General features: G+C 71.1%; 213 protein-coding genes, 3 tRNA genes and 2 riboswitches (1 of these 218 only partly in view). Of the genes, 119 read left to right on the top strand and 97 right to left on the bottom strand.

The genetic code is table 11. The features are described from left to right. Positions 1-708: 708 nt before the first annotated feature. The 5 genes from SPOPO_RS0108920 to SPOPO_RS0108905 form a co-directional block, all read right to left on the bottom strand. Positions 709-1,128, bottom strand: coding sequence for a hypothetical protein (locus tag SPOPO_RS0108920; protein ID WP_156869723.1), 420 nt, complete (start codon positions 1,126-1,128; stop codon positions 709-711). A 374-nt stretch (positions 1,129-1,502) separates the two neighbouring features. Further along, on the bottom strand, positions 1,503-2,723 hold the full coding sequence (locus tag SPOPO_RS0108915; protein ID WP_019874439.1) for a hypothetical protein: 1,221 nt from the start codon (positions 2,721-2,723) through the stop codon (positions 1,503-1,505). 47 nt (positions 2,724-2,770) lie between these two features. Further along, positions 2,771-3,499 carry an ATP-binding cassette domain-containing protein gene (locus SPOPO_RS36140; RefSeq protein ID WP_169577175.1) on the bottom strand — a complete coding sequence of 243 codons (729 nt, stop codon included), beginning with the start codon at positions 3,497-3,499 and terminating at the stop codon, positions 2,771-2,773. Continuing rightward, positions 3,478-4,662, bottom strand: a complete 1,185-nt coding sequence (locus SPOPO_RS34765) for a hypothetical protein (protein ID WP_169577174.1) — start codon at positions 4,660-4,662, stop codon at positions 3,478-3,480. Before SPOPO_RS34765 ends, SPOPO_RS36140 begins: the two co-directional genes overlap by 22 nt. A gap of 12 nt (positions 4,663-4,674) precedes the next feature. Continuing rightward, a complete protein-coding gene (locus tag SPOPO_RS0108905; RefSeq protein ID WP_019874437.1) occupies positions 4,675-5,154 on the bottom strand; it encodes a hypothetical protein in 480 nt (159 codons plus the stop codon). A gap of 971 nt (positions 5,155-6,125) precedes the next feature. On the opposite strand from SPOPO_RS0108905, the gene SPOPO_RS0108895 reads away from it, so the two are divergent. From SPOPO_RS0108895 to SPOPO_RS0108880, 4 genes are all read left to right on the top strand, one after another. Next, positions 6,126-6,413 (top strand): hypothetical protein, encoded by a 288-nt coding sequence (locus tag SPOPO_RS0108895; protein WP_019874435.1) that lies wholly within the window; start codon positions 6,126-6,128, stop codon positions 6,411-6,413. Beyond that, complete coding sequence (mobF, locus tag SPOPO_RS28545; RefSeq protein ID WP_019874434.1) at positions 6,413-9,604, top strand: MobF family relaxase; 3,192 nt, start codon at positions 6,413-6,415, stop codon at positions 9,602-9,604. The genes SPOPO_RS0108895 and mobF overlap by 1 nt, the downstream gene beginning before the upstream one ends. A gap of 37 nt (positions 9,605-9,641) precedes the next feature. Further along, positions 9,642-9,881, top strand: coding sequence for a helix-turn-helix domain-containing protein (locus SPOPO_RS0108885; RefSeq protein WP_084670944.1), 240 nt, complete (start codon positions 9,642-9,644; stop codon positions 9,879-9,881). 80 nt (positions 9,882-9,961) lie between these two features. Beyond that, entirely contained in the window at positions 9,962-11,035 is a 1,074-nt protein-coding gene (locus SPOPO_RS0108880) for a tyrosine-type recombinase/integrase (RefSeq protein ID WP_211210872.1), read from the top strand. A gap of 135 nt (positions 11,036-11,170) precedes the next feature. On the opposite strand, the gene SPOPO_RS0108875 is transcribed toward SPOPO_RS0108880, so the two are convergent. The 3 genes from SPOPO_RS0108875 to SPOPO_RS0108865 all read right to left on the bottom strand — a co-directional run bounded on the left by SPOPO_RS0108875 (position 11,171) and on the right by SPOPO_RS0108865 (position 11,979). After that, a tRNA-Ala gene (locus SPOPO_RS0108875) sits at positions 11,171-11,243 on the bottom strand. 140 nt (positions 11,244-11,383) lie between these two features. Then, positions 11,384-11,503, bottom strand: a complete 120-nt coding sequence (locus SPOPO_RS35100; protein ID WP_019874431.1) for a DLW-39 family protein — start codon at positions 11,501-11,503, stop codon at positions 11,384-11,386. An 83-nt stretch (positions 11,504-11,586) separates the two neighbouring features. Next, positions 11,587-11,979: an SRPBCC family protein gene (locus SPOPO_RS0108865; RefSeq protein ID WP_019874430.1), complete on the bottom strand. Its 393-nt coding sequence runs from the start codon at positions 11,977-11,979 to the stop codon at positions 11,587-11,589. Between the two features lie 125 nt (positions 11,980-12,104). Here SPOPO_RS0108865 and SPOPO_RS0108860 point away from each other — a divergent pair, with 125 nt between their 5' ends. Further along, positions 12,105-13,007, top strand: coding sequence for a crotonase/enoyl-CoA hydratase family protein (locus tag SPOPO_RS0108860; RefSeq protein ID WP_019874429.1), 903 nt, complete (start codon positions 12,105-12,107; stop codon positions 13,005-13,007). Positions 13,008-13,076: 69 nt separating this feature from the next. On the opposite strand, the gene SPOPO_RS0108855 is transcribed toward SPOPO_RS0108860, so the two are convergent. From SPOPO_RS0108855 to SPOPO_RS0108845, 3 genes are read right to left on the bottom strand one after another with little or no spacing between them, the layout of a single operon-like run. After that, a complete protein-coding gene (locus SPOPO_RS0108855) occupies positions 13,077-13,481 on the bottom strand; it encodes an arsenate-mycothiol transferase ArsC (protein WP_019874428.1) in 405 nt (134 codons plus the stop codon). Continuing rightward, on the bottom strand, positions 13,478-14,179 hold the full coding sequence (locus tag SPOPO_RS0108850) for an aquaporin (protein ID WP_019874427.1): 702 nt from the start codon (positions 14,177-14,179) through the stop codon (positions 13,478-13,480). Before SPOPO_RS0108850 ends, SPOPO_RS0108855 begins: the two co-directional genes overlap by 4 nt. Before the next feature lies 1 nt (position 14,180). Continuing rightward, entirely contained in the window at positions 14,181-14,537 is a 357-nt protein-coding gene (locus tag SPOPO_RS0108845) for an Rv2640c family ArsR-like transcriptional regulator (RefSeq protein WP_019874426.1), read from the bottom strand. A 118-nt stretch (positions 14,538-14,655) separates the two neighbouring features. Between SPOPO_RS0108845 and SPOPO_RS0108840 the strand changes: the two genes are divergently transcribed. Next, positions 14,656-16,140 (top strand): NAD(P)-binding domain-containing protein, encoded by a 1,485-nt coding sequence (locus SPOPO_RS0108840; protein WP_028984630.1) that lies wholly within the window; start codon positions 14,656-14,658, stop codon positions 16,138-16,140. Then, the gene (locus tag SPOPO_RS0108835; protein ID WP_033386060.1) at positions 16,137-17,396 is read left to right on the top strand and encodes an MFS transporter; all 1,260 of its coding nucleotides are present in this window, start codon (positions 16,137-16,139) and stop codon (positions 17,394-17,396) included. Before SPOPO_RS0108840 ends, SPOPO_RS0108835 begins: the two co-directional genes overlap by 4 nt. Before the next feature lie 126 nt (positions 17,397-17,522). On the opposite strand, the gene SPOPO_RS0108830 is transcribed toward SPOPO_RS0108835, so the two are convergent. The 9 genes from SPOPO_RS0108830 to dnaA form a co-directional block, all read right to left on the bottom strand. Next, positions 17,523-17,597 (bottom strand) — tRNA-Ile (locus SPOPO_RS0108830). A 76-nt stretch (positions 17,598-17,673) separates the two neighbouring features. After that, positions 17,674-18,549 (bottom strand): DUF3566 domain-containing protein, encoded by an 876-nt coding sequence (locus tag SPOPO_RS31945; RefSeq protein ID WP_019874423.1) that lies wholly within the window; start codon positions 18,547-18,549, stop codon positions 17,674-17,676. Positions 18,550-18,552: 3 nt separating this feature from the next. After that, a complete protein-coding gene (gene gyrA / locus SPOPO_RS28540; protein ID WP_156870485.1) occupies positions 18,553-21,078 on the bottom strand; it encodes a DNA gyrase subunit A in 2,526 nt (841 codons plus the stop codon). Between the two features lie 64 nt (positions 21,079-21,142). Beyond that, positions 21,143-23,185, bottom strand: a complete 2,043-nt coding sequence (gene gyrB, locus SPOPO_RS0108815; protein WP_028984628.1) for a DNA topoisomerase (ATP-hydrolyzing) subunit B — start codon at positions 23,183-23,185, stop codon at positions 21,143-21,145. Between the two features lie 295 nt (positions 23,186-23,480). After that, the gene (locus tag SPOPO_RS0108810; RefSeq protein WP_156869721.1) at positions 23,481-24,035 is read right to left on the bottom strand and encodes a DciA family protein; all 555 of its coding nucleotides are present in this window, start codon (positions 24,033-24,035) and stop codon (positions 23,481-23,483) included. Further along, entirely contained in the window at positions 24,025-25,161 is a 1,137-nt protein-coding gene (recF, locus tag SPOPO_RS0108805) for a DNA replication/repair protein RecF (RefSeq protein ID WP_019874419.1), read from the bottom strand. The genes SPOPO_RS0108810 and recF overlap by 11 nt, the downstream gene beginning before the upstream one ends. Before the next feature lie 88 nt (positions 25,162-25,249). Continuing rightward, positions 25,250-26,185 (bottom strand): phosphogluconate dehydrogenase (NAD(+)-dependent, decarboxylating), encoded by a 936-nt coding sequence (gnd, locus tag SPOPO_RS0108800; protein ID WP_019874418.1) that lies wholly within the window; start codon positions 26,183-26,185, stop codon positions 25,250-25,252. Positions 26,186-26,250: 65 nt separating this feature from the next. Next, positions 26,251-27,375: a DNA polymerase III subunit beta gene (gene dnaN / locus SPOPO_RS0108795; protein WP_019874417.1), complete on the bottom strand. Its 1,125-nt coding sequence runs from the start codon at positions 27,373-27,375 to the stop codon at positions 26,251-26,253. 533 nt (positions 27,376-27,908) lie between these two features. Next, a complete protein-coding gene (dnaA, locus tag SPOPO_RS0108790; RefSeq protein ID WP_019874416.1) occupies positions 27,909-29,339 on the bottom strand; it encodes a chromosomal replication initiator protein DnaA in 1,431 nt (476 codons plus the stop codon). Between the two features lie 251 nt (positions 29,340-29,590). Between dnaA and rpmH the strand changes: the two genes are divergently transcribed. From rpmH to SPOPO_RS0108745, 9 genes are all read left to right on the top strand, one after another. Continuing rightward, positions 29,591-29,728 (top strand): 50S ribosomal protein L34, encoded by a 138-nt coding sequence (rpmH, locus tag SPOPO_RS0108785; protein WP_019874415.1) that lies wholly within the window; start codon positions 29,591-29,593, stop codon positions 29,726-29,728. A 9-nt stretch (positions 29,729-29,737) separates the two neighbouring features. After that, positions 29,738-30,097, top strand: coding sequence for a ribonuclease P protein component (rnpA, locus tag SPOPO_RS0108780; RefSeq protein ID WP_019874414.1), 360 nt, complete (start codon positions 29,738-29,740; stop codon positions 30,095-30,097). A gap of 10 nt (positions 30,098-30,107) precedes the next feature. Continuing rightward, the gene (gene yidD, locus SPOPO_RS0108775) at positions 30,108-30,371 is read left to right on the top strand and encodes a membrane protein insertion efficiency factor YidD (protein ID WP_019874413.1); all 264 of its coding nucleotides are present in this window, start codon (positions 30,108-30,110) and stop codon (positions 30,369-30,371) included. Next, positions 30,368-31,363 (top strand): membrane protein insertase YidC, encoded by a 996-nt coding sequence (gene yidC / locus SPOPO_RS0108770; protein ID WP_019874412.1) that lies wholly within the window; start codon positions 30,368-30,370, stop codon positions 31,361-31,363. The genes yidD and yidC overlap by 4 nt, the downstream gene beginning before the upstream one ends. Before the next feature lie 216 nt (positions 31,364-31,579). Beyond that, complete coding sequence (locus SPOPO_RS35590; RefSeq protein ID WP_051098530.1) at positions 31,580-32,035, top strand: R3H domain-containing nucleic acid-binding protein; 456 nt, start codon at positions 31,580-31,582, stop codon at positions 32,033-32,035. After that, on the top strand, positions 32,032-32,697 hold the full coding sequence (gene rsmG / locus SPOPO_RS0108760; RefSeq protein WP_019874410.1) for a 16S rRNA (guanine(527)-N(7))-methyltransferase RsmG: 666 nt from the start codon (positions 32,032-32,034) through the stop codon (positions 32,695-32,697). The genes SPOPO_RS35590 and rsmG overlap by 4 nt, the downstream gene beginning before the upstream one ends. A gap of 151 nt (positions 32,698-32,848) precedes the next feature. Continuing rightward, complete coding sequence (locus SPOPO_RS0108755; RefSeq protein ID WP_019874409.1) at positions 32,849-33,760, top strand: AAA family ATPase; 912 nt, start codon at positions 32,849-32,851, stop codon at positions 33,758-33,760. Between the two features lie 62 nt (positions 33,761-33,822). Then, positions 33,823-34,926 carry a ParB/RepB/Spo0J family partition protein gene (locus SPOPO_RS0108750; protein WP_084670942.1) on the top strand — a complete coding sequence of 368 codons (1,104 nt, stop codon included), beginning with the start codon at positions 33,823-33,825 and terminating at the stop codon, positions 34,924-34,926. Between the two features lie 7 nt (positions 34,927-34,933). Continuing rightward, the gene (locus tag SPOPO_RS0108745; RefSeq protein WP_019874407.1) at positions 34,934-35,551 is read left to right on the top strand and encodes a GNAT family N-acetyltransferase; all 618 of its coding nucleotides are present in this window, start codon (positions 34,934-34,936) and stop codon (positions 35,549-35,551) included. A gap of 123 nt (positions 35,552-35,674) precedes the next feature. Here the strand turns inward: SPOPO_RS0108745 and SPOPO_RS0108740 are convergent, their stop codons facing one another. The 10 genes from SPOPO_RS0108740 to SPOPO_RS0108695 form a co-directional block, all read right to left on the bottom strand. Continuing rightward, positions 35,675-36,865, bottom strand: a complete 1,191-nt coding sequence (locus SPOPO_RS0108740; RefSeq protein ID WP_033384961.1) for an N-acetylmuramoyl-L-alanine amidase — start codon at positions 36,863-36,865, stop codon at positions 35,675-35,677. 168 nt (positions 36,866-37,033) lie between these two features. Then, complete coding sequence (gene trxA / locus SPOPO_RS0108735) at positions 37,034-37,357, bottom strand: thioredoxin (protein WP_019874405.1); 324 nt, start codon at positions 37,355-37,357, stop codon at positions 37,034-37,036. 86 nt (positions 37,358-37,443) lie between these two features. Next, positions 37,444-38,409 (bottom strand): thioredoxin-disulfide reductase, encoded by a 966-nt coding sequence (gene trxB / locus SPOPO_RS0108730; protein WP_028984627.1) that lies wholly within the window; start codon positions 38,407-38,409, stop codon positions 37,444-37,446. 101 nt (positions 38,410-38,510) lie between these two features. Next, positions 38,511-40,076, bottom strand: a complete 1,566-nt coding sequence (locus SPOPO_RS0108725) for a cupin domain-containing protein (RefSeq protein ID WP_019874403.1) — start codon at positions 40,074-40,076, stop codon at positions 38,511-38,513. Continuing rightward, positions 40,073-40,843 carry an RNA polymerase sigma factor SigM gene (gene sigM / locus SPOPO_RS28535; protein WP_245541701.1) on the bottom strand — a complete coding sequence of 257 codons (771 nt, stop codon included), beginning with the start codon at positions 40,841-40,843 and terminating at the stop codon, positions 40,073-40,075. Before sigM ends, SPOPO_RS0108725 begins: the two co-directional genes overlap by 4 nt. Before the next feature lie 122 nt (positions 40,844-40,965). Next, complete coding sequence (locus tag SPOPO_RS28530; RefSeq protein ID WP_019874401.1) at positions 40,966-42,429, bottom strand: protein kinase family protein; 1,464 nt, start codon at positions 42,427-42,429, stop codon at positions 40,966-40,968. A gap of 150 nt (positions 42,430-42,579) precedes the next feature. Beyond that, positions 42,580-44,241 (bottom strand): murein biosynthesis integral membrane protein MurJ, encoded by a 1,662-nt coding sequence (murJ, locus tag SPOPO_RS28525; protein WP_051098328.1) that lies wholly within the window; start codon positions 44,239-44,241, stop codon positions 42,580-42,582. Continuing rightward, positions 44,238-46,334, bottom strand: a complete 2,097-nt coding sequence (locus SPOPO_RS0108705; RefSeq protein ID WP_156869719.1) for a DUF6049 family protein — start codon at positions 46,332-46,334, stop codon at positions 44,238-44,240. Before SPOPO_RS0108705 ends, murJ begins: the two co-directional genes overlap by 4 nt. After that, the gene (locus tag SPOPO_RS0108700; protein WP_051098326.1) at positions 46,331-46,810 is read right to left on the bottom strand and encodes an NUDIX hydrolase; all 480 of its coding nucleotides are present in this window, start codon (positions 46,808-46,810) and stop codon (positions 46,331-46,333) included. Before SPOPO_RS0108700 ends, SPOPO_RS0108705 begins: the two co-directional genes overlap by 4 nt. Positions 46,811-46,916: 106 nt before the next feature. Continuing rightward, complete coding sequence (locus SPOPO_RS0108695) at positions 46,917-47,462, bottom strand: hypothetical protein (RefSeq protein WP_156869717.1); 546 nt, start codon at positions 47,460-47,462, stop codon at positions 46,917-46,919. Between the two features lie 92 nt (positions 47,463-47,554). Here SPOPO_RS0108695 and SPOPO_RS0108690 point away from each other — a divergent pair, with 92 nt between their 5' ends. The 7 genes from SPOPO_RS0108690 to SPOPO_RS0108660 all read left to right on the top strand — a co-directional run bounded on the left by SPOPO_RS0108690 (position 47,555) and on the right by SPOPO_RS0108660 (position 56,656). Continuing rightward, positions 47,555-49,054, top strand: a complete 1,500-nt coding sequence (locus tag SPOPO_RS0108690; RefSeq protein ID WP_051098324.1) for a CCA tRNA nucleotidyltransferase — start codon at positions 47,555-47,557, stop codon at positions 49,052-49,054. 218 nt (positions 49,055-49,272) lie between these two features. After that, positions 49,273-50,949 (top strand): peptide ABC transporter substrate-binding protein, encoded by a 1,677-nt coding sequence (locus tag SPOPO_RS0108685; RefSeq protein WP_028984626.1) that lies wholly within the window; start codon positions 49,273-49,275, stop codon positions 50,947-50,949. A 166-nt stretch (positions 50,950-51,115) separates the two neighbouring features. Next, positions 51,116-52,039 carry an ABC transporter permease gene (locus tag SPOPO_RS0108680; protein ID WP_028984625.1) on the top strand — a complete coding sequence of 308 codons (924 nt, stop codon included), beginning with the start codon at positions 51,116-51,118 and terminating at the stop codon, positions 52,037-52,039. Next, entirely contained in the window at positions 52,032-52,967 is a 936-nt protein-coding gene (locus SPOPO_RS0108675; RefSeq protein WP_019874393.1) for an ABC transporter permease, read from the top strand. Before SPOPO_RS0108680 ends, SPOPO_RS0108675 begins: the two co-directional genes overlap by 8 nt. An 11-nt stretch (positions 52,968-52,978) precedes the next feature. Then, entirely contained in the window at positions 52,979-54,022 is a 1,044-nt protein-coding gene (locus SPOPO_RS0108670) for an ABC transporter ATP-binding protein (RefSeq protein WP_019874392.1), read from the top strand. Further along, positions 54,000-55,613, top strand: a complete 1,614-nt coding sequence (locus SPOPO_RS28520; protein ID WP_084670940.1) for a peptide ABC transporter substrate-binding protein — start codon at positions 54,000-54,002, stop codon at positions 55,611-55,613. Before SPOPO_RS0108670 ends, SPOPO_RS28520 begins: the two co-directional genes overlap by 23 nt. Positions 55,614-55,636: 23 nt before the next feature. After that, positions 55,637-56,656, top strand: a complete 1,020-nt coding sequence (locus tag SPOPO_RS0108660; protein WP_028984623.1) for an ABC transporter ATP-binding protein — start codon at positions 55,637-55,639, stop codon at positions 56,654-56,656. Here SPOPO_RS0108660 and SPOPO_RS28515 read toward each other — a convergent pair. The 4 genes from SPOPO_RS28515 to SPOPO_RS0108640 form a co-directional block, all read right to left on the bottom strand. After that, on the bottom strand, positions 56,637-57,965 hold the full coding sequence (locus tag SPOPO_RS28515; protein ID WP_019874389.1) for an MFS transporter: 1,329 nt from the start codon (positions 57,963-57,965) through the stop codon (positions 56,637-56,639). The two genes, SPOPO_RS0108660 and SPOPO_RS28515, sit on opposite strands and share 20 nt — an antisense overlap. A 10-nt stretch (positions 57,966-57,975) precedes the next feature. After that, complete coding sequence (locus SPOPO_RS28510; RefSeq protein ID WP_019874388.1) at positions 57,976-59,343, bottom strand: MFS transporter; 1,368 nt, start codon at positions 59,341-59,343, stop codon at positions 57,976-57,978. Between the two features lie 92 nt (positions 59,344-59,435). Continuing rightward, complete coding sequence (locus tag SPOPO_RS0108645; protein WP_019874387.1) at positions 59,436-60,515, bottom strand: inositol-3-phosphate synthase; 1,080 nt, start codon at positions 60,513-60,515, stop codon at positions 59,436-59,438. A gap of 14 nt (positions 60,516-60,529) precedes the next feature. Beyond that, positions 60,530-61,129, bottom strand: a complete 600-nt coding sequence (locus SPOPO_RS0108640; RefSeq protein ID WP_019874386.1) for a PadR family transcriptional regulator — start codon at positions 61,127-61,129, stop codon at positions 60,530-60,532. Positions 61,130-61,346: 217 nt separating this feature from the next. Between SPOPO_RS0108640 and SPOPO_RS0108635 the strand changes: the two genes are divergently transcribed. The 8 genes from SPOPO_RS0108635 to SPOPO_RS0108600 all read left to right on the top strand — a co-directional run bounded on the left by SPOPO_RS0108635 (position 61,347) and on the right by SPOPO_RS0108600 (position 69,616). Further along, positions 61,347-61,751 (top strand): DUF5318 family protein, encoded by a 405-nt coding sequence (locus SPOPO_RS0108635; RefSeq protein WP_028984622.1) that lies wholly within the window; start codon positions 61,347-61,349, stop codon positions 61,749-61,751. 6 nt (positions 61,752-61,757) lie between these two features. After that, positions 61,758-64,391 carry a transglycosylase domain-containing protein gene (locus SPOPO_RS28505; protein WP_019874384.1) on the top strand — a complete coding sequence of 878 codons (2,634 nt, stop codon included), beginning with the start codon at positions 61,758-61,760 and terminating at the stop codon, positions 64,389-64,391. Further along, entirely contained in the window at positions 64,333-65,781 is a 1,449-nt protein-coding gene (locus tag SPOPO_RS35090; protein WP_019874383.1) for a glycosyltransferase family 87 protein, read from the top strand. Before SPOPO_RS28505 ends, SPOPO_RS35090 begins: the two co-directional genes overlap by 59 nt. Then, positions 65,778-66,944 carry a mannosyltransferase family protein gene (locus tag SPOPO_RS28495; protein WP_211210871.1) on the top strand — a complete coding sequence of 389 codons (1,167 nt, stop codon included), beginning with the start codon at positions 65,778-65,780 and terminating at the stop codon, positions 66,942-66,944. Before SPOPO_RS35090 ends, SPOPO_RS28495 begins: the two co-directional genes overlap by 4 nt. A 131-nt stretch (positions 66,945-67,075) precedes the next feature. Next, positions 67,076-67,831 carry a maleylpyruvate isomerase family mycothiol-dependent enzyme gene (locus SPOPO_RS0108615; protein WP_019874382.1) on the top strand — a complete coding sequence of 252 codons (756 nt, stop codon included), beginning with the start codon at positions 67,076-67,078 and terminating at the stop codon, positions 67,829-67,831. Between the two features lie 37 nt (positions 67,832-67,868). Further along, positions 67,869-68,105, top strand: coding sequence for a hypothetical protein (locus SPOPO_RS35855; protein WP_019874381.1), 237 nt, complete (start codon positions 67,869-67,871; stop codon positions 68,103-68,105). Positions 68,106-68,193: 88 nt separating this feature from the next. Continuing rightward, a tRNA-Ala gene (locus tag SPOPO_RS0108605) sits at positions 68,194-68,266 on the top strand. A gap of 129 nt (positions 68,267-68,395) precedes the next feature. After that, entirely contained in the window at positions 68,396-69,616 is a 1,221-nt protein-coding gene (locus SPOPO_RS0108600; protein WP_019874380.1) for a Shedu immune nuclease family protein, read from the top strand. 6 nt (positions 69,617-69,622) lie between these two features. Here the strand turns inward: SPOPO_RS0108600 and SPOPO_RS0108595 are convergent, their stop codons facing one another. The 5 genes from SPOPO_RS0108595 to SPOPO_RS28485 are packed head-to-tail and all read right to left on the bottom strand — an operon-like array spanning position 69,623 to position 74,514. Next, positions 69,623-70,804 (bottom strand): site-specific integrase, encoded by a 1,182-nt coding sequence (locus tag SPOPO_RS0108595; RefSeq protein ID WP_019874379.1) that lies wholly within the window; start codon positions 70,802-70,804, stop codon positions 69,623-69,625. Beyond that, entirely contained in the window at positions 70,804-70,995 is a 192-nt protein-coding gene (locus tag SPOPO_RS0108590; RefSeq protein WP_019874378.1) for a helix-turn-helix domain-containing protein, read from the bottom strand. The genes SPOPO_RS0108595 and SPOPO_RS0108590 overlap by 1 nt, the downstream gene beginning before the upstream one ends. Before the next feature lie 18 nt (positions 70,996-71,013). After that, positions 71,014-72,519 (bottom strand): replication initiator, encoded by a 1,506-nt coding sequence (locus SPOPO_RS0108585; protein WP_019874377.1) that lies wholly within the window; start codon positions 72,517-72,519, stop codon positions 71,014-71,016. Further along, complete coding sequence (locus SPOPO_RS28490; protein ID WP_019874376.1) at positions 72,516-74,075, bottom strand: FtsK/SpoIIIE domain-containing protein; 1,560 nt, start codon at positions 74,073-74,075, stop codon at positions 72,516-72,518. The genes SPOPO_RS0108585 and SPOPO_RS28490 overlap by 4 nt, the downstream gene beginning before the upstream one ends. Position 74,076: 1 nt before the next feature. Next, a complete protein-coding gene (locus SPOPO_RS28485; protein WP_019874375.1) occupies positions 74,077-74,514 on the bottom strand; it encodes a hypothetical protein in 438 nt (145 codons plus the stop codon). Between the two features lie 152 nt (positions 74,515-74,666). Here SPOPO_RS28485 and SPOPO_RS0108570 point away from each other — a divergent pair, with 152 nt between their 5' ends. The 5 genes from SPOPO_RS0108570 (at position 74,667) to SPOPO_RS0108555 (ending at position 77,452) form a co-directional block, all read left to right on the top strand. Further along, entirely contained in the window at positions 74,667-75,434 is a 768-nt protein-coding gene (locus SPOPO_RS0108570) for a DUF5919 domain-containing protein (protein ID WP_019874374.1), read from the top strand. Between the two features lie 90 nt (positions 75,435-75,524). Next, complete coding sequence (locus SPOPO_RS0108565; RefSeq protein WP_019874373.1) at positions 75,525-76,007, top strand: NUDIX hydrolase; 483 nt, start codon at positions 75,525-75,527, stop codon at positions 76,005-76,007. A gap of 127 nt (positions 76,008-76,134) precedes the next feature. After that, complete coding sequence (locus SPOPO_RS34300; protein ID WP_156869711.1) at positions 76,135-76,545, top strand: hypothetical protein; 411 nt, start codon at positions 76,135-76,137, stop codon at positions 76,543-76,545. Between the two features lie 92 nt (positions 76,546-76,637). Next, the gene (locus SPOPO_RS35850; RefSeq protein ID WP_281168154.1) at positions 76,638-76,760 is read left to right on the top strand and encodes a hypothetical protein; all 123 of its coding nucleotides are present in this window, start codon (positions 76,638-76,640) and stop codon (positions 76,758-76,760) included. A gap of 401 nt (positions 76,761-77,161) precedes the next feature. Then, positions 77,162-77,452, top strand: coding sequence for a hypothetical protein (locus SPOPO_RS0108555; protein ID WP_019874371.1), 291 nt, complete (start codon positions 77,162-77,164; stop codon positions 77,450-77,452). Between the two features lie 41 nt (positions 77,453-77,493). On the opposite strand, the gene SPOPO_RS0108550 is transcribed toward SPOPO_RS0108555, so the two are convergent. Further along, positions 77,494-78,876, bottom strand: coding sequence for a hypothetical protein (locus tag SPOPO_RS0108550; RefSeq protein WP_156869709.1), 1,383 nt, complete (start codon positions 78,874-78,876; stop codon positions 77,494-77,496). A gap of 36 nt (positions 78,877-78,912) precedes the next feature. Between SPOPO_RS0108550 and SPOPO_RS34295 the strand changes: the two genes are divergently transcribed. Next, complete coding sequence (locus SPOPO_RS34295) at positions 78,913-79,083, top strand: hypothetical protein (RefSeq protein WP_019874369.1); 171 nt, start codon at positions 78,913-78,915, stop codon at positions 79,081-79,083. 283 nt (positions 79,084-79,366) lie between these two features. On the opposite strand, the gene SPOPO_RS0108540 is transcribed toward SPOPO_RS34295, so the two are convergent. Continuing rightward, on the bottom strand, positions 79,367-79,942 hold the full coding sequence (locus SPOPO_RS0108540; RefSeq protein ID WP_019874368.1) for an HDIG domain-containing metalloprotein: 576 nt from the start codon (positions 79,940-79,942) through the stop codon (positions 79,367-79,369). A gap of 404 nt (positions 79,943-80,346) precedes the next feature. Here SPOPO_RS0108540 and SPOPO_RS0108535 point away from each other — a divergent pair, with 404 nt between their 5' ends. The 5 genes from SPOPO_RS0108535 (at position 80,347) to SPOPO_RS34280 (ending at position 85,143) form a co-directional block, all read left to right on the top strand. Next, a complete protein-coding gene (locus SPOPO_RS0108535; RefSeq protein ID WP_019874367.1) occupies positions 80,347-81,180 on the top strand; it encodes a hypothetical protein in 834 nt (277 codons plus the stop codon). Between the two features lie 146 nt (positions 81,181-81,326). Further along, positions 81,327-81,827, top strand: coding sequence for a SigE family RNA polymerase sigma factor (locus SPOPO_RS0108530; protein ID WP_019874366.1), 501 nt, complete (start codon positions 81,327-81,329; stop codon positions 81,825-81,827). Beyond that, a complete protein-coding gene (locus tag SPOPO_RS35085; protein WP_019874365.1) occupies positions 81,824-83,134 on the top strand; it encodes a hypothetical protein in 1,311 nt (436 codons plus the stop codon). The genes SPOPO_RS0108530 and SPOPO_RS35085 overlap by 4 nt, the downstream gene beginning before the upstream one ends. A 460-nt stretch (positions 83,135-83,594) precedes the next feature. Further along, a complete protein-coding gene (locus SPOPO_RS34285) occupies positions 83,595-83,918 on the top strand; it encodes a hypothetical protein (RefSeq protein ID WP_156869707.1) in 324 nt (107 codons plus the stop codon). Position 83,919: 1 nt separating this feature from the next. Continuing rightward, positions 83,920-85,143 carry a hypothetical protein gene (locus tag SPOPO_RS34280; protein WP_156869705.1) on the top strand — a complete coding sequence of 408 codons (1,224 nt, stop codon included), beginning with the start codon at positions 83,920-83,922 and terminating at the stop codon, positions 85,141-85,143. A 55-nt stretch (positions 85,144-85,198) separates the two neighbouring features. Here the strand turns inward: SPOPO_RS34280 and SPOPO_RS32560 are convergent, their stop codons facing one another. After that, positions 85,199-86,263, bottom strand: a complete 1,065-nt coding sequence (locus SPOPO_RS32560; protein ID WP_019874362.1) for a tyrosine-type recombinase/integrase — start codon at positions 86,261-86,263, stop codon at positions 85,199-85,201. Positions 86,264-86,887: 624 nt separating this feature from the next. Continuing rightward, a complete protein-coding gene (locus SPOPO_RS0108505; RefSeq protein WP_003941073.1) occupies positions 86,888-87,199 on the bottom strand; it encodes a putative quinol monooxygenase in 312 nt (103 codons plus the stop codon). Between the two features lie 108 nt (positions 87,200-87,307). Here SPOPO_RS0108505 and SPOPO_RS0108500 point away from each other — a divergent pair, with 108 nt between their 5' ends. The 5 genes from SPOPO_RS0108500 (at position 87,308) to SPOPO_RS0108485 (ending at position 90,548) form a co-directional block, all read left to right on the top strand. Continuing rightward, positions 87,308-88,249, top strand: coding sequence for a GlxA family transcriptional regulator (locus tag SPOPO_RS0108500; RefSeq protein ID WP_003941078.1), 942 nt, complete (start codon positions 87,308-87,310; stop codon positions 88,247-88,249). A gap of 428 nt (positions 88,250-88,677) precedes the next feature. After that, entirely contained in the window at positions 88,678-88,971 is a 294-nt protein-coding gene (locus SPOPO_RS35580) for a sigma factor (protein WP_028984620.1), read from the top strand. An 8-nt stretch (positions 88,972-88,979) separates the two neighbouring features. After that, complete coding sequence (locus SPOPO_RS35575) at positions 88,980-89,177, top strand: sigma factor-like helix-turn-helix DNA-binding protein (protein ID WP_019874361.1); 198 nt, start codon at positions 88,980-88,982, stop codon at positions 89,175-89,177. Between the two features lie 67 nt (positions 89,178-89,244). Continuing rightward, complete coding sequence (locus SPOPO_RS34275) at positions 89,245-89,622, top strand: hypothetical protein (protein ID WP_156869703.1); 378 nt, start codon at positions 89,245-89,247, stop codon at positions 89,620-89,622. A 95-nt stretch (positions 89,623-89,717) separates the two neighbouring features. Further along, entirely contained in the window at positions 89,718-90,548 is an 831-nt protein-coding gene (locus tag SPOPO_RS0108485) for a MerR family transcriptional regulator (RefSeq protein ID WP_156869702.1), read from the top strand. Here the strand turns inward: SPOPO_RS0108485 and SPOPO_RS0108480 are convergent, their stop codons facing one another. Continuing rightward, a complete protein-coding gene (locus tag SPOPO_RS0108480) occupies positions 90,549-91,559 on the bottom strand; it encodes a phosphotransferase (protein WP_028984619.1) in 1,011 nt (336 codons plus the stop codon). It abuts the gene before it with no gap. Positions 91,560-91,575: 16 nt separating this feature from the next. Then, positions 91,576-91,974, bottom strand: a complete 399-nt coding sequence (locus SPOPO_RS0108475; RefSeq protein WP_019874358.1) for a hypothetical protein — start codon at positions 91,972-91,974, stop codon at positions 91,576-91,578. A 168-nt stretch (positions 91,975-92,142) separates the two neighbouring features. On the opposite strand from SPOPO_RS0108475, the gene SPOPO_RS32555 reads away from it, so the two are divergent. Next, positions 92,143-92,979: a collagen-like domain-containing protein gene (locus SPOPO_RS32555; RefSeq protein ID WP_051098322.1), complete on the top strand. Its 837-nt coding sequence runs from the start codon at positions 92,143-92,145 to the stop codon at positions 92,977-92,979. A gap of 92 nt (positions 92,980-93,071) precedes the next feature. On the opposite strand, the gene SPOPO_RS0108460 is transcribed toward SPOPO_RS32555, so the two are convergent. From SPOPO_RS0108460 to SPOPO_RS32545, 4 genes are read right to left on the bottom strand one after another with little or no spacing between them, the layout of a single operon-like run. After that, entirely contained in the window at positions 93,072-94,160 is a 1,089-nt protein-coding gene (locus SPOPO_RS0108460) for a TIGR03857 family LLM class F420-dependent oxidoreductase (protein WP_019874357.1), read from the bottom strand. After that, a complete protein-coding gene (locus tag SPOPO_RS32550; RefSeq protein ID WP_084670938.1) occupies positions 94,157-96,010 on the bottom strand; it encodes an NAD-dependent epimerase/dehydratase family protein in 1,854 nt (617 codons plus the stop codon). The genes SPOPO_RS0108460 and SPOPO_RS32550 overlap by 4 nt, the downstream gene beginning before the upstream one ends. Beyond that, positions 96,007-97,668, bottom strand: coding sequence for a PEP-utilizing enzyme (locus SPOPO_RS0108450; protein WP_156869700.1), 1,662 nt, complete (start codon positions 97,666-97,668; stop codon positions 96,007-96,009). The genes SPOPO_RS32550 and SPOPO_RS0108450 overlap by 4 nt, the downstream gene beginning before the upstream one ends. Further along, positions 97,665-98,324: a TetR/AcrR family transcriptional regulator gene (locus SPOPO_RS32545; protein ID WP_019874354.1), complete on the bottom strand. Its 660-nt coding sequence runs from the start codon at positions 98,322-98,324 to the stop codon at positions 97,665-97,667. The genes SPOPO_RS0108450 and SPOPO_RS32545 overlap by 4 nt, the downstream gene beginning before the upstream one ends. 178 nt (positions 98,325-98,502) lie before the next feature. On the opposite strand from SPOPO_RS32545, the gene SPOPO_RS28455 reads away from it, so the two are divergent. Continuing rightward, the gene (locus SPOPO_RS28455) at positions 98,503-99,144 is read left to right on the top strand and encodes a collagen-like domain-containing protein (RefSeq protein WP_019874353.1); all 642 of its coding nucleotides are present in this window, start codon (positions 98,503-98,505) and stop codon (positions 99,142-99,144) included. A 154-nt stretch (positions 99,145-99,298) separates the two neighbouring features. On the opposite strand, the gene SPOPO_RS0108435 is transcribed toward SPOPO_RS28455, so the two are convergent. Continuing rightward, positions 99,299-100,345 (bottom strand): alanine racemase, encoded by a 1,047-nt coding sequence (locus SPOPO_RS0108435; RefSeq protein ID WP_019874352.1) that lies wholly within the window; start codon positions 100,343-100,345, stop codon positions 99,299-99,301. A 19-nt stretch (positions 100,346-100,364) separates the two neighbouring features. Next, a complete protein-coding gene (locus tag SPOPO_RS0108430) occupies positions 100,365-101,492 on the bottom strand; it encodes a lipid II:glycine glycyltransferase FemX (protein ID WP_019874351.1) in 1,128 nt (375 codons plus the stop codon). Between the two features lie 141 nt (positions 101,493-101,633). Here SPOPO_RS0108430 and SPOPO_RS28450 point away from each other — a divergent pair, with 141 nt between their 5' ends. Beyond that, complete coding sequence (locus SPOPO_RS28450; protein WP_156869698.1) at positions 101,634-103,046, top strand: glycosyltransferase family 87 protein; 1,413 nt, start codon at positions 101,634-101,636, stop codon at positions 103,044-103,046. On the opposite strand, the gene SPOPO_RS0108420 is transcribed toward SPOPO_RS28450, so the two are convergent. After that, entirely contained in the window at positions 103,001-103,786 is a 786-nt protein-coding gene (locus tag SPOPO_RS0108420) for a deoxyribonuclease IV (RefSeq protein ID WP_019874349.1), read from the bottom strand. The genes SPOPO_RS28450 and SPOPO_RS0108420 overlap by 46 nt on opposite strands. 215 nt (positions 103,787-104,001) lie before the next feature. On the opposite strand from SPOPO_RS0108420, the gene rpsF reads away from it, so the two are divergent. From rpsF to SPOPO_RS28440, 7 genes are all read left to right on the top strand, one after another. Then, positions 104,002-104,292 (top strand): 30S ribosomal protein S6, encoded by a 291-nt coding sequence (gene rpsF / locus SPOPO_RS0108415; RefSeq protein WP_019874348.1) that lies wholly within the window; start codon positions 104,002-104,004, stop codon positions 104,290-104,292. A gap of 97 nt (positions 104,293-104,389) precedes the next feature. After that, positions 104,390-104,938 carry a single-stranded DNA-binding protein gene (locus SPOPO_RS0108410; protein ID WP_019874347.1) on the top strand — a complete coding sequence of 183 codons (549 nt, stop codon included), beginning with the start codon at positions 104,390-104,392 and terminating at the stop codon, positions 104,936-104,938. Positions 104,939-105,039: 101 nt separating this feature from the next. Then, a complete protein-coding gene (rpsR, locus tag SPOPO_RS28445) occupies positions 105,040-105,276 on the top strand; it encodes a 30S ribosomal protein S18 (RefSeq protein ID WP_019874346.1) in 237 nt (78 codons plus the stop codon). An 11-nt stretch (positions 105,277-105,287) separates the two neighbouring features. Further along, on the top strand, positions 105,288-105,734 hold the full coding sequence (gene rplI, locus SPOPO_RS0108400; protein ID WP_019874345.1) for a 50S ribosomal protein L9: 447 nt from the start codon (positions 105,288-105,290) through the stop codon (positions 105,732-105,734). Between the two features lie 526 nt (positions 105,735-106,260). Next, the gene (gene dnaB, locus SPOPO_RS0108395; RefSeq protein WP_028984618.1) at positions 106,261-108,576 is read left to right on the top strand and encodes a replicative DNA helicase; all 2,316 of its coding nucleotides are present in this window, start codon (positions 106,261-106,263) and stop codon (positions 108,574-108,576) included. Between the two features lie 490 nt (positions 108,577-109,066). Continuing rightward, a complete protein-coding gene (locus tag SPOPO_RS0108390; RefSeq protein WP_019874343.1) occupies positions 109,067-109,810 on the top strand; it encodes a hypothetical protein in 744 nt (247 codons plus the stop codon). Between the two features lie 135 nt (positions 109,811-109,945). Next, a complete protein-coding gene (locus SPOPO_RS28440) occupies positions 109,946-110,803 on the top strand; it encodes a polysaccharide deacetylase family protein (RefSeq protein ID WP_019874342.1) in 858 nt (285 codons plus the stop codon). Here SPOPO_RS28440 and SPOPO_RS0108380 read toward each other — a convergent pair. Beyond that, positions 110,800-111,606 (bottom strand): XdhC family protein, encoded by an 807-nt coding sequence (locus tag SPOPO_RS0108380; protein WP_019874341.1) that lies wholly within the window; start codon positions 111,604-111,606, stop codon positions 110,800-110,802. The two genes, SPOPO_RS28440 and SPOPO_RS0108380, sit on opposite strands and share 4 nt — an antisense overlap. Positions 111,607-111,799: 193 nt before the next feature. On the opposite strand from SPOPO_RS0108380, the gene SPOPO_RS0108375 reads away from it, so the two are divergent. Together SPOPO_RS0108375 and SPOPO_RS28435 are read left to right on the top strand one after the other, a co-directional pair. Next, entirely contained in the window at positions 111,800-112,060 is a 261-nt protein-coding gene (locus SPOPO_RS0108375) for a hypothetical protein (protein WP_019874340.1), read from the top strand. Positions 112,061-112,095: 35 nt separating this feature from the next. Next, on the top strand, positions 112,096-112,860 hold the full coding sequence (locus SPOPO_RS28435) for a class I SAM-dependent methyltransferase (protein ID WP_019874339.1): 765 nt from the start codon (positions 112,096-112,098) through the stop codon (positions 112,858-112,860). A 58-nt stretch (positions 112,861-112,918) separates the two neighbouring features. On the opposite strand, the gene SPOPO_RS0108365 is transcribed toward SPOPO_RS28435, so the two are convergent. The 4 genes from SPOPO_RS0108365 to SPOPO_RS0108350 all read right to left on the bottom strand — a co-directional run bounded on the left by SPOPO_RS0108365 (position 112,919) and on the right by SPOPO_RS0108350 (position 117,366). Then, positions 112,919-113,404, bottom strand: a complete 486-nt coding sequence (locus SPOPO_RS0108365) for a peroxiredoxin (protein ID WP_019874338.1) — start codon at positions 113,402-113,404, stop codon at positions 112,919-112,921. A 79-nt stretch (positions 113,405-113,483) separates the two neighbouring features. Continuing rightward, positions 113,484-115,985: an SCO7613 C-terminal domain-containing membrane protein gene (locus tag SPOPO_RS0108360; protein WP_019874337.1), complete on the bottom strand. Its 2,502-nt coding sequence runs from the start codon at positions 115,983-115,985 to the stop codon at positions 113,484-113,486. Between the two features lie 4 nt (positions 115,986-115,989). Next, positions 115,990-116,841 (bottom strand): fructosamine kinase family protein, encoded by an 852-nt coding sequence (locus SPOPO_RS0108355; RefSeq protein ID WP_028984616.1) that lies wholly within the window; start codon positions 116,839-116,841, stop codon positions 115,990-115,992. 39 nt (positions 116,842-116,880) lie between these two features. Further along, entirely contained in the window at positions 116,881-117,366 is a 486-nt protein-coding gene (locus tag SPOPO_RS0108350; protein WP_028984615.1) for a low molecular weight protein-tyrosine-phosphatase, read from the bottom strand. Between the two features lie 50 nt (positions 117,367-117,416). Continuing rightward, positions 117,417-117,527: riboswitch (TPP riboswitch) on the top strand. Here SPOPO_RS0108350 and thiC point away from each other — a divergent pair. Further along, positions 117,524-119,308 carry a phosphomethylpyrimidine synthase ThiC gene (gene thiC / locus SPOPO_RS0108345; protein ID WP_028984614.1) on the top strand — a complete coding sequence of 595 codons (1,785 nt, stop codon included), beginning with the start codon at positions 117,524-117,526 and terminating at the stop codon, positions 119,306-119,308. Its footprint overlaps the riboswitch before it by 4 nt. A 100-nt stretch (positions 119,309-119,408) precedes the next feature. On the opposite strand, the gene SPOPO_RS0108340 is transcribed toward thiC, so the two are convergent. Both SPOPO_RS0108340 and SPOPO_RS0108335 read right to left on the bottom strand, forming a co-directional pair. Continuing rightward, positions 119,409-119,594, bottom strand: coding sequence for a CsbD family protein (locus SPOPO_RS0108340; protein WP_019874333.1), 186 nt, complete (start codon positions 119,592-119,594; stop codon positions 119,409-119,411). A 118-nt stretch (positions 119,595-119,712) separates the two neighbouring features. Next, a complete protein-coding gene (locus SPOPO_RS0108335; protein ID WP_019874332.1) occupies positions 119,713-120,105 on the bottom strand; it encodes a phage holin family protein in 393 nt (130 codons plus the stop codon). Positions 120,106-120,220: 115 nt separating this feature from the next. Here SPOPO_RS0108335 and SPOPO_RS0108330 point away from each other — a divergent pair, with 115 nt between their 5' ends. The 7 genes from SPOPO_RS0108330 to SPOPO_RS0108300 all read left to right on the top strand — a co-directional run bounded on the left by SPOPO_RS0108330 (position 120,221) and on the right by SPOPO_RS0108300 (position 130,751). After that, positions 120,221-120,742 carry an LppU/SCO3897 family protein gene (locus SPOPO_RS0108330; protein WP_156869696.1) on the top strand — a complete coding sequence of 174 codons (522 nt, stop codon included), beginning with the start codon at positions 120,221-120,223 and terminating at the stop codon, positions 120,740-120,742. 10 nt (positions 120,743-120,752) lie between these two features. Continuing rightward, positions 120,753-121,811 (top strand): histidinol-phosphate transaminase, encoded by a 1,059-nt coding sequence (gene hisC / locus SPOPO_RS0108325; protein ID WP_019874330.1) that lies wholly within the window; start codon positions 120,753-120,755, stop codon positions 121,809-121,811. Positions 121,812-122,240: 429 nt separating this feature from the next. Beyond that, positions 122,241-126,110: an LPXTG cell wall anchor domain-containing protein gene (locus SPOPO_RS35845; RefSeq protein ID WP_156869694.1), complete on the top strand. Its 3,870-nt coding sequence runs from the start codon at positions 122,241-122,243 to the stop codon at positions 126,108-126,110. Positions 126,111-126,294: 184 nt separating this feature from the next. Next, positions 126,295-127,413, top strand: coding sequence for a pyruvate dehydrogenase (acetyl-transferring) E1 component subunit alpha (gene pdhA / locus SPOPO_RS0108315; protein WP_019874329.1), 1,119 nt, complete (start codon positions 126,295-126,297; stop codon positions 127,411-127,413). Then, positions 127,410-128,429, top strand: coding sequence for an alpha-ketoacid dehydrogenase subunit beta (locus tag SPOPO_RS0108310; RefSeq protein ID WP_019874328.1), 1,020 nt, complete (start codon positions 127,410-127,412; stop codon positions 128,427-128,429). Before pdhA ends, SPOPO_RS0108310 begins: the two co-directional genes overlap by 4 nt. Before the next feature lie 23 nt (positions 128,430-128,452). Beyond that, positions 128,453-129,961 carry a dihydrolipoamide acetyltransferase family protein gene (locus tag SPOPO_RS0108305; RefSeq protein ID WP_019874327.1) on the top strand — a complete coding sequence of 503 codons (1,509 nt, stop codon included), beginning with the start codon at positions 128,453-128,455 and terminating at the stop codon, positions 129,959-129,961. A gap of 19 nt (positions 129,962-129,980) precedes the next feature. After that, a complete protein-coding gene (locus SPOPO_RS0108300; RefSeq protein WP_019874326.1) occupies positions 129,981-130,751 on the top strand; it encodes a carbon-nitrogen family hydrolase in 771 nt (256 codons plus the stop codon). Here SPOPO_RS0108300 and SPOPO_RS28430 read toward each other — a convergent pair. After that, positions 130,731-131,459, bottom strand: a complete 729-nt coding sequence (locus SPOPO_RS28430; protein WP_019874325.1) for a TetR/AcrR family transcriptional regulator — start codon at positions 131,457-131,459, stop codon at positions 130,731-130,733. The genes SPOPO_RS0108300 and SPOPO_RS28430 overlap by 21 nt on opposite strands. Positions 131,460-131,701: 242 nt before the next feature. On the opposite strand from SPOPO_RS28430, the gene SPOPO_RS0108290 reads away from it, so the two are divergent. Further along, positions 131,702-132,955: an SLC13 family permease gene (locus tag SPOPO_RS0108290; RefSeq protein ID WP_019874324.1), complete on the top strand. Its 1,254-nt coding sequence runs from the start codon at positions 131,702-131,704 to the stop codon at positions 132,953-132,955. Positions 132,956-133,386: 431 nt separating this feature from the next. On the opposite strand, the gene SPOPO_RS0108280 is transcribed toward SPOPO_RS0108290, so the two are convergent. Further along, the gene (locus SPOPO_RS0108280) at positions 133,387-135,216 is read right to left on the bottom strand and encodes an acyl-CoA dehydrogenase (RefSeq protein WP_019874323.1); all 1,830 of its coding nucleotides are present in this window, start codon (positions 135,214-135,216) and stop codon (positions 133,387-133,389) included. A gap of 133 nt (positions 135,217-135,349) precedes the next feature. Here SPOPO_RS0108280 and SPOPO_RS0108275 point away from each other — a divergent pair, with 133 nt between their 5' ends. Further along, on the top strand, positions 135,350-136,162 hold the full coding sequence (locus SPOPO_RS0108275) for an alpha/beta fold hydrolase (protein WP_019874322.1): 813 nt from the start codon (positions 135,350-135,352) through the stop codon (positions 136,160-136,162). A 44-nt stretch (positions 136,163-136,206) separates the two neighbouring features. On the opposite strand, the gene SPOPO_RS0108270 is transcribed toward SPOPO_RS0108275, so the two are convergent. From SPOPO_RS0108270 to SPOPO_RS0108255, 4 genes are all read right to left on the bottom strand, one after another. Next, complete coding sequence (locus SPOPO_RS0108270) at positions 136,207-136,527, bottom strand: antibiotic biosynthesis monooxygenase family protein (protein ID WP_028984610.1); 321 nt, start codon at positions 136,525-136,527, stop codon at positions 136,207-136,209. Between the two features lie 62 nt (positions 136,528-136,589). Next, entirely contained in the window at positions 136,590-137,258 is a 669-nt protein-coding gene (locus SPOPO_RS0108265) for a response regulator (RefSeq protein WP_019874320.1), read from the bottom strand. Continuing rightward, on the bottom strand, positions 137,255-138,034 hold the full coding sequence (locus tag SPOPO_RS35080; RefSeq protein ID WP_019874319.1) for a sensor histidine kinase: 780 nt from the start codon (positions 138,032-138,034) through the stop codon (positions 137,255-137,257). The genes SPOPO_RS0108265 and SPOPO_RS35080 overlap by 4 nt, the downstream gene beginning before the upstream one ends. 1,269 nt (positions 138,035-139,303) lie before the next feature. Beyond that, a complete protein-coding gene (locus SPOPO_RS0108255) occupies positions 139,304-139,993 on the bottom strand; it encodes a hypothetical protein (protein WP_019874316.1) in 690 nt (229 codons plus the stop codon). Between the two features lie 237 nt (positions 139,994-140,230). Here SPOPO_RS0108255 and SPOPO_RS0108250 point away from each other — a divergent pair, with 237 nt between their 5' ends. Further along, positions 140,231-140,635, top strand: coding sequence for a hypothetical protein (locus SPOPO_RS0108250; protein WP_019874315.1), 405 nt, complete (start codon positions 140,231-140,233; stop codon positions 140,633-140,635). A 4-nt stretch (positions 140,636-140,639) separates the two neighbouring features. On the opposite strand, the gene SPOPO_RS0108245 is transcribed toward SPOPO_RS0108250, so the two are convergent. Next, positions 140,640-141,347 (bottom strand): winged helix-turn-helix transcriptional regulator, encoded by a 708-nt coding sequence (locus SPOPO_RS0108245; protein ID WP_019874314.1) that lies wholly within the window; start codon positions 141,345-141,347, stop codon positions 140,640-140,642. Positions 141,348-141,484: 137 nt separating this feature from the next. Here SPOPO_RS0108245 and SPOPO_RS28420 point away from each other — a divergent pair, with 137 nt between their 5' ends. From SPOPO_RS28420 to dinB, 4 genes are read left to right on the top strand one after another with little or no spacing between them, the layout of a single operon-like run. Next, complete coding sequence (locus SPOPO_RS28420) at positions 141,485-141,997, top strand: DUF5701 family protein (RefSeq protein WP_156869692.1); 513 nt, start codon at positions 141,485-141,487, stop codon at positions 141,995-141,997. A gap of 23 nt (positions 141,998-142,020) precedes the next feature. Then, positions 142,021-143,037: a sigma-70 family RNA polymerase sigma factor gene (locus tag SPOPO_RS0108235; protein WP_019874312.1), complete on the top strand. Its 1,017-nt coding sequence runs from the start codon at positions 142,021-142,023 to the stop codon at positions 143,035-143,037. A gap of 36 nt (positions 143,038-143,073) precedes the next feature. Beyond that, positions 143,074-143,871 carry a DUF899 domain-containing protein gene (locus SPOPO_RS0108230; protein WP_019874311.1) on the top strand — a complete coding sequence of 266 codons (798 nt, stop codon included), beginning with the start codon at positions 143,074-143,076 and terminating at the stop codon, positions 143,869-143,871. After that, entirely contained in the window at positions 143,849-145,084 is a 1,236-nt protein-coding gene (dinB, locus tag SPOPO_RS0108225; RefSeq protein ID WP_051098320.1) for a DNA polymerase IV, read from the top strand. Before SPOPO_RS0108230 ends, dinB begins: the two co-directional genes overlap by 23 nt. Before the next feature lie 7 nt (positions 145,085-145,091). Here the strand turns inward: dinB and SPOPO_RS0108220 are convergent, their stop codons facing one another. Both SPOPO_RS0108220 and SPOPO_RS0108215 read right to left on the bottom strand, forming a co-directional pair. Then, positions 145,092-146,174: a class I SAM-dependent methyltransferase gene (locus tag SPOPO_RS0108220; RefSeq protein WP_019874309.1), complete on the bottom strand. Its 1,083-nt coding sequence runs from the start codon at positions 146,172-146,174 to the stop codon at positions 145,092-145,094. A gap of 114 nt (positions 146,175-146,288) precedes the next feature. After that, positions 146,289-146,795 carry an O-acetyl-ADP-ribose deacetylase gene (locus tag SPOPO_RS0108215; protein WP_019874308.1) on the bottom strand — a complete coding sequence of 169 codons (507 nt, stop codon included), beginning with the start codon at positions 146,793-146,795 and terminating at the stop codon, positions 146,289-146,291. 47 nt (positions 146,796-146,842) lie between these two features. On the opposite strand from SPOPO_RS0108215, the gene SPOPO_RS34270 reads away from it, so the two are divergent. Then, positions 146,843-147,019, top strand: coding sequence for a hypothetical protein (locus SPOPO_RS34270; RefSeq protein ID WP_019874307.1), 177 nt, complete (start codon positions 146,843-146,845; stop codon positions 147,017-147,019). A gap of 53 nt (positions 147,020-147,072) precedes the next feature. Here SPOPO_RS34270 and SPOPO_RS0108205 read toward each other — a convergent pair whose 3' ends face one another. Continuing rightward, entirely contained in the window at positions 147,073-147,657 is a 585-nt protein-coding gene (locus SPOPO_RS0108205) for a mismatch-specific DNA-glycosylase (protein ID WP_019874306.1), read from the bottom strand. Positions 147,658-147,695: 38 nt separating this feature from the next. On the opposite strand from SPOPO_RS0108205, the gene SPOPO_RS0108200 reads away from it, so the two are divergent. The 5 genes from SPOPO_RS0108200 to SPOPO_RS0108180 are packed head-to-tail and all read left to right on the top strand — an operon-like array spanning position 147,696 to position 153,117. Beyond that, on the top strand, positions 147,696-148,916 hold the full coding sequence (locus tag SPOPO_RS0108200) for an acetyl-CoA C-acetyltransferase (RefSeq protein ID WP_019874305.1): 1,221 nt from the start codon (positions 147,696-147,698) through the stop codon (positions 148,914-148,916). Between the two features lie 49 nt (positions 148,917-148,965). Continuing rightward, positions 148,966-150,078, top strand: a complete 1,113-nt coding sequence (locus tag SPOPO_RS0108195; RefSeq protein WP_019874304.1) for an ABC transporter substrate-binding protein — start codon at positions 148,966-148,968, stop codon at positions 150,076-150,078. A 38-nt stretch (positions 150,079-150,116) separates the two neighbouring features. Then, a complete protein-coding gene (locus SPOPO_RS28415) occupies positions 150,117-151,238 on the top strand; it encodes an iron-siderophore ABC transporter substrate-binding protein (RefSeq protein ID WP_019874303.1) in 1,122 nt (373 codons plus the stop codon). Between the two features lie 22 nt (positions 151,239-151,260). After that, positions 151,261-152,316 (top strand): ABC transporter substrate-binding protein, encoded by a 1,056-nt coding sequence (locus tag SPOPO_RS28410; RefSeq protein WP_019874302.1) that lies wholly within the window; start codon positions 151,261-151,263, stop codon positions 152,314-152,316. Positions 152,317-152,361: 45 nt separating this feature from the next. Beyond that, complete coding sequence (locus SPOPO_RS0108180) at positions 152,362-153,117, top strand: ABC transporter permease (protein ID WP_019874301.1); 756 nt, start codon at positions 152,362-152,364, stop codon at positions 153,115-153,117. On the opposite strand, the gene SPOPO_RS0108175 is transcribed toward SPOPO_RS0108180, so the two are convergent. Continuing rightward, entirely contained in the window at positions 153,092-153,877 is a 786-nt protein-coding gene (locus SPOPO_RS0108175) for an alpha/beta fold hydrolase (protein ID WP_019874300.1), read from the bottom strand. The genes SPOPO_RS0108180 and SPOPO_RS0108175 overlap by 26 nt on opposite strands. Before the next feature lie 83 nt (positions 153,878-153,960). Beyond that, positions 153,961-154,025, top strand: a riboswitch (guanidine-III (ykkC-III) riboswitch). 15 nt (positions 154,026-154,040) lie between these two features. On the opposite strand from SPOPO_RS0108175, the gene SPOPO_RS0108170 reads away from it, so the two are divergent. Genes SPOPO_RS0108170 through SPOPO_RS0108160 form a run of 3 tightly spaced genes read left to right on the top strand, consistent with a single transcriptional unit; the run spans position 154,041 to position 155,445 of the window. Beyond that, a complete protein-coding gene (locus SPOPO_RS0108170) occupies positions 154,041-154,355 on the top strand; it encodes a DMT family transporter (protein WP_019874299.1) in 315 nt (104 codons plus the stop codon). A 44-nt stretch (positions 154,356-154,399) separates the two neighbouring features. Then, on the top strand, positions 154,400-154,999 hold the full coding sequence (locus tag SPOPO_RS0108165; RefSeq protein WP_084670936.1) for a TetR family transcriptional regulator: 600 nt from the start codon (positions 154,400-154,402) through the stop codon (positions 154,997-154,999). Then, positions 154,996-155,445 carry a VOC family protein gene (locus SPOPO_RS0108160; protein ID WP_019874297.1) on the top strand — a complete coding sequence of 150 codons (450 nt, stop codon included), beginning with the start codon at positions 154,996-154,998 and terminating at the stop codon, positions 155,443-155,445. Before SPOPO_RS0108165 ends, SPOPO_RS0108160 begins: the two co-directional genes overlap by 4 nt. Before the next feature lie 7 nt (positions 155,446-155,452). Here the strand turns inward: SPOPO_RS0108160 and SPOPO_RS0108155 are convergent, their stop codons facing one another. Continuing rightward, positions 155,453-156,223, bottom strand: a complete 771-nt coding sequence (locus SPOPO_RS0108155; RefSeq protein WP_019874296.1) for an SDR family NAD(P)-dependent oxidoreductase — start codon at positions 156,221-156,223, stop codon at positions 155,453-155,455. A 93-nt stretch (positions 156,224-156,316) separates the two neighbouring features. On the opposite strand from SPOPO_RS0108155, the gene SPOPO_RS0108150 reads away from it, so the two are divergent. Further along, on the top strand, positions 156,317-157,084 hold the full coding sequence (locus SPOPO_RS0108150; protein ID WP_019874295.1) for an SDR family NAD(P)-dependent oxidoreductase: 768 nt from the start codon (positions 156,317-156,319) through the stop codon (positions 157,082-157,084). A 55-nt stretch (positions 157,085-157,139) separates the two neighbouring features. Here SPOPO_RS0108150 and SPOPO_RS0108145 read toward each other — a convergent pair whose 3' ends face one another. The 5 genes from SPOPO_RS0108145 to SPOPO_RS0108125 are packed head-to-tail and all read right to left on the bottom strand — an operon-like array spanning position 157,140 to position 162,109. After that, complete coding sequence (locus SPOPO_RS0108145; protein WP_019874294.1) at positions 157,140-158,225, bottom strand: alpha/beta fold hydrolase; 1,086 nt, start codon at positions 158,223-158,225, stop codon at positions 157,140-157,142. Further along, the gene (locus SPOPO_RS0108140) at positions 158,222-158,464 is read right to left on the bottom strand and encodes a hypothetical protein (RefSeq protein WP_019874293.1); all 243 of its coding nucleotides are present in this window, start codon (positions 158,462-158,464) and stop codon (positions 158,222-158,224) included. The genes SPOPO_RS0108145 and SPOPO_RS0108140 overlap by 4 nt, the downstream gene beginning before the upstream one ends. After that, complete coding sequence (locus SPOPO_RS0108135; RefSeq protein ID WP_019874292.1) at positions 158,461-159,300, bottom strand: alpha/beta fold hydrolase; 840 nt, start codon at positions 159,298-159,300, stop codon at positions 158,461-158,463. Before SPOPO_RS0108135 ends, SPOPO_RS0108140 begins: the two co-directional genes overlap by 4 nt. After that, positions 159,297-160,118, bottom strand: a complete 822-nt coding sequence (locus SPOPO_RS0108130; protein ID WP_019874291.1) for an alpha/beta fold hydrolase — start codon at positions 160,116-160,118, stop codon at positions 159,297-159,299. Before SPOPO_RS0108130 ends, SPOPO_RS0108135 begins: the two co-directional genes overlap by 4 nt. A 2-nt stretch (positions 160,119-160,120) precedes the next feature. Continuing rightward, a complete protein-coding gene (locus SPOPO_RS0108125; RefSeq protein ID WP_019874290.1) occupies positions 160,121-162,109 on the bottom strand; it encodes a flavin-containing monooxygenase in 1,989 nt (662 codons plus the stop codon). A gap of 129 nt (positions 162,110-162,238) precedes the next feature. Here SPOPO_RS0108125 and SPOPO_RS28405 point away from each other — a divergent pair, with 129 nt between their 5' ends. The 10 genes from SPOPO_RS28405 to SPOPO_RS0108075 all read left to right on the top strand — a co-directional run bounded on the left by SPOPO_RS28405 (position 162,239) and on the right by SPOPO_RS0108075 (position 172,430). Further along, positions 162,239-163,393: a Zn-dependent alcohol dehydrogenase gene (locus SPOPO_RS28405; RefSeq protein ID WP_019874289.1), complete on the top strand. Its 1,155-nt coding sequence runs from the start codon at positions 162,239-162,241 to the stop codon at positions 163,391-163,393. Continuing rightward, the gene (locus SPOPO_RS0108115; protein ID WP_019874288.1) at positions 163,390-165,183 is read left to right on the top strand and encodes an AMP-dependent synthetase/ligase; all 1,794 of its coding nucleotides are present in this window, start codon (positions 163,390-163,392) and stop codon (positions 165,181-165,183) included. The genes SPOPO_RS28405 and SPOPO_RS0108115 overlap by 4 nt, the downstream gene beginning before the upstream one ends. Positions 165,184-165,199: 16 nt before the next feature. Next, a complete protein-coding gene (locus SPOPO_RS0108110; RefSeq protein WP_211210868.1) occupies positions 165,200-165,868 on the top strand; it encodes a TetR/AcrR family transcriptional regulator in 669 nt (222 codons plus the stop codon). A gap of 65 nt (positions 165,869-165,933) precedes the next feature. Continuing rightward, positions 165,934-166,722, top strand: coding sequence for an enoyl-CoA hydratase/isomerase family protein (locus tag SPOPO_RS0108105; RefSeq protein ID WP_019874286.1), 789 nt, complete (start codon positions 165,934-165,936; stop codon positions 166,720-166,722). 52 nt (positions 166,723-166,774) lie between these two features. Continuing rightward, a complete protein-coding gene (locus SPOPO_RS0108100) occupies positions 166,775-167,560 on the top strand; it encodes an alpha/beta fold hydrolase (protein WP_019874285.1) in 786 nt (261 codons plus the stop codon). A 12-nt stretch (positions 167,561-167,572) separates the two neighbouring features. Beyond that, complete coding sequence (locus SPOPO_RS0108095) at positions 167,573-168,700, top strand: acyl-CoA dehydrogenase family protein (RefSeq protein WP_019874284.1); 1,128 nt, start codon at positions 167,573-167,575, stop codon at positions 168,698-168,700. A gap of 10 nt (positions 168,701-168,710) precedes the next feature. Further along, the gene (locus SPOPO_RS0108090) at positions 168,711-169,910 is read left to right on the top strand and encodes a thiolase family protein (protein WP_028984607.1); all 1,200 of its coding nucleotides are present in this window, start codon (positions 168,711-168,713) and stop codon (positions 169,908-169,910) included. 5 nt (positions 169,911-169,915) lie between these two features. After that, positions 169,916-170,674, top strand: coding sequence for an SDR family NAD(P)-dependent oxidoreductase (locus tag SPOPO_RS0108085; protein ID WP_019874282.1), 759 nt, complete (start codon positions 169,916-169,918; stop codon positions 170,672-170,674). Next, positions 170,671-171,438 carry a crotonase/enoyl-CoA hydratase family protein gene (locus tag SPOPO_RS0108080; RefSeq protein ID WP_019874281.1) on the top strand — a complete coding sequence of 256 codons (768 nt, stop codon included), beginning with the start codon at positions 170,671-170,673 and terminating at the stop codon, positions 171,436-171,438. The genes SPOPO_RS0108085 and SPOPO_RS0108080 overlap by 4 nt, the downstream gene beginning before the upstream one ends. After that, on the top strand, positions 171,435-172,430 hold the full coding sequence (locus tag SPOPO_RS0108075) for an acyl-CoA dehydrogenase family protein (RefSeq protein ID WP_019874280.1): 996 nt from the start codon (positions 171,435-171,437) through the stop codon (positions 172,428-172,430). Before SPOPO_RS0108080 ends, SPOPO_RS0108075 begins: the two co-directional genes overlap by 4 nt. A 5-nt stretch (positions 172,431-172,435) precedes the next feature. On the opposite strand, the gene SPOPO_RS0108070 is transcribed toward SPOPO_RS0108075, so the two are convergent. Continuing rightward, on the bottom strand, positions 172,436-173,683 hold the full coding sequence (locus SPOPO_RS0108070; protein WP_019874279.1) for an LLM class flavin-dependent oxidoreductase: 1,248 nt from the start codon (positions 173,681-173,683) through the stop codon (positions 172,436-172,438). 189 nt (positions 173,684-173,872) lie between these two features. Here SPOPO_RS0108070 and SPOPO_RS28400 point away from each other — a divergent pair, with 189 nt between their 5' ends. The 7 genes from SPOPO_RS28400 (at position 173,873) to SPOPO_RS33630 (ending at position 182,543) form a co-directional block, all read left to right on the top strand. Then, complete coding sequence (locus tag SPOPO_RS28400) at positions 173,873-175,171, top strand: cytochrome P450 (RefSeq protein WP_019874278.1); 1,299 nt, start codon at positions 173,873-173,875, stop codon at positions 175,169-175,171. Between the two features lie 235 nt (positions 175,172-175,406). Then, positions 175,407-176,531, top strand: coding sequence for a hypothetical protein (locus SPOPO_RS0108060; protein ID WP_019874277.1), 1,125 nt, complete (start codon positions 175,407-175,409; stop codon positions 176,529-176,531). A 31-nt stretch (positions 176,532-176,562) separates the two neighbouring features. After that, entirely contained in the window at positions 176,563-178,533 is a 1,971-nt protein-coding gene (locus tag SPOPO_RS28395) for a branched-chain amino acid ABC transporter permease (protein WP_084670933.1), read from the top strand. A gap of 2 nt (positions 178,534-178,535) precedes the next feature. After that, on the top strand, positions 178,536-180,056 hold the full coding sequence (locus SPOPO_RS0108050) for an ABC transporter substrate-binding protein (RefSeq protein WP_156869690.1): 1,521 nt from the start codon (positions 178,536-178,538) through the stop codon (positions 180,054-180,056). 2 nt (positions 180,057-180,058) lie between these two features. After that, positions 180,059-180,904, top strand: coding sequence for an ABC transporter ATP-binding protein (locus SPOPO_RS0108045; RefSeq protein ID WP_028984605.1), 846 nt, complete (start codon positions 180,059-180,061; stop codon positions 180,902-180,904). A 2-nt stretch (positions 180,905-180,906) separates the two neighbouring features. Next, positions 180,907-181,599: an ABC transporter ATP-binding protein gene (locus tag SPOPO_RS0108040; RefSeq protein ID WP_019874276.1), complete on the top strand. Its 693-nt coding sequence runs from the start codon at positions 180,907-180,909 to the stop codon at positions 181,597-181,599. Positions 181,600-181,645: 46 nt separating this feature from the next. Further along, positions 181,646-182,543 (top strand): IS5 family transposase gene (locus SPOPO_RS33630; protein ID WP_342672895.1). Its coding sequence is split into 2 segments (ribosomal slippage): positions 181,646-182,005 and positions 182,007-182,543, totalling 897 coding nucleotides; the frame shifts between segments, so codons are not numbered across the junction. A 54-nt stretch (positions 182,544-182,597) separates the two neighbouring features. On the opposite strand, the gene SPOPO_RS0108030 is transcribed toward SPOPO_RS33630, so the two are convergent. The 3 genes from SPOPO_RS0108030 to SPOPO_RS0108020 all read right to left on the bottom strand — a co-directional run bounded on the left by SPOPO_RS0108030 (position 182,598) and on the right by SPOPO_RS0108020 (position 184,685). After that, the gene (locus tag SPOPO_RS0108030; RefSeq protein WP_019874070.1) at positions 182,598-183,506 is read right to left on the bottom strand and encodes an IS3 family transposase; all 909 of its coding nucleotides are present in this window, start codon (positions 183,504-183,506) and stop codon (positions 182,598-182,600) included. Next, a complete protein-coding gene (locus SPOPO_RS0108025; RefSeq protein WP_019874071.1) occupies positions 183,503-183,796 on the bottom strand; it encodes a transposase in 294 nt (97 codons plus the stop codon). Before SPOPO_RS0108025 ends, SPOPO_RS0108030 begins: the two co-directional genes overlap by 4 nt. Positions 183,797-183,947: 151 nt before the next feature. Continuing rightward, a complete protein-coding gene (locus tag SPOPO_RS0108020) occupies positions 183,948-184,685 on the bottom strand; it encodes a hypothetical protein (RefSeq protein ID WP_019874274.1) in 738 nt (245 codons plus the stop codon). 143 nt (positions 184,686-184,828) lie between these two features. Between SPOPO_RS0108020 and SPOPO_RS0108015 the strand changes: the two genes are divergently transcribed. Then, a complete protein-coding gene (locus SPOPO_RS0108015) occupies positions 184,829-186,469 on the top strand; it encodes a PEP-utilizing enzyme (protein WP_019874273.1) in 1,641 nt (546 codons plus the stop codon). Here the strand turns inward: SPOPO_RS0108015 and SPOPO_RS0108010 are convergent. Beyond that, complete coding sequence (locus tag SPOPO_RS0108010) at positions 186,444-187,136, bottom strand: hypothetical protein (RefSeq protein WP_019874272.1); 693 nt, start codon at positions 187,134-187,136, stop codon at positions 186,444-186,446. The two genes, SPOPO_RS0108015 and SPOPO_RS0108010, sit on opposite strands and share 26 nt — an antisense overlap. Before the next feature lie 174 nt (positions 187,137-187,310). Here SPOPO_RS0108010 and SPOPO_RS0108005 point away from each other — a divergent pair, with 174 nt between their 5' ends. Together SPOPO_RS0108005 and SPOPO_RS0108000 are read left to right on the top strand one after the other, a co-directional pair. Further along, on the top strand, positions 187,311-189,251 hold the full coding sequence (locus tag SPOPO_RS0108005; protein ID WP_019874271.1) for a sensor histidine kinase: 1,941 nt from the start codon (positions 187,311-187,313) through the stop codon (positions 189,249-189,251). Continuing rightward, positions 189,239-189,883: a response regulator gene (locus SPOPO_RS0108000; RefSeq protein ID WP_019874270.1), complete on the top strand. Its 645-nt coding sequence runs from the start codon at positions 189,239-189,241 to the stop codon at positions 189,881-189,883. Before SPOPO_RS0108005 ends, SPOPO_RS0108000 begins: the two co-directional genes overlap by 13 nt. A gap of 17 nt (positions 189,884-189,900) precedes the next feature. On the opposite strand, the gene SPOPO_RS0107995 is transcribed toward SPOPO_RS0108000, so the two are convergent. The 5 genes from SPOPO_RS0107995 to SPOPO_RS0107975 are packed head-to-tail and all read right to left on the bottom strand — an operon-like array spanning position 189,901 to position 194,951. After that, positions 189,901-190,650, bottom strand: coding sequence for a peptidoglycan-binding domain-containing protein (locus SPOPO_RS0107995; protein ID WP_019874269.1), 750 nt, complete (start codon positions 190,648-190,650; stop codon positions 189,901-189,903). Next, positions 190,647-191,837, bottom strand: coding sequence for an ABC transporter ATP-binding protein (locus SPOPO_RS0107990; protein WP_019874268.1), 1,191 nt, complete (start codon positions 191,835-191,837; stop codon positions 190,647-190,649). The genes SPOPO_RS0107995 and SPOPO_RS0107990 overlap by 4 nt, the downstream gene beginning before the upstream one ends. Before the next feature lie 29 nt (positions 191,838-191,866). After that, positions 191,867-192,712, bottom strand: a complete 846-nt coding sequence (locus SPOPO_RS0107985) for a carbohydrate ABC transporter permease (RefSeq protein WP_019874267.1) — start codon at positions 192,710-192,712, stop codon at positions 191,867-191,869. Beyond that, positions 192,712-193,653 (bottom strand): carbohydrate ABC transporter permease, encoded by a 942-nt coding sequence (locus SPOPO_RS0107980; protein WP_019874266.1) that lies wholly within the window; start codon positions 193,651-193,653, stop codon positions 192,712-192,714. The genes SPOPO_RS0107985 and SPOPO_RS0107980 overlap by 1 nt, the downstream gene beginning before the upstream one ends. Continuing rightward, a complete protein-coding gene (locus SPOPO_RS0107975) occupies positions 193,650-194,951 on the bottom strand; it encodes an extracellular solute-binding protein (protein WP_019874265.1) in 1,302 nt (433 codons plus the stop codon). Before SPOPO_RS0107975 ends, SPOPO_RS0107980 begins: the two co-directional genes overlap by 4 nt. Positions 194,952-195,140: 189 nt before the next feature. Between SPOPO_RS0107975 and SPOPO_RS0107970 the strand changes: the two genes are divergently transcribed. Next, positions 195,141-195,641: an Lrp/AsnC family transcriptional regulator gene (locus tag SPOPO_RS0107970; protein WP_019874264.1), complete on the top strand. Its 501-nt coding sequence runs from the start codon at positions 195,141-195,143 to the stop codon at positions 195,639-195,641. Here SPOPO_RS0107970 and SPOPO_RS0107965 read toward each other — a convergent pair whose 3' ends face one another. Further along, positions 195,642-199,061 carry an indolepyruvate ferredoxin oxidoreductase family protein gene (locus SPOPO_RS0107965; RefSeq protein WP_019874263.1) on the bottom strand — a complete coding sequence of 1,140 codons (3,420 nt, stop codon included), beginning with the start codon at positions 199,059-199,061 and terminating at the stop codon, positions 195,642-195,644. A 280-nt stretch (positions 199,062-199,341) separates the two neighbouring features. Between SPOPO_RS0107965 and SPOPO_RS0107960 the strand changes: the two genes are divergently transcribed. The 14 genes from SPOPO_RS0107960 to SPOPO_RS0107900 all read left to right on the top strand — a co-directional run bounded on the left by SPOPO_RS0107960 (position 199,342) and on the right by SPOPO_RS0107900 (position 214,978). After that, positions 199,342-200,595 (top strand): cytochrome P450, encoded by a 1,254-nt coding sequence (locus tag SPOPO_RS0107960; RefSeq protein WP_019874262.1) that lies wholly within the window; start codon positions 199,342-199,344, stop codon positions 200,593-200,595. 172 nt (positions 200,596-200,767) lie between these two features. Beyond that, positions 200,768-202,216 (top strand): ABC transporter substrate-binding protein, encoded by a 1,449-nt coding sequence (locus SPOPO_RS0107955; protein ID WP_019874261.1) that lies wholly within the window; start codon positions 200,768-200,770, stop codon positions 202,214-202,216. Positions 202,217-202,243: 27 nt separating this feature from the next. Next, positions 202,244-202,585: a hypothetical protein gene (locus SPOPO_RS32540; protein WP_019874260.1), complete on the top strand. Its 342-nt coding sequence runs from the start codon at positions 202,244-202,246 to the stop codon at positions 202,583-202,585. Then, positions 202,582-203,016, top strand: coding sequence for a hypothetical protein (locus SPOPO_RS0107945; protein WP_019874259.1), 435 nt, complete (start codon positions 202,582-202,584; stop codon positions 203,014-203,016). Before SPOPO_RS32540 ends, SPOPO_RS0107945 begins: the two co-directional genes overlap by 4 nt. Further along, a complete protein-coding gene (locus tag SPOPO_RS31935; RefSeq protein WP_156869688.1) occupies positions 203,013-205,088 on the top strand; it encodes an ABC transporter permease in 2,076 nt (691 codons plus the stop codon). Before SPOPO_RS0107945 ends, SPOPO_RS31935 begins: the two co-directional genes overlap by 4 nt. Beyond that, complete coding sequence (locus tag SPOPO_RS32535; RefSeq protein WP_051098314.1) at positions 205,085-205,912, top strand: ABC transporter ATP-binding protein; 828 nt, start codon at positions 205,085-205,087, stop codon at positions 205,910-205,912. The genes SPOPO_RS31935 and SPOPO_RS32535 overlap by 4 nt, the downstream gene beginning before the upstream one ends. Continuing rightward, positions 205,905-206,606 carry an ABC transporter ATP-binding protein gene (locus SPOPO_RS0107935; RefSeq protein WP_019874258.1) on the top strand — a complete coding sequence of 234 codons (702 nt, stop codon included), beginning with the start codon at positions 205,905-205,907 and terminating at the stop codon, positions 206,604-206,606. The genes SPOPO_RS32535 and SPOPO_RS0107935 overlap by 8 nt, the downstream gene beginning before the upstream one ends. Then, complete coding sequence (locus tag SPOPO_RS0107930) at positions 206,603-207,916, top strand: hypothetical protein (RefSeq protein WP_019874257.1); 1,314 nt, start codon at positions 206,603-206,605, stop codon at positions 207,914-207,916. Before SPOPO_RS0107935 ends, SPOPO_RS0107930 begins: the two co-directional genes overlap by 4 nt. Next, positions 207,913-208,950, top strand: coding sequence for a glucose-6-phosphate dehydrogenase (coenzyme-F420) (fgd, locus tag SPOPO_RS0107925; protein ID WP_051098312.1), 1,038 nt, complete (start codon positions 207,913-207,915; stop codon positions 208,948-208,950). Before SPOPO_RS0107930 ends, fgd begins: the two co-directional genes overlap by 4 nt. Continuing rightward, positions 208,941-209,195 carry a hypothetical protein gene (locus tag SPOPO_RS34760; RefSeq protein WP_019874255.1) on the top strand — a complete coding sequence of 85 codons (255 nt, stop codon included), beginning with the start codon at positions 208,941-208,943 and terminating at the stop codon, positions 209,193-209,195. The genes fgd and SPOPO_RS34760 overlap by 10 nt, the downstream gene beginning before the upstream one ends. Positions 209,196-209,209: 14 nt before the next feature. Beyond that, positions 209,210-210,274 carry an S-methyl thiohydantoin desulfurase family protein gene (locus tag SPOPO_RS0107915; RefSeq protein ID WP_019874254.1) on the top strand — a complete coding sequence of 355 codons (1,065 nt, stop codon included), beginning with the start codon at positions 209,210-209,212 and terminating at the stop codon, positions 210,272-210,274. Continuing rightward, the gene (locus SPOPO_RS28380) at positions 210,271-211,659 is read left to right on the top strand and encodes a hydantoinase/oxoprolinase N-terminal domain-containing protein (RefSeq protein WP_019874253.1); all 1,389 of its coding nucleotides are present in this window, start codon (positions 210,271-210,273) and stop codon (positions 211,657-211,659) included. Before SPOPO_RS0107915 ends, SPOPO_RS28380 begins: the two co-directional genes overlap by 4 nt. Beyond that, positions 211,656-213,266, top strand: a complete 1,611-nt coding sequence (locus SPOPO_RS0107905) for a PucR family transcriptional regulator (protein ID WP_019874252.1) — start codon at positions 211,656-211,658, stop codon at positions 213,264-213,266. Before SPOPO_RS28380 ends, SPOPO_RS0107905 begins: the two co-directional genes overlap by 4 nt. 101 nt (positions 213,267-213,367) lie before the next feature. Continuing rightward, a complete protein-coding gene (locus tag SPOPO_RS0107900) occupies positions 213,368-214,978 on the top strand; it encodes a PucR family transcriptional regulator (RefSeq protein ID WP_019874251.1) in 1,611 nt (536 codons plus the stop codon). Positions 214,979-214,999: 21 nt separating this feature from the next. Here the strand turns inward: SPOPO_RS0107900 and SPOPO_RS0107895 are convergent, their stop codons facing one another. The 10 genes from SPOPO_RS0107895 to SPOPO_RS0107850 form a co-directional block, all read right to left on the bottom strand. Then, complete coding sequence (locus SPOPO_RS0107895) at positions 215,000-216,181, bottom strand: M20 family metallopeptidase (protein WP_019874250.1); 1,182 nt, start codon at positions 216,179-216,181, stop codon at positions 215,000-215,002. After that, positions 216,178-217,092 carry a DUF1028 domain-containing protein gene (locus SPOPO_RS0107890; protein WP_019874249.1) on the bottom strand — a complete coding sequence of 305 codons (915 nt, stop codon included), beginning with the start codon at positions 217,090-217,092 and terminating at the stop codon, positions 216,178-216,180. Before SPOPO_RS0107890 ends, SPOPO_RS0107895 begins: the two co-directional genes overlap by 4 nt. Further along, positions 217,089-217,898, bottom strand: coding sequence for an alpha/beta fold hydrolase (locus SPOPO_RS0107885; protein ID WP_028984600.1), 810 nt, complete (start codon positions 217,896-217,898; stop codon positions 217,089-217,091). Before SPOPO_RS0107885 ends, SPOPO_RS0107890 begins: the two co-directional genes overlap by 4 nt. Position 217,899: 1 nt before the next feature. Continuing rightward, positions 217,900-218,361, bottom strand: a complete 462-nt coding sequence (locus tag SPOPO_RS0107880) for a YybH family protein (RefSeq protein WP_019874247.1) — start codon at positions 218,359-218,361, stop codon at positions 217,900-217,902. A gap of 42 nt (positions 218,362-218,403) precedes the next feature. Next, positions 218,404-219,408: an LLM class flavin-dependent oxidoreductase gene (locus SPOPO_RS0107875; RefSeq protein WP_019874246.1), complete on the bottom strand. Its 1,005-nt coding sequence runs from the start codon at positions 219,406-219,408 to the stop codon at positions 218,404-218,406. Next, complete coding sequence (locus tag SPOPO_RS0107870; RefSeq protein ID WP_019874245.1) at positions 219,405-221,783, bottom strand: xanthine dehydrogenase family protein molybdopterin-binding subunit; 2,379 nt, start codon at positions 221,781-221,783, stop codon at positions 219,405-219,407. The genes SPOPO_RS0107875 and SPOPO_RS0107870 overlap by 4 nt, the downstream gene beginning before the upstream one ends. Further along, a complete protein-coding gene (locus SPOPO_RS0107865; RefSeq protein WP_019874244.1) occupies positions 221,780-222,298 on the bottom strand; it encodes a (2Fe-2S)-binding protein in 519 nt (172 codons plus the stop codon). Before SPOPO_RS0107865 ends, SPOPO_RS0107870 begins: the two co-directional genes overlap by 4 nt. Beyond that, entirely contained in the window at positions 222,295-223,128 is an 834-nt protein-coding gene (locus SPOPO_RS28375) for an FAD binding domain-containing protein (protein ID WP_019874243.1), read from the bottom strand. Before SPOPO_RS28375 ends, SPOPO_RS0107865 begins: the two co-directional genes overlap by 4 nt. Before the next feature lie 141 nt (positions 223,129-223,269). Next, positions 223,270-224,481, bottom strand: coding sequence for an acyltransferase family protein (locus SPOPO_RS0107855; RefSeq protein WP_084670929.1), 1,212 nt, complete (start codon positions 224,479-224,481; stop codon positions 223,270-223,272). 29 nt (positions 224,482-224,510) lie between these two features. After that, on the bottom strand, positions 224,511-225,078 hold the 3' portion of the coding sequence (locus tag SPOPO_RS0107850) for a class I SAM-dependent methyltransferase (protein ID WP_019874241.1). It continues 29 nt past the right edge of the window; 568 of the gene's 597 nt are visible here — the last part of the coding sequence; the start codon falls outside the window, past its right edge; the stop codon is at positions 224,511-224,513.

Raw genomic sequence — 225,078 nt, 5'->3', positions numbered from 1 at the left:
GGAGACGAGGGGACTTGAACCCCTAACCCCTGCCTTGCAAAATCGCCGCGGCATGTCCGTGGGGGTCCGACCAGCCGCCCGGAGTGCGTGCGCCAAGGTGCTTCCGGGTTGTTGGCGTCCGTTTACGTCCGCCTCCTTGGCAACCGCTTGGCAACCAGCGCGGCGGTTGGGGCCCCTGCACCACCGCTCCGTGCGCCAGAGCCCAGGGCCGAATGCCGCCCACCACGGTCGGCGTGTCCGCGCCACTCAGGCCATGATCACTGGCGAGGCTCGGTCGATACCCTCTGCACTGCACTTCCGCTTAGCCTAGTCCCGTGCCGAGCTGTCGCCTGCTCGCGTGATCTGCACCGTGCCAAGCGCATCCACGGCAATCGACGGACAGTCTCCTGCTGCCGAGGTGCACTCCGTTGCAGTACGTGGATCCCCGCCAGGCACCCGCTCCGAACCTTCCCGCCAGGTGATGAGCACTCCCCGGAGGTCACAGTCCGCCTGAGCAATCGTGAGTGGGAGCGCGTTCTTCTTGAGTGTGACCTTCCCCGCTGGATTCCCGCACGCCGGCTTCATCTCCGCAGGAACAGCGCCCGGGGCGAAGGTGGGCCGCGCAGCGGGCTCTGGGGTGGAGTCGGAGTCGCCGCAAGCAGTCAGCGCGAGCAAGACCACAAGGGCCAGAGCAGGAACGCGCCTGCACGTCATTGGAATCGGTCCTCCTTAGTCGACTCGCCGGGCGATCTGCCAGGCGGCGGTGGAGAGCAGCACCAAACCCCATACGGCGGCCGCAACGTACGCCACAAGCGGTTTGAGTTCAGTCGTGAACTGGGGCGCGAGAATCTCGGAACGGGCCATGGTGACCAGAATGCCCGCCGGTGAGGCGCTGGCGACGGCGCCCAGCCCAGGGGCGTAGTAGGCCGCGCCCAGCAATAGGCCACCCACGGCAAGCACCGCGAAGTAGAGCAGGACGGCCGTCAGGGTGCGCGTTGCCGCGACACCGAGCGGGTAGCCGAGTGCGGCAGCCGCAATTCCCAACGCAACGGCCGCCACGAACGCCGATGCGCTCGGCGAATGAGCCGCGACGCCTGTCGGTGGTTCAAGCGAGCTGCGTTGCGCAAGTGCGCTGATCGCGCCCCCCACGCTTCCAGCCAGTGCGCACAAGCCGACTTGTCCAACGGCGGTACGGAACTCGGCGGCTCTCACGTGAACCTGCGACCGACCCTGGGCATGTGCCACCGCCCGAAAGCCGGATGTACCCCCAGAAGCGGCTGCATTTGCTCCCAACACCACTGCCCAAAGAGGGGATGCGACCAGCGCGCCTACCAACCCCAGCGCCGCGCCGGCGACCAGTCCTGGAGCCCGAGGCTCGCCCAGGAATCCCGTCGGATAGGTAGCCCCAAGACCGCCGAGCGCGATCCCAATAGCGACGAGAACTCGCGAAATGGGGTTGCGGGCAGACTGCACGATCGCGACGGGCAACCGAACCTGTGGCTTACTCATCGCGGCCGTCGACCTCATGGCGCGATCGTCGCTTCCAGCGTCGGTCCGGCGATCGCTTGGATCAGCCAGCGCTCACCGACTTGTTCGAAAACGATCTGGAAGGAGGCTCCCGTCGCGCGGACATTGCCGGTCTGAAATGGCGAGGCGAATCGAACCCAGAGGTTCGTGATTGTCGGGAACAGCATGGACGAGGTCGGCTCGACTTCGATCGAGGTCGCAAGCCTCAGGACTTCGGCGGCATCCGGCGGAGCGGCACTCGCCTCAAAGCTGGGCGCAAACAACTCCTCAGTCTGGTCCGCCCTTCCCTCCTTGGTCAGTTCCGCCCATCGACTCGCGACCTGGCGCGAATCCCACCCCGCGTCGTGTGCGTGCCGCCAGGCGGGGCGCCACTGCCAGGGCACGTCGTCGGCGATCGCTTTCGGGATGACGAGGCCGGCAAAGACCGCGACACCCACTCCAGCCGCGATCGGGGAAGCGCCCGCCAGGATGCGCACCCCGTCGCCGGAAACTCCGCTACGAATCGCGAGGGCGGCGAGAGCGAGCAGCCAGACGACGAACAGCAGCAAAGCACTTTCGGTGCTGATACGGCTCGGCTCAACACCTCTTGCGCCGAAGATGCCCCCGTTGCCGGTCAGTGTTCCGCGCAGCGAGCCAAAAGGAAGCCACGGCAGGACCTCAAGCAGCGAACTCGCTCGCTCCGCTAACGCACCAGTTACCGGCAGGTAGAGGGCGCTCATCGCAGCAACGGTCAGGATCGACGCGGTGAAGGAGCGGATCGCAAGCGCGAGCAAGGCGCCGAGAACCGCGGCGAGGATGTAGCACCCGAGCAATCGCGCCTGTGCCTGGAGAAGTTGACCGTGATCGATCGGAACGGTTGATCCCCAGTGCAGCTTCCGTCGAAGACCGTCGAAGAGTCCACCAATCGCGACCGCGAAGACGGTGAGCGCACGGGCCGCGATGCCGAGTGAGGCTGCGAGCCAGATGCAGCTGGCGACGCGTTGGCGGATGCCCACCCCGGACGAGTGCCACGCGTCAGCCACCACCTCGTGGCCCGCCGCGGCGACCAGGCCCGCGAACATGGCGCCGAGCAAACCGTAGGTCAGGTTGGCCGAGACGGTACTTACGACACTCCCGCCTACTCCTGGGGGGGCCGTGCCGCCAGCCGACGCGGCGTCGAGCACACAACCGGCGAAGGTTGCGAAGATCAAGATTCGAACCAGCGGGCGGTTGAGCACAGCGGCATACTCAGCGCGCGATGGCAACCCGAGGCGCCTTGCTTGGTTCATATCCCAGGCCCGTCGGGCGTCTCAGCGCTGAGAGTCCTACCGGACTGCACTTGGATCACCCGAGCTGGCAGCCGGGCCAGGAACTCGCGGTCGTGGGTTGCGGTCAATGTGGCGAGCCCCCCGGCGTGACGCTCCGACAGGATAGCTACGAGGAGGGAGACTCCGTCCTGGTCCAGAGCAATAGTCGGCTCATCGAGGACTAAGAACCGGGGTTCTCCAGCCAGAGCACGAGCGAGAGCCAAACGTTGACGCATACCCCGCGAGAACTTGCGCACGGCCCGTGAACCAGCATCCGACAAACCCACGCGTTCCAACAAAGCCGAGACGGTCTCGCGATTCGGGGCGAATGGCCGTAGGTTGCCGGCCGCGTCGAGCCAATCGAAGAACTCGGCCTTGTCGGGTACGTAGCCGACGGACGTCGGTGGTGACAGGGGCGAGACTTCGCGTCCGAAGACTATGGAGCGTCCAGTGGAGGCTCGGACCAATCCTAGGACGAGGCGGATTGCAGTGGTCTTCCCTGACCCATTAGATCCCAGCAGGGCGACGCTCTCGCCGTTCGAGACATCGATGTCGAACGGGCCCAGGTGGCGCTTGCCGACTCTCAGGGTTAGTCCCCGCGCCGTGAGTGGTGGGCTGATCGCCCCGTCTCGGGGGCCAACCGGAGAATCGGAGAGCAGGGCTCGCTGTCCTTCGATGACCGGATCTAGTTCACGCTTTTCACCCACGACACCCCATTCCCCCGTACGAACCACGCGGTGCCGGCTGGCGTGCACCCCGAGATTCTCGCCTCGGGTAAATCGATCGATGCGCCGCTGACGGGCAGGAGTTGTGCACCCGCCTCGCTCTGTGCCAGTAGGGCTCCCGTTCGTGTGCAGAACTCTGTGGCCACGATTCCTTCCGGCAGCTTCGTGGTCGATACCGCGCCGCTGGCGGACAGTCTCGTGACGTGGCTGAGCGGGGACTCGGGCCCGCCTTCGGACCAGACCGTGGCGAACTTGCCGTTGCTGACAATGCAGCCCGAGGGCCGGCGCAGATCGGGAACAGAAACCGAGCGGAGCTTGCCGCCGAAACCTCCGCGGAGGACCTTGGCGCCCAGTTGACCTGGGATGACAAAGGCAACGTCGCTGCCGTCATCAGAGATGCAAGCCGCCGCCTCGGTGACGGACTCCAGATCGGAAACCCAGGCGGGCTCAACAGCATCGGCAGCGACGTCAGGCCCGTCAACCTGAACCAGCCGCAGCTCGCCCGCGCGAAGGGCGCTGACCCGCGAAATGGCCACAGCCCGCCCGCCGGTGGTCACCGCCATCGCTGAGTACCGCTGCTGGTAGGTGGTGAGGGGCAACGTGGCGACGGGGGCGGTCTCAAGGTCGTCGGCCGAAAGCCCGGCCGAGCCGAGTAGCCGTAGCCGTAGCGCACCAGAAGGAGAGTCCGTGGCAAGGACGGTGGCGTCCGGTACGAACGCCGCGCCCGGCGCCCCCGCTGCGAGACTCAAGGGTTCCGAGATCTGGACGGGCTCACGGACGGCGTCGCGCACGACAGAAAGCGCGCCTTTTGCGTCAGCCACGAGCACGTCCGGGCACGTGACACAACCCAGGGGAAGCTCGCCAGCCTCAAGTATCAGCTTCCAGGGTTTACGGGTGCCATCTCGGCGAATCCCGATCGCTTCAACCGTCCCGGACCCGCTGGCACGAAGAACCACGGCTCCGGTGTCGTCGACGAGCGCCGCGAACGGAGCCGGCCCTTCTTGCGCCGCCGAACTGTCGAGTGGTGGAGCGGTCGAACCGGCAGAAGGCTTGCTGGCGGCGACGAGGACTGCCAGTCCTAGCGTCGCCGCCACGGCAAGCCGGAACGCGGCGCTATCGCCCTCGTTCCGTGCTCCTGCGCCCATGAACCACGATTGTTACCAGGTCGCGGTGTCCAGGTCGAGGCGCGGGTCCGGACCTTCCTTGTCCGCGTAGGCGTCAATCTGAACCGACGTCTGACCCTTGTAGGTCTTGGCGTTGGGAACGTTGCGGTTGAACCAGCCGACGTTGGCGTCACCCGAGTCGGGCGACTTCCACTCCTTGGTCCCGCTGCTGAAGCCGGTGGCGACCTTGTAGATATTCTCGTCGTTGCGGGCCCCGTACTGCAGACCCGGCGAAACCGTGTACTGGATGTCGTAAGAACTGATCTCCCAAAGGACCGCGCTGTACGACGAGTAGTTGATCCGGGCCTGCGCGCACCGGTAGCCAGCCTGCTCGATGCCCTGTCCGTTGAAGAAGTACTCCTGGGAGCAGTCCTGGCCGGTCAGCTTCTGTGCCGCGGTCGCAGCGCCGGCGCCGCCGAGGACGGCAAGGGCCGCCGCTCCTGCGATGACGGCGACCTTGCGTGAATGTTGCATCGCTTACCTCCTAAGTGACTTGGTTGATCGCCGCCTGTGGAGCCAGATGTGGCGCGGATGTTCCCCGACGCCTTCGTGCCTGGGCAGGCCGGTCTGCGGCTTTGATGCATCACCCGGATAGCGGGTTGCGCTCGAGCGCGCTTTCCGTCCGAAGGTCTGGGGACTCCTCCACCGAATGGCCGAGGAATCGAGCCAGCTTCAGGATGAGAGCCCGTCCCGGTGATGTCTTTCGACCTTGAGGCCCGGGGCCTTCGTCCGTTGTGGGCAGGACCTTCGCCCTCGCGACCCTGGGAAGGCGGAGGCCAGCCGGCTGGCGTCCTCTGGAAGGGCACGCCCCCCGCGGATGTGCTCAACTACATCCCCAGCCGGCCGCTGGGGGTCGAGATCAATGACGGCGGTCGAGAGCTTGTGTCGGGTCACCTGGCGCGCGACACCGCGCTGGACGTTAGGTTCGGGTAGAGGTCAGCGACGACCGGCATCCCGTCGGCGGCCGGAGAGGTAGCGCTGAGCCCAGTCGGGACCACGGGAGCGATCTCCAGCCTGACCGCTGGAGCGGCGCGTTCCGTCGACGGTCTTATCGACCGACGTCGGATCGCCGGTCTTGGGCGGCAGTTGCCGCGACCATCCTGCCGTGGGGGCTATCCGCCTACCCTGCAGCTGATCACGAGCGGCGTCGGTCCGCCGCCTCGCCGAGCTGCCCGCCGGTGTTCGGCGACCGCCGATCGTCCTCAAGCTGATGGACTGTCACGAACTGACCCGGACAGGCCTGGCCCCGGTCGAACATCGGCGGCTGTCTCTGAACTGACGTCTAATCAGAAGCGCTAGACGCAAGGCCAAAGCCAACGGCCAGATTCCAAGGCCAAACCGAAGGCCAAGACCGAAAGGCTAAACCGCAGCACTCCTCTTGCTCGTCCCGAGCCCGCGCGCCGCCGCCTGCTCGATCTGGCGCCAAACGCGCACACAGGGAGTGCGTGAAGGTCGTCGATCTGCTCCCCGTTCTCGACCACAGGTACCGCGTGGACCTGCTTCGCGACGGGCTCGTCATCGGCGTCGCAGGCGGTCGCGTCGATGTGGAGGCCTCAAGACGCCCACATAGGGGTGTGTGGCTGCAGCGACGCCGATCGCGGACCCGAGTTTGGGTGGCCCTGCGCACCCTCATCAGGGGTGTGCAGGTCTCCTTCTGCGTTCCGCGCGGCGATCGCCAGCCCGTCGTCGGGCTCGGCGATGACGGGGGCGGCGGGGCGGTGATGCCGCGGTGATGTCGATCTCGCGGCTGTCGGCGGGAGCGGGCTACCGCTACCTGACCCGGCACACCGCCGCCGGGGACGCCCGCCCGGGCCCGGGGCAGTCGCTCACGGCGTACTACACCGCGACCGGGCTGCCGCCCGGCCGCTGGACCGGTGCCGGCCTGCCGGGCATCGGCGCCGGCGACGGCAGCGGCCTGCGCCCCGGGGCGGTGGTCACGGAGGAGGCAATCGGCCGGTTGTTCGGCACCGGCCGGAACCCGGTCACCGACGAACCGCTCGGACTGGCTTATCCCCGCTTCAAGACCGTGGCGGAGCGGATCACCGAACGGGTCGGGCGGCTGCCGGCGGACCTCACGGACCCGGAGCGGACGGCGGCGGTCGCCGCGATCGAGGCCCAGGAGCAGGCCAAGCCGCAACGCTCGGCCGTGGCGGGGTTCGACTTCACCTTCACCGTGCCCAAGTCGGTGTCGGTGTTGTGGGCGCTCGCCGATCCCGAGCTCGCCCACGCCGTGGAGCAGGCGCATCACGACGCCGTCGATGCCGTGCTTCAGGTGGTGGAGGAGCGGTTCCTGCACACCCGCACCGGGGCCGGGTCAAAGATCCGCGTCCCCGCCCAGGGCGCGATCGCCGCCGCCTTTGATCATTGGGACACCCGTGCCGGGGACCCGAACCTGCACACCCACCTCGTGATCGCGAACAAGGTCCAAGGCCCGGACGGGAAGTGGCGCGCCGTCGACGGCCAAGTCCTGTTCGCCGCGGCCGTCGCCTGTAGCGAGATCTATGACAGCGTCTTGGCCGACCTGCTCCACGCCCGCCTCGGGGTCAGGTTCGGCTACCGGGACCGGGGGCCGCGGCGCACCCCGGCGTTCGAGATCGCTGGCATCCCGGATGCGCTGATCGCCGCGTTCAGTTCCCGCTCGCAGGCGATCGGCGCGCACACCCAGGCCCTGGTGGCCGCGTTCACCGAGACCCATGGCCGCGAGCCGGACCGGGTCGAGGTGTTGCGGCTGCGCCAGCAGGCCACCCTGGCCACCCGCCCGGACAAGCACCTCACGCCACTGCCGGAACTGCGGGCCCGGTGGCGGGCCACCGCCGAGGCCGTCACCGGCCGACCGGTTGACACGATGCTTGACACCGCGATTGCCCCAGCCATCCACACGGCGGTTTCCCCGAGGGTTGCCGGCGGGGTGGACCGGCCCCTGACCAGCGCGAATAACCCGTGGGCAAGCGGACGGGCAAGCGGGGTAACCGGGTGGGCAACCGGGACAACCGGGCGGGCAAGGATCCGGTCAACTGGGGCTGCGGACGATCCCGGCGTGCCCGAAAGGCTGTTGGACCGCTACGCCGACGCCACGATCGCCGCAGTGGCGGCCCGGCGTGCCACCTGGACCGGCACGAACGTGCTCGCCGAGGCCGCCCGGGTCACCCGCGCGTTGCGCCTGCCCGACCCAGCGGCACGAATGACGGTCCTGGACCGGGTGGTCGCGGCCGCGCTGGAGCGATGCGTCGCGTTGGACCCGCCGGCCAACGCGGCCGGACTGCACCGCGATACGAACCCGGCCAGCCCGGCACTCACGTCCTCCTCCGACATCACCGCTATCGGCACCGTTGTCGGCGCCGGCGGCGGCACCGGGGTGGGTCGTCGCGCGGATGCGCCCGAGCCGGCCTACACGACCTGGGAGATCCTGGCCGCCGAGGCCCGGCTGCTGGCCGCGCACACCGAGTTCTCCGCTCCGGTCGCGGACCCGCGCCCGATCAAGGTCGCCTCCGCCCGGAAGATGCCGGGCGTCCCGGGGCTGTCCGCCGACCAAGCCCGCGCCGCGGCCACGATCGCGACCTCCGGGCGCCGGGTCGAGGTCTTGGTCGGGCCGGCCGGGACCGGCAAGACCCATGCCCTGTTCGCGCTACGGGCGGCGTGGGAACTCACCCACGGCTCCGGCACCGTCATCGCGCTGGCCCCCTCGGCCACCGCCGCCCTCGCCCTGGGTGCGTCGCTGCACGTCGGCGCCGACACCCTCGCCAAGTGGGCTCACGAAACCCGACGCGACGACCACGCGAGCGGACCCCACCAGACGTACTGGCGACTGCAGGCCGGGCAGCTGGTCATCGTCGACGAGGCCGCGATGGCCGCCACCACCGACCTGGACCTGCTCATCACCCATGCGGGCAGGGCCGGGGCAAAGGTGGTCCTGGTCGGGGACCCGCTCCAGCTCGGCGCGGTCGAAACCGGCGGCGCGTTCGCGCTGCTGGTCGAGCAAGGCCACGCCGTCGAGCTCGAGCAGCTGCACAGGTTCAGTCAGGACTGGGAAGCCGCCGCCACCCGCCGGCTCCGCCTCGGGGACCCGGCCTGCCTGGACACCTACACCGCCCACGGGCGCCTGCACGACGGCCCCACCGAAGCCATGCTCGAGAAGGCCTACCGCGCCTGGGCCTCCGACACCGCGGCTGGCCGACACAGCCTGCTGCTCGCCCCCGACCGAGACACCGTCACCGCGCTCAACGCCCGCGCCCGCGCCGACCGGATCCGCGCCGGCGCGGTCGACCCCCGCAGCCAGGTCGCCCTGCACGACGCCACCAGCGCCGGAGTTGGGGACGAAATCGTCACCCGCCGCAACAACCGCCGCCTCACCAAGCCCAACGGTGAATGGGTCCGCAACGGTGACCGCTGGCACGTGCACGCCGCCCACCCCGACGGATCCCTCGACGCCTCCCCCATCACCGGCGCCGTCGACAGGAGTGATGGGATCCCCTTCGGCGCGGTGCGGCTGCCCGCGGACTACGTCCGCGACCACGTCGAGCTCGGCTACGCCGCCACCATCCACCGCGCCCAAGGCGCCACCGCCGACACCGCGCACGTCATCACCGGACCCGGCATCAGCCGGGAAGCGTTCTACGTCGGAATGACCCGCGGCCGGCACGCCAACCACGCCTACCTGGCGACCGACACCACCAGCGGCGAGTGGCACCACACTGACCCCACCGCGCCAGTGACGGGACGTCAGATCGCGGCCGGGATCCTGGCGCGCACCTGTGCGCCGGTCGCCGCCACGACCGAACTCCAACGCCGATACGCCGAGCACCTCCTCGCCCTCGACCGCGCCGACCGGACAGCGCCGGGCGCCATCGGCCCGCCCCCGCCACGCCGATATCCACGTCTCACACCACCGCCACCGTCGCTCGGGCACGAAGCCCCGGGTCGATAGCTCACACGACCGCAGCACCAAGAAGGGGAGGCCGACCATGACAGCAGCACAATCCCACGCCAGCACCTCTGGACAACGAGCTGTTATCCCCAGGCAGCGGGACAAGCTATTGCTCACGGCCGAGGAGGTGGCGCACGCTCTGGGGATCGGGCGCACCAAGGTGTACGAGCTGATGGCGTCCGGCCGACTGGGATCCGTGACCATCGGCCGGCTCCGAAGAGTCCCCGTGACGCATCTCGACGATTTCGTGAACAACCTCGGTTCGGAGGAGTCATGACGACGGACGGCACGTCACGCCGGCGCGCTCACGGCGAGGGCAGCATTTACCGTCGCGCGCGCGACGGGCGGTGGGTCGGGATGCTCGACCTCGGCTGGATCGACGGCAAACGCCGGCGGCCGATCGTCACCGGCGCGACCAAGGCAGAAGTCGTCGCGAAGCTGCGGCAGCTGCGCGGCGCCCAGGACAAAGGGGTCGACATCGCCGCGCCGCCGCGCACCTTGGCCGCCTGGCTCGACGAGTGGATGACCGACATCAAGGCTCTCGACGGCACCCGGCCCAGCACTCTCGACCGATATCGCATCGCGATCGACAGCCACATCAAGCCGGGCCTCGGGCAGATCCGGCTCGACAAGCTCAGGCCTCGCGATGTGCAGTTGTTCCTGGCCGCCCGCGCCGAGGTGGTCGCTCCGGCGACGGTTGTGAAGATCCACGCCGTGTTGCGCTCCGCTCTCTCGGACGCCGAACGCCTCGACCTGATCGCACGCAACGCTGCGAAGGCCGCGCGCTCACCGAGCCTCGCCAAGCCGGAACGCCGGGTGCTCACCGTCGAGGAGGCGAAACGCCTCCTCACGGCAGCAGCCAGCAACCGCCTCGAAGGGGTCCTCGTGGTGGCCCTGACCCTCGGCCTGCGGCGCGGCGAGATTCTCGGGCTGAGGTGGTCGGATGTCGACCTCGACAACCGGGTGCTGCACGTCCGGCAAGCCGTGCAACGGGCCGGCGGATCACTACGCATCGTGGAACCTAAGACGCACCGGTCCCGCCGGGTCCTCCCAATCCCCGCCGTCGCGGTGCCCGCGTTCGAACGGCAGCGCGCCCGGCAAGCCGCCGAGCGCCTCGCGGCTGGGCCCGCCTGGCAGGACAACGGCCTGGTGTTCGCCTCGACGCTGGGTACGCCGATGGAGCCTCGCAACGTGAACCGGCGATTCGAACTTCTGCGCGCCAGCGCTGACCTCGACTGGCTGCGGATGCACGATCTCCGGCATGCCTGCGCGACGTTCCTGATCGCCCACGGCGTCGACCACCGGACCGTCATGGAGGTCCTCGGGCACTCCACGATCCGGTTGACGATGGACACCTACACCCACGTTCTGGACGAGCGGCTACGTGCTGCCGCTGAAGCCATGGATCGGGCGCTCGGCTCACCCAGCTGAGCGGCCCAGATCGTCGCGAAGGGGGACCCACGGCCCCAGCCTGACTGCGGATTAGGCAACCAAGTTGGCAATCATGGGGCCGAAACGCCGGGCCGGGCCCGTGAAATTACAGGCGTTTGTACAGGTGAACCGCGGTGGAGACGAGGGGACTTGAACCCCTAACCCCTGCCTTGCAAAGGCAGTGCTCTGCCAGTTGAGCTACGTCCCCGGGATGCGCGGGGTTCAGGCTAGCGCCTCAACTTCTGCGGCGCGCCGCGGCTATCAGCCCGGGCGGATGGGCGCAGACACCCGCAGAAGATGCGAACGCCCCCGCCCGGACCGGGCGAGGGCGTCAGCGTCGGTGGAGCGTCAGCGCACCGGGTCGGTGGCCTCGGCCCACAGGTCCTGCTCCGCCTTGCCGGCCTTCAGCTTCTTGAACGCCAGCGCACCCCCGGCCGCTGCGAGCGCGGCCAGCACGAGCTTCTTCACGTCGTTTCCTCGCCTTCGATCGATGGAGAGGGCGCCAGGCTAACGCACGGGGGATCGGTCGGCGTGACCTGCACCACGCTGCGTCAGGCGCCGGCCTCGACGAAGCGCCGGAGCCCGTCGAGGGCCTCCGACATCAGCCCGGCCATCATCGAGGCGGCAGCCTGGGGTTCGACGTCGGCGCCGTAGACGACCAGGGAACCGTCGCGGTCGTCGAGGACGTCGATCGTGGCCAGGTGCGCCTCGATCGGCAGGCCCGAGCGGATCGAGTGCTGGAACCGGCGGAGAACCTGGTCGTTGGTGACGATCTCCTCGTGAATCACCGGCCCGTTGTGGATCTCGTACTGCCGGGTCGACCCGCTGGCCGACGAGCGCGCGATCGCGGGTACCCAGGACGCGACGGCGGCGGCGTCGCTGACGACCTTCCAGACGACGTCCGCCGGAGCGGCGATACGGGTATGGACTCGCACCGAGGTCATGGGCGGGCTTCCTCTGTTACCGAACGGTAGGTCTGTTAGCTCCATCCTGCCTCGTGCGGCGCAACCGTGCGTCGGGAACCCCGTAACGTCAGGGTTTCGACGTCCCGCGAGTCCCGGAGCCGATCATGGCAAACCAGTTCGAAACCCTCGTCTATGCGACGGACGGCCCCGTTGCCACGATCACCTTGAACCGTCCCGACGAGCTCAACACGATCGTTCCGCCGATGCCCGACGAGATCGAGGCGGCGGTCAACCTGGCCGCCCGGGACCGCGCGGTGAAGGTGATCGTCCTGCGCGGTGCCGGGCGCGCGTTCTGCGCCGGCTTCGACTTCGGCGACGGGTTCCACCAGTGGGACGAGGTGCTCTACACCGACGGCAAGTGGGACCCGGGCAAGGAGCTCATCACCAACAGCTCGCCGACGCTCGGGTTCGTCCCGAAGTTCATGAGCCTGTGGCACAGCCCCAAGCCGGTGATCGCGGCGGTCCACGGCTGGTGCGTCGGCGGCGGGAGCGAGCTCGCCCTGTGCGCCGACATCGTGGTGATGAGCGAGGACGCCCGGATCGGGACGCCGTACTCCCGGATGTGGGGCTGCCACCTCGCCGGCATGTGGATCTACCGCCTCGGGCTGGCCCACGCGAAGGAGCTGGCGCTCACCGGCCGGGCCCTGTCCGGGGTCGAGGCCAAGGCCCTCGGCCTGGTCAACGACGCCGTCCCGTTCGAGCGGCTCGAGGAGACGGTCTTCGCCCTCGCCGACCGCCTCGTCACCATCCCGCAGTCCCAGCTCACCGCGATGAAGACGGTCGTCAACCAGGCCTACATGAACATGGGCCTCGGGAGCACCCAACTGCTCGGGACGATGCTCGACGGGATGCTCCGGAACACCCCGGACGCGCTCGAGTTCATCCGCCTCGCGGAGCAGGAGGGCGCCTCAGCCGCCGTCGCGCGCCGGGACGCGCCGTTCGGCGACTACTCCCAGGGCGAGCGCCCGAATCCCCAGCACGTGCTCGACGTGCAGCCGCGCCCCTGAGCGGCGGGTGAAGCAGGGGTGGGCCTAGTCGGTCCGGCCCGGTCGCCGTCACGGTTGCCGTCGGCTGGGTCAGTCCGCGCCGAGCTCGCCGAGCAGTCTGCGGACGTGGGCGTCGACTTCGTCGACGATGCGGCGGACGGTGTCAAGGTCCTGGCCCTTGGGGTCGTCGAGTTCCCAGTCCTCATAGCGCTTGCCGGGGAAGATCGGGCAGGTCTCGCCGCACCCCATGGTGACGACGACGTCTGCTTCGGCCACGCCGTCGGTGGTGAGCAGCTTCGGTCGTTCGCCTTCCGTGCTGAGGCCACGCTCATGCAGCACCTGGACGACAAGGGGGTTGAGGGACTCACCTGGCTCGCTCCCGGCGGAGCGAGCCTCGACGCGGCCGGCGCCGTAGTGCTCGGTGAGGACCTTGGCCGCGAGGCTGCGGCCGCCGTTGTGGATGCAGGCGTAGAGGACGACGGGGATGTCGGTCATGACGGGTTCTCCGCGGCTTCGACGAGGTCGGCGGCGACCCGGCGCGTGTTGGGGTAGAGCGCAAGCACCGCGCCAAGGGCGAGTGCACCGCCGAGGACTTGTGCACCGACGAAGCCGGGGACGCTCGCGGGTTCGATGCCGGCGAAGGTGTCGCTGAGCATCCGGCCGACGGTGATGGCCGGGTTGGCGAAGCTGGTGCTGGAGGTGAACCAGTACGCGGCGGTGATGTAGCCGCCGACGGCGTAGGCGACCGACGCACTGCGGCCGGCGCGGACGACGCCGAAGATCACGACCACCAGACCGAACGTTGCCACGACTTCGGAGAGCAGGAGGTGCGCGTCGCTGCGGTCGCGGCTGCTGATGTCGACCGCGGACAGGTCGAACATCAGGTTCGCGATCACGACCCCGACGCAGCACCCGGCCACCTGCGCCGTGAGGAGCGCGGCCGTGCAGCGGTTGTCGATCGCGCCCAGCCCCCGCTCCACCAGCGTCACCACCGGATTGAACGCCGCGGAGACCGGGCCGAGGGCGAGGATCAGCGCGACCAGCACGGCACCGGTGATGACCGCGTTGGTCAGCAATTGCAGCGCGACGTCCTCGGTCAGCCGCGTGGCGGCGATTCCGGACCCGACGACGGTCGCGGCGAGCAGGGCGCCGCCGAGGAACTCCGCGAACGCTTTGCGTGCGAGCAGGTCCACCTCAGCAGCAGTTCGGGTCGATGATCCGGCAGAGCGCGCCAAGGTTGTCCAGCCGCGGTCGGTACCAGGTGTTCGTGCCCTTCTTCGTCCCCTCGATCAATCCCGCGTCGCGCAGTTGCTTGAGGTGGTGGCTGACCGTCGCCTCGGAGACCCCGACGGCCGGCGCGAGGTCGCAGGTGCAGACCCCGGTTTCCCGCTCGGCGATCAGCAGACTCATCAACTGCACGCGCACCGGGTCCGCGAGCGCCTTCATCCGCAGGGCGATTTCCAGCGCCGCGTCGGCATCGACGACGCCCGCGGCCAGCGGCGCGCAGCACACAGCTGCGGTGGTGTCGAGGACGGGCAGAGCCTTGGGCACGAAGCCAGGGTACGCGATCTTCGATGAATATCAAGTAACTACTTGACGAACGTCTAGCTTCGGCGCCACGCTGGCGGTCCTTCGATATTCGTCGAAGAATGGTCCTAGGGGGTTTCCAGTGACTACAGCGAGCAACGCCGGCGTTCCCGTCGCCGTGATCGGTGCTGGGCCGGTGGGCCTGGCCGCGGCCGCGCACCTCGCCCGCCGAAGGCTGCCCTACGTCGTCCTTGAAAGCGGGCCTTCGGTCGGGGCCGCGGTCCGGTCGTGGGCTCACATCCGCACTTTCACGCCGTGGCGGTGGATCGTCGATGCCGCGGCTGCCGAGATCCTGACCGCGGCCGGGTGGGCGATACCGGCCACAAACATCCCGCCCACCGGCGGGGAGCTGGTTGCGCACTACCTCGAACCGCTCGCCGCCGCGCTCGCGCCGCACGTGCAGACGGGGCATCGCGTCGTGGCGATCAGCCGTGACGGTCTGGACAAGGCCAAAGCGATTGGCCGGGCCGACCGGCCGTTCGTCCTGCGCGTCCGGCGCGACGACGGATCCACGATCGATGTCCGGGCGCGCGCCGTTCTCGACGCGTCCGGGACGTGGGGCCAGCCGAACCCGCTGGGCGCGGGACTGCCCGCGCACGGTGAGGAAGACGCCGCGGCACATCTGGTCGGGCCGCTGCCCGACGTCCTCGGCTGGCAGCGGTCTCGGTTCGCCGGGCGCCGGACCCTGGTCGTCGGCGCGGGCCACTCCGCCGCCAACACGCTGCTCAACCTCGCGCGCCTCGCGCAGGACGAGCCCGGCACCAGCATCGTCTGGGCGATCCGCCGACCCGCCCCAGGAAAGGCTTACGGCGGTGGCGAGGCCGACCAGCTCAGCGCCCGCGGTCAGCTCGGCACCGACCTGCGCGCGCTCGTCGAGTCCGGCGCAGTAGAACTCGTGACCGGGTTCACGGCCGGACGGGTCGAGGTGGGCGAGGAGTGCGTCAGCGTCGTCAGCACCGACGGCCAACGCATCGAGGGCGTGCACAACGTCGCCGCGGCGACCGGTTTCCGGCCCGACCTCGACCTGCTCCGCGAACTCCAGCTCGACCTGCACCCCGGCCTGGAAGCACCGCGCGCGCTCGCCCCGCTGATCGACCCGGCCTATCACTCCTGCGGCACGGTGCCCCCGCATGGGCACCGCGACCTGGCTCACCCCGAGCCCGGCTTCTACGTCGTCGGCATGAAGTCCTACGGACGTGCACCCACCTTCCTGATCACGACCGGGAACGAGCAGGTCCGCAGTGTCGTCGCCGCGATTGCCGGGGACCTCGAGGCCGCCGATGCCGTGCATCTCGAGCTGCCCGAGACCGGGGTCTGCTCGGTCAACGACCGCGGCGAGGACACCGCGGGCACCGGGGACGGCTGCTGCGGCAGCACCCCGGCCCTGGACGAGCTCACCGTGCCCCCCGGCGCTCACCGCGCCCGACCGGTCGGCCTCGCCGCGCAAGGGTTCTCGACCGGCCTCGCCGCGCAAGGGTTCTCGACCGGCGTCGCCGGTGGCGGTCAGGTCGCCGAACTCGTCCGCGAGGCAGCGGCGCCGACGCGTGGGGGATGCTGCACCGGATGAGCTCGTCCCGGACGACGCGCCCGCGGCGGCGCGACTATCCCGGCTGGCGCATGGTCTGGGCCCTGGCCGTCACCGAGACCATCAGTTACGGCGCCTTGTTCTACTCCTTCGCGGTGATGCTGGCGCCGATGCGCGAGGACTTCGGCGCCGGCACCGCGCAGCTCTCCGGTGCACTCACACTGAGTCTGGCCATCACCGGCCTCGCCGCCGTCCCGGCAGGGTGGTGGCTCGACCGTCACGGCGCCCGTGGACTGATGACCGCGGGGAGTCTGCTGGCCGGAGTCTCGGTGTTGGCGTGGTCGCGAGCGACCAACCTTCCGCAGATGTATCTCGCGTTCGTCGGGATGGGCCTGGCCGGGGCCGCGGTCCTGTACGAACCGGCGTTCGCGGTTATCAACACCTGGTTTGAGCGCGACCGGCACACCGCCCTCCTCACCCTCACCGTCGTCGCCGGGTTCTCCTCCACCGTGTTCCTGCCGCTGTCGCAAACGCTGGTCGCTGCCTTCGGCTGGCGCGATGCCGTCTTCACCCTGGGCCTGCTCGTCGGAAGCTGCGCGATCCCGCACTACGTCGTGCTCCGCCGCGCTCCCGCCGACCTCAGCCTGCGCGTGGACGGCACGTCGCTCGAACAGGCGCGCTCCCTCGATGCGGCCGCTGTCGCCGCCGCCATCAGCCGACCCTCCGACGCCCGCACAGCCTGGCGTGATGCCGCGGTCCGGCTGCTGACCGCGGCGGTGTTCCTGGAAACCGTCGCGATCACCGTCGTCGCGGTCCACCTCGTCTCCTACCTGCGCGACGACGGCTTCAGCGCCGGGGCCGCCGCCACAGCCGCAGGCATGCTCGGCGCTCTCCAGGTCGCCGGACGGGTCATGTTCAGCCGCTTCGCCCAACGTTTCGGGATGGGCCGCACCGCCGCCGCCATGGTGGGCGGCCAAGCACTCGGCGTCGCCGCCCTGTTCGCCTTCCCCCACCCGCTCAACGCAGCCGCGTTCGTGCTGCTCTTCGGAGCCGGTTTCGGCGTCATGTCCATCGCCCGGCCGGCCCTGCTCGGCACTTACGTCGCCCGGCCGATCTTCGCCTCGGTGTCCGGACTCCAAACCCTCGTGCTCAACGCGGGCCGAGTCGTAGCTCCGGTGTCGGCCGGTGCCCTCATTTCGTCAGCCGGCTACGGGCCCACCTTCGCCGCAGTCGCCGCCTGCGCGCTGCTGACCGCGGTGCTGCTCGTTTCCGCAGACCGCGCGGAGGCCCGTCGCTGAGCCGCCGCCTCGCCCAGAACGGTGAAGTTCCAAGGGTGATGCCCTCTTCGGCCGAGTCTCGTCGATCGCGTGCCGCGTCCTCGTAGGCGCTGTGCTCGTTCCAGGGACGGAACCGCAGGTCAGGGGTGGGCCTAGATGGACTTGAACCATCGACCTCTTCCTTATCAGGGAAGCGCTCTAACCAAGCTGAGCTATAGGCCCGGAGACCGGAGAAAGATACCCCAACGTCGAAGGCCCCACCCAATCGGATCGGGTGAGGCCTTCGAGACAGGTCTGACTACTCCTCTTCGGCGAGGGTGACCTCGACGCCGCCGACAAGGTCGGTGGAGATGTTGTACAGGTACGCGGCCAGCGTGGTGAGGGCCGTGATCATGACGATGTCGACCAGCGCCACGATCGTGGCCATGCCCAGCACGCGGGGCAGGGAGAAGAACGCGACGACGTCGAAGCCGGACGAGCCCTCCTCGCCGCTGATGTCGTCGACGGTGCTCGCGACGGTCGAGAAGAAGCCCATGAAGTCCAGCAGCAGCCAGAGCAGGGCGACCGCGACAAGCAGGATCACGCCGAGCGCGACCGAGAACAGGAACGAGACCTTCATCACCGACCACGGGTCGATGTTGGCGATCTTCAGGCGAGCGCGGCGCACGCGCGGGGCGCGGAGCGCGTCGCTGCTCTTGGTCCGGCCGAGCCGCGAGCGGGGGATCGGGGCATCAGACTTCAGCGGCTCCGCCTTCTCGCGCGCAGAGCCGGCGCGGGAGGGGGCGAGCGGGACCTTCTTGACCGGCTTCGCCGGGGGCGCGTCCACCACGGCGGACGCGGTCTTCGCCGGCGCGGACGAACCGGACGAACCGCCATTGGCGGACGCCGAGGCGTTGACCGGCGCGCTCGCGCTGCCGTTCGCCGAGGCCGGGACGCTGACCGGCTCCGCCGGCGTCAGGACCTCACCGTCGGTGACGGCCGGAGCGGCCACGATCTCGGGCTCGGTCTTGCGCTTGTCGGCAGTCACCGTCGCGGCCTTCGCCTCGACCTTCGACTTCTTGGACTCGGACTTGGACTCGGAAGCGCCGTCGTCCCCGCCGTTCTTGTCGGCGTCGGACCCACCCCGTCCGATGCCGAAGCGGGACAGACCCCCGCGGCCTTCCTTCGAGCTCATGGCTCAGTCCTCCCGATCGTCGGCGCCTCCCCCGGAGCCGCCCTGATCATCCCCGCCACTGTCGTCCGCCGTGGGCATCGACACCGAATCGGAATCTTCTTCCGTCCCGGTTTCGGAGTCCTCGTCCGAGGCCTCCGCGTTGCGCGCGATCGCTACGACACTGTCACCGTCGGCCACATTGATCAGCCGTACGCCCATGGTGGCACGACCGGTACGCCGAGGATCAGTACTTGTAATAACCGTTCGGATGACTCCGCCGTTCGAAGTGATGGCAAAAAGCTGCTCGCCTTCGGTCACGACCTGGGCACCCACGAGTTCGCCACGCTCGTCCGTTGTCTTCGCGGCCAAGGTGCCGAAGCCGCCGCGACCCTGGATCCGGTACTCGTCGCAGGCGGTCCGCTTGATGAACCCGTTCGCAGTAGCCACCACGAGGTCGGAGTCGGGCCGCACCAGCGCCATCGAGAGCAGGCTGTCGCCCTCCCGCAGCGCCATGCCGCGGACACCGCCGGTCGCGCGGCCCATCGGGCGCAGCGCGGTGTCGTCCGCCGTGAACCGGATCGACATCGCCTGCCGGCTGACGAGCAGCAGGTCGTCGGTGGGGGAGACCAGCACCGCGCCGATGACCTCGTCGTCCTCACGGAGGTTGATGGCGATGACACCGCCCTGCCGCGGGGAGTCGTACTCGGCGAGCGCCGTCTTCTTCACCTGACCGCTGCGCGTGGCCAGCACCAGGTACGGCGCCACCGAGTAGTCACGGAGGTAGACGACCTGCGCGATGGACTCGTCCGGCTGGAACGCGAGCAGGTTCGCGACGTGCATGCCCTTGGCGTCCCGCCCGGCATCGGGCAGTTGGTACGCCTTTGTCCGGTACACCCGCCCCTTGTTCGTGAAGAACAGGATCCAGTGGTGAGTCGTCGTCACGAAGAAGTGCTCGACGATGTCGTCCTGACGGAGCGAGGCCCCACGGACGCCCTTCCCGCCGCGCTTCTGCTCGCGGTACAGCGCCGTGGAGGTCCGCTTGGCGTAGCCGCCGCGCGTGATCGTGACGACCACGTCCTCCTCGGCGATGAGGTCCTCCATCGAGACCTCGCCCTCCCAGGGCAGGATCTCGGTGCGGCGCTCGTCGCCGTACTTCTCGACCGTGGCGGCGAGCTCCTCGGAGATGATCTGACGCTGCTTCTCCGGCGAGGCGAGGATCGCGTTGTACTCGGCGATGCGCGCCATCAGCTCGTCGTACTCGTCGATGATCTTCTGCCGCTCGAGGGCCGCGAGGCGGCGCAGCTGCATGTCGAGAATCGCGGTCGCCTGGAGCTCGTCGATCTCGAGCAGCGCCATGAGGCCGGTGCGCGCCTCCTCGACGGTGGGGCTGCGCCGGATGAGCGCGATGACCTCGTCGAGGGCGTCGAGCGCCTTGAGCAGCGCGCGCAGGATGTGGGCGCGCTCCTCGGCCTTGCGCAGGCGGTACTGCGTCCGCCGGACGATGACCTCGATCTGGTGCGCCACCCAGTGCCGCACGAACGCGTCGAGGCTGAGCGTGCGGGGCACGCCGTCGACGAGCGCAAGCATGTTGCAGCCGAAGGTGTCCTGCAGCTGGGTGTGCTTGTAGAGGTTGTTCAGCACGACCTGCGCGACGGCGTCGCGCTTGAGGACGATGACCAGGCGCTGGCCGGTGCGGGCCGAGGTCTCGTCGTTCAGCTCGGCGATGCCCTGCAGCTTGCCGTCGTTGACGAGCTCGGCGATCTTCGTCGCGAGGTTGTCCGGGTTGACCTGGTACGGCAGCGCGGTGACGACGAGCTGCGTGCGCCCCTTGGCGTTCTCCTCGACCTCGACGACGGCCCGCATCGTGACCGAGCCGCGGCCGGTGCGGTACGCGTCCTGGATACCGCGCAGCCCGATGATCTGAGCACCCGTCGGGAAGTCCGGGCCCTTGACCCGCTCGAGCAGCGCCTCGAGGAGTTCCTCCTTCGAGACCTCGAAGTTCTCGAGGTACCACTGCACGCCGGCCGCGACCTCGCGGAGGTTGTGCGGCGGGATGTTCGTCGCCATGCCGACGGCGATGCCGGCGCTGCCGTTGACGAGCAGGTTCGGGAACCGGGCCGGCAGGACGTCGGGCTCCTGCTGGCGCCCGTCGTAGTTGTCCGAGAAGTCGACGGTCTCCTCGTCGATGTCCCGGAGCATCTCCATCGCCAACGGGGCAAGGCGGCACTCGGTGTACCGCATCGCGGCCGCGGGGTCGTTGCCCGGCGAACCGAAGTTGCCGTTGCCGTCGACCAGCGGCATCCGCATCGACCACGGCTGCGCCAGACGCACGAGAGCGTCGTAGATCGCCGAGTCACCGTGCGGGTGGTAGTTGCCCATGACGTCGCCGACGACACGGGCGCACTTGTTGTAACCACGGTCCGGTCGGTACCCGCCGTCGTACATCGCGTAGAGCACGCGGCGGTGCACCGGCTTGAGGCCGTCGCGGACGTCCGGGAGCGCGCGCCCCACGATCACGCTCATCGCGTAGTCGAGGTAGGAGCGCTGCATCTCCACCTCGAGCGCGACAGGCTCGATGCGGTCCCCCGGCGGCGGGGGCGGGGCTGACGAAGTGTCAGATGTCAAGGAATCGCACGTCCTTCGCGTTGCGCTGGATGAAGCTGCGGCGGGACTCGACGTCCTCGCCCATCAGGATCGAGAACAACTCGTCGGCCAGAGCGGCCTCGTCGAGCGTGACCTGGAGCAGGATCCGGGTGGCCGGGTCCATGGTGGTGTCCCACAGCTCCTGCGCCGGCATCTCACCGAGACCCTTGAAGCGCTGGATGCCGTCTTCCTTCGGGATCTTCTTGCCGGCCTCGGCGCCGACCCGCAGCAGCGCGTCGCGCTCGCGGTCGGAATAGGCGTACTCGACGTTCGACTTCCCGCCGGGCCACTTGATCTTGTAGAGCGGCGGCTGCGCGAGGTACACGTGGCCGGCCTCGACGAGCGGCTTCATGAAGCGGAAGAGCAGCGTCAGCAGCAGCGTCCGGATGTGCTGGCCGTCGACGTCGGCGTCGGCCATCAGGATGATCTTGTGGTACCGGAGCTTGTTGATGTCGAACTCGTCGTGAATACCGGTGCCCAGGGCCGTGATGATCGCCTGGACCTCGGTGTTCTGGAGGACGCGGTCGATGCGCGCCTTCTCGACGTTAAGGATCTTGCCGCGGATCGGCAGGATCGCCTGCGTCATCGGGTCGCGGCCACCGACCGCGGAGCCGCCGGCCGAGTCACCCTCGACGATGTAGAGCTCGCACTTCTCCGGCTCGCGTGACTGACAGTCCCTCAGCTTGCCTGGCATGCCGCCACCGGTGAGCAGGCCCTTTCGCCCGCGCGCGAGGTCGCGCGCCTTGCGCGCCGCCATGCGCGCGGTCGCGGCATCGATCGCCTTGCGGGCGATGATCTTGCCCTCTTCCGGGTTCTGCTCGAACCACTGACCGAGCCGGTCGTTGAGGACGGTCTGCACGAAGGTGCGCGCCTCGGTGTTGCCGAGCTTCGTCTTGGTCTGACCCTCGAACTGAGGCTCCGACAGCTTGATCGAGACGATCGCGGTCAGGCCCTCGCGGATGTCCTCACCGGTGAGGTTCGGGTCCTTGTCCTTGAGGATCTTCCACTCGCGGCCGAACTTGTTGACCAGCGACGTGAGCGAGGAGCGGAAGCCCTCCTCGTGGGTGCCGCCCTCGTGGGTGTTGATCGTGTTCGCGAAGGTGAACACCGACTCGTTGAACGTGGTGTTCCACTGCATCGCGATCTCGAGCGCCATGTGCCGCTCGGTGTCCTCGGCCTCGAACGACAGGATCGTCTTGTGGTGCTCGCCCTTGGCGTCGTTGAGGTGGCGGACGTAGTCGACGATGCCGCCGGGGTACATGTAGCGGACCGACCGCGCGTGGGCGGGCTCGGTCTGCTCGATGGTCTCGTCCTCGAGTTCGACCGCGCGCTCGTCGGTGAGGGAGATCGTCAGGCCCTTGTTGAGGAAGGCCATCTCCTCGAACCGTCGACGCAGCGTCTCGAACGTGTAGTTCGTGGTCTCGAAGACCTCCGAGTCGGCCCAGAAGGTGACGGCCGTGCCGGTGCGGTCGGTCGTCTCACCCTTGGCGAGCGGGGCCTCGGGCACGCCGCGGCGGTAGGCCTGACGCCAGACGTACCCGTCGCGGTGGATCTCGACCTCGACCCGGGACGACAGCGCGTTCACCACGGAGACACCGACACCGTGGAGACCACCGGAGACCGCGTACCCGCCGCCGCCGAACTTGCCGCCGGCGTGCAGGACGGTGAGGACGACCTCGACGGCCGGCTTCTTCTCGACCGGGTGCTCGTCGACCGGGATGCCCCGGCCGTTGTCGACGACGCGGACGCCGCCGTCGGCCAGGATCGTGACGTCGACCTGGTCGCAGAACCCGGCCAGCGCCTCGTCCACAGAGTTGTCCACAACCTCGTACACCAGGTGGTGGAGACCGCGCTCGCCGGTGGACCCGATGTACATGCCGGGGCGCTTGCGGACCGCCTCGAGACCCTCGAGGACCTGGATCGCGCTGGCGTCGTAGGAGCGCAGTTCGCCGTTGTTGTTCGGCTGGGCCGACGACTCTGCCGCGGGGGTCGGGCCGGAGTTCGGATCTGCGATGGTGCCGGTCGCCGTACTGTTGCTGTCGACCACGAAAGCCGCCGTTCCCTCCGTCGAGCCCGGTCCGGCCCGGAAGGCCGACACCGCGCGTGTTCGGTTCCAGTCTACCGGTCCGGGGGGACACTCTGGCGCCGCGACGGCCTCTGGACGCGTCACAGGCGCGTCGAACCCCCGTTTGCGTGTCCCCCCACACGGGGGAGGGTCGGACCGTCAGGACGGGCGGTGCGAAAACGTACGGTCTATACCCAGGAAGTTGTCCCCAGGTGTGGAAAAACCTGGGGGTTCCCGGTTCGGCTCAGCCGTAGGTGTCCCGTGGACCGCGCCCGTCCTGGACCCGCAAGCGGCCCTTGCGCCAGCTGGGACCGGTGGGACCCTTGACGTCGATCCGCAGCACGGAGCCGTGCCCGAGCTCCGTGTTCAGGCGCCGCACGATGTCGGGCGCGAGCAGGCGCAACTGGGTCGCCCAGGCTGTGGACGACGCCCGGACGATCAGCACGGAATCCTCGTAGGAGACCGGTTCGGCGTGGGCCGCGATGTCCGAGCCCACGATCTCGGCCCAGCGATCCATCGCGTTGCCCATCGCGGCGGGGACCTCCCAGCCGCGTTCGGCGATCAGGCCGGCGAGCGCGTCGGAGATCAGCTGGGGATCGCGCGACCCACCCGTCCGGCGCTCGGCCCGGCGGGGTGCGCTGCGCGCACCCGGGGTGCGCGCCCGCTCCCGCGCGGCGGCGCGCGCCTCCGCGAGCGCGGCCCGGGCCAGGTCGATGCCCGACGTCCCGGCGCGGGCGCCGGGAGGGAGCCCGGCCGGCGGGTCCGGGGATTCGGGGGAGACCGGCACGTCAGCAGACACGGCGCACCTCGCCGGCCATCACGTCGTACCGGGCGCCGGAGAGCTCCTCGGGGACGTCGCCGGGCACCGCGGCGGTGATCAGCACCTGCTCCGCACGGCCGACGAGCTCGGCGAGGCGCGCGCGCCGCTGCGCGTCGAGCTCGGCGAACACGTCATCGAGGATCAGAACCGGGTCCATCCCGGACGCCCCGGTCTCGCGCAGCAGTTCGTAGGACGCCAGGCGCAGCGCGAGCGCGTACGACCACGACTCCCCGTGGCTCGCGTAGCCGCGCGCGGGGAGCGGGCCGAGGTTGAGCACGAGGTCGTCGCGGTGCGGTCCGACCAGCGAGATCCCCCGGTCGAGCTCCTGCGACCGCGCCGCGGAGATCGCCTCGAGCAGCTGGGCGGAGAGCAGATCCCGGTCGGCGCCGAGCTCGATCTCCGGGCCGAGCGAACTCTTGTAACTCATGGTCGCGGGCCCCCCGCCCGAGCTGACCTCGTCGTAGGCCTTCGCGACCAGCGGCTCGAGCGCCGCGACCAGCCGCAAGCGGGCGGCGAGCAGGTCGGCGCCGGCGGTCGCGAGGTGCGAGTCCCACACCTCGAGCGTCCGCAGGTCGCCCTTGCCCGAGCGCACGGTCGCGCCGGCGGTCTTGAGCAGCGCGTTCCGCTGCTTGAGGACCCGGTCGTAGTCCGCCCGGACGCCGGCCATGCGCGGGGACTGCACGGTGAGCAGTTCGTCGAGGAACCGACGCCGTTCGGAGGGGTCGCCCTTGACGATCGCCAGGTCCTCGGGGGCGAACAACACGGTGCGCAGCAGGCCGAGCACCTCACGGGGGCGCGGCACGTCCGCGCGGTTGATCCGGGCCCGGTTCGTCCTGCCCGGGCGAATCTCCAGTTCGACCAGCGCACGGCGGTCGTCCCGGACGATCCCCGCCCGCACGATGGCGCGCTCCGCACCGAGGCGCACCAGCGGCGCGTCGCCGGCGGCGCGGTGGCTGCCGAGGGTGGCGAGATAGCCGATCGCCTCGACCAGATTTGTCTTTCCCTGGCCGTTGAACCCGATGAACGCGCAGGCGCCGGGCACCAACTCGATCTCCGCGGCGGCGTAGGACCGGAAGTCCGTCAACGCCAGCGAATCGAGGTACACACCCTCATTGTCCGTCCCGGCGCCCGGCCGGGCGAGACCGGTGCGGAGTGTCGGACGTCCGATTCCGGCGGCCGTCGTGGCGATTCGTTCAGCCGACCGGCGGAGTGACGTCCGCGCCGGGCGCGTCGGCGCCCTTCTCGACCGAGCCGGCGGCCGAGGTGACCGCGTGGCCGCCGAACTGGTTGCGCAGCGCGGCGATCACCTTCATCGCGGGGGAGTCGTCCTGCCGCGACCCGAACCGCGCGAACAGCGCGGCGGTGATCACGGGCAGCGGGACGGCGTGGTCGATCGCGGCCTCGACGGTCCAGCGGCCCTCGCCGGAGTCCTGCGCGTAGCCGCGCAGCTCGGAGAGGTCGTCGTCCGCCTCGAGCGCCCGGTCGAGCAGGTCGAGCAGCCAGGACTGGATGACCGTGCCCTTGCGCCAGGACTTGATCACCGCGGGGACGTCGGTGACGACGTCGGACGCGGCGAGCAGCTCGTAGCCCTCGGCGTAGGCCTGCATCAGGCCGTACTCGATGCCGTTGTGGACCATCTTCGTGAAGTGACCCGCGCCGACCCCGCCGGCGTGGACGAATCCGAACTCGCCCTCGGGCTTGAGCGCGGCGAAGATCGGCATCAGCCGCTCGACGTCCGGGTCGGCGCCGCCGACCATCAGCGCGTAGCCGTTGGTCCGGCCCCACACACCGCCGGAGACACCCACGTCGACGAACCCGATGCCGCGGTCGCCGAGGTGGTTCGCGTGCTCGAGGTCGTCGGTCCAGCGGGAGTTGCCGCCGTCGATCACGACGTCGCCGGGGGAGAGCAGCTCGGCGAGCGTGTGGACGGTGGCGGTCGTCGGGCTGCCGTGCGGGACCATCACCCACACCGCGCGGGGCGCGGCCAGCGCGTCGACCAGCGCCTTCAGGTCCCCGACGTCGGACTTGGTCGCGTCGTGATCGAATCCCACGACCTCGTGCCCGGCGGCGCGAAGCCGCTCGGACATGTTGCCGCCCATGCGGCCCAGCCCGACCATCCCGATCTGCATGTACCTGTGTCCCGTCCGTCGTCCGTACGCACTGCCCCCGAGGGGCTCCCGGTCCGCTCGTGCAATTACCCGGAGAGACGGACCGGCATGAGCAGGTGACGGTACTCGCTGCTCTCCGCGCCTCCGTCGCCGGTGGAGCCGGTGATGACGGCCGGCTTGGTCGAGGTGGTGAACGCGAGCCGGGCGTGGGAGGTGTCGAGCGCGCCCAGACCGTCGAGCAGGTAGGTCGGGTTGAACGCGATCGCGATGTCCGGCCCGTCCAGGCGCGCCTCGAGCGCCTCGGACGCCGACGCCTCGTCACCCGAACCCGCCTCGAGCACCAGCTCGCCGGCGGCGAACGACAAGCGGACCGGGGTGTTCCGTTCGGCGACCAGCGACACGCGACGGACGGCCTCGAGGAACGGGGCGGTCTCGACGGTCGCGTACGAGAGCGACTCCGACGGCAGCAGCGACCGGTACTTGGGGAAATCCCCCTCGAGCAGGCGCGACGTGGTGCGCCGACCGCTGCTGGCCAGACCGACCAGACCCTCACCGGCGGCGCCGGCCGAGAGCGCGAGTTCGACCTCGCCGTTCATCGACTTGGCCGTGTCGGCCAGCGTCTTGGCCGGGACCAGCGCCTGTGCGGAGGTGCCGGGCTGCTCCGGCTTCCACGCAAACTCGCGGATCGCCAGGCGGTAGCGGTCGGTGGCCGCGAGGGTCACCGTGTCGCCCTCGATCTCGATCCGGATGCCGGTGAGGATCGGAAGCGTGTCGTCCCGGCCGGCCGCGACCGCGACCTGGGCGACCGCGTGCGCGAACACGTCGGCCGGCACCGTGCCGGAGCGGGTCGGCATGTCCGGCAGCGTCGGGTAGTCCTCGACCGGGAGCGTCAGCAGGCTGAATCGCGCGCTGCCGCAGACAAGGTTGACCTTCGTGCCCTCGACGGCGAGATCGACCGGCTTGTTGGGCAGGCTCTTGCAGATGTCGGCCAGCAACCGGCCGGACACGAGCGCCCGACCCTCGGCGGAGATGTCGGCCGAGACCTCGGCCCGGGCGGACACCTCGTAGTCGAAGCCGGACAACGCCAGCCCGTTCTCGTCCGCCGACAACATCAGGCCGGCCAGGACCGCCACCGGCGGACGGACCGGAAGACTCCGGGCGGTCCACGCGACCGCCTCGGCCAGAACGTCACGTTCGACCCGGAATTTCACCGGTCACCGCCTCCACTAGTCCGGGCGAACCCGGGTACAACCCCGTTGTCAGACCTCGCGGACTTCGCGACCCGAGGCTGGAACCGGACGGCCCGCCGGTACGTCATAGCGCGCAAGTCTGACAGGCGAGGATCTCCCCAGATGCTCCCGGTTCCAGGCTTGTCGTGTCCATTCTCCGGAGATCGAGAAGTAGTCGTTCTTCTTAGGAGCGGTGGATTGTGTGGACAGCCGCATCTGCCCAGGTCAGCGAGGGGCCGGCGTCCACGGGCCCTGTGAACAGCCGGTGGGCGGGCCGTGCACGAACGAACCGTTCGAGCGCTCGAGCCGGAATCGTGCGATTCGTCCCCACGTTCGATGCACAGCCTCGTCCCCGGATCGTTCACCGGCCATCCACACCGAGCGGTCGACAAACGCCGAACGGTCACTCTCTTAGACACTTTTCAGCATCCACAGGGTTGTACACACCTGTGGGTTGGTGACAAAGGCGACCCTCAGGCTCGGCACAGCCGCCCGGGGACGGCGCCCGCCGGTGCTCAGGCGTTGCGGGTCTGCTGCTTGATCCGGTTCGTCAGCTCGGTGACCTGGCTGTAGACGGAGCGACGCTCGGCCATGAGCTGGCGGATCTTGCGCTCGGCGTGCATCACCGTGGTGTGGTCGCGGCCGCCGAAGGCCTGGCCGATCTTCGGCAGGGACATCTCGGTGAGCTCGCGGCACAGGTACATCGCGATCTGGCGGGCCGTCACGAGGACGCGCGAACGGGACTGCCCACAGAGGTCGTCGATCGAGATGCCGAAGTACTGCGCGGTCTGGGCCATGATCGTCGCGAGCGAGATCTCCGGGCCGGTGTGATCCGGAATCAGATCCTTGAGGACGATCTCGGCGAGCGAGAGGTCGACGACCTGCTTGTTCAGGCTCGCGAACGCGGTGACGCGGATGAGCGCGCCCTCGAGCTCGCGGATGTTCGCCGAGACCTTGCCGGCGATGTACTCCAGGACCTCCGGGGGAGCGTCCAGGCCCTCCTGCGCGGCCTTCTTCCGCAGGATCGCGATCCGGGTCTCGAGTTCGGGCGGCTGGACGTCGGTGATCAGGCCCCACTCGAACCGGTTGCGGAGGCGGTCCTCCAGCGTGACCAGCTGCTTCGGCGGCCGGTCGGAGGTGATGACGATCTGCTTCGAGGAGTTGTGGAGCGTGTTGAACGTGTGGAAGAACTCCTCCTGCGTCTGCTCCTTGTTCTCCAGGAACTGGATGTCGTCGATGAGCAGGACGTCGACGTTGCGGTAGCGGGCCCGGAAACTTTCTGCCCGACCGTCACGGATCGCGTTGATGAAGTCGTTCGTGAACTCCTCCGAGCTGACATAACGGACCCTCAGTCCGCGGAACAGCCCCGAGGTGTAGTGCCCGACGGCGTGGAGCAGGTGGGTCTTGCCGAGGCCGGAGTCGCCGTAGATGAACAGCGGGTTGTAGGCCTTGGCCGGCGCCTCGGCCGCAGCGACCGCCGCGGCGTGCGCGAACCGGTTGCTCGAGCCCGTGACGAACCGTTCGAAGACGTACTTGGGATTCAGCCGGGCGTCGGTGTCGGTGTTGACCTCCGCCAGCCGGACGCCCGGGGGGTCGCTGAGGTCACCGCCGGCGACGCGGTCGCCCTCGCCGCCCTCGTCCCAGTCCTCGTCGTCGGCGGTGCCGGGGGCGGCGTCGACGTTCGCGCCCTCGTCGACGGTCACCGCGATGCGCACGTCCTGGCCGGACTCGCGCGCCAGCGCCGCGGTGAGCTGCTCCCGCATGCGGGTCTCGATGATGTCGCGGGCGAACTCGGTCGGCGCGGCGAGCACCGCGGTGCCCTCGACCAGCGCGATCGGCCTGGTCAGGCGCAGAAAGGCCCGGTGATTCTGCGGCAGGTCGGCGAGGGTGGGGTCGAGCAGGGCGCGGTTCCAGAGCTGGGTCAGGTTCGGATCGTGGTCCGTCACGTCAGCGCCCTTCAGCGGTTCGACATCGATCCCCGGTTGTGGGGGGATCTGGTGGATTATGTCGGTTCGTGCAAGGCCTGCCGAGCCTCGTCCACAGACCGATCCACACCCTGGGGACGAGTGTGCGCACCGGCCGGTTTGACCGTCCGCGAGGGGGGTGCGTACCGTGTCCAGGTCGCGCTCGCGGTGGCGTGGAACTACGCGCGCCCGCCGGTGCCCGTCGCGACCCCAGACCCAGCAGGAGTGTCCTCGTGAGCAAGCGCACCTTCCAGCCGAACAACCGCCGTCGCGCCAAGACGCACGGTTTCCGGCTGCGCATGCGGACCCGCGCCGGCCGGGCGATCCTGACCGCGCGCCGAGCCAAGGGCCGCGCGCGCCTTTCCGCCTGATCGCGGACCATGCTCCCCGCCGGGAACCGGCTGCGCCGCGCCCCGGACTTCGCTGCCGCCGTACGCGGTGGCCGTCGCGTCGGCCGTTCCGCGCTGGTCCTGCACCTGCGGGAATCCGCGGCGCCGGCCGGGCGGGCCCTGCCGCTGCCGCCCCGTGTCGGGCTCGTCGTCGGGAAGACGGTGGGACCCGCGGTGACGCGCAATCGCGTCAAACGCCGGCTGCGCGAGGTGGTCCGGCCCCGCCTGGACGCCCTCTCGCCCGGTTCGATCCTCGTCATCCGGGCGCTCCCGTCGGCCGCGGCCGCCAGCTCTGCGGAGCTCGGGGCCGAGCTCGACGCCGGCTTGGCCCGGCTGCGGTCGCGGCGATGAGGTCCGGGCGATGAAATACCTGTTCATGGGCCTGATCCGGCTCTACCAGTGGACGGTCAGCGCCTGGCTCGGCCCGGTCTGCCGGTTCTACCCCTCGTGCTCGCACTACGGGTACGAGGCGTTCCGCGCGCACGGCACGTTGCGTGGTGGCTGGTTGACGGCCCGTCGCATCGTCCGGTGCAACCCCTGGAACGCCGGTGGGCTGGACTTCGTGCCCGAACCGCGTTCGCGTAGATTTCGCAGTTCACAGTCAGTCCAGGGAGTCACCCGGTGAAGATCTTCGAACCGCTGTACGACGCCGTTTCGTGGATCATTCTGACGTTCCACACCGGGTTCGACAGCCTCGGCCTGAGCCCGAGCTGGTCGTGGTGCCTGGCGATCGTGTGCCTCGTCGTCCTGATCCGCATCCTGCTGATCCCGCTGTTCGTGAAGCAGATCAAGTCGATGCGGGCGATGCAGCAGCTGCAGCCGGAGATCAAGAAGATCCAGCAGCGGTACAAGGGTGACCGGGAGCGGACCTCCCAGGAGCTGATGAAGCTCTACAAGGAGCACAACACCAACCCGTTGGCCAGCTGCTTCCCGATCCTCGCGCAGGCGCCGATCTTCTTCGCGCTCTACCAGGTGCTGAACAAGGTCTCCAAGGAGCAGGCCATCGGCGTGCTCGACCTCGAGGACGTCCGCAGTGCCCGGGACGCGGTGTTCCTCGGCGCCGGCCTGGACGAGAAGTTCATGGGCGCCGACTCCCTGACCGTTCAGATCGTCACGGTCATCATGATCCTCGCGATGAGCGGGTCGCAGTTCTACACGCAGCGCCAGCTGATGACGAAGAACATGCCGGCCAGCGCGATGGAAGCTTCGCCCTTCATGCGTCAGCAGAAGGTCATGATGTACCTGTTCCCGATCATGTTCGCGGTGTTCGGGATCAACTTCCCCGTCGGCGTCCTGCTCTACTGGCTGGTCTCGAACTTCTGGTCGATGGGCCAGCAGATGTACGTCATCCGGCGCATGCCCGCCGTCGGCAGCAAGGCGCACGACGCCATGCTCAAACGGCAGGAGAAGAAGGGCAAGAAGCGCCCCGACGAGGCTGTGACCAGCCCGTCCGATGATTCTGACGGTCCGTCATCGACGCCCTCGGGCCCGTCCGCGCCCGTGCGGGCGCGCGGTCCGCAGCCGGCGAAGAAGGCGGCCGCCAACGGGACGCCCGGTGTCCGGCAACAACCGCAGCGCCAGCCCAAGAGCAAGCGCGCCGGTTCGAAGAAGCGTTAGCACCACCAGGTCGATCGGACCGCGCCCCGTGTGCGGACCGGTCGCCCGCCGACCACGAAGGAGATCCACGCGGTGAGTCAGTCCGCAGAGCCCGCCGTCGACGACCTCGACCGCGACGACGTCGAGAGCACCGACGGCCCGAACGACGCCGCCACCGAGAACGGCGAGGGGGACGGCGCGAAGCGCCGCGGTCCCCGCAAGCCCTCGAAGGCTCGCCTGGCCGAGCTCGAGCAGGAGGGCGAGATCGCGGCGGACTACCTGGAGGGTCTGCTCGACATCGCCGACCTGGACGGCGACATCGACATGGACGTCGAGGGGGACCGCGCGGCGGTCTCGATCGTCGGTGCCGACCTCAAGCAGCTCGTCGGCAAGGACGGCCAGGTGCTGGAGGCGCTGCAGGAGCTCACGCGCCTCGCGGTCCTGCGCGCGACCGGGGAGCGGAGCCGGCTGATGCTCGACGTCGGCGGCTACCGTGCAGCCCGGCGCGAGGAGCTGACCGCGCTCGGCCGGAAGTCGGCCGAGGAGGTTCAGGCCAGCGGCAAGTCCGTGAAGCTGGCCCCGATGACCCCGTTCGAGCGGAAGATCGTGCACGACGCGATCGCCGACGCGGGTCTGCGCAGTGAGTCGGAGGGCGAGGAGCCCAACCGGCGTGTGGTGGTTCATCCCGCGTGAGCGCCGGGCCACCGGTCGCCCAGCTCGCGCCGTCGCCCCCGGAGGCGGCGCGCGAGCTCTTCGGCGAGCGGTTGGCCGTGGCGGAGGCCTTCACGCACCTGCTGGCGACGGCCGGTGTGGAGCGGGGGCTGATCGGCCCGCGGGAGGTGCCCCGTCTGTGGGAGCGCCATCTGCTCAACTGCGGCCGGCTCGGTCCGGAGCTGCGGGCGGGGGAGCACCTCGCCGACGTGGGTTCCGGGGCCGGGCTGCCGGGGCTGGTCGTCTCGTTGCTGCGGCCGGATGTGCCCGTCACCCTGATCGAGCCCATGGAGCGGCGGACCACCTTCCTGCGGGAAGCGGTGGCGGAGCTCGGGCTGGCGAACGTCACCGTGCGCCGGGACCGGGCCGAGGCCGCCCGGAATCTGTTCGGAACGTTCGACGTCGTCACCGCACGCGCGGTGGCTCCCCTGGAGAAGCTCGCCGGCTGGACCGTTCCGCTCCTGCGGCCCGGCGGCCGGCTGCTGGTGTTGAAGGGCTCGTCCGCCGCGGACGAACTCGCCGCTGCGCTTCCCCGGCTCGCTGCGCTCGGGGTGGTTGACCCCCAGGTGCGGACACTCGGGCCGGCGGAGGACCCGACGACTGTCATCGATGCCGTTGTTTCACGTGAAACGAAGACGCGGTAAGGGACACAGCTCGACAAGTACCGGAGAACTTGAGATCAGCGCCAAAGAGTTTCACGTGAAACATGTCGTCGGGCCGGTGGGCCCGGCTCCCCGGTTCGCTGTTTCACGTGAAACGGCCCCACAAGCGAGCACTTCAGGAAAGGACGCGGGTATGCAGTCGCACGACCCGGTCTACGGGACGCCCGCACCGGCGGCCCGCGATCCCCTGGACCAGGATCTGCCGATCGCCAGCGAGGCACGCACCGCAGCGGCCATCCGCGGCGGCGCGCTGCCCCGGATGCCGAAGCCGGCCCGGCGGCGGGTCATGGTCGTCGCGAACCAGAAGGGCGGCGTCGGGAAGACCACGACGACCGTCAATCTCGCCGCGGCGCTGGCGATGCACGGGCTCAAGGTCCTGGTCATCGACCTCGATCCCCAGGGCAACGCGTCCACCGCGCTCGGTGTCCCGCACCACTCCGGCGTGATGTCCACCTACGAGCTCCTTGTGGACGGCGCCGGCATCAAGGAGTGCGTGCAGGAGGTCGAGGGACTGCCGGGGCTCAGCTGTGTGCCGGCCACGATCGACCTCGCCGGCGCGGAGATCGAGCTCGTGTCCCTGGTGGCCCGGGAGTCGCGGCTGCTCAAGGCGATCGAGTCCTACACCGAGGACCTCGACTACGTCCTGATCGACTGCCCGCCGTCGCTCGGGCTCCTCACCATCAATGCGCTCGTTGCGAGCCGCGAGGTGCTCATCCCGATCCAGTGCGAGTACTACGCGCTGGAGGGGCTCGGCCAGTTGCTCCGCAACGTGGACATGGTCAAGGCCCACCTGAACCCTGAACTGAACGTCTCGACCATCCTGCTCACGATGTACGACTCCCGGACCCGCCTCGCGCAGCAGGTGGCGGAGGAGGTGCGGTCCCACTTCGGGGACATCGTGCTCCGCACCGCGGTGCCCCGCTCGGTCCGGATCTCCGAAGCCCCCAGCTACGGTCAGACCGTGATGACGTACGACCCGGGCTCGGCCGGCGCACTGACGTATCTCGAAGCCGCCCGCGAGATAGCCGCCGCCGGGGCGGTCTGACCGCGCACCCGCTCCACGCGTGTTTCACGTGAAACCCACCGCTCGACCGAAGGACGCACGCCGTGACTGACCGCCGCCGGGGACTGGGCCGCGGACTCGGAGCCCTGATTCCCACCAGCGCTCCGGCCGCCCCTCGCCCCACCGAGTCCGAGCCGGACGCCCCCACCGCCCCGGTTCCCACCGTGGTCTTGGCGCCGTCGGCGTCCCCTGCAGCGCCCGCGACGACCGTGCCGGACGAGCCCTCGGACCCGGAGCCGACAGCTGGGGCGGAGTCCCCCGGGCCCAGCTCGAGCGCGCCGAGCACACCGGCCGGATGGATCGACAGCGAGCCGGACAACCTGGTCGCGGGCGCCTACTTCGCGGAGCTCCCGCTCGACGCGATCACGCCGAACCCGAAGCAGCCGCGGCACGTCTTCGAGGAGGAGCAGCTCAACGAGCTCATCCACTCCCTCAAGGAGGTGGGCCTGCTCCAACCGATCGTCGTGCGGCCCCTCGGTGACGAGAAGTACGAGCTCATCATGGGGGAGCGGCGCTGGCGCGCCTCCCAGGCAGCCGGATTCGAGACGATCCCCGCGATCGTGCGCGAGACCGACGACGAGAAGATGCTCGTCGACGCCCTGCTGGAGAACCTGCACCGGGCCGCGCTGAACCCGCTCGAAGAGGCGGCGGCGTACGACCAGCTCCTCCAGGACTTCGAGTGCACGCACGAGGAGCTCGCGACGCGGATCGGCCGGTCCCGCCCGCAGATCTCCAACACGCTCCGGCTGCTCAAGCTGCCGCCGCCCGTGCAGCGCCGCGTCGCCGCCGGGGTGCTGTCGGCCGGGCACGCCCGGGCCCTGCTCGCGCTGGACGACGCGGCGGCGCAGGAGCACCTCGCCAACCGGATCGTCGCCGAAGGTCTCTCGGTCCGCACCGTCGAGGAGCTCATCTCGCTCGGGGACGCGGGCCCCAAGCCGGCGCGCAAGGTCCGCGCCGGCCGCCGCACCGCCCCGGCGCTTGACGACCTCGCCGCCACGCTGGGGGACCGGTGGGACACCCGCGTGAAGGTGCAGCTCGGGCAGAACAAGGGCCGCATCGTCGTCGAGTTCGCCTCGGTCGAGGATCTCGAACGCATTGTGGGGCTGATGTCCCCGGGTACGATGCTGGGGTCGCTTCGCGGAGAGTGAGCGGTTGATGACGCGCCGTCTGGTCAACATCACCCTCGACAACCTCGCCGAGCTGCCCGTCCGCTGCCGGAGCTGCGTGTACTGGGAGCTCGACCCGGTTGCGGCCGAACGTGCCGCGAAGGCGGGCGACCCGGCACTGGAGAAGGAGGCCTGGGTCTCCGCGACCCTCCTGGAGTGGGGCTCCTGCGGCAAGCTCGTCCAGGTCGACGGTGTGACCGCCGGCTACGCGGTCTTCTCCCCGCCGCTGTACGTCCCCCGCTCCGTCGCCTTCCCCACCAGTCCGGTCAGCGGCGACGCCGTCCTGCTCACCACCGCGCACGTGCTCCCCGAGTTCTCCGGGCAGGGCCTGGGCCGGATGCTGATCCAGGGGGTCGCCAAGGACCTGGTCCGCCGGGGCATCAAGGCGATCGAGGCCTTCGGCGACGCGAAGTGGGACAAGCCCGGCTGCCTCGTCCCCGCCGACTACCTCCTGGCCGTCGGCTTCAAGACCGTCCGGCCGCACCACCGCTACCCCCGGCTCCGGCTCGAGATCAAGAGCACCCTGAGTTGGCGGGAGGACGTCGAGGTCGCCCTCGAGCGGCTCCTCGGATCCATGGCCCCGGAGCCGGCGTTCCGACCGGTCTGACGCGCCATCAGATCAACCAGGGACCGCGACCGACGCCCCGTCAGAAGCGGCTCGGTGACAGCCGCAGAGAGTCACTGACGTCACGTCAGTGTCCCTGTGTCACAAGGGTTTCGCGCGTCCGGATCAGGAGCGCGAGCCGGACTCCGCCCACAGGCTGTCGACCCGCAGCGCGCCGGTCGGGGCGTCGTCCTCCGGGGGCAGGTAGAGCCGCTGGACGGCCACGAGAATGGCCTCCGCGACCACGTCGCGGAACGACGGGTCGGCGAGGCGGGCGGCGTCGCCCGGGTTCGTCAGATAACCCAGGTCGAGGCGCACGGCCGGCATCCGGGTGCGGCGCAGGAGGTCCCAGGTCTTGCCGTGCGTGCCGCAGTTCAGCAGGTCGGTGCGAGCGACGATCTCGCGCAGGACGAGCTCGGCGAACCGCTCACCCGTGGCGCTCGACTGGCCCCAGCGGTCGGTCCCGAAGTAGTACGTGGCGACGCCGTTCGGCAGCGGACTGGCGTGCGAGTCGACGTGCAGGGAGATGAACAGGTCCGCGCGGGCCTCGTTGGCGAACATCGCGCGCGACTCGTCGTCGACGTTGGTCCGCCGGGAGTGGCGGGCGCTGATCGCGCGCGTCAGGTACGCCTGGACGCCGGTGGCCGTGAGGCGCCCCTCGACGCGGGCGGCGAGGTCCTCGACGATGCTCGCCTCGGTCAGGCCGTTCGCCACGTTGCCGTGGTCGAGGCCGCCGTGCCCGGGGTCGATGACGATGACCTTGCCGCCGAGCCGGGGCCCGGAGCGGGCCAGCGCCTCGGCCTCGCGCAGGTTCTGGTGATGGCCGCCCGTGACCGTGCGCGCGAGCCGGTCCAGCGCCCGGAAGGTCTCCGGACCGCAGGTGCCGTCCGGGGTCACGCCGAGGCTGCGCTGCAGCTCGCGAAGGGCCTGCGCGGTGTCGGCACCGAAGATGCCGTCCACGCGGCCGCAGTTGAAGCCCATGTCGAGCAGCCGGCGCTGCAGGGCGGCCACGTCGTCGCCGCGGAGGAGCCGGCTGACCTGGTGGGACAGGACGCGGTCCCCGAGCCGGTAGCGGGCCTCTTCGAGGGCTTCCGCGCTCTCCCGGCCGACGAGGCCGTCCACGTTGAGCCCACGCTGCTGCTGGAAGTGCCGGACCGCGCGGTCGCAGGCCGCGTCGAAGACGGCCTCGTCCGGGTCGAGGACGGCCTCACCGGGGTCGGGGAGGAGCCCCAGCATCACGAGCTTGCGACGGATCTCCGCCACCGCGGGACCGGTGTCCCCGAGCCGGAGCACGGGGTGACGCCGCGAGTTGTCCAAGGCGCTCGCCTCCTCCGCACCACGGTCGGCGGCGGCTGCCGCACAGAGATTCAGGACAGAAACAGGACCAGCGTCCGAGCGTAGCCAGTGTGGCGGCCCGGGTCAGGCGAACGCCCCGGGCGCGCCGACCCGGGGCGTTGTGACGTGCGTGAAAGACCGCGAACGGCCTCAGACGTAGGCCGCCAGCTCGTTGAGGATCATCGGCTTCGGGCGCGCTCCGATGATCTGCTTGACGACCTCACCGCCGGAGTAGACGTTCATCGTCGGGATCGAGACGACGCCGTACTTCGCCGCGGTCTTCGGGTTCTCGTCGACGTTGAGCTTCACGATGCGGATCTTGCCGGCGTTCTCGGCCGCGATCTCCTCGAGAATCGGGGCGACCTGGCGGCAGGGGCCGCACCACGGTGCCCAGAAGTCCACGAGCACGGGTACCTCGGACGCGAGCACGTCAGTCGCGAAGGTGTCGTCGGTGACGGCTTCGATCGATCCCATCAGGGTTCTCCTGTTCGGTTGCCGGTCGGATGGCCGGCGGGATTGGCGGGAAGTTCGCGGGAATTCCAGCGGGTTGTGCGGACGGGTCAGGCCTCCACGAGCCCGCCGGTCTGACCGGCGTTGCCCTCGAGGGCGGCGAGGAAGCGCTCGGCGTCCAGCGCGGCGGCACAGCCGGTGCCGGCCGCGGTGATCGCCTGGCGGTAGATGTGGTCGACGACGTCGCCGCAGGCGAACACGCCGGGAAGGTTGGTCTTCGCGGTGGGGTGCTGGACGAGCACGTAGCCCTCGGCGTCGAGGTCGACCTGGCCACCGAACAGCTCCGAGCGGGGCTCGTGGCCGATCGCGACGAACAGGCCGGTGACCTCGAGCTTGGACTCCTCGCCGGTTCGGGTGTTGCGGACGACCACGCCGGAGAGCTTGCTCTCGCCGAGGATGTCGATCGGCTCGTGCTCGAGCAGGAACGTGATCTTCGGGTTGTCGAGCGCGCGCTGCTGCATGATCTTCGACGCCCGTAGTTCGTTGCGGCGGTGGATGACCGTCACCGAGCGGGCGAACCGCGCGAGGAAGGTCGCCTCCTCCATCGCGGAGTCGCCACCGCCGACGACGGCGATGTCCTGGTCGCGGAAGAAGAATCCGTCACAGGTGGCGCACCACGAGACGCCGTGCCCGGACAGCCGCTTCTCGTTCTCCAGGCCGAGCTCCTTGTACTTGGAGCCGGTCGCGATGATCACGGTCCGCGCGGAGTACTCGCCCGTCGCCGTCGAGACCTTCTTGATCTCGCCGGTCAGGTCGACCGCCACGACGTCGTCCGGCACGAGCTCGGCGCCGAAGCGCTCCGCCTGCGCGCGCATGGCCGTCATCAGGTCGGGGCCCTGCACACCCTCCGCGAAGCCGGGGAAGTTCTCGACCTCGGTGGTGTTCATGAGCGCGCCGCCCATCGTGACGGCACCTTCGAACACGAGCGGCTTGAGGTCCGCGCGCGCCGCGTAGATCGCCGCGGTGTAGCCGGCCGGCCCGGAGCCGATCACGATCACGTTCCGCACGTCTGTCACGCCAGGCCTTTCGCCGAGATCGGTGTCTTGCGGGTGGACCCCAGATCTCGGGGTCCACCGCCTTCAACCGATCCTAGGGGCGGGGGATTCCCGCCCCCGGCTCACGGCTCCGTGGACGTCGCCGGGCCGTTCGTCAGCGCATTGCCGACCGACGAGCCGACGGACGAGCTGACCCCGGGGGTTCCCGTGCTCGTGTTCACCGACGGGGCGCTGCTCGTCCTCACCGACGGCGTGACGGTGTTCGTGTTCGAGTTGGTGTTCGAGTTCGTGGGCGCCTGGTTCGACCCCGAGTTGCCGTCCGAGGTCGGAGCCGGCTCCGCCTGGGCGGACGGGAAGTCGACCCGCATCTGCCACTGCACGTCGGCCGCGGTCGCCGGCGCAGCGTTCGTGCACTCGCCGTAGACCACGTGACCGACCGCCTGCTTCGGCTCGGAGCCGTTGCGCGTGACGATGATCGTGGCGTTCTGACCCCGCCAGACCCCGGCGTCGCCGGCCAGCACCTCGCCGAGCTTGAGCTGGGTGGCGCAGCGCTTGACCTTCGCCTGGAGCTCGGTCGGTGCCGGACCCCGCGCGGGGACGGCGCCCGTGCTGGAGTCGGTGTCGGAGCGGACGGCCTTGGACGACGCGCGGCCCTGGTCGGTCGAGTTCGAGGTCGAGCCCGCGGGCGCGCTCTCGGCGGTGTACCCGGCATCGCGCAGCAAAGCCTGCACCTTGGCGGCGAAGTTGTCCGGGTTGTACGTGTCGCCCGAGTTGGTGACGTACGGGTCGCTCTGGGCGCTCTGCTCCGCCAGCGTCGACATCTTGTTCGGACCGTTGGACGGCTTCGCCACCGAGGCCTGGGGCGTCGGTTCGGGCGTCGCCTGCGGGGTGTTCTCCGGCGCCTGCGGGGTGTTCTCCGGCGGCGGAGCGGTCACCGTGGGACGCGAATCGCCCGGCTGCTCGTCGACGCGGAACGTCGCGATCGACCGCGACCGGCCGGACTGCACGTCGTAGGTGCGGACCTCGGTCTGGCCGTTCTTCTTGGGCACGACGACGACGCCGTCGGGGAAGAGGACCTTGCCGCTCTTGAGGAAGACCGCGCCGGTGCGCTTGTCCGCGACCGAGCCGTCCTTGCGGCGCTCGGCGTTCTTGCCCTTCGGCTTCTCCTTCGCGCTGAGCGCGTAGGCGAGGTACCGGGCGGAGTTGGTGGCCTCGGCGCTCGGGCTGATGTCCTCGAGCGCTCCGAACGTGTCCTCGGGGTTGCCGGCGTCGGTGTTGTCCAGGGCCTGCATGCCGATGGCGACGCCGCCGATCAGCAGGACGAGGCTGGCGGCGACGGAGGTGACGCGGGCCGCGGGGGCGAAGCGGCGGCGCGAGGCGAGATCGATGACGGCAGCACCCTCGGTGCCCTTACCCGGTGGAGTCGTCCCGGCACGCTTCGGAGTCACGGGCTCCGCGGCAGCCAGATCGGCGAGAGCGGCATCGATCCGGGCCGCGTACTGCTCGGGCATCGGCCCCGGGTCGTCGGCGGCAAGGATGGCGCTCACCGAGACCAGGAGATCGGCCTCCGCCGTGCAGTCGGCACAGCTCGCGAGGTGGTCGGCGACGGCCGTGGATTCGGCGTCGCCGAGGAGACCCTCGGCGTAATCCGCCAGGGTCTCTATCGACAGGTGCTCATGCGTATTCATGTCCGCCGGTCCGCTCCCTCCGCCGGCCCGGACTGGCCTGGCGGTCCCCCCGAACTTTTCGCCGCGCCCCGGTGCAAGGGCACGACTTTGTTCTTGACCTCACCTTCGACGTTGCCGGGGCCGTTCTCGTTCCCCTCCCGGCCGGAATGTCCTCCGGGTGGGTCACCGCCCTGGCGCAGATGGGCGAGAAGGGGTACCAGCCGAGCGCGGCCACGCGCACAGCGGCTCTTCACGGTGCCGGTCGGGACGCCGAGAATCTTTCCGGCCTCGTCGACGGGGTAGCCCTGCAGATCGACCAGGACCAGCGCGGCGCGCTGGTCCGGCGGGAGCGTGTCGAGGGCGGCGGCGATGTCCATCGAGAGGTCCGCGCCGTCGGTCGGGTCCTCCGCGACGGCGACGTCCCGGCCGCCCCGCTCCTCGTCCTCCTGCTGGTCCGGCAGGGGAACGGTCTTGCGGATGTTCTTGCGCCGCGCCCGGTCGAGGCAGGCGTTGACCACGATCCGGTGCAGCCAGGTGGTGATCGCGGAGTCCCCGCGGAAGCCCTCGGCCGCGCGGTACGCCGAGACCAGGGCGTCCTGAACGGCGTCGGCCGCCTCCTCGGGGTCGCCCAGCGTGCGCAGTGCGACAGCCCACATGCGGTCCCGATGCCGGCGGACGATCTCGCCGAAGGCGTCTGGGTCGCCCTCGCGATGCCGTTCCAGGAGGAGCCGGTCAGGGACCTCGGTCAGGTTGTGCACGAGCCCGGGGCCCCCTGCCGATGTCAGCACCGATGGTGGAGTGTCACGTCGGGCTAACGGTACTCAACGAAACCTCCGGGCTCGGGACATCTGGAACGGAGCCGTACTCGGGCCGCGTAGGAGGGCTCCCACCCGCGGTCCCACCAGCAGTCTTACCCGCTGACCGAGACCTCGGAGATCCCACCCCTGTACGTGGGGCCGGGACCGGGCGGGAGCTGGGTGATCCAGATCAGGACGAACCGGGTGCGAACGGCCGAGGCGAAGCGCAGCGTCTCCTCCCGGGCGGCCGCCGCGGTGCTCGCCGCGACCCGGAAGGCGGACAGTGCCGACGGCGCGGAGTTCGCGGTCAGCGCCGCGGCCCGGATCTCGATCGAGGCCCCCTCGTCGGGCAGCCGCAGCTTCACCTGGCGGACGGTCCTGGCGTCGCCGAGGTCGAGGACCAGACCGACGCCCGGCTTGAGTCCGCCGAACGCCCGGGTGTTGTAGGCGACGGTGCGCCAGGCGGTGCGCGGCCGGTCGTCGACGGCCAGCCGGGCCTGCCGCGGGTTCTCGGATCCGTTGCCGGGCGGCGGGTCGAAGTCGCGGGTCGCGGTGATCGGGATCGCGACCAGCGGTGCGGCCGCTTCCGGGGTGTTCGCCTGCCCCCCGAGGCTCTCCGGCGCCAGCGCGCGCAGGAGCTGCCAGCTGAGCAGGACCAGTCCGATGACGAGCATCCCGATGACCGCGACCTGCGCCCCGCGGGTCGCCGCGGACGGTTTCCACCCGTCCGGAGTAGGCATCGGGGAGAGGATCCCGGTGACGACGGCGGACATGGTGCCGGTCGTGTCGGGCGAGGGCCCGCTGCCCGGCGGTCGGGGCCGCGGCAACTGGTGGAGGGTGTCCCTCAGTTCCCCGGGGCTGCGCAGCGGAGTGCCGGCCCGGGGGGTCGGGTTCAAGAGCCGGTCGACGATCGCGTCCATCGCGTCCGGGACGCCGGCGCGGACCTGGCGCGGCGTGCAGATCGCGCCGTGCTCGAAGGGCGCCGCGGCCAGGCCGAAGGCCTCGCCCTCGGGCCACCGCGCGGTCAGCGCCGCGTAGAGCACGCGACCCAGACCTCGGGCGTCCGAGCGGGCCGGGTCGCCGGCGGTCGTGGAGTGCAGGGCGGCCTCGACGCAGAGGCCGAGGATCTTCACGTGCCCCGACGGCAGGACCAGGACGGTGTCGGCCTGCAGGCGCAGGTGGGCGAGGCCGGCCTCGTGCGCGGCGGCCAGCGCCTCGGCCGCGTCGCGGATCATCGTCTGCGCGACGTCGGGGTCGAGGGGTCCGTGGGCGAGCACCGTCGAGAGCGGGTGCGCGTCCGGCAACCACTCGTGGACGACGTAGGCGTACGGCTCCCGGTGAACCGCGTCGAGCACCCGGAGGAAGCGGGGGTCGTCGACCGTCGCGGCCAGTTGGGCGGCCTCGAGCACCGCGGGCGTCAGCTCGGCGTCGCTCGGGAGGATGTGGATGCCGACCGGCCGGGCCAGCTTCTCGTCGGTGGCCTGCCAGGTGGAGAAACCGTCCGACTTCTCGATGCACTCCAGCAGGCGGTAGCGGTCGGCGAGGCGTGTTCCCACCTCCGGGGTGGCTGAGACCACCTCACCGTCCTCCTGACCGGGCGTGCCAAGGTCGGCAGCGGCCGTCAGTTCCCGCCGGGTTCCCGAACAGCCCCTCGCGGCCATGCTAGGCGTTCGCCGGAGCGGCCGGAGCCGAACCGCGCCAGCCGGGGACAAGTCAGCCGCGCCGGATCAGCGCCGGAGCACCGGGCCCAGCAGCTGGGTCACCTCGGTGATCCGCATGCGCATCGTGATCGCCAGGTAGGCGACGAGCATCGCGCCGCCGCCGCCGATCACGGTGACGGCGGCCGCGGTGGTGCCGGTGCCCCAGATCTGGTCGGCGATCTCGGCGACGGCCACCGCGGGGATCGCCGCCAGGACCGCGGCCAGCGCCATCCGCTCGTAGGTCCGGACCACCCCGCCGTCGAGCGGGCCGAGGTAGCGCCCGAGCTTGCGGGCGGAGATCTGGACGCCGACCGCGTAGGACGCGGCGTAGCTGAGCGCGAGCCCGACCGCCACCCACCGGGCCGGCAGCAACGCGACGCAGGCGAGGGCGAGGGCGATGTTCGTCCCGGCGATCCAGACGTTGATGCTCACCGGGGTGCGGGTGTCGGAGAACGCGTAGAACCCCCGCAGCAGCTGGTGGTGCACCGAGAAGGGGACCAGCGCCACCGCGAACCCGGCGAGGACGTAGCCGATGTACTCCGCGTTGGCGACCGAGGTGTTGCCGTGGCCGAAGCCGAGGACTGCCATGCTCGGGCCGAGCACCACGAACGCGATCGCGGCCGGGATCAGCGCGGCACCGGTCAGCTTCATCCCGCCGGCCAGGTCGGTGCGGACGTCGTCGAGCCGGTCGTCGGTCACCGCCCGGGCCATCCGGGGCAGCAGCGCCGTCACGACCGACACCGTGATCACGGCGTGCGGGAGCAGCATGATCAGGTACGCCTTCGTGTACGGCGTGAAACCGCGGCCGGGGTACCCGTCCGCGGCGGCCGTCTCCTCGATCCCGGTCGCGATCTGGACCACGACGAGGTAGGCGATCTGGTTGACCAGGACGAACAGGAGCGTCCAGGTCGCGAGCCGGTAGGCCTGGCCGAGGCCGGTGCCGCGCAGGTCGAACCGGGGGCGGTACCGGTAGCCCGAGGACTTGAGGAACGGGAGCAGGGCCAGGGCCTGCACGATGACGCCGAGCGTGGTGCCGACGCCGAGCAGGCGCATCTCGCCGTCGCTGATCGTCTCGGTGCTCGGGTGCTCGCCGGCGGTGATCACCAGGAACATCACGCCGGTGACGATGACGACGAGGTTGTTCAGGATCGGGGCGAACATCATCGGCCCGAACCGGCCCCGGGCGTTGAGCACCTGCCCGAGCATCACGTGCAGGCCGTAGAAGAAGATCTGCGGCAGCAGGTAGCGGGCGAAGGTGACGGCGACGTCGTAGTTCGCCTCCGACCCCTCGCCGTGGGTGAAGGCGTAGGCGTACGCCGAGATCACCAGCGGCGCGGCGATCACCGCGGCGACCGTGATGACGAGCAGGACGAGCCCGATCGCCGTGATCAGGCGGTCGGCGAACGCCTTGCCGCCGTCTGGGTCCTCCCGCATGGCCTTCACCAGCTGGGGGACGAACACGGCGTTGAGCACGCCACCGGCGAGCAGGATGTAGACGATGTTCGGCACGGTGTTCGCGACGTTGTAGGTCACCGAGAACGCGGTGGTGCCGATGGCCCAGGTCAGGACGACGTCGCGCCCGAAGCCGGTGATCCGGGACAGCACGGTCCCGGCCGCCATCACCGCGCTGGAGCGGGTGATGCTCGGCTCGGCCGGGGGGCCGGGGGGATCGGTCGGAGCTGAACTCATGCGGCGGGTCTCCGGAGCCGGCGGACGTTACGCAGGATGGCCGTCCCGAACAGGACGCTGCCCGCCGCGATCAGCACGATCAGACCCACCTTGCCGAAGCTGGTGACGTTGACCCGCAACTGGGTGGTGTCCCCGAACGGGTTGCCGGCCGCGTCGAGCAGCTGCACGTCGACCTGGGTGATGCCGTTGGAGGAGGCCTCGGCCGGGACGCGCACGGTCTGCTTGCGGCCCGCGCCGATCGTGATCAGGTCGGGGTTGGTGACGCTCAGGCGGCTGCCGACCCGGGGGCGGAGCACCGGGCGGACCCGGATCGCCTGGTCGAGCTGGTTCGACACCGTCAGCGGGATCGTGCCGCGCGTGCTCGAGAGCGTCACCAGGTCGCGGCCGATCACCTGGACCTGGTCGATGTCGGAGGAGATGCGGTCGCTCACGGCGAGGGCGTAGTCCCGGCCGCCCGAGCGGTTGGTGCGCCAGGCCGTCGACACCGCGCTGAACAGCGCGCCGGTGTAGGTCGTCTCGAGCCCACCGGGCCGGGCGAACAGGCGCACCAGGCCGTCGGCGGCGTCCGCGGCCTGCTCCATCCGGGCCACCTGGGCCGCCGCGAGCTCCGCCGCGGTCGCGGACGGCGGGTAGACCAGCGACGCGCCGGCGTACTCGGTCGGGACCCGGGTCCGGGACAGCGACGCGAGCCCGACGGTGCGGACCCACGGCGTGCGCTCGACGGCGTCGAGGAGCCCGGCGGACCAGCCGGCCGGCGGGGCCCACCGGCGGGGGGGCGCGACCAGGATCGTGCGCGCGGCGTTCGGGCGCTCGAGGGTGATCAGGGCGGTCTCGGCGAGGAACCGCTGAGCGGCGAGCGCGGCGGCGCCCGGCACCCCGAAGTCGACCGAGAGCGTCTCGATCAGCCCCTGGTCGGCGACGAGAACCTCGAGTGAGCCGTCCTCGGCCTCGATGCGTGCGCGGCCGGTCGGGGTGTACGTCCGCTCGGTGGCGAGCATCAACGCGGAGCTGGAGAGCACCACGGTCTTGGCGCCCGCCCGGCGCAGGGCCCCCAGCGTCCTGGCGTCGGCGAACCCGTCCGCCGGCCAGGCGACGGTGGTGTCCGACTCGCGGCCGAGCCGGGCACCGGTGACCTCCTTGGACCGGGCGACGGCCTTCGCCAGCGCGTCCGGGTCGCCGTGCCGGGTCAGGGCGACGACGTCGGGGTCGGCGTAGGGCAGCGCGGCGACCGGGGTGTTCGCGAGGCGGGTCCTGAGGTCGGCGAGCCAGCGGCCCGCCGCCGGGTCACCCTCCTGCGTCGTGGTGCCCCGGCCCTCCTGGCGCTCGTGCTCGGCGGACAGGGCCGCCGCGCTGTCGAGCAGCTCCGGGTCGACCATCCAGGTCACCGGGACCCGGTCCGGCGCGACCGCCAGGTCCGCCAGGCGGCCGCCGGGCAGGAGCTCGGCGTTCGAGGTGCCGGGGAGGAAGACGCCGTGAGCGTCGCGGGCCGGGGTCCCGACCAGCGGCCAGATCCAGGTCAGCTTGGTCGGGGAGTAGCCCTCCGCGTTCGGGAGGAACGGCAGGAACGTCGTCAGCGTGGCGAGCTCGCGCAGCTCGCCGTTGCCGACCCGGCCGCTGGCGCGGACCTCGAGGATGTAGACGCCGTTGCCCGGCAGGCGGAGCTGCCGGGCGGGGACCGAGACCTGCCAGGGCGAGACGCGGCCCGAGGTCACCTCGCCGGGGATCCGGGTCGCGCCGGGCACCGTGCGCATCGAACGCCGCTCGTCGGAGCCGCCGGCGATCGCCGCGAGGTCGCCGCGGCTGGTCAGCGGCGCGGTCGAGACGCGGAGGCCGATCGAGAGGTCGGAGAACGCGTCGCCGCCCGGGTTGACGAGGTTGCCGCGCACGGTGACGCGGCCGGCCGGCCGGGGTGCGACCGGGGAGATGGATGTCAGCTCGAGGCGACCGTCCTGATTCGCGGCTGCGGTCCGGACGTCGGCCACGCCGGAGCTCGCCCCGGCCGTCGCGCCGCCCAGCAGGGCCGGGGCCACGCCTCCCACCAGCAGAGCGATCGCGGTGACCACGGCGGGGGCGCGTCGCCACCGCGCGCTCACGGCGTCTGCTCGGCCGCGATCGCCAGCTGTTCGGGCACCTTGGCCATCAGCTTGCGCTCGGTGTCGTAGGCCAGCCGGGACGGCAGCTCCTCCAGCGGGACCCAGGCCACCTCGTCCACCTCGACGTCGGCGTCGGACAGTTCGCCGGACTGCGCCTCGAGGAGGAAGTGGTGCACGGTCTTGTGGATCCGGGCGCCGCCGGCGACGAACCAGAAGTCGATCACACCCAGTTTGGCCAGGACGGAGCCCCGGATGCCGGTCTCCTCCTCGACCTCACGGACGGCGGCGTCCTCCGCCGTCTCGCCCGCCTCGAGGTGGCCCTTCGGCAGGGACCAGAGCAGGCGGCCGCGCTTGTCGAGGCGCCCGATCAGGGCACCCTGAGGCACCGGCCCGGCGCGGTCCACGACGAGGCCGCCGGCCGAGACCTCCGACACGGTCCGTAACCGCTTGGACGGCGACGGCGAGGGCGACGGCATCCCTCGATGCTAGACCGGTGATCACTCCGGGCGTGGGCCGTTGCTCCGCCGAGCGCGGCTGTGTCCGGCCACGCCCGGCGGGTGCGATGTCAGCTCCGGCAGCGCGTCAGCTGATGGCGATCGCGAAGAGCCAGTCGAGGTTGCGTCGCGGGAACTTCGCGGTGCCGGAGTCCAGGACGGTGGTCGAGCAGTTGCTCTTGACCGCCACCTTGGCCCACTTGACCTGGTCGCCGTAGCTGGCGTAGCTCACGGTGACCCGCTCGTCCGAGCCCGTCTTGAAGGTCTTCTTGTGACCCTTGGTGACGTGCACGGCGTTCTTGACCTTGGGCCACTTGGCCTGGACGGCCTTCTTGATGCCGAGCTGGTCGTCGACGTCGCCCGTGCCGTACTTCGCGGTCAGCAGACCCTTCTTGGTGATCTCCACGGTGTGGGTACCGGGCTTGTTGAACTTGATCGTCGTGCCGCCCACCTTGAGGTGGGTGCGCTGGTGCTCGGTGATCTGGTACACGGTCCCGGCCAGGCAGGCGGCGGACGCGGGTGCGGCGGCGGCGAGCGGCAGGGCGACGCCGGCCGCGACGAGAGAGGCGGCGAGTAGACCGGCGGAAGGACTGACCAGCGACATCGGGACGCTCCAGGGGTGTCGGATGATCACAGGGTGACCTGCGTCGCAGTCCGATGTCGGGATTTGGTCCCCTTTTGGCCGATCGTCGTGGCGTCGGACCCCGTCACCTAGGCTGGCCCCTCGTGTCCGGACGCCCCACTTCCGCCCCGTCGACCCCCTCGCCGACCCCGAACCCGGCGGCCCTGTCGGCGGCGCAGCGGCGTGCGGTGACCGAGCTGCTCAAGGCCGCGCCGGTGGCCGTCGAGCTCGCGGAGCGTTTCGTCGCGGCCGGGGAGCAAATCGCGCTCGTCGGCGGCTCGGTCCGCGACGCGCTGCTCGGCCGGCTCGGCGCCGACCTCGACTTCACGACCTCCGCCCGCCCCGAGCAGACGGCCGAGATCCTGCGCGGCTGGGCCGAGGCGATCTGGGACGTCGGCGCCGCCTTCGGCACGATCGGCGCCCGGCGTGCGGCCTTCCAGCTCGAGATCACCACCTGGCGGACCGACGCCTACGACCGGTCCTCCCGCAAGCCCGAGGTGCAGTACGGCACCAGCCTCGCCGAGGACCTGGTCCGGCGGGACTTCACCGTCAACGCGATGGCGGTCGAGCTGCCGGACATCCGCTTCGTCGACCCGCACAACGGGCTGGTCGATCTCGCGGCCGGCATCCTGCGCACGCCCCGCAGCCCGGAGGAGTCCTTCTCCGACGACCCGCTGCGGATGATGCGCGCCGCCCGGTTCGCCGCGCAGCTCGGCGTCGGCATCGCCCCCGAGGTGCACGAGGCCATGACGGCGATGGCCGACCGGATCGAGATCGTCTCCGCGGAGCGGGTGCGCGACGAGCTGGTCAAGCTCGTGTGCGCGCGGTTCCCGCGGCGCGGGCTCGAGATCCTGGTCGAGACCGGTCTCGCGGAACGGGTCCTGCCCGAGGTGCCCAGGATGCGCCTGGAGATCGACGAGCACCACCGCCACAAGGACGTCTACGAGCACACGCTGACCGTGCTCGAGCAGGCCATCGACCTCGAGGACGACGGGCCGGACTTCACGCTCCGCTTCGCCGCGCTCATGCACGACGTCGGCAAGCCGAAGACCCGGCGGAACGAGCCGGGCGGCCGCGTCAGCTTCCACCACCACGAGGTGGTCGGGAAAAAGCTGACCGCGGCGCGGATGAAGGCGCTCCGGTTCGACAAGGCCACGACCGAGGACGTCTCCCGGCTCGTCGAGCTGCACCTGCGCTTCCACGGTTACGGCACCGGGGAGTGGACCGACTCCGCGGTCCGCCGGTACGTGCGCGACGCCGGGCACCTGCTCCCGCGGCTCCACAAGCTGACGCGTGCCGACTGCACCACGCGCAACAAGCGCAAGGCCGCCGCCCTCGCCCGCTCCTACGACTCCCTCGAGGAGCGCATCGCCGCGCTCGCCGAGCAGGAGGAGCTGGCCGCGATCCGTCCCGCCCTCGACGGCAACGCGATCATGGCCGAGCTCGGGATCCGGCCCGGCCCGCTGGTCGGCGAGGCGTACCAGCACCTCCTCGAGCTCCGCATGGACCGCGGTCCGATGACCGACGACGAGGCCCGCGCCGAACTCCACGCCTGGTGGGCGGCCCGACCGGAGTCCGGGAACGGAACCGGAACGCCGCAGTAACGCAGCGGAACGGACAATCCGCTCCAATAGGGCGTTCCGTCCCGGCGCAACACCCGAAACGCATTCCGAACCGGTAACAGGCCCTGCCGTTGGGCACTTAACCCTGCCTACGGTGCGAGTCACCTATGCCGAGTGACCTCGGCGGATGTAGGAATGCTCTGAGAGCACCACCCTGCGTAACCACCCTGCTTGGACAGCCTGCTAGGAGGAGCGACCGGATGAGAGCCCTGAAGCGCGGACACAAAGTGGTGGCGCTGGCCGCCGCGGGGATGCTCCTGGCGGCCGGCTGTGGCGGAGACGACGACAGCAGCGCCGGTTCGGACGCTCAGGGCAACCTGACCGGCCCGATCACCGAGGGCGGCGAGGTCAGCGTCCACGGCTGCAAGCCCGAGCGCCCCCTGCTGCCGGCCGACACCGCCGAGGTCTGCGGTGGCGACGTGCTCGACAACGTCACCGCGAAGCTGGTCCGGTACCACCCGGAGACCGGCGCTCTCGAGAACGACCTGGCCGAGTCGATCGAGACCAAGGACAGCAAGACCTTCACGGTCAAGCTCCTCAAGGGCGTCAAGTTCCACGACGGCACCGAGGTCGACGCCGACAGCTTCATCGACGCGTGGAACTTCGCCGCGTACGCGAAGAACGCGCAGCAGAACGCGTCCTTCTTCTCCCAGATCCAGGGCTTCGAGGACGTGAACCCGGAGGACCCGGACGGCGACGGCCCGAAGGACCCGCCGGAGCCCGAGGCCGAAGAGCTCTCGGGCCTGAAGAAGGTCAACGACACGACCTTCACCATCACGCTGGCGCGGCGTAACTCGACCTTCCCGATCCGCCTCGGCTACACCGCGTTCTCGCCGCTGCCCGACTCCTTCTTCAAGGACAAGGGCAAGGCCTTCGGCAAGAAGCCCATCGGCGCCGGTCCGTTCAAGCTGGTCACGTTCAACCCGGACCGCGAGATCGTCCTCGAGAAGGACCCGAACTACGACCGGGCGCGCAAGCCGCACATCGACAAGGTCATCTACCGGATCTACACCAGCGAGGACGCCGCCTACGCGGACGTGCAGGCGAACCAGCTGGACATCACGAACATCATCCCGACGAGCAAGCAGCTCGACCGGCTCTACGCGCGGGACCTCGCCGGGCGCTTCGCGACCCGGGCGGAGGGCGTGTTCCAGTCGATCACGTTCCCGCCGACGAAGACCGACCCGTCGTACGAGAACCCGAAGCTCCGCCAGGCGATCTCCATGGCGATCGACCGGGAGCAGGTCATCAAGCTCGCGTTCCCGGAGCGCGAGCCGGCCACCGGCTGGGTCTCCCCGGTCGTCAACGGCTTCAAGGCCGGCGCCTGCGGCGAGTTCTGCACCTTCGACCCCGACCGGGCGAAGCAGCTCTTCGAGGAGGCCGGGGGCTACACCGGCACGATGACGCTCTCCTACAACGGCGGCGGGAACCACGAGGTCTGGACCGAGGCGGTCTGCAACAGCATCCGCGACGTCCTCGGCGTCGAATGCATCGCCAAGGGCTCGGTCGACTTCGCCAGCTTCCGCTCCGCGATCGAGGCCAAGGAGCAGAAGGGCATGTTCCGGACCGGGTGGCAGATGGACTACCCGTCGATCGAGAACTTCCTTGAGCCCATCTACAAGACCGGCGCCTCGTCGAACGACGGCAACTACTCGAACAAGGAGTTCGACAAGCTGCTGAACGACGCCGCGGCGGCGGAGAGCGAGGAGGAGGGCTACGCGCTCTACCAGCAGGCCGAGGCCCTGCTGGCCGCGGACATGCCCGCCATCCCGCTCTGGTACGGCGCTGCCATCCACGGTCACTCGAACAAGGTCACCAACGTGAAGGTCACGGTGTTCGGCACCTACGACTTCTCGTCGGTGACGGTCATCAAGTAAGTCCACGCGCCGAACCGGTTCCACCGTCAGCTGATGGTCCCTCGCACTCTCCGCGGGGGACCATCGCTGTTCCGGAGCCCGGTTCGGCGCCGGACCGACCGGATCCGCGTAGCCTGATCGCGCCGGGCCGCCCGCCCGGTGCTCAGACCGTCCCCTGGAGCTGCTGATGGGTCGTTACGTCCTCAGGCGCCTTCTCCAGATGGCGTTCGTCCTACTCGGTGCGACCTTCCTCGTCTTCGCGATGGTCTACGCCCTGCCGGGCGACCCGCTGGCGGGCAAGTGCGGCGAGCGACCCTGCTCGGCGGAGTACGTCCGGGCCGAGACCGAGCGCCTGCACCTCAACGACCCGCTGCCCGTCCAGTACGGCCACTACCTGAAGGGGCTCGCGCAGGGCGACTTCGGGACGACGGCCGCCGGCGACGACGTGCTGGAGGAGATCAAGCGGACCTATCCGGTGACCCTCCGGCTGGGCACGATCGCGATCATCTTCGTCGCGATCGTGGGTGTCGGCGCCGGTGTCCTGGCCGGGGTGCGCCGCAACGGGCTCTTCGACCGGTTCTCGCTCGCGGGCACCCTGTTGGTGATCTCGCTGCCGATCTTCGTCATCGGCACGACCATGCAGTACTTCCTGGGGATCAAGCTGGGCCTGTTCCCGGTGACCGCGACGACCGGGTCCTGGGGGCAGCTGATCATGCCGGGCATGGCGGTGGGTTCCCTGTCGCTCGCGTATGCCACCCGAATAACCAGGACCAGCGTCGCGGAGAACCTCCGCGCGGACTACGTCCGCACCGCGAGAGCGAAAGGCATGCCGGAGCGCCGCGTCGTCGGCATCCACACCATGCGGAACTCGATGATCCCGATCATCACCTTCCTCGGCACGGAGTTCGGTGGCCTGCTCGGCGGGGCGATCGTGACCGAGGGCATCTTCAACATCCCCGGCATCGGTGGCCTCGTGTTCCGCGGCATCTCGCTGCGGGAAGGGGCGCTGGTCGTCGGCGTCTCGACCTTCCTGATCCTGATCTTCCTCCTGGTCAGCCTGATCATCGACCTCCTGTACGCCGTCCTCGACCCGAGGATTCGTTATGAGTGACCCGTCCGCAGTCTCGGCCGACCTCAGCTCGTCACACGTCGGGGGTGAGGTTCACGAGGAGTCCGCGCGTTCCCTCGGCCGCGACGCCTGGGACGACCTGCGCAAGCGCCCGATGGTCATCGTCGCGGTCATTCTGATCGCGATCCTGATCGTGATGGCCGCCTTCCCGGGCCTGTTCACCTCTCGCGGCCCCCGCGACTGCGCGCCTCTGTACGCCCGTGAAGGACCGTCAGGTGACGCCTGGTTCGGGCGCGACCTGCTGGGCTGTGACGTGTACGCGCGCACCATCTACGGCGCGCGGGCCTCGGTGGTCGTCGGTGTGCTCGCCGCGGCGATGGTGTTCATCGTCGGGGTCACGCTCGGCATGATCGCCGGGTACTTCGGCGGCTTCGTGGACACCATCATTTCCCGGACCGCCGATGTCTTCTACGGCATTCCGTTCATCCTCGGCGCGATCATCGTGCTGATCTCGCTGCCCACGGGATCCGACACCGCGTTCTGGATACCGGTGATGAAGGTCGTCCTGGCGTTGACCGTCCTCGTCTGGCCGGCGATGGGCCGCCTGATGAGGTCGAGCGTCCTGCAGATCAAACAGGCGGACTACGTCGCCGCGGCGCGGGCGCTGGGAGCCTCCTCGCCACGCATCCTGCGGACGCACGTGCTGCCGAACGCGGTCCAGCCGGCCATCGTCTACGCGACCGTCGCGCTCGGTGCGTTCATCGGCGCCGAGGCCACGTTGTCCTACCTCGGCGTCGGTCTGCGTCCGCCGGTCGTCTCCTGGGGTATCGACATCAACCGCGCCACGGGCTACATGCAGTCGAGTCCGCACATGCTGTTCTTCCCGGCGGTGTTCCTGTCGATCACGGTCCTGGCGTTCATCATGCTCGGCGACGCCGTGCGTGACGCCCTCGACCCGAAGCTGCGCTGAGAGGACCACGAGTGGCAGCTGAACAGCCGACCGAGGTCTCCTTCGAACTGCCGTCGGCGGACGCCCCGCTCCTGGCGGTCGAGGACCTGCAGGTGGAGTTCCGTACCCGCGAGGGTGTGGCCAAGGCCGTCAACGGCGTGACCTACACGGTCAACGCCGGCGAGACGCTGGCCGTGCTCGGTGAGTCCGGTTCCGGCAAGAGCGTCACGGCCCAGGCGATCATGGGGATCCTGGACTCTCCCCCGGGTTTCGTGACGGGCGGTCAGGTCCGATTCCGCGGGCAGAACCTCTTCGAACTTCCGCCCGAGGAGCGGCGCCAACTGCGCGGCGCCGAGATGGCGATGATCTTCCAGGACGCGCTGTCCTCGCTGAACCCGGTCTTCACCGTCGGCTGGCAGATCGGCGAGATGTTCCGGGTCCACCAGGGCATGTCGCGCAAGGACGCCAAGGCTCAGGCGATCGAACTGATGGACCGGGTGCGGATCCCGTCCGCCAAGTCCCGCGTCAACGACTATCCGCACCAGTTCTCGGGCGGTATGCGCCAGCGCGTCATGATCGCGATGTCCATCGCGCTGAATCCCGCGCTGCTGATCGCGGACGAGCCGACCACCGCGCTCGACGTCACCGTGCAGGCCCAGGTGATGGACCTGCTCGCCGAGTTGCAGCGCGACATGGGCATGGGCCTGATCCTCATCACGCACGACCTCGGTGTCGTCGCCGACGTCGCAGACAAGTGCGCGGTCATGTACGCGGGCCGCATCGTGGAGGAGGCGACGGTCCACGATCTCTACGCGGCGCCGGCCCACCCCTACACCGAGGGGCTGCTGTCCTCGATCCCGCGGCTCGACATGAAGGGCCAGGACATCTCGGTGATCAAGGGTCTGCCGCCGACCCTTACCCGCCTGCCGAGCGGCTGCGCCTTCCACCCGCGCTGCCCGCGCAAGCGGGCCCGCTGCGAGGTCGACAACCCGCCCCTGTACGAGATCCCCGGTGGCCGCGGCAGCGCCTGCCACTACTGGGAGGAGGTGCGGAATGACAACCTCGCGACGCCGTGAGACGGCGGCGGCCGGTGCAGCGGCGGCGGTGATCCTCAGTGGCTGTGCCGGGGTGGCGGAGGTGGCCGGGCCGGCAGCGCCAACCGCACCCACCGGGGCGATCACCGTCGCGAGGTGTCCCGCGGCGCGACCGTTGGTGCCCTCGGACACCGCCGAGTTGTGTGGGATGCGGGTGCTCGACGCGGTCACCGCTCGGCTGGTCCGCTACGACCGGGCGACCGGGCGCGCGCTGAACGACCTCGCCGCGTCCATCGCCACCAAGGATGCGCAGAAGTTCACGATCACCCTGCGCTCGAACGCGCGGTACTCGGACGGGACCCCCGTGCGCGCGGCCGACTTCGTGAGGGCCTGGAACCGCGGCGCCTACGGACCCAACAAGCAGGCGAACCAGTTCCTGTTCCAGCCCATTGCGGGTTTTCACAAGGTGGCGGGGAAGAAGCCGAGGACGAAGACTCTGTCCGGGCTGAAGGTCACCGGCGAGCGCACCTTCACGGTGAAGCTCAGCCGTCCCGGCTCCACGTTCCCGCAGCGGCTCGGGATGCTGGCCTTCGCGCCCCTGCCGCCGTCGTTCTTCGCGGACAACGGCGCTGCGTTTCAGCGGCGCCCGGTCGGGGCCGGTCCGTACCGGGTGGAGTCCGGCAGCCCCTCCGGTGGATTCGTCCTCTCCGCGAATCCCGGTTACACGGGCCCGACCCCGCCGTCGGTGGGTCGGGTGACACTGCGGCCGTACACGGACCACTCCGAGGCGTGGGCCGATCTCCTCGCCGGCGACGTGGATCTGATGGACGAGGTCTCCCTCCTGACCCCGCAGGTCTACGAGCGTCAGCTGGGGGACCGCGTCGCCCGCGCGCCGTCGATGGCGTTGCAGATGATCTGGTTCCCGTCCCCGAAGGCGGACCGGAGTTACGGCAGCGCGAAGCTCCGCCGCGCGTTGTCGCTCGCGATCGACCGGAACGCGGTGGTCCGCGCGGTGTGGGGGCGCGGCGCGGGTGCGGCCACGGGATGGTCGCCGCCGGGAGCGTTCGGTACCGACCGCAAGGGTTGCGGGCCGGCCTGCGCCTACAACCCGAAGCAGGCGAAGAAGCTGTTCAAGGAGGCCGGTGGCCACGCCGCCCCGCTGCGCATCTCCTTCCACGCCGGCGCCGACCACGAGGCGTGGGTCAAGGCCGTGTGCAGGTCCATTCAGAGCACCCTTGGGGTCACCTGCAAGCCGACCGCCGTCCGCGACTTCGCCACGTTCCGGAGCCGGGTCGAGAACCGCAAGCAGACCGGGATGTTCCGCGCCGGCTGGCTCGCTGACTACCCCTCACTGGAGAACTTCCTGACGCCGCAGTTCGCGTCGGGCGCCGTGGTCAACGACGGTGACTTCTCGGACGCCAAGTTCGACACCCTGCTCGCGAAGGCGGCTCGTACGGCCGACCCGGCGAAGGCGAACGCGGTGTACCGACAGGCCGAGCGGCGGCTGCGAACGCTGATGCCTGCCATTCCCCTGTACTACCCGGTGATCGCCGGTGGCTGGTCCACCGACATCGCGTCGGCTTCGCTCGGGGTCTTCGGGATCTTCGACCTGACCACGATCGAGCTGGCATGAGCGGGTTCGCGGAGGGAGCGCAGATGAGCACGCCGCCCGGCGAGGTCGTCCTCGAGGTCGACGACCTGGTGAAGCACTTCCCGATCGCGCGGGGAGTGGTGTTCAAGCGGCAGATCGGTGCGGTGCGCGCGGTCGACGGCGTGAGCTTCGAGCTCCGTCGCGGGGAGACGCTCGGCCTGGTCGGCGAGTCCGGCTGCGGGAAGTCGACCGTCGCGAAGCTCCTGATGGGGCTGGAGAAACCGACCGCGGGTTCGGCGATCTACAACGGCGACAACATCTTCAAGCTCAAGGGCGAAGCGCAGCGTCGGTTGCGCCGGCAGATCCAGCTCGTCATGCAGGACCCCTACTCCTCGCTGAACCCCCGGATGACCGTCGCCGACATCATCGGTGAACCGTTCGAGATCCACCCCGAGGTGGCGCCGAAGGGCGACCGGGCGGCCCGGGTCAAGGAACTGCTCGACCTCGTCGGTCTGAACCCGGAGCACATCAACCGCTACCCGCACCAGTTCTCCGGCGGTCAGCGGCAGCGCATCGGGATCGCCCGGGCGCTCGCGCTGCGTCCGGAGATCATCATCTGCGACGAGCCGGTGTCCGCGCTCGACGTCTCGATCCAGGCCCAGGTCATGAACCTGCTCGAGAAACTGCAGGACGAGTTCGGGCTCTCCTACATCTTCATCGCGCACGACCTGTCGGTCGTCCGGCACCTGTCCGACCGCGTTGCGGTCATGTACCTCGGCAAGATCGTCGAGACCGGGTCGGACGTCGAGATCTACGAGCACCCGACCCATCCGTACACGCAAGCCCTGCTCTCCGCCGTTCCCGTGCCCGACCCCAGACTTCGCGGGCACCGGCAGATCATCCGACTCGAGGGCGACGTGCCGAGCCCGGCGAACCCGCCCTCGGGCTGCCGGTTCCGGACCCGGTGCTGGAAGGCGCAGGACATCTGCGCGGAACAGGTCCCGGAACTTGTCGTCCGGGCGGCGAACCATCCGAGTGCCTGTCACTTCGCCGAGGAGCGGAACGTCATCCCGGTCCAGGACTGAGGGCCGCGGACGCGGGGGCCGACGCGGTCGCCGGCTGCTTGAGCGCGGTGCGGAGGAACAGCACGGCGGTCAGGGCGTAGCCGATGCTGACGGCGGTGAGCAGGGCGTAGGACTTGCCCGACTCCGGCATCACGAGCGAAGCGACCGCGGCAGCGCCGACGAACGCGAGGTTGAACAGCATGTCGGCAAGGGCGAACACCCGGCCGCGGAAGGCGTCCTCGACCGACTCCTGCACGATCGTGTCGACGCAGAGCTTCACCGACTGGGCGGCGATCCCGAGCAGGAACGCGCCGAGCACCAGGGGAGGCGGCTCGTAGGGCGCGACGAGCGCGAAGCCGAAGACCGCGGCCGCCGTCAGCGCGAGAACGATCCAGGCCGGCTTGCCGATCCGGCGCGTGATCACCGGCGTGATCGTGGCGGCCACGAAGAACCCGGCCCCGGCGGCGCCGAAGACCAGACCGAGACCGCGCATGGCGGCGTCGACGCCGTGCTCGGGGTCGTTGAAGTAGTTGCGGTACAGCAGCAGCGTCGCGATCGTGCCGGTGCCGTAACAGAACCGCTGCACCGCAAGGACGGCGAGACAGTTGCGCGCCATCGGCCGGGCCCACACGTGCCGGGCCCCGCTCGCGAGCCCGAGCGCCGTGGTGCGCAGCGCCTGCCCGGCCGACATCGCGGGGACCTCGCCGTCCGGGCCGAGCAGGTCACGCTCGATCCGGCGGGCCAGCAGCGCCGAGCACAGGTAGCCGGCCACGGCGGCGAGCATCAGCGCGGCGTCGGTGCCGCGCCCGCCGGCCATGCTCTGGTGCAGCGCGAGCCCGAGCCCGCCGCCGGCGAGGGAGGCCATCGTCCCCGACGTCGCCGAGACCGAGTTCGCCATGATCAGGTCGTCGCGGTCGACGACGTGGGGGAGTGCCGCCCCCAGCGTGGTCAGGAAGAACCGGTTGATCGAGATCGCGACCAGGGCGGTGGCGAACAGGGCGGCGCCGGTGACGCCGGTCCACGCCAGCGCGGCGACGACGCCGACCAGGCCGGCGCGGACCAGGTTGGCCCGGACCAGGACGTGCCGGCGGCGCCACCGGTCGAGGTACACCCCGGCGAACGGGCCGACGACCGTGTACGGGAGCAGCAGCGTCGCGAGGGCGGCCGCCGCGGCGCCGGCGTCGGCTTGCCGCTCCGGGGAGAAGAAGACGTAGGACGCCAGCGCCATCTGGAACATGCCGTCCGAGGCCTGCCCGGCCAGCCGTGTGGCGTACAGCTTCCGGAAGTCCCGGTGCTGCACCACCGCACGGAAGTCCGACGCGAAGGACACGCGATCGAGGCTAGGTACGCGCCGGATCCTCCGTGGCGGCTTCGCTCACCGAAGAACCTGTCATGGGGTTTTCGTTCCTTTCCTCCCGCTCGGGGCGCGTGCGCTCGCGCCGGGGGAGGCTCCGGCCGTAGAGCACGGCGGTGACGAGGTAGCCGATGCTGACCCCGACCAGGAGCGGGTAGGACTTGCCGGAGTCCGGCATCGCGAGGGCGCCGAGGCCGGCCGCGGCGAGGAAGGCCAGGTTGAAGACGGTGTCGTAGACGGCGAAGACCCGGCCGCGGTAGGCGTCGGCGATCGACTCCTGGACGATCGTGTCCACACAGATCTTCACGGTCTGTGTGGTGACACCGAGCACGAACGACCCGGCGACCACGAGCGCCGGCGTGTACGGCACACCGCACGCGAACCCCAGCACCCCGGCGGTCACGAGGGCCCAGACGATCAGGGCCGGCTTGCCGATCCGCGCGCTGACCGGCGGCGTCAGCACCGCGGCGAGGAAGTACCCAACCGCGCCGGCGCCGAAGACGACCGCGAGCTCGGCCATCGCCTCGTCCCCGTCGCCGCCCGGGTCGTTGAAGTGGTTCCGGTAGAGCAGGATCGCGGCCAGCGCCGCCAGGGCGTAGCAGAAGCGCAGGGCCGTGGTCGCCGCGAGCGCATTGCGGGCCGGGGGCTGGTGCCAGATGTGGCGGGTGCCGTCGACCAGACCGGCCGCGACGTGCCGGACCGCCTCCCGCACCGCCGGCGGCTCGTCGGCGAGGTCCGGACCGAGCAGGTCCCGGCCCATCCGGGTCGCGAGCCCCGACGCGGCCAGGTAGGTCGCCGCGGTGACGAGCATCGTGACCGGGTCGCCGTGCTCCTCCCCCGCGAGCGCGCCGACCCCCAGCCCGACGCCGCCGCCGAGCATCGCGGCAATCGAGCCGGCGGTCACGCTGACCGAGTTCGCCATGATCAGCTCGTCGCGGTCCACGACGTGGGGCATCGAGGCCGACAGCGCCGCCAGGTAGAAGCGGTTGATCGAGAGCGCGACCAGGGCGGTGACGTAGAGGACCGGCCCGGTGTTGTCCTGCCAGGCGATCAGTGCGACGCCGGTGACGACCACCGCCCGGGCGGCCGACGCCCCGACCAGCACCTGCCGGCGCCGCCACCGGTCGAGGAACACCCCGGCGAACGGTCCGACCAGCGTGTACGGCAGCAGCAGGACCGTGAACGTCGCCGCCGCCGAGCTCGCCGTCCCGGCCCGTTCGGGGGAGAAGAAGACGAACGACGCGAGCGCGACCTGGAACATCCCGTCGGCGGCCTGGGAGGCCAGCCGGGTCGCGAACAGCTTCCGGAAGTCGCCGTGCCGCAGCACGTGGCGCAGGTCGGCGACGGAGGACACGCGACGAGGCTACGTGGCGCGGTGAACCGAACGTGCACAAATGCGACGAGGCCGCCCCCGAGCGGGGACGGCCTCGTCGTACGGGTGTGCGGTCAGCGCTCGACCTCGCCGCGGATGAACTTCTCCACCAGCTCGCGGCACTCGTCGTCGCTGTACTGCTCCGGCGGCGACTTCATGAAGTACGAGGAGGCCGAGAGGATCGGGCCGCCGATGCCGCGGTCCTTGGCGATCTTCGCCGCGCGGACCGCGTCGATGATGACGCCGGCCGAGTTCGGGGAGTCCCAGACCTCGAGCTTGTACTCCAGATTCAGCGGGGTGTCACCGAAGGACTTGCCCTCAAGGCGGACGTACGCCCACTTGCGGTCGTCGAGCCACGGCACGTGGTCGGACGGGCCGATGTGGACCTCTTCGGCGCGCATCTCGTGCGGGATCTGCGAGGTGACCGACTGGGTCTTCGAGATCTTCTTCGACTTCAGACGCTTGCGCTCCAGCATGTTCTTGAAGTCCATGTTGCCGCCGAAGTTGAGCTGGTACGTGCGCAGCAGCTCGACGCCGCGGTCCTCGAACAGCTTGGCCATGACGCGGTGCGTGATGGTCGCGCCCACCTGGGACTTGATGTCGTCGCCGACGATCGGGACACCGGCGTCGGAAAACTTCTGCGCCCACACGGGGTCGGAGGCGATGAAGACCGGCAGCGCGTTGACGAAGGCGACGCCCGCGTCGAGGCAGCACTGCGCGTAGTACTTGTCGGCGATCTCGGAGCCGACGGGCAGGTAGGAGACGAGGACGTCGACGTTCGCGTCCTTGAGCGCCTGGACGACGTCCACCGGCTGCTCGTCGGACTCGTCGACCATCTCGAGGTAGTACTCACCGAGACCGTCGTGGGTCGGCCCACGCTGGACGGTGACACCCAGCGGCGGCACGTCCGCGAACTGGATGGTGTTGTTCTCGGAGGCGGTGATGGCCTCGGAGAGGTCGCGGCCGACCTTCTTGGCATCCACGTCGAACGCGGCCACGAACTCCACGTCCCCCACGTGGTACGGGCCGAACTGGACGTGCATCAGGCCAGGGACCCGCTGGCTGGGGTCGGCGTTCTTGTAGAACTCGACGCCCTGGACCAGCGACGAGGCGCAGTTGCCGACGCCGACGATTGCTACGCGGACCGAACCCATGTCTGGGTACTCCCTTACTTCGGATTCTCGGTGGTGGTGCTGGGGGTGGGTGGGACGGCCGGGCGGGGGTTGGCGCGCTCGGTGTCGATCAACTCGGTGAGCCAGCGCACTTCCCGCGCGACGGACTCCAGGCCGTGGCGCTGGAGTTCGAGGGTGTAACTGTCCACGCGCTCCGCGGTGCGGGCGGCGGCGTTGCGGAAGCCGTCCATACGCTCCTCGAGGCGGCCTCGTCGCCCCTCGAGGATGCGCAGCCGAACGGCCGCGTCCGTGCGCGAGAAGAAGGCAAAGCGGACGCCGAAGTTGTCGTCGTCCCATTCCTCCGGCCCGCTCGCCGCCATCAGCTCGGCGAAGTGCTCCTTGCCGTCGGCGGTCAGCTTGTACACGATCTTGGCCCGCTTGCCGGGGCGCGCGCCCTCGGTCTCGGCGGGCTCCTCCTCCGCGATCCAGCCGGCCCGGAGCATCCCCTTGAGGCAGGGGTAGAGCGAGCCGTACGAGATCGCGCGGAACGTGCCGAGCAGCGTGTTCAATCGCTTCCGCAGCTCGTACCCGTGCATCGGGGACTCGTGGAGGAGGCCCAGGACCGCGACCTCGAGCACACCCGTGCGCTTGGCCATCCGTCCCACCTCCTCGATCCCTCGAAGTCCGATTTCGATAGATCGAGCGGATGTATCGACTCGATATAACGAATTGGAAGGGACCTTACGTCGCCGACCGCCGGATGGCAAACGCCGGGCGACGCCCGCGTGTCGAGGACACAACCGATGTCCCCGAGGTCACGAGGTGGTCTCAGGACCCCGGGTGGACCAAGGTCATCGGCGTACATTGCTCGCCATGTGGTCCCAGCGCCTGTTCGTCGACTACGCCCTTCAGCGGCGTGCGACGCTGCACGCGCTCCACGCGGGGACGACGCACACCACCGACGTCTGTGACGCCGACCCCTACCTGCTCCGCGCGGCGAAGTTCCACGGCGAGCCCACCGAGGCCCTGTGTCCGGTGTGCCGGAAGGAACCGCTGACGCACGTCACCTACGTGTTCGGGGACGAACTGGGGCAATACTCCGGACGGATCAAGGCGACCACGGAGCTCGAGCCCATGGCACGAGAATTCGGCGAGTTCCGGGTGTACGTCGTCGAGGTCTGCCGCAACTGCTCCTGGAATCATCTGAGTTCGTCGTATGTCCTCGGCGACGGTGTGCCTCGAAGTCGCGGCCGCCGGCGCCGAGCCGCCGAGGAGTAGAGGTACGTGGCTTCCAAGAATCCGTTCCGCCGGCGGAACGACGAGAAGACGGCGGCGGGACCGCTCGCGGCCGAGGACGCCTGGTTCCGCCCGGACCCGCCGGCTCCGGCCGGTCGGCCGGCGCGGCGATCCACCGCGGCACCGAACGACGAGACCGGGCCGCTCCCGAAGGTCGCGGCGGACGAACCGACGGAGTCGTTCGCCCGGCCGAAGTTCGACGACAAGAAGCCGGCCGGCGTTCGCGCCGCCGCGGGCAGCAGCGGGGCCGGCGCCGGCAAGGCGCGGAGCTCCGGGGCGAGCGGCAAGGCCGGCGGGGGTTCCGCGGGCGCCCGGGGCACCGGCGGCCGCGGAGGCTCCGGCAAGGGTTCGGGCAGCGGTTCCGGTGGCGGGGGCCGCGGGCCCGGCCGTAAGTGGTGGGGCGGCGCCGCCGGCCCGCCCGGCAAGCCGAAGAGCAAGAAGAAGCGCCGGCTCCAGCGCGCGCTGTGGGCCTCGCTGGCCGTCGGCGTCATCGGCTTCTTCATGATGATCATCGCCTACTCGCGGATCGAGATCCCCGAGCCGAACGAGGTCGCGACCTACCAGACCTCGCGCGTCTACTACGCCGGCAACGAGGTCGAGCTCGGCCGGTTCGGCGAGATCAACCGCACGATCGTGGGCCTGGACAAGATGCCCCCGTCGCTGCGGGACGCCGTGCTCGCGGCGGAGAACCGCAGCTTCTACTCCGACAACGGTGTCTCGCCCCGCGGCATGTTCCGCGCGTTCTGGAACAACCTGCGCGGCGGGTCGACCCAGGGTGGTTCGACCATCACCCAGCAGTACGTGAAGAACACGTACCTGTCCTCGGAGCGGTCCGTCCAGCGCAAGCTCAAGGAGGCGCTGCTCGCGATCAAGATCGACCGCGAGAAGTCCAAGGACCAGATCCTCGAGGACTACCTGAACACCATCTACCTCGGGCGCGGCGCCTACGGCGTGCAGGCCGCGGCGAAGGCGTACTGGAACAAGGACGTCCAGAACCTCTCGGCCTCCGAGGGGATCGCGCTCGCCGCAATCATCCAGCGGCCCAGCGCGTACGAGCCGAGCGACGAGGACGGTCTGCGTCGCCTGCGCGACCGCTGGGGCTACGTCGCGGACGCGATGGTGACGACGAAGGCACTGACGCCCGAGGCCCGGGCCGCGCTGAAGTTCCCGAAGTTCCCGAAGCAGGCCAAGGCGCAGAGCCGGTACGGCGGTCAGCGCGGCTACATCCTCACCGCGGTGAAGAAGGAGCTGCAGCGCCGCGGTCTGTCGGCGGACGACATCGAGAACAAGGGCTACCGCATCATCACGACCATCGACGAGGAGGCCGAGAAGGCCGCCCTCGACGCGGTCGCCAAGGAATTCCCGAAGACGCAGAACAAGGGCCTGCGCACCGGCCTGGTCGCGGTCGAGCCAGGGACCGGTCGCGTCCTCGCGATGTACGGCGGTCCCGACTTCCTGGGCAAGGGCCGGTACGCGCAGGTGAACACCGCGACGTACCCGATCCAGTCCGGCTCGACGATGAAGATCTTCACCACCGCCGCGCTGCTGGAGGAGGGGTACTCCCTCAACAGCACCTTCTGGGGCAACTCGCCGCTGTCCCTGCCGGGGTCCAAGCCGGTCAACAACGAGTTCAACCAGGACTACGGTTCGGCGGTCTCGCTGCGGACCTCGCTCGCGCAGTCGATCAACACCGCGTTCGTCCAGGCCACGATGAAGATCGGGGCGCAGAAGGTCCGCCAGGCGATGGTCCGGGCGGGCATCCCGAACAACACCCCGGGTCTGGAGACCAACGCCCGCATCACCCTCGGCATCGCCTCGACGCCCGCGATCGACGTGGCCGGCGCGCTCGCGACGATCTGCGGCGGCGGCATCAAGGCCGAGCCGCACCTGGTCGAGCGCGTACTGATGCCGAACGGCGGTGAGGTGCCGATCCGCAAGCCGGACATCTCGCCCGAGCCCGTCTTCGAGCCGCACGTCATCTCCGGGACGCTCGAGGCGATGGAGGGGGTCGTGAAGGGCGGTACCGGCACCCGCGCCAAGGCGCTGAACCGTCCGGTCGCCGGCAAGACCGGTACCCACGAGGACCTGACCGCGTGGTTCTCCGGGTGCACCCCGCAGGTCGCGGCCTCGGTCGTGTACTTCAAGGGCGACGGCACCAAGTCGCTCGACGGCAGCGCGGGGATGTCCACGTTCTTCGGTGGCACCTACCCGGCCCAGACCTGGACGACGTTCATGAAGGGCGCGCTCAAGGGCCAGCCGGTCAAGGACTTCCCGATCGTCAAGACCAGCCCGACCTCGACGCCGACGCCGAGCAAGGACCCGTACGACCCGGGCGGCTTCGACGGCGTCGACCCCGGCACCGGCCTGCCGCCGAGCGGCCCCGGCCCGATCTTCCCGACGTTCGACCCGGGCCCGACGACGGTCCCGACGCCGACCCCGGAGCCGACGCCCAAGCCCAGCCCGACCGCGACCGGGTCCGCGACACCGAACCCGTCGGACGAGCCGGAGCCCTCGCCGTCAGCGGGCGGTGGCGGACCGGGTAACGGCGGCGGACCGGGTAACGGTGGTGGTCCCGGCAACGGCAACCCGGGCGGCGCCACCAACCCGGGCGGAGGCAATTAGCCCGGACCGGGTCGCGCCCTCGCTCGACGACCCCGTCCTCCGGTCGGGCAGCGAGGTTCTCGGCGGCCCGGCCGGACGGCGGCGGGCGTCCGCGACGGGCTGGTGGACACCGCTGCGGGTCCTGCTCGCGCTGGCCACGGTGGTGCTGGCGCTCGGCGTTCTCGAGCGCGCGGACTGCCGTGAGAACGCGTGGAGCCGTGACGACGGCCAGCAGTTCGTCCACGCCTGCTATTCCGACATCCCGCACATGTACCGGGAGCGCGGGTTCGCCGAGGGGGCCATTCCCTACGTCGACACCGGCGACTGGCAGGCGCTGGAGTACCCGGTGCTGTCCGGCCTCGTCATGTGGGTCAGCGCGGAGTTCACGTCGCTGATCGCCGACGGCACGGCGGACGCACGAGCCGTCCGCTACTACGACGTCAACGCCGTCCTGCTCGGCCTCGCCGGGCTGGCGCTGGTCGCGACCACGATGCTGCTCGCCGGCCGCCGACGACCCTGGGACGCCGCGCTGGTCGCGGCGTCCCCGCTGCTGGCGCTGCACGGCACGATCAACTGGGACCTGATCGCGGTCGCGCTCGCGACGGGTGCCCTGCTCGCGTGGGCCCGCCGACGCCCCGGCTGGTGCGGTGTCCTGCTCGGGCTCGGCGTCGCGGCGAAGCTCTATCCGGTCGTACTCCTGCTGCCGCTGGCGCTGGTGTGCATCCGCGCGCGGCGCTGGCGACCGCTGATCTGGACGGTCGCGACGACGGCCGCCACCTGGCTCGCGGTGAACCTGCCGGTGATGCTGGCGGCCCCCGAAGGTTGGCGCGCGTTCTACGAGTTCAACGCCGACCGCGGTGCCGACTTCGGCTCGTTCTGGTACGTCCTCGACCAGAACGGCCACGGCGTCGGCTCCCTCGACGTCGTCAGCACCGCCCTGATGATCGCGGCCTTCGCCGCCATCGCGGTGCTCGCCTTCCTCGCCCCGCAGCCCCCGCGGCTGATGCAGCTCGCGTTCCTCACGGTCGCGGCGTTCCTGATCTTCAACAAGGTCTGGTCGCCGCAGTACGCGCTCTGGTTGCTCCCGCTCGCCGCCCTGGCCCGGCCGCGCTGGCGTGACCTGACGATCTGGCAGGCCGGGGAGGTGATCTACTTCTTCGCGGTCTGGTACTACCTGCTCGGCGGCTTCGACCGGGGCCTGCCGATCGACGCGTACGGGGTGACGGTGGGGCTGCGGCTGGTCTGCCTGCTCTGGCTCGTCGCCGTCGTGGTGCGTGACGTCCTCCGTCCCGCCTGCGACCCGGTCCGAGCCGACGGCGTCGAGGACGATCCCGCCGCCGGATGGGCCGCGACCGCACCTGCGGTTCGACCGGAACCCACGGAGGTCGCACCGGTCGGGGCTCCGGCGTGAGCGATCTCCGCGCGGCGCTCGAGCGGGCGCGGCCGCGCGGCGTCGACGCCATCGCCCTGCGCTACTGGCTGCTGAGCCGGATCGGGATCCTCACCCTCGTCAGCGCCGGTGCGTGGCTGTTCGCCGAGAACCGCGAGGGCCGCACACCGGTCGACTACCTGGACCGATGGACGCAGTGGGACACCGTCCACTACGTCACGATCGCGCGCTGGGGTTACGACGGCGAGCCCGGCATTGGGCAGGTCGCGCCGCTGGAGGCGTTCTTCCCCGGCTACCCGCTGGCGATCCGGGCGCTTCACACGATCAGCGGCCTGGACCACGTCGTCGCCGGGCTCGCGATCTCGCTGGTCGCCAGCGCGGTCGCGATCGTCGCGCTCGCCCGGCTCGCTGCGATCGAGGCCGCGCCGGGGACGGAGCCCGCCGCCCTCGCCGAGCGGACGGTGCTGCTGTTCGTCCTCGCCCCGTCGGCGGTGTTCCTCGCCGCGGCGTACACGGAGGCGCTGTTCCTCGCGTTCGCGTTCCCGGCCTGGCTGTGCGCGCGCAAGGGCCGGTGGGCGGCCGCCGGTGTCCTGGCGGCGCTGGCGTGCGGGGTCCGGATCACCGGGGTCTTCGTCGCGGCGGCGCTCGTCGTCGAGTTCCTCACCGCGACCGACGGCCGGCGGCGGTGGCGCTCCGCGCCCTGGCTGGCGCTGCCCGCGCTGCCGGTCGCGGCGTACTTCACCTACCTCCACGACCGCACCGGGGACTGGAACGCCTGGCAGCACGCGCAGGAGCGCGGCTGGTACCGCACCTTCCACTGGCCGTGGGAGGCGCTGGCCAACACGTGGGAGGCGGCGTACGACGAGAAGCAGTCGACGGTCTTCGCCTGGAACTTCGGTGCGGAGATCGTCGCCGTCGGGATCGGGATCGCGCTCACGTTGTGGCTGCTGCGCAAGCGGCGCTGGGCCGAGGCCACCTACATCGGCCTGCAGCTGTACGCGTTCACGACGTCGTACTGGTTCTTCTCCGTCCCGCGCTCGACCCTGACCTGGTGGCCGCTGTGGATCGCGCTGGCCGCCTGGACCCTGCGCCGGCCGGTGGTTCTGCAGGGCTACCTGGCGGTGATCGCGCCGTTCGCCGTCGCCTTCGTCCTGCTGTTCAGCAACGGCCGGTGGGCGGGCTGATCGGCGGGCGACACACGCTCGGTGGTGAAGCAGTTACCCGTGGTGGCGCACGCGCCGGCGTCGGTTGAACGTTGTCTGTGAGTGAGCTTTCCGACCCCGTCGAACGGGGTGTCTCCGCAGGTTCGGCTGCCATGCTTCCGCCCGTGGAGCACGCTGAGTACGTCGCCGGGGTCTCGGAGGAGATCGTCCGCTTCGCGGGTCTGGTGGCGAACGCGGACCTCGACGCTCCCGTCCCCAGCTGCCCCGAGTGGGACCTCGGCAAGCTGACCCGGCACTCCGGGACGGTCCATCGCTGGATCGTCCACATCCTGCGCACCGGCTCCACCGAGCGGGTCTCCCCCCGGGAGGTCGACCTCGGTCTGCCGGCACAGCGCACGGGGCTGCCGGCCTGGCTCGCCGCGGGCGCCTCGCCGCTCCGCGCCGCCCTCGCCACGGACCCGAACCGGCCGGTGTGGACCTGGGGCTCGGGTGGGAACGCGGGCTGGTGGGCCCGCCGGGTGCTGCACGAGACGACCGTGCACCGGATGGACGCGCAGCTGGCGCTGGGTCTGGAGCCGGAGATCGCGCCCGCCATCGCGTACGACGCCATCGAGGAGTTCCTGACGAACCTCCCCGCGGTCGCGGCGGACAACATCAAGGGTCTGCCGACGGGGGATTCGCTGCACCTGCACGCCACCGACGGTCCGGGCGAGTGGACGATCCAGCTCACCGACGGCGGGTTCACCTGGAACTCCGACCACGGCAAGGCCTCGGTCGCCCTGCGCGGCACGCTCGCCGACCTGCTGCTCCTGCTCTACGGCCGGCGCCGTCCCCACGACGGGGACCGGTTCGAGGTCTTCGGCGATCTCGCCGTCGCCGACCGTTGGCTCGCCGCCACCCAGCTCTGAGCCGGTTCCGCCGGGCCGCTCCGGGTAGCCCCGGGGCATGGGTGAGCACAAGCAGGACCTGATCGAGCCCGAGGGCGTCAACGCCGGCTCCGCCGACTCCACCGCCGAGTCCGGCCCCGCCCCCGACGCCGACGTGCGCAGTGGGGGACACCCCGAGCGGGCCGCCGAGCAGGCCGACCGCACCGAGGAGGACCAGATCGTCGACCAGCCGTTCCGACCCCGGGATGCCGACGCCCCCTCCCTGCAGCAGAGCGTCGAGGAAGGCGCCCGCTGACCGGTGAACCGAGGGCTCCCGTCACGACCACCGACCGGATCCTGGTACCGTTCACCGTCTGATCGCCGCGTACGCGGAGGTCGGAACCGGGGCTGTAGCGCAGCTGGTAGCGCACTTCCATGGCATGGAAGGGGTCAGGGGTTCGAATCCCCTCAGCTCCACCGCGTTCGAGCAGGTCAAAGGCCCTCCCGCGTCACGGCGGCGAGGGCCTTTCTGGTTCCTGAGTGACTATTTGAGTGACTATTGTCCCGACGTCGGACGGCCGGCCGTGCGGCAGACGGGGGATAGCCATGCCTGTCATCAACTTCGAGAACCCGTTCGAGAGCACTGAGGTCGACTACGCGAACGGCCGCTTGCCCTCGCGCATCTACGTCTCGAAGAGCTTCATCGCCCAGTGGGGTCAGGACGAGGGCCACCCCACGCGCTACATCTACCGAGTGTTTGACGAGGTCCTCACTCCGGACGAGGCCGACTGGGATTGGACTACCGAAGTGGTATCGACGACTCCTGGCGGACGGAAGCAATTGCAGCTGCAGGTTGCTCGCGTTGAAGGGGCCGTCCGGAAGCTGCGGATCCAGAAGGCTCCGACATCGGGCGACTTGACGAGGCTTGAGCCCGTCCTCGAGCTCGATAGGGCGCAAGCCGCGCGGCTCATCTCGACTCTTCGCGCGGTGGATCTCGTTCCGGTCGAGGGAGAGCAGGGCATCGTCGTCGACGAGGACCTTCTGCGTGAGGTACTCGCCGACCCGGCTGCCGTCGAGCAGTTGTATTCGCGGGATCGGGCTCGGTTCCGGGCGATGATCGAGTCTGATGGGGAAGCGGAGGACGTCGTCGCGCTCCAGCGACGCCGTGGCGTCGTGGCCTTGATGCGCGAGTGGCTGTCAGACGACGATGCCTTCGACGAAGCTGCCGCGGCGGCGGGCGGTCCGGAAAAGGCTTGGCAGCGGCTCCTGGAAGACAATCCGTGGGTGCTCGGCATCGGCCTCGGCGGGCAGCTATTCACCGCCTGGGACGCGGCGAGGCTGGAGCAGACCGTCGTAGGGCGGTCGATTACATCCGTCGGAAAGCGCGTAGATGCACTGCTGCGGACGGCGGGCATCATCCGCTCTCTCGCTTTCGCGGAGGTCAAGCACCACCGTACGAAGCTCCTCGCGCAGGACTACCGGTCGGGTTGCTGGCCGCCGTCTGCTGATCTTTCCGGGGGCGTAGTCCAGGCGCAGCAGACGGTTGAGCTCGCATGCAGTTCGATCGGCGAGTATCTTCACGACGTCTCGGAGCAGGGCGAGATGCTCCCGACCGGGACGTTCGTGGTCCGGCCTCGGTCCTTCCTCGTCGTCGGCAGCCTTAGTCAGCTGACCGGGCCTTCGGGGAGCCCGGTGCCTGACCAGGTACGGAGCTTCGAGCTCTTTCGGCGGAACCTCTACGAACCGGAGGTCATCACTTTCGATGAGCTGCTCGCGCGTGCGGCGTGGCATGTCGAGATGGCCTCGGAATCCACGGACGAATGCTGAGCGCCGCTAGACGCCAGGCTCCGAAGCAGGTCGCCGCGGATCGGCGAAGATGCGATCCATCGCCTCGGCTCCGTCGGCGATCACCGGTCGGATCTGCTTTCGGTACACCAGCTCGGTGACGGTGCTGCCGCTGTGGCCGACCAGGCGAGAGATGTTCTCCAGCGGGACACCCGCATCGGACAGCAGCGAGACGAAGCTGTGTCGCAGCTCGCGCGGGGTCCACTCCGTCGGCTCCAGTCCCGCCGCCTTGACCACGCGACGGAAGGCTCGGCGGACGTTGTGGGCGTCGAGCTGGGTGCCGACGGCTGAGGCGAATACCAGGTCCAGGTCCTGCCAGCTGCTCCCCGCGGCCAGCCGAACGGCGGCCTGAGCCCGACGATGCTCGGTGAGCGCCACAACGCAGCGCCGGGGAAGTGCGAGCGTGCGCCGGGACTTCCGGGTCTTGGTGTCCCCGCCGGCCCGGGCGGACCGCCAGACCATCAGTGTCGGCGGGACCGGCGGGTTCGCGTCCGGGTTGCCCGCGAGGTCGACGTGGGACCAGGTGAGTGCCCGGAGCTCCTCGGTGCGCGCTCCGACGAGCATCGACAGCACGATGTAGGCGTGCAGGGTGCTGTCGGCGGCCGCCTCAAGGAGGGCCTCGGCCTGGGCGAGCGTCAAAGCCTTGGACGGTCGTCCGGTGCGGCCGGTCGGTGTCTCGGAAAGCAGGACCACGTTGCGCCGGACCTTGTCGCGCGCCTGCGCACGGTCGATTGCCCTCTTGAGGATCGACCGGATGTTGCGCAGCGAGCTGGTGCTCAGTTCCTTTGCCTTGGCCGCGAGCCAGCGGTCGACTTCGTCCGCCGTGAGGTCGACGAGTTTTCGGGCGCCGAGCGCTGGGATCACGTGACCGTCGGCGAGGAACTTGTATTTGTCGCGGGTGGCCTGGCTGCGGTTGCTCAGACCGTAGGTCAGCCAGTCGTTCACTGCGTCGGCCACCGAGTAGCCGCGGGGAGCCACGGCGAAGCCGTCGTCCTGGTCCCGGAGTATTTCCTTGAGTTTGCGCTGGGCCTCGGTCTTCGACCTTCCGCTCGCCTTCCGAACGATCCGCTTGCCGGCGGGCGAGAATCCGACTGTGACCTCGGCGATCCACCGGCCACGGGATTCGCTCCAGTAGAGCCCGCCGTCTCCGCGGCTGCGTCTGGCGGTCATCAGGCCACCGCCTCGCGTTCGAGCAGCGCTACGTAGTCAGCGATGGCCGAAGCCGGGATCAGGCGGGCCCGGCCCTGCTTGACGGAGCGAAGACGACCGGAGCGGATCAGTTCGTAGATGACGGTGCGGCTCATCGACAGAAGGTGCATGGCCTCGTCCACCCGGTAGAGGCACGGAGTGCTGGTCGTCATTCCTGATGTCCCCTCAGATCAGGCGGCGGATGGGTTGTCCTGGACGATTGCTTTGGCGGCGTCGTACTGCGCGGTCCACTGCTGCCGTTCCCGGACCGCGGCCGCGATGGCCTGGAAGTAGGTCAGGGCGTCGCCGTCGTGCGGGTCGATGCGGGTCCAGATGTAGCGGGCGGTGCCGTCGGTGTCGGTGACGGTGGCTGCCCATCGCTGGCGATCGTGGGATGTCATGCCGGCCTCGGCGAGGACTTCGGCGACGACGGCTGCGCGGTCGGCGGCGTGTTGGGCGAGGGTCTTGCCGGTCCATTGGCGGGAGACGTGGACGCGTCGGCCGCCGAGGCCGAGGTGGTGCCAGTCGTGGGCCTTGGCCGGGCAGCGGCCGATCTCCAGACCAGGGCCGGCGTCCTTCGGTTGTACGCCGTAGCGCAGCCAGTTGGCGCACCGCGGCGAGCAGGGCAGGAGCCGGATCTGGCGGTGATATCTCCGCAGGTGCTCGGCCTGACGTGCCGTCAGGTCTGCGGCGTCCGCGTAAGTGGTGCTCATGTCCTTGGTGAGGTACTTGGTGAGGTAGCCGACGGCACGATTGACCCGGTCGTCGTCCCCACCGACAAGGCCTTGGTAGTCGAGCTGCTCACCGAAGCGAAGGACGTGCGCGGGGCGTGGAGCGGGGTCGTCGTCGAGGTCGTCGAGGGCTTGGTCCCAGGTCGGCAGCGGCTGACCGGTCGCCGGGTCGAGGTAGGCGCGCGATGCGATGCACCACACCGGCTGCTTGTGCTCGTCGAACACCGCCTGGTCGCAGGGTGGCCACCACAGCTGGTGGTAGGTCGCGGCCACGACTTGGCGGACGAGCTGACGCGGGACGACGCCGCGGACGGCGGCGTGCAGATGCGGGGCCAGCCGCCGTTGCGGTTCGATCGCGGCGAAGTACTGCACCTTGTAGCCGGCGCAGCGTCGGAGGTTCTGCCAGAACCGGTCCTCGAGCTTGGCGAAGTGCAATGCGTCGAGCGCGGCGCGGCGGTAGTCGTAGCGGTCCGGATCGACCGGCGTGCCGTCGGGATGGACCGGCCCGTAGGAGGGGAGGGTCAGGGTCAGGAACATCGAAGGCCGCCAGGGCCGTCCGTCCGCAGACCGGAAGGCGCGGCCGAGAGTTCGCTGGTCCATCGGGACCCGCGGCAGGTCGGCGACATCCTGGCGGCGCCGGGTCGACCGCGTACGCCGGAAAGGCTCGTCGTCGTGCGGCTCGTCGCCGTCCGGCTCGTCGGCACCGTTCTCGTCGAGGGGGTCCTCACCTGAGGCCGGTCCGGGCTCGTCCTCGCGGTGCCAGCCCTCGCGGCACTGGTGCACGCGGAGCCTTCGGGCGCGATCTGCGCAGGACGGGCAGCTCCGTTCGACGGTGGCGCCGCACGGCACGGGCACGGTAGCCACCGCGCCGGTTTCGGTGTCGGTGCAGCGCAGCAGGACCGGGCGGACGCACACCTTCGCGGCGACGGCCAGTTCCCGCAGCATGGCCGGGTCGATGGCCTTCATGCGACGTCCTCCCATCCGGCCGGGGTCAGAAGGCCTTCGAGCAGGTACGGCTTGGCCGGCTCGTCCGCGACCGGGTGCGGGTGAGCGAGGTGATGGACGCGGGCGGGGTGGCGTTCGGCCATGGCCCGGATCTGGTCGTCGGTGAGGTAGGCGGCGCGGACCCGGATCGGGTCGGGCAGGGACTCGTGGCGGACCCAACCGACGCCGGGGGTGTTGATGTCGATGCGGTGCGCCTCGGCACCGCGGGCACGGACACCCTCGCCGAGGACCATGTCGACCTCGACGGCTTCGGCCAGGCGCAGTGCGACCCGGGTCGGGAACAGGTTGCGGTAGGCCAGGACGTCCTTGCCGGGGTCCTGCAGGAACCCGACGACGACGCAGCCCGGGGCGCGGCCCTGGGTCAGGATGCGGCGCAGGGCGTTGTCGACGCGCTGGACGGTCTTGCGTTCGGCCAGCGCCGTCAGGGCGGCGAGCTCGTCGATGAGCACGACCCGCAGCGGTTCCTCGACGGTCGGGGTGTGCAGGCGAGTGATCCCGGCCAGGGTCTTCGTGCGCGCTGCCAGGAGATCGGCGCAGTCCTCCAGGGCCTGGGCCATTGAGTCGGGGTCGTCGGTGAACAGGCGAGCGAACATGCCCGCGCCCAGGGCCAGTTCCATCCCGCCCTTGGGGTCGAAGCCCCAGACCTCGACCGTCCCCTCGGCGATCGCGGGAGCCAGGCCCCGCAGCAGGGACCACATCACGGAGCCCTTGCCGGACCCGGTTGACCCGGCGACGAGGACATGGGTGCCCATCACCGGCAGGGTCCAGGGCGAGCCGTCCTCGCAGCGCCCGACCGGCACGGCCCGCAGGTCCACCGACCGCGAGATCGGCAGGGCGTTGATGGTGCGGGCCAGCGGGTCGCGGCGCAGCAGCTCGATCCAGACCTGGCCCGGACCGGCGTGCCCGACCCGGCATCCCAGGGAGCGGGTGGCGTGCGCGAACGGTTCGACGATCTTGGCCACGTCGGAGGGGGCCATGCCGTCGGGGAGCTCGACCAGCAGCCGTTCGGTGGTCGGGGACCACACCACCTTGCGCAGCCGGGCCCGCACGAGCCGCGACCGCGGCACGGGAGCCGGTTTGGTCGGGTCGAGGAGCGTTCCGCGGGGCTCCATCACGTCCCGCACGAACAGGCCATGGCGCTCGCACAACGTGCGCCAGCGTGGCCCGTACCGGTACCAGCGCGCCCACCAGGCCTGTAAGCGGGGCCGGACCTGGGAGCGCCAGGAGTGGGTGAACACCAGCCGCCACACCACGACGACCGTCAGCAGGCACAAGGCCAGAGCCGCCGGTGCCCACGGTCCGCCCAGAACCACCACGGCGCCGATCGCGGTCAGCGCGAGGGCGGTGCGCCAGAACTTCACGCCGAACACGACCAGGACGACGATGCCGAGCAACGCGAAGCAGAGCACCTGGATCACGTGCGCGGACGGAAAGGCGCTGATCGGCTCGACTGCGTCCGGGGCCGGGGCCGGTGTCGGCTTCGCCTCGAACAGCTGGGACAGGATGTTGGCAGCCACCTCAGGCCACCTTCTTCTCATCCGGGCGCGGGCCCGTTCCGGCGGCCGAACGCCCGCCGGTCGAGGTGCCGACGCTTGGGGCGCGGACGCCGGAGGCGCGGAGGGAGAATGCGATCCGGCCCTTGTCGTTGACGTAGGGGGTGACCGTCAGGTCGTCGAACTCGACCTGGCACACCTCGCCCGAGGGCGGGACCGGCTGCACCGGGGCGGTCACCTTCACCACGGTCTCCCGGGAGCGGGTCCCCAGCTCCGGATCGAGGTCGATCACCCGCATCGACCACACCCGCTCCCCGGTCAGCTTGTCCAGCGCCGGGGTGCGCAGCTTGGTCTTCTCGTCGTACTCCTCCACCGGCCCGATCGAGCCCGGCACCATCAGGCACCCGTGCGGGAACACCTCGCCGAACGTGACCGGGAGCCGGACTCCGTTCTTCACAGCCATCGCTGAACCTCCATTCCAGGCCCTTCGCCGCGCCGAGTGCGCGTGGCCCGCGACCCCCAATCTCCGACGGAGGGTGAGGACGTGATCACTACCAGACAGGGACGACAAGGGACGTCTCTGGTACGATGAGACGTCCCTTTGGGGAGGGTCGGATGGCCGGGACGAACGAGCGCCTACGCGATGCCCTGCACGCCGCCGGCGCCAGCACGCACGACATCGCCACCGAGCTCGAGGTCGACCCGAAGACGGTCGAGCGGTGGATCACCACAGCCCGCACGCCCTATTCGCGCTACCGGCACCGGATCGCCGCGCTCCTGGGAACCTCTGAGGCCTACTTGTGGCCGGACGCGCTCAGCGCCGGGCAGAAGGCCGCGGTCACCGAGTCAGAGATCGTCCGGGTCTACCCACACCGCGCCAGCGTCCCCACCGACGTGTGGCGGCACCTGTTCGACAAGGCCACCGAACGCGTCGAGATCCTCGTCTACTCCGGCATGTGGCTCCCGGACCAGAACCCCCGCCTCGCGGCCGCGCTTGCCGCCAAAGCGGACGCCGGAGCCAAGGTGCGGATCCTGCTGGGCGACCCCGACTCCGACGACGTCGCCCGCCGCGGCGCCGAGGAAGGCATCGGCGACGCCCTGGCCGGGAAGATCCGCAACGTACTCGTCCACTACGGCCGGCTGACCGACTGCGAGAACGCCGAGGTTCGCCTGCACGCGACGACCCTGTACAACTCGCTCTACCGTCTCGACGATCACATGCTGGTCAACGCCCACGTCTATGGCTTCCCGGCCGCTCACGCCCCCGTCCTGCACCTACGACGACTGTCGGCCGGCGTGCTGTTCGAGACGTACACCGAGAGCTTCGAGAAGGTCTGGGCCCACGCCCGGGATGCTTGGCCGGCGCGGGCGGGCAGATCGTGAGGTGTCCAGGCGAGAGCCAAGGACATCGGCGGCCTGTCGACCACACGGCCACCTAAGCTCGCCGACGAGGCCCACGACGGGAGGTCCCGCATGGGACGACGCATCGACTACCTGGACGACGACGCCGCCCCGCCCGCGAACAGTATGGTCCCGTCGGTGAACGTGGCCGTTGCCGACGCGAACGGCCGACTCCTCGCGATCCAGCGGAGCGACAACGGCAACTGGGCCCTGCCCGGCGGCGCAATCGACCTCGGGGAATCGCTCACTCAAGCAGCGATTCGTGAGACTGAGGAAGAGACCGGGGTTCGTTGCGAGATCACCGGCCTGGTCGGCATCTACACCAACCCTCGGCATGTTATCCACTACACGAGTAACGACGAGGTTCGGCAAGAGTTCTCGATCGTCGTCACCGCGCGACCAGTGCTTGGCGAGCCGACCCCGAGTAGCGAATCCACGCGTGTCGAATGGATCGAGCCTCAGACCTTCCTCGATCAATCCGACCTGCACCCCTCGATGCGCGCCCGGATCGAGGACTACCTTGCCGGACCGGAGGCATGGCCGCGGATCGCGTGAGCCGGGCCTGCTGGATCAGCCAAGGCCGATCCCGGCGACGTCGGCGCCCTAGGCTTCGGCTCATGCCGGACGGCGACGGGGCGGCCACGGCGACGGGGCCCAATGTCTGAGCCGCCGATCAGTCGCGATGAAGCGGCCGCGCGATTCAGGGCGGCGGCGAGGCGACGCATCGCCTGGATCGTCGCACTCTGGCTCGCTCCGACAGTCGGCTACGTCGCGCTATTCCTGGGACCACGGTCGCGACTTCGATGGCAGCGAAACCAGCGGCCCTTACTCGACCTGGCAGGGCGCGCTGCTGGTGGCGCTCCTCCTTCCCGTTGTTGTGCTCGCTGCGCGGCGCAGCATGTCGATCCTCGCCACGGTGGTGGTATCGGCGACTCTCACGTTCTGGTTCGCGCAGGATTGGGCCCAGACCGACGACAGCGGGTTGTACGCAGTTGGGATCGGATTGCTCGCGATCGGTTCCTTCCTTGCGACTGCCTTCGTCGCCTCTCTTGCCCGCAGTTGGGCGCACGGCAACTCGTCCATCCAGGAATGACTACCCGTCATCCCCATTCGGTGACTCGGACCTCGATCGGGCGGCAGGCCTGCCGGAACCGCTGAACCCGGCGCGGCCTGAGACGCCTGACCGTGACGTGGATCGCTCGCGGTTCGCCCGGCGGTCCACTGAACGGCGACCACTCCCAGCCAGTCGCCCAGCACATCCACCCGAGCCAGGGCTCGTTCGACGTCGGGGTCGTCATGGCGCGATGACGGCGGGTGGTCCCGAGGAAGTCCGAGTTCTCGGCGCCGGGCCACGTACCAAGCTTGCCTGGCCTGGTTGTAGGCAACAATCTGGTCGACGTAGCGCCCTGGAAGCAGCCGCCACCGCAGCCGAGGGCGAGGCCGATAGGAACCGAGCAGTTGGCTTCGGAGTTGCCGCGATTCTCGAATGCCGTCCGAGAAGTCGGGGTCTGGTTCCATAACGAGATAGTCGTCCAGGGGGCTGTCTGCTACCAGGGGTTCCGGCGTACCGGAGTCCGGTCGAGATGCCCCTGACATCGAGGTGGTCGGTCCGGTGACTGTCTGCGGGCTTGGGGCGAACGACTCTCTCGCCCTCTGGGCATCCGGGTGGGCTGTTCTTCGGCGAGCGGTGGGTGTGGAACTGTTCCAGGGTGGAGAGCTATGGGGCCCGCGGCACGCTCATCTGGGTCCTGAACTCTGCGACCAGCGTCGGGGTGGAGGTCCACTTTGTAGCCCGCCCTACGGACGCCGGGTGGGTCGCCCAGGGCCACCTCGTGGATCTGAATCCAGACTCCCGGGACGGTCTGGCCCTGCTGTGCGACCTTGACGGGGGAGAAGGGTATTTCGAGCTCGATCTGGAGGACGGAAGCGTCCTCGAAGTCACCGTCGCGAAGCCGAGCCTCGACGGGAGATTTCAGATGCGCGAGGGCTGGCCCGCTTAGCTGGGTGCTGCCGTCGACCTGCAGGGCCGTGCCACGGGCGTTTACGGCCTGGACGCATCGCTGAGCCGCCCGGCGGCGGCTTCGCGCACCTCGGGGTCTTCGCAGCCGTCCTGGACGAGCTCGGCCAGGCGCGGACGAGATGCGGTCGAGGTCGAGACGTGCGCCGCGCCAACCTGACGGACCGCGGCCTCGCAGTCCCACAGACATTCGAAGCCGAACGTGTCGCCGAATGTCGGTTCGCTCTGCGCGAGCACGCGTGCCGCTCGCTTCCGCGCGTAGGAGTACTCGGCACGCTCGAAGACCTCGACGAGTTCGGGGAACGGTCCGAGATCGGGATGGCGTCCCAGGGCTTCGATGAGGTCGCACAGCACATAGAACTCGCGCTGTTGCAGTGCGGGGCCGAGCGCCGGTCGCAGTCGGGGCAGGTCGGCCGGTTCGGCGTGCAGTGCGAAGATGCCGGCGGCCACCCCGGCGCGGTCGTCGCCGAGGTCGAACCACTCCCGCGCCAGCGGCAGGGTCGCGGTGGGGTCCAGAGCTTCGATGTACCGAATTGCGGCGGCTCGCTCGCCGCCGACGGTGTTGTCGGCGAAGAGCTGAGCCGCGGTGGGGATGACGAAGGGGTCAGCTCGCTCGGTCAGGATTCGCATGGCCAGGACGCGACCGTAGCCAGTCCCTCCGGTCGCGGTTTCGCGGACGAGCTGCACGTCCGCCGTCGACAGTTCGTGTCGGAACCGGTGGCGCAGGCGCCGGGGCATCGCGCTCGGCCAGCCGGTTGCAAGCAGGTCTGCGATCCGAGCGTCGGCTGCGAGCGGAGGAGCCGACTTGTGCGTTTCGCGGTCACTGGCGACCGCGAGGGCGGACGCGATTCTCGTGTTCTCGCGCGCCCAGGTCGACCAGGGGACCTCATTGCGCGCGTAGCGGACCAGGTCGATCACTTCGTCATCCGTGAGAGCGGCGCAGAGGATCTCGGGCACCCCGCTCAGGGCGTCCGGTGCCTCGAGCCGGGCGAGGGCCGGCAGGAGTTCCTCGGCGGCCTCGAGCGAGACAAGACGAGCCTTGAGCGCGGGCAGGCCGGTGAGGTCACCGCGCTTGGCCATCTGCACGGCCACCGAGTCCGCGAGGTCGTGAGCTGCGTCGGCGGCGCCACGCATGTGGGCGATCTCAGCGGCGGGCACGTTCAGCGCGAGTGCCAAGGTGGCGTAGTAGTCGACGCGGGCTTCGACCTGCCGGTCCCAACGAGGATCGGCTTGAACGCAGCTCTGCAGTGCGCGCTTGCCTTCGGCTGGTGACTCGGTGGCGCGCAGCCAGCCCAGACCGCGGCCGCGTTGTACCTGGCCGAGCAGCGTGGTTGGCGATGCCCACAGTTCCGACACGGCCCGGCCTTTCGTCCAAACATTGCGTCCCGCTTCGATACTGGCAGCCATGGCGTCCAGAGCGTTCCCCCGAGCAGCACCGGCGCCTTGGTCCTGGAGAGCGCCGACGGTACGGACTGCACGGTGATCTTTGAGCCTTGCGGGCTGGCCTACACCTTGCAGGGCGAGGACTGGCTGCGCGTCACCGTCAGCGGTCACGGCCAAGGAGACATCGAAGTCGCCCGCAACGCCAACATCAATAAGTCTCTGGCCTGGTAACGGCTGGGGCTACATGGAGGAGGTCAATCGGCTCGGGGACCGTCTGGAGGGCCTGTTCTAGACCGGTCCGTGTCAAGGGCGTGGTGCTGTCGATGAAGCGCTGTCGACCACAGCGCCCTTCTGCGACCTGGAGCGGGCCAAGACAGCAGCTCGGGAGCCTGCAGAGGCTGTAGCACACTCGCGTGCGTCTTTTACCCCCGCCGGTCGAGCCAAATCAGCTGCGATCAGCGGCTGAATCCCGCGGCTTGGCCGTCGGGCCAGGCATGACTCCGCGCGTATCGGACTAGGCCAATTGCCGCTGGGTCGAGGCCGGAGCCGGTGAATGAGTCAGCTTCTGCTCGACTCTGCTGATGACAGCTTGGAGCTCGGGCTCCGCGCGTTCGAGGTAGCGCGAGATCAGATGCTCCGGCCCATACCGCTCACGGGCCTCACTCAGCCGCCCGGCGAGGTCCAGATCTTCGCCGTCCGGCCCGGTGGTCATGTCGCAGAACCAGAGGGCGTCCGCCAAGGGGCCGTCGGTGACAGGGAACTCGTCCGTCAGCAGGCCGCGTAGGCCACGCTCCTCCGCTTCGACACACGCGCAAGAGTGACGTGCGACCAGGTTCACCACGGCATCTTCGACGCCTTCGGAGCGCAGGTACCGACCCCCGTCGAGGGCGTGGAAGCCGGTCCGCGCCGCAGGCGCGGCATATCCCACGTCATGCAGCCAAGCCGAGCTGACCAGAACCTCGCGAGGCAGGCAGAGCGCTGCGGCTACGGCCTCAGCCTTCGCCGCAACGCCTTGCACATGCCGCCAGCGTCGAGGCAGGTCGACAGCCAGCAGGCCGGCGGCCATCCTTTGCGCCTCATCGACGTCCATGCCCCCAGCGTACGAGCATCTGGCCCGAGGCCCGACTGCCGAATTGACCTCTATTGGATCAAGGCGCCGCCTTCGGCGGCGCACCGCCGGCCGCGCCCTCCTGCCTCCGGCCCGGGCGCTGGCCGTCGAGCGATCATCAGAGACGACAACTGGATCAGTGCGACGATCCGCCGTCCTCCCTGCGCGGCCAGTCTGCGACCTTCGCTCCGCGCGTCAAGGGCGCCGACGGCGTCGCTCCGCGATCGAGCAAGCTCGACCCTTGACCCCCTTCGCTCCGGCCTACGATCCGGCAGCTACGGGAGCAAAGCGAGAGATTGCGGCCGCCACTCTTGGCACTACCGCGACACCGTGGGGCAGCTCGGAAACCGGACGACACGACCGGTGGAGTGCAACAGAATCGGCGGGTGGAATCCATCGAAGCGGATCGCGCCGCTTGGGCGGTAGCGAAGATTGGGCGCGCACGGCAGCACGGGCTGGAGCTCCAGGGTCGCCTCGCGACTTGGGCCGCCATCGCAAACCCGCGCCCGGTGGCAACGATTTCCAGCGACCGTTTGAGCTGGGAAGTCCGCCTATCAAAGTTCGACCCACCCCCTCTCCTCGAATGGGCCCTGATCCTCGGGGACGCCATTCACAATCTCCGCGCAGCGCTGGACGTTCTGGTGTGGGCGCACGCCGACGAAGCAGGCCTTACGACAGGCCAGGCAAAGAGCATCGCCTTTCCCGTCTGGACGGACGAGTCCGCATGGAACCAGAAAGCGGACCGCACTCTGAAGGGCGTGCCGCTCGATGTGGTCGCGCGGATTCGCCAGTGCCAACCCTTCGAGCGCCCGGCAGAAGAACGATCGAGCGACCCTCTGGTCATCCTGAGCGACCTCGATAATCGTGACAAGCACCGGCTCGCTCTCACGACCATTGCGGAGCTTCATGAGGCGAAGTGGCAGCACGCCGTGGAGTTCGCAGATGAAGAAGCCAGCCGCCGCAACGTGCCTCCCAACGTCACCGTCCACTCCGCTTGCCTCGAACCGTCCGCACTACTCCTGTCCGGAACCACCGTTGACCCCGTGGATCGGGTCGCGGGCAATAGGGCTCTGACGTGGCAAGTAGGCATCGATCCGGGCAACGGCTTCATCGGGTTTGCTCAGCTGATCGAGGCGCTGGCGTCATACGTGCTGACGGTCGTTGCCCACGTCGCGATCGGGTCGGCGGCGGCACAACGGGGCGAGCATCCAACTGGATAACTACGGCGGCGGGTTTGCGTCCCAAGCCCGGACATATCAGCTGTTCGGACGCATTCTTTGACCGATCGGACCAGACCGGATTTCTCATCTGGACGGCAACCTGGAGGTTGGTGCATTCCGTGGAACAGGGTGCCGAAGGAGAATCCATGGAACTTGCTCAGGACGCCGAGTTCGCGGCGTTCGTGATCGCCGCTCAGCCGCGGCTGCACCGCACGGCCTATCTGATCTGCGCGGACTGGCACCGCGCGCAGGACATTGTGCAGACCGCCCTCACGCAGATGGCTTCCCGCTGGGAGCGGCTGCGGACGGGCGAGGGGCCGGCGGGGTACGCACATCGCGCGGTGGTCAACGCGGCGATCGACGAGCGTCGTCGGCCGTGGCGGCGAGAGCACGCGACCGACACGCTGCCCGACCGGGCGTCCGCCCCGGATGACGGCCTGACTCTCGAAGTGCTCGCCGCCCTGGCCGGGTTGCCCGCGCGGCAGCGGGCGGTCGTCGTGCTCCGCTACATCGAGGACCTGGACGTGGAAACGACCGCGCACCTGCTGAACATCTCCACCGGCACCGTGAAGAGCCAGTCCGCCAAGGGCCTGGCCGCGCTCCGCACCCTGCTGACCAACGGCGCCGACGAAGGAGTTCTGCGATGAACGACGACCAGATCATCACCAAGCTGCGCGGGGCCGCCGTGGACGTGCCCCCGGCCACCGCCGCCACCGTGACCGCTGTCGCCGCTGGCGGCCACCGACTGCGGCGACGCCGGCAGGCTACGCAGATCCTCGGCTCCGGCCTGGCCATCGCCGCTGTGCTGGCCGTGGGTATCCCCACCTTGAGTGCGCTGGACGGCGGCGAAGGCCTCAACACGGTCACCGCTGCCGGCGACCCCATGACCAAACCGCAGCCTGGGGTCAATGGCGCGCCCGGGGCGGGGGAGGCGCTGGCGAACGAGAAGGCCAACCTCGGGGTGCTGCTCAAGGCGCTCGGCCCCGATTGGCGCGCGTCCGACGACCAGGTTGGCGGCGCCGTGGTCGAACCGCGGGCGGGCAGCACCGCCGCCGACACGTTGCCCGATGGCTACGCCGCACGCGCCTCGATGATGGTGTTCAACACCGACGGCAGGTCTGAGTTGTCGCTGGACACTGTCTGCAAGCCGCTCGCCGAGAAGGGGCTGGTGAGGAGCGGCTGCACCGACATGCCGGCCGCCGACGGCAAGACGGTCCAATACGCGGGACCGGTGGGCGATCAGGCCGCCAGCCCCTGGAGTTCGGCGATGTACTACTTCGGCCGTTCTGACGGTTCGTTGGTCCGCATTGAGTTCGTGGCCCGCAGTAACGCAGACGAGGTCAGCGCGGGGCAAGAGCAGCGCGCCATCGAGTGGATGGAGCGGTACAAGAGCGCGCTGGCCGAAGCGGTAACCGATGACGGGGTCATGCCCCGTGCCCTGGCAACCGGATCTACACCGACGGCGCCGAGGATCGCCGACCACGACGGCGACCTGTTCCGCATGCAACAGGCGCTCGGGCGCAACTGGACCCTGTACGACGGCAAGCTCGGGCTGGAGCCAAACTGGCCCGAATACAAGGAACTCCCGGAATTGCCGCACGGCTACTGGGACGCACCGGCGGACATCACGACGATCAGCAAGTCAGCGTTCGACGCTGCGTGCAGCGCCGACGCCGGCGCGACGCCATGCGAGAAGCGCACAACGAAGGACGGATCCGAGGTGTACGTGCGGTCCTGGGCCGACCGAGACGCCACGAGCGGAGAGTACGTCGGCGAGAGCGCGGCCTACCTGATCCGCGAGGACGGCTCAGTCCTACTCGCCGAGGTGAAGTTGCACAGCGTTCAGGAGACCAAGGTAGAAGACTCCGATCAGGTGGCGGGGATGCGGACTTGGCTGACGAACCTGCAGGCCCGGTTGATCAAAGCCGTAACCGACCCTGCGATCACGGGCTGAGTCTGCCGCGCATGTCCACGGAGGGCGGGCTGAAGGCGTTGAACGGCCTAACAGGTCAGGCGCGCGTGGTCGAGCGCGTCACGCCGACGGCCGAGTTCGTGACCGCCGTCAGCGGATCGAGCGACCCGAGACAGCCCGCTGGAGAAGGCGGTCAGCGCATCGGTGGGAAGGTCGTATCCAATCGGGGGTGCGCAGACGAGGCCAGGAAGGCGATCAATGGCAGCGCCGATCTAAAAAGCGCACGCCCAGCGAGTCTGCGGGCCGCCACTCTCATCGCCGGAGTCCTAGCGCTGACGGCGTGCGGACCGGCCGACGCCGACCGCGCGGCACCAGCCGGGTCCTCGACCGCAGCGCACGACGCGGCCTTCCCTGGAATCGCAGCACGCTGCAAAGAACCCCGCCTGGGACCACCGAGCCGAGCGCGCCAGTGCTTGCGCCCGATCCGGAGGGGTCGAGGTACATGGAGAACAACGGATTCAAGCAAACTGAACCTTTGACGCCGCAGGCTCGCTGCCGCGGCGAGGCGCATGCCGAGCGCGTCCGAATCGCACTGGGCCAATTCGGCGCCGAGCTACCCGGAAGCGAGGCAGACCTCAAATCTGCCTTGACGGACTTGGGCTACCCAAATGCCAGCGTGTACGCCACCGGCAACGACCTCGCCTTCTCGTTCATCGTGGCGGGCGCCGGCCCGTGCATCTCCGGAACATTGGGCGACTCAGTGAGACTTCTCCCCCACGGGGTGTACCTCGAAGGCGGCTGCAGCGAGCCGCGCGGCGGTCACTGACATGAATCTGCCCATCTGGATGATCGCGGCCTTGATGTTCGGAAGCGCTGCATGTGGCTCCGACCAGTCCCGAGCGACCCACCCCTCAACGCCCGCGACGCCGATCGTGTCGACGGTTCCGACGCCGGGAACACACGCCACAACTCTCGACCTGAGCATCGACGACGCGGTTCCCGCGAGCGGCGACGCGCCTTTACGCGAACTGGAGTCCCTATCGCAAACCCGCGAACACGATGTACGGGTTGGAATCCTCAGCGTGACACCCCAGGGTTCAGTCCTCGCGAAGGTCGGGCTGCCCGACATTGTGCAAGGCGGCGAGATCCGACTGCGCCAAAGCAGGATCGAAGTCATCACCCCCGGCGGAGCCTCGCTCAAGATCCCCGGTAGCGATGGCGCTCGGCCGCGACAAGCGGTATGGGGAGACTCCGACGAGCGAACGCTGGTGTGGATGGAAACCACCAGCACCGACCTTTACACGGACGGGTGGGTCATCCTCGCCCACGACCTCGCTTCCCGGAAGACGCGCGTGATTGCCAAAGCAGTCAGCGACAAGACCCCCAGTGCACCAAATGGAACTGTTCCGTTCCTCGCCAACGAACGCGTGTACTGGCAAGCCGCCGAGTCCACCGGCGATAAAGACCGCCCGGCCCGGGCGCACATCTACTCCCGCGACCTCACCGGGAGCCAGCCCGTCCGGCGGGAAGTGTCGAACGCGAGCGACCTGTCTGTCGACGGTCAAACGATGTTCTACGTCAAGTCCCGCTTCGTGGATCCGCGTATCCCGCACGGCGAAGTTCAACTACACCGGCGGGACCTCGCGACCGGCCATGACGAAACGCTGCGCACACTCGAGCTCGGCGACAACGAGCGTCTCGCCGGCCTCAGTTCCGCAGACCGAGCCGTCGCGTGGATTACGCGATCATTGTCGCCGGCAGACGAAACGCAAGAGAGCTCGACGATCACCCTGCTCGACGGGGACGGATCCGAGACCCGCATTACCGGGACGAATATTTCATTCGCCTATCCCGTCCTGACCCACGACGTCCTGGGATGGGATGGGGGCGACCAAGGCGGCCAGTGGATCTTCGTTCGACAACACAACCGAATCGTCGACCTGGGTTCCGCGCCAGGTCTCGCCGACGTGAAAGCCGCGGGCGCGCACGTGGTCTGGCGCGAGGGCGATCGCTGGCGATTCGCACTGGTCACAGCCGGATCCCGGCCCTGAGAACGAACACGCTCGCACTGCAGTGAAAGGCACGTCGACCCGCGACGAAGCCGGCTCACTGAGTGACGAACTGAGTGACAATCGCGCCGCTCAACCGCGGTCCACCACACACATCCGCGGACGTTCGCACGGACCGTAAGCTGCAGTGTTTCCAGGCGGGAGCCCTGCTTTCTGTAGATGGCATGGAAGGGGTCAGGGGTTCGAGTCCCCTCAGCTCCACCGATCGAAAGCTCAGGTCAGCGCCTCCTCTGGGGGGCGCTGCGTCGTTTCCCGGGTCGGATGAAGCCTCCGGAGTCAGCAGAAAGTCAGCAAAGACGGCGCGGACGCGCTCGCGTCGGTCGGCCGACGGATGCGTGTAGCGGTTGAGCGTGGTGGAGACCTGCTCGTGGCCCATGGCGGCGGCGACGTCGTTGATGGGCACACCGTCAGAGATCAGCCACGTCGCATAAGAGTGTCTGAGGTCGTGAAACCGGACTCCGCCCACGGCGTTCCTGGCGACCATGCGGACGGCCTCTTTGTGGCTCGCGTACTCCTCGGACCGGGTCACCCCGGCGGCGTCAGTCCACTGCCCGCAGAAGCGCTCGCCATCGAGTGAGACGACCTCGCCGAGCAGGCCTGTCCGGACGAGTGCCGGGCGCCAGACCCGGGAGCGGAACATACTGCGGCGCAGCGGCCCGCCCGCCTCGTTGGCGAAGATTTCGTCGACCTCGCGGGTCGGGAAGGCCTCGCGGTGATCCTGCAGCGCCTGCACGACGAATCCGGGGAGCGGGACCTCGCGACGACCGGCCTTGGACTTGGGGTACGGCTTGATCAGCACCAACCCGTTGACCTCGGTCGCCACCCGCAGCACACGCAGCACGCCCTCGTCGAGATCCACCGCTTGCCAGCGCAGGCCGAGGCACTCGCCCCAGCGCAGACCGGTACCCGCCGACAGGGCGACCAGCGCCCGGTAACGCTCGGGGATCTCCGGCAACAGGCGCGCGAACTCTTCGCGGGTGAGGAACTGGTCGGCGACGTCGCGCTTGCGGTCACGGGGCAGCCGGATTCCGTCGCAGGGATTCTGGCCGATCAGCCGGTCCCGCGCAGCTGAGCGCATGACCCCGTTCATGAGCCGGTGCACTTGGGCGACGCTTGCTGGTGCCAGACGGGTGAATCGCCGCCCTCGACGTCTATCTGCGGACCGACGCGCCCGGCCGACCTACACCGTCAGCTGAGAAGACCCCTGAAACGTCGTCGACGACGACGGGACCGGCGAGGAGGAGGGCGCGGTGAGCTAAAGGAATGGAGCTTGCTCGGCTTCGACGCCGCCGCAAGCTCCGGTGAAACGGTCGGTACTGGTCGGTTGTCGTCGGTCACCACCGGATGGCGGCGTCCCCCACGCTCGGCGTTTGCGCAGGTCAGCGGCTCGTTCGCCCAGTGGGCGCATCAAGCGATAGACGCAAAGCCGACGTGATTAGGTCGTCGGTTCGATTCCGACAGGCGGCTCCGGCGAACAGCCCCTGACCTGCGGAAACGCAGGGCAGGGGCGGTTCGGTTCTGGTGGTCGCGCGATGCGCTGGCCTCACGGCTCTGCCGGACGCCGACGTCGCTCTCCTCTGCGACGGACCCCTCGCCGGCTGAGCGCTCGCGGCCGGCATCCTGCCCGTGTGTCGATAGGCCTCGCACCGCTCGGCAACGCAGCGTGGCGTTGCGTCGCGACCTGGCGACGGCTCGGCGGGGCGCGATCGTCTCGTGCGTTGGCGGACTACGGGAGCTTGGACGCGAGGACGTCGGCCGCCAGGATCTCGGGTGCTGCGCCGAGGAGGTGCTGGTTGGCCATCAGGGCTGCGACGATGGCGCCGTTGGCGTGGGCGTCGCGAGCGGCCTCGTCGGGGAATGCATCGAAGATCCAGAAGGTGTCGGCGTGGGTCCTGACCGCGAACCAGACAATCGTTCCTACTTCTTCGTTGGCGAGCGCGACAGCGCCGGCGAGCAGATCGGCGAGAGCGTCGTGCTGTCCATCGGCCGCGACGATCTTGGCGACGAAGGCATACGGAAGTGATGCGGGGGTGGACATGAGGGGTTCCCCTAGGTGTCGAGGTTTCTTGGTGAAGCGAGTTCAACGTATGACGAGCAAGGGCATGTGAGAAGTGGCGTATACGGCAGTATTGCTATTGTTCGCGCCATGCGTATCGGACTGATCGCGATCGACGGCTGCTTCGGTTCGGCTGTCGCGTCGGTCATCGACATCGTGCGGGTGGCCGACGGAGCCCGCGGCGATGTCGACCCGCGGATCGACCCGATCGAACTCGCCATCCTCGGACCGAAACGGAGAGTGACCACGACGGCATCGATGACCCTGTCGGTGGACCACCCGCTGTCGGAGTCCGCAGAGTTCGACGTGGTCGTCGTCCCTGCGCTTGGAACCCTCACGGCCGCCGCTACCAACGACGCCCTCCAGAGCCGAGATGCTCGTTCGGTCATCGCCTCGCTCGGGCGCCTCGACGACGCGACCACCCGGATCGCCGCGGCGTGCACCGGCGTGTTCGCTGTCGCCGAGACCGGACGGATGCATCATCGGCGGGCGACGACCAGCTGGTTCCTGGGGCCGGAGTTCCTGAAGCGCTATCCGACCGTCGCCCTCGATCTCGACACCATGGTCGTGGTCGACGGGAACCTCGTCACCGCCGGCGCCGCGTTCGCCCACATCGACCTCGCGCTCTCACTCGTGCGATCGATCAGCCCCGACCTGGCCCAACATGTCGCCAAGCTCCTCATCATCGACGAGCGTCCGTCGCAGGCGGCCTTCGTCGCCTACGAACATCTCCGGCACGAGGACCCGATCGTCGTCGAGTTCGAACGCTTCGTGCGCGCCCGCCTGGACGAACCGTTCAACGTCGCCTTCGTCGCGCAGTCGCTCGGCACCAGCCGGCGCACCCTCGAACGACGAGTCCGTGCGGCGCTCAACCTCACTCCGCTCGGCTTCGTCCAACGGCTTCGCATCGAACGAGCTCGGCACCTCTCAGCAACCACGGACCTCACCTCCGCCGAGATCGCGCTACGGGTCGGCTACGCGAACGCCGAGACTCTGCGCTCCCTCCTGCGTAGGGAGCGACGCCGTTCCTGACCTATCGCCATGCCTGTAGCCGGTGTCCTAGTGCTCGACTGGAACCACCTCTCAGCACGTCGCGACGACGCTCCTGCGTCGCCCCTGGACGACCCACTCGACACGCCCGCAGCACAGGCCATGTGACGTGTCCCGGCTTCCCGGACGGTCGGGGTTGGGTGGCTGTGATGTCGCTGCGTTCTCGTCGAGGGGGTCAGCAAACTCGATCAGGGTCGATTGGGATGAGACGCGAAGGCGGTCAGGTCAGGGCGGCCGAAGCCGGCCGGCGGGGTAGCGTCGGTCACGTCGAGGTCTTTCGGATGGATGGCGTAGGAACCTCCATCGTCGGGAGACCTCGACGTCTATCTGCGGACCGACGCGCCCGGCCGACCTACACCCTCATCTGGGAAGAGCCGGATTCCGTGGAACAGGGTGCCGAAGGAGATTCCATGGACCTTGCTCACGACGCCCAATTCGCGGCGTTCGTGCTCGCCGCTCAACCGCGGCTGCATCGCACTGCATATCTGATCTGCACCGACTGGCACCGCGCCGAAGACATCGTGCAGACCGCCCTCTCCCAGATGGCCTCCCGCTGGGAGCGACTGCGGACGGGCGGGGGTCCCGCGGGGTACATGCACCGTGCCGTGGTGATGCCGCGATCGATGAACGACGGCGGCCGTGGCGGCGAGAGCACGCGACCGAAACGCTGCCCGACCGGGCGTCCGCCCCGGATGACGGCCTGACCCTCGAAGTGCTCGCCGCCCTGACCGGGTTGCCCGCGCGGCAGCGCGCGGTCGTCGTGCTCCGCTACATCGAGGACCTGGACGTGGAAACCACCGCGCACCTGCTGAACATCTCCACCGGCACCGTGAAGAGCCAGTCCGCCAAGGGTCTGGCCGCGCTCCGCACCCTGCTGACCAACGGCGCCGACGAAGGAGTTCTGCGATGAAAGACGACCAGATCATCACCAAGCTGCGCGGGGCCGCCGCGGACGTGCCCCCGGCACCGCCGCCACCGTGACCGCTGTCGCCGCTGGCGGCCACCGACTGCGGCGACGCCGGCAGGCTACGCAGGTCCTCGGATCCGGCCTGGCCATCGCCGCTGTGCTGGCCGTGGGTATCCCCACCTTGAGTGCGCTGGATGGCGGCGAAGGCCACAACACGGTCACCGCTGCCGGCGACCCGATGACTAAACCGCAGCCTGGGGTCAATGGCGCGCCCGCGGCGGCGGAGGCGCAAGCGAACGAGAAGGCCAACCTCGGGGTGCTGCTCAAGGCGCTCGGCCCCGATTGGCGCGCGTCCGACGACCAAGTTGGCGGCGCCGTGGTCGACCGCGGGCGGGCAGCACCGCCGCCAACACGTTGCCCAACGGCTACGCCGCACGTGCCTCGATGATGGTGTTCAACACCGGCGGCAGGTCTGAGTTGTCGCTGGACACTGTCTGCAAGCCGTTCGCGGAGAAGGGGCTGGTGAGGAGCGGCTGCACCGACATGCCGTCCGCTGACGGCAAGACGGTCCAATACGCGGGACCGGCGGGCGATCTGCGGCGCTACCACGAAGGCGGCCTGCTCGAGCCCGCTCACGTCGACCCGGCCAGCGGCTACCGCTACTACTCCGGCGACCAGATCCCGACCGCCCAGGTCATCCACCGGCTCCGCGAGCTCGGCATGCCCCTGGTCGAGGTCGGCGAGGTGGTCGCGGCCGCCGATCCGGACGAGCGGGCCGATCTGCTCGCCCGCCACCTCGCCCGGATGGAGGCCGAGCTCGACCGCACCCGCGCGGTGGTCCGCTCACTGCGCCGGCTCCTCCTGCCAGAACCCGCGCCGCTCGACGTGGAGCTGCGCCAGGTGCCGGCACGCTCGGTGACGGCTGTCCAGGGGACCGTCGACCTCGACGATGTCCTCGCCTGGTACGCCGACGCGATGGCCGAGCTGGATGCAGTCCTCCTCGGCGCGGCCCAGCTCGGAGCCGTCGACGCCGGCCCGCCTGGCGGCGTCTACGCGAACGAGCTGTTCACCGAGGGCCGGGGCCACGTCCTGGTCTACCGGCAACGGGCGGACCCCCCGCTCTCGGGGCGCGTGGAGTCGGTGACCTTGCCCGCGGTCGAACTGGCCGTCACGGTTCACGTGGGCGCGCACGACGACATCGATGTCACCTACGGCGCGCTCGGGAGCTACGTGACCGAGCATCAGCTCGCGGTTGCCGGCCCGGTGCGGGAGAGCTATCTGGTGGGCCCCCGGGACGGCGCGCCGCCGGGCGCGTGGCGTACGGAGATCGGCTGGCCGGTGTTCCGGGTGTCGGCCCTCCCGGCTGACGACTGATCAGACGGCCAACGGTTCCGGCAGGAGCCGGGCGAGCCAGTGCAGCGGTGCGGCGGCGAGCTCTCCGGCCCGGCGCTCGCCGGTCGTCGCGAGGACGCCGATCCAGGACACCGCCCGCCCGATCTTCGCGCTCTGCCTGGCGAGGTCGAGCGTCCGGACCAGGTCCGGGTGCGAGCCGAGGTCCGCGAACTCGGCGAGGTAGGCGTCGCGGACGCGGAGCACCTCGGACGAGGTCGGACCGAGGCCGGCGCCCTCGGGGTCGGTGAGCCAACTCAGCACGACCAGAAGGCTCGCGAAGGGGTGACCGACGACCGCGTCGCCCCAGTCGTAGGTACGGGCGCGGTCGACATCGCCCTCGGGGCAAAGCAGGTTCCACGGGTGCAGGTCGTTGTGGTCGAGCGTCGACGGCACTCCGGACGACGCCAGGTCCTCCGCCCACCCGGCAACCGTCGGCCGGAGGTCGCGCAGACGCTCCAGCGTCGCGTGATCGGCCGGGTCGTCGCGGGTAGCCACGTACTCGGCCACGTCGGCGAGGCAGTCGTCGAACCGCGCCGGCAGCGAGACGGGGCGCAGGTCCGGCAGGCCGAGCCCCAGGAGGTCCGGCACTCGCTCCGACAGGCGGCGTTGCAGTCGGGCGTAGCCGGGAAGCGCCCGGCACAGGGCGTCGATCAGCGCCGGCCCGGTGGCGAGTTCGCCGAGCGGGGTACCCCCGTCGGGCAGCAGCAGCCACCGGCGGTCGGCGTCGACGGCCAGCGGATGCAGCACGTCCTCCGGAGCGGCCTTGACGAGCCGGGGGTACAGCCCGACCTCGAAGGCCGTCCCCGCACCCGGCGCCTTCAGCCACACCGGGCCGCCGGTCGTCGGGATCCGCAGCACCGTCGCCCAGGCGCGCAGGTGGGGTTGGGTGACCTCGCCGGTCCGGCTGAGTCCGTGGGCGGACAGCCGCTCGTCGGCCCACGCCGTGGCTTCGGCCCGCCACTGCGCCGTCGACCAGACGGCCAAAGAGGTCATCGCGAATGACCGCCCGTCAGTCGGCGGGAAGGTAGCGGGTGTACCGGTCCGGGCCGGTCCGGACATAGAGCTCGGGCGCGCAGGGCAGGGCCGGATCGGCCGCGAGTTCCTCCGCGGTCCGCATCGCGGCGTGCACGGTGGACTGCGGCCACACCGGCGGGTACTGAAACGCGGGCAGCAACGGGTTCGCCGGGTCGTCGTTGGCCTCCACGCCGGTCAGGTCCGTCACCGACGCCCGGAAGTCGTGTCCGCACCAGGTGATGCGGTCGCCGACGTCCTCGCCCGGGAATGACCCGTACGTCATCCGGAACCACACGGACCAGCCGAGCAGGCCGAGGAGGACGGCGAGCGCGAGCCCGCCGACCGGCACGAGCAGGCGGGGACGCCGGCGCGGTCGGCTGTCGGGGAACGCCACGTGTCCCAGTTTGGCCGATTTCGGCGGCAAATGAGTCGTCGAACGGTTGGTGCAGAGTGCGGCCGTACGTGTGGTTGAGCCCCGCCCCCGTGATGTCGATCTCTCTCCTGCGTCGCCGCCGTTCCGCGCGGACGACGGACACCACATTCCACGGGGAGTCCCATCTTCATGCGTTCCAACCTCACGGGCCTGCGCGCCCGCCGCGCCGCACTCGTCGTCGCGCCCCTCTCGCTGCTCGCCGTCGCCGCCCCGGCCGTCGCCCTGGCCGCCGGCGCCCCCCCGTCGAACGACACCTTCACCGGCTGCCTGGACAAGTCCTGGATCGGCGCGGGCCAGATCTCCAAGGTCAAGGCGGGCGTCAAGCCGCTCGTCAAGTGCTCCGGCGACGAGACCCAGATCAGCTGGAACGCCCAGGGCGTCAAGGGTGAGCAGGGCCCGCGGGGCGAGCAGGGCCCCGAGGGTGCCCCGGGCCACCAGGGTGAGCAGGGCGAGACCGGCCCCGCGGGGCCCGCCGGTGAGCAGGGCGAGACCGGCCCGGCGGGTCCCGCCGGCGAGCAGGGTCCGGCCGGTGAACAGGGTCCGGCCGGCAAGGACGGCCTGAGCGCGTACGAGCTCGCGGTCGAGAACGGGTTCGAGGGCGACCTCGACGCGTGGCTCGAATCCCTCCAGGGCACCGTCGTCTCCGACGAGGGCCAGGTCGGGGCTCCCGGCAAGGACGGCGTGAACGGCAAGAACGGCGTCGACGGCAAGGACGGCAAGGACGGCGTCTCCGGCTACCACCAGGTCACCGTGAAGAAGACCGTCGGTGCCGGCAAGGACGCGACCGTGACCGTGAGCTGCGACAGCGGCCGCGCGCTCGGTGGCGGTAGCTGGTCCAGCAACGAGGCGATCGACCAGCGTTCGTCCGCGCCGACCAACACCGGCAAGGGCTGGCGGGTCAGCATGACCAACCTCGGCAACAAGGCCTACGACGTGACCGCGTACGCGATCTGCGCCAAGGTCTGACGCATCGTCTGACGCATCGTCTGACGCATCGTTTGATCAGCGAGCGGGCCGGGACCTTCGGGTTTCCGGCCCGCTCGCTGTCGCGTGCGGTCTCAGTCGGCGGCGCGGTCGCGCCACGCCGCGACCAGGGCGGCGTTCTCGCCGGCGGTGCTGCCGTAGAAGCAGATCTCGTCGGCCCCGGCGGCGCGGTAGGCGGCCATCGAGGCGACGCAGTTGTCGATGGACCCCGTCAGCGAGGTCGGGTACATCCACTCGTCCGGCACGAGTTTCGCGACCTCCAGCAGCTGGTCGCGGTGGAAGTGGTGGTCGACCCGGTCGGGGTCGCCCGCGACCAGCGGGTGCTCGCGAATCGGGTCCGCGAGGCGCCGGTCCCACCCGTTGACCCGGGCGTACGCCTCGGCGAGCCCAGGCTGGCCGAGGTAGGTCACCATCCGGGCGTGCATGTACGCCCGGGCACGTTCGTCGTCGAGCTCGGGCGCACTGACCATCGGCACGACGACGCGGAGTGACGCGGGGTCACGTCCCACTTCCTCGCACGCCGAGCGCAGGTACGACACGGAGTTGTGCACCGCCTCGAGCGTCATGAACGGCTGCAGGTAGACGCCGTCGAACCCGGCGGTCGCCGCGACGCGGCAGGCCTTCGGACCGCCCAGGCACACCGAGTAGATCTCCGGTGCCGGGCCGGGATAGGTGTCCGCCATGTGCAGGCCGCGGTACGAGCCCGCCGGGCCGTCGTAGTCGACCGACTCCCCGGCCCAGAGCCGCCGCAGCAGGTCCGGGTAGTCCGCCAGCTCGGCGAAGCTCATCTCCGTCAGGTTCGCGTTCTGCACATAGGCGCTCATGCTGCGGCCGAGACCGAGGGTGAACCGCGGACCGAACGCGGAGTGCATCGTGGAACCGAGCGCCGCGGTCAGCAGGAGGTTGCGCGAGCGCGGGAACAGCGCCGCCGTCCCGAGCTTGAGCCGCGTCGTCCGGGCGGCCATCCCGCCGAGGAGGACGCCGGCCTCCTTCAGGTCGTACCGCTCCGAGAGCCACAGCCTCGCGATGCCGACCCGCTCGGCCTCGACGGCGTCGGGTACGACCTCGGCAGAGCTGCGCAGCCGACCGCCGCGGACGTAGAGGCTGACGTCCTCGGCGGCGGGCGCCAGGTCCGTGGCGGGAGCCAGGTCGGTCGCGGTCATCGGGTTCCTCCGGTCACGAGGGCGCTGGTCGATCCGCTCACCGACACCGTGGCCGGCAGGACCAGCGCGGCCAGGCGCTGCTGCTCGGCACGACGGGTCTCGACGAGGTCGGTGAGGTCGTGCCCGGGGGCGAGCAGTTCGTCCCACGTCAGGTGCGCGACGTCCGCCGGGTCCTTGACCGCGCCGGCGACGACGAGCCGGTCCGCGCGTTCGCGGACGAGGGCGGCCAGTGCCTGGGCGAGCGCGTGCACGACGCGCTCGGCCCGCATCCGCGCCCGCGAGTGCCCGCCGTCGTCGCGGACGTCAGCCGCTGACGCGGCGTTGGGTGACACTCCGTCAGGGAACGAGGTGAGCAGGTGCGCGAGGTCGCCGAGCTCGTCGCCCTCCAACGCGGCGCCGATCGCCGCGATCGCCCAGAACCACGCCAGGTCGTCGAGTACGAGGCCGAGGACCGCGTCGAGCCGGACGTCCGACAGGGACGCCGGGTCCGCCGCGCGCTCGAGCGTCTCCGCGGCCCAGCCGGCGATCCGGGCGACCTCGCGGCCGTACGCCCGTCCGACCACGCGCCGACGGCCGCCGGAGTGCTCGACGGCGTAGGCGACGTCGTCGTTCACGTAGAGGCGGTGGGCCACGCTCGCCGCCCCGGCGCCGCCGAGCTCGTGCCGGACCTCGGGCGCCCCGCCGAACGCGTCGAGCATCCCGGTCGAGGCCGCGCGCAGCAGGTGCAGGTGCGTGCTCAACGTCAGGGCGGCCAGCGGCGCCGGCCCGCCGAGCCGGCTGACGGTCGGGTACGCGAGCGGGATCGGCGAGTCGAGTTCGCCCGCCGGTGCGCCGAAGTCGGGCCGGCCGGCCGGCGCGTCCGACACCACGGCCCCGGGCCGGTGCGTCGGGAACCGCAGTCGCCACGGCACCTCGACGCGGCGCCTGGCCACCGCCGTCACGCCGCTGACCGCGCGCCGCAGGTCGACGACGCCGTCGGCCGTCGACCACGCGCACTCGAAACCCCAGACCTCACGCAGCCGGGTGGTGTCCATCCGCGGCAGGTAGGAGATCCCCGCGGCCTCACCGGGCGTGATGTCGGCCAGGTCGTGCTTCCAGGCGAACTCGATCGCCTTGAGCGCTCGCGACGCGGAGGTCTCGACGTACTTCTTGCCGAGCACCTCGGCGATGGTTCGCAACGGGAGGAAGTCCGGCGGTGCGACGTTCACCGGGCCGGGCGGGCCGGACTCGCACGCGGTCGCGAAGAAGCGGCCGATGTCGTCCTGGTGGATGAGTTGGTAGCGGATGTCGACGCCCTTGATCCCGACGATCGCGGGCGCCGCGAAGATGTCGAGCAGCAGGTTGTCGATGTTGCGGCCGACGGTGACACCGGTACGCGCGAGCACCGCCTCGACGCCGGAGTCGAGGATGACCTGCTCGGCCGCCTTCTTGTCCGTCCCGTAGACGTAGTCGGGCGAGGGGCGCTGCTCGTGCTCCTCGGTGAACAGCGGCGGGTTGTCGGGGTTGGCGCCGTAACTCATCGCCGAGGACGCGAACACCAACCGCCGAGCACCGGTGCGCTTCATCGCCTCACAGACGTTCGCGGTGCCGCCGACGCTGATGCGGCGTGAGAGTTCGCGGTCCTTGACCGGGGTGACGACGAACGCGAGGTGGCACACGACCTCGCAGCCGTCCATCGCCGCGGTCAGCGCCTCGAGGTCCGTGACGTCCGCGGGGGCGAAGCGCGCCCCGGCGGGCAGGGCCTGCGGTGGTCGGCGTGCCACCGCCACGACCTCGTGCCCGGCGCGCGTCAGCCGCTCCACCACGCTGCGCCCGTAGACGCCGGTCGCTCCTGTCACGAGGACTCTCATCCGGTTCCCCTTCCCGGGTCGCGTTCGAGCACCTGCAGGATTCCGGCGTCCCCGTCGAGCCGGACCAGGTCGCCGGTCCGCACCCGGCGGGTCCCGTCCCCGGTGCACGTCAGACACGGGATGCCCAGTTCTCGCGCGACGATCGCGGCGTGGCTCATCGTGCCCCCGAGATCGACTGCCACTCCGGCGGCGAGGTGGAACAACGACGTCCAGCCCGGATCGGTCGACCGGCACACGAGGATCTCGCCCGGCTCCAGGTCGTCGGTGGCCGGATCGACCACCACCCGCGCGCGTCCGGTGTCGACACCGCCGCCGACGCCCTCGCCGGTGATCGGCTTGTCGACCGGCGCGTCCGCGGCGGGCGTGTCCCCGATCGCGTCGTCGGCCGGCGCGAGGGGGATCCGCGGCGGTGGCCCAGTGAACTTGTCGGGCAGGTCGGTGGTCAGGTAGTCGGCGCGGATCGCGGCCCGCTCGGCGGCGAGGGTGCGCAGGTCGTCGGGCAGCCGAGGCGCGGTGAGCTCGTCGTAGGTCAGCCCGAAGACGTCCTCGGCGTCGTCGAGCCGGCCGGCCGCCGCGAGTTCCCGACCGATCGCGCGAGCCGCGAGACGCGCGCCGTCCAGGCACTGCGTGTAGTTCGCCTTCCCGATCTCACGCAGCGGGATCAGCGTCCGCGCGATCCGCAGGACGAGTCGCGCGCCCGGCGCCCGCATCCGGCCGAGCGCGGCGAGCAGTTCCGCCTCGGCCGTCTCCCGCACCTCGACCTGCCGTCGCTCCGCCAGCGCGGGGTGGGCGTCGGGACCCAGGCCGGCGTAGCGGCGGACCAGCGCGTCGAGCGGGCCCGGATCCTCGCGCCAGACGCGGCTCGCGAGCTGGCCCTCGTCCGGTCCGTGGAAGCCGTGGCGCAGGAGGAAGGTCGTGCGGTCGAGCCGGTCGTGGGCGAGGTCCCAGAGGTCGGTCACCAGCCCGGTCTCGAGCATCCCGGCGTAGCCGGTGACCAGGCGGTGCTGGAGGCCGTGGCGGTCGGCGTTCCGGACGAGCAGCACGACCTGGTCGTAGACCGCCTGGGCGAGCATCGAACTGAGCACGCCGAGGGAGAACGCCCGCGTGTACCGCCGCCGCGCGTCGGCGAGCAGCGCGGTCGCGTCGGGCAGCGACGTCGGCGGTGCCAGCACCGCGCCGCGCCACCACTCGACGATCTCCGCGCGCAGCGCGAGCGAGTCGCGTCGGAGCCGGGTCGCGGTCCGCGGCATCCGCAGCGCGATCGTCGGCAGTCGGGACAGCGTCGGGTGGTTGACCGCGTCCGGCCGGACGACGCCGAACAGCTGCGCCTCGACGGCGTTGGCCGACGTGCCCGGCGTCCGGTCGCCGATGCCGCGCATCGCCTCGATGTTCGCGACGGTCCGGCCGTAGAAGGCGACCATGAACCGGTCCTCGGCCCGGTCGTTGAGGCGGACCTCGTCGGGGCGGAGCACCCCCATCGCGGCGAACGCCTGCCGGGCCGCGAGCTCGACGGCGTCGTCGACGAAGGACCAGTTCAGCGCCGTCGAGACGCCAGGGATCGCCTCGGACACGTTGCCGGGCGACCACAGCACGTCCGGATCGGTGGCCACCCAGTGGAGCGGGTTCGCCATGCCGGTCCGCACACCCGCTCCGCTCATGTGCCCTCCACCCAGCCGCGCAGGCCGGTGATCAGCAGGTCCAGCCCGGCGCTGAACTCCGCGTCAAAGTCCCGGGTGGCGAGCCGGCCGGCCAGCCCCACGACGTTGGCGAACTCGTCGCCCGGCAGGGTCGTGATGCCCGGGAGCGCGGGGCGACCCTGTGCGGCCCGCGTGCTCAGCCCGATCTCCCGCTGGCAGGCCCCGACCGTGTACGAACTCAGCGTGCTGAACGCGCTGATCACCTGCGCATCCTCGAGCCCGGCCTCCCGCAGCGCCGCGAACACGACCTCCGCGCCGCGGTAGGCCGAGACGCCGTCGAGCCGGTGCGCGGCGACGATCGGCAGCAGTTCGGGGTGGGCGAGGAACGCCCGGCGGGTGGCGTGAAAGACCGCCGCCACGCGGTAGGCCCAGTCCCCGTCCCCCGGGGCGGGCAGGTCGAGCTCGGCGAGCAGCCGGTCGGCGAGTGCTCCGAGCAGGTCGTCCTTGGTCGGGACGTAGCCGTAGAGCGTCATCGCGCCGACGCCGAGCGCCCGCGCGAGCTTGCGCATGCTCAGGCCCTCGAAGCCCTCCGCGGCCACCAACGCCTCGGCCGCCTCGACGATCGCGTCGAGCGTCAGGCGCTCGGTGGCGACGCGTGCAGCCGCGCTGGCGGGCATCGACCCTCCCGGTTTCGTACGCGTACCGTACGCGTACGTGTCGACCGTAGAGCGCCGCCCGGCGCAGGTCAACGACCGGGATCTTCAGGTGAGGGCCGCGGCGGCCGATGACTCCTCGACACGGCGCGGTTCTCGCGGCGGCCGCTCGGGCCGCCCCTCGCGCCCCGGGGAGACACCCATGGCCCGTCCCGCCCGCACGCTCGCGCTCGTCGCCCTGCCCGTCGTCGCGATCGCCATCACGGCGCCGACCGTCGCGATCGCCCTGGACTCCTCGCCCTCCCCGGTGATTCAGGGGTGCCTGCGGCCCGACGGTTCGATCGACAAGGTCGCGGTCGACCCAGCAAACGCCCCGGACTGCTCGGCGGAACTGCTCAAGCCCGCCGGCACGGTGATCAGTTGGAACCAGCAGGGCCCGGCCGGAACCAACGGCGCCAACGGGACGAACGGGACCAATGGCAAGGACGCGTACCAGGTCGCGAAGGCGAACGGCTTCCCCGGCACGCAGCTGGAGTGGCTGACCTCCCTGCGGGGCCTGCCGGGCGCGCCGGGTGCGAAGGGGGCCGACGGCAAGGACGGCGTCTCCGGCTACCGGATGGTCGTGGCCGAGACCAAGGCGAAGGCCCGGACGTCGGCGACCTACACGGTGAAGTGCTCCGGCGGCCGGGTCGCGCTCGGCGGCGGCATGAACGGCACGGCGGAGATGATCCTCAACGGCTCCGGCCCCACCGCCGACGCGAAGGGCTGGACGGTCCGGGTGACCAACGTCGCCACCAAGAAGGCCCCGATCTCGGTCTACGTGACCTGCGCCTTCAAGGCCTGAGCCCGCGCCCCCGGGTCGCGCCCCCCGGGTCGCGCCCCGCGCGCCGCACCCCTCGGGTCGCGCTTCACTCGCCGGCGCCAGGCCTCACTCGCCAGGCCGGGCGAGTAAGGCCTGTCCCTGGCGAGTGAAGCCACACCCCCGGGAGCGAGGCGGCTCAGACCTCGACGATCTCGTCGAAGGTCGTGGTCGTCATGCGGGTCTCGACGTCGAGGTAGTCCCCGACCGCGGGCGGTTCGACGCCGGCGGGGAGCCAGAGCAGCGAGACCTGCATGTGCGGCGGCTCGGCGAACCAGCGCTGCTTGCCGGCCCAGGTGAACGGGCTCAGTGTCCGGTTGAACGTCGCGAGAGTGCCCTCGCCCGCGATTTTGACGCGGGTCATCAGCCCGGCGACCGGCTTCGGGGCGGACAGGCCGACGCCGTGCGCGGTGCCGCCGGCGACCACGACGAGGTGGCCATCGCGCGGAGCCTTGCGCTGGCGGTAGCCGTACCGGTCGCCGCGGGCGAGCTTCTCGACGTCGAGGACGCGGGCCTTCGGCCGCAGCGCGCCGCGGTCGCCGAGCCAGAGCTTAGTCCCGACGCGGGCACGGAATGTCGTCTCGGGGAACTGCTTGCCCAGGCCGGCGACCTCGGGGCCGGACAGGTGGCTGACGTAGATCGTCGCCGCCGGCAGCTTGGCCGCCTTCAGCCGCTCGACCCACGTGGCTACCTCGGTGACCGGGTGCGCGCCGCGGGGGCGGTTCATCGGGAGATGCAGGGCGAAGCCTTCGAGGCGCACGTCGGAGAGCGCGGCGGCGAGCCCGGGCAGGTCGTCGGCGCCGACGCCGTGGCGGCGCAACGACGTACGGCACTCGACGACGACGCGCTTTCCGGCCAGCGTGGCAGCGGCCTCGGCGGTGGCGACGGTGTGCACGACGCGGCCGAACAGCGCGATCGGCAGACCCTCCGTCGGGTCCCCGGGCAGATGGGGCGTCAGGACGACGACCTTGGAGAAGCCCTCCGCGCGCTCGGGGAGCCGGCGCGCCTCGGCGAAGGTGCCGACCGCGAGGGTGTCGGCGCCCAGGGTGAGCGCCTCGTCCACGCAGCGGTCCATCGTCAGGCCGTAGCCGTTGCCCTTCGCGACCGGGACGAGGCCCGGGATGTCCGCGTCGATCTTCTGCAGGTGGGCGTCGAAACGCGCCCGGTCGATCTCGAGCCGGAGCATGAGTCTCGTACCGCCTCGTCTACCGCTTCGCCAGGTACAGCCGGAACGCCTTGAACAGCAGGGAGTTGATCGGCAGGTCCCACTCGCCGAGGTACTCCACCGCCTGACCGCCGGTGCCGAGCTTGAACTGGATCAGCCCGAAGTGCGGGTCGGCCGGGTCAAGGGTGTCGGTGATGCCGCGCAGGTCGTACACGCCGGCGCCGGCGGCGTGGGCGTCCGACATCATCCGCCACTGGATCGCGTTGCTCGGCTGCAGCTCGCGCTTGTGGCTCGCCGAGGCGCCGTAGGAGTACCAGGCGTGGCCGCCGACGCGGATCCAGATCGTCGAGGCGAGCAGTTCGCCCTCGTGCTTGGCGAGGTAGAGCTTGAAGCGCTCCGGGTCCTCGGCACTGAGCGCGCGCATCATCGTCTGGAAGTAGCTGAGCGGGCGCGGGGTGAAGTGGTCCCGTTCGGCGGTGTGCGTGTACAGCGCGTGGAACGCCGGCAGGTCGGCCTCGGTCCCCTCGGTGACCTCGACGCCCGCCTTGTCGGCCTTCTTGATGTTGCGCCGCCACTGCTGGTTGAACCCGGCGAGCAGGTCCTCGACGGATCGCCCGGCCAGCGGAACCTGGAACACGTACTGGGGCTGGCCGGCGGCGAAGCCGGCCGCCGTCGACGGCGGGATCCACCCGGCGGAACGCATCAGCTCGGCGACCTGCCGGCCGGCCGGGTCGACGACGTCCGGCGTCAGCGCCTGGAGCTTCGTCGCCTGGCCGTCCTTGACCGCGGCCTTGATGGTCTCGGCGCTCCAGCGGCGGGTGACGACCATCGGGCCCATCCGCACACCGAAGGCCTTGCGGAACTTCAGGTGGGCGACCATCGGGTCGAGCAGCCGGCGCAGGGATGCGGCGTCGGTCACGTCCTCCCACGGCAGGACCGGACCCTCGGGCAGGTAGGCGAGGTACCGCTTCACCTTCGGGATCTGGCGGTAGAGCACGAGACCGGCGCCGACGATCTTGCCGTCGGTGTCGCACCACCCGATGGACTCGCTGCGCCACTCCTTCTTCACCTGCCCCCACGAGGGGACCTGGAGGAAGCTCGCGGAACCGCGGGAGGCGACGAGGGCGAGGTGCTCGTCGGCCGTGATCGTCCGGACCGTCAACGACATGGGGAGTGGCTCTCCTGCGGGCAACCGCGTGTGTCGCGGGCGGGTAACAAGATCGGCGGATCCACGTTATCGACCCGTGGTCCACCACGTCCTCGATACCATCGAGGTAACTGACCGCGACCGACACGAGATGGCTTCGGGGTGCACATCAGGTCCTCCAGGGCGGCCGCGCGGCCGTCGTTGCGTGCGATCGGCCCCTTTCTCGCGGTCGTCGCACTCTTCCTCGCCACGCGCACGGCGCTGCTGCTGTTCACGGTCCGTGAGCGTGAGTTCGTGCTGCCGTCGGTCACCAACGACGTCCGCGACATCTACAGCCGCTGGTACGACGTGCTCTCCACGGGCCAGTTCCCCGAGCACGACGTCATGTGGCAGTACCCCCCGGCCGCGGCCCTGGTGATTCTCGCCCCCGGGCTGCTGCCGCTCTCCTACGCGGTCGGCTTCTACTGGATCTCGTTCACGGTCGACCTGATCACCTTCGGCGTGCTGCTCGCCGCTGCGCGTCGGCGGATGGTCGAGGACGAGGTGGCCTATGCCTCGGGCGCCGCCGTCGCTCCCACCGGCCGGTGGGCCTGGGCACGGCACCAGCCGTGGGCGGCCTGGGTGTGGGCGCTCGGCGTCGCGCTCGGCGGGCCGATCGCCTACGGCCGCTACGACCTGATCGTCACCGGTGTCGCGGTCGCGGGTCTGGTGCTCCTGCTCAGCGCCGACGCGAACCCGCTCGACGGGCGCACCCGGCGTTGGGCCGGCGGCGCGGTGCTGGCCTTCGGGGCGCTGCTCAAGGTGTGGCCGGCGCTAGTGTTCCTGTGCGCGGGGCGGGGCCGGCGATGGAAGGAGACCTGGGCCGCGGCGGTCGTCGCCGGCTCGCTGATCCTGCTCGGCTTCTGGGTGACGATGCCGCACTCCATGTCGTTCCTGTCCGCCCAGGGCGGGCGCGGGGTCGAGGTGGAGTCGATCGCGGCCCTGCCCTTCCACATCGCCAGCCACCACGGGTGGGACGGCTACGTCGCGCTGAACTACGGCTCGATGGAGTACCTGGGCCCGCACGTGAACCTCGCCGCCAAGCTGTGCCTGCTCGCCAGCGCCCTCGCGTTCGGCTGGCTGGTGCTCTGGCGGCTGACCGCGCGCACCTGGCGCGACTCGACGACCGCGGACGCCGCGCTGGTCGCGGTGTTGCTGTTCGTGGTCACGAGCCGGGTGATCAGCCCGCAGTACATGGTCTGGCTGATCGGCCTCGGTGCCGTCTGCGCGCTGCACTTCGGCCCCCGCGGCACCTCGCTGATGCGGCTGCCCCTGGCGCTGGTCCTGGTCGCGACCGCACTGACCTGCGTCGAGTACCCGTACTGGTTCGACGAGCTGCTCAACGCCGAGCGCGAGGCTGTCCTGCTCGTGACGGTGCGCAACGTGCTCCTCGTCGCGGCGGCCGTGATCGGGGCCTCGCGGCTCTGGCGCAGCACGCGCGCGGCGGCGGGCGGGCAGGCCGCCGGGGGCAGCCTGCGCGTCCTCGTCGCTCAGGCAGGCAGCCGCTCCCGCAGCCAGGAGATGTCCGCGCCCTGACCCGCGGCGTCGCCCGGGGTCTCGCAGACGACCGGCGCGCCGGCGCCGGCGATGACGGAGACCAGCTCGTCGGGGTCGATCCGTCCCTTGCCGAAGTTCTCGTGCCGGTCGCGCCCGGAGTCGAACTCGTCCCGGCTGTCGTTGGCGTGGACCAGGTCGATCCGGCCGGTGATCGCCTTCACGCGGTCGACGACGGTCGAGAGCTCCTCGCCGCCGGCGTGGGCGTGGCAGGTGTCCAGGCAGAACCCGGCGCCGAACTCCCCGACCGCGTCCCAGAGCCGGGCGAGCGCGTCGAGCTTGCGGGCCATGGCGTTGTCGCCACCGGCGGTGTTCTCGATCAGCACCGGGAGGCGCATCTCCATGCGCTCGAAGGTCTTGCGCCAGTTCTCGATCCCGACGCTCGGGTCCTCCTTGGCCAGGACGTGGCCGCCGTGGACGATCAGGCCCCGGGCACCGATGCTCGCGGCGGCGTCGATCTGCTGCTGCAGGATCTTGCGGCTGGGCATGCGGATCCGGTTGTTCGAGCTCGCGACGTTCACCAGGTACGGCGCGTGGACGTACAGGGCGATTCCGGCGGCCTCGACGGCCTCCTTGAGCGCGGTCGCACCGCCCGCGTAGGCGATCGTCGGCGGCTTCCAGTCCTGCGGGTCGCCGAGGAAGATCTGCACGACCTCCGCGGCGCGCGCCTTCGCCTCCGCGATCGGGTCGGCCTGGTCGACGTGGGCACCGATGGCGAGCATGGCGGCAGCCTATGCGCGGGGGCCGACAGCGCCGCGCGGCCCGCATCGTCGAGCGCCGGACCGCCCAGCCTGTGGACGGATTCTTCGGTTGTCGGAGCCCCCGGTTAGTCTTGCTCCCGTTCGCCAGGCCCCGCCCGGGGTCCGGCGATCACGCGATAGCCCTCCTGTCACGGAGAGACCGTGACCGCCTGAGTCCAGAGGAGGCGATTCCAGCTATGCGTAAGTACGAACTGATGGTGATCCTCGACCCCGATCTCGACGAGCGCACCATCGCCCCGAGCCTCGACCAGTTCCTCACGGTCGTGCGCAGCGGTGGCGGCACCGTCGACAAGGTCGACCTGTGGGGCAAGCGTCGCCTGCAGTACGAGATCAAGAAGAAGGCCGACGGTTTCTACGCCGTCATCGAGCTGGCCGCGGAGCCCGCGGTCGTCAAGGAGCTCGACCGGCAGCTCAACCTCAACGAGGCCGTGCTGCGCACCAAGGTCATCCGGCCCGACGGGCGCTAGTCCGCTCGTCCGCCGATCCCACCCGTTCCATCCCACCCGTACCTCCAACCCATCGTCCCGACACCGTTTCCTCAGCTGAGGGAGATCGGACCCAGCCATGGCAGGCGACACCGTCATCACGTTGGTCGGCAACCTCGTCGACGACCCGGAGCTGCGCTTCACCCCCAGCGGAGCCGCGGTCGCCAACTTCCGGATCGCGTCCACACCCCGGACGTTCGACCGGCAGGCGAACGAGTGGAAGGACGGCGAAGCGCTGTTCCTGACCTGCAACGTGTGGCGGCAGGCGGCGGAGAACGTCGCCGAGTCCCTGCAGAAGGGCATGCGCGTCATCGTCCAGGGCCGGCTCAAGCAGCGGTCCTACGAGACCCGTGAGGGCGAGAAGCGCACCGTGTTCGAGGTCGAGGTCGACGAGGTCGGGCCCAGCCTGGCGTTCGCGACCGCGAAGGTGAACCGCACCGCCCGCGGTGGCGGCGGTGGCGGTGGCTACGGCGGTGGGGGCGGCGGCGGCCGCGGTGGCGGCGGCCAGTCCGACGACCCGTGGGCCAGCGCGGCTCCGGCCGGTGCCGGCAACCGCGGTGGCGGCGGTGGCGGCTGGGACAGCGGCGGCGGTGGCGGCGGCGGGTTCTCCGACGAACCGCCCTTCTAAATCCGGACCCTGATCCGGCGTCCCCCGGGCTCACCCGCGGGGGACGACAGTCCGACCACGTCCATTCCCGCTCCGGCGGGGCTCTGAAGGAGAGCACCACGATGGCGAAGGCACAGCTCCGCAAGCCGAAGAAGAAAGTCTGCATGTTCTGCAAGGAGAAGATCAGCTACGTGGACTACAAGGACACGTCGCTGCTCCGCCGCTTCATCTCCGACCGCGGCAAGATCCGCGCGCGTCGGGTGACCGGCAACTGCACCCAGCACCAGCGCGACGTCGCGACGGCGGTCAAGAACAGCCGCGAGATGGCGCTGCTCCCGTACACGAGCACCGCGCGCTAGGGGGAGTCGAGATGAAGCTGATCCTCACCCAGGAGGTCTCGGGGCTCGGTGCCCCGGGCGACGTCGTCGAGGTCAAGGACGGCTACGGCCGTAACTACCTCGTTCCGCGCGGCTACGCGATCCGGTGGACCCGGGGCGGCGAGAAGCAGGTCTCCTCGATCCGCCGCGCGCGGGAGATCCGCGAGATCGCGGACCAGGACCAGGCCAAGTCGGTCCAGGCCCAGCTCGAGGCCCTGAAGGTCAATCTGAAGGCGCGGGCCGGCGACGCCGGCCGCCTCTTCGGCGCGGTGACCGCGGCTGAGATCGTCGCCGCGGTCGTCGAGGCCGGGGGCCCGAAGGTCGACAAGCGCCGGGTCGAGATCCAGAACCCGATCAAGGCTCTCGGCGCCCACTCCGTCTCGGTGCGCCTGCACCCCGAGGTGTCGGCGACCGTCACGGTCAACGTCGTGGCGGCCTGACCGCTCGTACGTCCGGCGAGGCCCGCGTCCCCCTGGGGGCGCGGGCTTTTCCGTGTCTTCCGGCCGTTTCGAGGGCCGCCCGGAGTTGGTGGGGCGTCAGATCTGCTCACATAGTGGACACTCGCGGGGGCTCCACGGCGTGTCGTCGTCACCTCGGTGTGGCTTTTCGCTTTTCTCACGTCCACATGGGTGAGGAACGCATTTGTCCAGGTCAGACGGCAAGTCGTGGGCATGCCCCACCCAGTGTCCACAGCTGTGTCCCCAGACTGTGGACGACGAGAACACGGGGTATTCACGGGCGTCCCGGACTTATCCACCTGCCGTGGAAAAAGGCTGTGAACGAGGGCGCTTGTCCCGGCTTGTCCGTGTCTGTGAGCGGCCTTAGGTTCGCGCACTGTCGAACTTCGTGGGGCCCTGCACGGGGGTCCGGTGCCGCGGGGTTTCGACCGTCGGAAGAACTGTCAGCGGGGCCCGGTACCAAGGTTCTCGGGCCCCGCTGACCGAGCGGGACCGGGGGAGGTTCTCGATGAGCGTTGTGGAGCTCCCGCCGCCACCGCACTCGGAGTTCGAGCGCACGCCGCCGCAGGATCTGGCGGCGGAGCAGTGCGTCCTCGGCGGCATGATGCTGAGCAAGGACGCGATCGCCGACGTCATCGAGTCGCTGCGCGGCGACGACTTCTACAAGCCGGCGCACCAGCTGGTCTACGACGCGGTCCTCGACCTGTACGGCCGCGGTGAGCCCGCCGACGCCATCACCGTCGCCGCCGAGCTGACCAAGCGCGGCGAGATGGCCCGGGCCGGCGGCGCGCCCTACCTCCACACGCTCATCTCGTCGGTCCCGACCGCGGCCAACGCCGGCTACTACGCCCGCATCGTCCGTGAGCGCGCGATCCTGCGCCGCCTGGTCGAGGCCGGGACCCGCATCACGCAGATGGGGTACTCCGGCGACGGCGAGGTCGACGGGATCGTCGACGCCGCCCAGGCCGAGATCTACCAGGTCACCGAGCGCCGCACGAGCGAGGACTACCAGCCGCTCTCCGCGATCATGGAGGGCACGCTCGACGAGATCGAGTCGATCGGCAACCGCGGCGGCCAGATGATCGGCGTGCCCACCGGGTTCGTCGAGCTCGACCAGCTGACCAACGGCCTCCACCCCGGCCAGATGGTGATCATCGCCGCCCGGCCGGCGATCGGGAAGGCGCTGGCGCTCGACACGCCCCTGCCGACTCCCACGGGCTGGACGACGATGGGCGAGGTGCAGGTCGGGGACGAGCTGCTCGGCTCCGACGGGCGGCCGATCCGCGTCGTCGCCGCGACCGAGGTGCTGACCGACCGTCCGTGCTTCGAGGTCGAGTTCGACGACGGGAGCGTCCTGGTCGCCGACGCCGAGCACCAGTGGCTCACCGACACGCGCGCCTCTCGGCGCGGCTACGACGAGCCCCAGGTGCGGACAACCGCCGAGATCGCCCGCACGCTCCGCTGCGAGACCGCCGACCGCCGGCTCAACCACAGCATCCGCAACGCCGCGGCGCTCGCGCTGCCCGAGGCTGACCTGCTCATCCCGCCCTACGTCCTCGGTGCGTGGCTTGGCGACGGACACTCCGACTCCGCCCGCCTCACGACCGCCGACCCCGAGATCGTCATGTTCCTCGAAGCGGAGGGTCTCGACGACGCGCTGGAGGCGGACCTCCGCAAGCTGGACGCACTGGGGAACGCGCACATTCCGACGGAATACCTCCGGGCGTCGGAGGCACAGCGGCGGGCGCTGCTGGCCGGCCTGCTGGACACCGACGGGACCGTCAGCGGGACCGGGTCGCCGCAGTTCACCTCGACCAGCGCGACGCTGGCCAGGGACGTCTACGAGCTGATCTGCAGCCTCGGGTACCGCGCGGGCATCTCGACGAGGCGTGTGCGCGGCAAGACCGAGGCCAGTTCGGTCGCGTACACGATCACCTTTCCGACGACCGACCAGGTCTTCCGACTCGAGCGCAAGCACCGCGTGCACAAGGAGCGGTACACCCGTCGGCAGACGACGTCGCGCACCCGGACGAGGTTCATCGTCGACGTGCGCACGACCCCCAGCGTCCCGGTGCGCTGCGTCCAGGTCGACGCCGCGGACTCGCTGTATCTCGCCGGCCGCAGCCTGATCCCGACCCACAACTCCACCCTGGCGCTGGACTTCCTGCGGGCGGCGTCGATCAAGAGCGGCCAGACGTCGGTCGTGTTCTCGCTCGAAATGGGGCGCAACGAGATCACGATGCGGCTGCTGTCGGCGGAGGCGCAGATTGCGCTGCACAAGCTGCGGTCGGGGACGCTGACCGACGACGACTGGATGCGGCTGGCCCGCAAGACCGGCGAGGTGTCGGCGGCGCCGCTGTTCATCGACGACTCGCCGAACATGACGATGATGGAGATCCGCGCCAAGGCGCGGCGGCTCAAGCAGCGCCACGACCTGCGGCTGATCGTGATCGACTACATGCAGCTGATGACCTCGGGCAAGAAGGTCGAGTCCCGGCAGCAGGAGGTCTCCGAGTTCTCCCGGTCGCTCAAGCTGCTGGCGAAGGAGCTCGAGGTCCCGGTCGTCGCGTTGTCCCAGCTCAACCGCGGCCCCGAGCAGCGCACGGACAAGAAGCCGATGCTCTCGGACCTTCGTGAGTCAGGCTCACTAGAACAGGACGCCGACATCGTGATCCTGCTTCACCGCGAGGACGCGTACGAGAAGGAGTCCCCGCGGGCCGGGGAGGCGGACCTGATCGTCGCCAAGCACCGCAACGGGCCGACGAGCACGGTCACGGTGGCCTTCCAGGGCCACTACTCCCGCTTCGTCGACATGGCGCAGTAGCGGACTCCTAGCGGCCGCCGTCGCGGTGCGTGACACCGCGGCGGGCCCCGGTTGTCTCACAGCGTGGGCTTGTAGTCGTCGCGGAGCGTCGTCCGCGACGGCCGTTCGGCTGAACGTCCGCTAAGAGATGTGTCGGGTTCTCGGGTTCGACCGGCTCGCCGGTTGGGACCGATTTGCGCAGGTCCGGGCCGTTTCGATCATGACGAAGTCGTCAGATTGATCTACCCCCCGGGGGATTGGGGGGGATTCGAGAGGGGAACCGGCCTTTGATTTAGCTTCTTTGCCCAGTTATGGTCTCGGCAAGGCGTGTCACTGAGGGGGCTCGCCTGGCCACGGGGGGTAGTCGGCCCCGTCGTCTCCGGAATCGGTGCGAGTGCAAAGGCTGGGCCATATGAGTTCGGCATACGGATCGCTCCCGAGCCCGCGGTACGGCCGCGGGCGTCGGGTCGCAATCGTGGCGGCGTGTGCGTCGGTCCTGACCGGAACGGCGATGGCGTTACCCGCGGCGACGTTCGCGGACGAGGCCGCCGACACCCCGCCGATCGCGTCGGTGGACCTCGCGGGCGCTCAGCTCGCCGTCCCCGACCTGGGCGTGCCCCTGCCCGACGTCGAGGTGACGACCGCGGAGTTGCCGATCGCCTCCGTGACCGAGGCGCTCGGACTCGCAGCGGTCGTCGACACCGCCCCGGAACCTGCGGCCGCGCCCGCCGAGGCCCCCGAGGCCACCTCGGGCGCCGGGGACGAGGCCACGGTGAACTCGTGGTCGGTCCCGGATGCACAGACCTCGAGCGGCGCGAAGTCCCGCAACACCGGGAGCGCCGTGCCGACCGCGGTCGCGCCGCCCGGCAGCAAGCTCGACACCGCCGCCGGCCGGAACGTCGCGGAGGACCTGCTCACGGCCAGGACGCAGCGCCAGCTCGAGCGCCAGGCCAAGCTGCGTGCCGCGCAGGTGCTCGGCACGGAGAAGGCCTCGCCCACGACCAAGGAGGGCATGGCCCTCGCCGCACCGCTGACGGATCTGGCGTCCCGCAACGGGGTCGACACCCTGAACCTCGCCGCCGGCGGTGGTCCGGAGTCCGCCTCCGGCGACTGGAACCTGATGCCCGAGGCGCTCTACGCGCTCCTGCCGCTGCTGCTGGCCGGCGGTGCCGTGGTCGCTCACGGGCGCCGGAACGCCCGCGTCGCCGCCACGTCGGCCGCGGTCGTGCAGCGCCGCCGTCACGCGTCGCGGTAGCGGCCCTGCGCTCCTGGCGGGTCCCGAGATCAGGTCCGGCGCCGCCGGGTGCCGGTCGCGTCGGCAACGGGTCAAGTCGGACAAGAACGAGGAAACCGGACATCCCGGGCGCGCCCGAACCGGGACGCTACGCCCGTGAACCCGGGACGGAAGTGGCTGGCGAGCGGCGTGGCCGCGCTCGCGCTGGTGGGGTCGGCGGCGTACGGAGCCGGCGCGGCGTCGGAGCGCCGGAGCGTCGACTGCCGCGTGGCGAAGTGCGTCGCGATCACGTTCGACGACGGGCCCGGCCTCTACACCGACCGCCTGCTGCAGGCCCTCGACGACGCCGGCGCCCGGGTGACGTTCTTCGTCCTCGGTGACGTGTCCGCCGCGCGCCCGGCGGCGCTGAAGAAGATCGCCGCGGCGGGGCACGAGATCGCGACCCACACCTGGAGCCACCGGCAGCTGACCGCGCTCACCGACGACCAGGTGCGCAGCCAGCTGACCCGGTCCGCCGACCTCATCGAGTCGCTTCTCGGCACCCGCCCGACGTTGATGCGTCCGCCGTACGGCTCGGTGAACACGCGGGTGCAGACCGTCCTCGGCGCGCGCGAGTGGCCGATCATCCTGTGGTCCCTCGACCCGGAGGACTGGAAGGACCGCAACGCGGACACCGTCTACCGGCGCGTGGTCAACGCCACCTCGCCCGGGGAGATCGTGCTGCTGCACGACATCCACAAGACGACCGTCGACGCGGTGCCGCGGATCCTCGCGACGCTCAAGGCGCGCGGCTACACGTTCGTCACGGTCTCGGAGCTGTACAACCGGCCCCTGGTGAACGGCGGCCTCTACTTCGACCGGCACGACGCGTACGTCGGCCCCTCCCAGGCCGCGACCCTCGCACCCGAGCCCACGCCCGCCCCGCAGCCGTCGCCCTCGCCCTCGCCCTCCGCCCCGGCGGCGCCGGCCGAGGACACGGTCGAGGACCGCGCGGATTATTCAGCGGAGTCCTAGAAGGCAAAGCCCCCGGGCCGGCCGTTGCGGTCGGCGATCAGGCCGGCGAGGGTCGAGATGGCGATCTCGGCCGGGGTCCGGGAGCCGATGTTGAGGCCGATCGGCCGGTGGACGCGGTCGATCTCGGCCGGGGGGACGCCGAGCGCCCGGAGCTGCTCGCGGTGGGGCCCGGGGTGCCGGGGATTGCCGAGCACGCCGATCCACCGACTGCTCCCGGCGAGCGCGTCACGCAGGACGAGCCCCAGGCCGTCGCGGTGGTGGTCGGAGACCACGACGTCGCAGTCGGCGTCGAGGCCGGCGTCGGCGACCGCGCTCACCACGGCCGGGGCCCAGGTCCGCGCGCGTTCGGCGTGCTCGGGGTCGGGCTCGACGAGCACGCCGCGGAACCCGCAGGCGGCGCCGAAACTCAGCAGGTGGCGGGCGGTCTCGCCGGCGAAGACCACCACCAGGCCGCGGGTCGGGGCCTCGGCCGGGCTTCCGTGCGCGACCGCGCAGGAGGGATCGACGGCGGCCGTCTCCGGGGTGGCGGTTTCGGCCAGCGTGTCCGCCGCCGGGCCGGCCGCCGTCCCGGCGCTCGCGCTCACGTACACACCCGACCCGCGGCGGGCGACGGCGAGGCCTTCCCGCTGCAGTTCGGCCAGCGCCTGGCGGACGGTCATGCGGGCGACCCGGTACCGCGCCATCAGGTCGTTCTCGCCGGGCAGGGCACGGCCGGGGGCGTACTCACCCCGCGCGATGCCGGACCGCAGGTCGTCGGCGATGCGACGGTACTTCAGGGGTTTCGGGTCCTCCTGATCGGCCATCGCCGGTCGCCTCCGAAGTGAGCTCCAGGACGATCCGGGACGAACCCGGTCGAACGTGGCCTCACCGTAGAAGAGAAGACCTGACCCCGAAAGACGCCCATACCCCTCCTTAATCACTCTTGACACTCGAACCGGTCGACTTTCTAATCTCTCTAGAGAACTCGGGGCGGAACGAGTGAGAGGGAGGTACGCCGTGAGCCGGACAACGGAGCGCGTCGAGCCGGCGGGCCTCCCCCTCGAGCCGCTGTCGGCCGCCGCGTCGCCCGTCCGCGACGTCCCGCCGCTACCGACCCGGGTCCGTCGGCGCAGCGCCGCGCGGTACTGGCTGTTCCGGGCCCGCGTGGGCTGGCGTCGTCGCCGGCTGAACGGGGACGCCGCGCTGCTCGTGCTGTGCTTCCTGCTGTTCGCCGCGACGATCGCGACCGGCGTCGGCCTGGTCGCCCAGGCTGCCTGACCCGCCCGCCCCTCCCGGGGCGGCAGGATGTCCGCATGCTGCACTCCAGCGCCGGGCGCGCGGGCTACTACGGCATCGAGGCGCCGTTCATCCCCGCCGTCCAGGCGTTCCTCGCGCTGATCATGATGCAGGCCGGCTACACGCAGGCCACCCGTGAGGACGGGGACAGCCAGGGCTGGTGGCTGGTCGGCTTCGGCGCCGTGCTGCTGGGGATCGCGCTGGCCTACCTGCACGCGACGCGGCGCGGCCGCTTCCGGGCCTGGTCCCGGGAGCTCGGCGCGCTGGATCTGCGCGGGGACGAGGCGGTGCTCGACGTCGGGTGCGCCCGCGGTGCGGTCACGACCCTGGTCGCGGCTCGGGTGCCCGACGGCAAGGTGATCGGCGTCGACCTGTGGGCCCGGAGCGGTGTGCTGGCCGGCGCCCGCCGCGGCGCGGACGACCAGATCGCGCGCAACAACGCCCAGGCCGAAGGTGTCGCCGACCGGGTTCAGTTTCTTCCGGGCGACATCGACGACCTCGCCTCCGAGGGCAACCAGTTCGACCTCGTCGTCTCCGGCGGCGGGATCGGCCGGCTCGGCTCGCCCGCGACGCGCGCGGCGGCGGTCGACGAGGCGGTCCGGGTGACCAAGCCCGGCGGTCGGATCCTGATCGCCGACGTCCGCAACACCCGCCGCTACGCCGAGCGGCTCACCGAGCTCGGCTGCGAGGACGTCAGCTCCCGCTCCGCCGGCCCCGAGGCCTGGTACGGCGGGCCGTGGCTCCCGCTGGTCTTCGTCAGCGCGCGCAAGCCGGCGGCGTGACCGCTACGTCCGAAGAAGTGGTCGCGATAGCAGCCACTTCTTCGGACGTTGGAGCAGATCAGAGCTTGGCGAGGATGTTCTCGCACGAGGAGGCGTTGACGCCCGGGCCCGGCTCGACCTCGAGCTTGGTGATCGTGCCGTCCTCGATGACCGCGGCGTAGCGCTGCGAGCGGGTGCCGAGGCCGAAGCCGGCGCCGTCGAAGGTCAGACCCATCGCGTTCGCGAAGTTCGCGTTGCCGTCGGCGAGCATCTCGATCTTGCCCTTGGCGCCCTGGGCGTCGGCCCACGCGTCGAGGGTCCACGCGTCGTTGACCGCGATGCACACGATCTTGTCGACGCCCTTGCCGGCGAGCGCGTCGGCGCCCTGGACGAAGCCGGGCAGGTGCTGCTTGCTGCAGCCCGGGGTGAAGGCGCCGGGGACGGCGAAGAGCACGACCTTGCCGCTGCCGAGCACCTCGGCGCTGCTGACCGAGGCCGGCATGCCGTCCTCGCCGAGCACCTTCACCTCGACGTCGGGAACCTTGTCGCCCACCGCAATGGCCATACCGTCACTCCAGAGATCGGATCGCTGTCGGCCCGCTCGTCGGGCCCGTCGGCCCCGACGCTACCCAACGCCGGTGGGGTCAGCCGAGTTCGGCCAGGCGGGCGGCCACCCGCCGCAGCTCCCGCAGCCGCCGCTCGAAGCTGACGCCGAGGACGAGCAGGAGCAGTCCCGCCCCGCCGATGCTGACCCACCGCGGGAGCGCGGCGGCGTACGGGCCGATCTGGATCAGCGCGTCGACGGCGAGCACGACCGCCCCGAGGACGAGCGGCGCCTGCAGCCGGAACCGGACGCCGGCGAGCAGGACGACCAGCGAGACCCCGCCGAGCAGCAGGGGCCGCAGCAGCCCGTCGTCGCCGGGCGTCGCGACCAGGCTGGGCGCGAACCCGACCGTCAGGCCGGCGCCGTAGGCGCGCCACGACGACAGCTCCGCATCGCGGCGCGCGGCGAACGCACCCGCGATCACCAGCGCGACGGCCGGCCCGGTCGTGTACGCCTCGGGGGTCTGGACGTCCGCCATCGCGAGGCGTACCCAGCTGCTGAGGGTGAGGAGCGCCCCGGCGAGCCAGCCGGCCGGGCGCCGGTCGCGGCGGAGCGCGACGAGCGCGGCCGCCACGCCACCGGCGAGCAGCGCGAGCGAGCTCCAGTGACCGTCGGACTTCACCGCACCGAAGGCCACGACGGCGGCGCCGAGGGCGGAGAGCTCGAGCGTCCGCCGCTCGAGCTCCCGGCCGACCAGGCCCGCCGCGACCGCGAGGACACCGGCCGCCGTCACCGCGGCCGTTCCGGCGGCGGCGGCCGAGACGTCGGCGATGCGGGTGAGGACGCCGACCTCGGCGACCGCGGCCGCCGTTGCGACCCCTGTCGCGACCAGGCCGGCCAGGTGGCGGCCACCGAAGGCGCGCACGACCGCGGCCGCGGCCAGGACGCCGGCGAGGGCGAGCGGCGTCGCGGATCTCGCCGCCAGCGACCACACGAGGCCGATCCCAGCCGCGACCGATCCGGCCGCGGTCAACCCGATCGCGACCACGACGTGATGCCGGGACAACGCTGCCCACACCAGCAGCGCGCAGCCGGTGCCGACCAGGCCGAGCACGGCGACCAGGTACGGGGCCTCGGTCGCCACCGGCAGGACGACCGCGGTTGCCGTCGCGAGCACGCCGGCGGCGAGCCCCGCAGCCTGGCCGGCCAGTTGAGCCCGGAACCGAAAGCCGATCAGCACGGCCGCGGCCGTGAGCAGGGCGAGGGTCACCGCGACCGTCCCGTGGTGGGGCCAGGTCGTGCCCAGCACCTCGCGGGCGTTCGAGTCCAGCGGCTGCGACCACGGGTCGTCGAGCCACTCGAAGGGTCCGGTCACCGCGCGGGTCACCGGCTCCGCGACGTCGAGCAACGCGGCGAGCCCGGCGACCCCGAGAACGACCAGAGGGCCGTCGCGCCACTGTCGTGGGAGGGGCACGGCGGTGAGGGTGAGCGCGACGGCGAGGAGCAGCGCGACTCCGCCGGCCGTGGCCGCGTCGTGCTCCCACGCGCGGTGCATCGGGGCGTGGGCGGCGCCGAGCAGCGCGGTCGCCGCGACCGCGCTCCCGATCTCGGGCGCCGCGACCGTGCCGCGGTGGTGCCGGGCGAGCGTCGCGGCGCCTGCGGCCACGAGCCCGAGCAACCCGGCGCCGGCCGCTGTGCCGATCGAGGTGTCCGCGTCCTCGCCGTAGGCGAGCACGGTGGCGTTGATCGCGCTGCCGACCCAGGTCAGCCCACCGCCGACCAGCAGGACCAGCCGCGCCGACGCGGGTCGCACCGGCCGGAGCGCGCCGAGCACGACGGTGCCCTGCGCGAGCAGAACGACCGTCGCGGCGACGTCGCCGAACCGGTCGGCGAGGACGAACAGCGGCAGCTGAACCCCGACCGCGGCGGCGATCCGGAGCACGCGCAGCGGGAGGACGCGGTGCGCGAGGAACGCGAGCACCGCGAGGGTCCCGAGTACCGCGGCCCAGTACGCGTCCGCGGCGGTGTCACCGGTGCCGGCGAGGTCGTTCTCGCGGATGCCGTACGCGTCGAGCAGCAGCAGCGCGAGCGTCAGCGTCCCGAGCGCCTCGGCCGTCCCGGGCAGTTCGCGGCGGTGCGCGAACCGCGTCCCGACCGCGGCGGCGGCGGTCAGCGCGGCGAGGATCGCCGTCCGGCCGCCGATGCCGAGGCGCCCCCAGGCGACGACGGTGAAGATGAGCGCCGCCACCGCGAGCAGCAGCACCCCGAGGGCGAGCAGGGTCTGCTGGATCGTCCGCGGCGTGACGGTCTCCCGTGGCTTCCGCCGCTCGGGCGGCGACCAGGTCGGCGTCGGCCACGGGGTCGTGGGCCCCGCGGGTGCCGGCGCGGGCGGGGGCGCGGCCGTCGTGGGCTCGCGGAGGGCGCGGAGCAGGGCGGCCCGGGCGTCGAGGGCGTCGGCCGCCGCCTGGGACGCCCACCACAACTGCTCGACGAGCTGACCCTGCAGCGGCAGCGCGCAGGACGGACAGGCCGCCGGACGGTCCGTCAGAACGACGCCGCAGTCGGGGCACCGCGTCGGGTCGCGGAGCTGGGTCGCGTCCACGGCGTCATCGTGTCGCGCGCAGGACCTCCCGGGCCAGCCGTCCGGCCCGCGCGCCGTAACCGCCGCCGAAGAGCGCCGCGTGGACGACGACCGGGTGGAGCTGGTGCAGGGCGACCCGCTCGCGCCAGCCGTCGGCCAGCGGGGCGGCCTCGTCGTACGCGCCGAGGATGCGCTCGAGCAGCGGGCAGCCGAACAGGGCGAGCATCGCAAGGTCGGTCTCGCGGTGGCCGCCGTGCACCGCGGGGTCGATCAGGTACGCCGGCCCGGCCGCGGACCAGTGGACGTTTCCCGCCCACAGGTCGCCGTGCAGCAGCGCGGGTGGCTCGGCCGGCCCCGCCACCGTGGGCAGCACCGCGAGGACCTGCTCCACCAGCGCGACGTCCGCGGCGTCGATCCGGCCGCGGTCGACCGCGTGCTGCAGCGCGGCCCCGACCCGTTGCTCGGCGTAGAGCTCGGACCACGTCGCCGCCGGGCGGTTCGGCAGGCGGAGCGAGCCCAGATAGCCGTCGCCGGTCCCGCCGAACTGCTCGGCCCCGGCCGCATGGGTGGCCGCGAGCGCGCGACCGAACTCCTCGGCCGCCGCCGGGGTGGGTCGTCCGGGCTCGATCCACTCGAGCACCAGGCCGTCGTCGGTGACGTCGAGGACCGCGGGCACCGGCGCCCCGCCCGCCGCCTCGAGGCGCCGCAGACCCTCGGCCTCGGTGCGGAAGAAGTCGGCGGGCGCGCCCGGCCGCGTCTTCGCGAACACGACCCGGCCGTCGGCGAGGGTCAGCCGGCTCGCCCGGCAGATGTCACCGCCGCCGACCGGCGCCGCCGCGGCGACGCCGACCCCGAGCACCGTCGTTGGAGATGTCATCTCCACCGGATCAGCCCCCTGCCGTTGGAGATGTCATCTTCAGTGCAGCTGGGTCTGAAGCTCGGCGATCAGGCCGTCGCACGCGCGCTCGACCTGGTCGAGCACGAGCTGGTAGTCCGCGGTCGTGCCGCCGTAGGGGTCGGGGACGTCGAGGTCGTCCTCGCTCGCCTCCGGGTCGTAGGAGCGCAGCATGCGGACGCGGTCGCCGATCTCGCGGTCCGGCGCGAGCCGGCGGAGGTCGCGCAGGTTGTTCGCGTCGAGGGCGATCACCAGGTCGTAGTCGTCGTAGAAGCGGGGGACGAACTGCCGCGCGGTGTGGGTGTCGTCGTAGCCGTGGGCGACGAGCATCGCCCGCGCCGGCGGGTGCGCGCCCTGGCCGACGTGCCAGTTCCCGGTGCCGGCGCTCTCGACGACGACGCGGTCGTCGTCGAGACCGGCCTCGGCGAGCTTGTGCCGCAGCACCGCCGCCGCCATCGGGGACCGACAGATGTTGCCCAGACAGACCATGCAGATGCGATAAGCCACGTGTTCATCCTGCCCAGCCGCCGACGTGAGTAGGTTGGGGGCCTTTCCAAGTCCATATCCGCGGGAGCTCGGGCCACCGGGCTGAGAGGGCAGCTGACGCGCTGCCGACCGCCTGAACCTGACCGGGTAATTCCGGCGTAGGGAGTTCGCCATGTCCATGACCATGGAACCGCCGGCCGTCACGTCCGACGACAGCGGCGACAACAACGAGAACCGACCCGCGTTCTCGAAGACCTACCTGCAGGGCTCGCGCCCCGATCTGCGCGTCCCGATGCGGGAGGTGCACCTGACGACCGGCGACTCGGTCGTCCTCTACGACACGTCGGGTCCGTACACCGACTCGACGGTGACGACGGACATCCGCCGCGGCCTCGACCCGCTGCGCGCGGCCTGGATCCGTGAGCGGGGTGACGTCGTCGAGTACGAGGGCCGTCCGATCTCGCACCTCGACGACGGGTACAAGGACGACGACCGGCGCGCGGCCGGCCTGCGCAACCTCGACGCCGTCTTCACCGGTGGCCGCCAGCCGTTACGGGCGAAGGACAAGCCCGTCACGCAGCTGCACTACGCGCGGCAGGGGATCATCACGCCGGAGATGGAGTTCGTGGCCCTGCGCGAGGGCTGCGAGCCGAGCTTCGTCCGCGACGAGATCGCCCGCGGCCGCGCGATCCTGCCGGCCAACGTGAACCACCCGGAGAGCGAGCCGATGATCATCGGCCGCAACTTCCTGGTGAAGATCAACGCGAACATCGGCAATTCGGCCGTCGCCTCCACCATCGAGGAGGAGGTCGAGAAGATGACGTGGGCGACCCGCTGGGGCGCCGACACCGTCATGGACCTCTCGACCGGGCGGAACATCCACACCACGCGCGAGTGGATCATCCGGAACTCGCCGGTCCCGATCGGCACCGTCCCGCTGTACCAGGCGCTGGAGAAGGTCGACGGCAAGGCCGCCGAGCTCACCTGGGAGATCTACCGCGACACCCTCATCGAGCAGTGCGAGCAGGGCGTCGACTACTTCACCGTCCACGCCGGCGTGCGCCTGGCGTACGTGCCGCTGACCGCGAAGCGCAAGACCGGCATCGTCTCCCGCGGCGGCTCGATCATGGCCGCGTGGTGCCTGGCGCACCACCAGGAGTCGTTCCTCTACACGCACTTCGAGGAGATCTGCGAGATCCTCGCGCAGTACGACGTCTCGTTCTCCCTGGGCGACGGCCTGCGCCCGGGTTGCACCGCGGACGCCAACGACGCCGCGCAGTTCGCGGAGCTGCAGACGCTCGGCGAGCTCACCGAGATCGCGTGGCGCCACGACGTCCAGGTGATGATCGAGGGCCCCGGCCACGTCGCGATGAACAAGATCAAGGAGAACATGGACCTCCAGCTGGAGGTCTGCAAGGAAGCGCCGTTCTACACGCTCGGCCCGCTGGTCACCGACATCGCGCCCGGCTACGACCACATCACCTCCGCGATCGGTGCGGCGATGATCGGCTGGTTCGGCACCGCGATGCTCTGCTACGTCACCCCGAAGGAGCACCTCGGGCTCCCGAACAAGGACGACGTGAAGACCGGCGTCATCACCTACAAGATCGCCGCGCACGCCGCCGACCTCGCGAAGGGTCACCCCGGCGCGCACGCGTGGGACGACGCGCTCTCCGACGCCCGCTTCGAGTTCCGGTGGGAGGACCAGTTCAACCTGGCCCTCGACCCGGACACCGCGCGGGAGTTCCACGACGAGACGCTCCCCGCCGCCCCGGCGAAGACGGCACATTTCTGCTCGATGTGCGGCCCGCACTTCTGCTCCATGCGGATCACGCAGGACGTCCGCAAGTACGCGGAGGAGAAGGGCCTCGACGAGGCGTCCGCCCTCGACGCCGGCATGGCGGAGATGTCGGACCGGTTCCGCGCCCAGGGCGACCGCGTGTACCTGCCGCTGGCGGACTGACCGGCGGACTGGTCAACGGACTGGCCCGGCGCGTCAAAAAAGGGTGACACCCCTTACTGCGGAGTAAGGGGTGTCACCCTTTTTGCGCACAGCAGCCGCGTCAGTCGCCCATCAGCTTCTTCGCGGCGTCCTTCACGTTCTCGCCGGCCTTCTTGACCTGAGCCTTGGCCTGGTCGCCCTGGCCCTCGGCCTCCATGTCGCGGTCGCCGCCCATCCGGCCGGCAGTTTCCTTGGCCTTGCCGGCGGCGTCGTCGATGGCGTTGCCCAGCTTGTCGGTGGCACCCATGGTTGGGCTCCCTTCTCTCCCGCGCCGGGGGAGTGCCCGGCACGGGGCAGGACTGCCCCGGACGCCGCGCGTCAATCGGCGGGACAGCTCACACCGCGGGCCCGGCGGTCGGAGGAGGTCAGTCGACGACCTTGCTGACCAGGCTCAGCGGCCAGCTCACCAGCGTGACCACGAGGGCGCCGAGCAGCGCGGCGCCGAAGCCGTCGACATGGAACGGCACGTCGAGCGCGTCGGAGATCGCGCTGGTCAGCAGCAGCATCAACGCGTTGATGACGAAGATGAACAACCCGAGCGTGACGAGAATGAAGGGCAGGCCGACGATCGTCGCGATCGGCTTCACCACCGCGTTCACCACTCCGAAGATCGCGGCGACGAGCAGCAGGACGAGGAGCTTGTCGCCCCAGCCGTCGTCCTCGGGCCCGGTCGTGTTCAGGGTGATGCCGCTGACGACGGCGGCCGCCACCCACAGCGCGGCGGCGTTGATGCCGAGCCGGATCGCCAGGTCCTTCATCTCGGCTCCTCACGGGTGAACTGCGGGAATTCCTGCCCTCGATCGTGTCACGTGAGGCCCCGCACACCTCGGAGGCCGGGTTTTGGCCACGCCCGCGTTCGGGCAGGGGTCCCCCATGCGCGTTTCAGCGGGACGTCTGCTCGCGGTGGCCGGCGCCGGTGCCGTGGCTGTCGTGGCGGTCGGTCCGGGATCCAACGTGGCCTCGAACGCGGCGTCCACCGCGCCGGCCGCCCCGGTCGGCTCCTGCGTCGACGGGGACAAGCAGTCGGCGCCGTGCGACGACCCGGCGGCGGTCTACGAGGTCCTGGCGACGGCGAAGTCCGCGACGGGCTGCCCCACCGGGGACTACTTCTTCGCCGACGCCGCCCGCGGTTCCGACAGCGGGTCCGAAGAAGGTCTGTGCCTCGGCTACAACGTCGCCGTCGGGGACTGTGTCCAGGACGACCCCGAGAGCCCGCGGCGCGTGGCGTGTGCCCCCGAGGTCCTGACCCCGACCTTCCGGGTCCTGCAGGTCGTCGACGGCCGCGCCACCGCCAACGCCTGCCGGGGCAGTGACTCCGGCCCCGTCGCCGCGCTCACCTACTCGGTCCCCAAGCGCACCCTGTGCCTGGAGCATCTGCCGGTCGCCAACCGGTAACTTGCCGCCCATGGCGGGCCCCCGGATTCGGCAGGCGATCGACGGCATCCCCGGCTACAAGCCCGGCCGCGTACCTCCGGGCGGAGCGGCCTTCAAGCTGTCCTCGAACGAGAATCCGTACCCTCCGCTCCCCGCGGTCCTCGAGGTACTCGCCGCCGCCGCGACCGAGGTCAACCGGTATCCCGACCTCGGCGCGACCGCGCTGGTTCACGCGCTGGCCAAGCGGTTCGGGGTCCCGGTGGAGGATCTCGCCACCGGCACCGGCTCGGTGGGCGTCGCGCAGCAACTCCTCCAGGCCACGACCGGGCCCGGCGACGAGGTCGTCTACGCCTGGCGGTCGTTCGAGGCGTACCCGATCCTCGTCCAGATCGCCGGCGGCACGTCGGTCCGCGTTCCCCTGACGCCCGACGCGCGGCACGACCTGCCGGCGATGGCCGCCGCGCTGACCGACCGGACGCGGCTCATCTTTCTCTGCAGCCCCAACAACCCCACCGGTCCGGCGATCCGGCGGGACGAGCTGAACGAGTTCCTCGACGCGGTCCCCCCCGACGTGCTGGTCGTCCTCGACGAGGCCTACCGGGAGTTCGTCACCGATCCCGAGGTCCCGGACGGCGTCGACATCTATCGGGAGCGGCCCAACGTCGCCGTCCTGCGCACCTTCTCCAAGGCGTACGGCCTGGCCGGCCTGCGCGTGGGCTACGTCATCGCTCCGCCCCAGGTCGCGGCCGCGGCGCGGGCCTGCGCGGTCCCGTTCGGGGTGTCCGGACTGGCCCAGGCGGCGGCGGTGGCATCCCTGCAGGCGGAGGACCAGCTGCGCGCCCGCGTGGCCGACCTGGTCGCCGAACGCGCCCGTGTGGTGCAGGTTCTCCGGGACGCCGGGTGGCATATGCCCGAAACGCAAGGAAATTTCGTTTGGCTCCCGATTGGCGTGGGCAGTAGCGAGTTCGCAGCGACCTGCGAGGCCGCCGGCGTGATGGTGCGACCCTTCGAACCGGAGGGCGTCCGGATCACCGTCGCCACTGCCGAGATCGACGACCGCTTCCTGGAGGTCGCCACCCGCCCTCGGTGATCGCGTGAGGACGTTGCTCCGAATGGGTTACCGGAAGCGGTCGAGGCCTGGGACACGCGCGCTCACACGCCGGGGATTAGGCCGAATTGATCACGGAGCGAAATTAATTGGCCACAACGCGGCGTGACGATGAACACGTCTCACATCACGTAACGGAGTGGTTTTCCGGAAACGGCGCAGGTGAGCGCAGTGTTCCGGATCGTTCGGGTGATCGGGCAATGTCACGTTGTGTCACAGGGTTTTCTCAGGGACCAGTTTTGGCTGTTTCGGCACGGGCGTGCCCCGTGACGAACTGGTAGAAACAGGCGGCACGACACGGGGCTTCAGGACGTCGGCCGTGTTCGGCGACGCCGCGACTTTGATGAGGTTGAGATGCGAGTTCGTTCTTCTGTTGGACCCACCGGGCGGCATCGCTCGGCGTCGTCCGGCATGACGCCGACAGTTCGTCGGCTGACGTTGGCGTGCGCTGCGGGCGTCGGTCTCGTCGTCCTGCAGGCGGCCGGCGTGGCCACGACCGCGCAAGCCTCCACCGCCCCCGCCGGGGCGCCCGCCAAGGACTTGACGCAGCGCTCTGGCATGGCCATCACCTTCAACGGTGGCGCCCCGGTGGCGCCGGCCGAGCAGGAGCAGCAGGACCAGGCCTCCGTTCCCTTCGCCCCGGTGAAGAAGGAGAGCCTGATCGACGGTCTGGACCTCGACCTCTCGCCGCTGCTCGGCGAGCTGGACGAGGACGACGAGGACGAGCTGCTCGGCCTCGGCCACATCCTCGACCTGGCGGAGCCGGGTGAGGGCGCCGAGGGCGGCGACGGTTCGATCCTCAGCCTCCTCGGCGAGGCCCACTCGAACGGTGACAACTCCGGCGGCGACGGTGGTCTGCTCGACATCGTCGACGGCGGGCACATCCAGGGCGAGAACTCCGGCGGCGACGCGAACCCGATCGCCGTCGGCGGTAACGACCAGGGCCCCGAGGCTCCCGACGCCGTGACGCCCAGCGTCGCGACCGCGGGCGTCGACGTGCTCGGTCTGATCGTCCTCGGTGACGGCACCAACGACAGCCCGCTGCAGATCGGCGAGGACGGCACCGACGGCGAGGGCAGCGTGATCGCCATCGGCAACGGTGGCGACGGCGGCGGCGACTCGGTCGCCCCGCGTTTCGCGACCGCCGGCGACGACGGCGCCCTGATCTCCATCGGCAACGGTGGCGACGGCGGCCTCCTCCCGAACAAGGGCGGCGACGGCGTCATCCTCGAGATCGGCGAGGGCGCCGACGGCGGTGCGAAGGACGACGCGAACGGCGGCAACGGCGGTGTCGTGTCCGTCCTCAACGTGGTCACGTTCGACCCCAAGGACGGCAAGCTCATCACCCTGCTCGACAAGGACGCCCCTGACGGTCCGTCAGGTGGCGACGTCGCCCGCACGCTCGCTGAGCCGCGCGTCGACAGTGACGGTGGCCTGCTGGGCACCGGCCTCCTCGAGGACGGCCTCATCTCCATCGCCAACGGCGAGAAGGGCAACGCCGACCCGAGCCAGGGCGACGTCGGCCCCGGCGGTGACGGCGCGCTGCTGAACATCGGCAACGGTGGCGACGGCGGCCAGATCGGCCCCGGCGTCGGTGGCGACGGTGGCCTCATCTCGGCCCTCAACGGCCTGATCCGCAAGCCTCCGGCGGAGGCGTCGATCCCGACCTCCGGCGGCGACGGCAACCTGATCTCGATCCTCGACATCGAGCAGAGCCAGCCGAGGAACTCCGGCGGCGACGGCACGCTGGTCACCGTCCTCACGGGTGGCAGCCAGGACGTCGTCGAGGAGCTGCTCGACGCGGTCGGCGACGTGGTCGACGAGGTTGTCGACGGTGTCGGCCTCCTGCTCGACGACGTGCTCAGCGCGGACCTCGGTGCGGAGCTCGGCGAGACCGTCGACACCCTGCTGGACGAGCTCGGCGAGGCTCTCGACCTCGGCAGCGTCCAGACCTCCGCTCCGGCCGAGGACGACCCGGTCGGCGGCGAGGGCAACATCCTGACGATCGCTCAGCTCGGCCCGGGTGCCGGCAAGGGCGAGGGCTCCGGCGGCGACGGCGGCCTGAGCAACATCCTCAACCTGGAGCCGAAGGAGCCCAAGAGCGACGGCTCCGGCGGCGACGGCGGCATCCTCAACCTGCTCAACAACCCGGGCGGGCGTACGTGGAGCGACGCGAGCCTGCGCACCTCCTCGAAGAACCCGGGCGACGAGCTGCGTCCGACCGGCCAGATGGCCCCGGTCGAGGACCCGCCGTCGAGCGACGACGGCCCCCAGGGCGGTAGCGGTGGCGACGGTGCTCTCGGCAACGTGGGCAACGGTGGCGACGCCAAGGGCACCGCGACCGGCAACGGTGGCAACGGCACCCTGGTCGGCGCCGGCAACGGTGGCGACGACAAGGGCTCCTCGTCCGGCAACGGTGGCAACGGCACCGGCGTCGAGGCCGGCACCGGTGGTGGCGACCGGGGTTCCGAGAGCGGCAACGCCGGTGACGGTGGCGTCGCCGAGGTCTCGAAGGCCGGGTCCTCGGACCGCGGGCACAACCACGGTGGCGACGGCACGGTCGCGGGCGTCGGCAACGGCGGCGGCGGCGCGGACCCGTCCTCGGACGGCGCGAGCAACGCCAACCCGGCCAACGGCGTCAACGGCGCCACCGGCGCCCTGCTCAACGCCGGCAACGGCGGTCGCTCCTCCAACGGCGGCACGGGCAACGGCGGTGCGGGCACGCTCGTCGACGCGGGCCTCGGCGGCAACGCCGGTGGCGGCAACGGCAGCGACGGCACGGGCGCGATCGCGAACCTCGGCAACGGCGGCGACGGCGCGGCCTCCAGCGACGGTGCCGGGGACGGCAGCGACGCGGACCGCGGCGGCCTGATCAACATCGCCAACGGTGGCGACGCCCTCTCGGACGGCTCCGGCTCCGGTGGCGACGGCTCGCTCGTCGAGGCCGCGACCGGTGGCGTCGGCGAGAACGACGACCACTCCGGCGACTCGGACGACCCGAAGACGTCGGGCACCCCGGCCGACGGTGGCCTCCTCGCCCTGGGCAACGGCGGCAACTCCTCGGGCAACGGTGACGGCGGTTCCGCCGCGGTGGTCGGTGCGGCCAACGGCGGCAGCGGCAAGCACGAGGAGAACGACAACAACCCGAACAGCGACGACGACACCAGCGGTGGCGGCGACGGTGACGGCGACGACGACGGCGTCCTGCCGGGCGGCGACGGCGCGCTGATCTCCCTGTTCAACGGTGCCGACAACGGCAAGAACCACCTGATCGAGATCGGCAACGGCAGCGAGCCGCTGGTCGACGTCGCGAACGGTGGCCCCGGCGCCGGCACCCCGGCCGGTGCGAACGACGCCCCCGGCGTCCACATCGGCAACGGCGGGGCGGGCGGCAACGTCGGCTCGGACGAGCCGGACGACGACGACGCGGGCACCTACAACGAGGGCCAGCTCATCGAGGCCTTCAACGCGGCGGACGCCGACGGCGCGGGCCCGGACAAGGGCGACATCCCGCTGATCTCGGTCGCCAACGCCGGTGACGGCGCGGGTGCGAACACCGGTCCGGACACCGGCCGCAGCCCCGGCGCGATCGACGTCGGCAACGGCGGCAACTCCGGCAACACCGGCGGCCCGGCCGACCACTCCCTCCCGACCCTGATCGAGATCGCCAACGGCGGTAACGGTGGCGGCCTCGACGGCGACGGTGGCGACAGCAACATCGTCCGCGCAGGTGAGGGTGGCGACGGCTCCGCCGGCGCCGGCCACTCCGGTGGCGACGGTGGTTCCGTGGCGGTCGTCGGCGGCGGTAACGGTGGCGACGGTGGCGCCGGCGACGATTCCGGGCAGAACGGCGGCGACGTCGTCCTGGTCGGCCTCTACAACGGTGGTCCCGGCGGTAACGGCACCGGTGGCAAGGGCGGCGACGGTGGCGACGGTGGCATCACCTCGATCGTCAACGGCGGCGACGGCGGCACCGGCCCCGGCGACGACGACGGCGGCCGCGGTGGCCCGGCGGACGGCCTGGTCAGCGTCGGCAACGGCGGCGACGGCATCCCGGGCAGCCCGTACGACGGTGGCTCCGGCGGCGGCATCGGCATCGGCAACGGTGGCGACGTCGGCGAGGTCGAGGTCAACGTCACCCCGCCGAGCGCCGGTGGCGTCGAGGTCGAGGAAGAGCTCCCGGCGACCGGTGGCAGCGCGGACGGTATGGGCGCGGCGGCCGGCCTCGGTGCGGTGCTCATGCTCGGTGGCGCGGCTCTTCGCCGTCGCTTCCGCGACTGAGAGTTCGCTGCACCGCACGTCCCTGACGGACGTGCATAACTGAACACAACGGACAACACGACCTCCCCCGTCGGCCTCGGCCGGCGGGGGAGTTCGCGTTCGGGGTGTGTGGGCGGCCCAATGTCACCGCAGGAACCGGTGCGAGTCGATACCGTGGATCTTCGGTGAGGTCTTCCTGACGGGAGTGGCCGTGACCCCTGACGACGCCGTCGAACTCGTGCAACTGCTCACGCCCGAGGGTGAGCTGGTCGAGCATCCGGAGTACCGGGTCGACTTTCGTGACGAGGAGCTGCGGGGGCTGTACCGCGACCTCGCCCTGGTGCGCCGCATCGACGCCGAGGCGACCGCGCTGCAACGCCAGGGCGAGCTCGGGATCTGGGCCTCCCTGCTCGGACAGGAGGCCGCGCAGATCGGGTCGGGCCGCGCGATGGGTCCGAACGACCACGTCTTCCCGACCTACCGCGAGCACGGTGTCGCGTGGTGCCGCGGCGTCGACCCGCTCAAGCTGCTCGGCCTGTTCCGCGGCGTCGACATGGGCGGCTGGGACCCCGAGGAGCACCACTTCCACCTGTACACGATCGTCATCGGCGCGCAGACCCTGCACGCGGTCGGCTACGCGATGGGCATCCAGCGCGACGGAATGACGGGTGACGCCGACCCGGCGTCCAACGCCGCCGCGGTCGCGTACTTCGGTGACGGCGCGACCAGCCAGGGCGACGTCAACGAGGCCTTCATCTGGGCGGCGGTGACCAACGCCCCGGTCGTGTTCTTCTGCCAGAACAACCAGTGGGCGATCTCCGAGCCCCTCGAGCGGCAGTCGCGCATCCCGCTCTACCAGCGCGCCCGGGGCTTCGGCTTCCCCGGCGTCCGCGTGGACGGCAACGACGTCCTCGCGACCTACGCGGTCACGCAGGCGGCGTTGGCGCGCGCGCGTGAGGGCAGCGGCCCGACGTTCATCGAGGCCTACACCTACCGCATGGGCGCGCACACCACCTCCGACGACCCGACGCGGTACCGCATCGCGGCCGAGGTCGAGTCGTGGAAGCTCAAGGATCCGATCGAGCGGCTGCGCTCCTTCCTGATCCGCACCGGGAAGGTCGACCAGGCGTGGTTCGAGGCGCTCGAGCAGGAGTCGGACGAGCTCGCCAAGCACATCCGCTCCGGCTGCATCGACATGCCGGACCCGGACGCGCTCTCGATGTTCGACCACGTCTACGCCGAACCGCATCCGCCGTTGGCTCGCCAGCGCGACGCGTTCGCCGCCTACCTGGCGTCGTTCGAGGGTGTGGAGGAGGACCAGTGACGAGTGCTCAGCAGGCGACCCCGGCCGCGGCCGGCGGGCAGACGACCACCCTCGCCAAGGCGATCACGATGGGCCTGCGCGCCGCGATGGAGCGCGACTCGAAGGTCGTCCTCATGGGCGAGGACATCGGCAAGCTCGGCGGCGTCTTCCGCGTCACCGACGGTTTGCAGAAGGACTTCGGCGAGGACCGCGTCATCGACACCCCGCTCGCGGAGTCGGGGATCCTCGGCACCGCGATCGGGATGGCGCTGCGCGGCTACCGCCCCGTGTGCGAGATCCAGTTCGACGGCTTCGTGTTCCCGGCGTTCGACCAGATCGTCTGCCAGCTCGCGAAGATGCACGCGCGGTCCAAGGGCCACTCCAAGCTGCCGGTCGTCGTGCGCATCCCGTTCGGCGGCGGCATCGGGGCGGTCGAGCACCACTCCGAGTCGCCCGAGGCGTATTTCGCCCACACCGCCGGCCTGCGCGTCGTCGCGTGCTCGAACCCGGTCGACGCGTACTGGATGATCCAGCAGGCGATCGCCTCCGACGACCCGGTCATCTTCTTCGAGCCGAAGCGGCGCTACTGGGAGAAGTCCGCGCTCGACGTCTCCGCCGGGCCGCCGCCCGAGGGGCTCGACCAGGCGCGCGTGGTCCGCGAGGGCGCGGACATCACGGTCGCGGCCTACGGCCCCATGGTGAAGGTCTGCATGGACGCCGCGTCCGCCGCGGCCGAGGACGGCACCAGCATCGAGGTGCTCGACCTGCGTTCGCTCTCGCCGCTCGACATGGACACGATCGTCGCGTCGGTGCGTCGCACCAGTCGGCTCGTCGTCGTCCACGAGGCGCCCGTGACGCTCGGAATTGGCGCGGAGATCGCGGCCGCGGTCACCGAGGCCTGCTTCCACCACCTCGAGGCGCCGGTGTTGCGCGTGGGCGGATTCGACACCCCCTACCCGCCGTCGCGGATCGAGGAGGAGTATCTGCCGGACCTGGACCGTGTGCTCGACGCCGTGGACCGCTCGCTCGCGTACTGATTCGTCGAAGGGAAGGCTCGCAGGTGGCTCGTCGTCAGTTCAAGCTGCCCGACGTCGGTGAAGGCCTCACCGAGGGCGAGATCCTGCAGTGGTTCGTCCAGGTCGGGGACCAGGTGACGACCAATCAGACGCTGGTCGAGATCGAGACCGCCAAAGCTGCGGTGGAGCTCCCGAGCCCGTACGAGGGTGAGGTCGTCGAACTGCTCGTGAACGTCGGCGACATGGTCGACGTGGGCGCTCCGATCATCACCATCGAGACCGAGCCGGGGTCCGCGCCGGCCGCCCCGTCCGAGGCGCCCGCCGTGCCCGCGCAGGCCGCGGTCGCCGAGGCGATGGGCGGCGCCGCCGAGGAGCCCGCGGTCGCGGCCGGTCTGATCGGCGGCGAGGCCCCGGGCGGGCGCACCGCCGTCCTCGTCGGTTACGGACCGCGCACCACCACGGCGAAGCGTCGCCCGCGCCGGGCGGTGCACGATGGCGCCCACCAGCCGCCGCCCGCGGGCGATCCCGAGGTGCCCGGCGGTCCGCTCGGCAGCGAGGGCGTCAAGCCGGTGCGGCACGGCGGCCTCGAGGTCGGTCGCCTGGTCGAGGCCCGTGAGGCCCCCCACGCCGGCCCGGCCGTCCCCGCCCGCACCATCGCGGTCGAGGAGCAGGGCGAGACCGGCAAGGTCACCGTCCTGGCCAAGCCCCCGGTCCGCAAGATGGCCCGCGACCTCGGCGTCGACCTGCGCACGGTCACGCCGACCGGGCCGGGCGGAACCATCACCCGCACCGACGTCGCCGCGGCGGCCGGCCCGTCGGCGGTCTCCCTCGCCGGCGAGTCGCGCCCGTCGACCGCGCGCGAGGAGCGGATCCCGATCAAGGGCGTCCGGAAGATGACGGCGCAGGCGATGGTGACGAGCGCGTTCACCGCGCCGCACGTCACCGAGTTCGTCACCGTCGACGCGACGCGCACGATGGACTTCGTCGAGCAGCTCAAGAAGCATCCCGGCATGGCCGGCATCAAGGTCTCGCCGCTGCTCGTCCTCGCCAAGGCCGTGTGCCTCGCGGTGCGCAACACGCCCGAGGTCAACGCGACGTGGGACGAGCAGGCGCAGGAGATCGTCCTCAAGCGGTACGTGAACCTCGGCGTCGCCGCGGCCACACCGCGCGGGCTGATCGTGCCCAACATAAAGGACGCGGACGCGATGTCGTGGCCCGAGCTCGCCACCGCTCTGAACCAGCTCACCGAGACCGCGCGCGCCGGGCGCACCGCCCCGTCGGACATGACGGGCGGGACGTTCACCATCACCAACGTCGGGGTGTTCGGCGTCGACACCGGAACGCCGATTATCAACCCCGGCGAGTCCGCGATCCTCGCCTTCGGTGCGATCAAGCCGCAGCCGTGGGTCGTCGAGGGCGTCGTGATGCCGCGTCAGGTCACCACGCTGGCGCTGTCCTTCGACCACCGGATCGTCGACGGCGCGGCCGGGTCGAAGTTCCTCGTCGACGTCGCGAACGTTCTCGAGAACCCCATCGCCGCCCTGCTCTTCTGAGAGCGGGCAGGATGGGGGGATGAGGGTCTGCCTGGTCCAGCTCGAGGTCAACCTCGCGCAGCCGCTCGCGGAGCGGGTCGCGCAGGCGTGCGAGACGATCCGGGGCTGCGCCGGGGCGGACCTGGTCGTGCTGCCGGAGCTCTGGCCGCAGGGCGCGTGGGCGTACCGGGAGTGGGAGCGGACGGCGGAGCCGCTCGACGGCCCGATCGTGGCGGCGCTCGCCCAGGCCGCCAAGGACGCCGGCGTGATGCTCCACGGCGGTTCGGTCGTCGAGCGCGCCGGGGACGACCTGTTCAACACGTCCGTGCTGCTGGGCCCGCAGGGGGACCTGCGCGCGATCTACCGCAAGATCCATCGCTTCGGGTTCGCCGAGGGCGAGGCGGCGGTGATGACCGCCGGGGACGAGTTCCTGACGGTGACGGGTGGAGAGCTCACGATGGGCGTCGCCACCTGTTACGACCTCCGGTTCCCGGAGCTGTTCCGCAGGTTGACCGAGGCCGGCGCGCAGATGTTCGTGATCGCGTCGTCCTGGCCCGAGCGTCGCCTCGACCACTGGCGCCTGCTCACCCGGGCGCGGGCGGTGGAGAACCTGGCCTACGTCGTCGCGGCCGACGCGTGCGGCGAGCACGACGGCGTCCGGCAGGCCGGCCACAGCGTGGTCGTGGACCCGTGGGGCGAGGTCGTGGCCGAGGCCGGCACCGAGGCCACGGTCATCGACGTCGAGATCGATCCGGCCCGCGTCGAGCAGGTGCGGGCCGACTTCCCGGCGTTACGCGACCGGCGACTCTGACGCGTTCGACTCCGGCGAATCTGACGATGCCTCAGTTTCGGAGGGGGTGTCGGCCACGGTCGGCTCTCCGAAGCGCCGCGCGAGGTGAGCACGGACCAGACGCTTGGCCTCGCTCAGCACCGCCCGGTCGCCGTTCGGGTCACGCTCGAACGCGTAGCGGGTCAGGACGTCGGCGATCTTGACGGCGATGACCATGTCCAGCTCGAGATCGACGTCCTCCGCCACGTCGACCGTCGGCCGGATCAGCTTCACGAAGCGCTCGGCGACGACGCTGTCGTTGTCGCGCACCGGGTCGAGCAGGTGGAGATCCGCCACGTCACCGAAACGGATCGTCTGGAAGCCCGGGATGTCATGGTGCATCGCGACGTAGGCGTCGAGCACGGCGTTGGTGAGGTCCCACCAGGTCGTGTGCTCCTTCGACCCCGCGAGATCCGTGAGGCGCTCGGTGAAGCGCTCCAGGTTCCGCAGGGCGACAGCACGCACGACCGCCTGCTTGTCCGGGAAGAACTGGTAGAGCGAGCCGATCGAGACATCTGCGCGCTCGGCGATCAGCGTCGTCGTCAGCGCGTCGTAACCGACCTCCGCGACGAGTTGCTGGGCGGCGTCGAGCATCCGCTGGACGCGCTCGACGCTGCGGCGCTGCATCGGTGCGCGCCGGAGTGGTTGCAGCGGTGTCCCGGATCCGGTCTCGAAGTGCTGGAGGGTCATGGACCTCGTCCTCGCCTGTCGGGGGAGACCGCCGGCGGTAGCGGTGTCGTCCAAGATCTTCTTTCTACAAAGCCCGAAGATTACTCCTGCTCATGCACCGACGCGCTACTCGGTCTGCACCGACGGCTCGTCGACCAAGATCATCTTTGCCACTTTTCGGGCGGAAAACGAGATCGCCACGCCCGTCCGATTTGTCCAAGTGTTGGTGCACCTGACGAGGCATCGGAAAACAGGAGAGCAGCATGGGGCTGGTGATGGCGCTCGTGTTGCTCGCCGTCACACTTGCGGCAGCCATCGTGCGTCCGCCCCGGTTTCACGAGGCGGTCGTCGCCGTGCCCGCCGCCGCGTTGTGCGTCCTCGGCCCGACCAGCGTGGGGACCGCCGCCGACGAGGTCGAGGCGATCGCGCCGACGCTCGGTTTTCTCGCCGCCGTGCTCGTGCTGGGGCGGTTGTGCGCCCGGGAGGGGCTGTTCCGCTGGGCCGGTGCGGTGCTGTCGGCCGCCGCGCGGGGGCGCCCGTCCTCGCTGCTGGCGTGGGTGTTGTTCGTGGGGACAGCGGTCACGACGGTGCTCAGTCTCGACGCGACCGTCGTGCTGTTCACGCCGGTCGTGATCGCGGCCGCGGTGCGGGTCGGGGCGCCCGCGCGGCCGCACCTGCACGCCACCGTGCACCTGGCGAACTCGGCCTCGCTGCTGTTGCCGGTCTCGAACCTGACGAACCTGCTGGCCTACGAGGCGAGCGGGCTCTCGTTCGCGAGGTTCGCCGCGCTCATGGCATTGCCGCTGCTCGTGGTGCTGGTCGTCGAGTACCTCGCGACGCGGGTCTGCTTCGCGGGCGATCTGCGGCCGGACGCGGTGGCGCCGGTACCGGACCGTCCTCCGGGCCCGGCCGAGCGCGTGCCGGTCCTCGCGCTCGCGGTTCTCGCCGTCGCCCTCGCCGGGTTGGTGGCGAGCTCGCCCCTCGGCGTTCACCCGGGGTGGGTGGTCGCGGCCGCCGCGCTGGTCCTGGCGCTCAAGCAGTGGCGGGGCGCCGGCCCGACGCCGGTCGAGCTGGTCCGCTGGTGCGAGCCGGGGTTCCTGCTGTTCGTCGCCGCGCTCGCCGTCGTCGTGCGCACGGCCACCGACGAGGGCCTGGGCGACGTGGTGGACGGGCTCGTCGACCAGCCCGACACCCTCGCCGGGCTGCTGGTGATCGCGGCCGTCGGCGCCGTCGCCGCCAACCTGCTGAACAACCTGCCCGCGACCCTGCTGTTGCTGCCCTTCGTCGCGCCGAGCGGCAGCGGCCCCGTGCTCGCCCTCCTGCTCGGCGTCAACATCGGGCCGAACCTGACCTACGTCGGTTCCCTGGCCTCGATGCTCTGGCTCCGCGTCGCCCGCGCCGAGGGCGAACACCCCAAGCTCGCGGACTTCACCCGCCACGGTCTGGTCACCGTCCCCGTCGCTCTCCTCGGAGCAACGGCTGCCCTCTGGCTCGCCCTGGAAACGATCGGCGCGTAGCCACCACGGGTCGCGAGCGCAGCGAGCTGACCCCACCCCGCGAGGCGCGGCCGGCGCGGTGCACGGAGGAAGCCGGCGCCGGAGGAAGCGAGCGCCGCAAAGGTCCGGTAGGGCACCCACGTCACGCGCGAGCGCCCGAAGGAGCCGGCGACCGGAGTAGCACGCCCGGCCCCGCCGAGCGCGACGCGTGCGGAGCACGCACCAGAAAAATTGATACGGGTGAGGCGCGCGGCTGCCGATCCGCTGCGCCTCACCCGTATCGGGGCCGGTCGCTGGTGCCGGTGTTGCGACGCGGCCGGTGGCGACTCGGGAACCCCCACCAGGTGCCCAGTCGCCCGATATCGAACGAGGGACCGTGGCGACGTGCTCCACGGTCCCTCGTCGATTACCCGGGCAAACGGAGTCGTACACCTACCCCGGTGGGAAATTCCTCAGAAGCTGTCCTCGGCCACGTCCATGAGGGTGTTGTCCACCGTCCCGGCGATGATGCGCTGGGCGGTGAGCAGAGGGAGGACCTGCGCGGCGAAGAAGCGGGCCGCGGCGACCTTGCCCTCGTAGAAGGCCTTGTCGCGGGCCGACGGCTCGCCGGCGAGCTTGCTCAGGGCCACCTCTGCCTGGCGGAGCAGGAGCCAGCCGATGACGAGGTCGCCGGCCGCGAACAGCAGCCGGTTCGTGTTCTGGCCGACCTTGTACATCTCGGTGACCTCGCCCATGGCGTTGGTCAGCGACTCGACCATCGTGCCGACGATGCCCTGGACGTCCTCCAGCGCACGGGCGAGCAGCGCCCGCTCGATGGCGAGCGGGCCGTCCTGGTCGGCGGTCGCGAAGGTCTCGATCTCGCCGGCGAGGCGGGTGAGGGCCTGGCCGGAGTCGCGGACGATCTTCCGGAAGAAGAAGTCCATCGCCTGGATCGCCGTGGTGCCCTCGTAGAGGGTGTCGATCTTGGCGTCGCGGATGTACTGCTCGACCGGGTACTCCTGCAGGTAGCCGGAGCCGCCGAAGATCTGCAGCGCGTCGCTCAGCAGGGCCCAGGACCGTTCCGAGCCGACGCCCTTGACGATCGGGAGCAGCAGGTCGTTGAGCCGCTCGGCGTCGGAGTCGACCTCCGCACCGGTCGCCTGGGCGGCGTGGATCTCGTCCTGGATGCTCGCGGTGTAGAGGACGAGGGCGCGCATGCCCTCGGCGTACGCCTTCTGCATCATCAACGAGCGGCGGACCTCCGGGTGGTGGAGGATCGTCACCCGCGGCGCGGCCTTGTCGGTGAACCGGGTGAGGTCGGCGCCCTGGACGCGCTCCTTGGCGTACTCGAGCGCGTTGAGGTAGCCCGTCGACAGCGTCGCGATGGCCTTGGTGCCGACCATCATGCGGGCGTTCTCGATGATGAGGAACATCTGCGCGATGCCGTTGTGGACGTCGCCGAGCAGGGTGCCGACGGCCGGGACCGAGTCGCCGAGGGTGAGCTCGCAGGTGGTCGAGGCCTTGAGGCCCATCTTGTGCTCGACGTTGGTGACGAAGGCGCCGTTGCGCTCCCCGAGCTCACCGGTCTCCAGGTCGACGTGGAACTTGGGGATGATGAACAGCGACAGGCCCTTGGTGCCGATGCCCGCGCCTTCGGGGCGGGCAAGCACGAAGTGCACGATGTTGTCGGCCATGTCGTGCTCGGCCGAGGTGATGAAGCGCTTCACGCCGGTGATGTGCCAGGTCCCGTCGGGCTGCTGGACGGCCTTGGTGCGGCCGGCGCCGACGTCGGAGCCCGCGTCGGGCTCGGTGAGGCACATCGTGGCGCCCCAGCGCTTGTCGACCATGAGCTGCGCGAGCTTTTTCTGATCCTCGGTGCCGTTCTGGAACAGCATGCTGGCGAAGCCGGGGCCGGCCGCGAACATGTGGATCGCGGGGTTGGCGCCGAGCACCATCTCCTGGACCGCCCAGCGCAGCGAGGCCGGCGCGCGCGTGCCGTCGAGTTCGACGGGGATGTCGAGCCGCCACATCTCGGAGTTCATGTAGGCGTTCATCGACTTCTTGAACGACTCCGGCATCGTGACGGAGTTCGTCTTCGGGTCGAAGACCGGCGGGTTGCGGTCGGAATCGATCATCGAGTCGGCCAGGTCCTCCGCCGCGAGGCGCTCGACCTCGTCCAGGATGGAGCGGGCGGACTCGACGTCCATGTCCGCGTACGCGCCCGAGCCGAGAATCTCGTCGCGGCGGAGGAACTCGAAGAGGTTGAACTCGATGTCGCGACGGTTGCTCTTGTAGTGACCCATGTCAGCCCCCTGACCGAGCGTCCCGGGGCACCCCGGAACAATGCGGGAAGTCGTTGCTACTGCTTGGTAACCTTACCATACTCGCCAGTAACTTAGGCCGATCCGGCCCGAGATCCGCAAGGAGATGCACCCGATGGCGGCACGCCGGACCAAGATCGTCCTGGAGCACACCCGGACCGGCGAGGGGCCACCGCTGGTGCTGCTCCACGGCATCGGCGGCCGCCGCGCGATGTGGGACCCGATCGTGCCGCTGCTGGCGCCGCACCGCGAGGTGATCACGATCGACCTGCCGGGGTTCGGGGCCAGCCCGCTTCCGGCGGGGCAGGACCTGCGGGCGGTCGGGATCGCGCAGACCGTCGCGGACTTCTGCGCCTCGATCGGCCTGGAGCGCCCCCACTACGGCGGCAACTCCCTCGGCGGGTGGCTGTCGCTGGAGATCGCCAAGGCCGGCCGGGCCGCCTCCGTCACCGGCATCGCCCCGGCCGGGCTGTGGCGCACCCGCGTCCCGCGGTACACGAAGTGGCAGGTCGTCAGCCTCTACGACCTGCCCAAGCTGTTCGGGCCCCTGATGGACCCGGTCACCCGCATCACCCCGCTGCGCCTGGCGATGACGGCCAACGTCATGGGCAAGCCGTGGCGGACGCCGCGCTCGGTCCTGCTGGAGGACTCCCGCGCGATGCTCGGATCGGAGGCGTTCAAGCTGACGATGGCGTCCGCGTCCGGGCAGCGCTTCACCGACGGCCACCACATCGACGTGCCGATCACCATCGCCTTCGGCACCCGCGACGTCATCCTCGGCCCGGGCTGCCGCTACCGCGGCGAGCTCCCCGCGCACACCCGCTGGCTCACCCCCCGCGGGTGGGGCCACCTGCCGATGTACGACGACCCGCAGGGCGTCGCGGCGGTCCTGCTCGACGGCTCGAGTGTCTCCGCCCTGGCCGCCTAGGTTCAGGCGGCCAGGTTCAGGCGGCCAGGTTCAGGCGGCCAGGTTCAGGAGGTGGGGGCGACGTCCAGGACGACATCGAAGGCCCACAGCTCGGACCCGGACGCGGCCATCGGGCCGTTCTGCTGCCGCTCGGCGTCGTGGGCGGCGGCGCCCATGCCGTCCCGCCACTTCTCGAAGGCCGCCTTGCTCTCCCAGCGGGTGAAGACGAAGTACTTGTCGGTGCCCTCGGCCGGGCGCAGGAGCTGGAAGCCGCGGAAGCCCTCGGACTTCTCGACCATGCCCGCGCGGGCGCCGAAGCGCTCCTCCAGGTGGGCACCCATCTCGGCAGGGACGGTCAGCACATTGATGGCCACGTAGTCACTCATGCGCCGCAGCTTAGGCCCCCCTAACTTGCCACCGAAAAGGGTGACGCCCTTTCTGGTGATCATCAGTCGGGGTCGAGGCCGAGGCCGGCGTCGCGGGCGCGGACGATCGCGGCGGAGCGGTCGGGCAGGTTCAGCTTGGTCAGGACGTTCGCGACGACGTTGCGAACGGTCTTCGGGCTGAGCGAGAGGCGCCGGGAGATCGCGGTGTTGTCGTGGCCGCGGGCGACGAGGTCGAGAACCTCGCGCTCCCGGTCGGTCAGCTCGGGGAAGGCGCCGCCGCCGGTGGTCCGGGTGCCGGCGACGTAGCCCATCGCGCGGGCGGCGACGGCGGGACCGAGGATCATCTCGCCGTTGGCGACCGCGCGGAGAGCGCGTTCGACCTCGGCGGGGGTGGCGCCCTTGAGCAGGTAGCCGCGAGCGCCGGCCCGGATCGCGGCGAACACCGAGTCGTCGTCCTCGTGCATGGTCACGACCAGCACGCGCAGGTCCGGGTGGGCGCGCAGCAGCGCGCGGGTGACGTCGATGCCGTTCCCGTCGCCGAGCTCGAGGTCCAGAAGCACGACGTCGACCTCCCGGCCGACGGTCGCCTCCGCCTCGGCGGCGGAGGACGCCTGACCCACCACCGCGATGTCCTCGAGGGTCTCCAGCAGAGCGACCATCCCGAGGCGGAACATCGGGTGGTCGTCGACGACGGCGACGCGGATCGCCGACCCGCGGCTGGTCTGGCTCATGTCCGAACTCCGGTGGGGACGGGAAGACGGGCCTCGACACGGGTGCCGCCGGTCGGCAGCGGGGCGATCCGCAACGAGCCGCCCTGCTCCTCGGCGCGCTCGCGCATGGACCGGGTCCCGACCCCGGGCGGCGCGTCGGGGGCGAGGCCGTGCCCGTCGTCGTCGACGCGCAGGACCAGGTCGGCGCCCTCGGCCCGGACGTCGACGCGCGCGGACCGCGCACCGCTGTGCCGGGCCACGTTCATCATCGCCTCGACCGCGATGCCGTAGACCGCCGCGGCGAGGTCGCCCCGCAGGTCGGCGGCGGCACAGTCCACCTCGACGGCGAGGCCGCCCTCGCGGTGGCGGGAGGCGAGCTCGTCGAGCGCGGGTCCGAGCCCGGCGGTGTCGAGCGTCGGCGGGAGCAGGCTGCGGGACAGGGCGCGGACGTCCTCGACGCGACTGTCGAGCTCGTCCTGCAGGGCAGCGAGCAGCGCCTCGGTCTGGACCGGGTCGCGCGTCAGCAGGTTCCGCGCCCCCTGCAGGCCCAGCCGGATGCCGGCCAACGACGGCCCGAGTCCGTCGTGCAGCTCGCGGCGCAGGACGCGGCGCTCCTCGAGCCGGACCGAGGCCAGGCGGTTGCGGGCCTCGGCCAGGTCCGCCGACGACCGGGCCAGGGCGACGCCCGTCGTGATCAGCGGCAGCAGGTCGTCCAGGGCCCGGCGGGCACGCCCGTCGAGCGTCTCGCCGGGCGGCGCGGTGACCGCGAGCTCCCCGATCACGTCGTCCCCGCGCACGAGGGGGACGAGGAGCGGCGGGGCCGGTGGGCGTCCCGGTCGACGCGGCCGGGGTGCCGTCGAGCAGCAGGGTCACCGACTCCAGGCGCAGCGCGCCCGCGACGTTCGCGGTGAGCCCGGTGAGCAGATCCTCGACGGTCCCGGCGCCGAGCGAGGAGCCCAGGCCCCGCAGTGCGGAGCCCGGCTCGACGCCGGTGCCGTAGACGAGCCGGCGCACCCGACGGTTCAGCCAGAGCCGGGAGGGCTGGACCGCGACCGCCACCGCGGCGGCCGCCATGACCTGGGCCGCGCCGTCCCACGGCAGTGCGGCCGTGACCGCCGCGGTGACCGCGACGTAGATCGCGACGAGCCCGACGGCGAGGGTCGAGGCGAGGGCGGTGCGGCTGATCGCGAGGTCCATGCCCCACAGCCGTTGGCGGAGCACCACGACGAGGATCGCCGCGGGGAAGAAGGCCTGCGAGGCCAGGTGCAGCGTCGGGGTGAACCACAGCGGCAGGTCGAAGCCGTCGTTGCGCAGCAGCGGCACGAACGTCGCGGTCATGATCGCGGTGCCGAGGGCGAGCCAGCCGAGCCCAACGCGTTCCTCGGCGGGGCCGCGCAGCCGGCGCCAGCCGACCTCGAGGGCGGCGAGGGTCCCGCCGGCGACGGTGAGGGCGAACATCAGGCGGAAGTCCCACTCCGACCCCGCGAAGCTCCACCACGTGAGCACCGCGGTGATCGCGAGCCCGACCACCAGGCCGCCGGCCCCCACCGGGGTCAGGCGCCGCTCCCGCACCAGGTACGGCAGGACGCACATCAGCGCGATCGTGCCGGGGACCCACGCCTTGCTCTGCAACTCCAGCGCCCACTCCGGGGCCGGGAGGCCGGGGTGGCGGATCGTCAGGACGGTCCACGCGTAGGACAGCGCCGCGACGCCCCCGCCGACCGCGGTGAGCGCGAGGATCCACACGACCGGGTGCCGCCGGCGGGACAGCGTCACCGCGGCGACCGTGCCGTAGACGCAGGCGTCGGTCGCATCGACGACGTAGAAGAGCAGGTTCTCGTCGACCGGCGGGCGCCCGGCGACCAGGACGCCGAGCGAGATCAGGGCCAGGGCCCACGCCGAGGTGACGACGGCGAACGCCACCCGGGGCAGCCCACCGGCCTCGACCCGCGACCCGGCCTCGACCCGAGACCCGACCTCGGGACGCGATTCGGCCCCGGGAGAGGGGGCTCCCGGGGCCGAGTTTCCGGACGTCATTCGCTGGACTCTACGAGCGCGAAGGACGATCAGCGGGTCGAACGCTCGCCGAGGGTGAAGCCGAGCGCGGCGACGAACAGCCACACCGGGGCGAAGAAGCCGGCCATGTACTGCAGCGGGCTCACGCCGAAGGCGGTGATGATGCCGCCGAGCACGAGCGAGACCCAGCCGATCCAGCGCGGGGCGGCGTCGTGCTTGAGCGCGGCGATCCCGACGGCGAGGGCGGTCACGCCGGCGCCGGCCCACAGCCACGGCACGGTGCCGACCCAGTGGCCGAAGAACATCGCGTTGGACTCGGAGAACCCTTCATCCTCGCCCAGGCCGAACAGGAACTCGGTGTCGAGCGCCGAACCCATCAGGCCCGCGACCGAGACCAGCAGCAGGCCCCACGCGGCGACGTTGGGCAGCAGGCTCCCGACGGGGGCCTGCTCCTCCAGGCGCCGCTTGAGGCCGGCGGCGAACACGAGGAGCAGGAGGACGGTCGCCATCGTCGCGGTGTGGAACACGACGAGCCAGCCGCGGTCGTCGGCGAGCGCGTCGACCGTCGCGGCGCCGTTGGCGAGGTGGTCCTCCTCGTAGACCGGGGCGCCGTAGGTCATCGAGGCGAAGATGCTCACCGCGCCGGTCAGACCGGCCGCGATGCCGGTGCCGGCCCAGGCGCGGGAGCGGCCCAGGACGGAGGCCGGGGAGTACGTGGCCGAGGGGGCGAGGGTGGTCATGGGAGTTCCTTCGGAAATCGGAGTGATCGGTGCCTACCGTCCCGGCGCGGGTTGCGCCGCGGTGCACACGAAGGACTCTGGGGCGCCCGGCGTCCCGGGTTCGAGGGCGCGGCGCCCGAGTTCCCGGGCAGTTCCTCCCGGGGGTTCTGTCCGGGGCCTGTGGCGCATGTCATGCTGACACCCGCCCGGATTCCCCCGGTCCGGCGCAGATGTTGACCTCGAAAGGCACGACTTTCCATGACCGACCAACCGATCGACGAGGTCGTCAACTGCGAGATCCACGAGGCGTACCGAGTGGAGTTCGCGGCGATCGAGGACGTCGACTGGGCCTCCTTCGCGGCCCCCGATTCCGACAAGGCGCTGCAGGTCTGGCTCGGCAAGGACACCGAGGCCGGTGACACCGAGCTGCTGAATCTGCTCAAGTACGAGTCCCGCAGCTCGTTCGCCGACCAGGTGGTCTTCGCCGGCCTGTTCGGTGACGGCACGACCCACGCCTCGATCACGGCCAGCAAGCAGCCCGGCGGCGACGTCTGGGCGATCACGCACGCCGTCGTCTGCACCCTCGAAGAGGTTCCGCCGGAGGAGGCCGAGGAGGAGGACGAGTTCGGCTACCTCGAGGACGACGACCTGTTCGAGGAGTAGATCCTCACGCCGGCACCGGCACCGGCACCGGTGCCGGCACGCCGTCCCCGAGCCGGAACGCGACGGTGAACGCCGTCAGCAGCGCTGCCGGGTCGGGGGCTGGGCCGTCGACCCGGACCAGCCCGGCCGCGATCGCCTCGCCGGCCCCGACCTCGCCGGTGAACAGCCGCCGGACGTCCGGCCCGCCCGCGATCACCAGGTCGGCCTCCGGGCCGGGGCCGGGCCCCGCCTCCAGGGCCGCCCCGTCGACCCGGGCGAAGAACACCGTCGGCGCGTCCGGCGGGCCGAGCACGAACCGGAACGTGGCGTGCAGACCGGCGGCCGCGTCCGGTCGGAACATGGCGCGCAGGGCGATCACCATCGCGTCCGGCGTCAGCACCTCTCCGGGCCGGAGGTCGGACAGGTGCGCCGCGCCCCAGCTGCCGAGCCGGAGCACGACGTCCTCGAGCGCACGGCCGTAGTCGGTCAGCTCGTAGACCACGCCGGAGTCCGGGCGCGGCAGCGCGCGCCGGCGGACGACGCCGCCCTCCTCCAGCTCGCGCAGTCGCGTGCTGAGGACGTTCGAGGGGATCTTGGGCAGCCCGCGGCGCAGGTCGGTGAACCGCCTCGGCCCGACCAGGAGGTCGCGGACCAGCAGGAGGGCCCAGCGCTCGCCGACGAGGTCGAGGGCGCGCGCGAGCCCGCAGTACTGCCCGTAGCTGCGTTCGGCCATGGTCCGGATTCTAGAGCGCAGTTCTCTTGACAAGCAATGGTTGCAAATCGCAACCTAATCCGGTGGCGCCTCGCGGAACTTCTTCGAGCACCCACTCGTCTGGTTCTGGTCGGTCCGGATCGGTGAGGGGAGTCGCGATGGCAGACGCAGGCACGAGCGTGGCGGTGGCGGAGGTCGAGGTCCCGGCGGGGCCGGTGGACGTCGCCGCGGCGATGGCGCAGCTCCGCATCGGGGACAAGCCCGGGTTCGTCTCCGTCGACCTCGCCGACTGGGAGCGGTTTCTCCCGCGGCCCGAACTGGGAATTCCGACCGGGTCGTACCGGCTCGTCGACGTCGAACGCGGCGACGAGTACGTGAACTGGTCGCCGGACGAGGCCCTCCCGGCCATCACCGAGCGGGGGCGCAGCCCGCTCACGATCGTCGAGGGCATCGCGCTGGTGGCCGCGCACCCCGAGCTGCTCGTGCCGAACCGCTGCTTCATGCTGCTCGGCTCCCGCAGCGGCGACAAGCGCGTCCCTGCGCTCTGGATCAGCGGCGGCACCGGCAAGGACGGCCGCGAGCGCAAGGGCGCCGCCAAGCTCGGCTGGTGCTGGGCCGGCAACCGACACACCTGGCTCGGCCACGCCTCGGTCGCGGCCCGCGTTCCCTGACCGACCCGACTCCAGGAGTCCTCATGACGTCCTCCGTGCTCGACCCCGCCGGCGACCCCGCGGCCGCCGACGTCCTCGCCGAGGCCGAGGCGCACCGCGTCGGGCTCACCGGCTACTGCTACCGGATGCTCGGGTCGAGCTTCGAGGCCGAGGACGCCGTGCAGGAGACCATGCTCCGGGCGTGGAAGGCGCAGGACTCCTTCGAGGGCCGCTCGTCGCGCAAGTCGTGGCTGTACCGCATCGCGACCAACGTCTGCTTCGACATGCTGACGGCGCGTCAGCGGCGGGCGCGGCCGATGGACCTCGGCCCGTGCTCGCAGGCGCTCGACCACCACGCCCCGCCCACCGTCGAGTCGATGTGGGTGGAGCCGTCGGTCGACGCGCGGACCCTTCCCGGGGTCCTGGACCCGGCCGAGGCGGCGCTGGCGAAGGAGTCCGTGCGGCTCGCCTTCGTCGCCGCCCTGCAGAAGCTGCCGCCCCGTCAGCGCGCGGTTCTGCTGCTGCGCGAGGTGCTCCGCTGGTCCGCGGCCGAGGTGGCGGAGCTGCTCGGGACGTCGGTGGCGTCGGTGAACAGCGCGCTGCAACGTGCTCGCGCGACGCTCGACACCTCGCCCGCGATCGAGGCCGAGACGTACGAGCCCACGGACGCCGCGCAGCGCGAACTGCTCGAGAAGTACCTCGACGCGTTCACCCGCTACGACATCGACGGTCTGGTGAAGCTGCTGCACTCCGACGCCACGATGTGCATGCCGCCGTACCCGATGTGGCTGTCCGGCCCGGAGCAGGTCCTCGCCTGGATGACCGGGCCCGGGAAGCGGTGCGAGGGCTCGCGGATGGTGCCGGTCTCCGCCAACGGCATGCCCGCCTTCGCCCAGTGGCGGCGGACCGAGGACGGCACGTCGTACCACCCGTGGTCGATCCACGTCCTCGAGATCAAGGACGGCGTCATCGTCGGGCTCAACTACTTCCTCGACGTCGAGCGCCTCTTCCCGCTCTACGGCCTCCCCGCGCACCCGGACGACCTGCCCGTCCCCGCCTGAGCGATGAGTTCCCCGCCCCCGGCGGGTCTGGGGGGTATGGGCACTCCCGAGGTGGTGGACCGCGCAACCTGGCTGGCCGCGCGTACGGCCCTCCTCGAGCTGGAGAAGGAGGAGACGCGCTGGCGTGACCGCATCAACCGGGCCCGGCGGGCGATGCCCGCGGTGCGCGTCGATCAGCCGTACGAGTTCCGCGGGCCGGACGGGCAGCGGACGCTCGCGGAACTGTTCGAGGGCCGCCGCCAGCTGATCGTCCTGCACCTGATGTTCGGTCCGGGGTGGGGCCGCTCCTGTCCGGGCTGCGCCTTCCACGCCGACGCCATCGGCAATCTGGCGCACCTGCACGCGCGGGACACGACGTTGGTCGCGGTCTCCCGCGCGCCGGAGTCGGAGCTCGCGGCCTTCGCGCGCCGGATGGGCTGGACCTTCCCCTGGTACTCCTCGGCGGGCAGCACGTTCAACTACGACTTCGGGGTCTCCCTCGACGAGCGCGTTGCGCCGATCCGGTGGAACTACCGGACCGCCGACGAACTGCGGCAGGCCGGCCTCGGCGCGCTCGCCGAGGCCGAGGAGCTCAACGGGGTCTCGGTGTTCCTGCGTCCCGACCCCCCGGGCGACACCGTCCTGCACACCTACTCGACGTACGGGCGCGGCGTCGAACTCCTGCTGAGCACGTACATGTGGCTCGACCTCACTCCGTTCGGTCGGGGCGAGGGCTGGGACGGCATGCCCGATCTCGGTGGCGGCCGGACCTGGGTCCGGCTGCACGACGAGTACGCGACAGCGCCCACCGCTTCATGCGAACATGTGTTCGATGAGCCGGGTGGAGAACGCTGACCGCCGCGAGGCGTCGATCCTGCACGCCGACCTGGACTCGTTCTACGCGTCGGTGGAGCAGCGGGACGACCCCGCGCTGCGTGGGCGACCCGTCCTGGTGGGGGGCGGAGTGGTGCTCGCGGCCAGCTACGAGGCCCGGGCCTACGGCGTGCGCGGCGCGATGGGCGGGGTGCAGGCCCGTCGGCTGTGCCCCCACGCCGTCGTGGTGCCGCCGCGGTTCGACGCGTACACCGAGGCGAGCCGCGCGGTGTTCCGCGTCTTCGACGACATCACCCCGCTGGTGGAGGGGATCTCCATCGACGAAGCCTTCCTCGACGTCGGCGGGCTGCGCCGGCTCTCGGGCCCGCCGGCGGAGATCGCGATGCGTCTGCGCGCGCGGGTGCGGACGGAGGTCGGGCTCGCGATCACGGTGGGGATCGCGCGGACGAAGTTCCTCGCGAAGGTCGCCAGCCGGGTCGCGAAGCCGGACGGACTGCTCCTCGTTCCGCCGGAGACCGAGCTGGAGTTCCTGCACCCGCTGCCGGTGAGCGCACTCTGGGGCGTCGGGCCGGTGACGACGGCGAAGCTCGCGGAGCGGGGGATCACGACCGTGGGCGAGGTCGCGACGCTCGCCCCCGAGGCGCTGACGGCGATGCTCGGCCCGGCGGCCGGGCGTCAGCTCTTCGCGCTCTCGCACAACCTCGACCCACGGCCGGTCGTGGTCGGGCGACGACGCAGGTCGATCGGGTCGCAGTCGGCGTTCGGCCGGGGCCGCCGCACCCCGGCCGAGATCGAGGCGCTCACGATCGCGATCGTCGACCGGGTCATGCGCCGCGTGCGGGCCGCGCACCGCGTGGGACGTACGGTCGTGCTCCGGCTGCGGTTCGACGACTTCGCCTCGGTCACCCGTTCGCACACCCTCCCTGCCCCGACCGACGACACCGCCACCGTCCTGGCGGCGGTGCAGGCGTTGCTCACCGCGGCCCGGCCGCTGATCGCCGAGCGCGGGCTCACGCTCGTCGGCGTCTCGGTCGCGGACCTCGACGACGCCGATGCCGTGCAGCTCGCGCTCCCGTTCCCGCGCTCCGGCACCGAGACCCCGACCGTCGGCGAGCCCGGCGCCCTCGACGCCACCCTCGACGCCGTACGCGAACGCTTCGGCCGTGCCGCGATCGACCGGGCCGTCCTGCTCGGCCGGTCGACCGGTTTCGAGGTCCCGAAACTGCCGGACTGACGGGGCCTCAGTCGCGGCGCGAGACGTAGACCGAGTCGAGCGGGTCGTCCGGGACGTCGTGGACGGCGAGCACCTCGAACCCGGCCTCGGCGAGCATCGTCCGCGCGGTCTGTTCGCCCCACACGGTGCCGAGGCCGGCGCCGCCGAGCGCCAGGGACACCGTCATGCAGTGCAGCGTGCTGATGCCGTACAGCAGCGGGGCGAAGGGGTTGTCGAGGTTGTCCTCCAGGGCGCTGTTCGCCTTGATGTCGATCATGACGAACGTGCCCCCCGGCGCCAGGGCGTCGTGGACGGCGCGCAGGACGCCGGCCGGGTCCCGCTGGTCGTGGATCGAGTCGATCGCGAAGACGACGTCGAAGGAGCCCTCGGGCAGCGTGCTGACGTCGCGGACCTCGAACGTCGCGTTGGAGAGCCCGAGTTCGGCCGCCTCCTTCCGGCCCGCGTCGACAGCTTCGGCGGAGAAGTCGAAGCCGGTGAAGGTCGAGGCGGGGAACTCCCCGGCCATCAGGTTGATGGCGTGCCCGGTCCCGCAGCCGATGTCGGCCACCCGGGCGCCGGCACGGAACTGCTCCACCAGGCCCGCCGTCGGCAGGATGTCCTGGAGCAGGTGGCCGTCCAACAGGCCCCGGGAGAGCAGATCCATCGTGACGGTGAACTCGGGGCGGAAGGCCTCGTAGGGGACGCCGCCGCCCTCGCGGAACGCCGTCGCCACGGCGGGAACGTGCGGGGCCATTACCGTCGCCATGCGCGCCATCGGCGCGAGGTCGGTCGGCCCACCACCGGTCAGGCAGGCGGCGTGCTCCGCCGGGATCGAGTAACTGCGCGCCGTCGCGTCGTAGTCGACGATGCCGCCAGCCACGAGAGAACCGAGGCACTCGCGCACGTAGCGCTCCTGCAGACCGGCACGTGTCGCGAGGTCGTCGCTCGTCCCGGAACCGGCGACCAGGGCGTCCAGCAGGCCGGTCCGGGCGGCGAGGTCGATCATCATCACGACTACCGAGGACGAGACCATCTCGAAGACGCGGCCGCCGAACTCCTCGGCCCTGGCCGTGTCGAACGAGGCGTGGACGGTGTCGGTGGGTGCGCTCATCGCGGTCTCCTCCCGCTCGGTCGATACGGCCGACGCTAGACCTGCGGGGTGACCGGGGGAACCGGTGCAGCGCTTTCGAGCCCCTTACGGACTGTCAGGACTGGTGGGCCGTTCTCACTGCAGTGCCGCGCGGAGCAGTGCGGCGGTCCGGTCGTCGAACGCGACGAGCAGCACGCGCTCGACGGCGGTCTCGGTGGACCGGATCGTCCGCACCGCGACCTCGGCGGCGAGTTCGGGCGGATAGCCGTAGATGCCGGTCGAGATCGCGGGGAACGCCAGGGTGCGCGCCCCGAGTTCGTCGGCGGCCTCGAGCGAGCGGCGGTAGCAGGAGGCGAGCAGCTCCGGCTCGCCGGCGTCCCCGCCGTCCCAGACCGGTCCGACGGTGTGGATGACGTGCCGGATCGGCGGGTCCAGGTCGAACGCCGGCGTCGCCTTCGCGTCCCCGGTCGCGCACGGCGCCAGCCGCGCTCCGGCCCGCGCGAGCTCCGGCCCGGCCGCGCGATGGATCGCGCCGTCGACCCCGCCCCCGCCGCGGAGCGAGGAGTTCGCGGCGTTGACGATCGCGTCGACCTCCAGCTCGGTGATGTCCCCGACGACGACCTGGATCTCGGCTGTGGGCATGGCGTCACTCTGCCCCGTTCCGGCCCCGGACGGCACACACTGGGGCCATGGCCCAGAACCCGGGAAGCAGCCGGTACGCCGTCCCGCTCCCCGACCTCGTCGCGTCGGCGGCTGTCGACGGCGGCGCCCAGGTGATCGAGATCGATGCCGCGCCCGCGCCCGATCCGGTCGGCCCCGGGGCCGTCCCGCTGGGCCCGGACGGCGCCGACGCCGACGGCGACTGACCCTCGACATGGGGTGACACCCTTTTCGGCGCCAGAAAGGGTGTCACCCCCACTCAGTCGGTGGGCGGCGGAAGCAGGTCGAGGCCGGCGGCGAGGGCGATCTCCCGGTAGGCGGCGGCGAGGTCGGCGACCCGGGCGTGAGCGTTGAGGCCGCTCGGGTTCGGGGCGACCCAGAGTTCGGCGCCGCCGAGGGTCTCGTCCTGGCGGCCGGCGGTCGCCTTCGGTCGGGCGAACGCGGCCCGGTAGGCCGTGACGCCGAGGACGGCGACGACGGCGGGCTGGATCCGGCGTACGCGGCGGACGAGGGCGCGGCCGCCGGCGACGAGCTGATCCGGTGTCAACTCGTCCGCGCGCGCGGTCGCGACCGGGACGACGTTCGTGATGCCGATGCCCCGTTCCAGCAGGTGCTCCCGGTCGCCGGGCTGGTAGCCGGCAGCGGCGTCGATCAGGTGGTCGGTGATGCCGGCCCGGTACAGCGCGGGGTAGAAGCGGTTGCCGCGCTTGGCGAAGTGCGCCTGGGCGGCCGCCGTCCAGAGCCCGGGGTTGATACCGACGAACAGCAGCCTCGTCCCCGGGCCGACGAGGTCGGGCACGGTCGCGCCCCGGTGGCGCTCCAGCTCCGCCCGTGAGAAACCCATGACACGCCCCTTCACCCGGCGCGCTCTACGCTGCGTCCATGAGCGCCGGCACCGACATCGTCATCTGCGAACCACTGCGCACCCCGGTCGGGGGTTTCGGTGGGGGTCTGGCCCCGCTCGCGGCGCACGAGCTCGCGAGCACCGTGATCCGGGCCCTGATCGAGCGCACCGGGATCCCGGCGAACCGCGTCGACGACGTGCTGCTCGGCAACTGCTACCCGACGATGGACGCCCCGGCGCTCGGCCGGGTCGCGGCCCTGGACGCCGGCCTGCCGGTGTCGGTGACCGGCCTGCAGATCGACCGGCGCTGCGGGTCCGGCCTGCAGGCCGTCCTCTACGCCGCCATGCAGGTGCGCGACGGCGCGTCCGAGATCGTGCTCGCCGGCGGCGCGGAGTCGATGTCCAACGCCGCGTTCTACTCGACCTCGATGCGCTGGGGCGCCAAGGGCGCCGGCGGCGTGATGCTCCACGACGCCCTCGCCCGGGGCCGCGTCACCGCCGGCGGCCAGAACCACCCCGTGCCCGGCGGGATGCTCGAGACCGCGGAGAACCTGCGCCGCGAGTACTCGATCCCCCGCGCCGAGCAGGACGAGTTCGCCGTCGAGAGCCACCGCCGCGCCACCGCCGCGCGCGAGGCCGGGATCTTCGCCGAGGAGATCGTCCCGGTGACCGTGCCGGGCCGGAAGGGCGACACCGTCGTCGAGGTCGACGAACACATCCGCCCCGACGCCTCGCTCGAGTCCCTCGCCCGCCTCCGGCCGGTGCTCGGCAAGCAGGACCCCGAAGCCACCGTCACCGCCGGCAACGCCTCCGGTCAGAACGACGGCGCCTCGATCTGCGCAGTCATGACCCGCGCGACCGCCGAGTCGCTCGGCCTGCGCCCGCTGGTCCGCCTCGTCTCCTGGGCCGTCGCCGGCGTCCCGCCCAGGACGATGGGCATCGGGCCCGTCCCGTCGACCGCCAAGGCCCTGGCCGCGGCCGAACTCAAGCTCGCCGACATCGACCTGATCGAGCTCAACGAGGCCTTCGCCGCCCAGGTGCTGGCCTGCACCCGCGAGTGGGGCTTCACCCCCGAGGACTTCGCGCGGCTCAACGTGCACGGCTCCGGCATCTCGATGGGCCACCCCGTCGGCGCGACCGGCGGACGGATCCTCGCCACCCTCGCCCGCGAGATGGTCCGCCGCGACGCCCGGTACGGCCTGGAGACCATGTGCATCGGCGGCGGCCAGGGTCTGACGGCGATCTTCGAGCAGGCCTGACACACCGGCGAAACCCACGGTTTGGTTAGCCTGCCCTAAGGTGGGGGGCATGCCGGTGACGTTGCGTTCCCGCCGTGTCCGCCGCGGCTGCGCCGCGCTCGCCCTCGTCGTCCTCGCGCCGCTCACCGCGTGCGCGAACGACGACGACCCGCTCGCCTCGTCCTCGGGGTCGTCGTCGGCGTCGGTTGCCGAGACGCCGACCGAGTCCGCCGCCCCGGCCGCGGACTTGTTCCCGGTGGCGATCGAGCAGTCGGTCGGCAACGTGACGATCCCGGCGGCGCCGAGCCGCGTGGTCGCGCTGGACTTCCCCAGTGCCGACGCCGCGATCGCGCTCGGGGTGATCCCGGTCGGGATGCAGAACATCACCTACGTCGAGGGCGGCGTCCAGGAGTGGACGAAGGAGGCGCTCGGCACGAACCCGGTGCCCGAACTGATCGACCAGGACAACGGTTTCCCGTTCGAGCAGATCGCGGCACTCGACCCCGACGTCATCCTCGCGACGAACACGTATCCGCTGATCACCGAGAACTGGTCGCAGCTGGACGCGATCGCTCCGGTCGTCGGGCACGTCGACGAGGCCGGCGGCGACGACTGGCGGGACGGGTTCCGCAAGATCGCGCGGGCGCTCGGCAAGACCGCCGACGGCGACCGCCTGCTCGCGGACGCCGAGGCCGTTCTCACGCAGACCAGGCGCGACCACCCCGAGTTCCTCGGCCGGACGGCGGCGTTCTTCAACTTCGTGCCCAACGACGGCCTGTACGTCATCAGCTCCAACGACGACGTCTCCATGCGATTTCTCCGCGATCTTGGGTTCGCCGGCGCCCCGACCTCGGTGACCTCGCTGGCCGCGAGCGGGGCCGCCGCCTCGGAGCGCGCGATGATCAGCCCGGAGCGCTACTCGGTCCTCGACGCCGACGTTCTCCTCGGTACCAGCACCGACCCCGCCGCCCTGGACGAGCTGGAGAACAGCGACCTGTTCCGCCGGGTGCCTGCGGTCGCGCGGGGGTCGTTCCTCGGATTCGGTATCGGTCCCGCGACCGCGATGGCCTTCCCGTCGATCCTGTCCGTGCAGTGGGCCGTGACCGAGCTGGTCGACGACCTGGCGGAGGCCGTGGCCGCCCGGGAGCCGACCGGTGCGAGTGCTTCTCCGACCGCAAGTTAGGATCGCCTAACCTTAGATTGCGCCGCCCGGAGGCATCGATGACGGTCCGTCGTTCCCTGCGCAGGTCCACCGTGGTGGCGGTGGTCGCTGCGCTGGCCCTCAGCCTCACCGCGTGCGCGGATGACGACGACGATCTGGCGTCGTCCTCGCCGTCCGAGCCGGCCGCGACGGCGACCGCGAGCGCGACCAGTGCCCCCGCTTTCCCGGTGTCGATCGAGCACGCCTGGGGGACCGCGGTCGTCGAGTCGGAGCCGACGCGCGTCCTGAGCCTGGGCTACCAGGACCACGACTCGATCCTCGCGCTCGGTGTGAAGCCCATCGCGGTCCGCTACTGGTTCGGTCCCGAGGACGACCAGATCTGGCCGTGGGCCGAGGAGGCCGCGGGCAGCGACGGTAAGGACGTCGAGATCCTGACGATGAACGACGGCATCCAGTTCGAGAAGATCGCCGCGCTCGACCCGGACCTCATCGTCGGCGTCTACTCCGACCTCGACCAGAACAGCTACGACCGGCTGTCCCAGATCGCCCCGACCATCGGCCGGCCCAAGGACTACATCGACTACGGCACCCCCTGGGACGTCCAGCTCGAGATCACCGCGAAGGCGCTGGGCAAGACCGACCGCGCCCGGGAGCTTCGCGACGCGGTCGAGGCGAAATTCGAGGAGATCAAGGACCGTCACCCCGAGTGGGGCGGCAAGGAGGTCGCGGTCGCGAGCTTCGGCGGCGCCGACGACTCCCTGGCCACCTTCGCGGGCTCCGACCCGCGTTCCCGCTTCTTCCAGAAGCTCGGCTTCGTCACGCCGAAGGAGATCGACGACGCGGCGGGCGACCAGTTCTACCTGCCGGTCAGCAAGGAGAACGCGCGGATGCTCGACCGCGACCTGCTGGTCTGGGACCAGGTCTCCTACACCGAGGGTGGCCGCGCCACCATCGACGACGATCCGATCTTCAGCCAGTTCGACTCGATGAAGGAAGGGCGCGTCGTCTACACCGAGGGCGACATCGAGTTCGCGTACGCGTTCAACTCCGTGCTCAGCCTTCCGTACGTCCTCGACCGGATCGAGGCCCTGATCGAAGCCGCCCTCGACGGAGACGGCGGCGAAGGCGCCACCGGTTCCGAGGAGTCGGTGAGCCCCTCTGCCAGTACATCGTCCAGTTGACGGCCCCTCAGGAGGACTGCCCGTGAAGCGCCCGCTCGCCGGAATCAACCGTCGTACCTTCCTCACCGGATCGGCGTCGCTTCTGCTGCTCGCCGCCTGCGCGGACGACGACGACGATCTCGCCAGCCCCTCGGCGAGCGTCCCGCAGGAGGAGCCCTCGGCCTCCGCGAGCGCGGTGCCGTCCGACGGCCCGTGGCGCTACACCGACGACCTCGGCCAGCTCATCGAGCTGGAGAAGCGGCCGGAGCGGATCGTCGCCTACAGCAGCGCGGCCGCCGTCCTGTGGGACCTCGGCATCGAGGTCGTCGGGACGCTGGGCCCGGTCCAGAACGCCGACGGCAGCGCACTGAAGGTGGCCGGGCGCATCGACGTCTCGCGGATCACCGACACCGGTGCCGAGGAGACCGATCTGGAGAAGCTCGCGGCGCTGGATCCGGACATCATCGTCCTCCAGCGGAACGCGGAGGCGATCGACTACTACCCGATCACCGAGTCCCAGGAGGCCGACGCCCGCAAGATCGCGCCGTTCGTCGCGGTCTGGGCCTACGGCACCGACGCCGAGACCGTCGTGCGGTCCTACGAGCGGCTGGCGGAGGCGCTGGGCGCGGACCTGAACGCGCCCGACCGGCAGGCAGAGCGCACCCGGCTCGTCGACGCGCAGGCCAACCTCAAGAGCACCCTCGAGGGCAAGTCGGGGCTGAAGGTCATGTTCGTCTCGGCGTACGAGGACCAGCTCTACGTCGCCAAGACCGCGGACTACCCGGACCTGAAGACGTTCCAGGCCCTGGGCATGGACATCGTCGACCCGGGCGGCAGTGAGCCCTACTACGAGGCGCTGTCCTGGGAGAACGCCAACAAGTTCCCGGCGGACCTGATCTTCGTCGACGACCGGTCCGCCGCCCTGCAGCCCGACGTGCTCGAGCGTGACCAGCCGACCTGGGCCAACCTGCCCGCGGTGAAGGCGGGTCAGATCGGCGCCTGGAACGGCGAGGCGGTCTTCAGCCCGCGCGGGTTCGCCGACGCGATCGAGGAACTGACCACGGTGGTGGCCGGGGCCGACGCGGCAGTGGTGAGCTAGTCCCGGGCCCTGCCCGGGGGCTCGCCGCCGTAGGGAGCCCGACCCGTGTCGCTCGTCGAGCCGGACCTCGCGCTGGTCGTCGTCGCGGCGGTCCTCGTGCTCTTCGCCGCGTTCGCGGCCCGCTGGGCCGCCCTCGGTGTCGAGCGGGAGGTTCTCGTCGCGGCGGCGCGGGCCGCCGTCCAGCTCACGGTCGTCGCGCTCGTCATCGCGGCGGTGCTGTCGTCCGACGCGCTGTCGTTCGTGTTCGTCGGCGGGATGCTCGTCGCGGCCGCCGTCACCAGCGCCCAGCGGATCGCCGGGTGGCGGAGCGCGCCCTGGGCCGGGATCGCGGTGGCGGCCGGCGCGGTCCCGGTGCTGGCGCTGATCCTCGCGTCCGGCGCCGTGCCGTTCTCGGGCCCGGCGATCGTCGCGACCTCCGGCATCGTGATCGGGGGAGCCATGACTGCGTGCGGGCAGGCCGGCCGGCGGGCGCGGGACGAGCTCCGCGCCCGGGCGGGGGAGTTCGAGGCCGCGCTGGCGCTGGGTCTCGACCGCCGCGCCGCCGGCCTGGAGATCGCGCGGCCGTCCGCGGCGCAGGCGCTGTTCCCCCCGCTCGACCAGACCCGCACCGTTGGGCTGGTCACGCTGCCGGGCGCCTTCATCGGCGTCCTGCTCGGCGGCGGCAGCGCAGGTGAGGCGGCGTCAGCTCAGATCCTCGTGCTGTTCGGCCTGCTCGCCGCCGAGGTCGTCGCGGTCGCCGTGACGCTCGAACTGGTGGTGCGGGACCGCTTCGCCGTCAGGGCAGCGAGCGCAGGAACCTGAGGATCGCCGCGTTCACCGGTTCGGGGTGCGTGAGGTTCGCGGCGTGGGCCCCACCGCGGACGACGACCACGGCGTCGCTGCCCGACAGTCGCGCGCTCATCTCTTCCGCGCGGTCGAGCTCGATCGCCGAGTCGTTGTCCCCGTGGATCACCAGCGCCGGGCACGGAATGTCCCCGAGCCGGTCGACGAGGCTCTCGCGCTCGAGCAGGCAACGGCCGGGTTCGCGGATCGTCTCGTGCGGCCGGGACTGCCAGCGCGCGATCCACTCGGTGTTGAGGGCGGGGTCGTCGAGGATGATGCCGGCGACGATGTTCGCGAGGTCGTCCCCGGGACCGACCGTCGCCCACGCCTCGATCAGGTCCGCGTAGAGGTCGACCTTCTCCGGGTTCTCGGCGCCCGCCTGAGTGTCGATCAGGATCAGGCCGCGCGTGCGTGCCGGTGCGAGGAGGGCAACGCGCAGCGAGGCGAACCCGCCCTGGGACATCCCGGCGAACACCGCGCGCTCGATGCCCAGGTGGTCGCAGAGCGCGAGGACGTCGCTCGCGTTGTCCCAGTAGGTGAAGGGCTTCTCGTCGAACTCGGTGGCCCCGAACCCGCGGGCGTCCCAGGTGATCACCCGGTACTCGCCGGCGAGCGCCGCCACCTGGGGGGCGAACATCGAGGAGTCCATCAGGAAGCCGTGCGAGAACACGACCGCGGGGCCGTCCCCACCGCTGTCGGTGTAGAAGATGCGCTGGCCGTGAATGTCCGCGTACGCCATGGGGGCCTCCTCCGCTGCGCGCACGCTACCGGCGGCCGGTCGCCGGCAGAAGGTCCGCGGCGGCGGGGTCGTCTACCCTGACGGTGGAGCCGCAGCCGCGGCCTCCCCGGACGAGTGCGTCGTACCCGGCTCGACAAGACGACGCCCACCGCGGAGGTGCGTCATGGCGTGGTTCGTTCTCGTGATCTCCGGCCTGCTCGAGGCCGTCTGGGCGTCGGCGCTCGCGTCGTCCCGCGGCCTGACCCGGCTCGGGCCGTCGGTGCTGTTCGGCGTCGCCGTGGTGCTCAGCATGATCGGCCTGGCCTACGCGCTGCGCACCCTGCCGGTCGGCACCGGCTACGCGGTGTGGGTCGGGATCGGCGCGACCGGCACCGCGCTCTACGGAATGGTCGCCCTCGACGAGCCCGCGTCCCTTGCCCGGATCCTCTGCCTGCTCGCGATCGTCGCCGGCGTCGTGGGGCTGAAGCTCGCACACTGACACGTCGTTGACAGTGACACTGCCATAGTGGCAGTCTCACTGCCATGGGTGAACCGCTACCGGAAGCGCGCCGGGATCTCGTCCGGGAGCGCGTGTTCGCCGGGGTGATCGAGGTGCTGGAATCCGGCGAGGACCTGACCTTCGCGCGGGTCGCCGCCGCGTCCGGCGTGCCGCAACGCACCCTCTACCGGTACTTCCCGACGCGGGCCGACCTGCTCGGCGGCGCGTACGTGTGGGCGAACGAGCGGATCGGGATCGAACACCGGCCGCGCACCCGGGCCGAGGCGACCGCGACGGTGCGTCAGGTTTTCCCGGCGTTCGACGGGGTGGCGCCGGTGGTCCGCGAGCTCCTCACCGACCCCGACGGGCGCGCCGCCCGCCTCGCCGACAACGACGCGCGCCGCCGCGCGGCGCTCGACCTCGTCCGCGCCGAGCACCCGGACCTCGACCCGACGACGGCCGGGCGCCTGGCCGCGGTCGTGCAACTGCTCGGCAGCGCCACCGCCTGGCAGGCCCTGCACGACCACTGGGACCTCGACGGCGCGGAGGCCGCGGAGGCCTGCGCTTTGGCTCTCGATCTGCTGCTCACCGCGGAGGTGCCGCGCCGGCGCCCCCGGACCCGGACCGGAGGTACTCCGTCGTGACCCTGCTCACCGGGCTGAACCACGTCGCCGTCCTCACCGCCGACCTCGATCGGTTCGTGAACTTCTACGCGGGCGTCTTCGACGCGGAGGTGGTGTTCCGCGAGAGCACGCCGGCCTTCCGGCACGCGATCCTGCGCACCGGCCCCGACTCCTGGCTGCACCCGGCTGAGGTCGGGGAGAACCCGCACGCGGCGGCGCTGCCGGAGATGTTCGCCCGCGGCCACCTCGACCACCTCGCGCTCGGCGCCCGCGACCCGGAGAGTTTCGCGGAGGCCCGGCGGCGCCTGCTGGACCGGGACGCCACGGACGGGACCGTTGAGGATCTCGGCGCCTTCCATGCGCTCTGGTTCGTCGATCCGGACGGGATGCGCGGGGAGCTCACCCTGATCGTCGACGAGTCACTGACCGGCATCCACGCCCCGCAACCGCTGGGCGCGGGGAGCTGACGGCTCGTCAGGCCCGCATGTACGCGCCGGAGGAGACGTTGATCGTCTCGCCGGTGATCGAGCGGCCGGAGTCACCGGCGAGGAACAGCACCGCCGCCGCGATGTCCTCGGGCGTGATCGTGTGCTGCAGCGGGGCGCGTTCGTGCAGGCGCCGCAGGTCCTCCGCCGGGATCATCCGGGCCAGGAACGGGTTCGGGACCAGGCCGGGCGCGACGCCGTTGACGCGGATCCCGTAGCGGCCGACCTGCGCGGCCGTCGCGCGCGTCAGCCCGACGACCCCGGACTTCGCGGTCTGGTAGACGACGTTGTCGGGGATGACGTCCGTCCACGCCTCGATCGAGGAGATGTTGACGATGCAGCCCGACCCGCGCTCGATCATGTGCGGTAGCACGGCGCGCATCAGCAGGAAGTGACCGGTGAGGCAGACGTCGAGCACCCGGTGCCAGGACTCGGTCGAGGTCTCCCACAGCGGCGCCGGCTCCGAGGTGCCCGCGTTGTTGACCAGCAGGTCGATCCGTCCGCGGTCGGCGAGCACCTCGTCGACGAGCGCGGTGACCGCCGTCTCGTCCCGCACGTCGAGCGGCCGGCCGACGATCTTGCGCCCGGTCTCCTCCGCGAGGGCGTCGGCGACCTTCGCGGTCCGGCCCGCGTCGAGGTCGGTGATGACGACGTCCGCGCCGGCGAGCGCCAGCGTCCGCGCCGTCGCCTTGCCGATGCCCGCACCGGCGGCCGCGGTGATCAGCGCGACCTGGCCGTCGAGCGCCCCTGGTGCCGTCATCGGCTGCTCCTTCGGCCCGCACCCTAGAAATATTGCGACGATGTGTCGCAGAATAGGGGAGGAGATCTCGCGACGTAAAGGAGCGCAGCGCAGATGGCAGGACTGGTCGAGGGCAAGGTCGCAGTCGTCACCGGAGCGGCGAGCGGCATCGGACGTGCGGCCGCGCTCGCGCTCGCGCGCGAGGGCGCGAAGGCCGTCGTGGTGGCGGACATCCGCAAGGACCCGCGCGAGGGTGGGACCCCGACCCAGGAGGCCGTCGCCGAGCACGGCGCCGAGGGTCGCTTCGTCTCGTGCGACGTGTCCCGGCCGTCCGACCTCGCCGCCGCGGTCGCCGCCGCCGACGAGTTCGGCGGGATCGACATCATGGTGAACAACGCCGGCATCGTGATCCCGAAGGACTTCCTCGACATCACCGAGGACGACTACGACCGCCAGATGGACACGAACGCCAAGGGCGCGTTCTTCGGCACCCAGGCCGCGGCGAAGAAGATGGTCGAGAAGGGTGCCGGCGTCATCATCAACGTCTCCAGCATCCTCGGCTACGCGGGCAGCGGCGGCGTCGCGGCGTACAGCAGCTCGAAGGGCGCCATCAAGCTGATGACGTACTCCGCGGCGCAGTCCCTCGCGCCGAAGGGCATCCGGGTCAACGCGATCCACCCCGGCGTCATCACGACTGAGCTCGTCACCGGCGACTTCGGTCTTCCCGCCGAGATGGCCGCCCAGGTCTTCCCGATCCCGATGGGCCGCCCCGCCGGCCCCGACGAGATCGGCGACGCCATCGCGATGCTCTGCAGCAACCACGCCCGCTACATGACCGGCGCGTCCCTGCTCGTCGACGGCGGCCTGATCAACACCACCTGACCGCTCCGCCCTTCGTCAAGAAAGGGTGACACCCCTTACTCCGCAGTAAGGGGTGTCACCCCTTCTTGACGTCGCTGTGGTCGGCGAGCCAGCCGAGGATCCGCGGCACGGTGTGCCGTGCCGCGGTCCGGCCGGTGGTCAGGCTGGCGTGGCCGGCGGAGAGCTCGAGAACCTCGGCCTTCGTGCCGGTCAGCAGGTCTGCGAGCGGACTCGTCGCGCCGACGGGGACGAGTTCGTCGCGGTCGCCGGTGACGATCAGCACCGGCATCGTCAGGTCCGCCAGGTGCACCGCGCGACCGTCGAGGCGCAGCGAGTCGGTGACGAAGCCGTTGGCCTGCATCCACTGCTCGGCGATCTGGAGGAAGGCCGCCCCGGGCAGGGGTGAGTGCTGCTCGAAGCACCGGCTGAGCGCCTGATACCCCTTCAGATACTCCTCGTTCCAGAGGTTCTGCCAGAGGTTCGCGTACTTCACCACCGGCGCGGTCGGCTTGAGCACGGAGAAGAACGCCGCGATCAGCGCGGCCGGGACGTTCCCGTCGGGGTCGAGGACGGTCGCGGGGTCCAGCCGACGCTCGGCGACGGCATCGACCATCGCGCCGAGGTGACGGAAGTCCACGGGCGTCGCGATCACGACGAGGTTGCGCACCGCGGCGGGGTCCGCGGCGAGGGCCTGCAGCGCCATCGTGCCGCCCATGCAGTAGCCGATCACGCTGAGCTCGGTGCTGCCGGTCTCGCGTTGCGCGGCCCGCAGGGCGCGGGGGAAGTACCGCGCGAGGTACGTCTCCAGGGTGTTCGCACTGTCGTCGGCGTCGGGGATCCCCCAGTCGAGGACGAAGGTGTCGAAGCCCGCGTCGAGCATGCGTGCGACGAAGCTGTTCCCGGTGTGCAGGTCGAAGATGTACGACCGCCCGACCAGCCCGCCGAGCACCACGACCGGGGGACCGAGGCGCGGCTCCGGGCCCACCCCGTGTCCGCTGTAGTGCCGCAGCTCCGCCTTGCCCTCCCGCCACACGACACGGCTGGGCGTCGGGCCGATCGGCGCGAACTCGGTGCCGGCGAGGTAGCGGACGCCGTTGCGGAACCGCCCGACGCTGCGGCCGACCTCCCGGGCGACCCAGGCGACCGGGTCGGCCGCGCTCATCGCGGCGGAGCTCCGTCCTCCAAGCGGCGCGAGAGTTCGGCCAGTTCCTCACGGGTGCTCGCGAGCTGACGGCGCAGGGCGGCGACGTCGCCCCGGGTCGGCAGGTTGACGGCGTGCAGCACCGCGCCCGCCGGGCGTTCGACGAGGCGCGTCACCGAGCCCTGCAGCCGGAATCCGCGCAGCAGCAGGTCCGTCGCCGCCCGTGTACCGAGGACCGCTTCGAGGCGGCGCCCGATCATTGCCCGGCCGCCAGGAACTCGCCGACCACGGAACTCACCTCGTCCGGACGTTCGAGGAACAGGTGGTGCCCCGCGCCTCGCACCAGGTGCAGCTCGGCATGCGGGATCAGCGCGGCGATTGCCTTCGCGTTCACCGGCCGGGCCAGCGGGTCGTCGTCGCCGTTCACGACGAGCGTCGGCTGCCGGATCAGGCGCAGCATCGGCATCGTCGACCACGTCGTGACGGCCAGCATCTGGTACAGGTAGCCGCGGGTGTCGGGCGGCCGTTCCGATGCCGGTGCGGTCCGCAGGGCCGCGGCCTGCCGCACGAGGTCGGGGTTGCGGCGCATCTCGCCGCCGAGCAGTTTCGGCGCCAGCGCCGCGTAGTGCTCCGGGTCGCGCAGGCGCCGCATCGAGAGCAGACCGGCGAAGGCGATCGGGTGCGCGGGGACGCTGCCCCACCCGGTGTTGGTCGACATCAGGACGACGCGGCGAACCCGGCGCGGCGACGTCCACGCGAGCTGCTGGGCGATCATCCCGCCGAGGGAGTAACCGAGGATGTCGACCCGGTCGAGTTCGAGGGCGTCGATCAGCTTCGTCAGCAGCCGGGCCGACCCGGCGATCCCCAGCGGCAACGTCGGGGTGGGTGATCCCCCGGTTCCCGGAGCGTCGAAGGCGATCGTCCGAAGCCCCGTCAGATGGCGTCGCAGCGGGTCCCACATCCGGACGTGCCCGCCGAGTCCGTTGACGAGCAGCAGCGGCGTCCCGGTGCCCTCCGCCGGTCCGGCGACGGAGACGCGCAGCTCGTGGCGACCCGCCCGAACCGTCCGTTCCTCGGTCGCGACCGGGGCGCTCACGCTCCGACCTCGGCGAGGAAGGTCAGCAGCGCGTCGTCGAAGGCCTCGGGGACCTCGAGCATCGGGTAGTGCCCGCAGTCGAGTTCGACGAGCCGGCCGTCCGGCAGCCGTTCCTGCAGCCAGGCTGCGCCCGCGATCGGGGAGACCGGGTCGACGGAACCCATGATCTGCAGGACGGGGAGCTTGAGCGCGCCGACCTCCGCGACCTGGTCGGTGTGCAGGTACGTCCGGTAGCAGGCGATGGCCGCCCACGACGGCATCTGCAGCTGCATGCGCAGCAGCCAGCCGAGCACGTCGGGATCGGGCTCGACGCGGAACGCGGAGGCGATCGTGCGGCGGCGGGTCTCGATGCGCTTCGTCCGCTCGAGGCGCACGAGTCGAGCCTCGAGGTCCGCGGCGTCCCCACCGAACGGGAACTCCGCGCTCGCGCTCGCGCGCACCGCGTTGGAGCCGACGAACACCAACTGGGCGAGGCGCTCCGGCGCCGTGACCGCGGCGCGCATGGCGATCTGGGCCCCGAACGACCATCCGACGAGAGTCGCGTTGCGCAGGTCCAGGCCCTCGAGCACCGCGACGACGTCCGCCGCGAGCCGGTCCATGCCGTAGGCGTCCAGCGGCTTCGACGATTGTCCCGTCCCTCGGACGTCCAGGGCGAGGGCGCGGTACCCGGCGGTGGTGAGGGGGTGCACCTGGCCCTGCCAGGCGTCGGAGTGCAGACCGAAGCCGGCGACGAACAGGACCGGCCGGCCCGCGCCCTTCGTGGGCCGGTGGTCCTCGACGTGGATCTCGACGCCGGGTTCGACCTCGAGGCGGGGCACGGTCAGCCGGCCTGGGCGGGCGCCGGATCCGGGGCCGGCGTGAGGTGGAAGTCGTCGAGATTCACGTCGTGCGTCATCTGCCAGAACTCGACGTTGGTCCAGGGCATCGGGATCACGATGCGTCCGGCGGCGTTCCGGTAGTAGGTCGTCATGCCCGGGTGCGACCAGATCGTGCGCGTCAGCGCGTCACTGATCCGGCGGTCGTAGGCCTCGAACACCTCCTGCCGCACCTCGATGCTGGTCGCCTCGCCGCTCGCGAGCGTCAGCAGCAACGACAGGACGTGACGAACCTGCATCTCCATCGTCAGCGCCGCACTGCCGCCGTGTGCGCCGAAGGTGTTCGGCCCGAGCAGCAGGAAGAAGTTCGGGAAGTCCGGCACCGTGGTGCCGAGGTAGGCACGGGCGTCGTCCTCGCCCCAGACCTCCCGCAGGCTCTTGCCGGAGCGGCCGCGGACCTCCATCGGCCCGAGGACACGTACCGCCTGGAAGCCCGTGGCCAGCACGAGGATGTCCGCGGGGTGCTCGACGCCGTTCGCGTCGACGACGCTGTGCTCGCGCACCTCGACGACCGGGTCCGTGCACAGGGTCACGTCGTCGCGGGTCATGGTGCGGAACCAGCCGTTGTCCAGCAGCGGACGCTTGCCGTACGGCGGGTAGGTCGGCAGGCACTTCTCCAGCAGGTCCTGCCGATCGCCGAGCTCGGAGCGGATGTACTCGGTGAGGTACTCGCGGTGCTTGTCGTTGCTGCGGTTGACGGAGCGTTCGGGGTGCGGCCAGTCCGGGTCGATCTGCAGCGCCGGGTAGAGGCGGTCGCCGAAGTTCCAGACCAGCCGCAGGCGGTACCAACCCAGGTAGAACGGGACGTGCGCCATCAGCGTCCGCGTCGCCTCGCTGGTCTCGCGCATGTAGTTGGGGTTCGGCAGGCCCCACTGGGGCGACCGCTGAAAGACCGTCACATGCGCCGCTTGACCGGCGATCGCGGGTACCAGTTGCATGGCGCTGGCGCCGGTGCCGATGACGACGACCCGCTTGCCGGTCACCTCCACCGAGGTGTCCCAGTTCGCGGTGTGCATGCTGGGACCGGCAAAGGTCTCCAGGCCCGGAATGGCGGGGATCGCCGGCCGGTTCAGCAGGCCCACGCCGCTGATGACGGCGTCGGCGGTGAGCATGTCGCGCTCGCCGGTGGAGCTGCGGACGGTGACCCGCCAGTGCTGCGCGTCCTCGTCCCAGTTCATCGTCTCGACCTCGGAGTCGAACCGGATGTGGCGACGCAGGTCGAAGTGGTCGGCCACCTCTTCGAGGTAGGCGTAGAGCTCGTCGCGCTTCGCGAAGTACCGCGTCCAGTTCGGCGACTGGGCGAACGAATAGCAGTAGAGGTGGCTCGGGGTGTCCACGCCACAGGCCGGGTACACGTTCTCCAACCAGGTCCCGCCGACCGCCGGGTTCTTGTCGAGAATCGTGAAGGCGACACCGGCCTTCTTGAGCTTCACCGCGGCGCACAGACCGGACAGGCCGGCGCCGATGACCAGCACCTCGATGTGACGGATCGTCATGTCCGGCGCGGGCACCGGATCGCGGTCGAGGACGCCCAGTTCCTCGGCCAGCAGACCGCCGAAGTCCTCGGGGAGCTTCTGCGACGAGCCGAGCGAGAGGTGGAGCATCTCGGTCAGTCGCTCCGGCGAGGGCGGCGGCGCGGCCTCGAACTCGCCGTCGTGCCAGGCGCGCAGCACGCGGAAGGCGTCCTCGCGGGCCTGGGCCTGGAGCTCGGGGGACAGGCCCGCCGAGTCGTGGTCGTCGACACCGAGGGGGCTCGTCGGCCGGTACGTCCCGGTCAGCCAGGTGTCGTCCCCGGTGAGCTGGGCGAGCGCAGCCAGCAGCGTCGGGAGGTTCGCCTCCTGCAGTGCCGCGCGCAGCTCGTCGTCGCCGATCTTGCTGCGCAGCGGCTCGGCCGCCGACCGGATGTCGGCAGACCATCTTTTTTGACTCGGCACGTCTCAATAATAGAGGGGCCGGGGTTCGCGTCAAGAGCGGCGAGAGCCGCCGTCAGGCGTTGACGTGCCGCCCACCTGCGGGAAAGTATTGAGATACCTCGTTCAAAAAATCGTCGGGAAGGGCTCGAGATGGCGGTCCGGGCGGCGGTCTGCGCGCAGCTGGAGAAGCCGCTCGAGGTGCGCGAACTCGTCCTGGAGCCGCCGCGGGCGGGCGAGGTCGCGGTCCGGATCGCGGCGGCCGGAATCTGCGCGTCGGACGCCTCCGTCTCCACGGGCGCCCTGCCGAGCCCGTTGCCGATCGTGCTCGGTCACGAGGCCGCGGGGGTCGTCGAGGCGGTCGGTCCGGGCGTCGAGAGCGTCGCGGTCGGGGACCGCGTCGCCGTCGCCGCGATGCCGCAGTGCGGGGCCTGCTACCGCTGCACGCGGGGGCAGCCCGGCCTTTGCGAGCAGGGCGACGGCGTCCTGCTCTCCGGGGCGCTGATGGACGGCACGACGCGGTGGCGCACGGCCGACGGCGTCGCCGTCGCCCAGTTCGTCGCGGCGGGAACGTTCGCCGAACGCGTGGTCGTGCCGGCGATCTCCGTCGTCGGCATCGGCGCCGACATGCCGTTCGCACCGGCCGCGCTGCTCGGGTGCGCAGCGCTGACCGGCGTCGGGGCGGCGCTGAACACCGCCGCGATCCGCCCGGGCGGCACGGTGGCCGTGATCGGCTGCGGCAGCGTGGGTCTGATGGCCATTCAGGGCGCGCGCATCGCGGGTGCGGGACGCATTCTCGCCGTCGACCTGGTGCCCTCCAAGCTCGAGATCGCACGGCGGGTGGGCGCCACGGACACGCTCGCGGCCGGTGAGGTCGACGTCCTGGCGGCGGTCAAGGACCTGACGGCCGGCCGCGGGACGGACACGACGATCGAGGCGGCCGGCCTCCAGCTGACCGTGGATCAGGCGATCCGGATGACCGGCAAGGGCGGCGAGGTCGTCCTCGTCGGCGCGGGTGGACCCGACGTCCGGATCAATCTCCCGCAGTTCACCGGCCTGGTCGGGAGCGCCAAGACGTTGAAGGGCTGCCTGTTCGGCTCGGCCGACGTGCACCGCGACATTCCGCGCCTGGTCGAGCACTACCGCACCGGTGCGCTGTTGCTCGACGAGCTGGTGACCCGCAGCTTCTCCCTGGACGAGATCAACGAAGGCCTCGCCGCGGTCAGCGCGGGCGAGGTCGTTTCCGCAGTGGTGACTTTCGGTCCGGCGCCGGACGGGCCGAGCTTCGAGACGGAGGAACGGGCATGACGACGACGAGTGGCGCGGCCCTGCAGGCAACCGACCTGTGCGAGGCGTTCGCCTGCACGGTGGCGGAACGGCCCGACGAGGAGGCGATGCGTGCCTCTGACGGCTCCGTCTCCCTGACGTGGTCTCAGGTGGACGCAGAGGTGCGTCGCGTCGCCGGCGGCCTGGCGGCGCTCGGCGTCACGACCGGCGGCACCACCTGCATGATGCTGGCGAACCGCTACCAGGCCGCGGTCACCGACCTCGCGACGCTGCACCTCGGAGCGGTGCCCGTCTCGCTCTACAACAGCACCGCGACCTCGCAGCTGACGTACCTGCTCGACGACGCCCGCTGCGACGTGCTGGTCACGGAAACCGCCTTCGCGGACAAGGCGCGCACCGCGATCGCCGCGACCGCACGGAAGCCGAAGCTCGTCGTGATCGACGGCACCGGCGACGAGCCCGACTGGACCGCGCTGACGTCGATGGGCGACCCGCTCGCGCCCGGGGTGCGTCCGACGCTGAAGGCCGACGACGTGCTGACCGTCGTCTACACCTCCGGCACCACCGGCGTCCCGAAGGGCGCGGAGCTCACGCACGACAACATCCTGGAGCAGATCCGCGGCCTGCACTCCCTCGGCCGGTTGCCGATGGGCGGCCGTTCGCTGTCGTACCTGCCGTTCGCGCACATGGGTGACCGCCTCTGCGCGTACTACATGCCGATCGTCAGCGGGTCCTCGATCACCTACCACCTGAACCCGAAGACCGCGGCGCTGCTGCTGCCCGAGCTGCAGCCCACGCTCTACATGGCCGTACCGCGGATCTGGAACTACGTGATGGGCCTGGCCCACGCCGCGATCGAGGCCTCGCCCCAGCGGGCCGAGTTGGAGAAGGCCCTGGAGCTCGGGCTGCGGCTGCATGACGACCGACTGGCCGGGAAGGAGGTCGACACCGCGCTGCGCGAGGAGTGGCTCAGCTACGACGAGGCGCTCGACGGCCTCCGCCGCACTCTTGGGTTGGCGGCCGGTGAGCTCCTCTTCACCGGAGCCGCCCCGCTGCCGCCGGAGACGCTGCGCTTCTTCGCTGCGATCGGGGTGGACCTGTGCGAGTGTTACGGCCAGAGCGAGACCGCGGGCATCATCCTGTGCAACCCGGCCGGGGCCGCCCGGCCGGTGACGAACGGCCTGCCGCTACCGGGTGTCGAGGCCAAGATCGCCGACGACGGCGAGCTGCTGCTCAAGGGGCCGATGGTCATGAAGGGCTATCGCGGAAAACCCGACCTCACCGCCGAGGCGTTCGACCCCGACGGGTGGCTGCGGACCGGCGACATCTTCGTGCAGGACGAGGCGGGCTACTACCGCATCGTCGACCGCAAGAAGGAGATCCTCGTCTCATCGACCGGCAAGAACGTCTCGCCGGTCCTGGTGGAGAACACCCTCGTCGCGAACTGCCCGCTGATCGCGCCGGCGGTGTGTATCGGCGACGCGCGGCCCTACGTCACCGCGCTGATCGCGCTGGAGCCGGAGGGCACCGCGGCCCTGACCGGCGAGGCGGACCCGGCCCGGAATGCGGCGAATCCGCTGGTGCGGGAGCGAATCCGCGACGGGATCCGGTCCGCGAACGAGCATCTGAACGCGGCGGAGCAGGTCCGGCGCTTCCTTCTCGTCGAGTCGACGTGGTTGCCGGGCACCGACGAGCTCACCCCGACGATGAAGCTGCGGCGCAAGCCGATCGCGGAGAAGTACGCGAAGGAGATCGAGCTGCTCTACGGTCCTCCGTCCGACCGGGTGGTCGAGGTGGTCGAGCCCCGATGAGCGCTACCGTGGTCCGGTGAGCCGCCGGACCGTGAAAGCACCTGCGGACGACGCCGGAACAGTGGAGGTCGCGGGCGACGGCGACGCGCCCGTGCGCCGGGGCCGTGGGCGCCCGCGGCGCAGCATCGATCGCGAACAGGTCGCCGACGTCGTCGAGGAACTCTTCGAGGAGGGCGGCTACGAGGCGGTCTCGATAGAGGAGACGGCCAAGCGCCTGACGGTGTCGCGGGCGACGCTCTACCGGACGGTGCCGTCGAAGGAGCACCTGCTCGCCATCCTCTTCGAGCGGATGACGACCGAGCTCTACGACGCCGCGCTCGAGATCGTGGAGAACGCCGACCTGACGCCGCGTGAGCGGGTCGAGCAACTCGTCCGCGCCCAGATCGACGCGGCCTTCCGGCAGCGCAACTACCTGCTCGTGTTCTTCGGCGGCGGCAACCTGCCCGCCGAGGACTACGAGAAGTGGAAGACCTGGCGGCGCCGGTACGAGGGTCTGTGGTTGAAGGTCGTCGAGGAGGCCATCGCCAACGGGGACCTGCCGGACGACGATCCGCGTCTGGTCACCCGCCTGGTGACGGGCATGACGACGTGGGTCGCGCGGTGGGCTCGCCCGGGCGGGCCGCACGACGCCGGCCACATCGCGGACGTCGCTCTGCGGCTTGTGCTGTCCGACCCGAAACGTTAAGCTCCGGATTACTGAGACGCCCGGGCTCAAAAAGAGCTCGCGGTATCGGAGCGAAGGGTCTTGCGGTGACCACACCTGCCCTGGACGTTCGGGTCGACGGGCACGTCGCCGAGGTCACGCTGACCCGGCCCGAGCTGTTCAACCGCTTCGACGACGAGCTCCATGTCGAGTTCACCGCGGTGCTCGAATCGCTGCGGCGGGACGAGAAGGTGCGGGCCGTCGTCCTCGCGTCCACCGGCACGGTGTTCTCCGCCGGCGGCGACTTCGACCTGATGCGCGCGGCCCAGGCCGATGTCGCGACGCGGTTGCGGATCGTCGACGACGGACGCCGCCTCCTCGACGCGCTGATCTCGCTGCCGCAACCGCTGGTCGTGGCGATGCAGGGTCCGGCGATCGGGCTGGGCGCCACCGTGGTGCTCACCGCGGACGCGATCGTCGCCGCACGGGGGGCGACGATCTCGGACCCGCACGTGGTGCTCGGGCTGGTGGCCGGGGACGGCGGCTGTCTCGTGTGGCCGCAGGCCGTCGGCATGCTCCGGGCGCGCCGCCACCTGCTCACCGGCGACCCCGTCGACGCCGAGACCGCGCACGCCATGGGCCTGATCACCGACCTCGTCGACGCCCCCGACGACGTGCTGCCCGCCGCGCAGGCGCTGGCCGCCCGCATCGCCGCACTGCCCCCGCTGGCGGTTCAGGGCACCAAGCGCGCGCTGAATCGCGTCACGCAGCTGCGCGCCGGCGAGGTCGTCGAACTCTCGCTCGCGCACGAGGAGACATCGCTGGCGTCGCGTGATCTGCTCGAGGCGATCGACGCGTTCACCGAGCGCCGTCCCGGCATCTACCAGGGTCACTGACGCCCACACACGACAGCCCCCGCGAACTGACCACCCGTCATCGGAGGAACCCATGCCGTTCGCAGAGCTTCATGGCAACCAGATCTACTACGAGGTCACGGGCGACGGCCCGGAGACGATCGTCTTCTCCCACGGTGCGTTCCTCGACCACACGCTCTGGCAGCCGGTGGTCGACCTGCTCTCGGGTGAGTACCGCTGCATCACCTGGGACGCACGCGGGCACGGCATGAGCGAGTGCAACGGTCCGTTCGACTACTACGACCTCGCGGCCGACGCCGTCGGTCTGCTCGACCTGGTCGGCGCGCCGAACGCGGTGTTCGTCGGCATGTCGCAGGGCGGCTGGATCAGCCAGCGCGCCGCACTCGCGAGCCCGGACCGTGTCCGCGGTCTCGGGCTGGTCGGCACCTCGCTGCCGCTGTTGAGCGAGCAGGAGACCGCCGGGTTCACCCAGCTCTCGCAGGGCTGGCTGGGCATGGGCCCGGTCGGACCGATCGCGGACGCGATCTACGGCATCCAGTTCTCCGACGTCCCCTTCGACGGTTCGCGCTACCGCGCCGCCTGGCAGGGCAAGCCGCCGTCGGCGTGGTCGGAGGTCTGGGCGACGATCCTCACCAAGCGCGACGACATCACGGACCGCGCGAGGGACATCACCTGCCCGGTGATCGTCGTGCACGGCACGGTCGACGCCGCCTTCACCGTGGACAGTGCGCGCGCGATGGCCGAGGCCTTCCCGAACAACCGCGGCGTCACGATCGTCGAGGGCGCGCCCCACGCGGTCGCGCTCACGCACCCGCACGAGGTCGCCGACGCGCTGCGTTCCCTCGGCAAGAGCCTGTAGTCGCAGGTTCGCGTGAGAAGGACGGTCTTCACCGACCGGCACGAGCTCTGGCGCAAGGAGGTGCGTGACTTCCTGCTCCGGGAGGTCGTGCCCGAGTACCCGTCGTGGGAGGAGGCCGGCGCCCCGCCGCGGGATTTCTGGCCGCGAGCGGGCGCCGCGGGGATCCTCGGTGTGGGGATCCCCGTCGAGTACGGCGGGACGCCGGACACCTCCTACCTGCACAGCGCGGTGTTCGCCGAGGAGGCGCAGGCCCTCGGCCTGGCGATCAGCGGCGTGCGCGTGCACGTCGACATCTGTGCGCCCTACTTCCTGCACTGCACGAACACCGAGCAGAAGCAGCGCTGGTTGCCGCGCATCGCGTCGGGGCAGGCGCTGACCGCGATCGCCATGTCCGAGCCCGGGGCGGGCTCGGACCTGAAGGCGATGGCGACCTCCGCGCGTCGGGAGGGTGAGGTCTACGTCGTCAACGGCGCGAAGACGTTCATCTCCAACGGGATGCACGCCGACCTGATCGTGCTGGCGGTGAAGACCGACCGCGACGCCGGGCGGGACGGCATCAGCCTGCTGGTCGTCGAGGAGGGCATGCCTGGTTTTTCCCGGGGGCGCAAGCTGGAGAAGGTCGGGCTGCACGCCCAGGACCTCGCGGAGTTGTTCTTCGACGACGTCGAGGTGCCGGTGGCGAACCTCCTCGGGGAGGAGAACAACGGCTTCGCCTATCTGACGGCGAACCTGGCGCAGGAACGGCTCTCGATCGCGGTGAACTCCCAGGCCGCCGCGGCGGCGGCGCTGAGCGCGACGGTCGAGATCGTGCGCGCGCAGCCGGGCCGGCCGGCGCAGCCGGTGAAGTTCGAACTGGCCGCGTGCGCGACCGACGTCGCGGCGGGGCAGGCGCTGGTGGACCAGGCGCTCGCCGCCCACGAGGCCGGTGAGCTCTCGCCCGCGGACGCGGCGATGGTAAAGCTGCACGCCACCGAGACGCAGGGCCGGGTGGTGGACCGGTGCGTGCAGGTGCTGGGCGAATCGGGGCTGCGTCGCTCCTCGCCCCTCGGCCGCGCCTTCGCGGACGCCCGGGTGTCCCGAATCTTCGGTGGGTCGAGCGAAATCATGAAAGTGATTGTCAGTCAGTCGATGGGGCTGTGAAGGGATCGTCATGCATGAGGCAGTGATCGTCGACGCGGTGCGGTCGCCGATGGCGAAGGGCAAGGCGCCGCGCGACGGCAAGCCCGGCGGGGCGTTGTCCGGCGTGCACCCGGTCGAACTCCTCGGACAGACCGTGAAGGCACTGCTGGAGCGCAACCCGGCGCTCGATCCCGGTGACGTCGAGGACTTCATCGTCGGCTGCGTCAGTCAGGTCGCCGAGCAGGCCGGATGCCCCGGCCGGTGGGCGTGGCTGGCGGCGGGCCTGCCCGAGCACGTGCCCTCGACGACCGTCGACCGCCGTTGCGGGTCGAGCCAGCAGGCGGCGGACTTCGCGGCGCAGGGGATTCTCGCCGGCGCCTACGACGTGGTGATCGCCGGTGGCGTCGAGTCGATGAGCCGGGTGCCGATGGGGTCGGCGCGTCAGGGCGCGGACGTCTACGGGCCCTCGGCCACCGCGCGCTACGCCCCGGGCCTGGTCCCCCAGGGCATCTCGGCGGAGCTCGTCGCGGCGCGGTGGAAGCTGGACCGCACGACGCTGGACGAGTTCTCCGCCGCCTCGCACGCCCGCGCCGCGGCCGCGGCCGCGAACGGCGGGTTCGCGAACGAGATCGTCCCGATCACGACCCCGGACGGGGTGGTGTCGGCGGACGAGACGATCCGCCCCTCGACGACGGTGGAGGGGCTCGCGGCGCTTCAGCCCGCCTTCGAGAACGCGGACATGGCGGCACGCTTCCCCGAGATCACCTGGTCGATCACCGCCGGCAACTCCTCGCAGATCACCGACGGCGCGGCGGCGCTGCTGATCATGAGCGCGGAGCGGGCCGCGGCCCTCGGGCTGCGGCCGCGGGCGCGGTTCCACGCCTTCGCGGTCGCTTCCGACGACCCGATCACGATGCTCTCCGGACCGATCCCGGCGACGGAGAAGGCGCTCAAGCGCGCCGGCATGACGATCGATCAGATCGACCACTACGAGGTCAATGAGGCCTTCGCCTCCGTCCCGCTCGCGTGGGCGGAGCACTTCGGGGCCGACCCGGCCAAGCTCAACCCCCGCGGTGGGGCGATCGCGCTCGGGCACCCGCTCGGGGCGTCCGGGGCCCGCCTGATGACCACCATGCTCAACCACCTCGAGGCCACCGGCGGCCGCTTCGGCCTGCAGACCATGTGCGAGGCCGGCGGCATGGCCAACGCCACCATTCTCGAAAGGCTCTGACCACCATGGAGATCGCCGGCAACTCCGCGCTCGTCACGGGCGGCGCGTCCGGACTCGGCCTCGGCACGGCGTGCGCGCTGGCCAAGGCCGGTGCGAAGGTGACGATCCTCGACCTGCCCTCCTCGCCCGGGGCCGAGGTCGCCGCCGAGATCGGTGGGGTGTTCGCCCCCGCGGACGTCACCGACACCGCGCAGGTCGAGGCGGCGCTGGACGCGGCCGAGGCGCAGGCCCCGCTGCGCGCGGTCGTGCACTGCGCCGGCCGCGGCGGCCCGGTCCGGCTCGTGGAGAAGGACGGCAGCCCCGGTTCGCTGGAGACCTACACCGCGATCGTGAACGTCAACCTGATCGGTTCGTTCAACGTGCTTCGGCTCGCCGCGGCGCGGATGACGCGCAGCGAGGCGGTCGACGGCGAGCGCGGCGTCTGCATCCTCACCGCCTCGGTCGCCGCGTACGAGGGGCAGATCGGTCAGATCCCCTACACCTCGTCCAAGGCCGGGATCGTCGGCATGACGATCGTCGCGGCGCGCGACCTGGCGTCCAAGCAGATCCGGGTCTGCACCATCGCCCCCGGGCTGTTCGACACCCCGCTGCTCGCGCGCCTGCCCGAGGAGGTCAAAGCCTCCCTCGGGAAGTCGGTGCCGCATCCGAGCCGCCTCGGCACGCCGGAGGAGTACGCCAAGCTCGCGCTCGCGATCATCGACAACCCGATGCTCAACGGCGAGACGATCCGGCTCGACGGGGCGATCCGGATGGCGCCGCGATGAGTGATCTCGTGCTCTTCGAGGTCACCGACGGGGTCGCGCTGATCACGCTGAATCGGCCCGAGCGGCGCAACGCGATCGACCTGCCCACCGCGGAGGCGATCGATGCGGCGCTGACCCAGCTCGACGAGCGGGACGACGTGGTCGTCGGCGTTATCGCCGGCAGCGGACCGGTGTTCTCGGCCGGCATGGACCTCAAGGTCATCGCCGCGGGGGGACCGCGCCCGATCGTCCCCGGCCGCGGTGCGTTCGGCATCGTCGAGAACCCCCCGGCCAAGCCCCTGATCGCGGCCGTCGAAGGCGCGGCGCTGGCCGGCGGTTTCGAGATCGCGCTGGCCTGCGACCTCATCGTCGCCGCCGAGGACGCCACCTTCGGACTGCCCGAGGTCAAACGCGGTCTCGCGGCGGCCGCCGGTGGCGCGGTCCGCCTTCCCCAGCGGATCCCGTACTCCCACGCGATGCGCATGATCCTCACCGGCGAACCGATTCCGGCCCAGCGGGCCTACGAGCTCGGCCTCGTCGTCGAGCTCACCCCACCCGGCGGAGCGCTGGCCGCGGCCCAGGCGCTCGCCGCCTCCATCGCGGTCAACGCCCCGCTGGCGGTCCGCACCTCCAAGCAGGTGATCAACCTCGTCCAGGGCAAGTCCATGCCGGAAGCGTTCGAGGCGCAGCGCCCACTGATGCAGCGAATCCGGGAATCGGCCGACGCCCTCGAAGGAGCGAAGGCCTTCGCGGAGAAGCGCGAACCCCGCTGGACCGGCCGATGACGATCCGCCGCCGCCGCGTCTACGACGAAGACCACGAGGCGTTGCGAGCGAGCGTCGCCCGGTTCCTCGACTCCGGCGCCGCCGAGCGGCAGGACGTTTGGGCGGCCGCGGCCGAGCACGGCTTCGTCGGCCTGGGTGCTCCGGAGGTGGACGACCCGCGGTTCGCCGCCGTCGTCCTGGAGGCGGCGATGGCGGCCGGACTGCCTGCGTTCGCCCTGTCCCTGGCCGCGCACGACGGCTTCGCGCTGCCGCTGCTGGCCGGCCGCCGGGTCGCGACCCGGCCGGCGGTCGTCGACGGCGGGGACGTCCGGCTGGCCGGCGGCTTCCTGCGCGGTCGGGCCGAGACCGTGGTCAACGGCATGAGCGCCGACCTGCTGCTGGTGGTCGCCCGGACCGACGACGGCGACGAGCACGTGGTCCTCGTCGAGGCCGGCGCGGTCCACCGGGCGCCGGCCGAACCACTGCTCGGGCTCGAGGGGCTGGACGTCGCCGACTGCGCCTTCGACCTCGCGCTCGACGGCAACGACGCCGGGAACGGGACCGCCGAGCCGATCGACGCGGATCTGGAGCGGGCCCGAGCGAGCCATCAACTCGCGCTCGCGGTCGCGGCGGTCGCGGGGGCCCGGACGGCGCTCGACATCACCGTCGCGTACACGCGCGACCGCAAGGCGTTCGGGACGCCGATCGCGTCCTTCGGAAACACCCGGCACGTCCTCGGTTCCCTGGGAGCGCGGATCGCGGCGGTCGAGTCGTTCGTCGACGCCGCTCTTGAGTCCCCATCAGAACTCTCGCTCGCGTCGGCGGCCGCGCTGCGCCTGTGTGCGACCGAGATCCTCGGCACCGCCGTCGACACCGGCGTCCAGCTCCACGGCGGTTACGGCTACATGTGGGAGTACCCGATCGCCCGCGCCTACGCGGCGGCGCGTTTCTTCCGGGTGCACAGCGCCGGCGAGCACCTCCAGGAGGTCCTCGCCGACGCCGTCGGTCTGTAGCGCGGTCAGCGCACCGCGGGCAGCACCTTCTCCGCGAACAGCTCGAGCTGACGCTTCTGCACGTCGAGCGGCACGGTGCCCTGCTGGAAGAACTGCCAGACCATCCAGTCCAGCTGGCCCTCCTCTTCGCCCGGGCCGGCGTGGCAGGTGTGAAGCTCCTCCATCTGCCGGCGGACGTCGTCGACGGTGCCGCAGAGCAGCTGGCGGGTCTCGATCAGGCGCTTGGCCAGGGCGGCCTCGTCGGGGAAGGACAGCGGGGTGTTCGGGTCGTCCTCCGCGGTGCGCCACATCTCGGTGAAGCCGAACTTGTTGAAGTAGTTGTGCCACTCGTAGGCCGCGGTGCGTACGGCCATCTCGAAGGCCTCCTCGCGGGTCTCGCCGATGCAGACCGAGCGGGTGGCGCCGAACAGTTCGCCGAGCTTGAGATCGCGGCCCTGTTCCTGGGCGGCGGCCTGGTAGGCCTGCGCGTGCGCGCGGAAGCTCTCCGGCCGGCTCTCGGTCGCGATGCAGGTGAAGCCGCGCTTCGCGGCCGCGATCATGCTCGCGGGGGAGACCGTGTACGGGACCCAGATCGGCGGGTACGGCCGCTGGTACGGCGGGGGAGTGACGCCGATCTTGCGGATCACGCCGTCGCCGTCGACCTCGTCCTCGGACCCGAAGTCGCGGGTCCAGTCGACGCCGCCGAAGCCCTTGATGCCCTCGCCGTACGGGAACGGCACCTGGTAGTGCTTGCCGTCGTGGTCCCAGGAGTCCTGCGTCCACGCCTTGAGGATGACGTCGATGTGCTCGTTGTAGACCTCGCGGTTGCGGACGTCGGAGTCCGCGTCGACGAGCGAGGTCGACCCGCCCTGGGACAGGATCTGGATCCAGCGCTTCTGGTAACCGCGGGCGAAGGTGGCCCCGACGCGCCCCTTCGTCAGTTGGTCCAGCAGCGCGATGCTCTCGGCGATCCGGATCGGGTCACCGGCAGTCGGCACGATCGACATCGGGTAGAAGTGGATGTTCTGGGTCCGGACCGCGAGGTCGGCGTACAGCGTGATCGGGTCCGGCATCACCTCACCACCCTCGGAGTGCAGGTGGTGCTCGGTGGTGGAGAAGGCGTCGTAGCCCAGTTCGTCGGCCAGGACCGCGATCTCGCGGACCTCTTCGAGCATCATCTGGTAGCGCTCGGTGTTGCGGCCGATGGGCCGCAGAGCCTTCCGCTCCTTCAACGTCGCCGGGATCGTCGGCATCGCGAACACGCTGACCTTCATGGCATCCCATCCATTTTTGAGCCGGGTCGTCGCACAAAACATAGACCCGTTCGGTGACGGCGTCTACGCCTGTTCGCCACCCTGCTCGGCAGGGCGAATCGACGGAACCCTTGACCCATCGAACGTCGGCTTTCTAAATTGAGACTCACCGGCGCAAAAATCGCGCCGAGCCCGGAGAGAGGGACACCGATGTCCGCTGACGCTCAAGCTGCCCCGACCGGCCTCACCCCGCTGAACCCCGAGGTCCAGCGGTGCCCCTACGACTGGTACGCGGCGATGCACGCGTCGGGTGAGGGCGCGTTCGACGCCGGCCCCCTCGGTTACGTGATCGCGGGTCATGCAGAGATCTCCCAGGTCACGTTCGACACCGCCGGGTTCTCCTCCGAGTTCTACGGCCCCGAAGGACCGCAGCTCGCCGGCGTCAGCCCCGAGCCCTGGTCGCCGGAGGTCCAGGAGTTCTGGGCGACGATCCCCAAGCTCAAGAACGCGCTGTTCTCGTGCGATCCGCCCACGCAGACGCGGCAGAAGGCGATCGCCAACAAGTCGATGAACATCGCGCGCGTTCGCAAGCTCGAGCCGACGATCCGCGCCGAGGCCAACGCTCTCGTCGACGGGTTCATCGACGACGGCCGCTGCAACTTCTACTCCGCGTACGCCGAGCCCCTGCCGGTCATCATGATCGCGACGATGTTGGGGATGGACGGCGATCGCGAGCTGTTCAAGAAGTGGAGCGACGACATCGCGGACGGTTACCTCGCGCCGATGGACAACGCGCGGCGGCTGGAGGTCCTGCACTCGGCGAAGGCGTTCATCGAAGATCTGATGCCCCGTATCGAGGCGCGGCGGGCGAACCCGACCGACGACCTGCTCTCGGCGCTCGTCAACTCGACGATCGACGAGGAGGACGAGCAGAAGTTCGGTGAGATGGCCGGACCGCGGCACCTCACCGACGGCGAACTGCTCTGCGCCGTCTCCCAGCTGCTGCCCGCCGGCAACCACACCACGACGAACCTGATCGGCAACCTGCTGATCGAGCTCATCGAGCGGCCCGAGGTGATGGCGGATCTGCGCGCCAACCCCGAGCTGATCCCGGCCGCGATCGACGAATCGTTGCGCAAGGACTCACCGCTGCGGGCCACCTACCGCGTCTGCACCAAGGACGCCGAGGTCTCCGGGACGAAGATTCCGGCCGGGTCGCTGGTCCCGATGATGTGGGGTGGCGCCGGCCACGACCCGGAGGTGTTCGAGAACCCGCAGGACTTCGACATCCACCGCCCGAACGTCAAGAAGCACCTCGCTTTCGGCTACGGGCCCCACGTCTGCGTCGGCATGCCGCTGGCGCGCGCGGTCTCCCGGATCGCGTTCGAGGTGCTGCTGGAGCGCGTCGACAACATCCGGTACGCCGCGGGCTTCACCCCGACGCGCGCCGCTCAGTTCCCGTTCTCCGCGTACGAGGGCCTGGAGATCGAGTTCGACAAGCGCACCTGACGAACCGTGAGCGGGCGATGACCGCCTGTTGAACGGAGCTCCCCGGATATTTCCAAAAAGTGAACATTTTTCCCGACACGACCCGCGCCGCTGCGACGATCCAACCAGTGCGCGCAGCGCGCGGTGGTCGGGCGAACACCCCTAACAGCTTGCCGCCCCAACGGCGACCCGGCGGTGCGTCAGAAATCTGTCGGCGTACGACCACCCAGACGGGTCGTCACGTGAGGAGAATGGAATGAAGGTTCGGACTGTCGGTCTGCGGTGGACCGCGGCCATGGGCGCGGTCGGTTGCGTCGCGGCGTACACGTTGCTGCCCTCCACGGCGAACGCGGACGTCTCGACGTTCACCGCGAGTGCCATCGCGTATCCGTTCCGCATGGCAACCACGAACCCGACGTTCCCGCTCGGTGTCCCCTACGAGGGGTACGGCCCGTTCGCGAGCACCAACCTGACGTCGATCGGCGCGGCCGACGCGGTCGCGGCCGGCCCGTACCCGGGCCCCGTGGCGGTCCAGGGTCCTGGCCTCGTCAACGCCACCACCGGCGTGCAGCTGCCGAACTACCCGTTCTTCGTGACCGCCGAGGCCGGCGAGGGGGCGCGGAGTGTCGACAATCCCTTCTCCACGCTGAACGCCGCCAGCAACCCCGGCGTGGTCACCGCGGACGCCGTCCTCGGCGCGGCGTTCTCGGGCGCGTCCGCCAACGCCCGCTCCGAGCGGCTCGAGTTCGGCGGCGTGCGCTCCACGGCGGAGAGCACCTACGACATTCTCGAGCTCGCCAACAACATCGAGATCCGTGGACTGCGCAGCGTCGCCTCCGCCGTCTCGGAGGGCAACGGCGAGGCCGTCACGACCTCGCTCCTCGAGTTCGACTCGATCACCGCCCCGGGTCTGATCTACCAGACCCCGTGCGCCCTGCCCCCGCAGCTCGGTGTGCCCGAGGGTCAGCGCGAGCTCCCGTGCAGCAAGTCCGAGGGCCTGGTGCTCTCGTTCCGGGACGGGCAGTTCCTGCTGAACACGCCGGACGGCACGAAGCAGGCGCAGCCGCTCGACGCGGGCGCCGTGAAGAGCGCGTTCGCCTCGATCGGCGTGAAGATGACCTACCAGGAGCCGGTGGTCACCAAGGACGGCGTCACCGCCGCCGGGATGACCTTCTCCACCGACCTCCCCGAGCTCCCGGACAACGAGAGCGGCATCGCCGGCGTCACGACGCAGGTGTTCGAGATCGGCTTCGCGGCCGCGTCCGCGAAGGCACAGACCACGGTGAGCACGTTCGGCGCGGGCACCGCGCCCGCAGCGGCCCTGACGGCGCTGGGACTGCTCGCGTTCGCCGGCGTGGCGCGCACCCGCACGAACCGGTGAGTGACCGAGCAGAAGGGGTGGAGGTTCGTCGATGAGCGACTATGTGCCGTACCTGATCTTCGGGATCTCCCTGGGATCGGTGTACGGACTCGCCGCGATGGGCCTGGTGCTCACGTACAAGACCTCGGGGCTGTTCAACATCGCCCAGGGCGCGATCTCGGCGGCCGGTGCCTACGCGTTCTACGAACTGCGCGACGACGCCGGGCTCTCCTGGCCGGTGGCCGCCCTGCTCGTCCTGCTGCTCTTCGGGCTCGGTCTCGGATTCCTGCTGGAGCGGATGTCCGCTGCGCTCCGTGAGGTCCCCACCGCGCAGAAGGTCACCGCGACCATCGGATTGCTGGTCGCGATCCAGTCGCTGCTGATCCTGCGCTACGGGTACACGGGCCTGTCGGTGGAGTCGTTCCTGCCGACCGACGAGGCGTTCACGCTGACCGGCGTTCCGGTGACCTACGACAGCCTGATCGTCCTCGCGCTCGGCGTCGCGTCCGCGGCGTCGCTGTACGTGTTCTTCAAGCGGACCCGGCTCGGCACCGCGATGCGCGCCGTGGTCGACGACCAGGAGCTGCTGGACCAGACCGGCCTCAACCCGTTCCGGATCCGGCTCTCCGCCTGGGTGATCGGCTCCTGCTTCGCGGCCACCGCCGGCGTGCTCCTCGCCTCGATCCAGCTGCAGCTCGACGTGTTCATCCTGTCGGTGATCGTCATTCAGGCCTTCGGCGCTGCCGCGATCGGCCGGTTCACCAGCCTGCCGTGGAGCTTCGTCGGCGGCCTCGTCGTCGGGGTGCTGCAGGGCGTCACGTCGAAGATCTTCGCGCCGCACCCGAACCTGTCGGGCATCGACTTCAACATGCCGTTCATCGTCCTCTTCGGCATCCTCGTCTTCGCCCGCCGCGGCTGGCTGGTCGAGGTCGGGCGCGAGATCAAGACCCGCGCCGTGCCGCCGAGCCGAATCCCGCCGCCGGCCCGCGCGGCCGGCTGGGTCGGCCTGTTCGTCGTCGCGCTGCTCGTGCCGCAGTTCGCCGACACGAAGATCAGCTACTACAACGCCGCGATCTCCTCGGTCGTCCTGTTCCTGAGCCTGTCGCTGCTGGTGCGGACGTCGGGTCAGATCTCGCTGTGCCACATCGGGTTCGCCGCCGTAGGTGCCGCCGGGTTCGCGCACATGCTCGACAAGGGCGTCCCGTGGATGGGCGCGATGCTCATCGGTGGTCTGCTCGCCGTGCCGATCGGCGCGGTGATCGCGATCCCGGCGATCCGGCTGTCGGGTCTCTACCTCGCGCTCGCGACGCTCGGGTTCGGCATCCTGCTCGCGCAGTACGCCTACAGCCGCGACTACATGTTCGGCTCCGGCGTGCCGACCCGGCGTCCCGAAGGCTTCATCGACGACGACAAGTACTACTACCTGCTGCTCGGCATCGCGTTGGTCGCGATCGGGATCGTCGTCACCATCGAGCAGACCCGCATGGGCCGGCTGCTGCGCGGCATGGCGGACTCGCCCGTCGCGCTCACCACGCTCGGCGCGAACGTCAAGATCAGCCGCGTCATCGTGTTCTGCATCTCGGCCTTCCTGGCCGGGATCAGCGGAGCGACCACGGCCGGCCTGTTCTCGCGCGTCAGCCAGGACACGTTCTCGACCCAGGACTCGCTGGTGATCCTGGCCTTCCTGGCCATCAGCGGTCGACGAACCGTCTCCTCCGCGATCGTGGCCGCGGCGCTGTTCCACATCCTTCCCGCCTACATCAGCGGCGAGAAGACGACGCTGTGGAGCTACGTGCTCTTCGGCCTCGCGGCGATCCTGCTCGCCGCGAACTCCCAGGGCGCCCTGCAGCGTCAGGTCCGTGAGGCCTGGGCCCGCCGGCACCCCGCGGCGAGCCCGCAGCACGCCCGCGCCGACAGCGCTCCCGCGCGAGCGGTGCCCCCCGATGCCGGTGACCCGCCGGCGTCCCCTGCTCCGGCTGGTGCGTACGCGCCGTCCCGGTATGAAACCGACGAAGGAGTCTGACTATGTTCCAGCCACGCGGGAGGAGACACCGCCTCACCTCAGCGGTGTGTCTCGGCCTCGTCGTTGCGCTGAGTGCCACCGCGTGCGGCGGCAGCGACAGTGACGCTGACCAGGCGGCGGCCGGCGCCGATGCCGCGGTCCAGGACGCGACCACCGACACCGCCGCGGACCCGGCGGCTCCCGCCGACCCGGCTGCGCCCGCGGACCCGGCGGCCGCGCCGGGGACGAACGACGCTGCTCCGGGCGCGAGTGCAGCCCCGGGCACCGGGGACGCCGCCAAGCCCGCCGCCGGCGGCAAGGGTGGCAAGGACACCGAGACCAAGGGCACCAAGGGCGGCAACGCCGACGGTGGCGCGAAGGCTCCGGCCGTCGTCCCCTGCACCAAGCAGCTGGACCCGGTGAAGATCGGTCAGGTCGGCACCTTCAGCGGACTCGTGGGCCAGACGACCGGTCGGCACAAGGAAGGTCTCGCCCTGTGGGCCAGCGCGGTCAACGCGCGTGGTGGGCTGGAATGTCACCCGGTTCAGCTGATCGCGGTCGACGACCAGAACGACCCGCAGCGCACGGCGTCCGTCACCGAGGACCTGATCGTCAACAAGAAGGTCCAGGCGATCGTCGGCTCGGCCATGCCGATCTCGTTCGCGGCGATGGTTCCGACCCTGGAGAAGCACAAGTTCCCGCAGATCGGTGGCGACCTGGTCGACCCGATCTGGAACGAGAGCCCGTACGTGTTCCCGCAGGGCGGCGGCACGCTGTCCGCGTTCGCGGGACCAATGGACGCGATCCGACGGGTCGAGGGCATGACGAAGACCTTCATCATGCACTGCGTCGAGGCGAACATCTGCACGACGAGCGCCAAGTCCGCCCAGACCAAGGGCGGCATGGCCGACGTGGCCAAGGTCGAGGTCGTGGGCGTTCAGCCCGTCTCGCTGACCCAGCCGAGTTTCAACGCGGGCTGCCAGCTGGCCAAGGACAGGAAGGCGCAGTTCATCACGGCGTTCGTCGACTCCGCCTCCGAACTCCGCCTGGCGCGCTCCTGCGCCAGCATCGGACTCAAGATTCCGATCGTGGGGGCGTCGTTCAGCTTCACCGCGGCGGCCCTGACCGACCCGCACATCTCGGCCATCAAGGTCTACTCGGGGTCGCCGAACGCCCCGCTCGCCGCGACCGGCGTGCCGGCGATCGACGCCTTCAAGACCGCGCTGAAGACGTTCATGCCGGACTTCACCCCGGACCAGTCGGCACTCTCGGGCTGGGCCTCCGGCAAGCTGCTCGAAGCGGCGATGAGCAAGGTGTCCTCGAAGGCCCGCGCCGGGTCGATCACCACGCCGCTGATCTACGAAGGCCTCTACAGCCTCAAGAACGAGACGCTCGGAGGCCTGGGGCCGGGCGTGACGTTCAAGCCGGGTCAGAAGCCGCAGACGCAGCCCTGCTACTACGCGGTCGCGGTCATCGACAAGGCGTACCGCGCACCGCTGGGCGCCCAGAAGCTCTGCTTCTCCCATGAGCCGGTGAAGGGATAACAGTGACGGGCTCTCCGTCTTCAGCACCGTCGAAGACATCGGCCACCGGGCTCGAGGTCGAGGGGGTCTCCGTCCGGTACGGAGGCCACCTCGCCCTCGACACCCTGTCGCTGGCCGCACCGTTGGGTCGGATCACAGGACTGATCGGGCCCAACGGGGCGGGCAAGACCACGACGTTCAACGCGGTCACGGGCCTGCTCCGCCCGACGACCGGCACGGTGAAGCTGTTCGGCGACGACGTCACGCACACCAGCCCGCAGGCCCGCGCGCAGCGCGGGCTGGGCCGGACGTTCCAGCGGATGGAGTTGTTCGACAGCCTCACCGTGCGGGCGAACGTCGCCCTCGGGCGCGAGGCCGCCATGGCGGGATCCAAGCCGTGGCGGCACCTCGTCCCGGCGCGCGGCAACCGTGCGCGCGTCAGCGAGGACACCGAGCGCGCGCTGGAACTGTGCGGGATCACGCAACTGGCGACCCGTCAGGCCGCAGCGCTGTCCACCGGTCAACGGCGGCTCGTGGAGCTGGCCCGCGTGATCGCCGGTGGGTTCCGCGTGCTGCTGCTCGACGAACCGAGCAGCGGCCTGGACCGCGTCGAGACGGCGCGGTTCGGCGAGATCCTGCAGGGGCTCATCGACGCCCGCGACATCGGGATCCTGCTCGTCGAGCACGACATGTCGCTGGTGATGAAGATCTGCGGTTACATCCACGTCCTCGACTTCGGCAAGCCGATCTTCGAGGGCACTGCCGAGGAGGTGCGCACCAGCGAGCTCGTGCGCGCCGCCTACCTCGGTGACGAGAGCGTCGAGGAAGAGGCCGAGGCACACGCCTCAGAACCGAGAGCGGTGGGCTGAGGATGTTCCGGGTCGACGACGTCACTGCCGGCTACGGCGAGTCCACCGTCCTGCGCGGGGTCTCCTTGGAGGTCCCCGACGGGGCGGTGGCCGCCCTGCTCGGTCCCAACGGCGCCGGCAAGACCACGCTGATGCGCGTGGCCGCCGGCCTGATCCGGCCGCGGACGGGGCACCTCAGCCTGGGCGGCGCGGACATCACCCGCCACTCCCCGCACGAGCGCGTCAAGCGCGGCCTGTGCCACATCCCCGAGGGCCGGGGTGTGTTCCCCTCCTTGACGGTGCGTGAGAATCTCTCCCTCCAGTCGGCCCCCGGGCAGCAGGACGAGTCGATCGAGCGCGCCGTGTCGGCGTTCCCGCGCCTCGGTGAGCGGCTCCCGCAGCTCGCCGGGACGATGAGCGGTGGCGAGCAGCAGATGCTCGCCCTCGCCCGCGCCTACATTCAGAACCCGCGCGTCGTCCTGCTGGACGAGGTGAGCCTCGGCCTCGCCCCCAAGGTCGTCGACGAGATTTTCGAGTTCCTCGCGAAGCTCCGCGACGGCGGTGCCGCCCTCGTCCTCGTCGAGCAGTACGTCAACCGCGCCCTCGCCCTCGCGGACCAGGTGTATCTCCTCAACCGCGGCGAGATCGTGTTCTCCGGCAGCCCCGACCAGGTCGACGAGGCCACCCTCTTCGAGCAGTACGTCGGCGTCGGCTAGGGCGTGTCTCCCAACTGATCTGGGGTTATCGGTGCAGCGTTGAGTCATGACGCGGACTGCGGTGTTCACCGATGAGCAGTGGGCTCGGATCGAGCCGTTGATGCCCGAGGCGGGACCGGCGGGTGGACGGCCGTATCGGGATCATCGTCAGGTGGTCGAGGGGATCGTTTTCCGTTACCGGGCAGGGATTCCGTGGCGGGATCTGCCCGCGTGCTTCGGGCCGTGGCAGACGGTGTGGAAGCGGCACCGGCGCTTCAGCGCGGACGGCACGTGGGACCAGGTGCTCAGGCTGCTGTTGGCTGAGGCTGACGCGGCCGGAGAGATCGACTGGGCGGTTTCGGTGGACTCCACGGTCAACCGGGCGCACCAGCACGGCACCAACCTTGCCCGGGGCACGGGGGGATCTGTCGAATTACAAGAATCTGTTCGACGAGCCTGACGATCACGCGCTCGGTCGCTCGCGTGGTGGGCTGGGCACGAAGATTCACCAGCTCGCCGACGGCCGCTGCCGCCCGCTGGTGGTCCTCATCGGCCCAGGTCAGGCCGGGGACAGCCCGATGCTGCCGATCCTGCTGGAACAGCTACGGGTACCGCGGATCGGGCGCGGTCGCCCGCGTACCCGCCCGGATCGGCTGCGCGCAGACACGGCGTATTCCGCGCGGGGACACCGCGCCCTGTTGCGCCGGCGGGGAATCCGCGCGGTCATCGCTGAACCGGATGACCAGGCCCGCAACAGAAGACGACGCGGCCAACGCGGCGGACGGCCACCGGCCTTCGACACCGAGGACTACAAGAAGCGCAACACCATCGAGCGCGGGTTCAACGTCTTCAAGCAGTGGCGTGGATTGGCCACCCGCTACGACAAGCTCGCCCTGACCTACCGCGGCGGTGCCGTCCTCCGCGCGATCGTCGTCTGGGTCACCGGGTTAGGAGACGTGCCCTAGTCCTGCGCTGAACGCGCGGGGTCTGAGAATCCCCTCATTTCGTGGAGGGTTCCGTTATGCAGCTGATGGTGCGTCAGTGAGCATCATTTCGTATCGGACCGGTGGCAGTCCAGCCGCGGTGGTGTGCCGGCGGCGATGGTTGTAGAACTCGTAGCACCAAGGTCCGATGACCGCGCGGGCTTCGGCCTTTGTCGCGAACGTGTGCCGGGACAGGACCTCGTGTTCAAGGGTGGAGAAGAACGATTCCGCGGCTGCGTTGTCGAAACACGACCCGACCCTGCCCATCGACTGGCGGATCCCGAGCTGCTCGGCGCACAGGCGCCGGAAGTCCTTGGCGGTGTAGGTCGAGCCGCGGTCGGTGTGGAAGATGACACCCTCGATCACCGACCGGCCACCGCGCACAGCAGCGGCGATCTTGATCGCATCCGCAGCCAGCACCGCGTCCGGGTGCTCGCTCATCGCCGCGGCCAGCAGCCGCCGCGAGTACAGGTCGATCACGGTCGCCAGGTAGAGCTTGCCCTCCCCGGTCGGGACCTCGGTCATGTCCCCGCACCACTTGCGGTTCGGCGCCGCTGCGCTGAAGTCACGGCCCAGCAGGTCCGGGAACTTCGGCGCGGCCTTGTCCTGGCGCGTCAATCCCTTATACCGCTTGGGTTTGCGCCCGAACAGGTACTGGCGGCGCATCGAGTCCGCGACGGTGTTCACGCTGACCTGCCAGCCGGCCTCAACCAGATCCAGATGGATCCGCGGCGATCCGTAAATGCCCCCCGAGGCCTCGAAGCACCGCCGCACCTCAGCATCGAGCAGGGCCCGGCGCTGGGCCCGCACCGTCGGGGCCGGGTTCCCGACCCGCGCCAGCCACTTGTAGAACCACGACACGCTCACCCCGAGGATGGCGCAGCAGACCGCGTGGGGCACCCGATAGGAGGTCCTCTGGTCGGCGATGAAGCCCGCCACGCTCACTTCGTCGCCTCCTTCACCCACAGGACCACGGAGCGCTTGAGGACATCACGTTCCATCCGCAGCTCGGCGACCTCCGCGCGCAGCCGCTTGAGCTCGGCCAGGTCATCGGCCGTGAGCTGCCCGTTCCCGCCCTCGCTGGCCCGGTCCCGGGCGACCCAGTTCCCCAGCGTGCCCTCGTTGATGCCCAAGTCCCGCGCGATCGCCGCGATGGACTTGCCCGGGTTCTCCCGGACCAGCCGCACCGCCCCCTCACGGAACTCGGCGTCGAACTTCCTTCTCGTCTCTGACATGGCTACTCCTCATAGCTCATGCCTCCACGGAAGTGGGGGATTTCCAGTCCGTGACCGCGCGGCCGCAAAGTGCCCTTACGTCAGCGGAAGCGGTCGCTATAGCGACCGCTTCCGCTGACGTAAGAGGGGTTAAGAGGGGTTCGGCGTCGACTCAGGCGGTGGCGGGGGAAGCGGCGGCCGCGGGGGCGGAGTCGGTCTGAGCGGTGGTGGCCTGCTCCTGGCGGATCGCCTTGAAGAGCATGATCCCGTTGACGGTCCAGAAGGCGAAGAACGTCAGGATCGTCAGCCACCAGCCGAGGAGGCCGTTCCAGGCGAAGACGCCGTCCTTGAAGTAGGTGCAGAGGGCGCCGGGCATCAGCAGGATCGCGAACCAGGCATTGGCGTAGCCGACCCAGCGGGGGAAGACGGGGTTCTCCGGCGACAGGAGGATCGCCAGCGCGATCGCCGACATCTGCACGACCGGGCACGAGAGCGCCAGGATGAAGAAGAACCAGCCGACGTCGGACAGCAGCAGCACGAGCTCGGGATCGCGCTCGGCGCGGTAGGCCGCGGCGGACCAGAGCATGCACGGGATGACGATGATGAGCGCGATCATCGCGCCGGCGAGCATCTGCGTCCGCGCGAAGACGGCCGGCCGGCCCTCGACCCGGGACAGCTGGTGCGCGAGCACCGACACCCACGGCACCAGCAGGGCGCCGCCGAGCATGGTGAGCACGACACCGGTCCGGATCAGCTGCGTGTGGTCGCGGTAGAAGTCCGCGACCTCTTGCGCGTTGTCGCTCGGCGGGGTCGGCGGGATGAAGCCCGCGAGCCCGCCGAAGCCGACGCCGAGCATCACCATGAACAGCGGGATGCTCCAGGCACAGATCAACTGATTGCGAATGTTCACTTCGACCTCGCGACGTTGGGATGTCGATGGGATGTCGACAGCGCGGCTCTCAACTGGCGGCGCCCTTGTAATATTGCGACTCCGCGTCGCAGAATATGGGTCGGATCCGCTTCCGTAAAGACATCGCCCGGCGAGGGAGCCCCATGACCAGGGACGCACGAAGCCTGTACCACACCGAGTCCGCGCCCGGGCAGTACTGGAGCACGGCGAACGTCGGTGAGGCCATGCCGGGCGTGGTCACGCCCTTCGGCTGGTCGGTGTGGGGCCCGGCCATCGACGTCGGCATGAAGGACGCGTTCCGGCGCACCGGCGCCCTCGAGCCCGAGCGCGTCGTGTTCACCGGCGAGGCGGACTCGAGCGCGGTCACGGTCTTCCACGGCCGTGGGGCGCTGAGCGTGAACTTCCTCTGCGAGATGGGCGACCGGCTGCCGGGCACGAGTGCCGACGCCATCGCCAAACAGTTGCTGGGCGAGGTCCCGGCGGGGATCTCGATCCCCCACACGCGCAAGCGCCTGCCGGCCGTCGCCGTGAAGATGCCGAAGGCCTTCGCGGGGATCCGCAAGGAGGCGCTGCGCGACACCGCGCACACGCAGGCCTGGTGGCAGGAGCACATCCGCGCGATGGACTCCCGTGACCTGGAGGCCACCAAGCGCGCCATCGACGACGCGCGCAAGAAGCAGATCGAGATGACGAAGGTCCAGGCGCGCGCCGTGTTCGTCGGCGTGCAGTCGATCTACGACCAGCTGCTCGCCCTGATCGCGAAGTCAGGCATCAGTGAGGAGCAGGCCAACGCGCTGATGGCGGGTCAGGGCTCGCACGCCGAGACCGAGATCATCGCCGACCTCTGGGACCTCGGCCGCGACAAGATGACGCTCGAGGCCTTCCTCGACAAGCACGGCTACCACGGGCTCGGCGAGGGCCAGCTCATCTCCAAGATGTGGCGCGAGGACCCCGAGCCGGTCCTGCGTCTGGCCAAGCAGTACTCCGCGCGGCCCGACAGCGAGCACCCGCACCTGATGGCCGAGAAGCGCACGCGGGAGCGCGAGGCCGCCGAGAAGGCGCTGCTCGCGAAGCTGCCGGCCTGGAAGCGGCCGATGGCCAAGCAAATTCTCAAGCTCGCCGTCGCGCGCATCCCGCTCCGCGGCGTCGCGAAGGAGGCGCTGATCCGCTGCCTCGACGTCTGCCGCGCCGCTGCCCGGCGGATGGGCACGCTGCTCGTCGAGCAGGGCGTGCTGAACGAGGTCGACGACGTCTTCTACTTCACCGCCGACGAGCTTCTCGCCGGCCTGCCCGCGAACGCGAAGGAACTCGCCGCCGAGCGCAAGGCGATCCGCGAGGACCTGCTGCGCACCGACATCCCGCGCACGTGGGACGGGACGCCGACGCGCATCCCGATCAGCGAGCCCGCCGCGGAGGCCACCGGCCCCGCGCCGGCCGCCCCCACCGGGGTGGCGGTCACGGGCATCGGGGCCAGCGGCGGCGTCGTCGAAGGCACGGCACGCGTGGTCTTCGACCCGACCGAGGTCGACGTCGAACCCGGCGACATCATCGTCGCCCCGACCACCGACCCGAGTTGGGCCGCGGTGCTCTTCCTCGCCGAGGCGCTGGTCGTCGACATCGGCGGGCCGCTCAGCCACGCCGCGGTCGTTGCGCGCGAGTGCGGCATCCCCTGCGTCATCGGCACCGACAACGGGACCGCGGTCCTCCGCTCCGGCGACCGGATCCGCGTCGACGGCAACAAGGGGACGGTCGAGATCCTCAGCCGCGCCCCGGCGACCGTGTGACCTGACTGAGCACCGCGGCCACGCCCGCGAGGCACAGGGTCTGCGCGGCCTGCACGACGTTCATCACCGTGCCGGTCGTGGCGAACAGGCCGACGGTGAGCACCGCGAACACGATCGGCAGCCAGGTCGGGACAGCCCGGGCACGCCACAGCGCGAACATCAGTGTCAGCGAGCCGAGGGTCACGAGCGCGAAGCCCGCGCCGGAGACCACGATCAACTGCGCCAGGTTGTCGTCGACGTAGGTCAGTAACGCGTCGCCCTGGTCCGCCGCCAGCGCGTCGGGCTCGGTGGCGTACCAGGCGAGCACCCCGAAGGCGGTCGAGCCGCCGGCGAAGAGGATGGCGCCGAGCCCGGCGAGCACCGCACCCACCGTCGCGGTTGTCCGGCCGCGGCCGCGGACCAGGAGGCAGGTCGCCAGGCCCAGGCCGAGCGCGACGGCCGCCATGCCGACGCCGTCGAGGATCGCGCCGAGCCACGCCCCGGTCCGGTGGTCGGCGAGCGTCTCGTAGGACAGGTCGTCGCGCTCGCCCCACGGCTGCCAGAGCACGATCGTCGCGGAGGTCAGCACGCCGAGCGCGAGCACGGCGGCGACGACCCGGGAACGGACCGGGTCCGGCGGGGCGGGGACCGGAGCCGGGGCCGGCACGGTCGGGGAAGCGGTGGACATGGCACGGACCTCCTGCGGAGCGACGGTGTCGGTGTGGGGCTGTCGGGGTGCGTCTGACGGTGCGTCGGCCTCGACGCTAGGGACGCGCGGCGTCCGGGGGATCCGGGCGGGCGCCTGTGCGATCTCCGTATCTGCACGGAGCCACCGCGGCTCGCGCGGCTCTACAGTTCCGGCATGGCGGCCGTGCTGGCTCTGCTCTGCGGGGTGGCGATGCTCGCCGCCACCGCGCTGGCCGCGGCGGCGGGGAACGCCGACGCGTGGGTCGCCCTGGGTTTCGGCGCGGTTCTCGTGCCGCCGGCGGCGGTGCTCGGCGTCGTCGTCGCGCGGCGCCGCGAGGTGGCGCGGGTCGGTCTGCTGCTGGCGTTCCTCGGCCTCACCGTCGCGCTGGTCGTGCTCAAGGAGACGTTCTGGCAGGCCCTGGCTCACCGGTGGCCGGAGTCCAAGACCGACTACGCCGAGCTCGCCGCGGTGCTGGACCAGAGTGCGATCTGGGTCCTCGTCGCGGTCGCCCTGCTGCTGCTCCACTTCCCCGACGGCCGGGTGCCCGGTCCGCGGTGGCGCGCGGTGCCGGCGGTACTCGTCCTGTGCGCGATCGTCGACGAGACGTTCGTGGCCTTCGAGGCGTCGAAGTTCCGGCCGCCGATGTCGGACGTCGAACGGCCCTGGGACCCGCTGCCCGAGTGGCTGACCGCCGTCGGCTTCGTCTTCTTTGGAACCCAGCTCGTGCTCGCGCTCGCCTGCGCGGTCTCGCTGGTCGGCCGGTACCGCCACGGCGACGACGTGACCCGGGCGCGCCTCCGGTGGCTCGCGCTCGCCGGCCTCGCCGTCCCGCTCTATCCCGCGCTCTGCCTGCTGGAGATCGCGCTCTGGGGCCGGCCGCTGTGGTTCAGCAGCGGTGTCGCCCTCGCCGGGCTGGTCGGGATCCCGGTGACCACCGCGATCGCGATGCTGCGGCACGACCTCTACGACGTCGACAAGGTGCTCGCCGGCGCCGTCACCTACGCGTTGGTGACGGCCAGTCTGATCGGGATCTTCGCCGGGGGAGCCTTCGTCGGCGGGCTGGTGCTCGGCCGAGGCTCCGCCGGTGCCGCCGCGGCCGCGGCCGCCCTGTGCGCGGTGGCCCTCACCCCGCTGCGGACCCGGCTGCAGCGCGCGGTCGACGCCCGGCTGTACCCGCGGCGGCGCTCCGCCCTCACCGCCGTGGCGGCGCTCGCGCGGGACGCCGGCGCCGGCACCGCCTCCCCCGAGGCGCTCGAAGCGGTGCTGCGCGATGCGCTTCGCGACCCCACCCTGCGCGTCGGCTACCGAGTCCCCGGCGCCGCCGGCTACGTCGACGCGGCGGGAGAGCCGGTGGCCGCGACCGGCGGGGTGCGGGTCGAGCTCGACGGCCGGGAGATCGGCGTCCTCGTGGGAACCGGTCGTCCCGAGTTGCTGCGTCAGGTGGCGGCCGGCGCCGCCACGCTCGTCGAGGTGGTGCGGCTGCGACTGGAGGTGGCGCAGGCCCTGCGCGAGGCGGAGTCGAGCCGGGCGCGGCTGCTGGTCGCCGGGTTCGAGGAGCGGCGCCGGCTCGAACGCGACCTGCATGACGGCGCCCAGCAGCGGTTGGCGTCGCTCGGCATGAGTCTGCGGCTGGCGCAGCGTCACCTCGGGGACGGCACCGTCGACGTCGACGGCCTGCTCGACGCGGCCGTCGCCGAACTCGGCACCGCGCTCGCCGAGCTGCGCGCGATCGCCTACGGCCTGCGCCCCGGCCGTCTCGACGACGGGCTCGACGCCGCGCTCGCCGACCTGATCCGCCGCGTCCCGGTCACCGTCGAGCTCGAGTTCGACGCCGACCGCCTGCCCGACGAGATCGCGACGACGGCCTACTACCTGGTGAGCGAGGCGATCGCGAACGTGGTCAAGCACGCGGGTGCGGACCGGATCGGCCTGCGGGTCACGCGCACCGCGGAGTGCGTGTCGATCCGGATCACCGACGACGGTCGCGGCGGCGCGGTCCTCTCCGGCCGCTCGCCGCTGGCCGACCGGGTCGCGGCGCTCGGGGGCACGCTCACGGTCGAGAGTCTGGTCGGCCGCGGCACGGTCATCGAGGCGGTGCTGCCGTGCGCATCGTGATCGGGGAGGACTCGGCGCTGTTCCGGGAGGGGCTCGCGAGTCTGCTCGTCGACGCCGGGCACGAGGTCGTCGGCAAGGCGGCCGACGCCACCGCGCTGCTCGCCACCGTCGAGGAGATGGAGCCGGACCTCGCCATCGTCGACATCCGGATGCCCCCGGACCGCACCGACGACGGGGCGCGCGCCGCGCGGACCCTGCGCGCCACGCACGAGACCCTCGGCATCGTCCTGCTGTCCCAACACCTGGAGACGCGCCACTCGGTCGAGCTCGCCGCCGGCGGCTACTTCGGATACCTGCTCAAGGACCGCGTGTTCGACGTCGAGGACTTCCTCGAGGCGCTGCGCCGCGTGGCCGCGGGCGGGTCGGCGCTCGACCCCGAGGTCGTGGCCCACCTGCTCCGTCCGGCCCGTCGCGACGACCCCCTCGCCGCGCTCACCCCGCGCGAGCGGGAGGTGCTCGCCCTGATGGCGGAGGGCCGGACCAACAAGGGCATTGCCGGCCGGCTCTGGCTCACCGACCGGACGGTGGAGACCCACGTCAGCAGCATCATCGCCAAGCTCGGCCTCGCGGACTCGGCCGAGGACCACCGCCGCGTTCTCGCGGTCCTGGCCTGGCTCGACCATCAGACCTGACGTGACATCAGAAAGCTTCAGGGCCGGACGTAGCGGGCGACGACGTCGTCGAACCAGACCGCTTCGGCATCATCGGTCGTGGGGTTCGCCTGAAGGATGTCCTCGGTCCGGGGATCCGAGACGCACAGCAGCGTGCGCGTCCCGGTCGCGGCGCCGAAGCTCTCGTCGAACTCCGCGCAGACCGAGGACCCGATCTCCTGCACCGGGCCGGTCGACGTGGTGCCGTCGTGCACGAGCTCCAGTCTCGATCCGCAGCGCCGCAGCACGGTCCCGTCCTCCCCGAGCAGTCCCCACGCGACGGTTCCGGACGTGCAGGTCGCCCACGCGGGCACGGTCGCCGACGTCGGCCCGCCGGTGCGCGCCGGGCACGGCTGCGTGCCGTCGACGATCAACGCCCAGGTCTGCTCGCCGACCTGCCCGTCGTTGGCGGTGATGCACGGGAACGGCTTCTGCCGCTCGATCACGGCGGCAGCGGTCTCGAAGTCGAAGAAGCCGTTGACCTCGATCCCGAGGGCGGCCTGCAACCGCTTCACGTCCTCGCGGCACTCGATCGCCAGTGCGCGCTTGAGGTACGGCCGGCGCGCCGAGCCGTCCGGGGGTCCGGCGAACGCGACGCACGGCTTCGCCGAGGCGCTCGGCGTGGCCGAGGTCGTCGCGGTCGGCGCCGGGGTCGGCGCGGCGTCGTCGCCGTCGTCGGAGCAGGCACCGAGCAGCAGGACGGCGGAAAGCAGGGCGGGAAGCAGGACGAGGGAGCGGGCGCGCGTCACTCCGTCAGATTAGTGGTGAGGTTACGCCCGGTCCCGGGATCGAACACGTGCGCCCGGGCGAGGTCGAACCAGACGGTGGTGTTCCCGCCCTTGGTCACCTTCGAGGCGGCGGACAGGCGGGCCGTCAGCCGGTCCGCGGCGCCGGCGACCTCGGCGGCGCCGCTGTCGGCCGCGAGCTCCTCCAGCTCCTTCGTCATGGCGCGGACGCCGGCGAGGGAGAAGTAGGCGTACTTGTCCGAGCCCGTCGACTCCACGACGTCGACGGCCCCGGTGTACGTGACGCCGTCGTGCCGCTGGAGCGGGTCGACGAGCTCGACGTCCTCGAAGTGTTCGGGGCGGATGCCGAGGATGATCTCCCGCGGCGACTCCGGGGCGCGGTCGAGCGCGGCGCGGATCCGGGCGGGCAGGGCGAAGTCACCGAGCGGGGTGCGCAGCGTGCCGTCCTCCACGGCGGCCGGGATGAAGTTCATCGCCGGCGAGCCGATGAACCCGGCGACGAAGAGGTTGTCCGGGTGGTCGTAGAGGTGCTGCGGCGGGCCGACCTGCTGGACGACCCCGGCCCGCATCACGACGACGCGGTCGCCGAGCGTCATCGCCTCGGTCTGGTCGTGGGTGACGTACACGGTCGTCGTGCCCAGGCGCTGCTGCAGTCGCGCGACCTCGGTGCGCATCTGGACGCGGAGCTTGGCGTCGAGGTTCGACAGCGGTTCGTCGAGCAGGAACGCCTTCGGGTTGCGGACGATTGCGCGGCCCATCGCCACCCGCTGCCGCTGACCGCCGGAGAGGTTGCCGGGGCGGCGGTCGAGGTGCGAGGTCAGGTCGAGGATCTCGGCGGCCTCGGCCACCTTCGCGTTGATCGTGGCCTTGTCGACCTTCGCGATCTTCAACGGAAACGCCATGTTCTGACGAACGGTCATGTGCGGGTACAGCGCGTAGGACTGGAACACCATCGCGATGTCACGCTCGCGCGGGCCCTTCTCGTTGACCCGCTCGCCGCCGATGCGCAGCTCGCCGGAAGTGATGTCCTCCAGGCCGGCGATCATGTTCAGCGTCGTCGACTTCCCGCACCCCGAGGGGCCGACGAGAATGATAAATTCCCCGTCCGCGATCTGCAGGTGAACGTCGGAGACGGCGACGGCGCCGTCGGGGTACTTCTTGCCCACCCCGTCGAGCACGATCTCAGCCATGGCTTCCTCTCTCCGGGTTCATCGCGGGGTCACCCCTTCACCGCGCCGGAGGTCAACCCGGCGACGATGCGACGCTGGAACAGCAGCACGAACAGGATGATCGGGATCGTGATGACCACCGCAGCCGCGGCGATCGAGCCGGTCGGCTCCTCGAACTGCGAGCTGCCGGTGAAGTTCGCGATGGCGGCCGGCGCGGTCCGGGACGAGTCGGTCGCGGTCAGGGAGATCGCGAACAGGAACTCGTTCCAGCAGAAGATGAAGACGAGGATCGCGCTCGTCATCATCCCGGGCGCGCCGAGCGGGGCGATGACCCGCGTGAACGCCTGCCACGGGCTGGCGCCGTCCATCTTCGCCGCCTTCTCCAGGTCCCACGGGATCTCGCGGAAGAACGCGGCGAGCGTGTAGATCGCCAGCGGCAGCGAGAACGTGATGTACGGCAGGATCAGGCCGGGCCAGGTGTCGAACAGGTTGAGTTTGCGTTCGATGTCGAACATCGGGCTGACGAGGGAGATCTGCGGGAACATCGCGATCATCAGCGCGATCCCGACGAGCACCTTCTTGCCGGGGAAGTCGAGCCGGGCGATCGCGTAGGCCGCCATCGCCCCGAGCGTCACCGCGATCACGGTCGCGATCAGCGCGATGCCGATCGAGTTCGTCAGCGCCCGGGTGAACTCGTCGGTGTCGAAGATCGCCTCGTAGTTGTCGAGCGTCCACTCACGGGGGACGAAGTTGCCGTCGGTCACGGACGCGGCCGGCTTGAACGACAGGCTCGCGATCCAGAGCACGGGAATCGTGGCGTAGAGAATCGCCAGCAGGTTCAGCGTCGACCAGCCGAGCTTGCGCGAGACGGTCTCGGTGCCTCCCATCGTCGCCATCAGCGCTTCGCCTCCGAGTCCGTACCGGGGGCGGCGGTGCCGAAGCCCTTGACGAACAGGAACGCGATCAGCGCGACGCAGAGGAAGATCAGCACGCTGATCGCCGAGCCGATGCCGAGGTTGAAGGCCTTGAACAGGTTGTCGTAGCCGAGGATCGAGACCGACCCGGTGTCGTTGTTGCCCCGCGTCAGGACGTAGATGTTGTCGAAGATGCGGAACGCGTCGAGCGTGCGGAACAGCAGCGCGACGAGGATCGCCGGCTTCATCATCGGGACAATGACGCGCACCAGGCGGGTCCACGCGCCGGCGCCGTCGACCTGGGCGGCGCGCAGCAGGTCGTCGGGGACGAGCGCGAGACCGGCGAGCAGCAGCAGCGCCATGAACGGCGTCGTCTTCCAGACCTCGGCGAGGATCACGATGCCGAGCGCGGGGATCTGCTCCGTCAGCGGCGCCTCGCCCTCGGGCAGCAGGTTCGCGAGATATCCCGTCCCCGGCGTCCACGCGTAGTACCAGCTGAACGCGCCGGCGACGGTGACGATGCCGTACGGGATGAGCAGCACGGTCCGGACGGTGTTGCGCGCGACGATCGTGCGGTGCATCAGCAGCGCCAGCGCAAACCCGAGCACGAGCTCGATGGCCACGGAGATCACCGTGAGCGCCACGGTCACCGCGAGCGCCGTCCACCAGTAATTGTCCGTCAGAACCGCGGTGTAGTTGTCGAGGCCGACGAACTCCCGGTCGTTCGGGAAGCGCAGGTCGTACCGCTGCAGGGAGAGCCAGACCGCGTAGCCGATCGGGTAGGCCGTGACCGCGACCATGACGAGCACGGCCGGCGCGCAGAGCAGGAACGCCAGCTTGCGCTCGGCCTTCTTCTCCGCGGTCAGGGTGCGCTTGCCGGTCGGCGGCGGCGCCGCCGGGGGCGCGGGCGCGAGCGTGGTCATGGCACCAGCCCCTCGGAGTTGACCGCGTCCCGCACGCGGGAGGTCAGCTTCTCGACGTCGGAGTCGGGGTCGATCCCGCTCGGCGGGCTGAGGTCGGCCGAGAGCACGATCGAGATCGACTGGTAGGCGGGGGAGGCCGGCCGCACCCCGGCGTTCTCGAGCGAGGACTTGATGGCCTCCCAGGCCGGGTACTCCTCCTGGAACGCCGGGTCGTCATAGAGCTCGGCGAGCGTGGGCGGAACGCCGGCCTCGACCGCGTTGCGCAGCTGGTTCTCCCGGTTGCGCAGGCACTCGATCGCCTCGAACGCCTCCGTCGGGTGCTTGCTCGTCGTCGGCACCGCCAGGTTGAACCCCCCGATCGTCACCGCCGCGGGCTTGCCCTCCTCCATTCCGGGGAAGGGCGCCCAGGCGAACTCGTCCTGGACGCGGCGGCCGGTGTCGCTGTTCGTCGGGTTGCCGTTGTCGTCGAGGAACGCGCCGCCGCCGTTCTCGGCGATGCCGGGCAGGACGAACGGGTAGTTCACCTGGAACACGGCGCGGCCGGACTCCATCGCGAGGCGGGCGGACCCCTCGTCGCGCTGGGACAGCGACGGGTCCGCACCCTTGGCCCGGCCGACGCGGGCCATGATCTCGAGCGCCCGGCGGGCGGCGTCGCCCTGGTCGAGGGTGACGGTCTCCCCGTCGTCGTCGACGATCTTGCCGCCGGCGCTGGTGAGCAGCGTGTTGAACCAGACCGTGATGCCCTCGTACTGGTTGGCCTGGACCTCGATCCAGCTGGGCCGGCGCTGGTCCGCCAGGTCCTCGGCGATCGTGATCAGCTCGTCCCAGGTGTCCGGCGGTTCGCCGTTCGGGACCAGGTCCTTGCGGTACCAGAGCAGCTGTGTGTTCGTGTTCAGCGGCGCGGCGTAGAGGCGGTCCTCCCAGGTGGCCGTCTTCAGCGGGCCCTCGAGGGTGCCGTTGCGGACCCGGTCGGCGACCTCGTCGGGAAGCGGCTCGACCCACCCGGCCTCGGCGAACTCCGCGGTCCAGGTGACGTCCAGGCCGACGATGTCCAGCGCGGTGTCACCGCCCACGATCCGGCGGGCGAGCTGCAGGCGCTGGTCGTCGGCCTGGCGCGGGAGCATGTGATGGCGAATCACGTACCGGCCGTTCGCCGCGTTCGTGCAGTCCACGGCCGCCGCGGCGTACTGCTCGGCGCCGTCGGCGGCGGTGTAGAGGTTCAGGGTCAGCTCGTCGGAGTCGTCGCCGCAGCCTGCGAGCAGCGCCGACGTCAGCACCAGGGCGCTCCCCGCGGCCATCGTGCGTCGCTTCAACCGACCGACCTCCCGCGCGGGGCTTACCCCGAGTAGTGGCGCGCGACACACCCGCTCGTGAGAATGTGAGAACTCGTTGGGTGGGCACTCTTGTCCGATCCGTCACCGGCACGGCCGCAACTTTGGTCGCGTTGGCCATGGATGGCGCGTGCTCGGGTTCCCACACTCGGACGCGTGTCCGACCCCGCCGCGACTTCGACGACCAGCCCCCCGACCAGCCCCCCGACCGGCCCGCCCGCTCCGCCGCTGGACGCGACCGACCTGCGCCTGGTGGAGCTGCTCCGTCAGGACGGGCGCCGCAGCTACACCGAGATGGCCCGCACGATCGGGATGTCGGTGGCGGCGGTCCAGCGGCGGGTCGAGCGGCTCCAGGCCGAGGGGGTGATCCTCGGCTACACCGCGCTCGTCGACCACGCCCGGCTCGGCTGGGCCGTCGAGGCGTTCGCCGAGCTCCGCTACACCGGGCGGACGCCGGTCGAGGACATCGTCCGCACGGCGTCCGGAGTGCCGGAGGTTCAGGCCGTGCACACGATCGCCGGCGAGCTCGACGCGCTCGTGCAGATCCGCGCCCGGGACCTGTCCCACCTGCACACGGTCATCGGTCGGCTTCGCCGGGCCGGCGCCGTCACCGGGACGCGGACGCTGATGGTGCTGGGCTCCTGGACCCGCACCTGATCACCGGTCGACCGGGCCCGCCGCCAGCGCGGCGCGGAACTCCGCGACCCGGGCGAGCTTGATCTCCTCGTAGCCGGTGACCGCCGCCGGCAGCTCGAGCAGCGCCTGCACCGCGTCGACCTGCTCCGGCCGCAGGGCCGCCACCGCCGCACGGGCCGCGGCACGGTACTCCTCGATCACCTCCCGCTCGACCCGGCGCACCTGCGCGTACCCGAACACGTCGAGGCGCGTCCCGCGCAGGCGGCGGGCGGCGTACAGCGTGCGGAACGCCGGGCGCGCCGTCCGGCGGAGGCGGATCTTGCGCTTCATCCCCAGTGCGCGCAGAGCCGGCGGGTGGAGCAGGACGCTGACCCGCGCGTCCGCCCCGAACTCGTCCGCGACGCGCGCCCGCTCCGCCGCGTCGAGGTGGAGCCGCGCGACCTCGTACTCGTCCTTGTAGGCCATCAGCTTGTGCAGACCCCGGGCGTAGGCGTCCGCGAGGCGCACGGCCTCCGCGGGTCCGACCCGCTCCGTCGCGGCCGCCCGCAGCTCGGCGACGTCCGCGGCGTAGCGGCGGGCGTACCGCTCGTCCTGATATTTCGTCAGATCTGCGATGCGCAGGGCCAGGGCCTCGTCCGGCGGCAGCGGGGCGAACGGGACCAGCCCGGCGGCCGTGGCCACGCGCTCGGCGTCGACGACCGCCGCCCGGCCCCACCGGAAGGCGGCGAGCGTCGTCGACACGGCGGCCCCGTTGAGACGGATCGCCTCCTCGACCGCCTCGGCCGAGACCGGCAAGCACCCGTGCTGGTACGCGGCCCCGAGCAGGAGCATGTTTGTGGGCATGTGGTCGCCGAACAGGGCCTCCGCGAGCCGCTGGGCGTCCAGCGACACCGCGGCGGCGCCGTCGGTCGCGGCGAGAATGCGCGCCACCGCGTCGGTCGGCCGGGTCGGCAGCGCCGCGCGGCCGGTGACCATCGCCGCGGTCGGCACCACGTCCGTGTTGATCACCGCGACGGTGTGACCGGGTCGCGCCGTCGCGAGCACGGCGTCGTCGGCGGCGCCGAGCACGTCGAGGCAGAGCAGGACGTCGACGCTGCCGCGGGACGCCCGCAGCGCCCCGCGCACGGGCTTGGCCGAGATGCGGACGTCGGAGACGACCGGCCCGCCCTTCTGGGCGAGGCCGACCTGCTCCAGTCCGGCGGCGTTGCGGCCGTCGAGGTGCGCGGCCATCTGGAGAATCGCCGACACCGTCACGACGCCGGTGCCGCCGATGCCGGGCATGCGGATCAGGACGTCGTCCGCGCCGCGCGGCCCGCCGACCCGGACGATCGGCTCGGGCAACGCCAGCGGCAGGTCCGGCACCGTGCGGCGGCGGTCGCCGCGGGGCTCGACGAGCAGGAACGACGGGCAGTCGCCCTGAGTGCAGGTCAGGTCGGTGTTGCAGGAGCTCTGGTGGATGCGGGTCTTGCGCCCGAACTCGGTCGGCACCGGGAGCACCGAGAGGCAGGTCGACTTCTCGCCGCAGTCGCCGCACCCCTCGCAGACGCGTTCGTTGACCACCACCTTCTCCGTCGGCGCCGGCAGCTTCCCACGCTTGCGCAGCCGTCGTTCCTCGGTGGCGCAGCGGTCGTCGTGGATCAGCACGGTCACGCCCGCGACGGCCGCCAGTTCGGTCTCGGCGTCGGCGATCTCCTCGCGCGGGCGGACCGTGGCGATCGGGTGCAACCGCACCCGGCGGTAGCGCCGGACGTCGTCGGTGGTGACGACGATCCGCGCCACGCCTTCGGCGGCGAGCGAGTGCGTCAGAGTCGCGACGTCGAGCCGCCCGGGCGGTGTCTGACCCCCCGTCATGGCGACGGCGTCGTTGTACAGCAGCTTGTAGGTCATCGAGGCGCCGGCGGCGACGGCGGCGCGGATCGCCAGCGAGCCCGAGTGGTGGAACGTGCCGTCCCCGAGGTTCTGGACGAAGTGCCGGTCGTCGGTGAACGGCGCGAGACCGAGCCACTGCGCGCCCTCGCCGCCCATCTGCGTGATGCCCACCTGCCGTCCGCGCCCGGCCGGGTCCAGCGCGACCATGACGTGGCAGCCGATCCCCACTCCCACGAGGGTGTCGGCGGACGCCTTCGTCGACGTGCTGTGCGGGCACCCTGAGCAGAAGTACGGCGTCCGCCGATCGCTCACGACCGGCAGGTCGATCCGGGACCGACGGGTCGCCAGCCGGTCGAGGTGGGCGGTCGCCGCGGCGGGGAGGCGGTCGCGGTCGAGGAGGCCGCCGAGCGCCCGCGCGAGGTCGTCGGCCCCCACCGCGCCTCGCGCGGGCAGCACCGGGCGCCCCTCCTCGTCCGCCCGACCGAGGACGGCCGGGGCGTCGGGGACGCGGTGGAAGGCGGCCTTGAGCTGGTCCTCGAGGAACGGCACCTTGTCCTCGACCACGAGCACCTGCTCCAGGCCCGCCGAGAGCTCGCGCAGGTCGGCGGGCGCGACCGGGAACGGCAGGCCGAGGCGGATCAACCGGATCCCGAGCGCGTCCAGCCCACCCTCGTCCAGACCCAGGTCGGCGAGCGCGCGCTCCACCACGGCGAACGACGTCCCCGCGGCGAGCAGCCCGAGACGCGGACGGCGGGCGGAGAACACAACCCGGTTCAGACCGCACGTCCGCGCGTACTCGCGGGCGACGTCCAGCCGGCGGGTGAGCAGGTCGTGCTCGGCGTCGAGCGCGGCCGGACCGAGCAGGGTGAAGCGGCGCTGCCGGGCGTTCGTGTCCGGCACCGGCAGGTCGAGGTGCGCGGTGCCCGCCTCGACGGTCACGGAGGCGTCGGCGACGTCCGCGACGATCTTCAGCCCGGTCCACAGTCCGGAGGCGCGGGAGAGCGCGACCGCGTGCAGGCCGTACTCGACGACCTCGGCCACCGACCCCGGCGCGAACACCGGCAGTCCCAGGCTCGCCGCCATCGGCTCGCACGAGCTCGGCACCGTCGAGGACTTGGCGGCCGGGTCGTCGCCGATGAGGGCGACGGCCCCGCCGAGCGGCGCGGTGCCGGCGACGTTGCCGTGCCGGATCGCGTCGGCCGCGCGGTCCAGACCGGGGTTCTTGCCGTACCAGAACCCGACCACGCCTTGGTGCCGGCGCCCGGGGACGAGGTCGAGCAGCTGCGTCCCGGCCACGGCGGTGGCGGCGAGCTCCTCGTTCAGGCCGGGCGTGAACACGACGCCGGCGGGTTCGAGCAGCCGCTGCGCCGCCCCCAGTGCGGTGTCCAGCCCGCCGAGCGGAGAGCCGGGGTAGCCGCTGACGAACACCCGGGTGTTCACCCCGTGCCGGGTGTCGAAGCGGCGCTGCTCGAGCATCAGGCGGACCAGGGCCTGCACGCCCGAGATCAGGACGCGCCCGGAGGTGGCGACGTACTTGTCGTCCAGGGTGATGCGTGCGCCGGTCTCGGTCATCGGTGGCTCCAGCTCGCGGGGAGGGTCGGTGCGAGCAGGACAGCCGCGAGTCCCCGGCCGGGACAACGGCGGGAGCCGGGCCGACCGGGGCACGCGCAAGAAACTTGCGCGGGGTTTCCGGGGCCTTGTCCGGGACGGCGAAGGGGCGGCCCGAGACCTTGGGCGGCTGCCCAATGACCGGTTCGTCCGCCCGCTGCGACGGTGACGGGGCACGAACCGCACACCAGGGCGGCCGGAACAGCAGACCAGCCCAGAAGACAGCACAGAAGGCGGGGCCCCCGTGACCAGCACCCTCCACGTCGAGACCGGCACCGCGATCCTCACGCAGATCGTCCTCGGTGGTCTCCAGGACCCGTTCCCGCTGTACGAGGAGCTGCGGGAGCTCGGCGACGGCTTCCACTGGTGCGCGGAGCTGCGGGGCTGGGTCGCGACGCGCTACGCGGACATCCGGAAGATGGACGAGGACCCGGAGCTCTACTCCAACGAGATGGGGCGGATGACGGGGGCGACCGCCCGCGACGACTCCGACCCGGTCCAGCGGCGCTTCGGCGAGATGACCGACAGCTGGATCCTGTTCCTCGACCCGCCGCGGCACACCGAGATCCGGCGTGTGTTCCGGCATGCCTTCACGCCGAAGGCCGTTGCGAAGTACCGGGCCACCACCGAGCGCATCGCGGACGACCTGCTCGCCGGGTACCGCTCCGGCGACGAGGTCGACTTCATGGAGAAGCTCGCCGCCAAGATCCCGATCGAGGTGATCGCGACGATCCTCGGCGTGCCGGCGAGCGACTTCGAGATGTTCCGCGAGTGGACCGACGCGCTGGTGCTCGCGACCGACCCGTCCGTCCAGGGCCCGGCGCGCACCGAGGCCATTTCCCAGAGCATGCAGCTCTCCGACTACCTGACCGAGATCGGGCTCGAGCGCCTCCGGAACCCCCAGGACGACCTCATCTCGCTGATCATGACGACGGACGTCTCGGACGGTCAGCCGCTGGACCCGGCGGTGGCGATCGCCCAGGCCGTCCTCCTGCTCGGCGCGGGCAACGACACCACGCGGAACCTGCTCGGGAATGCGATCAGCATCCTCGTCGACCGCCCGGAGCTGCAGCAGCGGATGGTGGCGAACCCGGGCCTGATGCCGGAGTTCGTCGAGGAGGTGCTGCGGTTCGACCCGTCGTTCCACTTCGACTTCAAGCGGGTGACGCGGGATCACGAACTGCTCGGCCGGGAGGTCAAGGCGAACACCCCGGTCTTCCACCTGACCGCGGCCGCGAACCGTGACCCGCGGTTCTTCGACGATCCGGACCCGTCGATCTTCGACATCGACCGCCAGAACAAGCGGCACCTGGCGTTCAGCCACGGTATCCACCGCTGCGTCGGGGCACCGCTCGCGCGCATGGAGGCCCAGGTCGGCCTGACGACGTTGCTCGAGCGTTTCCCGAACATCACCCACGGCTCGACCCCGCCGGTCCGCAAGGTCGCGAACATCGTCGCCCGCGGCTGGGAGACGCGTCCGGTGACGCTGCTGAGCTGAATTGAGCTGAGCTGACCGGCCGGGTCGGCCGGCGAAGGGCTTGTTCGGCCCGCCAACTCGCCCCGCCGGAAGTTCGTTCGGCCGCCCATGTCGGACAAACCCACCCATCGCCAAGTCTGAGGACCACACAGCGCCCATCTCGTCAGGGCCCATGTCGTGAGGACGGATCACCATGCGGAGATCGATCACCGTCGTGCTGGCGGCCGCGGTGCTGGCGAGCACCGCCGCGTGCGGGAGTCGCGCGTCGGACCAGGACATCGTCGAGGCCCTCCGCGGGCCCGCCGGTGTCACCGGGTTCGGGGCAGCGCCGGGAGTCGGGGACGGCGTCGGCGTGGGGGCCGTCGACGCCGGGGTCCCGGCGGCCGGGGGGACCGGTGGCGCGGTCGCGCCGTCCGTTCCGGCCCCCGGCGGTTCCTCCACCACCGCGGGTGGCGCGGCTGCCGGAGGTTCCGGAGCCGGGACGACGAGCGGCGGCACCGCGGCCAAGCCGGGTGCGACCGGTTCGAAGCCCGCGGCCGCGACGACGACCTCCGGGCCGAAGGTCGCGAACAAGTCGGTGATCACGATCGGGACCATCGGCAGCTTCTCCGGGGTCCTCGGCGCGGTGACGGCCGGGGCTCCCAAGTCCGTGGCCGCGTGGGTCGGCTGGAAGAACGACAACGGCGGCCTGAACGGGCACCCGATCAAGCTGATCGTCGGCGACGACCAGGGTGACCCCGCGACGGCGCTGACCCTCGCCAAGCGGATGGTCGAGAGCGACAAGATTCTCGCCCTCGTCGGCGACATCCACTTCTTCGGCTACGAGCAGATCGAGCCGTACATGCGCAGCAAGGGCGTCCCGATGGTCGGGGGCGAGGGCGCGCTGGCGAACCGGTTCAACTCGCCGGTGAACTTCCCCATCTCCGCCCAGGGTTCGGTCCAGATCGTCAAGGGCTTGAAGATGTACACCGAGCGCGGCCACACGAAGATGGGCATGCTCTACTGCCTCGAGATCGCCGCGCTGTGCGCGACCCTCCACGACGAGGTCAAGGCCTCCGAGGTCGGCAAGTACATCGTCCAGAGCTACCAGGTGTCGCTGGTCGCGCCGAGCTACACGAGCCAGTGCCTGCGCATGAAGCAGGGCGGCCTCGAAGTCATCTACATGCTGATGGACACCGCCGGCGCGGCCCGGTTGGCGAAGGACTGCGCGGCCCAGGGCTTCAAGCCGAAGCTGCTCCTGCTCGGTCTCGACGTCACCAAGGACATGCCGACGATCCCGTCGCTCGCCGACGCGCTGCTGCCGGGCGCGACCGTCTCGCCCGGCGCCAAGGGTGTGCCCGCCGTCGACCACTACCTGAAGCTGATGGACACCTACGCGCCCGGCACCGGGGTCAGCGGGTTCGGCGCCCAGGCGTTCGCCTCCGCCCTGATGTTCGGTCACGTGGGCCAGAACATCTCGGACACCCCGACGTCCGCGGAACTGCTCGCCGCGCTCTACAAGGTGCGGAAGGAGACCCTCGGCGGGTTCATCGTCCCCGTCACCTACAGCAAGACCGGCACGACCGCCGCGCCGTGCGTCTTCATCTGGGGCGCCGGCGGGGGGAAGTTCACCGCCCCCGAAGGCGCGAAGCCGCTGTGCTGACCCCCCACGTCGAGTCGGAGGACGAACATGAGGACTGACCTGCTCGGCTGGATGCGCCTGCAGTGGGACCGGGCCGCCGCCTGGGGGTGTGTGCTCGCCGGTGTGATCACGCTCTTCATCGGCTGGCTCGGGGTCAGCGGCACCGCCTTCACCGCCAAGCAGTTGCCCTACATCGCGGGCTGCGGGCTCGGGGGGCTGTTCCTGCTCGGCACCGGGGCGATGCTCTGGCTCTCCGCGGACCTGCGGGACGAGTGGCGCAAGCTCGATCGCATCGAGGCGACGATCCGCGAGGCCGGGCTGGCCGCGCTGGCGGCGTCCGCGGTGCCGGCGGCCGATCGCGACCTGTACGTGGTGGGTCGCAGCCAATGACGACTCCCTGGACCCGCGTCGACGCCGTGCGGACGGCGGTCCTCGCCGCCGTCGGCGCCGTCGTGTGGGCCGTCGGCTGGTTCGGGGTCTCGGGGGAGCCGGCGCTGGAGGACCAGATCGCGCCGATGAACCTCGCGGTGGTGGGGGTGGTGCTCATCGGGATCGGCTACAGCAGCTGGTTCCTCGCCGGCCGCCGTGCGGTCGGCACCCGGCGGCGCGCGGTGCTCGCGCTCGTGCCGGAGGTGGCGGCCGCGCCGGCCCCGGTGGGGGCGAACACGGCGAGCACGCCCCCGGCTGACGGGTTCCTCGGGTCGGAGCGCCTCTACCACCGACCCGACTGCGCGATGACCGCCGACCGCGCGTGGGAGGTCGAGCCCCGCGCGGTCCACGAGCGGGCCGGCCGGACGCCGTGCGGGGTGTGCCGACCGTGAACGCTCTGACGACTGTGAAGACCTCGGTGAAGACTCCGCTGAACCGCCTCACCACGCGCCTGGGCTACACCGGGTGCTGGGTGGCGGCGGCTCTCGCCGTCGTCGTGATCGGCTCCCCGATCGCCACGGCCCGGGACATGTGGCCGTTCGTGCTCACCGGCATCTCCGACGGCGCGGTGTATTCGTTCGCCGCGCTCGGCCTGGTGCTCACGTTCAAGACCTCCGGCATCTTCAACTTCGCGATCGGTGCGCAGGCCGCCGCCTCCGCCTACGTCTTCTACTCCTTCCGCATCGATGCCGGGTTGCCGTGGCCGGTCGCGTTCACGCTCTCGCTCCTGCTCGTCGGGCTCGGCGGCGCCTTCCTGCTCGAACGCATGGCGTTCTGGCTGGAGGAAGCCCCCGCGATGATGAAGGTCGTCGCGACGATCGGTCTCGTCGTCCTCCTGCAGTCGGTGCTCACCGGCGCCTACGGCACCGTCACGCTGCAGTTCCCGCCGTACCTGTCTCAGCAGTCGATCGAGATCGCCGGCACCCAGGTGCTGGCGAGTCAGATCATCGTCGTCGGGCTCGCGCTCGCCGCCACCGTGGGGCTGACCCTGTTCTTCCGGCGCAACCGAATCGGTCTGGCGATGCAGGCCCTGGTCGACGACCCGGAACTGCTCGCCTCGCAGGGGACGAGCCCGATCACGGTCCGCCGCTACGCGTGGGCGATCGGGTCGTGCTTCGTCTCGGTGTCCGGGATGCTCATCGCCCCGGTGCTCGGCATCGACGTCAACGTCATGCTGCTGCTCTACATCACGGCGTTCGGGGCGGCCGCACTCGGCGCGTTCGACAACCTCGTCGTCACCTTTGTCGCGGCGATCGGCATCGGCATCGCGACCAACGTGATCGGCAACGAGCTCGCCGGCAACAGCAACGTCTGGGTCACCTCGCTCTACGCCCAGGTTCCTTTCGTCGCGCTCGTCCTCGCGCTGCTGTTGGTCCCGCGGGGGCGCCTCATCGAGCGCGGCAGCAAGCGGGTGCGGAAGCTGCCGCCGCTGCGCCGGCTACCGTCCCGCCTCAGCGCGGGGGCAGGCGTCGCCGGGGTGGTGCTGTTTCTCGCGCTCCCGGCGATCGTGCCCGGCCCCGACCTGAACCAGTTCACCGTGGGCATCGGGTTCGCGGTCGTGCTGCTGTCGCTCGGGTTGCTGCTGTGGTCGTCCGGTCAGATCTCGCTGTGCCAGATGGCGTTCGCCGCCGTCGGGGCGTCCACGTTCGCCCACCTGCAGCAGGCGGGCTTCCCGTGGCTGATCTGCCTGCTGTTCGCCGGTCTCGCCGCGATCCCGGCCGGTGCGATCGTCGCGATCCCCTCGTTCCGCCTCTCCGGCGTGTACCTCGCGGTGGCGACGTTCGGCTTCGGTCTGCTCGCGCAGAACCTGCTCTACACGTCGGGGCTGATGTTCGGGCTGGACAACTCCGAGCTGATCGAGCGGCCGCGCCTGTTCGGTCTGTCGACCGACGGCGACCGCGGCTACTACTACCTCGTCGTGGTCATTGCCGCGCTGCTGGCGGGTCTCGTGCTGCTGGTCGGGCGCAGTCGACTGGGCCGGATCCTGCGGGCGCTGGCGGACTCGCCGGCGGCGCTGGACGCCCACGCCGTGCGCACCAAGGTGACGCGGCTGTCGGTGTTCTGCCTCTCGGCGTTCATCGCGGCGATCGGTGGTGCGCTCATCGGCGGCGCGACGCTGGGCGCCGGTGGCGACCCGGGCGGGCCGTTCGGGTACTTCAACTCCCTCGCGCTGATCGCGGTGCTGGCGTTCTGCGGGCGCCGTCCGATCCTCGGTCCGATCGTGGCCGCGTACCTGTTCGCCGTCGCGAAGATCTACCCGCCGATGGACACGGAGTTCTTCACCGACTACCGCGGCGCGATGTTCGGTGCGCTCGCCCTGGCGGTCGCGCTGGCTCCCGGTGTCCGGCTGCCCGCCCTGCGCGAGCGGGGCGCCGAACGGGGCGAGCGGTCGCCGGTCGCCGCGCGGGCCGAGGGCGACCCCGAACCGCTCGTCGAGCGCGAACTGGTGGGAGCGGGCCGATGAGGGAGCGTCAGACTTCGGACCGTCAGCACGCGGCCGGCGTCGGGCCGACGTTGGCCGTCGAGGGCGTCACCGTGCGGTTCGGTGGTCTGACCGCGGTGTCCGACCTGTCGCTGCGCGCGGAGGGTGGCACGATCACCGCGCTGATCGGACCGAACGGCGCCGGCAAGACGACGACGTTCAACGCGTGCACCGGGGTCGTCCGCACGCAGACCGGCCGCGTCCGGCTGGGGAACAAGCGTCTCGACCACCTCTCGACGCCGGCCCGCGCGGCCGCCGGTCTGGGGCGGACGTTCCAGCGCATGGAGCTCTTCGACTCGATGACGACGGCGGAGAACGTCGCGATGGGGCCGGAAGGTGTGCTCTCGTCCCGGCGGCCGTGGGGCCAGTTCTGGGCGCCGCGCGCCGAGCGCCGGGAGATCGCGGAGCGGACCCGGGCGGCGATCGCGCGCTGCGGCCTGGAAGCGGTCGCCGACCGGCGGGTGCGTGACCTGTCCACCGGCCAGCGCCGCCTGGTCGAACTCGCCCGGGCGATCGCGTCGCCGTTCCGGTTCCTGCTGCTCGACGAACCGTCGTCGGGTCTGGACGTGCACGAGACCGAGGAGTTCGGCGCGGTCCTCGCCGGCCACGTCCGGGACACCGGCATCGGCGTCCTCCTCGTCGAGCACGACATGGCGCTGGTCGCCGACGTCTGCTCGCAGGTCTACGTCCTCGACTTCGGCAAGTTGATCTGGTCCGGCCCGACCGCGGAGGCGATGACCTCCGAGACCGTTCGCGCCGCCTATCTCGGCGGCGACGTCGGGGAGGAGGAGCTCGCCGATGCTTGAGCTGACGAACATCTCGGCCGGGTACGACACCGGTCTGGTCCTGCGCAACGTGAATCTGACGGTCCCTCCGTCGTCGGTCGTCGCCCTGCTGGGGGCGAACGGGGCCGGCAAGACGACCCTGCTGCGTGTCGCGTCGGGTCAGCTCCGGCCCACGACCGGATCCGTGTCGCTGGAGGGCAAGGACATGACGGGCAAGCGTTCGGAGCAGCTCGCCCGGCGCGGTCTGTGCCATGTGCCCGAGGGCCGCGGGATTTTCCCCTCGCTGACCGTCGCGGAGAACATCCGCCTGCAGACCCCGCCCGGCGTGGACAAGCGGAAGGCGATCCGTGACGTCGCCGACGTGTTCCCGCGTCTCGGTGAACGGCTCGACCAGCGCGCCGGGACGATGTCCGGCGGTGAGCAGCAGATGCTCGCGCTCGCCCGGGCCTACATCAGCTCACCGTCGGTCGTTCTGCTCGACGAGGTCTCGATGGGTCTCGCGCCGCGGATCGTCGACGACATCTTCGTCTACCTCCGGCGGCTCGCGGACGCCGGCATCTCGCTGCTCGTCGTCGAGCAGTACGTCGCCCGTGCGCTCGAACTCGCCGACTACGTCTACATCCTCGACCGCGGCCGGCTGACGTACGTCGCCGAGCCGTCCGAGATCAGCGAAGAAACGATTGCGCACTCGTACCTGGGAGGCCTCGCATCATGACCGCTCGCATCCTCACCGCCACCGCGCTGGTCGCGGTGGTCGCCGCCGGGGGGCTGGCCGGGATCGGGTCCGCCTCGGCGGGGACGTACGTCTACGACCTGTCGGCCGAGGCCGTCGCGGTGCAGTCGACGCTCACCGACCCGAACACGCCGCTCGGTCTCCCGTTCTCCGTCGGGTCCTACGGCGCCGGGGCTCTCCTGTCGAGCTCCGGCGAGAGCACAGCCGACGCGGGTGCGCCCTACTCGCCGCTGCTCTCGACGTTCCCGGCCACCGGCAACGGCCTCGTGCAGAGCGCGAGCGGCGTCGGGCTCCCGGTCGTCCCGTCGTTCCCCGGCTACGTGCGGGCGAAAGACCCGGTGCTGCCGCTCGACAAGCAGACCGCCGGCGGCTACGAGCTCGTCGCCTCCGCCCTGCCGAAGCAGGCGGTCGGCAAGGTCAGCATCGGCGGTCAGGCGGCGACGTCGGAGCAGAACAATGCGTTCGCCGTCGCGAACAGCGTGGCGGGCGACGACCACATCTTCACCGAGGGCGCGGCCGGCGTGCACGCGCTGACACTCGAGGGCATCCTCGACGTCTTCAACGTCTCGTCGTACGCGAGCCTGACCCAGACCGCCGGCGGTTCCGTCGTGCCGCGGACGACGACGTCCCTGGGCACGATCACCTTCTCGCGGCTGACCTCGGGCCTGACCAAGGACGGCCTGACGGCGTTCGGGTCCGAGCCGACCCCGCTCGACGTCAGCAGCCTCGGCGCGCTGAACGAGGCGCTGAAGCCGGCCGGCATCACGCTGACGTACCTGCCCGAGCAGTACCGCTACACCGACGGCACGACGAGCACCGGGCCGAAGGTGAACGAGCGCAAGACCGTCGCGGGCGTGACGTCCGGCGCCCTGCGGATCGCGATCGTCGCGGACTCCGACCGCGGCACCACCACCGAGACCCTCACCGTCGGGCAGGTCACCCTGGCGGCGAGCGGCAACGCGCTGAACGCCACCGGCAGCGGGATCTCCGCCGGGGGAACGGTCGGCACGGGGGTGAGCCCCGGCAGCGCCGGCGGCGTGGACTCCGTCGTGGGTGACCTCGGGACGGACCTCGCCGGCGCGCCCGGGGCCGGGATCCCGGCCACCGGGGTGATTCCGAGCGACGCCGTCCCGACGCAGAACTTCGTGCCCGCCGTCGCGGCCGGCGGCACGATCCTGGACGAAGGCCGCACCGACTTCGGGAGCTTCTACGTGTTTCTCGCTCTGGCCGCGCTGGTGGCCCTCGGCGCCGGTCAGGCCGTGCGCGTCCTCGCCGTCCGGCGGTCGGCGTGAGTGCCGCGGGGGGCGCGGAGCGCACCAGCGCCGTGCGCATCGGCTACAAGGCGTCGGCCGAGCAGTTCGGTCCGCGGGACCTGGTCGAGTTCGGGGTCGCGGCCGAGCGCTACGGCTTCGACTCGGCGGTGGTCTCGGACCACTACCAGCCCTGGCGGCACAACGGTGGGCACGCCCCGTTCTCGCTGGCGTGGATGACGGCCGTCGGCGAGCGCACGGAGCGGATCGTGCTCGGCACCTCGGTGCTGACCGCGACCTTCCGCTACAACCCGGCGGTGATCGCGCAGGCGTTCGCCACGATGGGGTGCCTGTACCCGGAGCGAGTCATGCTCGGCCTCGGCACGGGCGAGGCGCTGAACGAGATCGCGGTCTCCGGGATGGAGTGGCCCGCGTTCAAGGAGCGCTTCGCCCGGATGCGTGAGGCGATCGAGCTGATGCGCCGCCTGTGGACCGAGGACAAGCCGGTCGACCACTCCGGCGAGTACTACACGACGGTCGGGGCGACGCTGTACGACCGGCCGGAGCAGCCGATCCCGATCTACGTCGCCGCCGGCGGGCCGGTGGTGGCCCGCTACGCGGGCCGGGTCGGGGACGGGTTCATCTGCACCTCGGGCAAGGGCATGGCGCTCTACCAGGAGGAGCTGGTGCCCGCGATCGACGAGGGCATCTCCCACGCCGGGCGAAGCCCGGAGAGCCTGGACCGGATGATCGAGGTCAAGCTCTCCTACGACGCCGACCCGGAGTACGCGCTGAACGCGACCCGGTTCTGGGCTCCGCTGTCGCTGACCGCGGAGCAGAAGCACTCGGTCACCAGCTCCCAGGAGATGGAGCGCCTCGCCGACGAGCTGCCGATCGAGCAGGTCGCCAAGCGATGGATCGTCGCGTCCACGCCGGAACAGGCGATGGAGGGCATGCTCCCGTACCTGGAGGCCGGCTTCACCAACCTGGTGATCCACTTCCCGGGCGCGGACCAGGTCCGGTTTATGGAGCAGTTCTCCGCCGACGTGATGCCCCGACTCCGGTCATGGAGCTGACCGATCTGCGGATCACCGCCGTCGGTTCCGAGGCGGTCCTGGCCCGGGTCGTCGTGCTGCTGACCGCGCGCGGCGCCCGGATCCGGGAGCTCCAGTGCCGGACCGTGCCGACCGGGACGACGCGGATCTCGTGCACGGTCGAGACGGCGAACGGCCGCGGCGGTCGCGTCGCCGCCGCGGTCGCGCGCATGGTGGACGTGACCGATGTCGAGGTCGAATCTGCGAGGCTGGTCGCGCGGGCGTAGGACCTGGAGGTGGCGTGCGGCTGTTCGGCCCCGAGGGCGTCGACGACCTCGCGCTGGGCGCGCTGTTCCACGGCGGCGGTGGCGGCGGCGACCCGTACCTCCCCCGGCAGATGCTGCACACGGCGCTCGAGCGGCACGGCCCGGTGCGGCTGGTCGACGCCGAGGAGCTCGACCCGGACGGCCTCGTGCTGCCGGTGCTGACGGCCGGAGCGCCGCACTCCGTGATCGAGAAGTTCCACGGTCTCGAGGAGGCGGCCGCGCTGCGGGCCGCGCTCGAGGCCCACGCCGGGAGGCCGGTCGTCGGGGTGCTGCCCGTCCAGCTCGGCCCCGTGAACGCGCTGCTGCCGCTCGTCGCCGCGGCGCAGCTCGGTCTGCCGTGCCTCGACGTCGACGGGATGCGGCGCACGTTCCCCAAGCTCGAGATGACGGTGTTCGCGCTCGCCGGGCTCCCGATCTCCCCGATCATCCTCGTCGACTCGGCCGGGTCCTCCGCGGTGCTGACGGCGGCCGACAACACCACCGTCAGTTCGCTGCTCCGCAGCTGCCTGCCGAGCATGGGTCTGGTCGCGATGTGCAGCGCCTACCTGCTGAACGTGCAGCAGTGCGCGGAGGTCGGGTCGAAGCGCGCACTGACGCAGTGCGCCGCGTTGGGGGCGGCGCTGCGCAGCGTCGAGCCGGGGCCGGCGGAGAACTACGTTCCGTTCCTCGAACTGTGCGCCGGCCGGATTCTCTTCAGCGGCGTCGTCCACGAGGTGGTGCAGTCCCTCGACGAGGGGTTCGCCAAGGGGACGCTGAGTCTGGAGTCCACCGACGGGACGCGGTCGCTGCGCATCGACTTCCAGAGCGAGAACCTCGTCGCGACCGAGGACGGCGTCCCCGTCGTCACGGTCCCCGACCTGATCAACCTCGTCGACATCGACTCCGGCGTCCTGCTGCAGTCGCCGGACGTCGTCGTCGGCCAGCACGTTCACGTGATCGCGAGCTCCGTCGACCCGCAGTGGCACACCCCGGCGGGCCACACCTGCGCCGGACCACGGGCGTTCGGCATCGACCTCGACGTCGTCCCCGCGCGCGCGTGAGTGCGGCGGACCGGCGGGTCGGGCTCGCGGTCGGGCGGCGGGACGCGTGCGCCGTCGTGCTCGGACCGGGGGACGAGGTGCTGGCGCGCGCGGTCCTGCCGGACGACGCGAACGACTACGACCCGCCCGACGCGGATCCCGCGGCCACGGTCGCGACCCTGCTCGACGCCCTCGGCGCGGCCGCGGCGCCGGGGCGGGTCGCCCGCGTCGTGCTGGCGGCGGCGCTGACACGTCCGCTGCACCGTCCGGCGGAGTGCGCCCGGGTCGGGGTGCTGCGCATCGGTGCGCCGGCGACCGCGTCGGTCCCGCCGTTCCCGGGCTGGCCGGACCGGCTGACCGCCGCGGTGCGGGGTCCGGTCGCCCTGGTCGCGGGCGGACACGAGTACGACGGACGCGTCGCGGCTCCGCTCGACCGCGCCGCGGTCGAGGCCTTCGCGCGGACGTGCCGGACCCGCCGCGAACCCGTGGCGGCGGTGGCGGTCACGGCGGTGCACGCGCAGGCGAACGGCGCGCACGAGCAGGAGGCTGCGGTGCTGCTCGCGGACGCCCTCGGCCCGGAGGTGCCGGTCGTGACCGGCGGCGACGAGGGCGGTCTCGGCCTGCTGGAGCGGGAGAACGCGGCGATCCTCGACGCCGCGCTGGCCCCCACCGCGCGACGCGTGCTCGACGGGGTCGCCGCGGTCCTCTCCGAGCGCGGACTGGTTGACGAGCTCTACCTGGTGCACGGCGACGGGACGGTGTTTCCCGCGCAGTCGGCGGCCCGCCGCCCGCTGCGGACGGTCGGCGCGCTGCACAGCAGCGCCCGGGTCGGTGGGGTGCACCTGGCCGGAGAGGCGACCGTCGTGGTGATCGACGACGACGGCCGCCGGGTGCGGGTCAGCGCGGCGGTGGACGGCTGGCCGCAGGAGTCGGGCCGGCTGGTCGAGGTGCTCGGTATCCGGACGAACCTGCGCGAGGTGCGCGTGACCGAGGCGCCCCCCGACACGCCCGGGCCGACGATCGCGCGGGCGGTCGCCGGGCTCACCGGGCCCCTGGTGCTCGTCCGCAACGCGCGTCGGCTGCCCGATCTGCTCCTGCCGGGTCGGGTCCTCCGCCCGGACGACGCGCCCTTCGCCGCGGCGATCGGGGCAGCCGTCGGCGAGGCCGCCGGAACGGTCGACCGGATCTTCTGGCTCGGCGAGCGCACTCGCGCCGAGGTCGTCGCCGAGGCGCGCGGGCTCGCTGCGGAGGCGGCGATCCGGGCGGGCGCGGACCCGCGGCGCGTCCGGATCGGCACGGTCTCCGAGACGCTGATGACCTATGTGCCGACCTCCTGCATCCGGATACGGGTGCGGGCGGTGGGCCCGGTGCTCACCGTCGGCGCGGACCGGGAAGGGGAGCGGTGAACGACAACTTCGTGACGGTACGTCAGTTGCTCGGCATGGGACTGCTGGCGCACGAGGTTCTCGGCGGTGAGGTCGGCCTCGACCGACCGGTGCGCATGATCGTGCCGACCGTGTCCGCGACCGAGGTCGGCGCGCTCGCCTCCGGCAGCCTCGCCGTCTTCGGTCCCGAGCACCTCGCCGTCGAGGATCTCGCCGCGGACCTGGTGCTCCGGCTCGGCCACAGCGCCGGGCTGGCCGGGATCATCGCCGAGCGGCCGCGCCGGCCGGTCCCGCTCGTCACCCGCCGGCTCGCGGACAAACTGGCGGTGCCGCTGATCGTGGCCGAGGGCGTGGCGCCGGCCGCGCTGGCGGCGACCTTCGACCCGTACGTCCGCGCGCCGGAGATCGCGGGTCTGCGGATCCTCGGCACCACCGCCGACCGCTTCTCCACCCCGCCGTCGAGCCCGGAACAGCTGACCCGCGTGCTCGGTCAGGCGATCGGCGGTGCCGTCGTTCTCGTCGACGCCGAGTGCCGGTACGTCGCCGGTGACGAATCCGCGTTCGAGCTGACGCTGCGGCCGGACATCGCGGCCCACCTGGGCGGAGCGCGCCCGACGGCCGCGACGTTCCCGCTCGGGGGCGCCGACGTCGCGCTGCTGCAGCCGGTGCAGCGGGACATCACCGCGCACGCCGGGTACTGGCTGATCGCGCGGCTGAACACCGCGACCCGCGCGCTGATCGGGCCGATCCGGCAGTCGATGTCGATCGCCGCGCTGGCGTTCGCCGTGCATCTGGCCGCCGGGGCGGTCCAGTCGGAGCGGGAGGGCCGGCAGCGGTCGGTCCTGCTCACCGCGATCCTCGACCAGGCCGAGGCGCCGTCGGCGCGCGCGGTGGAACGGGCGACGGCACTCGGGTGGCGGCTCGCGGGCTGGCACACGGCGGTGCAGATCGCGGTGTCCCGGGCCGGGACAATGCCGCCGCAGTCCGAGCTCGTGCGGGAGCTCGAGGAGGAACTGGCCCGGCGTTCGGTCACCTCGACGCTGGTGGAGCGCTCCGAGGGCTGGGCGTTCTGGGTCACCGCCGAGACCGAGGCCGACGCGCTCGACACCGCGCCGCTCCTCGCGGCGGTGCAGGGGACGCTGCGTGCCGTCGAGGCCGACCATTCCGGGCTCTCGCTCTGCGCGGGGGTCGGTGGGGCGCACGCCGGGACGGCCGGCATCGCCGAGTCGCTCGGGGAGGCGCGCCAGGCCTGCCTGCTCGCGCTCACCGAGGAGGGAACCGGCGTGGTCGAGCACGTCCGCGCGATGAGTGCGAAGCGGCTGCTCATGGGCTGGTACGCCTCCGCTCCGCTGCGGGCGCAGGCGGCCGAGATCCTCGCCCCGCTGACGGCGGCCGACCCGTCCGGGGAGCTGGTGCGGACGCTGCGTCGCTATTTGGACCGGGAGTCCTCGGCCACCGACACCGCGGCGTCGCTGCGGGTGCACCGCAACACGGTCATCGCGCGCATCGACCGGATCCGGAAGCTGCTCGCCGTCGACCTGGACGACCCGGATGACCGCCTCGTGCTGCACCTCGCGACACGAGTGGCCGGAGTCACGTGGGCGGACGAGAGCGACGGAAACATGTGATAGGCAATCTGCCTACTGGCGGCCATTTCAGTGGGCAGATTGACTACTGAACCCGGATGCCGTCGTTCCTACTCTCCGGAGCAGGCGAAACGGAGACGGCGATGACTGCACTGGAGAACCGACCCGGCACCGAGGCCTGCCCCCCGCCCGGCCTGGGGATCGGCCGGCTGCTCGGCCGCGGGTGCTTCGACGTGGTGACCGCCCCCGGCGGGCTGGACCGCGAGGTCCGCGGCGTCACGATCTGGGACCCGGCGGTCCCCGACGCGGTCGAGGCCGGCGACGTCGTGCTCGTGCCCGCGCCGGACCTTCCGCCGGCGCTGGTCGACCAGGTCCTCACCGCGGCGTCCGACGCCGACGCGGCGGCGGTCGTGGTCAAGGCCCCGGGCGATCCGGCGACGTTGCGGCGCCGGGCGGACCGGCTCGGCGTGACGGTGCTGGTCGCGGCGGCCGAGGTGCCGTGGGACGACATCGCGACGCTCGCCCGCTCCCTGGCCCCCGCCGATCGGCTCTCGCGGGCGATCGGCCGCCCGGCCGTGCTCGACCTGTACGAACTCGCCGAGGCCGCGGCCTACCTGCTCGAGGGGCCGATCTCGATCACCGACGAGGAGCTGCGCCCGCTCGCCTTCGCGAACCTCGGCCACCCCGTCGACCAGCTGCGAACCTCCGCGATCCTCGCCCGGCGCACCCCGTCCGACGCGCGCACGTGGCTGGAGGACTCGGGCCAGTGGGCGCGCCTGCGCAGCGGCCGCACGCCGATGCGCATCGACATCCCGGGGGCGGCGCCGCGCGCGCTGTGCCCCGTCGTCGCCCGCGACGCGATCGTCGGCTACATCTGCCTGGCGGCGGGCGGTGCCCCGCACTGGGAGCCCGACCTCGACGCGCTCGCCGACGTGGCCGCCGCGGCGGCGCCGTTCTTCAGCGCCCCGCTCCGCGGTGTTGACGCCGACCTGCTCGCCGCGGACCTGCTGCGCAGCGTCCTGCGGGGGACCGCGTCGCTCTCGGCGCTGGCCGCCGAGTTGCTGCCGGGGCCGGGCCAGGACTCCTGGTGCCTGATCGCGCTCGGCGCGAGCGGGTGCGGCAGCGGGAGTCCGGTCGGGAGTGCGAACGGCACCTACGAGGACGACCGGCAGCTCGCCGCGTACGCCCGCCTGCTGCGCCGGGGCTCGGCGGCCGCCGTGCTCGACGGGCGGGTCTATCTGCTCACCCCGCACTGGGGGTCCGAGGACGTCGTCGCCCTCGCCGAGCGGATGCGCCAGCGCGCCGGCTCCCTGTTCTCGGCGACGTTCTCCGCGTGTGTCAGCGACGCGCTGACCGGGGACGTCGAGATTCCTGGCATCCGCCGCTCGCTCGACCGCGCCGTTGACCTGCTCGCGTCACAGTCCCGGCCGCGGACGGCGCTGCTGGCGGAGGTCCGGCCGAACACCGTCCTCGCCGAACTAGGCGAGATCGTGAAGGGCAACCCGGGTCTGCTCGACGGCGTCCTCGACGTCCTGCAGACCGGCTCGGCGCGGGACACCGACTACCTGCGGACACTCCGCGCCTACTTCGACGCCGGCTGCGACGTCAGCGAGGCCGCGAAGCGCCTGCAGATCCACCGGAACACCTTGCGTTACCGGCTGCACCGCATCGAGGCGCTCTGCGAGGTCGACCTCTCCGACCCGCAGCAGCGGTTCCTCGTCGAGCTCCACACCCGGCTGCTGCCGATCACCTGACCTTGCCTCAGTTCCCGCCGGTCACGTGATCCCGGCGACGCTCTCGGCGAAGAACCGGGCGAAGCTGGTGTAGAGCCCGGCGAAGGACTCCGCGGCCTTCGTCAGTTCGGCGACCTCGACGTACTCGTCGGCGGCGTGGGCGACGGTCATCGAGCCCGGCCCGTAGACGACGGTCGGGATGTCGAGCTGGTTGCGCAGGAACCGGGCGTCGGTGCCGAGGCACAGGCCGCGCACCGGCGTCGGGGTGCCGACGCCACCGCAGACCTCCTGGAGGTAGCCGACGAACGGGTTCTCGGCGGCCAGCTCGGACGCCTCGGCGAAGCCGAGGACCTCGAGCGAGTAGGAGACGCCGAGCGGGTCGAGAATGACGCGGAGCGAGTCGACCGCCTGCTCGCAGGTCTGGCCGGGCAGAACCCGGCGGTCGATCTCGAGGACGCAGTGGCTCGCGACGACGTTGGGAGCCGTCCCGCCGCGGATGACGCCGACGTTGCAGCTGGGCCGGCCGAGCAGCAGGTGCGGCTCCGGGTCGAAGTGGGCCAGGTGCAGTGCCTGCGTGACGCGGGCGGCGTCGGCGACCGCGGAGTGCGCGGCGGCGGGGTCGCTGCCGTGGCCGGCCCGACCGAAGATCTCGATGCGCGCGAGGAGCACGCCGCGCTCGGCGATGCACACGCCGAGTTCGCTGGGCTCGGGCACGACGGCGGCGTCCGCGGTGATGCGCCCGGCGTTCAGCAGCGCCGCGGTGCCCCAGCGGCCGCCGGTCTCCTCGTCCGCGACGAGGTGGAAGACGAGGTCGGTGTCGAGGCGGACGCCGGCGTCGAGGCAGGCGCGCAGACCCTCGATGGCGGCGGCGATGCCGCCCTTCATGTCACAGGCCCCGCGGCCCATCAGCTTGCCGTCGCGGACCACGCCCGCGAACGGTGGCACCGACCACTCGCTCTCGGTCACGGGGACGACGTCGAGGTGCCCGTTGATCATCAGGATCGGACGGGACCGGTCGCAGGGCCCGACCGTCGCGAGCAGCGACGGCCGGCCCGGAGCCGGTTCGAACACCTCGACATCGGCGCCGAGGCCCTTCATCACGTCGGTCATCAGCGGGACGATCGGCGACTCGTTCCCCGGTGGGTTGCGGGTGTCGCACTGGATCATCGCGGTCGCGAGATCGACGCAGCGGCCGGTGTCGACCGCGTTGCGGGCGTTGGTCAACGGACGTACTCCTCGACGTTGCTGAGGAAGCCCAGCGGGCCGATGCCCGCGAGGAACTCGCGAAGCCCGGGCCGGTAGGAGAACAGGTCCGCGAACAGCGCGCGGGCCTCCTCGGTGCGGCCGCTGCGGGCCAGCAGCACGGCCCGCCAGAAGTCCGGCTCGCGGTTGTCGGCGCCGAGCAGTTCGGCGGCGGCGGCGAGGCCGGAAAGTTTCTCGGTCAGCAGTTCGTCGCTGACGCCCTCGTAGGGGCCGATCGTCAGGCCGGGGGCGAAGATGACGCCGCCGACGAGGTCGAACGCACGGTGGCGCGGCAGCAGCCGGGCGAGCTCGCCGATCGGGTCCGGGTGGTCGTCGACGCGGATGTCGAGGAGCACCTCGTTCCACGGCTTGTCGGTGCGGTTGCCCGAGTACACGCGCAGGACCGCCGACTGCGAGCCGCGGACGTCGCCGCCCGCGGCCTCGGCGGCCTGCATCGCAGCCATCACGCGCTCGGCGAGGTCCCCGTCGGTGGCCAGGTACGCGTCGAGCATGTCCGTGTAGACCGCGGGCGAGGCGAGCATGTTGCCCTGCACCGTGACGCCCTCGCCGACGAGGTGACCGGCGTGCGGGGCGCAGCTCGACCCGGTGTGCGCGGCGGCCCGGCCGGACGCGTCGACGAAGCCGACCTGCCGGTACGCGGCCAGCTCGTCGGCCGCGAGCAGCGCGTCGAGCGCCGCCTTCGGCTCCTCGCCGGCGCGCATCCGCTCGATGCCGTGCGGGCCGTGGTCGACGTTGACGAAGGCCTGCGTGGCGGCGACGCCGACCCCGGCCTCGCCCCAGCCGACGAGGCGGCCGACGCCGAAGAAGTGCGACTGCCCCGCCACGGCCAACTGGCCGGTCTCCGCGTCGTGGGCGACGATCGAGTACGTCATGCGGCGCCCTCGCTCTGGGTGATGTTCTGGACGAGGAGTTCGGCGACCCGCGCCGGCTGCTCGAGCATCGGCAGGTGGCCGAGGCCCGGCAGTTCGACGGCGGTGCCGCCCGTGACCGAGGCGATCTCGGCGGTCATCTCCGGCGGGCACGTCGGGTCCTCGGTGCCGGTGGCGGCGAGGACGGGGACCTTGATGCCGGACAGGCCGAGGTGCCGGATGTCCGCGCTGAACGCGCCGCGGAGGATGCCGGTGATCACCGCGGTGTCCCGGGCGCCGACGGCGGCGGCGAGCGAGGCGAGGACGAAGCGGTCGTCCCGCGACGCCGCCCCGACGACCTGCGGGCCGAGGTCCGCGAAGTAGCGGACGGTGCCCTTGGTCTCGAGCTCGGTCACCATCGCCTCGATGGCCTCGGTCGGGACGCCGACCCCGAGCGTGCTGCCGAAGCAGGTGACGCTGCGGACCCGCTCCGGGAGGAGCGCGGCGGCCGCGAGGGAGATCGTGCCGCCGAGCGAACCGCCCGCGAGGTGGGCCGAGTTCAGCGACAGGCCGTCGAGCACGGCGACCACGTCGTCGAGCCATCCGCCCTCGATCGCGAACGGGCCGGTCATCGGGGACCGGCCGTGGCCGCGCAGGTCCAGCGCGACCACCGGCCGGTCGAGGAGCTCGGCGACCGGGTCCCAGACCAGGGCGGCGGTGTTGATGGGGTGCACCAGCACCACCGTGCCGTCCGCGGTCGGTTCGCCGAACACGTCGACCGCGATCGGGCCGACCGGTCCGTCCACGGTCCTCGACTGACGGGACGTCATGTCATTCCGTCCCGTACTTCAGCGCGCCCTCGGGGGCGGCCTCGCTGACGTGCATGTGCCAGATGCGCCAGTCCGGGTTCCCGTTGCCGTCGTCGCGGCGGTAGAACTCGGTGTTGCGGAAGCGGGTCACGCCGGAACTTTCGAGCTTGCCGGTGGGGGTCGGCATGACGAGCTCCGCCTCGGCCTCCGAGGTGAGCAGGGCGACGTCGCCGAAGACCTGCACCGTGGGGGGCTCGGTCTCCTCCAGGCGCACGATGTCGACCCCGACGGCCCGCAGGTTGTTCCACAGCTTCGCCTTGTCGGCCTTGCCGCGGTAGGTGAAGCCGTTGAGGTTGAACTGCAGGTACCCGTCCCCCTCGGGGAAGAACGGCAGCATCGACTCGGCGACCAGCCCGAGGTTCGACTTGTTCCAGCCGTTGTGGACTTCGAGGATCGCTGCGGTGTCCTTCTCAACATCGGTCATGGCGTGCTCCAGTTTCTGAGTGCGGGTCAGGCAGGACGGTGCCTATTGAGGGAAGTCCGCGAGCAGTTCGCGGGCCGCGGCGAGGGAGGACTCGGTGCCCTCGGGGACGACGGTGGCGATCACGACCTTGTCGCTGCCGGCGTCGAGATAGGACTGGATGCGGGCCTTCGCGTGGGCCGGGCCGCCGGCGATGGCGAACAGGTCGATCCACTCGTCGGGCATCTCGGCCATCACGGTCTCGAAGCCGCCGCGGGCGATCATGTCGGCGACCTTCTCGTTGGCGCCCTCGATCGCGCCGAACAGCGGCCCGGGGCCGGTGGCCGCGATGTAGAAGGCGAGGACGGGGCGCAGCTGCTGGCGGACGAGGTCGGCCTTGCTGTCGTCGGACGTCAGGTTGACCGCGACGAGCGTGACGAGCTCGGGGCGGACGTCGCGGCCGGCCGCGGCGGTGTCGAGCTTGGCGCGGGTGGCGGCGACGTACTCGACGGGCGCGAGCGCGCTGACGACGAGACCCTCGGCCAGTTCGCCGGTGAGCGCGACGCCCTTGTCGCCGAGGACGCCGGTGTAGATCGGCACGGTCTCGGTCGCGGGGTGCGTGAGGACGACCTCATTGAAGTCGTGGATGCCGCCGGTGTGGTTGACCTTCTCGCCGGCGAGCAGCGAGCGGACGTGCACGAGGTTCTCGCGGAGCGCCGTCATCGGCGACTTCACGGTGAGGCCCATCTGCGCGGTCCAGGCGGGGACGCCGTGGCCGATGCCGGGGAGGAAGCGGCCGGGGAACGCGCGGCTCAGCGTCGCGATCTCCATGGCGAGCAGCGCGGGGTGCCGGACCATCGAGGAGACGACCGACAGGCCCACGGGGATGCGCTCGGTGGCGCCGAGGGCGATGCCGGCGGCGGCGATGCCGCCGAGGAAGAAGTAGTCCTCGGGGATCCAGAGCTGTCCGAACCCGCCCTGCTCCACCTCCCGCGACAGGCGGGCGATGTCCTCGGGCGGGGTGGTGCTGCCCAGCAGGACACCGATGCGGCTGGTGGTCGACTCGCTCATGCGTGCGCTCCGAAGGCGTCGAGGATCCGCTCAGGGCGGACCGGGATGGCAGTGATGTCAGGTGCTCCCGCCGGGAGCGCGTCCTGGATCGCGTTGACGATCGCGGCCGGAGCCGCGATCACTCCGCTCTCCCCGACGCCCTTCGCCCCGTTGAGGGTGAACGGCGTGGGGGTCACGGTGTGGAACAGGTCGAACTCGGGGAGATCGGTGGGCGCGGGCAGCGGGTAGTCCCGCAGCGAGGTCGCCAGCGGGCGGCCGTCGGCGTCGTAGGGGAGTTCCTCGAGCAGCGCGGTGCTGAGGCCCTGGACGACGCCGCCGATCACCTGGTTCTCGACGATCGCGGGGTTGAGCTGGTTGCCGCAGTCGTGGCCGACGATCAGCCGACGGACCGTCACCTGACCGGTGCCCGGGTCGAGCTCGACGAGGGCGACGACGACGCCGTAGGAGAAGGCGAGCGCCATCGGGTCGAACGCGCCGAGGAACTCCAGACCGGGCTCCATGCCCTCGGGCAGGTTGCCGCCCTGGTACGCGGCGGCGGCGATTCGCGCCAGTGGAATCGGGTCGACGCCGCTGTTCGGGACGCCGAAGCCGCCGGGGAGGAGGTCGACGTCGGCCTCGTTGGCCTCGAGCAGGTGCGCGGCGATCGCGCGTAGCTTCTCCTTGGCCTTGCCGGCGGTGACCAGCAGGGAAGAGCCGCCGATGCCGGCGGAGCGGCTCGCGCCACTGGCGTAGCCGGTGTAGTGCGAGGAGGCGGTGTCCCCGAAGTGGACGGTGACGTCGGCCAGGTCGACCCCGAAGGCGTCGGCAGCCTGCTGGGCGAGCGCGGTCTCGACACCCTGGCCCATCGGTGTCTGACTGATCGTCACGCGGATCTTGCCGTCGGGCTCGACGGCGATCGTCGTGGCGTCCCAGCCGCCCTGGGTGATGCCGATCAGCGGGAAGACGCCGGACGGGCCGAAGTTCGTGCACTCGTTGTAGAAGGCGACCCCGAGGCCGACGTGCCTTCCCTCGGCACGGGCGGCGTCGCGCTCGGCGAGCGCCTCCTGATACGCCGGGCGGGAGACCGCCAGATCGAGCAGGGCCGCGTAGTCGCCGCTGTCGAGGAGCATCCCGGCCGCGTTGGTGTACGGGAAGGCGTCGGCGGGGACGAGGTTGCGGCGGCGGAGTTCGACGGGATCGATGCCGAGCTTGCGCGCGGCGATGTCGAGGAGGCGTTCCATCGGGAAGTTCGCCTCGGGCTGGCCGAAGCCGCGGAACGCGCCGAGCGGGGACTTGTTGGTGACGACCGCGCTGGCCTGGATGTCGACGGCGGGGACGGCGTACGGGCCGCAGAGCAGGGCGCCGGTGGCCCATCCGGTCCCGGCGCCACAGGTGGACGGGGCGCTGCCGAGGTCGATCAGGTAGCGCGAGCGCAGGCCGACGATGTGGCCCTCGGCGTCGAAGCCGAGCTCGAGCTGCATGCGCTGTGCCCGCGACGGGGTGGAGGCGACGAAGGACTCGTCGCGCTGCTCGACGAAGCGGACCGGGCGACGCAGCTGCAGTGCGAAGTACGGGGCGAGCGCGTCCTCGGGGTAGACGACGGCCTTCATGCCGAAGGCGCCGCCGACGTCCGGGGCGATGACGCGGATCTGGTTCTCGGCGAGGCCGAGCATGGCGGCGAGGCCCTGGCGGACCTGATGGGGCGACTGGGTCGAGCTGTAGATCGTCAGGCTCGGGCCGCCGGGGGAGTAGTCGCAGACGATGCCGCGCGTCTCCATCGACGTCGCGGTCATGCGCGCGACGTCGAAGGTCTCGGAGACGACGACGTGCGCGCCCTCGAGGGCGGCGCCGGCGTCCGGCGGCTCGGGCAGGCCGGGGATCACGACCGGCCACGCGGAGCGGACCTGAATGTTGTCGCCCCACTCCTCGTGGAGGAGGCCGGCGTTCTCGGCGAGCGCGGCGTCGACGTCGACGACCGGCGGGAGGGGCTCGTAGACGACGTCGATCAGTTCGAGCGCGTCCTCGGCGACGTACTGGTCGCGGGCGACGACGGCGACGACGGGCTCGCCCACGTGACGGACCTTCCCCACCGCGAGCGGGCGGCCGTGACCGACCTTCTGGCCCGGGAGGTCCCACAGGTAGCTCTGCGGGCCGATCCGGTCGAAGAGCTCGGCGCCGGTGGCGACGGCGAGGACGCCGTCGAGGGCCGCGGCGCGGCTGGTGTCGATGGAGACGATCCGCGCGTGCGCGTGCGGGCTGCGCAGGACCGTGAGTGTCGCCTCGCGGGGGAGGTGGATGTCGTCGACGTACCGCCCGGCGCCGCGGACGAACCGCGCGCCGTTGCGGGACGGGATGCGGGCGCCGACGTAGGTGGGGCGCTCGGCCTGGGCGGTCACGAGGAGACCTCCGTCCCCTGCGCGGCGAGGGCGGCCTCGACGGCGGACAGGATCCCGACGTAGCCGGTGCAGCGGCAGACGTTGGCCGACAGGCGCGAGGCCAGGTCGTCGCGGGTGAAGGTGGTGCCGGCGCGGGCCTCGTCGAGGATCTCGGTGGCGAGGACGAGGAAGCCCGGCGTGCAGAAGCCGCACTGGAAGGCGAAGTGCTCGACGAACGCCTCCTGCAGGGCCGTCAGGGAGCCGTCGGGTTCGCCGAGGCCTTCGACGGTGGTGACGTCGGTGTCGGTCGCGGCGACCGCGAGGGTGAGACAGGAGCGGGCCGAGCAGCCGTCGATGAGGACGGTGCAGGCGCCGCACCACCCCTGGTGGCAGGAGGTGTGGGTGCCCGTCAGGCCGGCCTGCTCGCGCAGGACGTCGGCGAGGTTGGTGCGCGGTTCGACGACGGCGGTGAGCGGTTCGCCGTTGACGCGCAGGCGGACGAGTTGGTCGGTGGCGAGCTCGGTCGGGGTGCTCATGCGGCAGCTCCGGTGGCGGTTCCGCGGAGGTTCTCGAGGGCGGCGGTGAGGGCGAGGTCGAGCAGCCGGCGGCGGTAGGCCGGGCTGACGAGGTGGTCGGGGCTCGGGGTGAGCAGGGCCTGCGCCTCCTCGACGACGGCGTCGGCCTTGGCGTCGGGGGAGACGGTGAGCAGCAGGGGCGTGTCCCCGACGCCGCCGAGCGCGACGCGGGCGGAGCCGTCGGGCTGGGCGAGCGCGGCGACCGAGACCTTGCCGTGGCGGCGGTAGTGCCGCTGCTCGAACGCCCAGCGGGCGGTGGTGACGGGGACGTCGAGGCCGACGAGCAGCTCGTCCGGCCGGCGGACGGTGGTGAAGCGGCCGGTGCCGAACTCGACGACGGGGACCGTGCGCTCACCGCTCGCGGAGCGGAGGCGGACCGCGGCGTCGAGGGCGAGCAGGGCGGTCGGGAGCTCGGCGGTGGGGTCCGCGAAGGCGACGCTGCCGCCGAGGGTGCCGCGGTTGCGGGTGGGGACGTGGCCGACGCGGTTCAGCGCGGCGGCGACCAGCGGTGTGTGCTCGGCGAGCGGGTGCTGCTGCCAGGTGCGCTGGGTGACGGCGGCACCGAGGTGGAGGGTGTCGCCGGTGCGGTCGGCGGCGGTGAGCTCGGTCAGGCGGCGGATGCCGACGAGCGTCGCGGGCCGGACGAGGCGGGCGTTGAGCTGGGCGACCAGGCTCTGACCGCCCGCCAGGACGGCGACCGCGGCCGGGTCCGTGCCGGTACGGTCGGCGAGCACCTGGCACGCCTCGTCCAGGGTGCCCGGCTCGAGGTAGGAGAACGGGGCCGGTCGCATGGGCAACCTCGCATCTGCGTCGTCGCGCCGGCCGTCGTCGGTGGCGGTCGGCTGCTGTGGACGCTACGAGGGGTGACGCAGCTCAGGCGTCGGACGCAGGCACAAAGACCGCTCGCGCGGGGGTGTGCACGGTGGACAGCGTCAGGCCGGGCGGGTGCGGGCGCCGTGGAGGACCCGGCCGATCACCGTGTACCGGACGCCCCACTGATAGGTGACGAGCAGGACGGCGGTGACGGAGACGCAGAGCGCGGTGAACTTGGCCGAGGCCGGGGCGTCCCAGCTGTGGATGGCCCGGTGGAACGCGATCACCAGCGGAAGGTGCATCAGGTAGATCCAGTAGCTCGCGTCGGCGAGGTACCGGACGCCGCGGCGCTCGCGGCGCAGGGCCCAGCGGAACAGGCCGATGAGGCCGACGACCATGCCCCAGGCGTAGATCGTCTGGAGGACGGCGGCGGGCAGGATCGGCGCCTCGATGTCGTCCCAGGTCGCCGCGCGGGCGAGGGGGAAGACGACGAGCAGGCTGACGGCGAGGATTCCGGGCCAGCCGCGGCCGACGAGTTCGATGGCGAGGCGGCCGTCGCGCGTGCGCGTCGTCCAGAGCAGGTAGCCGACGGCGAAGAACGCCGCGTAGTAGACGAGCGGCGCCGGCTCGGGGAGCAGATGATTGGGCAGGGTGGGCCCGAAGGTGCGGGTCGGACCGGAGCCGACCATCGGGTACTGCATGACGACGGGGACGAGCACGAGGCCGGCGAGCACCGCGGTGCGCACGACGCGGGGCATCCGGGGGCGCCAGGCCGTCAGGTGGTGGGCGAGGGCGATCACCGCGACGTAGATGCACAGGAACCACAGGAACCACAGGTGGTGCAGGTTCTGACGCGGTGTGAACCACTCGGTGTTCGTGGGGGCGCCGGTGCCGACGCCGGAGAAGCCGCCCTCGGGGAGCGCGGCGCCGGCGGCCGCGAGCTCGATCAGGGGGACGACGGTGATCAGGCCGATCAGAAAGGGGATGCCGACGCGCTTGCTGCGGTGGGCGAGCAGGGCGCGGAGGCCGCGGCGGTGCAGGAGAAGTGCGGTGAAGAACCCGGAGAGGAGAAAGAACAGCTGCATCCGGAAGCCGTGCACGGCTTGGACGAACTCGTCGAAGTAGTTGTCGGTCGACGCGCTGGAGTCCGGGACCGGCCAGATCGTCGAGAAGAACGGGAGCGCGCTGTGGAGCGCGATCCCGAGCAGCATGACGGCACCCCGGAGCGCGTCGAGATCGTGAAGGCGGGTACCGGAGGTGGTGGTGGGGCCGCTCGACGGGCGGGGCCGCGTGGGGGCGTCGACGAGGGTCATCCCTACCTGCTTACCCATCGCAGGTTGGTTTGTCGCTGCGACACTGGTCACTTGCGATAGATCGTGACCGCAAATGTCGCGTTTTCGTCGTACGGACGCAGGTCCCACGTGGCGAATCTGTGCTCGAGCCGTAATCCGGCCGCGACCGCGTCGGCGTCCATGTCGGGGACCGGATAGCCGCGGTCGCTGCCGAGCCCGATCGCGAGGAAGCCGTCGGGCTTGAGGTGCTCGGCGATGCGGGCGAGGATCCGCGGTTCGCTGCCGGGCGCGACGAATCCGAGGACGTTTCCGGCCAGGACGGCGGCGTCGAACGGCTCGGTCTCGCCGTGCGCGGCCAGGTCGAGCTCGGCGAGGTCGCCGACGAGCCACCGGGGGTCGGGGTGGTCGGCCTCGGCGGCCGCGATCAGGGCCGGGTCGACGTCGACCCCGACGACGTGGTGACCGCGGGCGGCGAGCTCGCCCCCGAGCCGGCCGGGCCCGCAGCCGGCGTCGAGGATCCGGGCGGCGCGGGGGACCATCGCGTCGAGGAGCCGGGCCTCTCCCGCGAGGTCGGCCCCCTCCGCCGCCATCTTCCGGAACCGTTCGATGTACCAGGTCGAGTGGTCGGGATCCGTC

Source organism: Sporichthya polymorpha DSM 43042 (assembly GCF_000384115.1).
Taxonomy (GTDB): Bacteria; Actinomycetota; Actinomycetes; order Sporichthyales; family Sporichthyaceae; genus Sporichthya; species Sporichthya polymorpha.
The sequence above is the reverse complement of the archived record's forward strand: the minus strand, read 5'-3'. Positions and strand labels throughout refer to the sequence as shown.

What these genes read in the sequence shown, in the direction of transcription:
- SPOPO_RS34765 (WP_169577174.1), bottom strand. Translation starts at nt 4,662, where the DNA reads ATGGGCGCAGGAGCACGGAACGAGGGCGATAGCGCCGCGTTCCGGCTT.
- SPOPO_RS0108905 (WP_019874437.1), bottom strand. Translation starts at nt 5,154, where the DNA reads ATGCAACATTCACGCAAGGTCGCCGTCATCGCAGGAGCGGCGGCCCTT.
- mobF (WP_019874434.1), top strand. Translation starts at nt 6,413, where the DNA reads ATGTCGATCTCGCGGCTGTCGGCGGGAGCGGGCTACCGCTACCTGACC.
- SPOPO_RS0108885 (WP_084670944.1), top strand. Translation starts at nt 9,642, where the DNA reads ATGACAGCAGCACAATCCCACGCCAGCACCTCTGGACAACGAGCTGTT.
- SPOPO_RS0108880 (WP_211210872.1), top strand. Translation starts at nt 9,962, where the DNA reads ATGCTCGACCTCGGCTGGATCGACGGCAAACGCCGGCGGCCGATCGTC.
- SPOPO_RS0108865 (WP_019874430.1), bottom strand. Translation starts at nt 11,979, where the DNA reads ATGACCTCGGTGCGAGTCCATACCCGTATCGCCGCTCCGGCGGACGTC.
- SPOPO_RS0108860 (WP_019874429.1), top strand. Translation starts at nt 12,105, where the DNA reads ATGGCAAACCAGTTCGAAACCCTCGTCTATGCGACGGACGGCCCCGTT.
- SPOPO_RS0108855 (WP_019874428.1), bottom strand. Translation starts at nt 13,481, where the DNA reads ATGACCGACATCCCCGTCGTCCTCTACGCCTGCATCCACAACGGCGGC.
- SPOPO_RS0108835 (WP_033386060.1), top strand. Translation starts at nt 16,137, where the DNA reads ATGAGCTCGTCCCGGACGACGCGCCCGCGGCGGCGCGACTATCCCGGC.
- SPOPO_RS31945 (WP_019874423.1), bottom strand. Translation starts at nt 18,549, where the DNA reads ATGAGCTCGAAGGAAGGCCGCGGGGGTCTGTCCCGCTTCGGCATCGGA.
- gyrA (WP_156870485.1), bottom strand. Translation starts at nt 21,078, where the DNA reads ATGCAGCGCTCCTACCTCGACTACGCGATGAGCGTGATCGTGGGGCGC.
- gnd (WP_019874418.1), bottom strand. Translation starts at nt 26,185, where the DNA reads ATGCAGATCGGGATGGTCGGGCTGGGCCGCATGGGCGGCAACATGTCC.
- rnpA (WP_019874414.1), top strand. Translation starts at nt 29,738, where the DNA reads ATGCTCCCCGCCGGGAACCGGCTGCGCCGCGCCCCGGACTTCGCTGCC.
- yidD (WP_019874413.1), top strand. Translation starts at nt 30,108, where the DNA reads ATGAAATACCTGTTCATGGGCCTGATCCGGCTCTACCAGTGGACGGTC.
- SPOPO_RS0108755 (WP_019874409.1), top strand. Translation starts at nt 32,849, where the DNA reads ATGCAGTCGCACGACCCGGTCTACGGGACGCCCGCACCGGCGGCCCGC.
- SPOPO_RS0108745 (WP_019874407.1), top strand. Translation starts at nt 34,934, where the DNA reads ATGACGCGCCGTCTGGTCAACATCACCCTCGACAACCTCGCCGAGCTG.
- trxA (WP_019874405.1), bottom strand. Translation starts at nt 37,357, where the DNA reads ATGGGATCGATCGAAGCCGTCACCGACGACACCTTCGCGACTGACGTG.
- SPOPO_RS0108725 (WP_019874403.1), bottom strand. Translation starts at nt 40,076, where the DNA reads ATGAATACGCATGAGCACCTGTCGATAGAGACCCTGGCGGATTACGCC.
- murJ (WP_051098328.1), bottom strand. Translation starts at nt 44,241, where the DNA reads ATGAGTTCAGCTCCGACCGATCCCCCCGGCCCCCCGGCCGAGCCGAGC.
- SPOPO_RS0108700 (WP_051098326.1), bottom strand. Translation starts at nt 46,810, where the DNA reads ATGCCGTCGCCCTCGCCGTCGCCGTCCAAGCGGTTACGGACCGTGTCG.
- SPOPO_RS0108685 (WP_028984626.1), top strand. Translation starts at nt 49,273, where the DNA reads ATGAGAGCCCTGAAGCGCGGACACAAAGTGGTGGCGCTGGCCGCCGCG.
- SPOPO_RS0108680 (WP_028984625.1), top strand. Translation starts at nt 51,116, where the DNA reads ATGGGTCGTTACGTCCTCAGGCGCCTTCTCCAGATGGCGTTCGTCCTA.
- SPOPO_RS0108675 (WP_019874393.1), top strand. Translation starts at nt 52,032, where the DNA reads ATGAGTGACCCGTCCGCAGTCTCGGCCGACCTCAGCTCGTCACACGTC.
- SPOPO_RS28520 (WP_084670940.1), top strand. Translation starts at nt 54,000, where the DNA reads ATGACAACCTCGCGACGCCGTGAGACGGCGGCGGCCGGTGCAGCGGCG.
- SPOPO_RS0108660 (WP_028984623.1), top strand. Translation starts at nt 55,637, where the DNA reads ATGAGCACGCCGCCCGGCGAGGTCGTCCTCGAGGTCGACGACCTGGTG.
- SPOPO_RS0108645 (WP_019874387.1), bottom strand. Translation starts at nt 60,515, where the DNA reads ATGGGTTCGGTCCGCGTAGCAATCGTCGGCGTCGGCAACTGCGCCTCG.
- SPOPO_RS0108640 (WP_019874386.1), bottom strand. Translation starts at nt 61,129, where the DNA reads ATGGCCAAGCGCACGGGTGTGCTCGAGGTCGCGGTCCTGGGCCTCCTC.
- SPOPO_RS0108635 (WP_028984622.1), top strand. Translation starts at nt 61,347, where the DNA reads ATGTGGTCCCAGCGCCTGTTCGTCGACTACGCCCTTCAGCGGCGTGCG.
- SPOPO_RS0108615 (WP_019874382.1), top strand. Translation starts at nt 67,076, where the DNA reads ATGCTTCCGCCCGTGGAGCACGCTGAGTACGTCGCCGGGGTCTCGGAG.
- SPOPO_RS35855 (WP_019874381.1), top strand. Translation starts at nt 67,869, where the DNA reads ATGGGTGAGCACAAGCAGGACCTGATCGAGCCCGAGGGCGTCAACGCC.
- SPOPO_RS0108600 (WP_019874380.1), top strand. Translation starts at nt 68,396, where the DNA reads ATGCCTGTCATCAACTTCGAGAACCCGTTCGAGAGCACTGAGGTCGAC.
- SPOPO_RS0108595 (WP_019874379.1), bottom strand. Translation starts at nt 70,804, where the DNA reads ATGACCGCCAGACGCAGCCGCGGAGACGGCGGGCTCTACTGGAGCGAA.
- SPOPO_RS0108590 (WP_019874378.1), bottom strand. Translation starts at nt 70,995, where the DNA reads ATGACGACCAGCACTCCGTGCCTCTACCGGGTGGACGAGGCCATGCAC.
- SPOPO_RS0108585 (WP_019874377.1), bottom strand. Translation starts at nt 72,519, where the DNA reads ATGAAGGCCATCGACCCGGCCATGCTGCGGGAACTGGCCGTCGCCGCG.
- SPOPO_RS28485 (WP_019874375.1), bottom strand. Translation starts at nt 74,514, where the DNA reads ATGGCTGTGAAGAACGGAGTCCGGCTCCCGGTCACGTTCGGCGAGGTG.
- SPOPO_RS0108570 (WP_019874374.1), top strand. Translation starts at nt 74,667, where the DNA reads ATGGCCGGGACGAACGAGCGCCTACGCGATGCCCTGCACGCCGCCGGC.
- SPOPO_RS0108565 (WP_019874373.1), top strand. Translation starts at nt 75,525, where the DNA reads ATGGGACGACGCATCGACTACCTGGACGACGACGCCGCCCCGCCCGCG.
- SPOPO_RS34300 (WP_156869711.1), top strand. Translation starts at nt 76,135, where the DNA reads ATGAAGCGGCCGCGCGATTCAGGGCGGCGGCGAGGCGACGCATCGCCT.
- SPOPO_RS0108550 (WP_156869709.1), bottom strand. Translation starts at nt 78,876, where the DNA reads ATGGCTGCCAGTATCGAAGCGGGACGCAATGTTTGGACGAAAGGCCGG.
- SPOPO_RS0108540 (WP_019874368.1), bottom strand. Translation starts at nt 79,942, where the DNA reads ATGGACGTCGATGAGGCGCAAAGGATGGCCGCCGGCCTGCTGGCTGTC.
- SPOPO_RS0108530 (WP_019874366.1), top strand. Translation starts at nt 81,327, where the DNA reads ATGGAACTTGCTCAGGACGCCGAGTTCGCGGCGTTCGTGATCGCCGCT.
- SPOPO_RS35085 (WP_019874365.1), top strand. Translation starts at nt 81,824, where the DNA reads ATGAACGACGACCAGATCATCACCAAGCTGCGCGGGGCCGCCGTGGAC.
- SPOPO_RS34285 (WP_156869707.1), top strand. Translation starts at nt 83,595, where the DNA reads ATGGAGAACAACGGATTCAAGCAAACTGAACCTTTGACGCCGCAGGCT.
- SPOPO_RS34280 (WP_156869705.1), top strand. Translation starts at nt 83,920, where the DNA reads ATGAATCTGCCCATCTGGATGATCGCGGCCTTGATGTTCGGAAGCGCT.
- SPOPO_RS0108505 (WP_003941073.1), bottom strand. Translation starts at nt 87,199, where the DNA reads ATGTCCACCCCCGCATCACTTCCGTATGCCTTCGTCGCCAAGATCGTC.
- SPOPO_RS0108500 (WP_003941078.1), top strand. Translation starts at nt 87,308, where the DNA reads ATGCGTATCGGACTGATCGCGATCGACGGCTGCTTCGGTTCGGCTGTC.
- SPOPO_RS35580 (WP_028984620.1), top strand. Translation starts at nt 88,678, where the DNA reads ATGGACCTTGCTCACGACGCCCAATTCGCGGCGTTCGTGCTCGCCGCT.
- SPOPO_RS0108485 (WP_156869702.1), top strand. Translation starts at nt 89,718, where the DNA reads ATGCCGTCCGCTGACGGCAAGACGGTCCAATACGCGGGACCGGCGGGC.
- SPOPO_RS0108480 (WP_028984619.1), bottom strand. Translation starts at nt 91,559, where the DNA reads ATGACCTCTTTGGCCGTCTGGTCGACGGCGCAGTGGCGGGCCGAAGCC.
- SPOPO_RS32555 (WP_051098322.1), top strand. Translation starts at nt 92,143, where the DNA reads ATGCGTTCCAACCTCACGGGCCTGCGCGCCCGCCGCGCCGCACTCGTC.
- SPOPO_RS0108460 (WP_019874357.1), bottom strand. Translation starts at nt 94,160, where the DNA reads ATGACCGCGACCGACCTGGCTCCCGCCACGGACCTGGCGCCCGCCGCC.
- SPOPO_RS32550 (WP_084670938.1), bottom strand. Translation starts at nt 96,010, where the DNA reads ATGAGAGTCCTCGTGACAGGAGCGACCGGCGTCTACGGGCGCAGCGTG.
- SPOPO_RS0108450 (WP_156869700.1), bottom strand. Translation starts at nt 97,668, where the DNA reads ATGAGCGGAGCGGGTGTGCGGACCGGCATGGCGAACCCGCTCCACTGG.
- SPOPO_RS32545 (WP_019874354.1), bottom strand. Translation starts at nt 98,324, where the DNA reads ATGCCCGCCAGCGCGGCTGCACGCGTCGCCACCGAGCGCCTGACGCTC.
- SPOPO_RS28455 (WP_019874353.1), top strand. Translation starts at nt 98,503, where the DNA reads ATGGCCCGTCCCGCCCGCACGCTCGCGCTCGTCGCCCTGCCCGTCGTC.
- SPOPO_RS0108435 (WP_019874352.1), bottom strand. Translation starts at nt 100,345, where the DNA reads ATGCTCCGGCTCGAGATCGACCGGGCGCGTTTCGACGCCCACCTGCAG.
- SPOPO_RS0108430 (WP_019874351.1), bottom strand. Translation starts at nt 101,492, where the DNA reads ATGTCGTTGACGGTCCGGACGATCACGGCCGACGAGCACCTCGCCCTC.
- SPOPO_RS0108420 (WP_019874349.1), bottom strand. Translation starts at nt 103,786, where the DNA reads ATGCTCGCCATCGGTGCCCACGTCGACCAGGCCGACCCGATCGCGGAG.
- rpsF (WP_019874348.1), top strand. Translation starts at nt 104,002, where the DNA reads ATGCGTAAGTACGAACTGATGGTGATCCTCGACCCCGATCTCGACGAG.
- SPOPO_RS0108410 (WP_019874347.1), top strand. Translation starts at nt 104,390, where the DNA reads ATGGCAGGCGACACCGTCATCACGTTGGTCGGCAACCTCGTCGACGAC.
- rpsR (WP_019874346.1), top strand. Translation starts at nt 105,040, where the DNA reads ATGGCGAAGGCACAGCTCCGCAAGCCGAAGAAGAAAGTCTGCATGTTC.
- rplI (WP_019874345.1), top strand. Translation starts at nt 105,288, where the DNA reads ATGAAGCTGATCCTCACCCAGGAGGTCTCGGGGCTCGGTGCCCCGGGC.
- dnaB (WP_028984618.1), top strand. Translation starts at nt 106,261, where the DNA reads ATGAGCGTTGTGGAGCTCCCGCCGCCACCGCACTCGGAGTTCGAGCGC.
- SPOPO_RS0108390 (WP_019874343.1), top strand. Translation starts at nt 109,067, where the DNA reads ATGGCGTTACCCGCGGCGACGTTCGCGGACGAGGCCGCCGACACCCCG.
- SPOPO_RS0108380 (WP_019874341.1), bottom strand. Translation starts at nt 111,606, where the DNA reads ATGGCCGATCAGGAGGACCCGAAACCCCTGAAGTACCGTCGCATCGCC.
- SPOPO_RS28435 (WP_019874339.1), top strand. Translation starts at nt 112,096, where the DNA reads ATGCTGCACTCCAGCGCCGGGCGCGCGGGCTACTACGGCATCGAGGCG.
- SPOPO_RS0108365 (WP_019874338.1), bottom strand. Translation starts at nt 113,404, where the DNA reads ATGGCCATTGCGGTGGGCGACAAGGTTCCCGACGTCGAGGTGAAGGTG.
- SPOPO_RS0108355 (WP_028984616.1), bottom strand. Translation starts at nt 116,841, where the DNA reads ATGACATCTCCAACGACGGTGCTCGGGGTCGGCGTCGCCGCGGCGGCG.
- thiC (WP_028984614.1), top strand. Translation starts at nt 117,524, where the DNA reads ATGACCATGGAACCGCCGGCCGTCACGTCCGACGACAGCGGCGACAAC.
- SPOPO_RS0108340 (WP_019874333.1), bottom strand. Translation starts at nt 119,594, where the DNA reads ATGGGTGCCACCGACAAGCTGGGCAACGCCATCGACGACGCCGCCGGC.
- SPOPO_RS0108335 (WP_019874332.1), bottom strand. Translation starts at nt 120,105, where the DNA reads ATGAAGGACCTGGCGATCCGGCTCGGCATCAACGCCGCCGCGCTGTGG.
- SPOPO_RS0108330 (WP_156869696.1), top strand. Translation starts at nt 120,221, where the DNA reads ATGCGCGTTTCAGCGGGACGTCTGCTCGCGGTGGCCGGCGCCGGTGCC.
- hisC (WP_019874330.1), top strand. Translation starts at nt 120,753, where the DNA reads ATGGCGGGCCCCCGGATTCGGCAGGCGATCGACGGCATCCCCGGCTAC.
- SPOPO_RS35845 (WP_156869694.1), top strand. Translation starts at nt 122,241, where the DNA reads ATGACGCCGACAGTTCGTCGGCTGACGTTGGCGTGCGCTGCGGGCGTC.
- SPOPO_RS0108300 (WP_019874326.1), top strand. Translation starts at nt 129,981, where the DNA reads ATGAGGGTCTGCCTGGTCCAGCTCGAGGTCAACCTCGCGCAGCCGCTC.
- SPOPO_RS28430 (WP_019874325.1), bottom strand. Translation starts at nt 131,459, where the DNA reads ATGACCCTCCAGCACTTCGAGACCGGATCCGGGACACCGCTGCAACCA.
- SPOPO_RS0108290 (WP_019874324.1), top strand. Translation starts at nt 131,702, where the DNA reads ATGGGGCTGGTGATGGCGCTCGTGTTGCTCGCCGTCACACTTGCGGCA.
- SPOPO_RS0108280 (WP_019874323.1), bottom strand. Translation starts at nt 135,216, where the DNA reads ATGGGTCACTACAAGAGCAACCGTCGCGACATCGAGTTCAACCTCTTC.
- SPOPO_RS0108275 (WP_019874322.1), top strand. Translation starts at nt 135,350, where the DNA reads ATGGCGGCACGCCGGACCAAGATCGTCCTGGAGCACACCCGGACCGGC.
- SPOPO_RS0108270 (WP_028984610.1), bottom strand. Translation starts at nt 136,527, where the DNA reads ATGAGTGACTACGTGGCCATCAATGTGCTGACCGTCCCTGCCGAGATG.
- SPOPO_RS0108265 (WP_019874320.1), bottom strand. Translation starts at nt 137,258, where the DNA reads ATGAGCCAGACCAGCCGCGGGTCGGCGATCCGCGTCGCCGTCGTCGAC.
- SPOPO_RS0108255 (WP_019874316.1), bottom strand. Translation starts at nt 139,993, where the DNA reads ATGACCACCCTCGCCCCCTCGGCCACGTACTCCCCGGCCTCCGTCCTG.
- SPOPO_RS0108250 (WP_019874315.1), top strand. Translation starts at nt 140,231, where the DNA reads ATGACCGACCAACCGATCGACGAGGTCGTCAACTGCGAGATCCACGAG.
- SPOPO_RS0108245 (WP_019874314.1), bottom strand. Translation starts at nt 141,347, where the DNA reads ATGGCCGAACGCAGCTACGGGCAGTACTGCGGGCTCGCGCGCGCCCTC.
- SPOPO_RS28420 (WP_156869692.1), top strand. Translation starts at nt 141,485, where the DNA reads ATGGCAGACGCAGGCACGAGCGTGGCGGTGGCGGAGGTCGAGGTCCCG.
- SPOPO_RS0108235 (WP_019874312.1), top strand. Translation starts at nt 142,021, where the DNA reads ATGACGTCCTCCGTGCTCGACCCCGCCGGCGACCCCGCGGCCGCCGAC.
- SPOPO_RS0108230 (WP_019874311.1), top strand. Translation starts at nt 143,074, where the DNA reads ATGGGCACTCCCGAGGTGGTGGACCGCGCAACCTGGCTGGCCGCGCGT.
- dinB (WP_051098320.1), top strand. Translation starts at nt 143,849, where the DNA reads ATGAGCCGGGTGGAGAACGCTGACCGCCGCGAGGCGTCGATCCTGCAC.
- SPOPO_RS0108220 (WP_019874309.1), bottom strand. Translation starts at nt 146,174, where the DNA reads ATGAGCGCACCCACCGACACCGTCCACGCCTCGTTCGACACGGCCAGG.
- SPOPO_RS0108215 (WP_019874308.1), bottom strand. Translation starts at nt 146,795, where the DNA reads ATGCCCACAGCCGAGATCCAGGTCGTCGTCGGGGACATCACCGAGCTG.
- SPOPO_RS34270 (WP_019874307.1), top strand. Translation starts at nt 146,843, where the DNA reads ATGGCCCAGAACCCGGGAAGCAGCCGGTACGCCGTCCCGCTCCCCGAC.
- SPOPO_RS0108205 (WP_019874306.1), bottom strand. Translation starts at nt 147,657, where the DNA reads ATGGGTTTCTCACGGGCGGAGCTGGAGCGCCACCGGGGCGCGACCGTG.
- SPOPO_RS0108200 (WP_019874305.1), top strand. Translation starts at nt 147,696, where the DNA reads ATGAGCGCCGGCACCGACATCGTCATCTGCGAACCACTGCGCACCCCG.
- SPOPO_RS0108195 (WP_019874304.1), top strand. Translation starts at nt 148,966, where the DNA reads ATGCCGGTGACGTTGCGTTCCCGCCGTGTCCGCCGCGGCTGCGCCGCG.
- SPOPO_RS28415 (WP_019874303.1), top strand. Translation starts at nt 150,117, where the DNA reads ATGACGGTCCGTCGTTCCCTGCGCAGGTCCACCGTGGTGGCGGTGGTC.
- SPOPO_RS0108175 (WP_019874300.1), bottom strand. Translation starts at nt 153,877, where the DNA reads ATGGCGTACGCGGACATTCACGGCCAGCGCATCTTCTACACCGACAGC.
- SPOPO_RS0108170 (WP_019874299.1), top strand. Translation starts at nt 154,041, where the DNA reads ATGGCGTGGTTCGTTCTCGTGATCTCCGGCCTGCTCGAGGCCGTCTGG.
- SPOPO_RS0108165 (WP_084670936.1), top strand. Translation starts at nt 154,400, where the DNA reads ATGGGTGAACCGCTACCGGAAGCGCGCCGGGATCTCGTCCGGGAGCGC.
- SPOPO_RS0108155 (WP_019874296.1), bottom strand. Translation starts at nt 156,223, where the DNA reads ATGACGGCACCAGGGGCGCTCGACGGCCAGGTCGCGCTGATCACCGCG.
- SPOPO_RS0108150 (WP_019874295.1), top strand. Translation starts at nt 156,317, where the DNA reads ATGGCAGGACTGGTCGAGGGCAAGGTCGCAGTCGTCACCGGAGCGGCG.
- SPOPO_RS0108145 (WP_019874294.1), bottom strand. Translation starts at nt 158,225, where the DNA reads ATGAGCGCGGCCGACCCGGTCGCCTGGGTCGCCCGGGAGGTCGGCCGC.
- SPOPO_RS0108140 (WP_019874293.1), bottom strand. Translation starts at nt 158,464, where the DNA reads ATGATCGGGCGCCGCCTCGAAGCGGTCCTCGGTACACGGGCGGCGACG.
- SPOPO_RS28405 (WP_019874289.1), top strand. Translation starts at nt 162,239, where the DNA reads ATGGCGGTCCGGGCGGCGGTCTGCGCGCAGCTGGAGAAGCCGCTCGAG.
- SPOPO_RS0108115 (WP_019874288.1), top strand. Translation starts at nt 163,390, where the DNA reads ATGACGACGACGAGTGGCGCGGCCCTGCAGGCAACCGACCTGTGCGAG.
- SPOPO_RS0108100 (WP_019874285.1), top strand. Translation starts at nt 166,775, where the DNA reads ATGCCGTTCGCAGAGCTTCATGGCAACCAGATCTACTACGAGGTCACG.
- SPOPO_RS0108090 (WP_028984607.1), top strand. Translation starts at nt 168,711, where the DNA reads ATGCATGAGGCAGTGATCGTCGACGCGGTGCGGTCGCCGATGGCGAAG.
- SPOPO_RS0108085 (WP_019874282.1), top strand. Translation starts at nt 169,916, where the DNA reads ATGGAGATCGCCGGCAACTCCGCGCTCGTCACGGGCGGCGCGTCCGGA.
- SPOPO_RS0108080 (WP_019874281.1), top strand. Translation starts at nt 170,671, where the DNA reads ATGAGTGATCTCGTGCTCTTCGAGGTCACCGACGGGGTCGCGCTGATC.
- SPOPO_RS0108075 (WP_019874280.1), top strand. Translation starts at nt 171,435, where the DNA reads ATGACGATCCGCCGCCGCCGCGTCTACGACGAAGACCACGAGGCGTTG.
- SPOPO_RS0108070 (WP_019874279.1), bottom strand. Translation starts at nt 173,683, where the DNA reads ATGAAGGTCAGCGTGTTCGCGATGCCGACGATCCCGGCGACGTTGAAG.
- SPOPO_RS28400 (WP_019874278.1), top strand. Translation starts at nt 173,873, where the DNA reads ATGTCCGCTGACGCTCAAGCTGCCCCGACCGGCCTCACCCCGCTGAAC.
- SPOPO_RS0108060 (WP_019874277.1), top strand. Translation starts at nt 175,407, where the DNA reads ATGAAGGTTCGGACTGTCGGTCTGCGGTGGACCGCGGCCATGGGCGCG.
- SPOPO_RS28395 (WP_084670933.1), top strand. Translation starts at nt 176,563, where the DNA reads ATGAGCGACTATGTGCCGTACCTGATCTTCGGGATCTCCCTGGGATCG.
- SPOPO_RS0108050 (WP_156869690.1), top strand. Translation starts at nt 178,536, where the DNA reads ATGTTCCAGCCACGCGGGAGGAGACACCGCCTCACCTCAGCGGTGTGT.
- SPOPO_RS0108040 (WP_019874276.1), top strand. Translation starts at nt 180,907, where the DNA reads ATGTTCCGGGTCGACGACGTCACTGCCGGCTACGGCGAGTCCACCGTC.
- SPOPO_RS0108025 (WP_019874071.1), bottom strand. Translation starts at nt 183,796, where the DNA reads ATGTCAGAGACGAGAAGGAAGTTCGACGCCGAGTTCCGTGAGGGGGCG.
- SPOPO_RS0108015 (WP_019874273.1), top strand. Translation starts at nt 184,829, where the DNA reads ATGACCAGGGACGCACGAAGCCTGTACCACACCGAGTCCGCGCCCGGG.
- SPOPO_RS0108010 (WP_019874272.1), bottom strand. Translation starts at nt 187,136, where the DNA reads ATGTCCACCGCTTCCCCGACCGTGCCGGCCCCGGCTCCGGTCCCCGCC.
- SPOPO_RS0108005 (WP_019874271.1), top strand. Translation starts at nt 187,311, where the DNA reads ATGGCGGCCGTGCTGGCTCTGCTCTGCGGGGTGGCGATGCTCGCCGCC.
- SPOPO_RS0107990 (WP_019874268.1), bottom strand. Translation starts at nt 191,837, where the DNA reads ATGGCTGAGATCGTGCTCGACGGGGTGGGCAAGAAGTACCCCGACGGC.
- SPOPO_RS0107985 (WP_019874267.1), bottom strand. Translation starts at nt 192,712, where the DNA reads ATGGCGACGATGGGAGGCACCGAGACCGTCTCGCGCAAGCTCGGCTGG.
- SPOPO_RS0107980 (WP_019874266.1), bottom strand. Translation starts at nt 193,653, where the DNA reads ATGACCACGCTCGCGCCCGCGCCCCCGGCGGCGCCGCCGCCGACCGGC.
- SPOPO_RS0107975 (WP_019874265.1), bottom strand. Translation starts at nt 194,951, where the DNA reads ATGGCCGCGGGGAGCGCCCTGGTGCTGACGTCGGCGCTGCTCGCAGGC.
- SPOPO_RS0107965 (WP_019874263.1), bottom strand. Translation starts at nt 199,061, where the DNA reads ATGACCGAGACCGGCGCACGCATCACCCTGGACGACAAGTACGTCGCC.
- SPOPO_RS0107955 (WP_019874261.1), top strand. Translation starts at nt 200,768, where the DNA reads ATGCGGAGATCGATCACCGTCGTGCTGGCGGCCGCGGTGCTGGCGAGC.
- SPOPO_RS32540 (WP_019874260.1), top strand. Translation starts at nt 202,244, where the DNA reads ATGAGGACTGACCTGCTCGGCTGGATGCGCCTGCAGTGGGACCGGGCC.
- SPOPO_RS0107945 (WP_019874259.1), top strand. Translation starts at nt 202,582, where the DNA reads ATGACGACTCCCTGGACCCGCGTCGACGCCGTGCGGACGGCGGTCCTC.
- SPOPO_RS32535 (WP_051098314.1), top strand. Translation starts at nt 205,085, where the DNA reads ATGAGGGAGCGTCAGACTTCGGACCGTCAGCACGCGGCCGGCGTCGGG.
- SPOPO_RS0107935 (WP_019874258.1), top strand. Translation starts at nt 205,905, where the DNA reads ATGCTTGAGCTGACGAACATCTCGGCCGGGTACGACACCGGTCTGGTC.
- SPOPO_RS0107930 (WP_019874257.1), top strand. Translation starts at nt 206,603, where the DNA reads ATGACCGCTCGCATCCTCACCGCCACCGCGCTGGTCGCGGTGGTCGCC.
- SPOPO_RS34760 (WP_019874255.1), top strand. Translation starts at nt 208,941, where the DNA reads ATGGAGCTGACCGATCTGCGGATCACCGCCGTCGGTTCCGAGGCGGTC.
- SPOPO_RS0107900 (WP_019874251.1), top strand. Translation starts at nt 213,368, where the DNA reads ATGACTGCACTGGAGAACCGACCCGGCACCGAGGCCTGCCCCCCGCCC.
- SPOPO_RS0107890 (WP_019874249.1), bottom strand. Translation starts at nt 217,092, where the DNA reads ATGACGTACTCGATCGTCGCCCACGACGCGGAGACCGGCCAGTTGGCC.
- SPOPO_RS0107885 (WP_028984600.1), bottom strand. Translation starts at nt 217,898, where the DNA reads ATGACGTCCCGTCAGTCGAGGACCGTGGACGGACCGGTCGGCCCGATC.
- SPOPO_RS0107880 (WP_019874247.1), bottom strand. Translation starts at nt 218,361, where the DNA reads ATGACCGATGTTGAGAAGGACACCGCAGCGATCCTCGAAGTCCACAAC.
- SPOPO_RS0107875 (WP_019874246.1), bottom strand. Translation starts at nt 219,408, where the DNA reads ATGAGCGAGTCGACCACCAGCCGCATCGGTGTCCTGCTGGGCAGCACC.
- SPOPO_RS0107865 (WP_019874244.1), bottom strand. Translation starts at nt 222,298, where the DNA reads ATGAGCACCCCGACCGAGCTCGCCACCGACCAACTCGTCCGCCTGCGC.
- SPOPO_RS28375 (WP_019874243.1), bottom strand. Translation starts at nt 223,128, where the DNA reads ATGCGACCGGCCCCGTTCTCCTACCTCGAGCCGGGCACCCTGGACGAG.
- SPOPO_RS0107855 (WP_084670929.1), bottom strand. Translation starts at nt 224,481, where the DNA reads ATGGGTAAGCAGGTAGGGATGACCCTCGTCGACGCCCCCACGCGGCCC.